We start from the raw sequence: 230,686 nt of genomic DNA on the forward strand, positions 1-230,686 counted from the left end.
TGACGTTTGATCTGCTTACGATTTGCTTTTGGGATTACCTTGATAATATAAATGCAAATCATTATCATTAATTTCATTATTGATGCGCTACCTTTTATCAGGAGCAATGCATGCAGACACTCGCCCAACAGTCCCAACACGCTCTTACCCAACGCGACGAACTGGCCTCCTGGCGCAATTTGATCACACAGGGCAACCAGGCCTTTCAATCCCACAATTACACCGATGCCATCACGCACTATCAGCAAGCTCGTGCGTATGTGAAACCGCTGCTGTTTGGCTCTTGCGAAGGGGCCGACGCCACCATTGCCGCCTGGGTCATTGCCCATTTGAATCTGGCCGATGCCTGCGAGCAACTGGGTCAAAGTGACGAACAGGGTCTGCACCTGTGCACAGCTCATGAAACCTTGTGCTGCGCCGCTGCCAATACCCGTCTGGCGGACGACTGGCGCATGGCTGCCTGGCAACACAGCCGCCGAACTTATGCCGAACTGGCCCGCTATGCGCGACGCTACCCCCATCATGTCCCTACCTGCTCTGCCCTGTTCTTAGGGGCGGTCAGCCCGCAGGAACGCTCTTTTTCTCATTAGTTTCATTCTGTCCCCCAGGCGCCACCGGCCTGGGGTTTATCGAGGAGTGCGTCTTGTCTTACACCTTACCTGCCCTGCCCTATGCCTACCATGCTCTGGAGCCGCATATCGACACCCAGACCATGGAGATTCACTACAGCAAACATCATCAGACCTATATCAATAATCTGAATGCGGCACTGGAAGCGGCCAACTTGCCCTACCCGCCTATTGATGAGCTGGTAGCCGGGCTGGACACCTTGCCTGAATCCCTGCGCAATGTCGTGCGCAACAATGGTGGCGGTCATGCCAACCACAGCTTGTTTTGGACCGTCATGACGCCCGATGCCGATAGCACCCTTCCCAACGATCTGGCTTATGCCATAGACCGGGATCTGGGCGGTTTCGAGACATTCAAGGATGCCTTTACCAAAGCGGCGATCTCACGTTTTGGTAGTGGCTGGGCTTGGCTCAGTGTCACCCCGGAAAAGAAGCTGGTGGTAGAGAGCACCGGCAATCAGGACAGCCCGCTGATGCACGGCAACACGCCCATACTGGGCCTGGACGTGTGGGAACACGCCTACTACCTGAAGTATCAGAATCGTCGGCCTGAATACATTGCGGCCTTTTTCAATGTGATTAATTGGCCCGAAGTGCTGAGACGATACCTGGAAGCCGTTAAATAAAGCGGTTTTACGCCCCGTCAAACCCTGTCGCCTTACTCGGAGACAGGTAGCAACAAGCACTTTAGCTTGTTGCCTTTCCAAGCAACCCTCCAGTTTCGGAGGGTTTTGGCTTTAGGGGCACATCCCTACACAGTCCAGCATCCACGCCTGGGTTTGGCCCAATTGCGCAGTGCATCACCAAACGCTATGTTGATTGTTAGCGCCCTTACCACACACATCCCAGGCCCCCACATGTTGAGTCTCTGCGATCGTATTCAATCCCTACGCTCCCTGTTTCACTTCGATGCGGTGCAGCTTCTGGGCTGTGCACCACAAAGCCGTACGCATCTGGAATTGCATTGTGAAGGCTATAACCTGAACTGTGCCTCTGCCTTGGGGACAGGCTTTCCGCAAATCTATCCACCCGGATTTACGGCGCAAGCCTCTCCCCACGATTTGCTACCCCCCTCCATTTCCGAGTGCTCGGACACCATGGACCCTCCTTTTCGCAGCACTGCTATCTATACCGATGCTCTGCTGCGTGGCGGGTTTCAGGATGGCATGACGGTAGAACTGCAGCGCGGGGATTCGTATCTGGGGATGATTCACTTTTCTTCCCAACAGGCCGGCAGCTTCAATCGTCACGTCCGCACGCTGGCGCTGGGCGCAAAAATCCTGCTGGAAGAGGCCATGCAAAACATGGTCGCGCAAAACGGCATCGTCTTGCATTTGGTGCCACAGGCAGGCAGCCTGATCATGCGTGAAGACATGCTCTCCAATGCCTCCCAATTCAGCCCCGCACTGGCTAAAGCCTTGTCCTTCATGGGCCAGGAGACCTCAACCTTGCAAGCGTTCTGGCTGGAAGGCAAACGAAGCTATCGACTGCAAGCACAGCGTTTTCCCAAGGGGGATGTTCTGGTTCGACTGGTCCCCGCTCCCTTGCCCGCCGCGCTCAGTGCCAAGGAAATGCAAGTACTGGGCTGGCTGGTAACGGGCTATACCGACCGGGAAATTGCGGCCAGTCTGTTTTTAAGCGAACGCACTGTGCATTCGCATGTCACGTCCGTGCTGCGCAAGCTGGGCATTACCAGACGCACAGAAGCCGCTGTTAAAGCGGCTCTGAATCACTGGTATGTGCCGGATGCACATGGCGCTATCCTGGCTGCCGTGCCCGGACTCTGCCACTGAACGGCAGACTCCGGGGTAGCGTTCAAGCCATGAACATCACGGCGTATTAGCGTAGACCGCTCAACAAGCCTGCGGCTTCGTCCACGCAAGCACGTTCCGCATCCAGTAGCGTATCGCCGCCCATCCCGCCCAGAAAGTCCGCGTAAGGATCAGCCAGCGTACGTACACCGGTCAGCTCCTCGATGACAGCCTGACCACAGAATGGCAAGTAATGCGGGCTGTACCCCCCTTCCTGCACAAAAGCGATACGACCTTCGCACACTTCCTCGGCGCAGTCGATAATTTGACGCGCCATCTGACGGAAACCGGAAGCCGTCACCATCATGCGTGCCAGCGGGTCCATCATGCTGGCATCAAAGCCCGAGCCCACGATAATCAGCTGCGGTTTATAGGCGCGCAGCGCAGGCAACACCACTTTTTCCATGGCATAGAGGTAAGCGGCATTCCCACCACCGGGAGGCAATGGGATATTCAGGTTGTAGCCCAAGCCTTCGCCCTCGCCGCGCTCAGTCGTAAAACCGCTATTGGCCGGGAAGCATAGATGCTGGTGCAGGGAAATGGTCAGAACCGAAGGGTCATTCCACCAGATATCCTGCGTACCATTACCGTGATGCACGTCCCAATCCAGAATCGCGACACGATCCAGGCCCAGCTCCTCACGGGCATACGCCGCGGCCACCGAGGTGTTATTAAAAATGCAAAAACCCATCGCACCAGCACGGGGTGCGTGGTGGCCGGGTGGGTTTACCAGTGCGTAGCCATTACTGACTTCACGACTGACCACTTTCTTGACCATCTCAATGGCGCCACCGGCAGAAAGCATGGCAATTTCAAGGCCGCCATTACCCATGGTGGTGATGCCGTCGCCGGTGTCGCCGCCGGTTGGCAAGGCACTGACACGCTTCATGTTTTCCAGATGCTCTGCCGTATGCACACGCAAAATATCCTTGTCGCGTGCAGGCTTGGCCTGGATGCTAGTCAGATGATCAATTTGCCCGGAGGCGCAAACCAGCTCGTGAAAGCGGCGCTTCGTATCGGGATGGGCCAAGTGGTGGCTGATCGGTTGTAAACGGGCCCCCAGATTGGCCGAGGCAAGACTGCCCGTCCCCGTATCTACCCAGCCGTAAAGAGTGTTCCAAATATATCCTGTTGCCATGTCGTCTCCTTTCTTTTGGTTTGTTTGGCAGAACCATAGTAGGGATCTGAACGGCGGAAAGAATCCGTAGGATTGCCGAATTTATGGGCTGATCAGGGAACACTCACGGCAAAAGAGGCAGAGGACGCTCTTTTTCCAAAGCGTTCTCTGCCTCTTTCTTAAAGCTGATTTACTTATAGATGGCGGCCACACCCAAGACCTAAACTAACTCGGCAACATTGATTACTTCTGCTCCACAAGCCTCAACCAATTCGGCATCGTAGCTAGCGAACAGCACAACACGGTCTTGTGACCAGATCTCGAATTGTTCAGCCAAAGCAGCACGAGCTTGCGTATCCAGGCCATTGCTAGGGCCATCGGCAAGAATCACAGCCGGGTCACCCAAAGCCGCCGCCGTCAGAAAAACCTTGCGGCGCGTGCCTGTCGACATCTGCTCGAAGCGCTTATCCAAGTGTGGCTCCAACCCTAATCGGTAGGCGAAATCCAGCGCATTATCATCCACGCGGGTGTTCTTTTCTGCGGCGATTTGCGCCAGCAGTTCACGGCCCGTCTGGGACGGAAACAGCATGCAGTTGTCGGGTACATAAGCCATACGAGCGCGGGCTTGTCGGGGTGTTTTCATTAGCGACTGCCCATCTATCCACACTTCCCCCGTGTCCGGCTCGAGCAAGCCTGCAATGATGTTCAGCAAGGTAGATTTGCCGGTACTGTCTTCTTCACAGAGCGCCACGCAGCCAGGCTTAAATGTATGAGTCAGCCCCTTGAAAACGGGGTAGTCGCCATAGTTTTTACTGAGATTGTCTATGCGTAGCATGCTGGAAATCACTGCCAAAGAAGCGCCTGGACAGATACAAGATGCTTTGCCGAGGCGAGATAAAAAAATAAGTTCGGGGCTGCCCCAAACAGGCGCCTTAGTATAGGTCTTTATTAACTGATGTTTGGACTGCTTGCTGCGCCGTGACCATGCAGGGTTCAGCAGAAATAAAGCAAAAACCTTGTCGGGAACAATCTTGCCAGGCATTCATGCGCGGATCTACAGCCAAAGCCAAAGCCAAAGCCAAAGCCAAAAAAATAGCCTGAAACAAGACAAGCTTGTTCAGGCTATTTCTCCGCGTGGACTTGCTTATCCCAAGGCCGTATCCAGCAACATCATCAAGACAAAACCGATCATCAAACCGCCGGTTGCAAAGGTTTCATGTCCTTGCCGGTGCGATTCGGGAATGATCTCGTGGCTGATGACAAACAGCATGGCACCCGCTGCAAAGCCCAGACCAAAAGGCAGAAGCACCAGCGAGCTGCTGACGGCCACCGCACCCAGCACCGCCCCGACCGGCTCAACCAGACCACTGGCCATGCCCAAAACGACGGAGAAAGTACGGCTGTAACCGGCAGCCAGCAAGGCCAGTGCCACCACCAAACCTTCAGGCACGTCCTGAATGGCAATACCCGTAGCCAACGCATTGGCACGCACCCCTTCATTGCCCACATAGCCCACGCCAATGGCCAGACCTTCCGGGAAGTTGTGCAGCGTAATGGCGATCACAAACAGCCAGGTACGGCGCAGCTTGGTGGACGTCGTACTGCCAGGACCTTCACGCCCTTTGATGAAGTGTTCGTGCGGCAGGATGCGATCAAGCTGCATCAAGGCTGCAGCCCCCAACAAGATGGACAGGCCCACGGCGGAGCCCGCGCCCCAGGCACCACCGCCAAACACTTGCTGGTTCTGTGCCGCTTCCAGGCCCGGCAGAACCAGCGAGAAAGCACAAGCGGCCAGCATCACCCCCGCCCCAAAGCCATACAGCGTATCTTGCGTACGCTGCGACATGGTTTGAGAAAACATGACGGGCACGGTGCCCAGTGCTGTGGCCAATGCCGCGATGGAGCCGCCCACCAGGGCCTGCAAGACCACCGGGTGATCTTGTGCGTACAGCCAGAACTGATGACAGAGCGCCCAGACGCCCCCCATGGAGATGATGAGTCCAACCCACAGGCGCAGGTGTTGGCGCCAGTTAGGCGAGCTTCCCTTATTGGTTGAAAAGTAGTGGCTTGTTTTCGGTTTCATAGCCGTGCGCCCCCAGAAAATTACGCAATCCAGGTTTGCCTGATACAGACGCAAAGAGCCGTAAAACGGCTCTTGCAAAGGCATGGATGCTGTACAAACCATCATAGCGACTTCATCTTCGATTTAAAACATAAATATAGAAATGCTAACAATTCTCATTAGCATTTCAACAAATAAGCCACAATCCATGAAATCAGCTTGGGGTTTGACAGCCATCCAGCCTGTTATCTGCGCTTTGCATGGCGATGCAAAACCGAATGAATACTAGCTCAGGCAGTATGCAATTGATGCTTGATTGCCTCCAAAGCCTGGGCCTGTTCAGCCACAGCATTTTCCAATTGAATCAGCTCTTGCTGGAGCTGTTCCAGACTTTGCTCAGCCTGCTCCACGACCTGTTCCGCCAGCTCCTGGGCACTATTCATCACCCCATCACTCAAGCTCATGTACAGACGGTTGTAGTCGATCAACGGCGCTTGCCCTTCCCCCTGCTCCTGGAACACTTCATAGCCAATATGCGCAGGCAGATTCAGTGTCGGCACGTCTGGCTGCATCAACTGGAAATTCGCCAGGATAGTCTGGCTTAACTCCGCAAACGCCTCGCTCAAGTTCTGGCCAAGTTCGGTACGCACAGCGGCAACATCTTGCTGGGCGGCATGTTTTTCCAGTACTTCGGGCAATTGGGGCACCACTCGCCGCCAGGTGCCTTCTGTCAGAGCTTGCACGGCTCCTTGCAGTACCAGCGTTTGCTCTTCAATACGCTGACGTAATTGAGCAGCGGCCTGCGCCAGCGTTTGCGTCAAGGGACTCAGAATCACTTCTTCTATATGGTGCAATTGCAGCTCGGCAGGTTTACGCTGCTTGTATGCCAAGGCAGGCTTCAGCAGGTTCTGCACTGCCAGATACAAGCGCTCGAAGCCCGCCTGCTCCAAGCCCTGCTCTTCATCCTGCTGACTGCGCGCCATATGCACAGACAGGGACAAGGCCGGTTTGAGCAAGTCACTGCTCAAGCCCCAATGGTTCAGGGCCTGCGCTGCCCGCGTCATCACGTCCTCTTCCTGCAACTGGCGGTTATCGGCCGTCTTGTTGCAAAGCACTTTGACAATCTCGTCGTCGATCTCATCTTCCTCGATGCGATCGCTGCGGGTAATCACCGGCAGCAAGGGCTTGTTGCGGCGCAATTCCACCAGCAAATCGCCCAACTCCTGTACTTGCCCCGGTGCGCTGGAACTGCTCAACCACAAGAGCGCATCCGTGCTTTCCAGAAACTGCTGTGTCAAAGCAGCGTTATGCGCATTGGCCGAGTGCAAGCCGGGGGTATCCAGCAACACCAGCTTCTCGCCCAGACACACCCCTTGCAAGGCAACCGTGGTTTCTGTTGCCCCTTCCTGGAAACCTTCAGGCATGGGCTGCATCTGCCCATCGGCCAGACGGAAGAAATCCACGCTATGACCCTGACGACGAAAGCGGTCCGCCAGGAAATTACACAAGGAGCTTTTACCGGCATTAAAGGAGCCAAACACCAGCAACATGATGCGATCGCGGAAACGATCCGCCAACTCCTGCGCGGGTGCCAATGCAGACCAGGAAGCCGCCCAGGCCTCTTTTTGTTCTTGCAACTGCTGATTCAGTTGTCGAGCACTGTGCGCCAATGTCCCCTGCTCGGCCAAAGCCGTGCAGGACAAGGCTTGCGCCACGGTCGTCTGGCCCAAATCCGCCAGCCACTGCTCCATCTTGGCAATAGCGGGCTGCATATCCTGACTGGCAGGATTGAGCTGCGCAACCACCTTGATAAACGTGCCTTCCACCGACATTACGCATGCTCCAATGTGGACAGACCTTCCAAAGCCTGACGCGTTTGCTCAAGCTGATTTTCAGTCGCCTCGATCTGCTTCTCCAAAGCAACACGGCCATCCGAGACTTCAAAATAATGGGTGAAATCCTGAACCAGCTTGTCGCGACCCGCCTGCTCGCAGAAAATACGACGCAGATCATCTCGGTACTTCACCGACACACCCATCACCGCAATCATGACGGTATCCATGCTGCGCACCGAGGTACGTTGGGCCGCTGGCAAGCCTACGGCACCGTATTCCACCAGATGCCCATTGATCGCAATACACGCACGCGAATAGGCAATCTGCAAACGGGCACGCTCTTGCTTGCCTGCCGTCATCTTGAAACCAAACTCGAAGGTATCCGGCACCAGGGAATGATCCACGCCGGGGGCATTGACTACCGGCTCCAGATCCTTCTCGATGCCTTCCAGAATCGTGCGCAGACCGTCCACAAAATCAATGTGCTGCTGCTTTTGCGTCTGCTGCAGGCTATGCAGGCTTTGCTCTTGCGTTTGCTGCAAGGCGTTCAGTTCTTGCGTCAGCTCGGTCAGCAAGGCTTCACGCTCGAACTCGCGGGCTTGCGGCACACGTTTCAAGGCCGCTTCCAAAGAAGCCTGCAAAGCGGGAATTCCGCTTTTCTCCAGCATGCGCTGCTTGCCACCATCACGGCCCTGGCGATAGCGGGTGCTGGACACGGGGTGCAGTGTCACACCGGCACACTGTTGCGCAATCGCGCCCAGCACTTTTTCTTGCTGCTCGTCATCGGCCAACTGGTCAATCTGGCTGATGACCATCAGGTTCTGACGCTGGGAGCGTTGATGGTCTGCGGCCAGCTCTTGCAGCAAATTGTTTTCCAGCGCGTCCAGCTCGCCCTCTTTGGCCGCGTGGACGAACAGACGAATATCCGCCTGCAAACCCATGGCTTCACGCGCCAGAGCATCGTCCTGCAAGGCCACGTCTGCGTACAGACCGGGCGCATCCAGCCAGCGCACCCCTTCATGCACATGCTCGGCCAATGCGACAGTTTCACGGCGATCAGCCACATTGAAAACATCACTGCCCATCAACTCATTGAGCAGACGACTTTTGCCGTGATTGTATTTACCGACTACGGTCACCGTTGGCGGCACGTTCAATTGCAAGAGAACGCGCAAACGATCCAGATCCCAGCGGCGCTGTGGCAACACGGCCAACACAGGCTCCAATACTTGATCAAGGGATAGTGCCAACTGATTCATAGTCTCTTCCTTTTATTTCACTTATGTTTGGACCCAAGCAGGCGATAAGCCACCAAGCCAAACACCACGCCCCAAAATGCAGCGCCCAGTCCAAACAAGCTCATTCCTGATGCGGTGGTTAAAAATGTGATGACAGACGGCTCGATATAGCCGCTTTCACTGACCATCACCCGCACATTGGCCACAATGGCCCCTATCAACGCCAGACCCGCCAGGGCTGCAATCAAGGAGGCGGGCAAAGCTGTAAACAAATACACAATCGAGCCGGCAAAGGTGCCGCCCAAGAGATAAAACACGCCATTGGCAATACCAGCCACATAGCGCTTGTCGGGATCAGGATGGGCATCCTTGCCCGTACACAAAGCGGCGGTAATGGACGACAGCACAATAGTGATGCCCCCAAAACAGGCCACCAACATCGAGGCCAAACCGGTGCCAGCCAACACGGGGCGCGATGGCGTGGGGTAACCCGCCAACTGCAAGACCGCCATGCCGGGCAGATACTGCCCCGTCAAACTGACCAGCACCAAGGGCAAGGTCAGGCTCAACAAGGTCGCGATATTGAATTCGGGGCTGACCCACACCGGACTGGCCAGCTCCAGCTGGAACGCTTCCATATGCACTTGCCCGCTGGCCATGGCCATCACAAATCCGGACAAGGCCACCAGCACAATCGCGTAACGCGGCAAAAAACGCTTGCCCAGCAAGTACACCGCCAACATCACCAATACGATGGCGGGCATGTCGCTGCTGGACTTGAACGCCGCCATACCGAACTGGAGCAAAATACCGGCCATCATGCCCGCAGCAATGCCCTTGGGGATGAAGGAAAGAATCTTTTCAAAACCGCCTGTCAGACCAATGACGACGATAATCAAGGCAGCACTAAGATACGCCCCCACCACTTCAGGCATGGTGATGCCTGGAAACAGAGTCAGCAGCAAAGCCGTTCCCGGTGCGGACCAGGCTGTAATGATGGGCAGCTTCAAATACGCGCTCAGGAGCAAACCGCTCAAACCAGCGCCTATGGAAATCGCCCAAATCCAGGAGATCAACTCCGCGTCAGCAATTCGGCCCACTTGTGCGGCCTGAATAAAGATCAGCAAAGGACCGGCATAGGCGATCAACACCGACAAAAATCCGGCCACCCAGACCGACGCCGATCCACTTTTCAATCCCATCGTTTTGTCTCCCCAGTCTTTTTGTTTGAATTCTCAACTTTACTCGGTGCTCAGGCTGCGCTGGGATCGCAGCCTGAGTTTTTTACTGCTGCGTAACTTAAATAGCCGACGGGTGCGTCGCCAAGGGAGTCACGGAAATCTGCATGTAAGGGAACAAGGGCAAGGCGCTGAGCAGATTGTGCAGCTCTTCATTGCTCTCTACATCGAATACGCTGTAGTTGGCGTACTGACCCACCACGCGCCAGATATGCGGCCACTTGCCCGAGCGTTGCAGATCCTGCGAGTAGGCTTTTTCTTCAGCCTTGATACGGGCAGCCTCTTCGGCTGGCAGGGAGTCAGGGATATCAACAATCATGTGAACCAGATAAAGCATGGTGTTCCTTTCTAAAAACAAGCGCTCGGGCACTCAGGCCTGGGCTAAAAAATTCAGTACGGCACGCTCGAAGGCTTCGGGCGCTTCCAGATTGGACAGATGCGAGGCCGGTACGACCGCCACTTTGGAGCCAGGAATATTGGCTTGCATGGCCTGGGCATCGGCCACCGTGGTGACCGGGTCCCATTGGCCAGCGACCAGCAGGGTCGGTGCCGAAATACGGCTGATCTGATCACGCAGATCCGACTCGGCCAAGGCATCGCAGCAGGCGGCGTAACCCAGCGGGTCCAGCTTGGCCAGACTGTCCTGCATCGCTTTTACCAGCTCCGGCGATTGCTGGATAAAGGCCTCACCAAACCATCGCGAAGGCGCCGAATCCGCCAAAGTACGCATCTGTGCGGCGCCGCCTTGACGCAAGGCTTCGGCACGCTCCTGCCAGGCTTGAGCAGTACCAATCTTGGCAGCGCTATTACACACGATCAGCGCATTCAAACGCTCCGGGGCATTCACCCCCAACCACAAGCCGGTGTGACCACCCATGGACAGACCACAAAACGCAGCGCGCTCAATATCCAGCGCATCCAGAATCGCCAGCACATCACGCCCCAAATCCTTGAAGCGGTATGGGCCAGGCGTGACCGGACTGCCGCCATGACCACGGGTGTCATAACGGATCAGACGATAGGACTGGGCGAAACCTGCCACCTGCGGGTCCCACATCTCTTGCGTGGTGCCCAGGGAGTTGCTCAGAATCAGGGCCGGGGCCAGCGGATCACCTTCCACGCTGACGCGGAACATGCCCCGCTCGGTATTCAAGGCGCTGGGGCTGACCGTCATTGGCCCTCTCCCTGCTTTGCCGCGGCAATGGGCAAACCAATCATTTCCTCCAGCGCTTCATGCGTCAAACCAGGCACCAGATCAATCAGTTGCAAACCTTCTGGCGTGCAAGCCAGGGTGGCCAAATCGGTATATACGCGCTTCACGCAAGCCAGGCCGGTCAAGGGGTAGCTGCATTGTTCAACCAGCTTGCTGACGCCTTGCTTGGTCAGCACATCCATCATGACCCAGGTTTGCTTGGCACCAATGGCCAGATCCATGGCACCGCCTACGGCGGGAATCGCGCCGGGCTCACCCGTGCTCCAGTTGGCCAGATCGCCGGTTGCCGACACTTGGAAAGCGCCCAGCACACAAATATCCAGATGGCCGCCACGCATCATGCCAAAGCTGTCGGCATGATGGAAAAACGCGCCACCGGGCAGCAGCGTCACCGCTTGCTTGCCCGCATTGATCAAATCGTAATCTTCCTGCCCGGCGGCCGGTGCCGGGCCCATGCCCAGGATACCGTTCTCGCTATGCAGTACCACTTCCACACCAGCGGGCAAATGGTTGGCTACCAGAGTTGGCATGCCAATACCCAGATTCACATAGGCGCCGTCATGGATGTCCTGGGCGACGCGCTGCGCCAATTCGTCTTTACTACGGCGCTGATAATTGAGCGTCATGCTGTCCCCCTTCATGCTCTGTCCGTTCATGCCTTGAACCCACCTGCTTCTGTGCGACTGCGTGGCACCACCACAACGCGACGCACATGAATGCCGGGCGTCACAATGGTTTCGGGGTCCAGTTGACCCAGCTCCGCCAGTTCAAACACACTGGCAATGGTGGTACGAGCTGCGGTCGCCATGACCGGACCAAAGTTGCGCGCCGCCATGCGGTAGGTCAAATTCCCCCAACGGTCCCCCCGCTCGGCCTTGATCAGGGCGACATCTCCATGAATGGGCTCTTCATAGACATGCCAGCGACCATTGATCAAACGTGTTTCCTTGCCCTTGGCCAATTCTGTGCCATAGCCTGTGGGGCAGAAAAAGCCACCGATACCCGCACCGGCGGCGCGCAATCGTTCGGCCAGATTGCCTTGAGGCACCAACTCCAGCTCGATCTTGCCGCTGCGATACAAGTCATCAAATACCCAGGAATCAGCCTGACGGGGGAAGCTGCAAATAATTTTGCGAACCCGGCCTGTTTTAAGCAAAGCCGCCAGCCCCACATCGCCATTACCCGCGTTGTTGTTGACGATAGTCAGATCGCGAGCGCCTTGCTCGATCAGACCGTCGATCAACTCTGTGGGTATGCCAGCCGTTCCAAAACCACCGACCAGAATCGTGGCGCCGTCCTGCACATCATGCAAAGCCTGTGCAACACTGCTTACCTGTTTATCGATCACTCCGTTCTCCGTATAAAGCACTGACGCTACGGATGGGCTTCGCCCTTACGTCAGGCACAGCAAAAACAAGTCAGTCCAGGGCCTGGTTTGACTTGGCAAACACAGGCCCTGGACCGAAGCAAGACTTAGGCAGCCAGACGTGGACGATTCACGATCTGGTTGTCCTTGCCATCGACCAAGGGGGTCAAGGAAATATCAAACACGATCTCTGCAAAAGGACCATCCAGGTTTTCGGCAGCGATGCGGGCAGGATCCGTGTGCTCGGTCAGCGGTGGCACCAGACCATCGCGAGTAGCGTAGGCGAAGTCGTCGTACACCAGCGGATCGCCGTCGATATTGATCTGCGTGGTCAGCTTGCGGTGGCCAGGAGCCGTCACAAAGAAGTGAATGTGCGCAGGACGGTTACCGTGGCGGCCCAGCTCGTTCAGCAGGCCTTGGGTAGGACCATCCGGAGGACAGCCGTAGCCCTTGGGCACAATGCTCTGGAACTTGTAGCGACCGTTTTCATCGGTAATGATGGTGCGGCGCATATTGAAGGGCTGTTGCTCGCCGGTGGGGTCAAAGTGCGAGTAAAAGCCTTTGGTATTGGCATGCCAGACTTCAACCTGAGCACCCGCAATAGGCTTGCCGTCCGCACCAGCCACGACGCCGTGCATGATCAGGGTTTCGCCAGCGGTATCGGAACCGTCATCCAGGCGAACAAAACCTTGCGCCACAGGAGCGCCCGACACGTACAAAGGACCTTCAATGGTGCGTGGCGTACCGTTGTCCAGACCCAGTTCCTTGTCCATGGCGTCCATGCGCATGTCCAGGAAACGGTCAAAGCCCAGACCGGGAGAAAGCAAACCGGCTTCGCTGGCCGTACCCAGACGGTTCAGGTAAGCCACGGCTGCCCAGTACTCGTCGTTGGTGATTTCCAGATCTTCAATGGTCTTGAACAGATCGCTGATGATGCGGTACATGATCTGCTTGACGCGTGGATTGCCACCGGGCTGATCCAGGCCAGAGGCCAAACGCAGGAAGTCTTGTACATCGGGGGTGTCAAAAATTTTAACGCTCATTCTGTGTCTCCTAATATCCTGAAAAAAGTGTTCCAAGCAAAGCCGCTACGACTGGCTTCTTATTGCGCCTAGGCAGCCGAGCCAACACTGACTTGTGTCCTGTCGCGGCGGAAATACTGGACACGATCCTCGTCCAGTACGATACCCAAACCCGGCCCTTGAGGTATCTGTAATTCAAAATTGCTGTAATTCAGTGGCTCTGCCAGGATTTCCTCGGTCAAGAGCAAGGGCCCGAACAGTTCCGTGCCCCACTGCAATTGGTTCACTGTGGCAAACACATGGGCTGCGGCAATCGTGCCGATCGCGCCTTCCAGCATGGTGCCACCATACAATTCAATACCAGCGGCTTCGGCAATCGCAGCTACTTGCAAACCTGCACGCAAACCACCGGACTGTTCAATCTTGATCGCGAACACGTCGGCGGCACCATCACGCGCCAGTGCAAAGGCGGAGGCCGGGCCGGTCAGGGATTCATCGGCCATCAAGGCAATCGGGAAGCGACCTTTCAGATCAGCCAGAGCATCAGCACGACGCACTGGCTGCTCCACCAGCGAGCACCCGGCATCGACCAGGCCAGCCATACCATACTGAGCCTGCAAGGGGCTCCAGGCCATGTTCACATCCACGCGAACATCGGCGCGATCACCCATCGCTTTCTTGATAGCCGCTACGTGCGCCACATCGTCCTTTACCGGGCGGCGACCAATCTTGAGTTTGAAAATACGGTGACGAGCCTGCGCCAGCATGCGCTCGGCTTCATCAATATCCTTGGCGGTGTCACCCGAGGCCAGTGTCCAGGCAACAGGCAGGCTGTCGCGCATGCGGCCACCCAGCAGGTGCGACACCGGCAGACCGGTACGTTTGCCCAGGGCATCAAACAGCGCGGTTTCTACCGCACTCTTGGCAAAACGGTTATCCTGAATCGCCGTGTTCAAGCGAGCCATCAAAGCCGGCACGGCGCTGGCATTGGCGCCCAGCAGCAAGGGAGTGAAGTAGGTGTCGATGGCCAGCTTCATACCTTCGGGCGACTCGGCACCGTAGGCCAGACCACCAATGGTCGTGCCCTCGCCTACACCCACCGTACCGTCCGAACAGTACAAGCGCACCAGCATCAAAGTCTGGCCTTGCATGGTCGTCATCGCCAATTGATGAGGACGGATCGTAGGCAGATCCAGCAGCAAAGTCTCCACCCTTTCGATCAGGGCTGGAGCTGCTAATAGTTGAGAAGATCGCGTGTGTTCCATGCCTTGATTGAACACGAAGCAGGCCCGTTATTTCCAAGACTAAATAGGTCTAGTTCTATACCTTTAGAGTATAGTTTCTGATATAAATATTAAAAATCAAGAAACTAAACACCATCAATTCAGCCTAGGTATGGTTTTCCCTTATGGATCTACGTCAGCTCAAATATTTCGTGGCCGTTGCCGAAACCCGCAACTTCACACGGGCTTCGGAGCGCCTGCACATGGCCCAGCCCCCGCTTAGCCGACAGATCCAATTGCTGGAAGAGGAGCTGGGCGTCACACTGTTGCTGCGCAATAACCGCCCCTTGCGGCTGACCGAAGCCGGACGGGTATTTTATGAGCAGGCCTTGCAGATCTTGAGCCGGGTCGATCAACTGGTGCATACGACACGGCAAATCGGACTGCACCAACGACAAACCCTGTCGATAGGCTTTGTGGCTTCTACCCTGTACGGCGGCCTGCCCGCTTTGATGCGCAAGCTGCGACATCAATATCCGGAAGTGGATATGCAAACGGTAGAGCTCACCTCCATGCAGCAGTTGGAGGCCTTGAAGTCCGGGCGAATTGATGTGGGTTTTGGGCGAATACGACTGAATGATGCATCCGTACAAAGAACGGTGTTGCGGGAAGAACAACTGGCCCTGGCCATTCCCCCCAGCTCGGATCTGGCCAATTCAGACAAGCCATTGAGCCTGAAAAAAGTGCAAGGCCAAAAGCTGATTGTGTATCCCAAAGAACCCAGACCCAGCTTCGCGGACCACGTTCTGCACCTGCTGCACGATCACAGCGTGCGCCCAGCTGAAGTTTATGAGGCCGGGGAAATTCAAGCGGCCTTGGGATTGGTGGCTGCCGATTCTGGCTTGTGCTTGATCCCAACCTCGGCTCGTCTGCGCAACGATCTGCACTACCGTTTGATCGAAGAACCGCAGGCGACTTCACCGATTATCTTGACGCACAGGATGAACGATCAGGCTTGGTATATCGAGGCGATCAAGGGGTTGGTCGCTGAAATGTAAGGTCTGACTGTCGTCACTAACAACCCCCTTCCCCTTTGGGCCCGGATTGACTCACTTCTGAAGCCACTCTAATATCATTAACACGTTAACCAAAATTAGAGACAAGCATGCAACAGGTGACGATTCAGCAGGCTGGAAAAGACCCGATCAGCGCGACCTTATGGCCAGCTCCTGATGCCAAAGCGTCCATCATCATTCACCCCGCCACCGGCGTCCCACAGGATTTCTATCGTCCTTTTGCAGAACATCTGAACAGCCTGGGATGCATTGTTCTGAGCTACGACTACCGGGGTATCGGCCGATCTCGTCAGAAAGATATACGCCAATGCGATGTTTCCATGTCCGACTGGATGCTGGAGGATGCGGTTTACGTCACAGACTGGGTCGCCCATCGTTTTAACGGCTTGCCCATGTTGGCTGTTGGTCATAGCGTTGGCGGCCATGCGATTGCTATCTCCCCCTCGACTCGCTCCGTGAAAGCTGCCGTGATGATTGCGTCACATGCGGGGGTTACCGCTTTAATTGAAAAGCCCATGGAGCGCTTTCGGGTGGGGCTGATCATGCGGGTACTTACTCCCGTACTGTGCAGCCTTTACGGCTATATGCCGACCCGGCGTTTGGGCTTTGGCGAGGACCTTCCACGTGGCGTCATGCAGCAATGGAGCCGCTGGACGCAAAAGCCTCATTATTTTTATGACGATCCACAGCTGGATGCCAAAAAACGCGCTAGCCAGGTCGATATTCCCTTGCTGGTTCTGGGTTTTGATGATGACCCCTGGGCCAATCCGCGAGCTATTTCCAGGCTGTTGGAACCACTAGGCAAGGCCCGTATAGAAAGGCATCAATTGGAGCACAAACAGCTGGGTTTGGCGCATATTGGTCACATGGGCTTCTTTCGTAAACGCAACGCCGAGGCACTTTGGCCTATAGTGGTCGACTGGCTGATCGCACAAAGCGAATCCGGCCCCGCATCGAATTCCTGACGTCTAACCGATATCTATCCAGCCATCGCCACAATGAGCCAGAAATCACAGCCACGTTTTGTCTTTTTGTTGAACCATGCCCACAAGGCTTTGCAGCGCTGGATTCAGAAGCAGCCCTCGGCATGGACAGATATCAGCGCGGCCCAAGTTGGCATGCTGTTCCTGATTCGCTCTCAAGGCTCGGTCACGGTGGGAGAAGCAGCCAGCGCCTTGCAAGTCGCACCGGCTGCGATTACCGGACTGTCCAAACGCATGCAGGCAGCAGGCCTGATTCAACGCCTGACGGACGATGTGGATACACGCAAGATTTGCCTGACGCTGACTCCGGCTGGTGAGGACGCCAGCATCAAGGCCAAGGCCACCTTGCAGGACTTGAATCAGCAGTTGTCGGATGGCTTTACCGAAGATGAATTGAAAGTGGTCGCACGTTGGTTGAGTCAGGTGGTGAGTCTGGATCATCCTGCTGACAAAGATATCGCTCAGAAGGACGAGCAGCCTGCCTGATCGAAGATTGCGGCCCGCAACGACGCGGATTGAACACAAGACATCATTGTGGGCCTCAGTAGCCGGATGATCGCGCTTAAACCTCCACCTCCTCAAAACGTGCCGCCGCATTCATCACCGCCATCACGCTGGCCGTAATGATATTCGCGTGCTTGCCCACACCAAATTTCGAGCCAGGCACACCGGGCATGACCGCTTCCACAATCGCCATCGCGCAAGCGTCCGCTCCTGAACCCAGGCTGCGTTCCTCGTAACTATCGATGCGCAAAGGCAGGTTCAAGGCCGCCACCGTCGCCGCAATCGGCCCATTGCCCGTTCCGGTATAGGTTTCAGTCTCGCCATTGGCATTGACGCATTGCAGCTCTATGCCCTGCTGCCCTTGTGCCTCATCGAACAGGCGATGTGCTCGGTAGCTGTTGTTCCCCTGGCGCTGATTGGCTTGCAAATAGGTGGTCTCAAACAGTTCCCAAATCTGCTGGCTGTTCAGCTCCGTTTCGCTGGAATCGGCAATCTGCTGAACAATGGCACTGAACTCCACCTGCATGCGGCGCGGCATCACAATGCCGTAGTCGCGTTGCAGCAGAAAAGCGATGCCTCCTTTGCCGGACTGGCTGTTGACACGCACGATACTGTCGTAGGTGCGGCCCAAATCCTTGGGGTCGACTGGCAGATAAGGTACACGCCAGGGGGCATCTTCTTTCTGCACCGCAAAGCCCTTGGCAATCGCGTCCTGATGGGAACCGGAAAAGGCGGTAAAGACCAGATCGCCCACATACGGGTGACGTGGGTGAATGGGCAAGGACGTGGCCTCTTCCGCGATACGCGCTACTGCCGAGATGTCAGAGAAATCCAGATTCGGAGAGATACCCTGGGTATACAGATTCAGGGCCAAGGTCACCACATCCAGATTGCCACTGCGCTCGCCATTGCCAAACAGACACCCCTCGACACGCTGTGCGCCGGCCAGCATGGCTTGTTCAGCGCAAGCAACGCCCGTTCCGCGATCATTATGCGGGTGTACCGACAGAACGATATGTTCGCGCCTATTCAAATGGCGATCCATCCATTCAATCTGATCAGCAAAGACGTTCGCTGTCGTCACTTCCACCGTGGTGGGCAAATTGATAATCATGGGCCGCGCTGGACCCGCGTCCCAGGCATCAATAGCCGCATTGCAGACAGCCAGCGACACCTCCAGCTCTGCCATGCAGAACGTTTCAGGTGAGTATTGCAGCACCCACTCCGTTTCCGGGTGCTTGGCCGTCAGGCGCTTGAACACCTCCACATGGTGATGCACCATCTCGATGATTTGCGGCACCTCCATCTTGAAGACGATTTCCCGGAAAGCAGGAGCAATCGCATTGTAGAAATGCACAATCACACGACGCGCGCCCGCCACGCTGCGTACCGTGGTCTCGATCAAATCCTCACGCAGTTGGGTAATGACCATAGGCGTGACGTCGTTCGGGATCATGCCCTCGTCAATCAGTTGCCGGACGATATCAAAATCGGTTTGCGAGGCAGACGGAAAACCCACCTCGATTTCCTTGAAACCAATACGGACCAGCTCCTGAAACAGGCGCAATTTGCGGTCGCGATTCATGGGTTCAAACAGGGCCTGGTTGCCGTCGCGCAAATCGGTAGACAGCCACACGGGCGCTTGGCTCAGGGTGCGCTGCGGCCACTGGCGATCGGGCAGATTGACGACAGGAAAGGGACGGTATTTGTGGGAAGGATCAGTCAGCATGGGAACCTCGAATATAGGGAATGACATACCTGGCTTCCCTACTCCATGGAGCTGGCTACAGTCGGGGTCTGGGGAAACCAGGATGGGACCATTCGCACACACAGGCGTACGGACCCCGACCGGATGTCAGGGCTAGTAGGCCTAGCGATAGCAAGTGCAAATGAGTCACGACAGGTTCAATCCCAAACTGCTTGATGAAGACGATAAAAGCACTTTAGACTGCAAGACACTTGGCCTTCTATCAAAAAATAGTCATTTGTTTTATTTTTTTGGACATTCCTGAATATGGGCTACGCATCCCCTGAACGCGGTGGGCGAGCACTGGACCTGTCTCACTCCGATACCTCGCCCTTGCTGGTCAGCGGGGTGATCGAGCATTACCCTGCCGGACATGAAGTCCCCCGCCATCGCCACCACCGGGGGCATCTTTTGTATGCCACGGAAGGGGTGCTGCTGGTACAGGCCGAAACCGGCCAGTGGCTGGTGCCTCCGACCACCGCCGTCTGGTTGCGACCCGGCGTGCCGCATCAGCTCAATGCCACCACCGCCGTGAATGTGCATGGTTTATTTATTGATGAAATTCTGGCCGCACAATTACCGGACCACGATTGCGTGATCCATGTCACACCACTGGTGCGTGAATTGATTGCAGCACTGGTGCGGGTGATTCCGCAAGAGAACCCACCGTTACGAGACGCCTTACTGGGACAGCTATTGATAGAAGAGTTGCGCGTGCTGCATCCCCTGCCTTTTCATTTGCCCTGGCCGCAAGAGGAATTGATGCGACGGATTTGCGAAGACCTGGTGCGCTCGCCAGCCCAGCAAAAAACGATGGATGAGGTGGCGCAGCAATACGCCTTGACGCCGAAAACCTTACATCGGCGCTTTCTGAAAAGCACGGGGATGAATCTGGGGAAATGGCGGCAACAGATGCGCTTGATGGCCTCGATCCAGTTTCTGCTGCAAGGCAGGTCCATCACGCAGGCGGCGCTGGAAAGTGGCTATGAAAGTTTGAGCGCTTACTCAGTAGCCTTTAAAAAGACCTTTGCTTATCCGCCTTCGGAGTTTCTGGCGACTTTGAGCCAGTACCCTGATAGGGAGCACGATGCGGGCATGGTCTGAAGCCGATCTCGACGACAAGGATGTCTGGCAGATTGGAGTAACTACTTAGTCTGCCAGCCTGCTTTCTGGCTGATCCCATGCGCTATACGGATATTCATGCATCCATCTCAGGCCTGTCTACAAGACCCATCGCCCTCTTGAGCACTTCGCAAAACCAGCTGTTCAGCAGAAACAAAAGTACGACGCGAGCAGGCCAGGACCGCGATAGCAGCCCAGCGTCATCAACTCTTGCAGACTTCCTGCCGCAGTTGCTCTGCCGAGAGCTTGATCATCTTGCCGTTCTCTACCAAGACCACCGAGGTATTGGTTTGCATGGCCACAAAACGTGCCGACCGCGCTGCACGCTCCAAGGCGGCCAGCGAAGCCCGCAAGTCCGGGTTTTTTGCTTTGGAAATATCTTCTTTATTCATCTTTCTCTCCCCACTCCAACAGGACTGGCACACTGCCTGCGTTATCGTACAAAACCCAATCATCCACGGTATCCCGATAATGATGCAGGAAGTTCTTCATGCCAGCCGCAAAGCGGCGACGAATGACGGGTTCGGGGATGTTATGGCCCCCCTGACGTACCCGTTCTGCCACCCGCGCGATCGCCATATCCGCGTCGGGCAGACTTAAAAAATACAAGCTGACGCGATAGCCCTGCGCCTGCCATTTTTCAATATGGCGAACATAGCCTTGGCCAGACAAGGTCGTTTCCAGCGCGAAGCTCTCGCCCAAGCGAACCGCTTCTTTCAATTCGTCCAGCATCAAACGACCCGCTTTGATGGCCGCGCTCTCTGGCGCAAAAGGCGACAAACCTGCAGCAATCAGATCTGCATTGATAAAACGCAGCACCTCCGCCTCGGCCGGGAGGAAAGAGCGCGCAAACGTCGTCTTGCCTGCCCCGTTCGGGCCAGCAATGATCAGAATCTTTTTGCTCTTGCCCGTGTCAGCGTTGTTGCCAGACATAAATACACCTAAACAATGTCCACATTGAACAGATTTGTATCATACATTGGCGAAAAGGCCAGCCAAGCGCCTTGCTTTGGCCGCCACGCATCCATTGGCCAAGGCGAGTTTTCAGGCGATAAAAAGGCTCCTTGAGCACAAGGAACCTTTTCAAGGAGCAGGCGGGAATGCCCCGCTACCAGGCCATAGCGACTGATCTATTGACGCTTTTTCAGCGGGCAGGTGCTCAGGCCCAGCATGGGGTACAGCGGGCAAAAACCGACCAGCCCCGTGATCAGAGGAATCAGGCCCAGCCAGCCCCACCAGCCGATGACGTTCGTGACTGCCAGCGCAATCAGCACCACACCCACAACGATACGAGCAATACGATCCAAACCACCTACATTGCTTTTCATGGCAAATCCTTTCAATAAAGAAGCAAGGGGAAAACGGGTCGGGCGATGGCCTGCAGGCGATGCGCCCCGCCCCTGATGCCATCAGGCTCAGGGACAGAAAATATCTTTCAAGGTGCCAATCAAGGTGGCGACATTCAGGTCCTCAATGCGGTAATACAGGGTTTGCGCCTCGCGCCGGTAGCTGACCAAACCTTCCTGGCGCATGCGTGCCAAATGCTGCGACAGGGCCGAGGGGCTTAACGCCACCATCTCGTTCAGTGCTCCCACACTCATCTCGCCTTGCTGAATCAAGAGACACAGAATCACCAGGCGTTTGGGATTGCCCACCGCCTGCAACAAAGCGGCCGCTTGATCAGCGCTCTCTTGCAACAGCTCGATGTCGGATTTGCTTTGGATCATGGTTTATCCAGCTTTTCTTGCGCATTAATTTAGATGGATCTTAATTTAGCATATACTGAATTAATGCAGTCAACAATTTCAGCATTCCTTTGCTTTTGTTAATACGACAGGAGTCATGCATGAGTGAAACTAGCTACAAGCAACTGACCCAAGGCATTTCCAGCAATCTGGCGCAGCTACGTCAGACCCAAGCCGACGTGATGAAAGGGTTTGGAGATCTGGGCAAGGCCGCCATGACAGGCGGCGCCCTCGATGCCAAAACCAAAGAATTGATAGCCTTGGCAATTGGCGTAGCCACCCATTGCGAGGGCTGCATAGGCTTTCATAGCAAGGCCTTGGCGCAGATGGGAGCCAGTCTGGAAGAAGTACATGAAGCCTTGGGGGTTGCGATCTATATGGGCGGTGGTCCATCCGTGATGTACGCGGCCAATGCCGTTGCCGCATTCAATGAATTCAAGTCTTGAACCGAAACAAGGAGAATTGTGATGCCTAAACCCGCTGCTTTTGTATCGACGCTGTTCCATGCCCAGGGCAATCCCGACAAAGTAACTGTGGCCCTGACCATGGCTGTCAATGCGGTTCAGAAGGGACATAGCGCCTGCCTGATTCTGATGGCTGAAGGAGTCGCGCTGGGTGTACCCGGTGCCGCCGACCCCATCAGTATTGGCGCCCCCTTTGAACCGGCAGCAGAGCTGTTGAAGAAGTACCTGGAGCAAGGTGGACGCGTTGCCGTGTGCAAGTCCTGCATGCTGCATAACGGCCTGAGCGCCGAGCAGATGGACCCACGCTTTGAAATCATTTCCGCGCCGGATGTGATCGACTTGCTGATGGGTGCGACCGGGTCTTTACAGATTTCCTGATACGCTGCTTCCTCAAATGCAAAGCAGGCCAAAACCATTTCTGTGTTTTGGCCTGTTTGTTATCGACACGCCATGCCCATATTCAGTAAAGCAAGCAACCGACCTGTAAGCGCATCAAGCCGAATGCGCCAGCAAAGCCTCCAGCAAAAAGAAGCTGGCGCATGCCGATTCCACCAGTTCAGTCTGCCCCGGCGCAACTTTATAAAGATGCCCCACAAAACGGCCGGTCTCAATTAACTCGGGAGTCAGCAAGGCATCCAGATACAGGCGCGATTGCTCCTGCAGCCATTCTTGTTCCGGCAGAATCTGCCACAGCTCATACATGGCCAAAGAAGCAATCGCCCAGGCCGAACGGTCTACCGGACTTAGTGGGGACTCCTGTGTCAAAAAGCCATGCGCAAATCTCCCCCAACGCTCGTGCCAATATCGGCAGGCATTCAGGGCTGCTTGAGCATAGGACTTTCTGTCATACAAGCGCGTTGCGCTTGCCATTCCCAACATGGCCCAGGCCTGCCCTCGTTGCCAGGTTTCAGCGCCCTGCTCGGCCAACACATCGTTCCCGCGTAGCAAGACCGTATCGCGCCAGGCTCCGCTGCGTTTTTGCAGATAACGCAGGCAGGCATCCACATGCCATTGCCCAAACTGACGCGCCACCGGCCCACCCTGCGCATCCAGCACTAAAAGCGTAGGAGCCAGAGCATCCACATTCAACATGTGATTGCCCGCCTCCCCGCCCCCCATCCCGGAACCCAAGGGCCAGAAGCCACTGGAGGCATCAAAGCTGTTCAGCAGAGCTTGTGCAGCCTGATCGACATGGGCTTCGGCCTCTCTATCCCCATGCCAGATGCTGCCCAGGCCGGAGCCATACCAGAACACAAAGCTTCGATTGATGCTGGGCTCTTCCAGCCAGACTTGCAGCTTCTGACTCCAGTTCAGCGCCTGCTCCCTATCCTGCTCCTGACCGCTGATCAAGGCGCGTCGCCACCACAAGCCCGCCCAGAAGCCCCCCAACCAGGAGCCACGTCGCGACAAGGTCCATTGCTCGGACGAGGACTGTCTGAACAAGGGAAACTGCTCTCCACATTGCTCTGCAACCTGGTCCATATTCGCAAAAATGGACTCGATGCTGGCTGATCCCAATACCTCTACAGACATTCCATCACTCCCCTTTCGCCATGCGACGAACCTGGTACAAAATCAGGCACAACAAGCTGGCGCACACCAGAATGCCCATCAGGAAAGGCCAGGCAGCAGCAAAGCCTTCGGGCGAGCGCAGCAGCACACCAAACAGTGGCGGACCAAAGGCAAAGCCACCAAAAAACCCGACGGACAACAGCCCTGCGGTACGAGCCGGCGCCCCAAAACGGGCATCCCGCAGCAACATGCTCATGGCAATGGCATTGGTGGCAACCAGGGTCAAGCCAATGGCCAACACCCCGGCTCCCAGGGGCCAGAGCCTGTCCGGTGCAGCCATCATCATCAGCAACAAGGCCACAATCGGGATGACAAACAGAATGCCCAGCAACAAGGTTTCATCCCCAAAGCGGGCAGCAATGGGCGTCAAGAGCACTCGGGACACAATCCCCATTACCCCAAAGCCACTGACCAGCATCCCTATCCAGTACGGCGACACGCCCAGTTGCTGCGCAAATACGCCCAGAAAAGTGATGAAGGACGACAGCACCAGACCCGCGCACAGCTGAATGGCCATTAACAGCCAAAGTTGTTGGCTGGGCCAGGGCAAGCGCCAGGACATGCTGCCGGCTGCGGTGCTGGCTCTGGCTGGCAAAAGCTGCAGGGCAAAGTAGGACAGGCACAGCATGGCAGGTACCCACACCACAAACGCCCCCCGCCACCCCAGTTTGTAGGCCAGGGTGGGTAGGACCAGACCGGCCAGCAAGGCCGAAGCCTGCACGCCGGACTGCTTGATACCAACCAGCCCCGCCTTGCGCTCTGCCGGTACCAACTGGGCAATGGCCTGATTGGTCACCGGGTTGGCCAAGGACTGCGCCAGGCCGCACAAGAGCAAGGCCGTCAGCACACCCCAGAAACCCGGCAACACCGCAATCAGGCTGAAGGACATGGCCACCAGCAGGAACAGCAAAAACAAACCGTGCCGATTGCCCATGCGCTGCACCAAGGCCCCCGCCCACGGCGAAAGCAAGGCAGCCAGCCCAAAAGTGCTGGTGGTCAACCAACCCAGTTGCTCGCGCGAGATGCCCAGATCCTGAATGATTTGCGGGCCCAGGACGCCGATGGCATAGAACACCATCATGGGCATGCCCATCGCCAGAGTCATCAAACTGGCCAGCATCCAGGGTGAACGACTTGCCCGTGTCGATAGCATCATGCGACTGCCTTGTTCATATCTGCCATCTCTTGAGTGGCGTAGTGGGCTTGCAGCAAGTGCTTTCCAACGGTACTGATCAAGGCGTCGTCCGCCCCATCCAGAATATGCGTGGTACGCGCTGCCCGATAGATGCCGGACAAGGGGCTCCAATCGGCCAGCCCTTCGGCCCCCATGATCTGGATGGCGGAATCTGCTGCCGCGCTGACCGCATCCGACGACGCCAGCTTGGCCACATTCACCTCCACCGCATTGGGCAAACCCGCGTCGAACTTGACAGCCGCTTCACGCAGCAAGCAACGGGCCGAGGTAATGGCCCGGTACACCTGATAGACCCGCGCCCGAACCAGTTGCTTGTCCGCCAGACGGGCCAGTTCTCCGCGCTCCGAGTGAATGCGCTCGCACATGATTTCAAAACTGCGTTGCGCCAAGCCCAGCCATTGCACGGACCGCAAAATACGCCCCAGGGCCAGCCGCTTTTGCATCAGGGCAATGCCCTGCCCGGCGCGACCCAACACATAGTCTTCAGGCACGGCCACATTGTTGAACAGCAGCTCGTTCTGCCCCTGATAACGCCCCAGCAAGGGCAAGGGGCGCACAACTTTAAAGCCTGCCGCATCCGTGGGCACGATCACCATGGACAAGGACTCATTCACGGGGCCGTCCGCGCTGCGCGCCACCACGGTCGCAAAGCTGGCCTGTTGCGCCCGACAAATAAACCACTTGCGGCCATTCACATGCCATTGCCCGTCTTTCAGGCGAGCCTGACATTGCATGGTGGCCGGAATCGAACCAATGCTGTCCGGCTCGGACATGGCGTAGCTGGACACCGCATCCCCCTTGAGCAAGGGCGTCAGAAAGCGCTGTTTGACGCTGGCCGAGCCATGATGGCTCAACATATACGCATCCAGCGTGGCATCTGCCCCGAAAATGCCAGGGCCATATTCAGAGCGTCCTTCCTGTTCGGCCACAGGCAGGTACTCAACCAAACTGGCGATCCGACCACCACGATGCATAGGGTAGAAGCTGCCGAACAAACCCGCCTGTTGAGCACGACGTGTCAGGTCCAGAGTCAGCTCGCGGGCCAGATTATCCCCCTGGGCCAGAATGCCCTCGTTGGGGATGATCTCGGTATCCACAAACTGCCGCAGCTTGCGGCTCAAGGCTGCGCTGGAAATGGCAAGGTGGTTCATGCTGCTATCCCCGCTGCAGTCTTGGCCCCAGAGCCCAATGCAGCAGCATCAGCGGCCAAGGCGCGCTTGTCGATCTTGCCTGCAGGCGTCAGCGGCAGGCTGCGGTAAAAGCGCAGATACTCCGGCAGCTTGTTCACTTCCAGACCCTGCTCACGCAAGAAGTCGGTAATCTCTTTCAGGGAGAAACGTGGCACGCCTTCACGCACCGTCACGCACAAGCAAATACGCTGGCCCAGATCCGCGTCGGGAACCGGCACGCAAGCCACAGTGACTACATCCGGGTGAGCCATGACCAGGCCTTCAATTTGCACCGGGCTGATGTTCGCGCCACCACGAATAATGATGTCTTTCTTGCGACCTGCCAGCACCAACTGCCCTTGGGCATTGATATAGCCCAGATCGCCCGTTTTCACCCAACCCTGTTCGTCCCGATACTGGGCATCCAGCTCCGGAGCGTTCACATATTGCATGGGGCTCAAGGGACCACGTGCGGTGATTTCGCCTACCTCACCTTGCGGCACTTCGGCACCCTCGTCATCAATCAGGCGGATCTCGCACACCTGCGGATTGGGGGTCCCCACACTGCTCAAGACCACTTCGATGGGATCGTCCAGCGTGTTGTGGCAGTTCACCCCATCGGCTGAGCCGTACAGGCTGATAAAGCCGCACCCAAACGCTTCCACGCAACGGCGTACCGTAGCTTCGTCAATGACTGAACCGCCCACAATCAAGCCGCGCAAGCTGGCTTTATCGGCCTTCTCCAGCTCAGGCGCTGCCGCAATACGCTGGAACATGGTGGGCACGCCCAGAATAAAGCTGGGTTTGAAGGCATTGATGGCGGCAATCGCACTAGGCACATCAAACTTGGGCAAGACCACCAAAGAACCTCCCAACCAGCACAGCACACCGAAGGTGGCCGTAGAGCCAAATGAAGAACCCAGCGGCACCAGATACATGCCCCGGAACTCCACATCATTGGGGGAAATGCGTTGCAGGAATCGGCCCCGCCCACCCACCAGCGCATTATGCGAATAGGCCACCAGCTTGGGCTCGGACTCGGTGCCCGAGGACACCAGCAAACGCACTGGCGAATTGGGGGACACCACCGGCAATTCGGACAAGGACAGGGGTTCGCCCTCGAACAGAGAATCCAAAGTCATCCAGCCCGGACGCGATGGGCCTTGCACAATCAGGACACGCAAGGACAGCAGCGTAGGCCGCAAGGATTCGATCACTTCGCACAAATCAATGCCTGCATATTCATGCGGCACAATCACCGCCCGTGCATCGCAACGACGCACCAGCGACTGAATATCCAGCTTGCCCCGTCCGGGTGGGAAAGGCGCCACAATCGCCCCCAAAGCAGCGGCGGCCAGGTCAATGGCGCAGCACACCCAATGGTTGCTGAGCTGATACGCCACCACGTCTCCCGCCATAATCCCTGCCCGACGCAAGCTGCCTGCCAGACGCAGAGCCGCGTCCATCAAGGCGCTATAACTGATATTGCCTTCGGGCGAGAGCACCGCCAGTTTGTCCGGATGAGCCTGAGCTTTTTCCGCAAACAGCGTAAAGACCGGCTTGTTCGGGTAGGTACCGTCCTCTATCCAGCGTTGGCGCAATGACGCAGGGACCAGATCGATGATGCCAGCGTGATTCATAAAAACCTCCAGGGAGAATTAACAGACGAATAGCCCTTGTCATGGAAATGAGACGTCAGACGTGGATCAGCACGCAGTTGCGCCAGATTGCTATGGACGCGGCGGGCCGGTATGCCCAGCACATCCAGTTGCGTTTCCAGGCTACGGGCAGACTGGGACAGAAGACGATCCGGCAAGACCGTCCAGACAGCATCGGGCGACACATTCAGCCACCCGGCCAGGGCATGCAGATGCGTTTGATCCTGGCAGTCGATGACGATGAAGCCCTCGCCCGTCTGGAACACCGCCGACACGCCAGTTTTACTGATGGGAGAAACGGCCTGGGCCAGATGATCGGCCGTGGCTAACAAGGAGCTGCCTACCCGCAAGCCCGACCCGCTCAGGCCCCGGCGCAGCAAGGCGGCACTGATACCCAGCGCGGCCATCACCCCGCCCAGCACATCCAGCACCGTAAACAACGACCCGCCCCGTGCATCCGAGGTTTGAGATATGGTGTGAGCAATGCCCGACCAGGCTTGCACCGTGAAGTCCGTCCCCGGCGCATCCACTTGCTCCTGGCCCCAACCGCCCGCATAGGCGTAGACCAGATCCGGGCGCACCGCGTGCAAGTCCTGGGCATCCAGTTGCAGCTCGGCCGCCTTGCCCGGCGCCCAGTTATGCAGGAACACATCGGACTCGCTCACCAGCTCGTAAATGGCCTGGCGGCCTTGAGCCGATTTGATGTCCACTTCCTGCACCGTCTTGAATTGATTAAGCGCATCAAAGCGCACCGAGCAGCCATCCACGCACGGTGGCATGGCACGCAAGGGATCACCACCGGGCGGTTCCAGACGAATCACTTCGGCCCCCAGCAGCGCCAGCAAGTGACCGGCAATAGGCCCTTGAATCCGACGGCAGGACTCCACCACCCGCAAACCACGCAGGGGCAAATCGGCCTTGGACGGCAAGGTGCTCAATGAGCCGGGCGCGGCATGAATCTGATGCTGCCACAGACCGGCCAAGGCCGCGTAATCACTATCGCTCTGGCGTTGAGCCGGGGTACGTACCGGCAAGATGGCCATGCCGGTCTGCAAGGCCAGTTCCTGCAAACGGGCAAAGTTCAGGGCTTGCAGACTGCTTAAACACGCCGCGGGCATGGGGCACACCGCTTTGGCATAGCGCAGCAGAAATGCTTTCCAGGCCTGACCAGCCAGATCGGCCGGTACGCCCACTGTTTCCCAAAAAGCGCGCCAGGGTCGCGGGTCCAAGGTTTCCAGTTCAAAGACCACGCCGTCTTGCGAAACAAAGGGAGGCCGCAAGCCGGGATCGTAACTACCCGCCAATAACTGTTCGGGATCTTGAGCCGCCGTTGCCCCGGCCAGATACTGCCCGATACTGAGCAGGCCGCAGCCCAAGGGCGAAACCGACACCGTAGAGAAACGCCCGCCGCGCAATTGGCCCAAGGCCGCCGCCAAGGTCGCTTGCAGGGTCATGGCTGAACTGAGCACGGCCAGATAATCCAGGCCCAGCGTGCCCGAAAGCCCACTGGAGCGTCCATGCACGGACAAGATACCGCTGGCAGCCTGCATGCTCAGCTCGCTGATCGCGGCTTGCGTCATGCCGCCCGCCTCGGTTTCCAGATGCGTGCTAATCGTTCCAAAATCAGGCGAATACAGGCTGAATGCTGCTTCGTCTTGATGGCCTGCGGATTGTCCTTGTTCAGATAAACCCAGCAATCGAGCCTGACGGCTCAAGGCAGCAGGCAAGCCCGGCCAATACGGGGGCTGTGAGCCCATCTGCCAACGTAATCCGCAGCCATGTAGTAATTCAGACATAGTTCCAAACCAGAGTGATGCGCATGCCAAGTGCTGATTGCAGAAACCAGCACTTGCACCATGAAAATCCAGACCAGATGGTCTTAGCCCCCTGCTACGGCAGGCAGTACGGTCAGGCTGTCGCCAGCACGAATGGCGGTTTTCAGGCCATCACTGAAACGGATGTCCTCTTCGTTCACGTAAATATTCACGAAACGGTGCAGGTCTTCGCCGCTCATCAGGCGCGCCTTGATGCCGGGAAACTGACCTTCAAGATGCTCGATCACTTCGCCTACCGAAGCGCCCTGGGCCTGGACTTTCTTCTCGCCGTTCGTCAGTGGACGTAGCAAGGTCGGGATAGAGACTGAAATGGACATGCTTAAAACTCCTTTGAAATAGTGGTTTCCAACAGCCGGGACGCACGCCCCCCTTGGGGGAGCGACGCTGTTCCCTAGACAATCACGATGGTTTCTTCGGTCACACCGCCGTCGATAATCCGGAAGGATCGAACCGGCACGGTGGCCTGATCCCAGGTGGACACAATCAAGTAATGCAGTTCGGGATGGCCCGCAAAATCGATGTCATCCTTGCTGGGAAAAGCCTGGCTGGCGGTATGAGAGTGATAGATCACGCAACACTCCTGATCGTCCTCATCCAGACGGCGGTAGACCTGAAATTGCTCACGCGAATCGAACTGATAAAACACCTCCGAGGCCGCCCGGTTTTGCATGGGCAGCACACGCTCGGCCACCAGTGAACCCTCCTTGGCGGCGATCAGTCCGCATGCCTCGATGGGGTGATCCTGCTTGGCATGATTCAGAACTTGCTCCAGAGCAGAACGACGAATCTGCAAGGCCATAATGTGCTTCCTCCCGAACTTAGTAAGACGCCAATTCGGGAGCGACCTGCTCCACCCAAGCCAGCACGCCGCCTTCCAGATTGCGCACCTTGGGGGCCTTCAACTTGATCAGCTCTTCGCACACGGTCCTGGAACGCGCACCGGAGCGGCACGAAATCACCAGATCCGCATTCGGACCAAAGGCAGCCAGAATCTCGGCGGCGACGGTGGGCGATTTGGGCATCAGAATCGCGCCAGGAATATTCACGATTTCCCATTCATTGGGATCGCGCACGTCCACCAGGACAGGGGCCTGCTCTTGGTCCAGCAGCTCTTTCAGCTCCAGCACAGTCATGACAGGCACGGGGATGGCCATGGCATCAGCCGGTGGATTCAGGCCGCAGAAAGTTTGGTAATCGCCCAGCTCGGTCACGGGCTTGCGATTGGGCAGGCGGCGGATGGGCAGTTCGCGGTAGCACATATCCAGTGCGTCATAAGCGATCAGGCGGCCGATCAAAGGATCGCCAATGCCGGTAATCAGCTTGATGGCTTCGGTGGACATGATGGAGGCAATCGAGGCGCACAAGACACCAAACACACCGCCCTGCGCGCAAGACGGAGCCAGCTCGGGCGGTGGGGGCTCGGGGTACAGGTCGCGGTAGTTCAAACCTATGCCACCGGGCGCGTTTTCCCAAAACACCGAGACCTGGCCTTCAAAGCGGAAGATCGAACCCCAGACATAGGGTTTATCGGCCAGCATGCACGCATCATTGACCAGATAGCGGGTCGCAAAGTTGTCGGTGCCGTCCAGAATCAGGTCGTAGCGCGAGAACAGCTCGACCGCCATGTCCGGTTCCAATCTGTCGGTATACGTTTCTACCTTGATATGGGGGTTCAGCTTGTGAATCGCACGCTTGGCGCTTTCCACTTTCAGCTCGTCAATGCTGTCTACGGTGTGAATGATCTGGCGCTGCAGATTGGACTCATCCACCCGGTCAAAGTCGATGATGCCCAGTGTGCCCACCCCGGCTGCGGCCAAGTACAGCAAGGTGGGCGAACCCAAGCCCCCTGCTCCGATAACCAGCACTTTGGCATTTTTGATGCGGCGCTGGCCTTCCATGCCCACATTGGGAATCAAGAGGTGACGGCTATAACGGTTAACCTCTTCGCGGCTTAAAGGCTCACCGGGCTCAACTAATGGGGGCAAGGTCATAATGACTCCTGGTTAAATACATATGAATACGAACAAGACTTATTCTCAAATATGACTGAAAATGACACAATAGCCTTTGGGTTCTAATTTCTATGCGAAACGGAGCAAAAACGATGAACGCCAGCGCAACCTGCACACGCTGGCGTTTTCAGACCCTGACTTACTGGCTACGCAGCAAAACTTCGGTGCTGGCACCGACGCTGTGGCGAACGCGCCAAGCCAGTACAAAGGCGAACAGAACACCCAAGGTGAGCACGCCCAGCATGACAACCTGACCGAAACGGTCCAGCACGATGCCGGCGACAATGGGAACGGCCATACGGGCCAAGGTGAAGATGGTCGACTGCAAACCGTAGTCCGATGCATTGCGCTGTCTACGGGTAAAGAACATGGTCAGCCCAAAAAGCAATGCCGACACAGCCCCCATGCTGGCCGCAATCAACAGGGCGCTGCTGATCAGCCACACCGGCCCCAGCTTGGCCCAGACGGAAACCATCAACAGAATCAGAGACAGCAAGGCCGCCAGCAGATAAATCGGAATGGCACGCGCGGCACCCAGAAATGACGCCAAACGTCCGCCAATCAGGCTGAACACGGCACCGGTAATGCCACCGGCAATCCCGACCGTCCAGGCCACCTCTTCCAAAGGCATGCCCTGGTCCAGCATCAAGGGTTTCAAGTAGAACCAGACAGCGCCAATAAAGGGGAAGCTGGTCAGTAGCAGGCTGGTCCACTGCCGGGCCCCTTCCTGCCCGAAGAAGCTGACCCAATCGGCAACAAAACCGGGTGGTGCCTGCTCGGTCTCAGCCGCTTGCAAACCGGCTTTGGAACGCAAAAAGACAAAGGGCAAACAACCCATCACCAGCCCCAGGCCCATCAAGGCAAACGGTGCCTGCCAACCCCAACGGGCCTGCACCAGCACCATCACCCCCGCCCCGACGATCGCGCCCAGAAACAAGGCGGCAGAACGAATACTGCCTGCACGCAACTGCTCGTCACGCGGCAGGTATTGCACCGCCAAGGCATTCAAGGGGATGTCCATCCAGGTCGCCACAATGCTGATGGCAAAGGTCAGGGCAAACAGCAGGGTCCGCTGATCAATCAGATTCTCGCGGCCTATGCCTACATACAAAGCCAGCAACAAAACCGCCATCAACCACAGCCAATGCACAAAATGTCCGCCACCCAGGCGGACACGCTGTACCGGCATGGCCAGCACCAGCTTGAAAATGGCGGGCAAGGCCGCCAGCTGGAACAAGCCTATCTCGGTGCCGGACCAGCCATGCTGTCGCATCACCAGGGGCATACCCAGCATCAGGTAAATACTGGGGACGGCCAGCACCAGATTCATCCAGCCAAACAGCAGTTGCGCCCCCCATGCTTTCCACGTCTTCATTCTCATCACCCTTTGCACGCCTTGCGCGCAATCAATGCAGTGACGGGCGCAACCGGAAAGCGCACCTCATCAAACTGCTGAACATCATCAAATCCGGCTTGTTCCAGCAACTGGGCCAACTGCCCTTCCGGCAGCACATGGCGGCCTTGCATGCGCATATGCAGGTAGTAATGCAAAATCCGTTTGGCCTTGCTGACCTCGGTATGCACTTCGGCGTGACAGCACACCAGCACCCCACCGGGGCGCAGCGCGCGATACAGACGGGCCAGCAAAGCAGGAATATCCGGTACAAAATGCAGCACGGAAGAGCACCAGATCAGGTCATAATCCGCCCCGAAATCGTCCACCAGCAGATCACCAGCCAAGGTGCTGACACGCGCTTCCAGACCGGCACCAAGAATTTTTTGCTGGGCGACAACCGCCGCCGCTTCGTACTCGAACACCACGGCATTCAAGTCCTGCTGCTGTTGCGCCAAGGCGATGGCTACCAGTCCTGGCCCACCGCCCAAATCCAGCAAACGTTGCGCCTGCCAGAACTCCGGCACGGCTCCAAAAATTTCACAGGCCACCTCGGCCGTCACCGCCGTTTGTTCCTGGGCAATTTGTGAACGTGCCGCCGCTGCCCAGCCTTGCTGAATCAATGCCGGATCCGCTGGAGGCGATTTGCCATTACGCAGCAGCTCATCGAGCTGATTGCCCACCTGACGCAAGACGCCATGCCGAAACAGCAAGGCATCGCCACAATATTGCGCCGAACCCGGATTCAGATAACGCGCCGTTTGCGGCAGGCTGCGATAGCGTCGCGGACAGGTCCACTGACACTCCAGCAGCTCCAGACTCCACAGCAACTCCAGCAGGTAGGCAGTGTTGTCGGCGTCCCACTTGAGCACAAGCGCAAGTTCCTCCGCAGCGATAAACTTATCCAGATGCGCAAACACGCCATACCCCAAAGCCAGGTTCAAGGCATCTGCACTTAAACCCGCCAATTGCGCGTCCCAACAGGCTTGCAGAGCATGCGACTCCAGCAATTGCTCCGACAAAACGACTTCTCCTAGCGATCGATCCAGCACTGTTTTTTACCTCCGTGAATTCCACAATGGCCCTTCCCTCTGCCATCACAGCTAGAAATGATATATATTTAATGAGAATTATTTGCATTAAGATCTATGCTGAACGGAGCAATTCATATGCGAGGCGCTTTTAGCAGGAGAAATGATGAACACGCGCAAATTTGGCTATCGCTTAACCACGGATGAACCCAGGTCATGCCGCGCTCTGAGCGATGGCCGAGTCCGGCTGCAACTACCCGAAGAACTGGGCCACTGCTATTCCGAATGCGTGGAACTGGAACAAGGTTTTTTGTTGGGCCGTTTGCACTATCACCCCAGCCGATCGCTGGTTGAAGAAAGCAACGGCCCCCATGCGGGCCGTGTCATTGTGGTAACCGTGGGTCTGCAAGGACAGTCGGCCTATCAGGGTCGGGAGAGCTCAGATCTGCTGTTCAAGGCAGGCCATACCACGGTGACGGCTTTTCGATCCCTGCGGGGGGAACGCCACTATCAAGAGGACCAATCCGTATCGCAATTACGGCTGGTCATCAGCGAGGCGGCCTTGAACAAATACGTGGGCCCGGAACGCGCCACCCAGTTGATGGATTGCGTGGGACTGCACCGTCTGTCCTTTCATGCCAGCAGCCAGGCCACCATGGCCCATGCGGCGGCACTGGCACGCTATATGCAGCCGTGCACCCCGGAGCAGCCCATTCATCACCACAGGCTGAATCTGCAAATCCATGCACTCAGCTTGCTGGCCGAGCAGTTCAACCGCCTGGCCCCACCCGACGCCCCCAACAGCGCCCCGCTGTCGGTGGATGATATTCAACGGGTCGAGCGAGCACGCGATTTGCTCAGCTCGCAACTGGACCAGCAAATCACGGTGGAGTATCTGGCCACGACGGTAGGCATTAACGAGCACAAACTTAAAGAAGGTTTTCGCTATCTGTACGACAATACGCCTATCGGCCTGCTGCTTGAACTGCGTATGCGCAAAGCCTATACCTTGCTGGAGTCCGGCCAACAAGTGGCCCAGGCCGCCTGGCAAGTCGGCTACAAATACCCCAATAATTTTTCCGTCGCCTTTACGCGCTACTTTGGCCGCTCACCCAAATCCATTTTTGGCAACAAGCGCGCCTAAACCTTTGTATTTCCGCTGTTTTCGGCCTCTGCATTCATAGAGGCCCACCCTTCTTTCAGGCCGCCCCCTGCGGCCCTCTCCCTGAAAAGTTCCCCTCCTGCTTTGACAAATTCCTGCAGTTGCCGCGGATTTCCGGTCCTGCATAGGAATTGCTCCGTCCTGCATATCAATCTAAGTGATAATTATTCTCATTAATGTGAATAATATCCCCGTGCCTTTCCTCACCTTTTGAGACAAGTGGTGAGCCTGGCCAACAAACGGGAAGTATTTCCCCACGACAGATTGTTATTTTTCGCACGGAGCCCTGGTTCGTTTTATGTCCGCTACCCTTTCACCCTACACAAAAAAACACGCGCTCAAGCCGCTGGTGTATGCCTTGATTCTGGCCTCCTGGGCCGGGCAGACACAAGCCCAGAGCGTGGGCAGCGCCCCACCCTTCTCCCGTCAGGACGAGCGCCAGGACGATACGGACAGAGCCACTCGCCTGGACACCATTACCGTCGTACGTGAAACCCGCGATGAGGCCGGCAAGGCCGATGTCTTCGAGAAAGACGTCTCCAATGTGTACGCGGGCAAGGAAGAAATCGAGCTGTACAAGGGCAGCTCCGTGGGGGATTTGTTCAAGGGCCTGAACGGGGTGTATGCGGGGGATTCGCGCAATAGTGGCGCACTGGACCCGAACATTCGCGGTATCCAGGGTGAAGGCCGTATTCCCCTGACGATTGACGGCACGGAACAGGCAACATCAGTCTGGCTAGGACCGGCCGGGGTGGCCAACCGCAACTATGTTGATCCCAATATGATCAGCAGCATTCTGGTGGAAAAAGGCGTGTCGGCAACGTCGGGAGCCAGCGGGATTGGCGGATCGGTGCAGATCCGCACGCTGCAGGTTGAAGATATTGTCAAACCGGGCGAGACCTTCGGGATCGAGCTGAAGGCGGAGACGGCGACGAACTCAACCAAGCCGAATGAGCGGGCTTTTGGGATTTTCGGAAAGGACTATCGCGATATTCCAGGGGCGGTCTTTGATAGAGGAGGCAGCAACGGCGTTGTTCTACCTGACCACATTTCTCCAGACCGTATGCCGAAAGTCGGGAATAGCGGCAAGAACTTCAATTTTGAAGACCACTCCTACCGCCTGGCCATCGCCACACAACAAGAAAATTTTGATCTGCTAGCCGCATACAGCTACCGCAGTCGCGGCAACTATTACAGCGGTAAGAAAGGTAGTGACAAGTACGAGAACGACACCTGGCAAGAGGACGCAAATAGCGACTACAACCCGTCGTACTCCTTCCCCAGAGTGAGCTACATCGCCAAGTACTACCGTCCTGGTGAGGAAGTTCTGAACACATCCAGCGAACTGGAAACCACGCTGCTGAAAGGCACGTTGCGCCTACCTCACGATCAAGCCATTGATATGAGCTACATGCGCAGCAACCATACCTTTGGCGAAAACGTGCCATGGAACGTGGTCTGGGCAATCCATGCCCTGGATGGCTATGGTGAAAAAAATATCCTCCAAACCGAAAACCCGTATAGCAAGGTCAAACAAGACACCTGGAACCTGAACTACTCCTGGAATCCCGAAGGCAGTCGTTTCATCAACTTGAAGGCCGGAGCCTGGATTACCCAAAGCGATAGTGAGCGTCATCAGAATGGCGACATCATTTACGGGATCCAAGGCCAGGGCTTGAACAACGGACGCGATGGTGACTGGGACAACTACACAAATTGCCATGTCCTGGGCACAAACGGCTCTGAATGCGCTTGGGTACCTCCTACCGCCCCAGAAAAGCTGCCCAATACAGATGGGCGGTTCAACATCATCCCCAGAGCTTTGCAAATTACCGACCATAGGCGTAGTGGGCTGAACCTTAGCAACGCCATGACTTTACACCCAACTCTGGATCTAAGCTTATCGGCTGATTTCACACGAGAAAAGCTCAAGCAGCATGACGCTTCGGAGAAGCTCGAGAATCTGAACGAACTGACCTGGGGTGTGAACCACATGGGGCCTCGATCAGGCACCCGGCAGCAATGGAATTTTGGTTTTAACTTCGACTGGCGGCCTGTGGACTGGCTTCAGGTGAATGCTGGTGCACGCTATAGCGACTACTGGTCGTACGACGACAAGCTGGCCGAGATGCGTAGCCAGCAACATAAGGACTGGGCTATTCAGCCTGCCCTGAAAGGCTATAACTACCAGGTTCAGCGCTTAATGAGCAACCAGGAAGTTGCGGATTACGAAGGCCAAATCATTGAAAGAGAACTCCCGCTGTACAAGCAATATGAAGAAGACTGGCAGTTCATTTCCGATTTAGATCCGAGCATGCTGGAGGCCGTTTTCGGGCATACAAGCAAAAAATCATTTGAAGAAATGCTAGGCGATTCATTTCATAAAGGAAAAATTAACGGCTATCGCTATACCAAAGAAACGGTTTTTGTTCCCTCTGGCGAAAGTCACAAAGGTTTTACTGCCAATAACCCCTTTACCAATGGCGAAATTGACTCAACAGAGCAAGTCACCGATGCGCAGGGGCAAAAGGGCACAGTAGACAAATACATTGCCTCGGTAAGCAATCGCAAACCTGTTTACCAAGACGAATCTGAAATACCCAATAAATGGGAAGAACCTAAAAAACAAAAAGACCATGCTTGGGTTCCTCACATCGGGCTGACAGCCTTCATTACAGACGATATTCGTCTTTATGCCCGTTACAACGAATTTGTACGTTTTCCAAGCCTGTTCGAGTCCTCCATGGCCTTGGCTGGTGGCAGCAAGCGCTCGACCGGGGCAGCTACTCGTCCTGAACACGCCTACAACTGGGAAATCGGCTATGTCCACAATCTGAGCAGCTACTTCCCAAGCCTGGACTATGCAGACCTCAAGATCAACTACTTCAATAACCGGATCAAAGACTATATAGACCGTGACTGGGACTTCAATACCGTGCAGTTTGCCGAGAAGAAAATGTCAGGTATTGAACTGCAAGCTCGCGTAGACAGCGGCAAATACTTTGCCAACTTTGGCGGAACCTACCGCTTAAAGCAGCAGCTATGCGATGCCGACTACGCCCAGACGTTTATGCCCATCCCCGGAGCCGCAGGAAGCGACAACATTCCTGCCTGCGTTGATGGCGGCTTCCCTCGCACCTTTGCCAGAACCAGTCTGCAACCGCAGTACTCCCTGAACCTGGATGTCGGTGCACGCTTGCTGGAAAAGAAACTACTGCTCGGAGCACGTGCGGTGTATCACAGCGCCGCAAAAAACAAAGATGAAGGGCATTTTGGTGGCCTTGGCTGGGCATTTAACAGAACGAACTACTGGAACCCCATTTTGGTCTTCGATGCCTACGCCAGCTATCAGGTACAGAAAAACCTGAATGTGGACGTGGCAATCAGCAATCTAACTAATCAGTACTACCTGGACCCCATGGCCCGCACTTCTATGCCGGCCCCCGGACGAACGGTGCGCGTCGGTATGACAGCACGTTTTTAAGTAAATCGGTTTTTTTGGTCGTTTTCGTAAAAACGCCCTTTTTCTTCACTTAATGGAGTTCGTAATGAAAGCAAGTCTGAATGTACAAAAACTGGCTATTGTTTCGGCTTTCCTGCTGGCCTCCGCCAGCAGCTTCGCTGCCCCCGTAGCTGGTGGTTCCTCGAAAGCATTCGTAGTGGCGGATAAGCCGTCCACAATGATGGCTCAGGGCGAAGCTGGTATCTCCATGCCAGGTACTGACCCTTATGACGCCACCAAACAATCGGGTGTGGTGAGCTTCAAAAGCGGTCCTCTTTGGCAAACGAATCAAGTGCTGGGTGGTGCTGATGGCAATGGATATATTCAAATGCCCTTGGGAACAAACATTGCTGAAACATGGCGCCATACCATCACCAGCGGTGTAGGAGCAGGCACTCAAATTTACGCCTATCGCCAACTGAACAATCCTCTGCCGGGCTACCCCCACTTCGGTGGCGAAGTAGTTGCCAAGGTTTCCGGCCAAGAAGTGTATTTTGGTGAGTGGGCTCCCCGCATAGCCGGTACACCTCCAGCAAGCAGCACGGATCTGAACCTGAGCCATGCTGACCGCACTGTGTTCTACACCGGCGAAAACCCAACTACAGCCATGCCTAACCTGGTCAATGCCAAGTACGACGTTGTAGGTGTCAACCAATACAACCCCGGCACCCAGGCTGGTATCTCCAAAGGCACCCTGACCGCCAACTACGGTGGTGGTACAGGTACTCTGGCTGGTCTGGTTGGCACTGTTTTGTTTAATGGCACAACCATTGCTTCCGATGGCTCTTTCGCTAAAAACTTTAGCGGTAGTACAGCCAAAATTGAGGGCCAATTCTACGGCGCAGCCGCTGACGCCTTGGCCGGGATTTACTACAACCCAGCCAACGGTGCCAATGACATGGCCTTCGGCGGTGCCAAGCAGTAATCCGCCTCTGACAACACGCTAGTGTTGCCATAAGAAAAAGGGGATCGACAAGCTCGATCCCCTTTCTCTCCGGACCCTGCGTCCATCTCCCCTTTTTCTTGCAAGGTTTTCATTCATGCATGGGCGAGCCCTTCCCCTTTTGTGCCTGCTGCTGGTCATGGCATCCAGCGCGGTGCTAGCCAACGACGACGATACGCGCCGACTTCTGAATCAAATCGACCGCAATCTGAACGAACGCGAACGCTCCCATTTAGTGGAAGAAACCCCGCCTGATGTGGCCCCATCAGCTCTGATCACCATCAACGGCACAACCTATAGCGTCGATGCCACGCTGACTGATCTGGAACCGGCCATTTATGTCGCCATCAATCTGCAGCAGTGGGCCAAGGTGGATCAGTTTGTAGAAAAATATCAGGAGCTGCCCGGCCACAACCCTGCTTTGGTGCTGATGGCTCAAGGTATGGTGGCCCGTAGCAAGGACAATCACAGCCTGGCGATCAGCAAGCTGCGCCAGGCTCAGGAAAGCGATCCCACTATGATGCGCGCCAAGCTGGAGCTGGCCCGCGTACTGTTCGAGGACTATCAATCCAGCGAAGCGAAAGAACTGTTCAGCCAGATTTCCTCTGCCGGTATTCCTGATGAAGTACGGCCCGTAATTGAAGGCTTCCAGGGTGCCTTGCAGGACCGCAATGCCTGGCACGGTTCCGCCTCGATTGGCTTGGGCTACAACAGCAATATCAACAAAGAAAACGGCCAGCAAGACACCTTCTTTACCTGCTATTTCTTTGGGTGCTTTCCGTCAGTGCGCAAGATGCCGGACCCGGTCAAATCCACCGCCATGGTCTACGACCTGACCTTGAACCGGCGTTTCCAGCTAAGCGGCAACCACAACCTACTACTGCGCGGCCTGAGCTACGGCAATCTTTACGACAAGCATAAGGAAGCCGAGCCCAAGGACATTTATTACAGCGACAACACCAGCATTATTTACGCGGGCTACAACTATCAGGACGCTAAAAACGATCTGTCGATTACGCCCTTGTTCGAGAACAATTACACCAACCGTCGCACCAGCTATCAGTCCTGGGGCGGGCGCGTGGACTGGAAGCACAATCTTAGCGACAGGCTGCAAGTAGGCGTGAATGCCCAGCACAAGAGCCTGTCCTACAAAGGCGATTTACGGCAGTACTTTGAAGAAGTCAAAGAGAACCAGATAGGCTTGTACGGCTCGTATCTGATTGATGCCAAAACCGTGGTCTACGGGGGCCTGAATTACACCCGTAATCTGCAGTCTCAGCAAACCGCGCAAAGCCGCAGCTATATGGCAAACCTGGGAATTTACAGGGCCTTTGATGCGGGTTTCAATATCAACGCCACGGCCCTGTACCGGCAGACCCGTCACGATGCCGAGGACTTGTTCCTGGGTGGGCTGCGCAAGGACCGGCAACAGATTTATATCCTGAACGTGGGCATGCCACGCTTTGCGTTCAAAGGCATTACACCCAATTTGTATGTGAAGCACACCTTCAACAACAGCAATATCGACTGGGCTTTCAAATACAAGCAAACCGAAGTCGCGCTGAAACTGGAAAAGCGTTTTTAAGCAGGGACTCCTTCGACCTTGGCAACTGATCGGGTGCCGTCCCCTTTTAGCATCAGGCTCCTGAAGCGACAGGTATCTTTTTTAGTGACAGGGAGCGTCGTGCCACTGTTGAAAGAAGCGTTTTCAATGAGGTATCGAGGTTCTGTGGCAGGTCTCAAGGCCCAGCGGCAGCGTGTAGATCAGCCCTTCCCGTGATGCTGCTCTAGGAGACAGGACGATAAGGTCTTATTCCCTGGATCAAACACTTAACAAGCATGAGACTATATGAACTTGCGGGGCAGACCGCCCTGCATTTGCCTTGTCTGCTTGCGTTGCGACCTATTGCGCCCCCAGCGCAGACAAAAAAAACCACAAAAATTGCCAAGTGAAAGCCCGGTTGACCATCAGCCGGGATATAGTCGAGCAATCGATTTTCCTTAGCAGACAGAATACTTATCCCTTGGAGTCTTTCCCCATGCTTGGCCAAGAAAAAGAAACTCGCTCTGATACCAGCCCTCAAGACAGCGCCTTTCTGGAAGAAAAAGCCTTCCGCGCCCGTACTGTGCTGGTCTTTGGCACCATCACGGATAAGCTCGCCTCGGAAACCGTGCGCAAGCTGCTGGCGCTGGATGCCGAATCCACCGCCCCTATCACCATGATCGTGTCCTCGCCCGGTGGTCACCTGGAGTCCGGCGACGCCATCCATGATGTGGTGCGCTTCATTTCCTCGCCCGTCACCATGGTGGGTACCGGCTGGGTGGGCAGTGCTGCTACCCACCTGTTCCTGGGTGCCGCCCGCGAGCGTCGTGTGTGCCTGCCTCAAACCCGTTTTCTGATTCACCAACCCAGCGGTGGCGCCGGTGGTCAGGCCAGCGATATGGCCATTCAAGCCCAGGAAATCATGAAAGCGCGTGAACGTATCGCCCAGGTAATTGCCCGTGAAACCGGCCAGCCTATCGAGCGTGTGCGTGACGATATCGAGCGCGACAAATGGATGAGTGCCGAGGAAGCCATTGAATATGGCCTGATCTCACGCATTATCGAACGCCGTGACGAACTGCTGCCTGCCAGCAAGTAATGACCATTTGAGGGCCCCATCATGCTGACTATTCTTGGCAGAGAATCCTCCATCAATGTGCGCAAAGTCATGTGGACCTGCGCGGAGTTGAATCTGGAATTTGAGCGGCAGGATTGGGGCATAGGCTTCAAGGACGTCAACACGGACGAATTCCGTGCGCTGAACCCCAACGCAAAAATCCCCGTCCTGCTGGATGGGGAACGTGTGCTGTGGGAATCCCATACCATTGTGCGTTATCTGGCCAACCGCCAGGCACCGACGGCCTTATATCCGCAAGATGCCTGGCAAAGAGCCAAGGTGGATCAGTGGCTGGACTGGCAGGCCTCCGAGCTGAACCCGACCTGGACATATGCGTTCTGGAGTTTGGTGCGTCAATCGCCCAAACATCAGGACGCCGCACAGGTTCAGGCATCCTTGGCAGCCTGGACCCAAGCAATGGGGATTTTGGAAAAACACTTGGCACAGACCCAGGCCTATGCTGCCGGAACGAAATTCACCCTGGCCGATATCATTCTGGGCCTGTCCATTCACCGCTGGCTGAATACGCCGTTTGATCGCCCGGTACTCAAGGCAGTCGAAGACTACTACCACCGTCTGGCCGCGCGGCCTGCCTTTATAAAGCAATGTGCCGGTTTTCCCTAAGCACTGCGTTGCCTTGCCTGACCAAAGCCGCCCGCTGTGTTCGCGGCTTTTTTTATGCCTGGCTGAACAGCGGGATGCTTGACGCCTTTTTACCAAAACGGCAACGGAAAACCAGCAAACTCCAAATCCAAATCTACTTAAAATTTGGCGCCAGATAACTGGGAAATACCTCATCTGTCGGCCGTCGGTTTTGTAATATACTTTTCCGCATGCGCGCCCTGGGTCCCCGTTTCGTTTCCCGCGAAATCCGAGTTTGGCAACTTCTGTTTTGCCTGGCTCTGCTGGCCTACGTCTGTCGCGCCATCGTCCCGGCAGGCTACATGCCTACCCGCTCAGGACAAGACAATGGCTTTGCCATTACCTTCTGTACGGCTGGCAATGCTGCCAATACGCTCTGGATTGATCTGGTCGGCCAGGATGGCCAGGCGGATTCCGATACGCATCACAATCAACAGGACTGCCCCTTTGGTATCGCGGCCTCCCCCGCCTTGTTGCCGACCCTGGATGCGCCTGTTCTGATCAGCCTGATTAGGTACCGGCCGGTTTTGTTAGCCCAGAGCAACCAAACCCTGCCACCGCTGCCGGCACAAGGCCCTCCTTTAGGTTCACGCGCCCCGCCTTTATTCCTCGCTTGATGTGTTCCCGTCCTTTGACGGTTTCTCTTTTTTATCTAGCCGAGGTTTTCAATGTCGATTTCTTCTACGTCTTTCCGTGCCACTCTGGGCATGGCTGTCGTGCTGTTCGCGTCTTCCGCTGTGGCACACGTTTCCCTGCAAACCAAGCAAGCCCCGGTGGGCAGCAGCTACAAGGCGGTTCTGTCCGTGCCGCATGGTTGCAAAGGCTCTGCCACCACCAAAATCCGTGTCCGTATTCCTGAAGGTGTGGTCGGTGTAAAGCCACAGCCCAAAGCAGGCTGGACCCTGGAAACAGTAAAAGGTGACTACAAGCAGGCCTACACGCGTTGGGGTGCCAAAGTCCGCTCCGGCGTTCAGGAAGTGGTGTGGGCTGGCGGCCCCTTGCTGGATGAGCACTATGACGAGTTCGTGTTCATCAGCTACCTGGCCGATGAACTCAAGCCCAATAGCACGCTCTACTTCCCGGTTGTTCAGGAATGCGAACAAGGCGTGGAGCGCTGGATTGATCAGGCAGCGCCTGGTACTAAGGAAGCGGCAGACCATTCCGACGCCCCCGCTCCTGCGTTGCAACTTTTGCCCAAGCCTTAAACACCCAGGCGGCTGATGCCTTTGGGCATCAGCCTGAAGGAGATCTTATGCAAACGCATACCCTGCGTAGGCAGGCAGCTTGCCACCCACTGCTCGTGTTACTGCTTGCCTTGCTGTTGCTGGCCTGGGCGCCGGTGCTGTATGCCCATGCCTCCCTGGTCGCCAGCAACCCCGATAGCGGCACGGTGCTGGCCCAGGCTCCCAGTACAGCCAGCCTGAGCTTCAATGAGTCCGTATCGCCCCTGCTGATGAAGTTGATTCGTCCCGACGGTTCCTCCAAGGAGCTGGAGGACGTTCTGACACAAGACCAGCGACTGGAACTGGCCTTGCCGACCATGGAAACCGAAGGCACGTATGGGCTGAGCTGGCGGGTTATTTCTGCTGACGGCCATCCCGTAGGCGGAACACTGACATTTTCCATTGGGGCGCTCAGCTCAAATCTGGTGGACAGCACCCACAGCAATCCCCTCAGAAATGGACTGATCTGGCTGGCCCGACTTCTGGGCTATGTGGGCCTGTTTACAGGGATAGCTTGGGTGGTCTACCGCGCTCTGGGTCCAGCATCAAACAACGCATCAAACCCGCAAAGTCATATCGCACCGCGAATGCTGGCTTTAGGTGCCGTCGCCTTATTGCTGAACCTGGGCCTGGTCGGTGTCGATGCGCTGGATTTGCCGCTGTCCGCCCTGTTCAGCACATCGGCCTGGAAAACGGCGGCATCCACCTCGATGGGCTTGGCCGTGCCGCTGGGCTGGGTCGCCCTAGCCTGTGCCGCCCTTTCCTGGAATGCAAGAAACGCCACTAGTAAGAAATGGCTGGCTGCTTTGGCGCTGATTCTTCTGGGAGCTTCCCTGGCGTCCAGCGGACATGCCAGCACAGCAGATCCCGTCTGGCTATCTCGGCCCAGTGTCTGGCTGCATGTCGTGGCGCTGACACTGTGGATTGGTTCCTTCCTGCCTTTGGTTTATGCACTTCAGCATGCTCAAGAATCCCGCTTGCTGACGCTGTTCTCGCGCTGGATTCCCGCCATCCTGCTGGTTCTGGTCCTGAGCGGAGCCGCGTTGATCTACGTGCAATTCGATCAGCCCGCATCGCTATGGGAAAGCCGATATGGACAAGTGCTCAGTGCGAAGCTGATTCTGGTCCTGCTCTTGCTGGGCTTGGGAGCCTACAACCGTTATCGTCTGACTCAAGCCGTCTTGCAGAAGCGTAGCGATGCCCGACAGGCTCTGCGACGTATAGTGCATCTGGAATATGTGCTGGCGGTGCTGATCTTGGCCGTAGCCGCTTTGTGGCGCTTCACCCCGCCTCCACGCGCCTTGGCCCAGCTAGTCCCACCCAGCGTTTCCAGTCATATCCATACCGAAGCCGGCATGGCGGATCTGTTATACATCCCGGCCACCACCCAGCACCCGGCCATTCTGACCGTCGCTTTATACGAGCCGGATTTCAGTCCCCTGAAGGCTCAAGAAGTGGAGGTGATTTTCAGCAACCCGCAAGCCGGGGTGGAGTCCATTACCTTTCCGGCGGAACTCACGCGGCAGGATCAATGGGAAGTGAGTAATGTCGAGCTACCGCATCTGGCCAGCTGGAATATTCGTATTCAGGTGCTGATTTCAGATTTTGAACGCATACACCTGGATAGCACGCTGGATTTGCAAGCCAACTAAAGCGCACACAAAAACAGGCCGCGTCACACGGCCTGTGGTCCCTCTTTTGATCGGATACCCTCTTTCTGGCAGCCATGCCGCCCGCAATTTAACGGGCCAGTAAACGACTGGCCTCAAGCCTGGCTTCGCCTTCATCAACTACAAAGCTGAATTGCAGGCCCAGCACCCGGCCCAAGGTCTGCTGTGCCAGGCGTGCGGCGGCAGGAATGGCCCGCCCTTTGCTGATCACCACCATGCCAGCGCACAAATCCTTCAAGCGCTGCTTGTTCTGCTTGAAGAACAAGGCGCGTTGCTTGCGATCCTCGTGGCTTTCCTCATGGGCATGGTCCCCACCGCCCAACCTGTCAGTCAGCAAGACAAAGCGTTGGCCCCGATTCAACAAGGCCTCCAATTGATCCTGCGCCTGTTGCGGCGTTTGCTGCGAGCTGTGTTCTCTTAGAAACACCAATGGAAACTGCGTGTCATCAACTTGCATAAGCGGCTCCTTGCCATCAGTAAAGACAGCCAACATCGAAGCGGCGCACGCCCAGATGCGGAGGGCTTCCGAAAGCATGCATCAAGCCGCTAGGTAAATACAGCCAAGCGGTATCGCGCAACAAATACGGTCGAACCGTTGCGCCTTCACCTCTCATCACAGTCTGGACTCCACAAAATCTCGCAGTTGGGGATCTCGAATCTCCAAGGCATCAAACAAGCCTAGTGCTTTCAGAGCCGGCAAGGCCGCCACAATATCGTTCAAGGCGCGCTGGCGTTGAGCGTCGCTGACATCAGGCTGACGCAAGGCGGCAGCATTAGCCAGAAACGCGCCTACCGTGCCTTTGCGAATGGTGGTGCCATCAATCTGAACTTCACTGGCGTGATCGGGAAGAATGTCATGGGCTTGCATGTGTCACTCCTTTATTCATCAAGGTTTTCAGTGTAAGCAGAAAGGTTTTGGCAGCTGTACACTATATCGGTCAATAGATAACAAAATTACGCCATGCCTGAACGCAAGATTGGTTTGCATGATTTTCTGAACTTTCCCGAGCACCCCGTCCTGTTCGCCGTCACCGGCAACCATGACTCGGAGCTGTCCTCGCGCCCCCATCAACACGCTCGCGGGCAGTTGTTCGGCTCCCTGCGCGGCCTGCTGTCCGTTGGAGTGGAGGACGCCGTTTGGGTAGTACCCGCCATCCATGCCGTCTGGCTGCCGCCGCACGTCCTGCACTCGGGCCAATCGCATGGCCCTTTTCATGGCTGGAGCGTCTATATAGACGAAGCAGCCTGCGCCGATCTGCCTTCCCAGGCCTGCACCTTGCGCACTTCCGGCCTGCTGCGTGAAGCCGTGCTGCGCGCCTGCTCCTGGGATTTGATTCCCGCCGCGCCCTTGCCCCAAGCCCAGGCTCATATTGCCTCCGTCATCCTGGATGAAATCCGCAGTCTGCCCATCGAACCTTTTGGGCTCCCGCTCCCCCAGGACCCGCGTTTACAACGCATTGCCCGCGCCCTGATTGCCGACCCCAGCAACAATCAGGGCATGGAACATTGGGCCGACTGGGCGGCGGTCAGCCTGCGCACTTTAAGCCGCCGTTTCGTGACAGAAACCGGCTTTAACTTCACCGCCTGGCGTCAACGCGCCCGCCTGATGCGCTCCCTGGAAATGCTGGCAGCCGGTGCCCCTGTCGCCACCATTGCCTATGATCTGGGGTATTCCAGCCCCAGTGCCTTTATCAGCCTGTTCAGACGCAGCTTTGGTCACACCCCGGCGAACTACCGCAATCAACTGTAAGCCCCCCCAAAGCGCTTTACGACTCATCAAGAATGCCATAAAGTGATTGATTAGAAATCCACACATCACTTTCAGAAATGGAATGACCGAGATGGAAATGCGTCAATTACAGATTTTTTGTGCGGTTGCCGAGCATGGCAGCTTTACTGCCGCTGCCCAGAAGGTGCACACCGTGCAATCGAACGTCACCATGCGCATCAAAGAACTGGAGGCCGAACTGGAACAGCCATTGTTCATACGCCAGAAAAGTGGTGTGGTGCTGACTCCGGCTGGCCATACCTTTCTGGCCTACGCCCGCCGTATCTTGCAACTGACCGAAGAAAGCCGTGCCGCCCTGCAAGACACCGGCACTCCCAGCGGTCTGCTGCGTCTGGGCTCCATGGAGACCACGGCCGCCATCCGTCTGCCCCAGGTTTTGACCCAATACCGCGAACGCTATCCCCAGGTTCAGTTGTCCTTGCAAACCGGCACCACGGCCGAGCTGATCAAGGCCATTGAGACCCACCAGCTCGATGGTGCGTTTGTCGGTGGCTTTCATCAAAACGCCGCCCTGACTCAAGAAGAAGTGTTTGAAGAAGAACTGGTGCTGGTCAGCAGCAAGGCGGTGGAATCCCTGCCTGCCCTGATTGAAAAAATTCCCCAACAAACCGTACTGGTCTTTAGAACTGGCTGCTTTTACCGCTCTACACTGGAACACTGGTTTTATCAGGCTGGGCTGGTGCCCAACCAGATCATGGAAATGGGCACACTGGACGGCATTCTGTCCTGCGTAGCCTCGGGCATGGGCATTACCCTGCTGCCCAAAGCGGTCGCCCAGAACAGCAGCTTGCGCCTGCCCGTGCAATGCCACGAACTGCCGCCTGACCTTGCGCGGGTAAAAACCGTGTTTATCCGTCGTGCCGACGCGAATCCTGGCTCGGCCCTGCGCAGCTTTGTGGCCCTGGCTCAAGCGCAGTTCGCCCAATTACCCAAACTGGATCAAGGCGAAGCCGCACTGTTGAGTTGACCGGTCAGCCTGTGGGTCTGTCCAGCCGCTCCGCACAGGCTATGCCGCAGTAAAGCGTCAGTACAAGCCCAAGGCCAGCTCCTCGACCCGCTCTGCCGCAGGCACAATGCTGTGGATCTTGCCCACGCCCTGACCGGCATACAAAGACAGTTTCCTGGCCATTCTGTCCTTATCAATTGCCCGCGCACCACCCCCGACCAGACGCAGCACATTCCACTTGTCACGGTTGGGAATCACGCGATGCGGTGTGCCATAAGTCCAGCCAAAGGAATAGCCAGTGCGATATTCCGTATCATCCGTGCTGGCTTCCAGAATCTTTTGCTTGTAGAGCGGATGCGCGTTGGACTCCTCGCTGGCCAGAAAGGCCGTGCCCACCAATACGCCGGAAGCCCCCAGGCTCATGGCCGCCCTGACATCCTGGCGGGTCGTAATCCCGCCTGCCGCCAGTACGGGACGACCTTGCGCACAGTCCAGAATCGCGGGTAGTAAAGACATCAGGCCAATGGTGCCGCGATTCAGATGGCCACCAGCCTCACCGCCTTGGGCGACGATAATGTCGGCCCCATGCGCAATCGCTTTACGAGCCAGAGCCACCGTGCCGGTTTGCACCATCACAATCATGCCGGCGTCTTTGGCGCGGGGAATCATGTCGGCGGAATAGTCCTCGGCATAGAACAGCGACAGGATGCGAGGCCGCTCCTGCAAGATCACTTGAAACTGGGCCTCGAACACCTCCGGGCCACCAAACTGCGGCACCACATTCACCCCGAAAGGCTGGTCCGTCAGTGCCCTGGTTTCCCGCAGCCACTTACGCAGCATCAAGGGAGCCAGACGCAAGCCACCCAGCACACCCATCCCACCCGCGTTCGCTACCGCCGCCACCAATTGCGGCCCGGAAATCGCAGCCATGCCCGCCAGAAAAATCGGGTACTGCACTCCGCACATATCCGTAATGACATTGCCCGCAAAGTCTCGATTTGCTTCGCTCATGATTTACAACTCCACCTGTTTGCCCAAGATGCGACGCAAGGCCAGATTCTTCAGTACAAAATGATTCTTGAATGCCCCGAAAAGGTGCAAGGCCAGCCCTGCCAAAAAGGCTGTGGCGCCAATATTGAACAGCACATCAACCACGGCTTTGACCTGCTCATTCGGGCTGATCACGGTCGGTAACGCCAGGCCACCGGGCAACTCCACCGCCACGCCAGCCGCCGCACGGGATAGCCAGACGGCGACGGGCAGCAGCACCATCGCCAAGGCCAGGGCTGTCGCCACGGAACGGGCCACTATTACTTCCACCGGGTTGGGCGAGCCCACCGGCAAGGGATGAAAAGAAGTCACCCGCGCCCAGAAACGGTAGATGGAAATCAGGAACAGCAGCGTCCCCAGCAGATTTTGCAGCTGCACCAGCCGCACCTCACCGGGGCTTTGGGCCAGGGCCACCCCCAAGCCCAGAATGGAAAACAGCAAGGCCGCTACAAGCCAGTGCAGCACAATAGTGATGGGCGAGAACCTGAGTCCGTTGTCGCGCAATTGCATGATTAGCTCCTTGAAAAGCTCACCGGGGGGCAAGTCCTCTACAGTGCAATACCGAGAGTGATACGTCGTGAGCCACCTGCCCAACAGGTACAAGCGGCCAGTGTCGGCAGTCACCTTGTCGCCTGCAGGCCTGGGCCTGTGTCACAGTGGCCTCAGAGCCTTGGCGGTGCCAAGAACCGTCGTTTAGAAGCCCTGACGATAAGCGCAGCAACCAATCAAGTAAAATGATGAATACTGATTAATAAAATCTTTTTTAGTGATTTATAAACAGAAAGTTCTTCTCAGAACGCCAGGCGGCAGGCGTGCAACCTTCATCATCAAACCATCCAAGGGCAACAAGTAACATCCGCTGGTAGTTCGCAAGAAACCGCAGGCTCATCCAGGCCTCGCCTACATGAATCTCTTTTTGATCATTATTAGTGATTCATAAAATCATTATTCATCATTTTACTTGATTCATTCAGTCTTCTATCTTCCCTATCGATAGCCCTGCTATCCCGCCCTCAAACCAGGAGACAGAAACCATGACTCGCCCAGCTGCCTATCTTGAACACTGTAAAAAAAGCCACGTCTTGCCCGGCTTTTGAATCTTATGGTGACGGACGCTCAACGCGACATCATCAAGACCGCTGCCCCGCTGCTGGCAAGCGGCAACAAAGCCCTGACCACCTATTTTTATGAATTGATACTGCGCGACTCCCCACCGATGAGCCCCTTGGCCAGCCAGATCGCCAACAATCACCTCGCTCTACAGGCCCAGCCCGAGCATGACCCAATGATGGGCACTTGCCAGCTGCAAGCCATACGCGAAGAGCTGATCGCGAGGATGACAAGCAACGAGCTCATAGATGGATGGGTCGCCGCCTATCAACAGTTATCGAATTTGCTAATCGAAGCCGAACGTCTGATTTACGACGATATGGCTATCACTTCCGGCGGCCTTGCAGACCGCAGCCCCAATCAAGAATGAACCATCATGCCACTACTGAAATTTGATCTGATTCAAGGCCGCAACGACAAAGAGCTGCGCCTGCTGCTGGACACCGCGCATCAAGCCATGGTGCAAGCCTTTGATGTTCCCGCCAGCGACCGCTACCAGTGCGTGACCCAGCATCGTCCCGGCGAGCTGATACTGGAAGACACCGGCCTGGGCTATCCGCGTAGCGACAAGGTGGTACTGCTGCACATCGTGTCCCGCCCCCGCAGCGAGAATCAAAAAATTCAGTTCTACCGTTTACTGGCAGAGCGGCTGGAGCAGAACTGTGGCGTCTCGCCCAATGATCTGATCATTGCTCTGGTCGAGAACAGCGATGCAGACTGGTCCTTCGGGCGTGGGCGGGCGCAGTTTTTGACGGGGGAGTTATAGGCTAAAGACAGGTATACTCGCCCAGACCGTTTTTACAGAAACGGTCTTTTCACCGAGGGGAGCCTGGCGAGCAGGCTGAGAAACTGCCCGAGCAGATTGCACCGCAGTGACCCGTTGAACCTGATCCGGGTCATGCCGGCGAAGGGACGGGTCTGTACCTGCTCGCCGCTTGCTGCCGGATGGCTATCCTTGACTAGGAGTTGCTATCTTGTCTTCTGACCACTCTCCCTCCCCCATCGGCCCGGTTGCCGCCACCCTGGCTGCCGTCATCCATCAAGACCGGATTTTGCTGATACGCCGCGCCAATCGCCCCGATGCAGGACGCTGGGCCTTTCCGGGTGGCAAGATTCGCGCGGGCGAAACCATCATGGCGGCGGCCCATCGGGAACTGACCGAAGAAACCGGCGTACAAGGCCAGGCCATGCAGCTCTTTGATGCGCTGGATGTATTTGACCGCGAACCCAGCGCCAGACCTTTGGCCTATTCGCATTTCATTCTGATTGCCGTGCTGTTTCGCTGGCAGCAAGGTGAGCCGCAAGCAGGCGATGACGCTCTGGACGCGCGCTGGTTCAGCAATGCGGAACTGGACAGTCTGGATGTGGCACACAGCTTTGATGTAGTACGAGTTGCCCGTCGGGCACTGGCATTGGCTACCACTCAAGATCAAGCAGGCCAAGCATGATTCCCAATGTCTTGAGTATTGCGGGCACGGACCCGACCAGCGGTGCCGGTATTCAGGCTGATCTGAAAGCCATGTATGCCTTGGGCGCTTATGGCATGAGCGTGATTACCGCCGTGGTCGCGCAAAACACCCAGGGTGTGCGGTGTTTTGTGGCGCTGGAGCCGGACTTTGTGGCGGACCAGTTGGATGCGGTGTTTGAGGATGTGCGCGTGGATGCCATCAAGATCGGCATGATCGCCAATGCAGGGATTGCGGAAGCAATTGCAGACCGCCTGCACCATCACGGTCTGGACTGCCCGATTGTGCTGGACCCGGTCATGGTCGCTAAAAGCGGGGATCGTTTGCTCAGCCCCGAAGCCGTGTCCGTCGTGCGCGACAGGCTGCTGCCCATGTGTACCCTGCTTACCCCCAACTTGCCCGAAGCGGGCGATCTGCTGCACAAACCGGAACCCGCCTCACTGCAAGAGATGCACAGCACCTTAAGCGAACTGTGCTTGCTGGGCCCTGCGTGGGTGCTGTTAAAGGGCGGCCATCTGGACGGCCCGGACAGTGTGGATTTGCTGCAAGGCCAAGGGCAAAGCCATGTTTTTCAGTCGCCACGCATTCCGACACGCAACACGCATGGCACGGGCTGTTCGCTGTCCTCCGCCATTGCTGCTCTGTTACCGGGCCGCAGCGTACCGACCGCGGTAGGCTTGGCCAAGGAATACTTGAATGGCGCTTTGGCCGCGGCTGACCAATTGCGGATTGGCTTGGGGCAAGGTCCGGTCCATCACTTCCATGCTTTGTGGTCACCTGCAGAGAGTAAGGCGACCTCCCCAATCCAGGAATAGAGCCCACCTTGTATTGGGCCTCATAGCGCCACCCGCATTTTTTAGCCAATGGACAAACATCCCAGACAATTTCCGGCGCATTTCCGGATTTCCAGCCCGACAGCCCTGAGACTTTTATTAGAATAATGTGCTGACTAATTACTCCTATAATTCAGAGCACATGACAGTATTAACAGGATGAATCAATATTTATATTTCCTGACATCAAACATTACCGTTTTGTCATGTTCGCCTCATAGTCGGGATCAGCCTTTTTGATCAATCCATTTCTGGAATGGATGAGTCTGCCACTTCATAAATCTCCGAGAAGCCAAATGTGGAATTGCTTACTGATTGAAGACGACCGGGAAAATGCCCGGTATTTAGTGAATGGCTTATCCGAGCTGGGCTATTCGGTGGTGACCAGTCATGATGGCGTTTCCGGTTTGGAAAATGCCATGAAAGACGTATGGGATGTGATTATCCTGGATCGCATGCTACCCAATAATGTCGATGGCCTGTCCATTCTTTTTACTTTGCGATCTTTAGGTAAAAAAGTCCCTGTACTGGTATTAAGTGCCTTATCCGGCGTAGACGACAAAGTTGATGGTTTGAAAGCCGGTGGCGATGATTATTTAATCAAGCCCTTTTCCTTTCAGGAATTGGCCGCCCGCCTGCATGCCCTGATACGCCGCAGCAGTGACAATGCAGAAATCAAGAATCTGCAGGTGGATGATCTGGTCATGAATATCCGCAACCAGAAAATCTCCCGTGGCGACGAGGTGCTGGAGCTGCAACCTCGTGAAATCAAGCTGCTGTCCTACCTGCTGATGAACAGCCACAAGATCGTTACCCGCACCATGCTGCTGGAAGTGGTCTGGGGCTATAACTTCGACCCCCAATCCAATGTGATTGATGTGCTGGTCAGTCGTTTGCGGCGCAAGGTGGACAAGGAAGGCGCCACGCCCCTGATCCATACCGTGCGTGGCCGTGGCTATGTACTTAGCGACAAGGACAGCATCGACGGTTTCAAGCTAAAGCGCTGCGATGATTGATTTCATCAAACGCCTGTGGGAGTCCACCTCCTTCCGGCTGACCTTGAACTACAGCATCCTGGCCATCTTCACCACGCTCTTTTTAATCGGTTTTTTCTACGTTCAGGTGTTTGGAGCCTTGCGCGACGAGCACCTGCGGCAAATCAACGTCGCCGTACAGCGTCTTAGCATTGCCTACGAAGTCGGCGGGCGCGAAGAGATCCTGCGCATGATCGAGCTAACCCTCTCGGACCGGATTGATTCGGGCCAGGAAATCTATCTGCTGCTGGACGAATTCAATCACACCCTGGTGGGCAATATCAGCGAGATCCCCGGCCTGAACAACCTGCCAGAACGACAAGTGGTGGAAGTGCAGATCAAGCATATCGACGCGCTATCCGAAGGCAATGTCCGCGTCACCAAACTGTCCGGCGGAGAAACCCTGGTGGTCGGCCACGAGCTGGGCACCTTGATCGAGCTGCGCGCCATGCTTAGCCGCATCATTGTCACCTCCATGATCCTGGCCTTGATGCTAGTAATTCTGGGCGCCTATGTCTTTAGCAATGAGCTGAAATACCGCGTGGGCCGCATCCGCCTGCTGACGGAACAGGTAGGCGCGGGCGACATTTCCAAGCGCATCACCTCCGAGAGCGAGGACGTTTTTGGCCTGATCCACCACGACATCAACCGCATGCTGGACAAGATCGAGAGCCTGATGCAAGGCGCACGGCATATCTCCGATACCGTGGCCCACAATATCCGCACCCCGCTCACCCGCATCGTTGGCAAGCTGCGTGAAACCCAGAACCTGCCAGGTGTCCCGCCCCATGTCCGGGAGGCACAACAAGACGCGATTGAAGAAGTAGAGAACCTGAGCGTGCTGCTGGGCAAGCTGCTACAAATTGCCGAGCTGAATGCCGGTGTGCAAAGACAGAACTTCAAGGCCTGCAATCTGGAAGTGATTGCCGAAGACGTTCTGGACTTGTACAGCTTTTTCGCTGAAGAAAAGGGCGTCACGCTGCAGAAAAAGAAAATCGACAGAGTCATTATTAATGGCGACAGCAATTTATTAGCCAGTGCTTTAGCCAATCTGGTGGATAACGCTGTTAAATACGCCCATTCCCATGCCAGCGTTGAAATTAAAAAACGCTTTGACAATAAAATCTCCATCATTGTGGAAGATGATGGCCCGGGATTACCAGAAAGCGAATATGAAAACGTAGGCAAGTATTTTTATAGATTCAATAATGATAGTGAAGGATTTGGATTGGGATTAACCAGCGTTGCCGCCATTATTGAATTGCACCGGGGCGAGCTGATTTTCTCCAAAGGAGTATTCGGCTTGAAAGTCACCATTGTGCTGCCTGTTTAAGCCTTACCAAGACATTCAAACATGACCAAAAGGTAATGAAACTGTCACCCTAAGCCCTCTCCTGCTCCGCTAAGCTAGCCTCATTTTTAATCGCTCTTTTTCAGGGTTTATAAAAATCATGCTTGCTTTAGGGGAATGAGGAGATTCATGAGCAGACAAAAATATTATTCAGCCGGCCTGATGGTGGGAGTAGGCGTATTTACCGTCCTGATGGGACAGAAATACTCCTTGGGCACCATGGCCCGCATGGGACCGGGCTACTTCCCGTTTCTGCTGGGCATCGTGATGATTGTGCTGGGCGCTCTGTACCTGTTTGTAGAGACCGCCGCGCACGACGATGAGCAGGAGGAGGACTACGGCCCGCCGCAATGGCGTGGCTGGATGGCCATTGTGGGCGGCATCATCGTCTTCATTATTTTGGGTCGCTACGGCGGACTGGTTCCCGCCACCTTTGCCCTGGTGTTCATCTCAGCCATGGGCGACAAGGAACATTCCTGGCTCACTGCCCTGCTGCTGTCCATTTTCGTGACACTGCTGGGTGTGGTTATTTTCTCCTGGGGGCTGGAGCTGCAATTCCCCCTGTTTACTTGGGGCTAAGCCATGGAAATTCTATCTAACCTGATGCACGGCTTTAGCGTTGCCTTTCAACTGGACAACCTGATGTGGGCCGTGTTTGGCGTGTTCATGGGGAACCTGATCGGGGTGCTGCCCGGCATGGGTGTGCTGGCAGCCATCTCCATCCTGCTGCCCCTGACCTACGCCATGACCCCGACCGCCGCCCTGATTATGTTGGCCGGTATTTACTATGGCTCCCAGTACGGTGGCGGCATTACCTCCATCATGCTGAATCTGCCCGGTACCGCCTCGCACGCAGTGGCGTGTCTGGACGGCAACCCCATGGCCCGCAACGGCAAAGCCGGATCGGCTCTGTTCATGTTGATGTTGTCCTCCTTTTTTGGGGCCACCATCGGCATTCTGGCCATGATTCTGTTCTCGCCCGCGCTGGTCGATATTGCATTCAAATTCGGCCCGGCTGAATACTTTTCCATGATGATGCTGGGCCTGCTGGCCGGTGCCACACTGGCCAAAGGTTCTGCCATCAAGGGCGTGGCCATGGTCGTCATGGGTTTGATCTTTGGCGTGGTCGGTACGGATGTGAACAGTGGTGTATCGCGCTTTGACTTCAATATTCCGGAACTGCAGGACGGCTTGCAGATTGTGGCGCTGGCCATGGGCCTGTTCGGTATTGCGGACTTTCTCAAGAACATCAACCGGATCAATAGCGGCCACACCAAGGCCATTGGTAAAGTCTCCACCCGTTCCCTGCGTCCGGAAAAAGGCGATATCAAGCAATCCAAAGGCGCTCTGGTGCGCGGTACTGCGATTGGTGCGGCTTTCGGGATTCTGCCCGGCACTGGCCCGACCATTGCGTCTTTCATTGCCTACGCCACGGAAAAGAAAGTTGCCAAGAACCCCGAGCGCTTTGGACGTGGTGCGATTGAGGGCATTGCTTCGCCCGAAGCCGCCACCAGTGCCTCTACCCAGACCAGCTTCATTCCTACCCTGAGCCTGGGCATTCCCGGCGACCCGGTCATGGCCTTGATGCTGGGCGCGCTGATCATTCACGGCATCCAGCCTGGCCCGCAAATGGTGGTCGAGCACGCCGATATGTTCTGGGGCCTGATCGCCAGTTTCTGGGTGGGCAACATCCTGCTGCTGGTGTTGAACCTGCCCTTGATCGGCATGTGGGTGCGCCTGCTGTCCGTGCCCTTCAAGTACCTGTACCCCGCGGCCCTGTTCTTTGTGTGCGTGGGTGTCTATAGCACCAACAACAACCTGTTCGATGTGAATATCGTGCTGCTGTTTGGGGTGCTGGGTTACTTCTTCATGCGCCTGCGCTTTGAGGCGGCCCCCTTGCTGCTGGGCTTTGTCTTGGGACCGATGGTAGAAGAAAACTTCCGCCGCGCCCTGCTGCTTTCTCGTGGTGACCCCATGATCTTCCTGGAGCGCCCGATCAGCATGGTCTTTATTATTGCGTGCATCTTGCTGATGCTGGGACTGAGCTACTCGTTCTGGCGCTCGAATAGCCAGAAGAAGCTGGGGGGGTAGCTCACTTACGACACTAGCTATCCTCTCTTAGAGACATACAAAAAACTCAGCATTAACCAAAAAAACCGGGCATAACTGCCCGGTTTACTTTTAAAAACCCAAAATCAACTACTACTGATAGTATTCAAATAATCGGTCAATTTGCCACTCATTAATCCCTCAATGATCTCACGCAATTTTTCCCCATATCCCTCGATAGAATCATCATAATATATTCTATGGATACTAAAACTAGCCTCACTGCCAATAATTGGGGAAACTGAAGAAATATCAAAAAAATCACTGCCAATCTTTACATTTATTTGCTGTGGATGCCCACCTGTATTATTTATCTTTTTATAAATAGGCCTACTATAAAAATCATAATAATTACTCTCGTTCCAATCTTCAGTATTCGCAATTTCCTGCCGCACGCCATTACATAAATTATTAATAATAATTAATCTTTTCTGAGCGTCCAGATCATAAAATTTCTTATTATAGCCAGCCAACCCTTCAGCGATCTCCCAAACATCAATTAACGGATAAATTCTCCTTTCTAAAATCCGTCTCGCTAGCGTGCTTATAAAGCCATTCTTTGAGTTTATGAACAAATAAAGAGATCCTAAAAAAGTAGCATCATCTAGAAAAAGAGAATTATTTATATCAGAAGGATCTTTAAAAAAAACAACAAACGGGTGATCAATAGCCAACCCCAAAGAATCAAGATCCCCTTGAGCAATTAACTCAAAAACATGACACATTAATAAAGAAAACATATACTCCAAACCCCTAGTTTTTTTATGGAAATATATGTTTGGGTATAATTGAAATAAAGTTACAGCAAACTGCTCTAACGACACATACGCCTTGCTATCCGCATAAAAAAACTCCCCTTCCTGCCCAGAGTTAACTTTTAAGTTTCTAATCAACCAACCTAGATCAATGCCACCTGATGCAATCCCAGCAAAATAGGAATCTCTTTTTGCATAATCAAGTCTGTCAGCATCGAGCTGACCAGACACAATAGACGTGTATATACAATTTTTATTTTTTTTCTCTATTAAGTCAGATACCCCATGGGAAAACCCATTCCCTCCAATCCCCTCAAGAACTTCATGCATAGAAGACTCTTTTATAATTCTTTCACTTATTTTCTCATGATTTACCGCTGCTTTTAAATTCGGAAATTTTTTCTGATACTCAGGATTTCTCGCAAAGAAGAACTCCATTGCCTTTTCAAATGAGTGACTAAACATTCCATGCCCTACATCATGCAACAAAGCAGCTGCAAGACATTGTTTGCCTTCCTTACTCCACCTTCCCGCCTCCACCGCCCCAGGCTCTTTAACGGACAACATCATCTTTGCCACTGAATAAACGCCTAAAGAATGAGAAAACCGTGAATGGGTCGCAGAAGGAAAAACATAATCAGAAAAACCCAACTGCTTAATTCTCCTTAGTCTTTGAAAAAACGGATCTGATACAACTTTACTCAGAAGATCGTTCTCATACTCCCCCCTAAACTCCACAAAATCATGAATAGGATCCTTTATCATTTTCAACATACACCCCTCCCTTTTATAATTTAATTACAAAAAAAATTGCTCAAAATAACTAAAAGTAGAGCAAAAAATTAAGCCTCGCAACCCAGAGAACGCGTAGATTCAACAATAAAAATATTGACTATTGAAATTTACCCTAAAAAACACAAAAAAACCATGCACTTATAAATTCAATACTAAAATGGCGCTTCAAAAACCCAATTACTCATGCCATCTTTAAAACTCTTGCTATAACAACAAAAAATACTGTGTTTTGAAACGGCTCCCTTGCTACTGAGCTTTGTCTTAGGAGCGATAGTAGAAGAAAACTTCCGCCGCGCCCCGCTGCCGTGCCGTGGTAATCCGATAATCTTCCTGGAGTGCTCAAATAGCCAGAAGAAGCTGGGGGCCTTGGCCAAGGCGTGAGCTTCTGACAGCAACTAGCAATTGGGGACCAGGTAACAGCGTTACCGAACCTCCATCAAGCCGGGCAGCAACGCCCGGCTTTTTTATGTCTGCCAATAAGTAAAAAAGCAGGCAACAAACCCGGGGGCACCTATTGGGCCCATCTCCCAGACACCCGCGCTACCGAACTTTTTCGTAATTCTGCTGGCGCAATCCTGATCTTTACGTAATGATATTGAATCTCAATACCAATTGAGATTTAGCACCCCGGATTCATCCCTTTCCTTACGTCTCAACCATCACCACTCCTATGACTCAGGACTCGCCCCTGGCCGCCCCCGCAGATGCCGTTCCTCCAACGGCTAGCGCTCCCCCCTTTCACCTCAAGCCTTTGATGCTGGCCTACATGAGCTGCACCATGGCCATGATGGCCTTTGTGGCCCTGATCGGACCTATTGCCCGATCCCTGCACCTCCCTCCTTGGCAAGCGGGTGCCGTCGTCACGGTAGGCGGCGTCTTGTGGATGCTGCTGTCACGCCCTTGGGGTTCCCTTAGCGATAGCCGTGGACGCAGACCCGTTTTGCTGGCCGGTGTGGGTGGCTTCATGCTGGTCTATTGGGCCATGTGCGCCGTCCTGATTCTGTCCCTGCACTTCCAGGCCTCTCCCTGGCTGGTGTTTGTGGGACTCCTGATTACACGCGGAGCGGTTGGCGGATTTTTCGCAGCCATTCCCACTACCAGCCAGGCCTTGATTGCGGACCACGTTCCCCCCGAACGGCGGGCAAACGTCATGGCCTCGCTGGGTGCTGCCAACGGAATTGGCCTGGTAGCAGGCCCGGCCATGGCCGCCATGCTGGCGCAATACGGCCTGGATCTTCCGCTGTATCTGACCGCCCTGCTGCCACTGCTGGCCCTGGGTATCCTGTGGTGCCGCCTGCCACGCAGCACGGTTGTCAGCAATCTGAAACCCACCAGCCTGCGCCTGAGTGATCCACGACTGCGACAAGCCATGCTGGTTGCCTTTGCGGCCATGTTCAGCGTGGCAGTCGGACAAATTGCCGTCGGTTTCTTTGCCATTGACCGCCTGGGGCTGGAACCAGAAGCTGCGGCCCAAGCTGCCGGTTTCGCCCTGACCCTGGTCGGTGTGGGCTTGATTACCTCGCAACTGATCGTGCGCAAGCTGTCCTGGTCACCACAGCGTCTGATCCGGGTGGGCGGCTTGATCAGTGCGGTGGGTTTCGGGGCCGTGGCCCTGGCTAACAGTCAATGGATGCTGATGGTCTGCTACTTCTTTGCAGCAGGCGGCATGGGCTGGATCTTCCCCGCCTTCTCGGACCTGGCAGCCAATGCCGTCGAACCGCATGAGCAAGGTGCTGCGGCAGGATCCATCGGCGCCGCACAAGGTTTGGGTATCGTCCTGGGCCCGCTGGCAGGAAGCCTGTTGTATGAAGTCTCTCCAAGTGTGCCTTATTTACTGGTTTGCGTACTGCTGATTCTGGTTGCATTGCTTGCGGCAAATAGCTCCACAAAAAACAAAGCCACAGACTAGTGGCTTCGTTCAGGCTTCATCCATACAAACGCATGAACAGCTAAAGCAAGGCGGACGTGTCACGCCTTGCGACGCGAAGTGCAACGCTCATGCTTCAGGCATCACACCAAAATCTGCCCTAAGCCGCCTCACACTTCGCCTTGCAGCCCACCGGAGTGAGCTTCTTGGCAGAGCCAAATATCAGAAAGCTCAAACCCGCCAAGGCAAACGCGGCCAATGCGCCGTACACCATGACCCAGCCAAAACCAGCAATCAGGGCCGCATGCACTGCCTCTACAGGATCGGCTGCATTCACCAGCAAGGCACTGCTTTGCGACACGGCACTGACATCGCCCGAAGCTACTTTTTCAGCCAGATAACGCAGTTCACTATCGGCAGAAAGGCCCAGTCGTGTACGCAGATCACTCATGATGCCTTGCACCAGCACAAAACCCATCAAGGCGATATTGAAGGCCAAGGAAATCATGCGGGCACTGGTATCCGCCCCCGAGGCCATACCAGCGCGTTCAGCCGATACCGAAGCGGTAATCACATTGGTGGTCGTGGTATTGGCCATGCCCAGCCCTATTCCGGCCAGCACACAACCCGGCAAAATCAGCCAGCCTGGTTGATCAGACACACTGCCTATCTTCATCACCACAAAGCCCAAACCAATCAAGGACAGACCTAGTGCAATGACTCCGCCCGCTTGCCAACGCTGCGCCAGCCGTTCTGCAAAGGGTGGGACAAACAAGGTCGGCAAGGTATAAGCCAACAAGGCCAAGCCAGTTTGCACACTGTCATACCCCAGCCCCACATGAAAATAAATGGGCAGGTAGATGATGAAGGGCCAGAAGCTGAAGTTCTGCCCCATCGAGCCCAACAAAGCACCGGAGAAACTGCGGATACGAAATACGGAGAACTCCAGCATGGGCCTAACACTGCGCTGCTCCACGATTACAAAGGCAATCAGGCTAAGGACGGACAGGGTAATAATGCTCAAGGCTGGCAGGCTGGCAAAGCCCAGCACCGGCCCCTGAGTGACAAACAGCACCAGGCAAAACACGGCCAAGGACAAGGTGGCAATACCGGCTACGTCCAAGGTGCTGGCGCCCGGATCACGCGACTCCTGTACGCCAGCGCGCGCCAGCAGCAAGGTAATAATGGCCAGCACGGCGTGAATCAAAAACACCCATTCCCAGCTGGCCAGAGTCAGAATCAGGCCACCCACAATCGGCCCAAAACCCAGCCCGGCACCAAAGACCACACCCCACCACGCAAAGGCCTTGCCACGCTGTTGTCCGTCCCGAAACTGGTTCGACAAAATCGCGATCTGGCAGATCAGCATCATGGCAGCGCTCAAGCCTTGCAGAAAACGTGCGCCAATCAGAACAGCTGCACTTTCCGTCAGTCCGCACACCAGGGAAGTGATCCCGAACGCCACAATCCCGATCGTAAAAATGCGCTTGCGGCCGTAGCGATCCGCCAAAGTGCCTACCCCCATCAGAATGGTCGTCATGGCAATGGTGTAGGCTGCCATCACCCATTGCAGTTGCCGGAAACTGGCCCCCATGACCTGTTCTATGGTGGATAAAATCGGCGGCACGCTAGAGATCTCCAGGCCCAGCATCAAGGCTGACAAGCACACGGCAGCCAAGGCGTAGCGGCCCTGACTCGAGATAGAGGGAGTCATCGTTATCTTTCCAAAAAGTCGTCAATACACGTCGCCGTCCCGGCGAGCCAAAGTGCGGACACCAAAACCCAAAAGCTCGGGACCGCTCAGTCAGGAGAGATAGTAGGGACGGGCCAGCCATTCATCAATGCTATGATCGGGCATATCAGAAACAACAAATATGGATAGATCATGAGCCGCCCTGTTCTGGATGTGGAATCCGTACAAGCTTTTGTGAGCATTGCCGAGTTCCAAAGCTTTACCAAAGCCGCAGAAGCCTTGGGCACCACACAAGGCGCGATCAGCGTGAAGCTGAAACGCCTGGAAGAGCGCCTGGGTTACAAGCTGATCGAACGCACTCCAAGGCTGGTACGGCTGTCTGCTCAAGGTACGGTTTTCATTAATCCCGCACGGGAATTCATTGCTGCACACGACCGCGCCAGAGCCGCCCTGCTCTGCGATTGCCGCCGCTTTCGTTTGGGAATTGCCCAGCACGTTGCCGGGCCGGAAGTCCCTACTTTGTTGTCCCGTTTGAATGAACGAGACCCTGCCCTGACGATTGAAGTTCGCCTGGAAAGCTCGCATCGCTTGCTGGAAGATTTTGACAAGGGAGAGCTGGATGCCGTCATCGTGCGCCAGGAGGATCATCGCCGTGACGGAGAGGACCTGGGGCCTGAACACTTTGCCTGGTTTGCGGCACCCTGCTTTCATCAGCAAGAAGGCAAACCTTTACGGCTGGCCGCCCTGGCTCCCTGCTGTGGCGTGCGGGATATTGCAACACACGCGTTAAGCACTGCCGGGATTGAGTGGAATGAAGTGTTTGTAGGCGGTGGTCATGCGGCCGTAATGGCGGCGGTCTCTGCCGGTTTGGCGGTCGCGGCATTTTCATGCCGCCTGGCGCCGCCAGATGCAATTGATGTGGGCCAACGTCTGGGACTGCCAGCCCTGCCCCCTTCCCGGATTGTGTTGCACTCAACGCTGACCGATCAACGCTCGCGGGAAGCCTTGCGGACCTTGGCAGCGGCTTATCGGGAGCATCGCTCTACGCGACTGACGGGGGCTGCATCGTCCTGATCAGCACAGGTTCAGGCGGCCAGAAGTAAACGTGAAGTTCGCCCAGCCCCGCCAGCATGAGCACCCTTTAAAGCACAGTGGGATTGGGCGCATCCCCATACACGTCTTTGGGATCAAAGGTCTTGGCGGACTCCACAAAAACCAGATCCTGGCCCTTGCTATGCTCGACACCAACCGGCACCTGTCTGTAGAAACAGGAGTAATAGCCTACGTGGCAACTGGCCCCGGAACCGGCTACCCGCACACGTAACCACACCGCATCCTGGTCGTCGTCGATACGCATTTCCTCTACCGTCTGCACCAGTCCACTGCTGGCACCTTTATGCCAGAGCATTTGACGCGAGCGACTCCAGTAATGGGCTTCACCGGTCTGTATGGTCTTTTCCAGGGCTTCCCGGTTCATGTAACCCAGCATCAAGACCTCGCCATTGTTAGCGTCTGTCGTGATGCAGGCAATCAGGCCCTGTTTGTCAAATTTGGGGGCCAGTTCGTGGCCCTCCTCCACCTGCTCTACCGAGATTCGGCGGTTTATTTGTACTGCCATATTGTCAGCAGATCTTGTGTCTTGTCCTTTAGCCTTCATGTTTTCTCCTTGTCATCATGGGTTCCGGGCGATATTCACAATCCGGATTCAGGCAGCGTCCGTACACCACATGACTATGTTCCATAACCTGAAAGCCCCGCTCCTGAGCAATCATTTTTTGCTGCTGCTCGATCGTCTGATCATGAAACTCCTGCACACGCCCGCAGTCCGTGCAAATCAGGTGATCATGGTGTTCGCCATCGTCCAGCTCATACAGCGCCCGGCCGGATTCAAAATAAACCTGCTTTAGCAAGCCTGCCTGTTGCAGCTGGGTCAGTACACGGTAGACAGTCGCCAGGCCAATCTCACTGCCTTGCCGGATCAGTTGGCGATACACATCGTCTGCCGTCAAATGACGAATGCCGGGGGCCTGGAATATCTCAAGAATCTGGATACGAGCCGTCGTCACCTTCAGGCCTCGCTCTTTAAGCTCTTTTGAATCCGTCACGACGTACTCCTTGCTGAACGGGCGGTTAAGGGACTTCCAGAAAACGCAGCGGCCTGCCTTGAGCCTGCCCTTCCAGGACTTCATCACGAACAACACAATGGCCGCGCACAATGGTGTGAATCGGCCAGCCCACCACTGGCATGCCGTCGTAGGGAGACCAGCCGCTGACGCTGGCAATCCAGTCATTGCGGACGCGGCGGCGTGCCTTCAAATCCACAATACTGAAATCCGCATCAAAACCCAGGGCTATGCGCCCCTTGCCTTCCAGTCCAAAAATCCGGGCAGGTCCGGCACTGGTCAAATCCACCAGTCGCTGCAAACTCAAGCGGCCTGCGTGTACATGGTTCAACATCACGGGCAGCAAGGTTTGCACGCCAGTCATGCCACTGGGTGAGGCGGGATAGGCTTGAGACTTTTCCAGCAAGGTATGAGGTGCATGATCGCTGCCAATGACATCCACCACGCCCGAACGGATCGCCTGCCACAGCGCGTCTTGATGAACCTGCCCGCGCACCGGGGGATTCATTTGCGCCAGGCTGCCCAGACGCTCATAGCAGTCGGGGGCTTGCAGGCTGAGATGGTGCGGGGTGACTTCCACCGTTACGCGATCTTTGTGCGCGGCCAGAAACTGCATTTCCTCTGCGGTAGACACATGCAACACGTGCAATCGGCGCTTCACCTCTGCCGCCAGACGAACAATGCGTTGGCTTGCCTTCAAGGCACTTTCCACATCACGCCAAACCGGGTGTTGGCGCACGTCGCCACTATCCAGGGCGATATATTTGCGTTCACGCAGTCTGGTCTCATCCTCGGCGTGTACTGCCAGCCGTCTGCGACCATGACGCAAGATGCGACGCAGCACGGCGTCCTCATCCGCTAATAGGTCTCCAAAGGAGCTGCCCATAAAGACCTTGATGCCTGCACAACCTGGGAGCTGCTCCAGTTCCTGCAAGGAATCGGCATTCAAGGCAGAGCCACCGATATAAAAGGCGTGATCACACCAGCTTCGGCCTTGAGCAGCATCCAGCTTGGCTCGCAAATCGGCAGCACCCAAGGTCAAGGGATAGGTGTTGGGCATTTCAAAAACCGCCGTCACGCCGCCCAGGACTGCACCCCGTGTACCCGCTTCCAGATTCTCTTTGTGCTCCAGCCCCGGCTCTCGGAAATGCACCTGACTGTCGATCACCCCTGGCAAAACATGCAGGCCATTAAGGTCCAGCACACAGTCTGCACTCCAGCCGGGCAACAAATCACCAAGAGCCGTAATCCGGCCTTGCGCACAGGCGATGTCGAGACGCTCGGCCCCATTAGGAGTCATTACCGTAGCGCCACAGAGCAGCAAATCGACATGGCGCAAATTATGCTGCCTGACGGTTTCTGCCGTCCGGGAGGTAGAGGCCTTCGGGATTTCTGGCGTCATGGTTTTACCTTTTCGGCTTCTACATCCAGAGCGTCTTGTGCCGTCAAACGAATCCGCTCCATCATGTGAAACAGGCCATTAGCGCGATTCGGTGACAAGTGCTGCTCCAGTTCAATTGCCCGTAAAAAGTCAGGGGGATGAGACAGGATTTCTTGCGGTAAACGCTCCGAGTACACCTGCATCAATAAAGCCAACAAGCCGGTGACGATGGCGGAATCACTACGGGCCTGAAAAAACAACTTGTGATCACGCAATTCAGACACCATCCAGACCTGTGCCTGACAGCCATGCAAACGGTTCGTCTCGGTACGCCATTCGTCCGGGAAGTCCGGCAAGGAGCGCCCCAGATCAATCAAATATTCGTAGCGGGCCATCCAGTTCCCCAGGAACTGGAAACTCTCCACAATGGCTTGCTGGGCTTGAACTATGGACTCTTCTGGTGCTGCATCCTTACCCACGGTCTTCTCCTGCTTGCTTGAGCGATTGCCTACCCCGATCATCAAGAGCTGGAACAGGGTCATGCCCGCCCGGATGCCAAGGGTGACAACGAACAAGGCGCCGTGCAGCCAGCCAAGTTCCTTTGAGGGGGCCATGCGCCTGCAAAGCCTGAATCGCATACTGGGAGCAAGTTGGATAAAAGCGGCAACGTGGCCCCAGCAATGGGCTAATAAAAAGCTGATAGCCGCGAACAAGCAGGACCAGAACAGAGACAAGAACGGTTTTCATCGCAGCTCCCAAGCACGGGAGCGACATACCCGCTCAAATGGACATATCGTGAGCTTGCTTGGCTGCGCCAATAGCAAGAAAGTTTGACCCATGGAGTGGGTCTGGCACGAGACAGCAAGGACTAGAACACTCATGGCGCTACGCCCCCGCTCAGCCGCAAAAAAGGCATCCCTTCCGATACAGGAGTTTTGAACGCCACTGCATCATGGGGATGCAGACTCTCCAGATGTCGGACCTGAACACCAGGATTCTGATAGCCCCCCAAGGCCGCTTCTATACGACGCGCCGCGTCTTCCACAAACATCAGGTTCTGACCATTCAAGGCGGCAAAGGCTTGCTCGTCTGCTCGTTTAACGGCGGTTTGCAAGGGTGTTGCCAATGACTCTTCAATGCGATCAATCAGCGTCAAAAACCCAAAATCCTCACTGTCTTCCGATACTTGGATGTGAACCAGAGCCTGACTACGCTGACTATGTGGAGTGGCCAGACTGGCGTGCTTGTGCAACCAGGCAGCTACCTCATCTGCATGCAAGACAGGCTGCTTTCCAAAGGCCTGCATAAAGCCCTGTTCAATCAACTGCCGAGCCAGCGCAGCCGAACAAGGACAGGTCGATGAATAAGCTATCTGAACCTGCACCTTGCATATAAAGATACCGTCCAAAAGTCTGGCCTCCAGCGCGACGGGATAGGATTTCCAGCCGGCCAGACCCTGCGTGACCAAGGCAGGCCGTCGCACCAATAAATCAAAGCGAAAACACAGTCTTGCACTGCGCGTTCCACAGTCCTGCTGGCTATCCACCATGCCTTGCAAAAGACGCCGCAGCCCTAACGGTGACAAGGACTGTTCTGGCGGCAAGTCATTCAGCAAGCGGTACAGCCTGGACATATGTATCCCTTTTACATGTGCCAAGGGCAAATCAACCTGAGCATCCACCCGCGCATGGAGCTGCTGCTTATAGCCTCGTTCAAGCACGGTAATGGGCAGGTCGATTCCCTCCATACCCACCCAGGAAAGTGGAGTCAGGCCATGGGAGGAATCATTCAAAGCCGGGTCGGGAAGTACAACAGTCATACTCAACATCCAATCAAAAGGCCTTGCTCACGCTGGCAAAGACCTGGCAAGACCTCAACGCTATCAAGGCCAGTCTGCAAACGGATTCGTCCACGTTGTCCAGGTGCTGGGGCCGCTGGCCATTTCTTCATCGCTTAACAGGCAGGCATCGAAACGGGCGCGCAGTGCTTCCTCGTCCATATCCATACCAATCAGAACCAGCTCCTGACGCGCATCCCCTACTCGTTCGTCCCATTTTTCCTTGATCAGCGCTACCGCTTCGGGATCCTCCGGCCAGCGTTCAGGCGGCATGGACGCCCACCAGTAACCCGCCACGTGATAGCGAGCCACCGCGCCAGCCTGTGACCAGGAGCCCGCCAGAGTCGGGAAGTTCGCCAACCAGAAAAAGCCTTTGGAGCGCACCACCCCAGGCCATTCGCTTTCGACCAGTGCCTTGAAACGCTGCGGGTGGAATGGACGGCGGGCGCGGTAAACAAAATTACCTATGCCGTACTCTTCGGTTTCCGGGGTATGAGTACCACGCAATTCCTGCAGCCAGCCTGGGGCCTTGGAAGCCTCTTCAAAATCGAACAAGCCGGTGTTCAGAACGCGGTCCAAGGGCACCTGGCCGAACTCGGCTGTTTCAATACGAGCACGGGGATTCAGACTGTTCAGAATGGCCATCAGGCGCTCGCGTTCTGGCTCGCTGATCAAATCAATCTTGTTCAGAACCAGCACATCACAGAACTCGATCTGCTCAATTAACAGGTCCACAACGGTACGCGCATCTTCTTCACCCAAAGATTCGCCACGGGACTGGATGCTGTCCTGCGAGCTGTAATCGTGCAGAAAGTTAAAGGCGTCCACTACCGTGACCATAGTGTCCAAGCGCGCGACTTCACCCAGGCAGCGGCCGTCCTCGCCCTCAAAGGTGAACGTTTCAGCCACGGGCAGTGGCTCTGAAATGCCGGTGGATTCAATAACCAGCTGATCAAAACGCCCTTCCTTGGCCAGACGGTCCACCTCCAACAACAAGTCCTCGCGCAAGGTGCAGCAAATACAGCCGTTGCTCATTTCCACCAGCTTTTCATCCGTGCGCGATAGCTCGGCACCGCCATCACGAACCAGAGCGGCATCAATATTGACCTCGCTCATATCGTTCACGATGACGGCCACGCGGCGGCCTTCGCGATTGTTCAGGATGTGGTTCAGCAAAGTCGTCTTGCCCGCACCCAGAAAACCGGACAAAACCGTTACGGGAATGCGGGCTGCGGGATCGACTGGCGTGTTATCGAGGGTCATCGTCATCTCTCTTCTTTCTTGAGGCATCAATGGGCCGTTCCTTGCAAAGGACTTCTGCCAATTTTGAGATGTTATAACATAACAATAATTGGCAAAGAAAAAACCCTCTTGCAAGGAGGGCTTGACGATCAGGACAGAGAAACCGGTTTTCACAAAGCAAGGTCACAGGTGTCAGGTGTCAGGTGTCAGGTGTCAGGTGTCAGGTGTCAGGTGTCAGGTGTCAGGTGTCAGGCACGTAGCTTAGCTCTGTTTGTGTTGCGCGCCACTGTTTGAACAAATCAGCCCGATGCCGGGGATAAGACTCCTCCAGACAGACCAAGCGCTGTATCCTGTCCGTCCGGAAATGCCGAAAATCCCCTTTCAATTCGCACCAGCCCACCAGAATCCGGAAGTGCTGAAAGTAGCCCAAGGAAAAAGGCCAGATCACTCTCTCCGACTCCTGGCCTGCCCCGTCTACATAAATGATGCGCAGCTTGCGCTGCAAACGAATCGCGGTACGCCCAATGCCGCAATCAACAAGCTCAGCATCCTGAATCACTCTAGGCCCAACCCGTAAAGCGGTGCTGTCCAGGCTGTCTCTCAAGCTATCGGGTAAGACCGCAGAGATCTTGGCCATGGCATCGCCAGCCGCTTTGGTCAGCGGCTCGTCCGCAAACTTTTCTACCCAGCGAAAGCCCAGTATCAAGGCCTCCAGCTCTGCTTGAGAAAACATCAAGGGTGGCAGCATGAAACTAGGTCGCAACACATAGCCGACTCCCGGCTCCCCTTCTATATCGGCACCTTGCGCCTGCAAGGAAGCAATGTCCCTATATAAGGTCCGAATGCTGACGCCCAACTCTTGGGCCAGCCGCGCACCACTCACCGGACGTTTGTGCCGGCGTAGCACTTGTAAAAGGGAAAGAAGTCGTTCTGCTCGGGCCATGCCAGATACTGCCATTTTTGGCAGTATGGTCACCCATAATGATCTGCTCAATCACCTTGTTGGAGCGATCATGAATCACCCAAACCTTTTGCTGCTCTATGTCCAAGACCCCGCAGCCAGCAGCCTTTTCTATGAGAAGCTGCTTCAAAAAGCGCCCGTTGAATCCTTCCCCACCTATGTCGCGTTTGAACCGTACACGGGCCTGACCCTGGGTTTGTGGTCTACCCAGGCAGCCAGCTTTGTATCATCCGGAACTGGGCACCGCTCCGAGCTTTCTTTTTTAGTGGACGATGATGCGGCTGTTGATCAGCTGTATCAAAACTGGGTGACTGCGGGTATCACCATAGAGCAAGAGCCCATGACAGCCGTTTTTGGGCGCACATTCGTTGCACTGGACCCGGATGGACACCGATTAAGGGTCTGCACAGCAGCGTAAGACTGACGCTGCATTACTTGCAAAGCCGTCGGACTCCAAAGAACAAGGGCTATCCCGGACTTGATACAGATAGCCCCTGCTCCCTCCAGGCTCTACAAACAGCACAAATCAATCTGTCACCATCGCTCTGCGCATAATTTTCTGCGCGACTGACGAAGATGCCATCGTTCCCAAAGTACCGTAATGCGCTCCCCAAGCCCCCACTTCCCCGCCGCTACGCGTACTTAAAAACACATCCGCCACTTCTTGAGAGCTATAGCGCAGCAGCTCGGCCGCCTGCAAGACGCGGGCGACGGCTTCGGTCATGGGGCGGGCCAGGAACTCATCCTCGATTGCCGCCCGAACCAAACGCTCAGTGTGCTGTACCAGTGCATCGAATCGCTTGTCTTGCCCGGCCAAGGGTCTGATTTCATTGAAAACCGCCTCCACCGTAAGCGGATCTCTGATCATGGCGCGCCGCACATCCATGCACATCATATTCGCCGTCCCTTCCCAAACGCTGTTCAAGGGGGCCTCTCGATACACACGGGCCATGGGGTTTTCTTCAATAAAGCCATTGCCGCCGTGACATTGCAAAGCCTCATTCGCAATGGAGGGGGCGCGCGAGCAATTGAAGTACTTAGCCGCAGGCGTGGCCACCCGAGCCAGCAGCCTTTCGTGGTCACTGCTTTGCATCAGGTCAGTGGCCTTGGCCACGCGCAAGGACATCAAGGTTGCCGCTTCCACTTCTACCGCCATATCCGCCAGCACATTGCTCATCATGGGCCGATCGGCAATGGAGGTTCCAAAAGCCTTGCGTGATGTCGTGTGACGCAGGGCCAAGGTCAGCGCCTGTCGCATCAAACCCGCCGAGCCAATCGCAAAATCCAGACGTGTCAAATGCGAGTGCGACAGAATTTCCCGAATACCGCGCCCTTCTTCCCCAACCCGAATTGCCAGCGTACCCGCATACTCCACTTCACTGGACGCGTTGGAACGATTGCCCGCCTTGTCCTTCAGGCGTTGTACAAAAAAGCGGTTATAGCTGCCGTCCGGCAAGGTACGGGGCAAAAAGAAACAGGTAACACCGCCATTGACTTTAGCCAGCGTAAAAAAGCCATCAGACTGCGGCACTGAACAAAACCACTTATGCCCCGTCAGCTCATACCAATGCGCTGTAGCGCCGTGATAATCCGCGCTATGGGAGAAGCGCGCAGTAGTCTGCGTCTCGCGCAGATCTGAACCGCCCTGCTTTTCTGTCATCGCATAGCCAATGACCACCGAGGGCTTGTCCCCCACTTCGCGACGACTGTATTCGTAGCGCGTCCCGTTGAGCTTGTCCGCCCAGATCGCCAAAGCAGGTTCAGCCTCGAAACCGGCATACGCCGCATACGCCATGCCAGTCGGACAACCCGTACCATGCTCCACCTGATTCCACAGATAGGACAAGACCGCACGAGCGAAGTGGCCGTTTTTCTCTTGCGTACGCCAGCTTAAATTCGGCACCTCGTGCTGCCAGGCCAGGGTCATCAATTCATGCCAGCTGGGGTGAAATTCCAACCAATCAATCCGGTTGCCGAAGCGATCATGCGTTTTAAGTTCAGGGATATGACGGTTCGCCAAACGGGCCAACTCCTGAACATTGTCATCACCAGCCACCGCCCCCAAAGCCTGACAACGCGATTCGGCCCACGGAGCTTCGCGGCGAATGGCCTCAGTTAAAACCTGATCGCCCGTAAAAGCATTGAAACCACTGGCGGGCAAAGCCTGATTCAAAACTTGATGCGTGCTGTAACGATCCTCGGGCGCATTCAAAATGCTGAGGGGAAGCGCTTGGTTCATGGTTGTCTCCGAACTGTTTTTTTAAGGCGTGGCAGAAAGGGCTGCCACGCTGGCGCACGCCATCAGGGCAATCTGGTCAGCCAGCGCAGCCACTTGGCGCTGGTAACTGTCCGTGCCATCGTGCTGCTGACGGCTTAAAGGAGAAAGCGGGCCAATCAGCCCTTCCATGAAACCGCCCACAATGACGGTAGCCGCAATATCGGGCTGCACATCCTGGCGCATTTCCTGGGCATCTTGCCCCATGGAAACAATGGAGTGAATGACCTGGCTGATCGCGGCGCGATACACCAGACGAGCCGCGTCGATTTCCTTATCGCATGGCTCGGCAATCAAGGCATACGCCAGACGAGGATTACGCATGGCGCGTTTTACGAATGTTGAGACTGCGGCATGCAGGCGCAGCATAGAGGCTCCGTCAGCCTGCGCAATGTCCGTGAGCACATCCACCTCACGCTGTGACACCAACGACAGGACTTCTGCAAACAGCTCGGCCTTGGAGGGGAAGTAACGATAGACCGTCCCGGTGGCAATACCGGCTGCGGCCGCCACACTGGCTACCTGCGCTTCCTGCCAGCCACCTTCACTGACCAAAACGCGAGCCGCTTCCAGAATACGGCCGCGATTGTCTTGCAGACGGGCTTCAACGGCGGGGGTTTGACGATAGGCCATAAAGAAGTGAACTCTGATTCATTACATGAGTGAATCCTAGTTCATTTCTTTGTGGTGGACAAGAATTTCGTTAAGCAGAGGTGTCAAAATACTCGCCTCCTGGCATTGCAGGCGGCTTGGGAGCATCTGTTATTTAAAGCAACACGATCAGCAGCCCCAATAAAACTGCCCCCAGCAACAGCGATGGCAAAGCCATCAATACTGTTTGCTGGGGGCAGTCTGAAACTCGCTAGCGCGAAGGTATCAAACCTATCAGGCCGACAGTTCCTTGCGAACGATTTCAGCACCGGCGCTCAGGGCGTGCAGCTTGCCACGAGCCACGGCGCGTGGCAACGGTGCCATCCCGCAGTTGGTGGAAGGGTACAGCTTGTCCGCGTCCACAAACTTCAGCGCCTTGCGCAGTGTGTTGGCCACGTCGTCAGCGGTTTCAATCACGTTGGTGGCCACGTCAATGGCGCCAACCATCACTTTCTTGCCACGGATCAGTTCGATCAAATCCATAGGAACGTGGGAGTTCTGGCATTCCAGCGAAATGATGTCGATCTTGGATTGCTGCAGCTTCGGGAAGGACTCTTCGTACTGACGCCATTCCGAACCCAGGGTCTTTTTCCAATCGGTGTTGGCCTTGATGCCGTAACCGTAGCAAATGTGCACGGCGGTTTCGCACTTCAGACCTTCAATGGCACGTTCCAGCGTAGCAATACCCCAGTCATTCACTTCGTCAAAGAACACGTTGAAAGCAGGTTCGTCAAACTGGATGATATCCACGCCTGCGGCTTCCAGCTCTTTGGCTTCCTGGTTCAGGATCTTGGCAAATTCCCATGCCAATTTCTCACGGCTCTTGTAGTGGTTGTCATACAGCGTATCGATCATGGTCATGGGGCCAGGCAGCGCCCATTTGATCGGCTGCGAGGTTTGCTGGCGCAGGAACTTGGCATCATCCACAAACACGGACTTGGGGCGATTGACAGCACCGACAACGCTTGGAACGCTGGCATCGTAACGGTCACGAATACGCACGGTCTCACGCTTTTCAAAGTCCACGCCTTCCAGATGTTCGATGAAGGTAGTGACAAAGTGCTGGCGGGTTTGCTCGCCGTCGCTAATCAGATCGATACCGGCGTGCAATTGTTCTTGCAAGGACAAGCGCAGTGCATCTTTCTTGCCTTCGACCAGGTCCTCACCTTCCAGTCTCCAGGGCGACCACAGTTTCTCGGGTTCAGCAAGCCAGGAGGGTTTAGGCAAACTGCCAGCGGTGGAGGTGGGTAGCAATTTTTTCATAATTAAATAACCTTGTTGTTTTTGATGAATCAAAGCGCGTAACTGGCTGCCCATTGATCAAGAATAACTTTGTATGGCTTGATAAAACTCTCTTCGGTAAACCGGCCCTGCTCAACCGCCAGACGGCTACGTTCTTCACGATCGTAGACAATTTGCGTAACCGAATGATCCGCATTTTTCAGGCTGGGCTGATAGCGCATTCCTGCTGCCGAATTGGCATTGTAAATCTCGGGGCGGTAGATTTTCTGGAATGTCTCCATCGTGCTGATGGTACTGATCAATTCCAGATTCGTGTAGTCACTGAGCAAATCACCACGAAAGTAAAAGGCCAAAGGCGCCACGCTATTTGGCGGCATGAAATAACGAACCTGCAAGCCCATTTTCGCGAAGTACTCATCGGTCGGCGAGAACTCGTTTTGCTGGTATTCGACGCCCAATACCGGATGCTGATTACCTGTACGGTGGTAGACCTTGCTGCTGGATACGCTCAGGCAAATCACGGGGGATTTGTTGAAGTTTTCCTGATACAGCGTGGAGTTCACGAAAGCCTTGAACAACTTGCCATGCAAGTCACCAAAGCCTTCCGGGGCGCTGAAACCGTTTTTGTTCTTGTTGTGCTCCAGCAGAACCACACTGAAATCGTAGTCACGCACATACGAAGAGAAGTTGTTACCCACAATCCCTTCAATACGCTTGTTTTCCTTGTGATCAACGATACTGGTTTTCAGAATTTCGATGGTCGGAAACGTAGAACCATTGCCTTCAACATCAATATCAACAGAGACAATATCCAGTTCAACTGAATAACGGTCCCCATTCGGGTTGTCCCAATGAGCCAAACTATTGAAGCGATTGTCGATCATCTTCAGAGTATTGCGCAGGTTTTGCTGACGGCTTTCACCACGGGCCAAATTGGCAAAGTTAGTGGTGATACGTGTGTTATCGGCTGGACGGTAGTTTTCATCAAAACGGATGCTTCTGATGCTGAACGCGAATTCTTTATTCATTTTTATGTATGCCCTAATTTCTGATTTCAATCTCGAATTTATTTTCGAGTCAAGCCATTGATCTTGAAAAATAAATTCATCTTATTTATGTACACTCTGTGCTGATTGTCTGAGCTGTTTCGGGGGGCTGCACTGCTTACTCTCTTCTTCCTGGTGAAGCCAGAAAACAGGTTTGAATCAGCCTCAAAAAAAGTCCCGACATTTGGCCGGGACTTTCCGCCAAACTCAGCTCCTGACCTGATCAGGCACTTGCCCGCAAAACTTTCGCTGCGGCCACCATATTGGTCAAAGCGGGAATCACCTCAGCCCATTGACGTGTCTTCAAACCACAGTCGGGGTTCACCCACAAACGTTCTGCTGGCACGCGCTCGGCGGCTTTTTTCATCAAATTCACAATGTGCTGCTCGGTCGGAATGTTAGGCGAGTGAATGTCGTACACACCAGGGCCGATCTCGTTGGGGTACTGGAAGTTCTCGAAGGCTTCCAGCAATTCCATGTCCGAGCGGCTGGTTTCAATGGTGATCACGTCCGCATCCATATCAGCGATGGAGGAAATGATGTCGTTGAATTCCGAGTAACACATATGTGTGTGGATTTGCGTCTCATCGCCCACGCCGTTGGCGGTGATGCGGAAGCTTTCCACGGCCCAGTCCAGGTAGCTTTGCCATTGCGATTTACGCAGAGGCAAACCTTCACGCAAGGCGGCTTCGTCAATCTGAATCACATGCACACCGGCCTTTTCCAGATCCAGCACTTCTTCGCGAATGGCCAGCGCCAGTTGCAGGCAAGAAGCCGAGCGAGGCTGGTCATCACGCACAAAGGACCAGTTCAAGATCGTCACGGGGCCGGTCAACATGCCCTTCATGGGTTTTTGAGTCAACGACTGGGCGTAGGTGATCCATTCCACCGTCATGGCTTGAGGACGGCTGATGTCACCAAACAGGATGGGTGGTTTCACGCAGCGCGAACCGTAGGACTGCACCCAACCGAACTGGCTGAATGCGTAGCCGTCCAACTGCTCACCAAAGTATTCGACCATGTCGTTACGCTCGGCTTCGCCGTGCACCAACACGTCCAGACCCAGTTTCTCCTGCTCACGCACGCTGCGCTCAATCTCGGCACGCATTGCGGCCTGATAGCTGTTTTCGTCCAGACGACCGGCCTTGAACTCGCTACGAGCACGACGGATTTCTGCCGTTTGTGGGAAAGAACCAATCGTGGTGGTGGGGAATGCGGGCAGTTTCAGGAATTCAGCTTGCTTGGAAGCACGCTGTTCGTAAACACTCTTGCGCTTGCCCAGCTCGGCCGAGATGCGCGCCACCGCTGCTTTCACAGCAGGATTATTCACACGGGGCGAGTTGCGACGGGCAGTCAAAGCGGCCAGGTTATCGGCCAGCTCTGCCTTGACGGCATCACGCCCTTGGCTCAAGGCTTTACCCAATACACGCAGTTCATCCAGCTTTTGCAAAGCAAAGGCCAACCAGGACTTCACATCGGCATCCAGCTTTTCTTCGCTGTCCAGATCAACCGGCACATGCAGCAGCGAGCAGGAAGGAGCAATCCACAAACGATCACCCAGTTGCTTGGCGATGGGCTCAACCCAGTCCAGTACAGCGGTCAAATCTGTTTTCCAGATATTGCGACCATTGATCACGCCCAGGGACAAGACCTTGTCGTCACCCAAAAGCTTGAGCAGTGCATCCACACCATCACGATCATTGATGGCATCCACATGCAAACCGGCAACAGGCAAGCTGGCGGCCAAAGCAGCATTTTCCAGCAACTGACCAAAGTAAGTGGCTACCAGCAACTTCACGCCAGCAGCTTTCAGTTGCTGATAAGCGGTCTTGAACGCTTGCTGCCAATCGGCATCCAGCTCGGTAACCAGAATAGGCTCGTCAATCTGCACCCACTCAACGCCGGCTTTAGCCAGCGTCTCCAGCAATTGGACATACACGGGCAGCAAACGATCCAGCAGAGCCAGCTTGTTGGATTCATCCTTGGCCTTGCCCAGTGCCAGATAAGTCACGGGGCCAATAATCACAGGCTTGGCCTTCACGCCTTGAGCCTTGGCTTCAGCCAGCCGCTCCAACAAACGCAAGGCATCAAGCTTGAACTGGGTGTCAGCCGTAAATTCGGGGACGATGTAGTGATAGTTGGTGTCGAACCATTTGGTCATTTCACCGGCAGCCACGCCACCGCAGCAAGCGCTGTGATCTTCCAGCCCCTTGGCCGAACGACCGCGCGCTACACGGAAATAGTTATCCAGCTCGTCACCATGAAAGTCCTGCACACGTTCAGGCAAATTGCCCAGCAAGAAGCTGGCATCCAGCACCTGATCGTAAAAAGAAAAATCTCCAACGGGCACCAGATCCAGACCTGCCTGATTTTCCCAATGACGCTGACGCAGCTGGGCGCCCAGAGCCTTGAGTTCGTCACGCGAAGATTCGCCCTTCCAGTAAGACTCCAAGGCGAACTTCAGTTCCCGTTTGGCGCCAATGCGCGGAAAGCCAAGATTATGAATCGTCGTCATGTGCTGCTCTTTAAAGGCCAGTGGATGAATGAATGACTTGCATTGTAGGAAGCCCTATCAATGAAGTAAAATGGTCTTATCTCACCAACCCATGAATATCATTCACGTATCATGTTAGAGCGCATCCACCTGGCCGTTGTGCAGCAAGTTGACAAGCAAGGGTCCCTGACCGCCGCCGCTGCCGTGCTGCACGTTACCCAATCTGCCCTTAGCCACACCATGCGGAAACTGGAGCAGCAACTGGGCACAGAAATCTGGCGTCGCGAAGGCCGCAGCCTGCAACTGACTCAAGCCGGGCAGTATCTACTGGCTGTTGCCAATCGCGTCCTGCCGCAGCTGGATCTGGCAGAAGAGCGCCTGGGCCAGTTCGCCCAAGGCGAGCGAGGATCGCTGCGCATCGGTATGGAATGCCACCCCTGCTATCAATGGCTGCTTAAGATCGTCTCGCCGTACCTTAGCGCCTGGCCAGACGTGGATGTGGACGTGAAGCAGAAATTCCAATTCGGCGGGATCGGTGCGCTATTTGGGTATGAAATTGATCTGTTGGTCACGCCAGACCCACTCTATAAGCCAGGTCTGAAATTCGAGCCCGTCTTCGACTACGAGCAGGTGCTGGTAGTGAACAAGGCCCATGCCCTGGCGAATGTGGACTACGCCAAGCCTAAGGACCTGGACAGGGAAATACTGATTTCCTATCCGGTGGACATAGACCGGCTGGATATCTACAACCAGTTTCTGCTGCCTGCTGGTATCGCCCCCCGACGTCATAAAACGATTGAGACGACGGACATCATGATGCAGATGGTTGCCAGTGGCCGTGGCGTAGCGGCGCTGCCGCGATGGCTGGTGGAAGAGTATGCGGAGAAGCTGGATGTGGTGCCGGTGAGGTTGGGTAAGCACGGCATCGCCAAACAGATCTTCCTGGGGATGAGGGAGACGGAAACGGTGATTGATTATCTGCAGGCGTTTATGGAGCTAGCTCGGGGGTCTGGGCCGGGTGGACTGCAGTATGCAAACAAGTAGCACATTCCTGATGGCACATTAAAAGCAATGTCCTTCCGAAAAGGCAGCTTTACCTCTGGTGGTGGCGCCCCTTTGCAAAACCCACCGTTCTCAACAACAAGGTACTTTCTTCACATTCCTGATAACGACAAACTGTTCAAAACCCACTCACACAAGCATCCGCTCTCAACAATCAGGGTCAATAACGCCTTCGACATACGCGAGCACCTCGGCTTCATTCTCCGGATGACAATTCATAGGCAGACAATCCTGCCGAAGATCCATATAAAGGCGAATAGCGTTGCGCAACGCCGTGCCGCAGGCTTTAACTGAATGGCTACCCACAGTCGCTGCCATAGCCGTCGCCAAGTCTGGGGCAATCGCTTCGATACGCCGTACGCCCCTCTGATCAGCTCCGACACGACGCATTGCAAGGGGGCCAAGAACTTGGCCCCGCAAAAAGGCGAGCATATCGATTACTTCAAATAACTCGCCACGCCCGAGCTTGGCCGCCGCGTAGTGCACCCACACCCAGAACCTTTCCTTGAACCATTCTGCGTCCTTATTAGGCCAACTGACCGAGCCTTGTGAAAGACGCGCTGCCAGAATCTCGTCCGACTCCCAAAGAATAATAGGGTTCTCGATCCGCTGATCAAGATCGTCAATAATCACAAACTTGAGGTCAACGTGCAGGACAGGCTTGCCATAAAGACAAATCAGGAGCCGAGGCTCTCCCACGTGTTCCCCCGTGAAGGCGTACAGCAGATTGCCAAGCGTATCCGCAAACTGGCGCATGCTGGCGAGCACATCGGTGTAGGCTTCATCACGCACAACAAGGATCAGATCGAGATCAGAATATGCATCCGTGTTCCCGGTGATCGACGAGCCACCGGCAAGCAATCCGATAAAACGACCATCCGCCGCCACGGCATTGATTACGCCTGCAGCGAAGTCTTGCAAGGATGCTTGGGGGAGCATTTTCCGGGAAGGTATCATCCGTTCTTCCAGATTGAAAATTAAGGCCATCAGGATTTCGTCACGATACTCAGGGCCATTTTTCAAAGCACGTGGCTCAACGCCGTACCCCCTGAAGCCATGCTTTTCGTAAAGCCTGAGAGCACCCAGATTTCCTTCCACGACCGTTAACATAATCTGCTCAACATGGTCGCGGCCATAGTCTATTACAGCCCGTAGCAGCCTGCCGGCGACTCCTTGAGAGCGTTGCTCAGGCTCCACGAATACGCCGGACAAATGCCCTTTGTGCGCATCCTTTGGCCCGTCTTCCTGTTTAAAAACCGACAACCCCACGATCTTGCCATCGACATAGGCACCAAATGCCACGACATCGTTAAGCCGCTCAAGGAACGTTTCCGTCGTCTTCTTGACCTCGCACTCGTAAACCGAGCCAAACATGTCCGGCGCCTTCAACAAGGCTGCCAATCGGATGGCGCGAAAATCCTCCACATCAGCCGCCCCAAGCTGACGAATCTGAACTTTACTGACAGAACTCAATTTCAATCCTTGTTTATCCGCACGGAAACTCACATACCCAATCAGATCTTACAGCCTGCCACCATCGTTAAGCTACGCGCTCTAACGGTACGAGCAGTGACTCGCACTTGCTAGCGATTTCCCCTCCCCCTGTCATAGCCCCGTGATTTTTGGCTCCGGCGATGATTGGGAAATCACATGAGTTCGACCAGGACTGACAGAGTCCTTCAACGTAAAGACTGAGGAGTCGGCGCCTTGCGGGTGTGGCATCGTAGCGGCGGTACTGCGCAGGAAAAAGAATACCGTGTAGCGTGTCTCCCAGTTCAAAGGCTGGCAGGTGAAGAAAAGCACCACTAGGAACCACAGATCAAGAGCTTGAAAGAGGCCAAACGAACGCTGATAGCACCTTGGAGCACGTCCTGCCGCCCGTTTCAACAACTTAAGGCTGAGGCCCCGAACGGTTGCTGCTTAGATTGGCCGATAGGTCGTTTTTTCACAGTGATAGTTCCGTAAGGTTTTTGCACAAAAAAGCCCGCAATTACGCGGGCTTTTCTGCTTTCTATGCCTTGAGTTGCCTGGCTATGCCAGACGCGGAATCACTCCCATTCAATCGTCGCTGGCGGCTTGCTGCTAACGTCGTACGTCACACGGTTAATGCCGCGCACTTCGTTGATAATGCGGCCAGAAGTACGCTTCAACAACGAGTATGGCAATTCAGCCCAGTCAGCCGTCATGAAGTCGGTGGTCTGCACGGCACGCATGGCAACAACGTACTCATAAGTACGGGCATCACCCATCACGCCTACGCTTTTCACTGGCAGGAAGACGGTGAAGGCCTGGGAAGTCAGGTCGTACCAGTTCTTGCCGGTTTCTTCGTCAACCGTATTACGCAGTTCTTCGATGAAGATGGCATCAGCCTGGCGCAGCAGATCTGCGTATTCGCGCTTGATTTCACCCAGAATACGGACACCCAAGCCTGGGCCTGGGAAGGGGTGACGGTAGACCATTGCTGGCGGCAGGCCCAGGGCTACGCCTAGTTTGCGCACTTCGTCCTTGAACAGTTCGCGCAGGGGTTCCAGCAGTTTCAGGTTCAGCGTGTCTGGCAGGCCGCCCACGTTGTGGTGAGATTTGATGCCTGTGGCTTTACCAGATTTGGCAGCAGCGGATTCGATTACGTCCGGGTAGATTGTGCCTTGGGCCAACCAGCGGGCGTTGCTGAGTTTGGCGGCTTCTTCCTGGAAGATTTCCACGAATTCACGGCCAATGATCTTGCGCTTGGCTTCTGGGTCGGTAACACCGGCCAGTTTGCCCAGGAAGCGGTCGGAAGCGTCGATATGGATGATCTTCAAACCCATATTGTCGGCGAAGGTGCTCATGACTTGCTGGGCTTCATTCAGACGCAGCAGGCCGTGGTCCACGAATACGCAGGTCAGCTTGTCGCCGATAGCCTGGTGGATCAGAGCGGCAGCGACGGAGGAATCCACACCGCCGGACAGAGCCAGAATGACTTCTTCGTCGCCGACTTGTTCGCGGATATTGGCAATAGCCTCTTGCACGTAGTCAGGCATGTTCCAATCACCCACGCAGCCGCAAATGTCGCGCACAAAGCGTTCGAACAAGGCGCCGCCTTGAACGGTGTGGGTGACTTCGGGGTGGAACTGAACCGCGTAGAAGCCGCGATCTTCATCAGCCATACCGGCGATGGGGCATGTAGGCGTGGAAGCCATCAGCTTGAAGCCGGGAGGCAAGGCGGTAACTTTGTCGCCGTGGCTCATCCAGACTTTGAGCATGCCGTGGCCTTCTGCCGTAGCGAAATCCTGGATACCATCGAGCAGCTTGGTGTGGCCATGGGCGCGGACTTCGGCGTAACCGAATTCACGCTTGTCCGAACCTTCGGTAACGCCGCCCAGTTGGCGGGCCATGGCTTGCATGCCGTAGCAAATGCCCAGAACAGGTACGCCGGCTTCAAAAGCAGCGGCAGGAACTTGCAGAGCGTCCTCGGCGTAGACCGAAGCGTGGCTGCCCGACAGAATGATCCCTTTCAGGCCTTCTTGGGAACGGATGAATTCATCGCTGACATCACCGGGGTGAATTTCACAGTACGCACCGGCTTCGCGTACGCGACGCGCAATAAGCTGGGTGACCTGGGAGCCGTAATCAAGAATCAGAATTCGCTGGTGCATGAAAGTATCGAGCCAATAATAAAGCGGTAAAGGATCTATTTTACGCTGTGTAGCGCCGCTTAGGGAGTCGCAGAAATACTCCAGGCCGAAATTGTCCTGCATCACTGGCATTCATGCGGCAAGGCAGCTACAGTACATGCAGCCATTTTGGGAGTTTCAGCATGTCTTCGAGTCGTACCCCTCGTCCGAGCGAACTTAATGAACACCAGGAATCCCGACCTGCACAGGCCACACAACAACAAGGCGGCGGCAGCTATATCCCTGCTCCCGGCCCCTCCGGTGCTCGCTCGCACAGCTTTGCCTACGAATGTCAGGAAGATACGGACGAAGTCTCCGACAGCCTGACCTTTGTGCTGGTTCACGGTGCCTGGCACGGTGGCTGGTGCTGGTCCAGACTGGCTGCCCGGCTACGGGCCAAGGGGCATAAAGTCTATACCCCCACACTGACAGGCCTAGGCGAACGCAGCCACTTGCTTAGCGCGGACATCACCCTGAACACCTTTGTAGATGATGTCGCTAATTTGATACGTTGGGAGGAACTCTCCAACGTGGTTCTGGTGGGCCACAGCTTTGGAGGACTGGTCATTAGCGGCGTCGCCGACGTCATGCCACGCTGCATTCAACAACTGATTTACCTGGACGCCTTTATCCTGCCCAGCGGCACCAGCACCTTCGACACCCTGCCAGAAAAGATTGTCGACAGCATGGTGGCCTCTGCTGGGAAAAGCGCCGTTCCTGCCGTCCCCCCTCCTCCACTAAGTGCACTGGGCCTGCATGCCACAGAAGATCTGCACTTTGTCGGTAACCGCCTGACACCACAGCCGCTTAGCGTCTACCGCTCTTCCCTGCGCTTACAGAACCCCGTCATCGGCAATGGCCGCCCTTGCTCCTATATCTCCTGCACACAGCCTACGTTCAGAGGGGTGGATACCTCGCGCGAATGGGCCCGTCAGCAGAAAGACTGGGAATTCCGAGAGTTGGAAAGTGGGCACTGCGCGTTGATGACACACCCCGACATGCTGGCCCGGCTTTTACTGGAGCTAGCGGACTAAACTGCGTCGCCCGCGCTGTCTTTAGAGCGATAAAACTCTCTGGGAGTGACCCCAAAATGCCGCCGGAACACGGCGGCATATGCGCTTTGACTGGCATAGCCATGTTGTAAAGCCACTTGCACAATAGGCTCACCGGCTGCCAAGCCCTCCAAAGACCCCAACAAGCGAGCGAATTGACGCCATTGCCCAAAGCTGATGCCGGTATGGCGACGAAACAGGCGGTGGAAAGTTTTGACGCTCATGGCCAGTTGCTTGGCCCAGGCATCTGCATCTCTATCATCATCGGGGCTAGCCTCCAGATGTCGACACACCAGTAGCAAGCGCGGCTCTTCGGGCCAGGGCAGATGAAACGGCAATACAGGCAACTCGCGCAGTTCATCCAGCAATAAACGCATCAAGCGGCCATCGCGACTGTCTTGCGCATACACCAAAGGAATTCGGCTGGCCTCCAGAATCAGCTCCCGTAGCAAGGGGCTGACATCCAGCACGCAGTTACGCGCCGGCAAGCCCGGAGCAGCATCCTCATCCACAAAGATCGTGCGCATTTTGACCTGCCCGCGCATGCGAACCGTATGAGGACGACCCGGTTGCAGCCAAACGCCACGGCTAGGAGGAACCACCCAGCGCCCTTCCTGGGCATCAATCACCATCACCCCTTGCACGGCGTACAAGAACTGCGCACGTACATGCTGATGTTCGTGAATAAGATGGCCGTCCGGATAGTCTGCTGCCAAACCACTAATAGGCATCTTGGCCAGCTCAACCGGAATATGAATAAGAGGATCAAGCACAAGCTGTCCCATTTGCGCTAATTCAAGTCAGTTTAGCGAAAGACAGGCAAGTCGGTCTACAGCGAGCATACGTCTTCCTTATTGATGGCTGCTTCCAATGCGCAACTATGCTTATCCGCTGGTGACCATGCTGTTGTGGTCCGGCAATGTCATTGTTTCCAAAATGGCGCACGGCCTGATAGCCGCACCTGCCATGAGTTTTTATCGAGTCGTACTGGCGCTGGCCATTATGAGCCTGTTTGCCGCTCGCCCTGTCTGGCGACACTGGCACTCGATCCGTCCTCAACTACCCAAACTGCTGTTTCTGGGATTTCTGAGCATGGCGTTTTATCAATGCCTGTCTTATTGGGCAGCAGCCAGCACCAGTGCCACCAATATGGCCGTGATTACCGCACTGACACCCCTACTGACCCTGTTGACCACACGTCTGCTGCTGGCAGGCTCTGGCCCTCGCGGCATGCTGCCCGGCGCCCTGCTGGCCTTGTTTGGAACAGTCTGGTTGATTAGCGGCGGCCATCCCATGCAACTGCTAAGCCAAGGAGTCCGCTCTGGCGACTTGCTGATGCTGACAGCGGCATTGAGCTACGCCTTTTACAGTGTTTTTTTGAAGAAATGGCATATCACTGTGCCAGCCTGGCAATCAACCTATCTGCAAGCCTGGGGAGCCTTGATCACCCTGCTGCCCGTCTTCTTTTGGCTGCCAGCAGAACAAACGCAATTGAATGAGCAAACAGTCCCCCTGATCCTGTACGCAGGCATCCTGGCCTCCGTCCTGCTGCCCTACTGCTGGATCCAAGGCATCACACGCTTGGGCCCGGCCCGATGCAGCCTGTTCCTGAATATCCTGCCCTTCATGACCGCCATGCTGGCCATCCCATTGCTGGGCGAACAACTGGGCGCACACCATGTGAGCGGTGGATTGCTGACTCTGGCAGGGGTGATTTTGGCTCAATGGCCGCCTCAACAATGGCTGTTCAAAACCAAAGCAGCCCCTGCCAAATAAGAAATATGGGAGTTTTATACCCAACTCCTGATATGAAATGATTTTCCAGCTATCCGCCACTAATTTGTGAGCTAACGAGTGGCGAACTAATGAACTGAATGGCTGAATAGCTGAATAGCTGAATAGCACTCTTAGGGTAAGCGCACCCCGCAGTATCCAAAGCAAGGCGTCCCGTCATAAACGGGGCGCTTTTTATTATTTAGAGTTCTCTGCATTCCCATCCCTCCCACCTCATAAAGAGTCGCTCCCTGAATGAAATAAGGGCTACACAGCACCAGCCAAGGTGGAAATAGCAAAGGCTGAGATAGCAGTAGTTACTGCTATTGCTGTTGCTGTGATCTTGACGGTGACAGTGACGGTGACGGTGACGGTGACGGTGACGGTGACGGTAGTGATTGTGTAGAGCCCTGACCAAACAGCCAACACACCCACAAAAATCCTAAGTGCAAGGTACAGGCAGGGCTATATATTGCTCGATCTGAGCCTCTTGCGGCCTGGGTGGGGGCGTGGGGCGAGTCAGACTGCTTGCCGCGGGCGGTGTCGGGATACGGGATGCAAGCACTCTGCTGTTTGAACCCGACGCTTGTGATTGGTCCGGGGGACCAATCACCGGGTGAGTTCAGAGTGCGCCCGTATCTCGACACCGCCAAGGGCACCGGTGCGCAGCACCGGCAAGCGGTCCGCCCCACGCCCCCACTCAGGCCGCAAGAGGCGTCTATTCTGAGACCCCCCCTACCCCACAACACAAAGGCGGAAACCTCAAAAAAAACCGCCAACCCAAAGGCTGGCGGTTTCTGGCATGCAAGAGACTGTCTAAGATCAGTCAGCGCGGTAGTTAGGCGCTTCCTTGGTGATCTGCACATCATGCACGTGGGACTCACGTACACCCGCAGCCGTAATTTCCACGAACTCGGCCTTGGCGTGCAATTCCTCGATGGATTTGCAACCGCAGTAGCCCATGGAAGCACGGATGCCGCCAACCAGTTGGTAAATAATGGCAATCACACTGCCCTTGTAAGGCACGCGGCCTTCAATACCTTCTGGAACCAGCTTGTCAGCGTTGTTCGAAGGATCCTGGAAGTAACGATCAGCCGAACCATCGACCATGGCGCCCAAGCTACCCATACCGCGGTAGGACTTGTACGAACGGCCCTGGAACAGCACCACTTCACCCGGAGACTCTTCAGTACCAGCAAACATACCGCCCATCATGCAAGCGGAAGCGCCAGCAGCCAAAGCCTTGGACACATCGCCGGAGAAGCGGATACCACCGTCAGCGATCAGAGGTACGCCCGTACCTTCCAAAGCCTTGGCAACGTCAGCAATAGCCGTAATTTGAGGTACACCCACACCGGCTACGATACGAGTCGTACAAATAGAGCCAGGGCCAATACCGACCTTGACACAATCTGCACCGGCCTCGACCAGAGCGCGAGCGGCATCAGCGGTAGCAATGTTGCCACCAATAACCTGAATGCGAGGAAAATTCTTCTTGACCCAGCGAACGCGCTCGATAACACCACGGGAGTGACCGTGGGCAGTGTCCACCACCACCACGTCCACACCGGCTGCGGCCAGTTTCTCGACACGTTCTTCGGTACCGTCACCCACACCAACCGCAGCGCCGACGCGCAGCTGACCGTGGCTGTCTTTGCTGGCCAGAGGGTGCTCGGTGTTTTTGACAATATCCTTAACCGTTGCCAGACCACGCAGCTGGAACTGATCGTTAACGATCAGCACGCGCTCCAGACGGTGGCGGTGCATCAGGGCCTGAGCTTCGTCCAGCGTGGCGCCTTCATGCATGGTGATCAGACGCTCTTGAGGCGTCATGACATCACGCAAAGGCAGATCCAGGCGGTCTTCAAAGCGCAGATCGCGGTTGGTAACAATACCCACCAGCTTGCCGGCCTCAACCACCGGCAAACCGGAAATACCGTGCTGACGCTGCAGGTTGATGGCATCGCGCACCTTCATGGTGGGCGTCACAGTAACCGGGTCAATCACGATACCGAACTCGTGGCGCTTCACACGTGCAACTTCACGTGCTTGAGCATCCGCCGTCAGGTTCTTGTGGATGATCCCGATACCGCCTTCCTGTGCCATGGCAATAGCCAGGCGCGCTTCGGTTACCGTGTCCATGGCAGCCGAAACCAGCGGGATATTCAGGGTGATGTCCCGCGTAAAGCGGGTGAGCAAGGATGTATCGCGAGGCAGAACCTCGGAGTAAGCGGGAACCAACAACACATCGTCGAAGGTCAGTGCTTTCTTGATGAGACGCATGCTTTTATAACTCCGTCCAAAAATCGATTATACGCGTAAGCAATTACGCAATCCAGACCCGAGCGTTGCGAAACATCCGCATCCAGGGAGTAAACCCACCATTTGCCATCTGATCAGCACCCTGATCGGCGGCGCCCCACTGCTCTGGATTCCAGGACATCATGACGTTGCGCGTCACGCGTTCCGGGTGAGGCATCATGATGGTAAAGCGGCCATCTGCCGTGGTTACGCCGGTCAAACCGTAAGGGCTGCCGTTGGGGTTCAGCGGGTACTGTTCGGTGCGCTGACCGCGATGATCCACAAAGTGAACCGCAGCGGCGACCTTGGACGCATCGCCTTGACGCTGGAAGTTGGCAAAGCCTTCACCGTGAGCCACGGCTACTGGCAGACGGGTCCCTTCCATACCCTTGAAGAACAAGGATGGCGAAGAGGCAATTTCCACACTGGAGAAACGAGCTTCGTACTTTTCCGACTGGTTACGGGTAAAGCGTGGCCAGAATTCTGCACCTGGAATCATGGGAGCCAAAGCGGCCATCATCTGGCAACCATTACAAATACCCAGACCGAAGGTATCGCTGCGACCGAAGAAGGCAGCAAACTGATCCGACAACTGGTTGTTGAAACGAATGGTCTTGGCCCAGCCTTCACCGGCGCCCAGAACGTCGCCGTAGCTGAAACCACCCACAGCCACCATGCCCTGCATGCCTTCCAGCGATGCGCGACCCGACAGCAAATCGGTCATGTGTACGTCAACGGCTTCGAAACCGGCCGTGTCAAAGGCCCAGGCCATTTCGACCTGGCTGTTGCAACCCTGTTCGCGCAAGATGGCAACGCGTGGGCGCTTGCCGGTAGCGATGAAGGGAGCAGCAATATCTTCTTGCGGGTTGAACATGACACGCGGCGAGATGCCTGGGTCTTGCACGTCTTCCCAGCGATCGAATTCAGCCTGTGCGCAAGCGGGGTTATCGCGACGCTCCATGATGCGGCGGCTAACTTCACTCCACTGTTGCGCCAGTTCCACACGAGGGGCTTGGTAAATACAAGCACCATCGCGATAGAACTCGACCTGATCAGTCTTGTTCAGACTACCAATCACGTGGGAGTGAGCCGACAAACCGGCTTCACGCAGAGTTTGCATGACCTGATCACGCTGGGCCAATGGCACCTGGATAACAGCACCAGCCTCTTCGTTGAACAAGGCGCGCAAGGTGATTTCATCACGCTGCACGGAAACCTGTTCGGCACGAATCTTGTAATCGCCCCAATCGGCAGCATGAGGGTCGATGGTCAGCATGTCCAGATTCACGGACACGCCTGTGTGACCGGCAAACGCCATCTCGGCCACGGTCGCGGCCAGGCCACCGTCGGAACGGTCGTGGTAGGCCAGGATCAGATCCTGGTCGGCCAATTGGCGAATCACCTTCACAAACGCCAGCATGGCTTCGGCGTCCTGCATGTCAGGTACGGACTGGCCAACCTGATTGAAAGCGTGAGCCAATACGGAAGCGCCCATACGCTGTTTGCCCTGTCCCAGATCGATCAAGACCAAAGCGGTATCGCCCACATTGGTTTGCAGTTGGGGGGTCAGCGTGCGGCGCACATCCGCCACTTGAGCAAAAGCGGTCACCACCAGGGAAACTGGCGAAATCACCTGACGGGACTCACCGTCCTGCTCCCAGCTGGTACGCATGGACAGGGAGTCCTTGCCCACCGGAATGGACAGGCCCAGGCTCTGGCACCACTGGCTAACAGCCTGAACCGTGTCGAACAAGGCAGCGTCCTGGCCATCCACGCCGCAAGCGGCCATCCAGTTGGCGGACAATTTGACGTCTTTCAGGTCACGCACATCGCTGGCGACCAGGTTGGTCAGGGCTTCAGCCACAGCCATACGGCCCGAGGCTGCAGCGTCAATCATGGCGCTAGGGCTACGTTCGCCCATGGACATGGCTTCGCCGCGCACGCCTTCAAAATCAGCCAAAGTAACGGCGCAGTCGGCCACAGGCACTTGCCAAGGGCCAACCATCTGATCACGACTGCACAGGCCACCCACGCTGCGGTCGCCAATGCTGATCAGGAAAGTCTTGTTGGCCACAGTGGGGTGACGCAGCACCCGGTGCATGGCTTCGGTCAACGGAATAACCGTCAGGTCCAGCGGTTCGGCCACGCCGTCCAGACGCTTGACGTCGCGTTCCATGCGTGGGGCTTTACCCAGAATCACATCCATAGGCACGTCAACAGGACGTTCCTCGATGCTCTTGGGGGTGTGCACTTCGTCCACGCCAGGCAGGCCTTCGCCGAAAGTCACGCGCAATTGGCGCTCTTCAGTAGCCACACCCACGACGGCAAAGGGGCAGCGCTCGCGCTGAGCAATGCGCTCAAAACGTGGCAGATCCTTGGGCAGAATGGCCAGGACGTAACGCTCCTGGGATTCGTTGGACCAGATTTCAGCAGGCGACAGACCCGACTCTTCCAGAGGAACGCGAGTCAGTTCAAAAATAGCGCCACGCTCGGCATCGTTCACCAGTTCCGGGAAGGCGTTGGACAGACCGCCCGCCCCCACGTCGTGGATGGCAATAATGGGGTTATTCTCGCCCTGCTGCCAGCAGCGGTCGATCACTTCCTGGGCACGGCGTTCCATCTCCGGGTTACCACGCTGCACGGAGTCAAAGTCCAGTTCGGCGCGGTTGGCACCCACGCCCATACTGGACGCAGCACCACCACCCATACCAATACGCATGCCGGGACCGCCCAGCTGAATCAGCAAGGCGCCAACTGGCAGAGGATCTTTGTGAGTCAGGCGGTCGTCAATCGAGCCCAGACCACCTGCAATCATGATGGGCTTGTGATAGCCCCAGCGCTGATCCCCAGCCGTTTGCTCAAAGGTACGGAAGTAACCCAGCAGATTAGGACGACCAAATTCGTTATTGAAGGCGGCACCACCAATCGGGCCTTCAATCATGATGTCCAGGGGGCTGGCGATACGGTCAGGAATACCGTGGGAGTCTTTTTCCCAAGGCTCTATTTGCTCAGGGAAGCACAGATTGGACACGGTAAAACCGGTCAAACCTGCTTTGGGCTTGGAACCACGGCCTGTTGCGCCTTCGTCGCGAATCTCGCCACCGGCACCGGTAGATGCACCGGGGAAAGGAGCAATTGCGGTTGGGTGATTATGAGTTTCCACCTTCATCAAGGTGTGAACCAACGCTTCGTGACGCTGATACACAGGCTCGTTGGCCTGATCATCAATACCGGCGTGGAACAGAGTAGCGGGGCCGCCCGTCATGATGGCGGCGTTATCCGCATAAGCCACCACAGTGTTTTCAGGTTGAGCCGCGTGGGTTTCGCGAATCATGCCAAACAAGGTCTTGCCCTGGTTTTGACCGTCGATTACCCACTGTGCGTTAAAAATCTTGTGACGACAGTGTTCACTATTGGCTTGCGCGAACATCATCAATTCCACATCGTGCGGGTTACGACCCAGACGCGTGAAGGCATCCATCAGGTATTCAATTTCGTCCTCGGACAGCGCCAGACCCATTTCCTCGTTGGCCTGCTTCAAGGTCGCCACGCCACCACCCAGAACATCCACGGTCTGGATGGGCTTGCCTTCCAGTTGGGTGAACAGCGCCTGACCGTCAAACTCCAAACCAACCACGGTTTCGGTCATGCGGTCGTGCAGCAAGGCAGCCAGTTGCTCCAGCTGAGCCTGATCCAGTTCCTTGGCACCCAGCAAGCCACGCTTGGGGGTGATGATGTAACGCACGCCACGCTCGATACGACGTACCGCTTGCAAGCCACAGTTATGAGCGATGTCAGTCGCTTTACTGGCCCAGGGTGACACGGTCCCCAAACGAGGAATGACACGCAGAACCAAGGCGCCTTTAGGCGGCTGAGGGTCCAGCGCAGGCAGACCATCATCCAGCAGGTCGCTGAGGTGCTGACGCGCACTGGCATCCAGGCCGGACTCTTCAGTCCAGACATAGTATTCGTGCAAGGCAAGAATGTCGGCAACAGGCAGTTGACGCTGCTCGACACGCTCTAGCAAACGCTCACGACGAAATGCGGAGAGCACGGACGAACCGGGAAAGTACAGGATTTGGCTCACGATACGGGAGGGGCAAAAAAGGTGGGAGAAATAGAAAACACGCCATTTTAACCGGAAGCGACACAAGAGGTCACATCGGTAAATGGCGTGCACAAAAAGGGAAAATTCAGTTCAAACAAGGGGTCCGCAAGCGGGGCTGGAGACACAGCAAACCCGGCAAGCTCGACAAGACGTCTTGAGGGGCCGGAGCGATTCGCGCCCCGTAATCTCCAATACGGACCCGGTACGGCGTTCAAATCGGGCTGTCTCCATCCAGATCAGGAGCTGATGCGGGTTCGGGATAGGACACTTCCAGAATATCCAGCTCTTCCTTACCGGCGGGGGTGCGCAGCACCACGGTATCGCCTTCACGCGCCTTGATCAGGGCCCGGGCCACCGGCGAAATCCAGCTGATACGGCCTTGCAAGGGTTCGGCCTCGTCCACGCCCACAATGGTGATGGTGAACTCTTCACCCTGGCTGTCGCTATAAACAACGGTTGCACCAAAGAACACCTGATCGGGATTGGGCTGCAAGCCGGGATCGACCACTTCGGCAATTTCCAGACGCTTGGTCAGGAAACGGATACGGCGGTCGATTTCTCGCAGGCGTTTTTTACCGTACAGATAATCGCCGTTCTCGGAGCGATCACCATTGGATGCCGCCCAGGAGACGATCTGCACCACCTCGGGACGTTCCTTGTTCATCAAATGGCTCAGTTCGCCACGCAAACGGCGATACCCCAGGACCGTCATGTAATTCTTGGTCCCACTGGGTAGCGCACTGGCCGGGGCGTCCAGATCGTCGTCATCGTCCTGATCGGACTCTTTCACAAAGGCTTTATTCATCGTTTAAAAGGCTCCTGCTAGAGCCACTCCTGCCAAACGGGTTTCAATCCCGAGGGCAAAGGCGGCAAATCGCCTAAATCAACACGCCCTTCGCTGGGACCATGAAAATCCGAACCACAGGACACTTCAAAACCATAGCTGCGTGCTACCTGGGTATACACGCTGTATTCCTGCGGAGTATGACTGCCTGTCAGCACTTCAATACCTACGCCACCCAGTTCCAGAAACTGGGTGTACAAGGCATGGCTGCGGGTGCCATCCAATTCGTAACGTCCGGGGTGGGCAATAATGGCCTTGCCGCCCGATTCACGTATCCAGCCCACCGCTTCTTCCAGACTGGCCCAGACGGTTTCCACGGCAGCAGGCTTGCCATCCGCCAAGTAGCGGCGAAAGGCCTCATTCATATCAACGCAGTAACCTTGCTGCACCAGAAACCGCGCAAAGTGCGTGCGACTGATCAGTTCCGGATTGGCAGCAAATGGAACTGCGCCTTCGTAGGCATTGGGAAAGCCCAGTTTTTCCAAGCGTTCACCCATTTGACGAGCGCGCTGCTCGCGGCCAGCACGCACATCATGCAGCGCCTGCTGCAGGGCAGGATGGTCCGGGTCCACGCCCAGGCCCACAATGTGGATAGTCTTGTTCGCCCAAGTGACGGAGATTTCTACCCCGTCCACAAAGCGTATGCCCAGATCCTCGGCGTATTGCCGGGCCAGTTTCAAGCCACCGATTTCGTCATGATCCGTCAGGGCCCACAGTTTCACACCGTTAGCATGCGCACGTGCGGCGAGTTCCGCGGGGCTGAGCACACCATCTGAATAAATGGAATGGCAATGCAAATCAACGGGCAAGCGGGCCTGAACACTCATAAGGGGCTATCCAGCAAGAAAGTAGTCGATATGGTCGATTTGCTCGGCATTGCGCAGCATGGGCGCATGCCCCACATTGGGAATAGTCACCAATTGCGAATTGGGATTGCGTTGCAACATTTCCTGGGCCGCTTCTGGCTTCAAGAGATCGGACTCTTGACCACGCACGATCAGAACCTTGTCCGGCAATCCCTCATAGGCGCCCCACAACAAAGCCTGTGCCGCTTGCAAATCCACATCCGCTTGCTGAGCAAAGGCTTGCGACAAGCGCAAATCGTAATGGCGACGCCATTTGCCTTCATGTTCCACAAAGACGTGGCGGGACATATCGGCCCATTCTTCAGCGGAATGCTCCCCGAAGGAAGCCGAGACTGAACGTACATACTCCACCGCCTGTTCGAAGGTATCAAACAGCACGGACTGACCGACGTATTCACTAATGCGTTGCAGCCCTGTCATATCCAGCGCCGGGCCTACATCGTTCAGAACGACACGCCCCAAGGGCAGTTGCAAGGGTTCGGCGCCCAGTCCTGGTCCGGGGCGAGCCGGACGCAGCAAGGCTGACATGGCTTGCGCGCCTTGCAAACCCAAGGCAATCAAACCGCCCATGGATGTGCCCACCCAATCCAGCCGTGCCGGCTGCAATCGGGCAATCAATACCAACATGTCGGCAACGTATTGCGGAATGGCGTAAGCGGCTGGATCAATCAGCCAATCAGAGCGGCCACGTCCCACAACATCGGGGGCTACCACACGGTAACGTTTGGACAGGCGCTGAGCCAGTTGATCAAAATCCCGGCCAGTACGCGTCAAACCATGCACGCACATCAAGACCTGATCGTTACCGGGATCGCCCCACTCCCAGTACGCCATGCGGTGCGTACCGGAGGCACTGGCACACATAACCCAATTAAGGCGCGGCTCCTGAAGATCAGTTGTCATGAACGCTCAGACCAGAATTTGACAGATAAAGGACTATTGTAGCCCAGCCCGAGGGCTTTACTATGCCGTTTCTGTCCTGCCGTCAGGGCGGTGCTGGGGACTGCCAGTAGCGGGCGTGACGATCACGCTCGCCAAAGTAATACAGGGCCGAAGGACGCGACTCCACAGTCAAAGCGCCCCAATGATCGGTACGCAGGAATAAAGCGCCGGAGCGTTCCCAACGCGTTTGCACCTGCGCATGTGGATGCCCAAAGCGATTCCACCATCCTAGTTGAGCAATCGCCAACCCCGCTTGCATGTGTTTCACAAAATGCGCCCCCGAGGAGGTCCGGGAACCGTGATGCCCGACTACAACGACATCAACAGGCCCCAAGCCCGCCGCCACAATGGCTTGCTCCTGCGCCACACCGGCATCGCCCAAAAGCAAGGCGCTGTGTCGGGCACCTCGAATTTCCAGCACACAGCTGATGGCATTCTTATCTTCCTCACTGCCATAGGCGGCCTTGAATCTGGCTTCATCCGCAGGGGGCCACCAGAACCGGAAACGTACGCCGTCTACCTTCCAGTGCACATCCTGCTCACAGCGCAGGGCCTGCTCCGGGCGAACAGTGGAGCCAGCAGGCACGGCCAGCAAACGCTCCTCCCGATTCAGATGCGCGTCCAGATCAAAGCTGCTATAGGAGCGGCTAACCGGTACCGCCTGCAATACGCTGCGCGTCCCGCCCACATGGTCCATATCGGCATGAGACAACACCAAGGTATCGATCTGCCCTATTCCCTTGGCTTTCAACCAGGGGGCAATGCTGCGTTTGCCTTCATCGGAATCAGGGCCGTAGCGGTTTCCCACGTCAAACAGCAACACCTGACTGCGAGTACGCAGCACCACCGCACTGCCCTGGCCTATATCCAGGGCAAACAAGTCCCAGTCCCCTTCCTGCAATAAAGAAGGTCGCAAAGCCAAGGCGGGCACTAACAGAGACAGGCCGCTCAAGCGGGACACAAAGCCTTTGGGCAAAAGTAATAGCAGTACCCCCAGCAAAGCCAGAACTGTCCAAGCCCAGTGCTGGGCAGGCACTGGCACACTGGCAAGGCTGCGCTCCGCCAGCCAGATCGTAGGCTGCATGGTGAAATCCAATACAGCATGAGCAAGATTAGCGACAGACTCGCACCAGTTTGAAGGAGCCTGTAGCGCCGCCAAAATCAACAAGAGCAGCACCAGCGGCGTCACAACTGAGCCGATCAAGGTGATGGCATACGCATTCGCGGGCAAGGAAGCCAAGGATATTTCATGGAACAAGGGGGCCAGAGCGGGCAACAAGGCCAAGGTAATCAGCACCTGCAACTGAGTCGCAAACCAGATCCGCTGCCCCCAGCGCTGCCACCGGGTGCCTGGCTGCGGCACCTGCCCCATCAAAGCGCCAAACGCGAACAAGACCGAAACAGCGGCGAAAGATAGATAAAAGCCGGTGGTCAGCCCCGCCCATGGATCATGCAAAACCACAAACAGAGCTGCAATCAGCAAAGTCCGGCTGGCTCCCAAATATAAACCCCGAATACGGCAGACACCCAGCACCAGCAACATCAAAAAAGTACGCTGGGCAGGAACACCCCAACCTGCGATGACGCAGTAAGCACCCGCCCCGGCAATACCTACCCAGGTCGCAGCAACCTGAGCAGGAACTTGTTCGGCCAATACCCAGCGCCCCCAACGAACACGTCGCCAACACCAGGACACTAAGGCAGCCAACAACACGGCCAGGAACGTAACGTGCGTGCCGCTGATGGAGACCAGGTGCGTCAGGCCACTGCGATTGAAGATCAGCCAATCCGCTGCGGCGATACTGGCCTGATCTCCCAAAGACAAAGCCAGCATCACCCCGCCCCAGCGTTGTTCTTGTACGTAGGGCATCAGGACGTTGCGCAAATGATGGCGTAGACGCTCCGTCCATGTGGGCCAGGACTGCGCCGGATCAAAGTCCAATCGTTGTGGCTGACCCCGCACACTGCCCACAGCCCGCCAGCCTTGAGTCATGGCATGACGTTCTGCGTCAAAGCCATGAGGGTTACGGGCTCCTTGAGGTGGACGCATCAATAAAGACATGCGCCAGCGCTGACCGGGCATCAGCTCGGGGAAGCTTTGTACAGACGGCTCACGGTACAAGGAGCGATGGCCTTGAGCCGCATTCCAGCGAACCAGAATCTGCTCGGGCAAACCGGGAGGCTGGGAGCTCAAGACTCGTGCCTGAAACTGTCTGTAATTCGGCCCTGCCTGTACCAAGGACTGGATTTCCAGCTCTACCCGACTGACTTTATTGATGTCAGTGACCGGGACGGATTGAGCCAGCCGGCCCTGTATATGCCAAATGCTGTAGCTGGCTCCCAAGCAGGCAAAGACCAGAACATAAGCAAAAGAAAAACGCTGCGCCAGCAAGATGCTCACAACCACAGCACCCAGCCACGGCCAAACAGGCACGGCCAGATACGAAGGCTTCAGGAAATGGGTGAATGTGGCTGCGGCCACAAAAGCGGCTAAACACGCACGCCCTGTCATGGGCTCTGCCCTGCCATCGTGATCTCCACGCAAATCTATAGCGTAGAGTTCAGGCGTGCCTCAAAGGGTCGAAACAAGGACACTTTGCTCATATCGGCTTGTACCGATAGGCAAAACGCGCCTCTTACCTGACAGATAAACCAGGAGTGAAAGCCCAGTGAAAAAGCAGTTCTGGCAACATCAAAAAGCCTGCCCCCAGCCTAATACCCCTGGCTAGACAAAAACGCATCCAGCCTTGGCAAGACTCGTCGTGCCGTGGCCCCGGTCTGGCGAATGACTTCAGCCACGTCCATCCCCCGCAGCTCTGCAAGACTCTCCGCGACTCCTTTCACCTCAGCCGGCTCATTGCGAACCGATGCCAAGGGAGTCCCCGGCTCCACCAACCAGGACGGCGCCAAATCCGGCGCATCGGTTTCCAGCACAATATCATCAAGACTCATATCCTGCGCCAGACGGCGAATCTGCTTGGCTCGGCCAAAGGTCATGGCCCCACCAAAACCCAGCGCACAGCCTTGGCGTACGAACATCTGCGCCTGCTGCTCACTACCGTTAAAAGCATGGGCTATCCCGCCTACTCCCGGAAATTGCCGCAGATATTTCAGTACCCGGTCTTGAGAGCGACGCACATGCAGGAGTACAGGCAAGCCATAGCGTTGCGCCATGGCCAATTGAGCTTCATACAGCCATTCCTGATGACGACTAGCCTCTTCGGTTTTCAGCTCTGGCACAAAGTAGTCCAGACCGATTTCCCCCAAGGCGACAAAACGCGGGTCGTCCAGACGCAGCTGGATTTCCTGTTCCAAGGCTTCCAGATCTGCTGCCCCCACTTCAGGAGTAAACAGGGGGTGAATCCCCAACGCATACACGCCCCCGGGTGCTGCCATCGCGGTCTCACGGGCAGCTTGAAAGTCAAATACACCTACGGACGGCACCACAATCGAACGTACACCCGCCACGCGGGCACGCTCAATCACCTGCTCTCGGTCTTGAGCAAATTCGGGAGCATCCAGATGACAATGCGTATCGATAAGCATAACGAGACTCCCCACAAACCTCAGCCCCTCAAAGGGAAGGACGCGGTATGACAGCCCCACGCCCCTGCGAGGTATTAGACCCGGCGCTCGGCCCTGATTTCCTGGGTCAGATAGCCCTTGTCCATTACCAGCTGACGATGGGCCAGGGAGGCCAGGGCCTGGTCATGGGTCACGATGACAAAAGCTGTGCCGAACTCTTCATTGACCCGGCTTAACAGTTCAAACATACCTTCAGCGGTATAGCGGTCCAGATTACCCGTAGGCTCGTCCGCCAGCACGCAGGCAGGTCGTGTGACCAAAGCACGCGCCAAGGCCACTCGCTGACGCTCGCCCCCGGACAACTGACCCGGATAGTGATGCACGCGCTGGGACAAACCCACTTGTTCCAGAACCTGCTGAGCCTGCTCGCGCGCCTCTGGACGCTTCATGCGACGCACGATCAAGGGCATGGCCACATTGTCCAGCGCATCAAACTCAGGCAGCAAATGGTGGAACTGGTACACAAAGCCCAGCACCTTGTTGCGCAGCTGACTGCGTTCGCTTTCATTCAGACTCTCTGTCTGGGTGCCGTTAACCTCGATGCTGCCTGTATCAGGCTTATCCAGCAGGCCCAAAGCGTGCAGCAAGGTACTTTTACCCGAGCCGGAAGCGCCGATAATAGCCACCATCTCGCCACGACACACCTCCAGATTCACCCCGGAAAGCACTTGAATGCTGTTGCCGCCTTCCTCGTAGTGGACGCTGACATCGCGCGCGCGCAGCACGGTTGGAGCGATAAGATCAGTCATGACGCAGCACCTGCGCAGGTTGAAGCTTGGAAGCACGCCAGCTTGGGTACAGCGTGGCCAGGAAGGACAAAACCAGCGAGACAATAGCAATCAGCACAATGTCATAGACCTGCGGATTGGAAGGCAATTCGCTGATGAAGTAAATCTGCTGAGGCAGGAATTTACGACCCATCAGGTTTTCAATAAAGGGCACGATCACGTCGATATTGTAGGCAATCAAGGTACCCAAACCGACGCCCAGCAAGGTACCCACAACGCCAATCAAAGCACCTTGCACCAGGAAAATACGGGCAATCTCGCTGGGGGTGGCACCAATAGTGCGCAAAATAGCAATATCCGACTGCTTGTCTTTCACGGCCATCACCAAGGAAGAGAGCAGGTTGAAAGCCGCCACCGCCACAATCAGGGCCAGAATCAGGAACATCATGCGTTTTTCGGTTTGCACAGCGGCAAACCAGGTACGGTTATTAGCTGTCCAGTCCGACACCAGCACGTTGCGCGGCATTTTGCTGGCCAACTCCTGAGCCACCATGGGGGCCTGCTGCATATCTTTAATACGCAGACGCACACCACTATTGCCACTGTCGCGGAAAATCTTGGAAGCATCATCCACGTTCACAAAAGCCAGGCTGGCATCGTATTCGTAATAGCCGGAGGAAAACACGCCGGTTACCGTGAACTGGCGCATGCGTGGTGAAAACCCAGCTGGCGAGATCGAGCCTTGCGGGGCCATCAGCATGATCGTATCGCCCGTGCTGACACGCAATTGATTGGCCAACTGCTCGCCCAGCACAATCCCGAAAGTGCCTGGCTGCAGATTTTCCAGTCGGCCCATGACCATTTGCTGGGCCAGCTCGGACACCTTGCTTTCCTGATCAGGCTCAATGCCGCGTACCTGCACGCCCATCAATTGATTACTGCGCACCAGCATGCCCTGCCCGGCCACATAGGGGGCCGAGCCCACCACCGCCGGATTGGTCTGGGCTTTTTGGGCCAGCGACTTCCATTCATTCAGGACTTGCTGATGATCGGCATTGCGCACAATCAGTTCAATATGCGGCAAGACCGACAGCATGCGATCACGCACCTGGGTCTGAAAGCCGTTCATGACAGACAGCACGACAATCAGCGCGGCTACCCCCAGGGCAATCCCCGCCATCGAGCTGCCCGCAATAAAGGAGACAAAACGGTCTTTTCGTCCCCCACGCCGTTTGCGGCCCCTGGCCAGGCCGGCATACCGCGCTCCAATCCAAAATTCGTATCCCATGCGAGCTGCTATCGCCTCAAAGAAAACACTACAATCGCTGTCATGCAGATCGTAATCAACGGTGCGCTGCCGGAACCGGCCATCGCGCGCGAACTCATCAAACACTTGCCCCAGACGGCCCCTTCACTGGTTCAGTTACTGACTCAGGGCAAAGGCACGCTGTCGGTACGCGACCCGTCCGAGGACCTGTGCACGCCAGCACAAGCCTGGCTTTTGCACGCCCACGGCTTTTCGGCGCACCAAGCCCAGCATCTTAGCGCAGGTCTGGCCCCTTTGCGGCTACGCCAGTTGAAACAAATCCACTCGGTGGCGCCGGACCAGCCGGTCTGGCTGGCAGAGCTGGTGCACATTGCCCCCTCTCGCGAGGGCGCCATGCTGATACCCAGCGAGCAACTAGCCTTGACTGAGTCCTATAGCCGCGCCTTGCTGGAGGCCATTCGCCCTTATCTGGACGACACCGGCTTTCAATTCGAGTACATCAGCCCGGCCTTGTTGCGTGTCACTCCACCAGCTGATTTTACGGTGCAAGCGGCCTCCACAGAACTGGTCAGCCAAAGCAATTTGAATAATTGGTGGACACAGGATGTGCAAACCCGCCCCTGGCGTCGTCTTATCAATGAATTTCAAATGCTGGCCTTTTCCCTGCCGGACAATCAGGAGCGCGAACAGGCGGGTCTGCCCAATGTGAACAGCTTGTGGCTGTTTGGCGGAGCGTCCTGTCAGCAATTAGGCCCCGAGCCCGCCGAACTGCGCATTATTGATGATTTGCAAGACAGCCTGATACGACAAGACTGGGGGCTTTGGCTACAACAACTGGCCGAGCTGGATCGAACCGTGCTCGCCCCCCTGGCCGCAGGGCCCATGCCAGAACTGGTGCTGACCGGACTGGACCGCTACGCTCACGTCGGTCCCGCCTCGCGCCGCATCTGGCCCCTGTCCCTGTTCAAACAAACCTCTAACTGGAGTCAGTGGTGGTCACCCCTATCCTGAAAAACCGTCCCGTTCAAGAAGCCGCCAGCCACGCCCTGAAACAGGCCGGGATTCACGATTTAATGGCCCGCCTGCTGGCCTCTCGGGGTGTGACCGATGCCGCCCAGATCGATCCGGCCTGGCGCAACATGATTCCGCCCAATATGCTGACCCAGGCGCGTGAAGCCGCCGTCTTGCTGGCCGATGCCATTGCCCGCCGGGACCGCATGCTGATCATTGCCGACTACGACTGTGACGGCGCTACCGCCTGTGCAGTCGGCCTGCGCGCGCTGCGCAGCATGGGCGCAGTCGTGGACTTTCTGGTTCCGAACCGCTTTGAAACCGGCTATGGCCTGTCGCCCGCCGTGGTCGAACTGGCTGAGCAACATCCCTCGGGCAAACCGGATCTGCTGATTACCGTGGATAACGGCATTGCCAGTATTGATGGTGTGGAAGCCGCTCATATGGCGGGCATGAAAGTTCTGGTCACAGACCACCACCTGCCCGGCGATGAGTTGCCCGATGCCCTGGCGATTGTGAACCCCAATCAGCCCGGCTGTGAGTTCCCCTCCAAGAACCTGGCCGGTGTGGGCGTTATTTTTTACCTGATGCTGGCTTTGCGTGCCGAGCTGCGTCAGCGCGGGGTATATGAGGCCAATGCAGGCCCACGCCTGAACGAACTGGCCGATCTGGTCGCCCTGGGGACCGTGGCCGACGTAGTCAGCCTGGATGCCAATAACCGCCTGATCGTCACCCAAGGGCTGGAGCGCATGCGCAAGGGCCAGATGCAGGCTGGGCTGCGCGCCCTGTTCCAGGTTGCTGGCCGTGACCCGCGGCAGGCCAGCGCCTTTGATCTGGGCTTTGCCCTGGGGCCACGCATCAACGCCGCCGGTCGACTGGCCGATATGGCCTTGGGCATACGCTGCCTGATCACGGATGACGAAGACGAGGCCGCTAATTTGGCTCGCGAACTGGAGGACATGAACCAGGATCGCCGCTCGATTGAGCAGTCCATGCGCGAAGAGGCCCTGCGCGCAGCCGAACTAGCCGAACCGGACACCAGCGCCACTGTGTGCGTGTTCCACCCCGAATGGCACCAGGGCGTGGTCGGCCTGGTCGCCTCGCGTTTGAAAGAAAAGTACTGGCGCCCTACCCTGGCGTTTGCCCAGGGTGACGAAGGCGAGATCAAAGGTTCGGGCCGCTCCATCCCCGACGTACACCTGCGCGATGCGCTGGATTTGGTCTCCAAACGCTATCCCGGTCTGATTCTGAAGTTTGGTGGCCACGCCATGGCGGCCGGCCTGACGATTGAAGAGGACAATTACGATGTGTTTGTGCAGGCCTTTGAAGAGGCCGTACAGGAACTGACCGGCCGCTATCAGTTTGATCCCGTCATTGAAACCGACGGTTCGCTGGAACCTGAGCACATCAATATCACCGTCGCTAGCTTGCTGCAAAAACAGGTCTGGGGCGCAGGGTTTCCAGCCCCCGTGTTTCGTGACAAGTTCTTTGTACGCCAGCAGCGTTTGCTGAAGAACAAGCACTTGAAGCTAAGCCTGGAGCGTAACGGCGAATACTTCGATGCGATCTGGTTCAACCGCGATACCTTGCTGCCGGAAAATATCGAAGCCGCCTATCGCCTGGATCAGAACGAATGGAACGGGAACGTCAGCGTGCAATTTATTATTGAATATGCACAGGGGCAGGATTAAGCACTATCGCTATCGCCCAGTGTCCCTTTCCCGGAACCGCTGCTTATGCAGCGGTTTTTTTTAATTACGACTAGCTTTGAATAGAAGCAGCCCTGGCATCCCAGCTACGCATGGCTTCTGTAATAGGCGCATCCAATACAGTCCCAATACGGCCATCCCGCGCCTAACCTTCTTAATGCGTTTGAGACTTCGACCGAGTCGGCAAGGTCGCCAGCACCAAGCCCGCCAGAGCCAGAATGAAGGCGTAAACATGCACGGTGGTGAAGCTCTCACCCAGCACCAGCACACCCACTGCTGCGGTACCCAAGGGCATCAAGACCATAAACACCGCGGCTTGCGAAGCGGGTACGGAACGCACTCCCGTCATCCACAGCCAGACCGTCCAGACGCTGGCGGCCAAGGAATAAAACACCAGCAAAGGCCAGATCCAGCCTGCCGGTGCCGTGAAATCGAAATCCCAGGCGGCGTATAAACCTAGGGGCGTAATCAGCGCCAGGCTACACAGATTGATAATCGCGCTGATGCGCTTGGGACTAAGCACGGCGGTCAGGCGCTTGCCTATGACCGCATAAGCCGACTCGCACAGGACGGCACAAAAGATCAGCGCATTGCCCAGCCACATTTTTCCTGGGTCCAGCTGATCCACACCGTGATCGTCCTCCTGTACCAGGGCCAATAAGGCAATCCCGCCCATCCCCAGGGCCAGTGACACCCAGGTGCGCGGCCCTATGCTTTCTTTCAGGAAGTACCAGCTGAACAAGGCCACCATCCCGGGAATGGCGGACAAAATAACGCCAGCAGAGACCGCACTGGTCATGCTGATGCCTGTCACCATGCACAGCGTGAACAGGAAATTACCCAAAAAGGATTCCAGAAAAATCAGGCCACGGGTACGCAGATCCAGTGCGGGTTCAGTCGCCGGTTTGCGCAGCCAGCGCAGCATGGCGATCCCGCCAATGCCAAAGCGCAGCCAGGCCAGCAAGAACACCGGCAGTGCCGCGACCAACGGCCGTGTCAGGGCGATATAACTGCCCACCAAGGACATGGACAAGGCCAAACAGGCGTATGCCGCCAGACGTGATCCCGCTCTATTCACCCACCCTCTCCTAATACACACATTTGCAAGGCAGCTAATCAAAATACCACGGCGGCCAAGGTCTACAATACGCCCGAGCTCGGCCTTCCAGGATAAAAAACATGGCCTGCCATGTTGTCCGTTTCGCTCACCACCGCCTGTACCCCTGACCTTACCCAGATCTGCCCGTACAGCCCCGTGTTGCCAGCGCTTTATCCCACCCCATCGGAAAGTCGTGTCGCCAGCCCTTAAGCAGGTCTGCGATGGACGGCCCTACACTCGGCCCGACCCATGCTGCTCCCCGTAACAGACTAATCCGCACCGCGCCGGCCCACCGGCCAGCCGTGCTCCTTGAAGGATATTTCATCATGCAGGCTATCGCCCGCCTGAGCCGTTTTGTTGGCAATACCTTTGCCATCTGGGTTCTACTGTTTGCCGTTCTGGCCTATTACTTTCCCGACCACTACCGCTGGTTAGGCGCTTATATTGTTCCACTTCTGGGCATCATCATGTTCGGTATGGGTCTGACCTTGTCGCGCCAGGACTTTGCAGAGGTGTTTGTGCGCCCTGGCCGTGTGGCTATTGGTGTAGTGGGACAATTCATCATCATGCCCGGTCTGGCCTGGTTTCTGACCTACGCCTTTTCCCTGCCACCCGAATTGGCCATTGGCGTGATTCTGGTGGGCTGCTGCCCCGGTGGCACCTCGTCGAACGTGATGACTTTTCTGGCCCGTGGCGACCTGGCCCTGTCGGTTGCCATTACGTCGGTCACCACCTTGCTGGCTCCTATCGTCACCCCTGCCCTGATTTACTTCCTGGCCAGCCAATGGCTGGAAGTCAGCGCCTCGGCCATGTTCTGGTCCATTGTGCAGGTGGTGATTCTGCCAATTGCCCTGGGCATTATTGTGCAATCCCTGATGGGTGAAAAGATCAAAGCCGGTGTGGCAGCCCTGCCCCTGGTATCTGTGGTGGCCATTGTGGCTATCGTGGCCGCTGTTGTCGCGGGTAACCAGCCAAAAATTGCGACCAGTGGCTTGTTGGTGTTCTCGGTTGTCGTTGTACATAACACCCTGGGCTACATCCTGGGCTATGTACTGGCACGCTTGAGCGGCATGCCTTTAGCACAGCGCAAGACGCTGGCTATTGAAGTGGGTATGCAAAACTCCGGGCTGGGTGTTGCCCTGGCCAGCGCCCATTTTTCGCCATTGGCCGCTGTGCCCAGCGCTATTTTCAGCGTTTGGCACAATATTTCCGGTCCCTTGGTCGCGACAATTTTCCGTCGCATGGGTGATGGCAAGTAAACACCTGCAACCATGTGCAAGGACTTGAACCCAAAGTCCACAAAGTAAAAAGGGACGCTCTACCGGGCGTCCCTTTTTTTGCATCCAGAGTGTCGCAAGACACCCGCATCCGCTCAAGCCTCAGCTTTTACGCGAAGACACATAAATCCCGCCTACGATCAGCAAGAAAGCCGCTCCGTGGTAAAGCTTGGGGGTATCGCCCAGAATAAAAACCGACATCAAGGCGGCAAATACAGGCATCAGATTGACGAAGAAACCGGCCGTGGCAGCGCCCACTCGCTGAACAGCCACCCCCCAGCATCGCAAGGCGATCAGAGCCGGACCAGTCCCCACATACAGAATGGCCAGCAACAAGCCCCAGGACCAGTCGATATGCCAGTCGGTAAATTGCCACTCCATGGCGGCAAAAGCACCAGACCAGATCAAACCGAAAAACACTTGTGCCATCACTACAGTGGCCCAGGTTTCTGCGATTGCACCCTCATGGCGACGGGTGCTGAGCATCCAGCTATAGATCGCCCAGGCGATAGTGGCAATCACCATGTACACATCACCCGGCACAAAACGGAAGGCCATCAGCTCCTGCCAGTCCGCACGCGTCAGCACCAGCACCACACCCAGCAAGGACATCAAGCCACCCACCAACTGACGCCCATTGACGGTGGATTTGAAGAACAGGCGTCCAATGACCAGCATCCAGAACGGCAAGCTGGCGTTGACCAAAGTCACGTTAATGGGGGACGAGCTTTGCAGTGCCAGGTATTGCAAAGCGTTATAGATCCCTATGCCCAGCAAACCCAGAATCGAGTAGCGTTTCCAGTTGGTCCACAAATTACTGCCGCGTCGCAGCACTTGTCGTCCCACAAAAAGCAGAATGGTGAAAGCTACCAGCCAACGGAAGAAATTCAGGGTAATGGGCGGAACCTGATCATGAATCAGGCGCCCCACAATGGCATTACTTGCCCACAAGATCGTGGGTAAAACCAGTAAAGCCGTCGTGCCAGGGGTCAGTTTCTGAGTGCTCACAAGCATGTCCTAAAAAACGGCAACGGCGCATGTGATCCCTCCTCAGGTCACCTCTGCGCCGTTACGATTGGCCTAGTATATAGGCAAGCATGCTCTGCCCTCTACGCCTTTACCTGCCTGCTTGTGACGATGAGAACTGGTCAATCTTTGACCAATCCATAAATATTATTTATAATCATACAATTGTCACGTCATGGCGCTGATTGAATTTTATTGGCCCATCCCATCCACGCTCGTCTGACTTTAGCAACATCAGATGCAGCTACCCAGGGTAAATCGACCTTGAAACACCCCCACTTTTGGGAATAAAGCTTGACCCGATCAAGCGCCCCAAGTGCATTACTTGGCACCACAACCAGCACCTTTAACCGCAAGGGCCTGTCCCGCGCGTCGTTATACAGGTTCCTGTTCCTGGCAAGTATTCGTGTTTTTGCCCGTTTTTCAGGTAGGCAGACCTTGTCTGCCCCGGCTGGATCCCCCTATGAACGGCGGGCGTGTTTTCAATTTGATCCACCTGACCCTGTCTGGAACCAACCATTCCTGACAGACACAGATTCACCCCGATTTTTATGGGCCTAGTGCAAGGCTGGACTCCAGACACCGCTTGTCCGGTTTGTCGGTCTGCCTTGTTTTCAAGCCCGTCCCCGTCCCGCCCAGCAAGGCCAGACGGGAATTATTATTTTTAAAGGAGTCCCGATTTATGGCCAAAGAAGAGCTACTTGAAATGCAAGGTTCCGTCACCGAAATCCTGCCTGACTCGCGCTTTCGTGTCACCCTGGACAACGGTCACGCCGTTATCGCCTACACCGGCGGTAAAATGCGCAAGCACCACATCCGTATTCTGGCTGGCGACAGCGTCACCCTGGAAATGTCGCCCTACGACCTGAGCAAAGGTCGCATTATCTTCCGCCACCTGCCCAAGCGTATTGGCGCGCCGACCTCTGCCCCTCGTCGCACTCCCCACCGCCGTTAAGACATAGCGCCACACCCCTGTCACAATTAGATGCAAAGATAGGCGCGCCTGACAGGGGTGCGACAAGAGCCATCAGCGCTCGGGCGCACCCCACATCTTGTGGGAGTCGCCTTGAAAAAACTACTGACGCTCAAAACCGGCTTCATCGCCTATTTTGCAATTCTGAGCCTGTTTCTAATCCTGATGCTGATTGCCCTGCAACATTTGAGCAGCAGCATCGAACAGCGCAAGCATCTGGAAGCCCAGCGCCATCAAACGACGGCGCTTAGCAAAGACTTCAAACGCATCAGCGAATTGCTAAGCCGTCAGGCCATCGCGTTTGTCTCCAGCGAACAGATCGAATTTCAGGAAAACTTCCGCCACCTCCTGGCGGTGTTTACGGGTGCCCAGGCGGATCAGGATGGTGTCACACTGGCGATGCTGGACCGCTTCAGGGATCTGGAGCTGGAACCGGCTGAACAGGACCTGCTTCGCTCCGCCTATGAGCAGACCCTCGCACTTAGCCAGGTTCAGTCCGAGGCCATCCAAACCGCCAGCGGCCAGTTTGAAGATGGTAACGGCGCTATCCGTATCGCCCTGCCCAATGCCTTGATGGCCAAAGTGCTGGTGTTCAGCCAGCAATACATTCAAGCCTCCGCCCAGATCACCAACACACTGGATCAGTTCGAACACCAGTTCAGCGAGCGCCTGGACAGTTCTCTGGATCTGGCTGGTCGTAGCAGCGACCGTGCGTTCAGTCTGGCATTAGCGGCACTGGCCCTGTTCTTCATGGCCAGCACGATTGCTCTACGCCTCTTGTATCGCTCCATCAAGCAGCCACTGGATCAAGGGGCAAATCTGGCCAAGGAGCTGGCCCAGGGCAAGCTCAATGCGCAGCTCAGCGTGCGTCGCCATGATGAGTTCGGGACCTTGCTTACAGCACTCAATGGCATCGGCCAGGGCGTACAAACCGTGGTGCATCAGATCCGCGAACAAACCGGCTTGATACGCGACGGCTCGCATGCCATTGTGCTGGGTAGCCAGAACCTGAGCGAACAAATTCTGGACCAATCCACCGAATTGAATCAGACCGTCAAGGCGATGAATCAACTGGCTGACACCGTGCGCCAGAACGCGGAGCAGGCCCAAACCGCCGATCATCTGGCGCAAGACACCTCCAGCCAGGTGGCCCTGGGCAATCAAGCGGTACACAGCCTGCTCGATACCATCGACGCAATTGCCGACAGCTCGAACAAAATGAGCGAGATCACCAAACTGATCCGCAACATTGCCTTCCAGACCAATATCCTGGCCCTGAATGCCGCGGTGGAAGCCGCCCGCGCCGGAGTCCATGGTCATGGCTTTGCGGTTGTTGCTGCCGAAGTGCGCAACCTGGCTTTGCGCTCCACCGACGCCTTGCAACAGATTTCCACCCTGATTTCCAGCTCAGTCGAACAAACCGAGCAAAGCTCGGCTGCCGCCCGAGGTATGGCGCAAGTCATGGCCAACACACAACACAAGGTCAATGAAATGCGCAGCATTGTGGCCGATATTGCCCAAGCCTCTCAGGAGCAGGCGACGCATATCGACTACGTGAACCAGGTCATGATGCGCCTGGACCAGCAAGGCCAGTCCAACCGCCAACTGCTTGAACACAGCGCCCACACCGCTCAGGAGCAGCTGGAGCAAACCACTTTGCTGGCCCAGGTGGTGGCGCATTTCAGTCTGGATAGCGATCTTTCCGGGCCCGATGCTCCCGCCCTGCCCGCCGCCCCCACGCAGCCTTCTTACCGATCCGTGTCCGCCTATCGCACAGCCACGTGCACAATGTCCGGTTCCTGAGCGGCCAATACGTGCCATAGACCTCCGATAAGGGTAAAATCGGAAGTTTGCCGCGCGCCGCCTTGCTGGCTGGCGTGGGTGGCACATCAAATATAGGAAAGCCGCTGAATCATGGAATCGGAACGACTTAATCAACTGGAAGCCCGCCTTGCCGATTATTCGGAGCGGGAAAATGCCTTACGGAGGTATCTTTGACTACGATGACAAAGCTCATCGTTTGCACGTAGTCAATGCCGAACTCGAGGATCCCAACGTCTGGAACGATCCTCAGCACGCTCAGGATCTGGGCCGCGAAAAGAAAAGTCTGGAAAACGTGGTGCATGTGCTGGACGCCTTGCACACGGGTTTGAAAGATTCGCAGGACCTGTTTGAGCTTGCCGCGATGGACGATGACGATGCCACTATCGCCGCCATCGAAGAAGATTGTGCCGCCATGGCCAGCCGTATTGAAGAGCTGGAATTCCGCCGCATGTTCTCCAACCCTGCCGACCCGCTGAATTGCTTTATGGATATTCAGGCCGGTGCGGGTGGTACCGAAGCCCAGGACTGGGCCTCCATGCTGCTACGCATGTATGTGCGTTATGCCGAACACAAGGGCTTCAAGGCTGAGATCCTGGAACAGTCTGACGGCGATGTGGCGGGTATCAAATCGGCCTCCATCAAGATTGAAGGCGATTACGCCTACGGTTTTCTGCGCACTGAAACCGGCGTGCACCGTCTGGTTCGCAAAAGTCCCTTTGACTCCTCCAACGGCCGCCACACGTCTTTCACCAGCGTGTTCGTCTACCCGGAAATCGACGACTCCTTTGAAGTCGAAATCAACCCGGCCGACTTGCGTATCGACACTTACCGCGCCAGTGGTGCCGGTGGTCAGCACATTAACAAAACCGACTCGGCCGTTCGTATTACGCACGAGCCCAGCGGCATTGTGGTGCAGTGTCAGAACGACCGCTCGCAGCACCGTAACCGTGCCGAAGCCATGCAAATGCTGAAGTCCCGCCTGTACGAGCTGGAAATGCGCAACCGTATGGCCGAGCAGCAAAAACTGGAAGACTCCAAGAGCGATGTGGGTTGGGGTCACCAGATCCGTTCCTATGTGCTGGACCAGAGCCGCATCAAGGACTTGCGTACCAACTACGAAAGCTCCAATACCCAGAAGATTCTGGATGGTGACCTGGATGCCTTTATTCAAGCCAGCCTGAAACAAGGTATTTAATATGCACGCTTCCACGCTGACTGTTCTAAGCGGTGCCTCTCGCGGTCTGGGCTTGTCCCTGGCACGTCAGGCACTGGCCGCTGGCCATCAGTTGATCACTTTGGCCCGCAGCGAACTGCAACTGGATGCGCCCCAAGGGGCTCATCAACATCTGCAAGTAGACCTGGCCAGCGCGGAAGGCGCACAACAGGCTGCCAAGGCTCTGCAAGCCTTGATCAGCCAGACACAGGCTCAACGCTACGTCCTCATTAATAATGCGGGCACGGTTGATCCCGTTGGGCAGGCCAGCCACCTGCTCGATGCCCAGGCCATTACACAGGCGCTGCAATTGAATGTCGCCAGTGTCATGAGCCTGACCGCCGCCTTCTTGCAAGGCGCCCCCAAGGATGCCCAACGCCAGGTGCTCAATATATCCTCCGGTGCCGGCCGCAAACCCGTCTCGGGCTGGGCCGTGTACGGCTGCAGCAAGGCAGCGCTGGATTTTTATACGCAAACCCTGAAGCTGGAAAATCCCGAGCTGGCCGTTTGCTCTCTGGCCCCTGGCGTGATCGATACCGATATGCAAGGCCATATCCGTAGCCAATCCCGCGACCAGCTCCCGAACCTGAGCCGCTTTATCGACCTGCATCAACAAGGTCAGCTAAGCAGCCCGGACGATACGGCCGAGCGCATTTTGCGCCACCTGAACAGCCCGGATTTTGGCCAGCACGTCCTGGATGACATCCGCCACTACGAATAAGTACTGACACAATGACTGAACCGCTAGACACTTCCGCCCCCGTCGTAGACGAAAACCGCCTGATCGCCGAGCGTCGTTCCAAACTGGACCGCCTGCGCGAAAACGGCATCGCCTACCCCAACGATTTTCGCCCTGACGCTCACGCTGCCGAGCTGCACAGCCAGTACGGCGAGCAGGACAAGGATGCCCTGGCTGCAACCAATAAAGTCGTGAAAGTAGCTGGCCGCATGATGCTCAAGCGTGTCATGGGTAAAGCCAGTTTTGCCACACTGCAAGATGCTTCCGGCCGCATCCAGATCTACCTGGACAAAGCCGCACTGGGCGAAGAAAACTACGCGGAATTCAAGGGCTGGGATATCGGTGACATCCTGGCCGTGGAAGGCACAGTCTTCAAAACCAATAAGGGCGAGCTGTCCGTACATGCTTCCAGCGTGCGCCTGCTGGCCAAGTCCCTGCGCCCCCTGCCCGACAAATTCCACGGTCTGGCTGACCAGGAATTGAAGTACCGTCAGCGCTACGTAGACCTGATCATGGGTGAAGACACCCGTCAAACCTTCCTGGCCCGCAGCAAGGTCATGAGCAGCTTGCGCCAGCACATGGCCCAGGCCAACTTCCTGGAAGTGGAAACCCCCATGCTGCACCCCATTCCGGGTGGCGCATCGGCCAAACCCTTCATTACGCACCACAATGCGCTGGACATGGAAATGTACCTGCGTATTGCTCCCGAGCTGTACCTGAAGCGTTTGATCGTGGGCGGTTTCGAGCGCGTATTCGAGATCAACCGCAACTTCCGTAACGAAGGCGTCAGCCCTCGTCACAACCCTGAATTCACCATGATGGAGTTCTACGCGGCCTATACGGATTACCAGTGGCTGATGGACTTCACCGAAAACCTGATACGCGAAGCCGCTATCAGCGCCCGTGGCACCGCCACCCTGCAATACCAGGAACGCGAGCTGGATCTGAGCCTGCCTTTTGATCGCCTGACCATTACCGGCGCCATCATGAAGTACGCTCCGTCCTACCAGATCGAACAGCTGGAAGATATCCAATTCCTGCGCACTGAGCTGGCTCGCCTGAAAGTGGACGTGAACTCACCCCCACTGCGCGATGCCGGTCTGGGTGCCTTGCAACTGGCTCTGTTTGAAGAAACAGCAGAATCCAAGCTGTGGCACCCTACCTTCATCGTGGACTACCCCGTGGAAGTGTCGCCACTGGCACGCGCTTCGGACACCCAGGAAGGCATTACCGAGCGCTTTGAGCTGTTCATTACTGGTCGCGAAATTGCCAATGGTTTCTCGGAGTTGAACGATCCTGAAGATCAGGCCGCACGTTTCCAGGCCCAGGTTCAGGCCAAGGACGCTGGCGACGAAGAAGCCATGTTCTATGACGCGGACTACATCCGTGCACTGGAATACGGTATGCCTCCTACAGGCGGCTGCGGTATCGGTATCGACCGACTGGTCATGTTGCTGACCGATAGCCCTGCTATCCGTGACGTGATCCTGTTCCCGCACCTGCGTCGCGAGGACTGATCAGTCTCAAGCAAGAAAAACGCGCGGTCTTGACCGCGCGTTTTTCCTTATGCATCTTCGGCCGCACATACGCACATACGCACATACGCACATACGCACATACGCACATACGCACATACGCAGCTATTCTGCCCGTTCAGGAACAGACTCCACTCCAATCGCATCATTACAGCCCTACGCCGGTAAAGACAGACCTCACTCAGGCTTGATACCAGCAACTGCCGCCACTTCACGAAACAAGGCAATATCACGCGCCACGATCTGATCTAGCGACTCGGCCGAACCAGGCGCGATCACAAAGCCCTGCTCCTCCAATGGCTCCGCAAATTCGCGCGAATGCAGTACAGCCGTAATATCGCGATTCAGCCCGGCAACCACCTCATCGGGCGTGGCACGTGGCACAAAAACGCCCTGCCAGCTTTCGATCACGAAATCAGATACTCCCAATTCATGAAAAGTGGGAACATCCGGTAAAACCTTCGAGCGCTCCGGCGATGTCACCGCCAGAGGGATGAGCTCACGCTTCTGAATGTTCTGGATTGTTCCAGAGATATCAATAAGTGCTCCGTCAACATGCCCGCCCAGTATGTCCAACATAGCGGGGGCCCCTCCCGCGTAGGGAATGTTATTGGTTTGCGTACCCAAACGCTGGTTAAGCATCTCGACGGCCAGATGATAAATACTGCCGTAACCAATCGGCAGCGCTGCAGATACTTCGCCAGGCTGACGTTTAAGAAGTGCCACGTAGTCATCAAAGTGCTTAACGCCCAGACCGGGACGCACCACCAGCACCTGCGAATTAACAATAGTGCGGGTCACACCACGGACCTCCGTCTCGCTATAGGGCAGCTTGCGACCGAGGGCAGCGTTGATCGCAAGCTGATCCCCGCTAGACAAGAGCGTATGCCCGTTTGGGGCTGCACGAACTACCCGGTTGACGCCAAGGCTGGTGTGAGCGCCGGGCACATTATCCACGATCACCGTTTGTTGCCACAATTTGGCAAGATTTTGCGCGAGCATCCGTGCGATACGGTCAGCGTTGCCGCCCGGATTCACCGGAACAACAATACGCACAGGCCCGGAGGGAAACGTATCGGCCTGCTGCGCACGTGCCGGAACCGTGGCAAACATAGCACCCAAAGAAGAAACAGGAACTCCAAGCCGGGCGGCGATACCCGCGCCGGTCGCTTTCAAGATCATGCGTCGATTCAAGCCTACCTCCAGTATCCACAGACTGCCCCATTGATCGGGCGACATTGTGTTGCAGTGCTTGCCAACAACGAACTGTAGTCTAGAGAGCCCCCGTGCGCGAATCAAGCTGCCCTCGTCCCGACCGTCGCTAAAGCGCCTCTCAGCGACTTTCGCGCAGCCTGACCACTTGCTCGGCGACACGTCATGCCGAAACAAAAAAGGACGCTCGAAAGCGTCCTCTTTTTACTGCGAATCCAGGCTCATAGACTCATCGTGTTGCACCTGTGTTGCGAGTACGATTTGGAGGCAATTAATCCACCGGCAAACGCATCACCGCCTGCGCCCATTTATGAGCCACCTCAGGCGAAGAAAAACACGAAGCCTTGTCAGCTACCACGCGCACCGCACGCTCCAGCAGCTGGATGTCAGCCTCGTGCTGACGCGCAACGTGCGGGTCTTCAAAGAAGATGACACGTTGACAACGATTTTCCAGCACCAGCTCGGCAATTTGTGCATCGCCGCCCAAAGGTCCACTTAGATATGACTGAATCCAGGGTGTTTCCTTAGGCCAGCCTTTGGACCAGGCCAGCTCATTCAACAGGCGGCTTGTCGTCCCGGTTCCCACGCGTTGGCCAAAGCGAGACAGCAGATCAAAATGCTTGTCGGCAAACTCAATCATCTTGTCCTTGAGTGCATCGTGCGCAATCATGGCCAAGGTTTGATTAGGGAAGTCAAAAATACGTTTGCAGCTGGAATCGGGCCACAAGCCGCGGCTGACACGCTCCACTTCAATCCATTCAATTGCACCCATCAAGGTAGAAATGAAAGGACGGCCATGCGTGATGCATTGGCGCTTGAGCGCCAATGCTTCCGGAAAAATGGATGAAGGGTCTACCGGGTCAATCAGATAAATGGCGCCATCAAAAGGCGGTGTACCATCCGGGCTTTGCGTGACCCGGGCCACCAGCTTCATCAAGCCGCCATCACGACCATAGGGATAGCGAACCAGGCCGCCATAGCCTTCCAGCAGGCCCGAACGCTCGATGGCATTACAGGTACGACCGACCGTATAAAGCTCAACTTCCAATTCGCGAATACCGCTGGCTGAACGCCGCAACCACTGAAACAAAGCCGCATCTGCCGAATCATGGTGCAATTGATTGGCCGCCAAACCGAAACGTAATGACATGAGTTCCTACACGGTAAACGATTCGCCACACCCGCAGGAGGCTTTCTCGTTTGGATTGATGAACTTGAAACCTTCATTGAGGCCATCACGGCCATAATCCAGACGCGTGCCGTCAATAAAGGGCAGGCTTTTAGGATCAACAAACAGTTTAACGCCGTGCTCTTCAAACAGTTGATCGCCTTCAACCGGCTCATCAACAAAATCCAGCTTGTAGGCCAGACCCGAGCAACCGGTCAGCCGTACACCCAAACGTAGCCCCAAACCGCCCCCGCGTTTTTTCAAATGACGCTGGATATGTTCTGCGGCGGGCTGAGTAAGAGAAATAGACATAATCTTTTCCTTTCTATAAACCTGAAAGAATATTCGGCCTTCAGGCTTGGACAACTAAAACGCGCCTTTGTTCTGTACCGAGGCAATAGCGGCCTGAACCGCCTCCTGGGCCAACAAAGCACAATGCACTTTGACCGGCGGCAATTCCAGCGCTTGCTGCACATCTGTAGACGAGAACTGAGCTGCCTGCTCCAGACTGCGACCTTGCAGCCACTGTGTCGCCAATGAGGCGGCAGCGATGGTACAGCCACAGCCATAAGCCTTGAAACAGCTATCCTGAATCTGGCCCTGCTCCGATACCTTGAGCTGAATGCGAATCAAGGCCCCGGTTTCGTGACTTCCCGCTTCCCCTGTACCCACGTCAGCATCACTGCTGTTCATGACACCCACATGACGCGGGTGCAGGAAATACTCCATGACAGCGTCACTATATATCATTGCGCGAACTGCTCCGAAGCAGGCTCGCTCCACAAGGGAGAGATGGCCCGCAATTGTTCAACCACACGACGGATGGCGGCTATCGTGTCATCAATGTCCTGCTCGGTCGTGAAACGACCAAGGCTCAAGCGCAAGGAGCTGTGCGCCAACTGATCGCTGCGACCCAAGGCCGTCAATACGTAGGACGGTTCCAGGCTGGCCGACGTACAGGCCGAGCCGCTGGACACGGCCAGATCCGTCAGGGCCATCATCAGAGCTTCGCCCTCGATGTGATCCACGCTGATGTTCAGGTTGTGCGGCACACGCTGATCCAAGGTGCCATTCAGGAACAGGTCAGGGATAGACTGCAGGCCAGCCCATAGACGATCTCGCAGCGCGGTGATGCGCTGATTGTCTAGATCCATTTCCTGCGCAGCCAGTTCAAAAGCACGCCCCATGCCCACGATCTGATGAGTGGCCAGCGTACCGGAGCGAAACCCGCGTTCGTGACCACCACCGTGAATCTGCGCTTTCAGGCGCACCGCCGGTTTACGACGGATATACAAGGCACCGATTCCTTTGGGACCGTAAGTCTTGTGGGCAGACATGGACATCAAATCCACCGGCCACTCCTGCAGATTGATCGCCACCTTGCCGGTGGCCTGGGCGGCGTCCACATGGAACAGCACCTTGTGCTCCCGGCACATTGCCCCCAGGGCCTGCACATCTTGAATCACGCCAATTTCGTTATTCACCAACATGACCGAGGCCAGGATGGTATCGGGGCGAATGGCTTGTTCAAACGCCTGAGGATCAATCAGACCACTGGGCAGGACATCCAGAAAGGTGACTTCAAACCCTTCGTCCTGCAAGGCCAGACAGGTATCCAGCACGGCCTTGTGTTCCGTACGGACGGTAATAATATGGCGGCCCTTGGACTGATAAAACTGCGCGGCACCTTTTAACGCCAGATTGATGGCTTCGGTAGCACCGGAGGTCCAGACGATTTCACGCGGCTCTGCCCCTACCAAAGCGGCAACCTGACGGCGCGCCTGGTCCACGGCCTCTTCCGCATCCCACCCATAGGGATGGCTGCTGGAGGCCGGATTGCCAAATCGTTCCGTCAACCAGGGAATCATGCTGTCGGCCACACGCGGGTCTACCGGTGTAGTGGCGGCATAATCCATATAGATACGCTGAGCGCGACTCATACAAAACTCCGGGTCAGTAGCGGATCTTGCCCACTACAAAGTACATTCTTCTGGCTGGCCGGCTTCCTGAGCGGCCAACTTGAGCTGACGCAGACGCTGCTGATCAACCAAGTCCTGTAGCGAGACAGAATCCAGATAATCGACCATTTTACGACTAAGCGTCGCCCAAAGCTCGTGAGTCATGCACTCGCCTTTCTGCCCATTTGTGCCCTGCTTGCAATTACCCTTGCCACCGCATTGGGTGGCATCAACGGGCTCATCGACCGCAAACACAATGTCAGCAACGGTGATGTGGCGGGCCAGACGCGCAAGCGTATAGCCACCACCCGGACCACGCACACTATCGACCAGTTCATGGCGGCGCAACTTGCCAAACAACTGTTCAAGATACGAGAGCGAGATACCCTGTCGCTGGCTGATGCCTGCGAGCGTCACCGGTCCACTTTGCTGGCGCAGCGCAAGATCGATCATCGCGGTTACGGCGAAACGCCCTTTTGTCGTCAAACGCATGATAGTTTCCTTGCCAAAGGCGAAAGCGGCCGGACTGCCAACGGCAAATCCGACCAATTTGGTCCAGTATAGCAAATACAGGGGAAACTACCGTGCTTGAGCGTGTGTTTTTACACTTATACTGAAGTGTTATATAGCCACTCAGGCAGCACGGTAATTGGGGACGCGCTTGCGAACCAGTTCGAACACGCCCTGGCAGGCATCTTCGATGTAGTCCATGACCTTATTAAAGCCATCCTGGCCGCCATAATAAGGATCGGGCACGGTAGCCGCTTCATAGTCAGTGGCAAAGCGCATCAGCAGCATGAGCTTGTGACGATAAATGGGAGGACACATTTGCTGCAAGGCAGCGTGGTTTTCCCAGTCCATGCTCAAGATAAGGTCGAAGTTGCGAAAGTCCTCGCGCTGGACCTGTCGGGCCTGATAGGTAGAGATGTCATAACCGCGTTTACGAGCGGCTATCTGTGCGCGTGTGTCAGGATGCTCGCCAACATGAAAGCCATGCGTGGCGGCTGAATCCACCAAAATAGCCTCCGACAAACTAGCCTGGTCGACCAGTTGGCGCAAGACACCTTCGGCGCTGGGGGAGCGGCAAATATTCCCTGTACAGACAAACAGAACCTTACTCATAATGCGTCAAAGTCTGCGGGAAAACCCCAAATAAGGCAAGACGAAACCGGGGTGAAAACAGACCCCGAAAATCGCCTTGAAAACAGCAAATCCGTATCGTTTGGGAGCTGCCAATAAGAACCGGCCGCAGCTGCTTGAAGTTTGGAATAAACCAAAGGCGCAGCACCGTTTGCTTAGCGGATACACCACTTTCTCGAGATGAGATAAATCAAGCAATACACCCGAGTGATGAAAGCCGGTAGCAGAACGGTGTTTTTTCTGAGCTTTCGTCCAGCTTTAGTTGCAAATACACAACAATCATCACGCCATCAGCAGCTTGGCCTTCAGTCTTTGCAACTTGTCGCGCGCGGCTGCCGCTTGCTCGAACTCCAGGTTGCGGGCGTGGTCCATCATCTCTTTTTCCAGACGCTTGATCTCGCGTGCAGCGGCCTTCTCGTCGCGAATCAACTCGTCCGGCACATCCTCGCGCAAGCTGGCGGTTGGATCCGAGGCAACAACACCATCAATCAACTCACGGACGGCCTTGTTCACGCCGCGCGGCGTAATACCGTGCTCTTCGTTAAAGGCGATCTGCTTGGCACGACGGCGCTCGGTTTCTTCAATGGCGCGGTGCATGGAGTCCGTCATTCTGTCGGCATACAGAATGGCTTTACCGTTCAGGTTACGCGCTGCCCGACCTATGGTTTGAATCAGGCTGCGCTCCGAACGCAGGAAGCCTTCCTTGTCCGCATCCAGAATCGCCACCAGAGACACTTCGGGCAAATCCAGCCCCTCACGCAGCAGGTTGATCCCGACCAGCACATCGAAGACGCCCAGACGCAGATCCCGGATGATCTCGGCCCGTTCCACCGTATCAATGTCCGAGTGCAAGTAGCGCACGCGAATACCGTTCTCTGACAAGTATTCGGTCAGATCCTCTGACATGCGCTTGGTCAGCGTCGTCACCAATACACGGTCTTCCTGCGCAGTACGCAGCTTGATTTCACCCAGCAAGTCATCGACCTGCGTGGTAGCCGGGCGCACCTCGATTTCCGGGTCCACCAGTCCGGTAGGTCGCACCACCTGTTCAACCACATTGTCTGCATGCTCTTGCTCGTAGGCAGCGGGAGTAGCCGACACGAACACGGTTTGCGGCATACGGCGTTCGAACTCTTCCAGTTTCAAAGGCCGGTTATCCATGGCCGAAGGCAGGCGGAAACCGAACTGCACCAGGGTTTCTTTACGCGAGCGGTCACCGCGATACATGGCACCCAACTGCCCGATAGTGACGTGGCTTTCGTCGATAAACATCAGGGAGTTACGCGGCAGGTAGTCGATCAATGTCGGCGGCGGATCGCCAGGCGCAGCTCCTGACAAGTGGCGGGAGTAGTTCTCGATGCCTTTGCAAAAGCCCAGCTCCTGCAGCATCTCCAGATCAAAACGGGTGCGCTGCTCCAGGCGTTGAGCTTCAACCAAATGCCCTTCCCGTGTCAGAAATTCCAGACGCTCGCGCAGTTCGAGCTTGATGGTTTCAATCGCCCTCAACACGGTTTCGCGTGGCGTCACATAATGCGAGCTAGGGAACACGGTAAAGCGGTTCAGCTTCTGCACGACCTTGCCTGTCAGCGGATCGAACAACTCCAGCTCTTCAATCTCGTCATCAAACAGGCTGACTCGCAAGGCCAGCTCCGCGTTTTCTGCCGGGAAGATATCGACCACTTCACCACGAGCACGGAATATCCCACGCTGAAAATCCAGATCGTTACGCTCGTACTGCATGGCGACCAGACGCGCCAGCAGCTCCTGGCGGGCGATACGGTCACCCTTGCGCAGGGTCAGCACCATGGCATGGTAATCACCGGGGTTACCAATACCGTAGATGCAGGACACGGTACCCACAATAATGGTGTCAGGCCGTTCTAGCAGACTTTTGGTGGCCGACAAGCGCATCTGCTCGATGTGTTCATTGATGGACGAGTCCTTTTCAATAAACAGATCACGCGATGGCACATAGGCCTCGGGCTGGTAGTAATCGTAGTAAGACACAAAGTACTCCACGGCGTTGCGTGGAAAGAACTCGCGCATCTCGGCGTACAACTGCGCCGCCAGGGTTTTATTGGGCGCCAGAACAATGGCCGGACGCCCGGTGCGAGCAATAATGTTCGCCATCGTATAGGTCTTGCCCGAGCCAGTTACCCCCAAAAGGGTCTGGTACATCAAGCCATCATCAATCCCCTCAACCAACTGCTCAATCGCCGCAGGCTGGTCGCCAGCAGGCAAATAAGGTTGGAAAAGTTTGAAGGAACTCCCCGGAAATTCTTGAAAGGCAGGCTCAAATTTCATGCTAGACACACTTTAGGGTAAGCCCGTATTATCACATTAATGCTTTGTTTTTCTACCTTTCTGCACTAACGCCCCCATATCATCATGACATCGCTCTTCGAAACCGTCGAACTGGCTCCACGCGACCCTATTTTGGGTTTGAACGAACAATACAATGCCGACGAACGCAGCGGCAAAGTTAATCTGGGGGTCGGTGTTTACTACGACGATCAAGGGCGTATCCCGATTTTGCAGGCTGTTCAAAAGGCTGAGGAAGCCATGATGAGCAAAGCCGCCGCGCGCAGCTACCTGCCTATTGAAGGGATCAATACCTACAATCTGGGTGCTCAAACCCTGTTGCTGGGTGCCGACTCCCCCATCATTGCCGAAGGCCGCGCCTTGACCGTGCAATCCCTGGGCGGTACCGGTGCGCTGAAAATCGGTGCTGACTTCCTGCAGCAACTGTTGCCCCAGTCCGAGGTTTACATCAGCGATCCAAGCTGGGAAAACCACCGCGCCCTGTTCGAGCGCGCCGGCTTCAAGGTCAACACCTACGCTTACTACGATGCCGCTACGCATGGCCTGAACTTTGACGGCATGATCGCCTCGCTGCGCGCCATGCCGGCCCAGTCCATCGTGGTCCTGCACGCTTGCTGCCACAACCCGACCGGCGTGGACCCCAGCATGGAACAATGGGCCCAGATCGCCGAGCTGATCAAAGAACGTCAACTGGTTCCTTTCCTGGACATCGCTTACCAAGGCTTTGGCGCCGGTCTGGAAGAAGACGCCAGCGTAGTGCGTCTGTTTGCCAAGCTGGGTCTGTCCATGTTCATCAGCTCCTCGTTCTCCAAGTCCTTCTCGCTGTACGGCGAGCGCGTTGGCGCCCTGACCCTGGTTACTTCCAGCAAGGACGAAACCTCCCGCGTACTGAGCCAGGTCAAGCGTGTGATTCGCACCAACTACTCCAACCCACCCACACACGGTGGCAAAGTTGTGGCCACGGTACTGAACTCGCCTGAACTGTTCCAGACTTGGGCGACTGAACTGGCCGGCATGCGTGATCGCATCCGCGAAATGCGCGCCCAACTGGTTGCCAAGCTGAAAGAGCACGGCGCTACCCAAAACTTTGACTTCGTGCTGCAACAGCGCGGCATGTTCTCCTACTCCGGCCTGACTGCCGAGCAAGTCGAACGCCTGCGCCAGGAACACGGCATTTACGCTGTCAGCAGCGGCCGTATTTGCGTTGCTGCATTGAACAGCCAGAATATTGACGTCGTGGCCAAGGCCATCGCTCAAGTCCTGACGTAAGCTGTCCCTCACTACAGCCCCAACGCCCTTCTTCGGAAGGGCGTTGTCGTTCCAGCCCTTGGAGCACTACCATGACAGACACGATTTCCCTGAACACCGAACGCCTGATCTTGCGCCCCTGGAAAGCTTCCGACCTGGAGCCCTTTTTCCGCTTGAACAGCGATCCCCACGCACTGCGTTTTTATCCGGCCACCCTGGACCGTGAGCAAAGCGATGCCATCGCCCACCGCAGCCAAAGCCTGATTGACGAGCATGGCTGGGGTCCCTGGGCAGTCGAGCTGAAAGAAAACGGGGCCTTCATTGGCATGGTGGGCTTGAACCGCCCGACCGCCGATCTGTACTTTCAGCCTTGCGTGGAAGTTCTTTGGCGTTTGCTGCCTGAGTACTGGGGCAAGGGCTATGCCACCGAAGCGGCACGAGCCTGCATGGACTTTGGTTTTGACGAACTGGGCCTGGATCAAATTGTGGCGTACACCGCTCAATTGAACTTGCCTTCGCAGACCGTCATGCAACGCCTGGGCATGACAGAGCAAGCTGGTACCTTTGATCACCCCGGTGTAGCGGCGGGCCACAAACTCGCCCCCCATGTGCTGTACACCCTGGACCGCAAGGATTGGCCCCAGTCTGCCTGAGCAGCCCGAAGGGTCAAAAATTAAGCCTTTAGGGCCCTCACCGCTTGCAAAAACGCCAACTGTAACGCACAATCTTTACTGTATATATATTCAGCAGACAATACTATGACCGCCAAGCTCACCGCACGCCAACAACAAGTGCTGGACATCATTCGTTCTGAAATCGAACGGACGGGTTTCCCTCCCACTCGAGCAGAGATTGCTCAGGTGCTGGGTTTCAAATCCGCCAATGCGGCCGAAGATCATTTGAAAGCTCTGGCCCGCAAAGGCGCTATCGAGCTGACTGCCGGCGCCTCGCGCGGCATACGCCTGCTCGGTACGGATACCCGCGAAAGCGCCGCTCCCAGCAGCAACGCATTGGCCAATCTGGCTGACGCCCTCTTGCTGCCCATTATTGGTCGCGTGGCTGCCGGTAGCCCTATTTTGGCCACCGAGCATATCGAGCGCGAGATTGGCGTCGCCCCTACCCTATTCACCCAAACGCCTGATTACCTGCTGCGCGTACGCGGCTTGAGCATGAAAGACGCGGGCATTTTTGACGGCGACCTGCTGGCCGTCAAGAAAGCCAGTGAAGCGCGTAATGGGCAGATTGTGGTGGTACGTATTGGCGACGATGTCACCGTCAAGCGCCTGTCGCGCTCCAGCAATCAAGTGGTCCTCCTGCCCGAGAACCCGGACTTTGAACCCATCATCATCACCGACCCGGACTCCCTGTCTTTGGAAGGCATTGCTGTGGGTCTGATTCGTACCAGCCCGCTGCATTAAGCTTCCTCTCTCTTGGTCACCAGAGCTGTTTTACAGGCTTGGTGCTCCTGACAAGAGAAAAACCCCATATACCGTTTGGTACATGGGGTTTTTTATTGGTCGAAGTGCATGCCGATATACAGGTTTGAGCAGCCGTAAACCTCTCGCGCAAGCTTGCGACCCTCAACTCCCTCAATATCATTGCCCAAAGATCTGGCTCCCACTGCTATCAATATGACTAACCTCGAAGCCACGATCAGCCTGACCAAAATGTAAACAGGCTACCTTGGGTTCAAGGTAGCCTGTTTCACTGCTTGCTTACTACTGCTGATGCTTAGTGCTTGAAGGACTCGGAACCCGCGCCAGCAGCACGCGTGGCTGCCAAGGCCTCAGCGGCCAGGCGAGCTACTTCTTCGTCGCTCAGGGGCGTTACAGCGTCTTGCAGGGCCACTTCCAGTACACGGTCAATCCAACGCACCGGGATGATCTCCAGCGTGTTTTTCACGTTATCTGGAATATCGGCCAGGTCCTTGATGTTTTCTTCCGGGATCATCACGGTTTTGATGCCGCCGCGTTGCGCTGCCAACAGCTTCTCTTTCAAGCCGCCGATAGGCAGAACTTCGCCGCGCAAGGTGATTTCACCCGTCATGGCCACATCAGCACGAACCGGAATACCCGTCAGGCTGGACACGATAGCGGTCGTAATGGCGATACCGGCCGATGGACCGTCCTTGGGCGTAGCGCCTTCTGGAAAGTGCACGTGCAGGTCACGCTTTTCAAACACGCTATTGGCAATGCCCCACTTCTGGGCACGCGAACGTACGACTGTGCGAGCCGCTTCAACCGACTCTTTCATCACATCGCCAATCGAGCCGGTGCGCAGCACATTGCCTTTACCGGGCATATCGGCCACTTCGATGGTCAGCAACTCACCGCCCACCTCGGTCCAGGCCAGACCCGTCACCAGACCAACCTTGTTCTCTTTTTCGGCCAGGCCGAAGGAGAAACGACGTACGCCCAGGTAATCGTTCAGATTCGCCGCATTCACGACCAAGGTTTCCTGGGTCAGTGTCTTGTTGCGAGCTGCACGCGTACCGGCTTGTGGATTGGCCACCAACAGCTTGCGAACAACCTTGCGGCAGATCTTGCTGATTTCACGTTCCAGGGAACGTACACCCGCTTCACGGGTGTAGTAACGCACGATGTCGCGCACGGCATCTTCGGTCACTTCCAGCTCGCCATCCCGCACGCCGTTGTTCTTCATCAGCTTGGGCAAGAGGTAATCGAAAGCAATACGCACCTTCTCATCTTCGGTATAACCCGACAGACGAATCACTTCCATACGGTCCAGCAGGGCCGGTGGAATGTTCAAGGTGTTGCTGGTTGCCACGAACATCACGTCGGACAAGTCATAGTCCACTTCCAGGTAGTGATCCTGGAAGGTGTGGTTTTGTTCAGGGTCCAGAACCTCCAGCAGTGCCGAGGATGGGTCGCCACGGAAATCCGCGCCCATCTTGTCGATCTCGTCCAGCAGGAACAGCGGGTTACGTACACCCACCTTGCTCATGTTCTGAACCACCTTGCCCGGCATGGAGCCGATGTAGGTACGACGGTGACCGCGAATCTCGGCCTCGTCACGTACACCACCCAAAGCCATACGAATGAACTTGCGGTTCGTTGCCTTGGCAATGGACTGTCCCAGCGAGGTTTTACCCACGCCTGGAGGGCCAACCAAACACAGGATTGGAGCCTTCAGTTTGTCGACACGTTGCTGAACAGCCAGGTACTCGACAATACGTTCCTTGACCTTTTCCAGACCAAAGTGATCCGCATCCAACACTTCCTCGGCATTGCTCAAGGAGTTGTTAATACGGCTCTTTTTGCGCCAAGGCAGGCCAACCAGCGTTTCAATGTAGTTACGCACCACGGTTGCTTCGGCTGACATCGGCGACATCAGCTTGAGCTTCTTCATTTCCGATTCGGCTTTCTTGAGCGCTTCCTTGCTCAATTGAGCCTGCTCGATGCGTTTTTCCAGCTCTTCAACATCAGCGCCGTCTTCGCCTTCGCCCAGCTCTTTCTGAATCGCCTTGACCTGCTCGTTCAGATAGTAGTCGCGCTGACTCTTTTCCATCTGCTTTTTCACACGGCCGCGAATGCGCTTCTCGACCTGCAAGATGTCAATTTCGCCTTCCAGTTGCGACAGCAGGCTTTCCAGACGCTCCAAAGCCTTGGGCGTTTCCAGCATGCCCTGCTTTTGTTCCAGCTTCAAAGGCAAATGAGCGGCGATGGTATCGGCCAGACGGCCAGCATCGTCAATCCCGGTCAGGGAAGTCAGAATTTCCTGAGGGATCTTTTTATTCAGTTTGACGTACTGCTCGAACTGACCCAGCACCGCACGACGCAGCGCTTCGGTTTCAGCAGCATCACCGGAGTCGCCAGGCACTTCGACCACCGAGGCCATGAAGTGGGTTTCGGCATCCTGTACCTGTGTGATTCGAGCGCGCTGCAAGCCTTCCACCAGCACTTTTACCGTGCCGTCGGGCAGCTTGAGCATTTGCAAAATACTGGCCGCACACGCAATTTCGTAGAGATCCTCGGGAGCGGGATCGTCCTTGCCTGCGGACTTTTGCGCCACCAACATAATGTTGTTGCCGGACTCCATTGCCAGCTCAAGGGCTTTGATCGAGCGAGGCCGGCCAACAAAAAGCGGAATCACCATGTGAGGGAACACCACTACATCGCGCAAGGGAAGCAGCGGCAGCTCAATAGGTTCCGTAGAAAGAATCTGGCTCGCAGACATAGTCATTTCCTATAAATGTCCTTAGACGCAAAAGGGAAGCCTGGGCTTCCCTTTCACGGTTTAACCTGTTGTAGCTCAGATTGTGGCGAATTTTGATATTTCAAGTAGGCCGAACGACCATTAGAACAGAACTTTACAGAGTTAAAGAGAGACAAGCCCTTATGCCTAGTGGTCTTCATAGGTCCACTCCTTTCTCTTTACCTTCGCCTGTCGCCCTGTCCCGCCTGCGCCTGTCCGACCAAAGCCAGACAGGGCACAAACGAGGAGATATCTCTAAGCTACTGCGTTTTTCAAGGGCGACTCAGTGTCACTGGCTTCACTATCGGACAAAGGACGACCCAAAATCAATTCGGGTTTACTCTTTCCGACAATGGCGTCCTCGGTCAGCACCACTTTGCTGACGTCTTTACGCGAAGGCAGTTCGTACATGGTGTCCAGCAGCGCTTGCTCGACAATACTGCGCAGGCCACGAGCGCCGGTACGACGCTTGATGGCACGCTGGGCCACCGCACGCAGGGCTTCGGGCTGAACTTCCAGCTCTACGCCTTCCATGCTCAGCAGCTTCTGGAACTGCTTGACCAAGGCATTGCGCGGCTCGGTCAAAATGCGGATCAGTGCGTCTTCGTGCAGCTCTTCCAGAGTGGCGACCACAGGCAAACGCCCCACCAGCTCGGGAATCAGACCAAACTTGATCAGATCCTCGGGCTCGGCCTCAGAGAATAGCTCGCCTACGCCTCGTTCGGACTTGGCTTTCACGGAAGCAGAAAAACCGATACCGGATTTTTCTGTACGGTCGCGAATCACCTTCTCCAAGCCATCAAAAGCACCGCCCACGATGAACAGAATGCTGGTGGTATCCACCTGCACAAAGTCCTGGTTCGGGTGCTTGCGACCACCTTGCGGAGGCACCGAAGCGACTGTACCTTCGATCAGCTTGAGCAGTGCCTGTTGCACGCCCTCGCCCGACACGTCGCGGGTGATCGAAGGGTTATCCGACTTGCGGGAAATTTTATCGATTTCATCGATGTAGATAATGGCGCGCTGCGCTTTTTCCACATCGTAATCGCAGTTTTGCAGCAGTTTTTGAACAATGTTCTCGACGTCCTCACCCACGTAACCGGCTTCGGTCAGTGTGGTGGCGTCTGCCATCACAAAAGGCACATCCAGCATGCGGGCCAGTGTTTGGGCCAGCAGCGTTTTGCCCGAACCCGTAGGCCCGATCAGCAAAATATTACTTTTGGACAGTTCCACATCGTCACGGCCTGCCTTGCCGCTACGAATTCGCTTGTAGTGGTTGTACACCGCTACGGCCAAGGTGCGCTTGGGCATTTCCTGGCCAATGACATACCCATCCAGAAACTCTTTGATTTCCTGGGGGGTGGGCAATTCTTTACGTTCACCATCAGGAGTGGCGCCCGCAGCTTCGTCACGAATGATATCGGTACACAGATCAATACATTCGTCGCAGATGAACACGGACGAAGGTCCAGCGATCAGTTTCTTGACCTCATGCTGGCTTTTATTGCAAAACGAGCAATGCAGAACTTTCTCGTCGGCCGATTTCTTTTCGGACATAAATTTAAATTTCACTTCAGGATGGTAAAAGGACGGGAACAAGTCCCGCCCCCGAACAGCCATAGTACTGCGTCAGATCGATCCCTGGCGGGACAGATGATTACTCGTCACGAGTGTTCATCACCTTGTCGATCAGGCCATAGGCCACAGCGTCTTCAGCTGCCATGAAGTTGTCACGCTCGGTATCCAGCTCGATACGCTCGACAGGCTGGCCGCAGTTTTCGGCCAGGATCTTGTTCAAGCGTTCACGCAGGCTCAGGATTTCCTTGGCCTGAATCTGGATATCGGAAGCCTGGCCTCGCGCACCGCCCGAAGGCTGATGAATCATGATGCGCGAGTTAGGCAAGGCAAGACGCTTGCCCTTGACGCCCGAAGACAGCAAGAAAGCGCCCATGCTGGCAGCCATGCCGGTACACAATGTCGAGACTTCCGGCTTGACGAACTGCATCGTGTCGTAGATGGCCAGGCCTGCATAGACCGAACCACCGGGCGAGTTGATGTAGAGCGAAATATCCTTTTCAGGATTTTCCGACTCCAGAAACAGCAGCTGGGCCACAATCAGGTTGGCCGAGTTGTCATGAACCGGGCCCACCAGAAAGATGATGCGCTCGCGCAGCAGGCGGGAGTAGATGTCGTAAGACCGCTCTCCACGACCGGACTGCTCGATCACGATAGGCACGTAGCCCAAACCCGTAGGGGCAACGGATTGCCCCCCATGCATTGAGGCGTAGAAGTCGACAAAGGTTGACGACATTAGTTGGTTCCCATGATTTGGTCGAACGCCACCTCCTCGTCGGACACCTTGGCCTGGGACAGTACGTGCTCGACGACGTTATCTTCGAGTACCACTGCCTCAATCTCGGCGCGACGCTGGCGATCGGACAAGTAGTAGGCCACCACTTGGGCGGGCTGTTCGTAGTTCTGGGCAAATTCTTCGATGCGGGCACGAACCTGCTCGGGCTTGGCTTGCAGTTCAGCAGCCTTGACCAGTTCGGAGACCAGCAGACCCAGACGCACGCGGCGAGTGGATTCTTCCTTGAAGGCCTCGGCAGGGATAGGCATCTTGTCTGCGTCAGGCACGCCGCGCTCTTTCAGTTCGGCGCGAGCCGAAGCGATGCGACCTTCCACGTCGTTGTCCACCAGAGCGTTAGGCACGTCAAATTCGCTGGCAGACAGCAAGGCGTCCATCACAGCGGATTTATTACGGGCGTGCACACGAGCCTTGATTTCGCGTTCGATGTTGGCACGAATGTCGGCCAGCAAAGCGTCCACATCACCTTCAGCCTGACCCAGGGACTTGGCAAACTCAGCATCCAGCTCGGGCAGAACAGGCTGGGCCACGTCTGTCACGGTGATCTTGAATTCGGCAGTTTTGCCAGCCACTTCCTTGCCGGTGTAGTCGGCAGGGAATTCCAGAGGGAAGGTTTTGGTTTCGCCTGCTTTCATGCCGGCAACGGCAGTCTCGAACTCGGGCAGCATGCGGCCACGACCTTGCAGGTACTGGAAACCTTCAGCGCTACCGCCTTCAAAGGCGACGCCGTCAATGGTGCCCACAAAGTCCAGAGTGATGCGGTCATCTTCCTGAGCTTGGCGATCAGCGCTGGATTCGTAGTTGGCGCGTTGCTTGCGCAGCACGTCTACGGTGCGCTGGATGTCTTCGTCGGTCACAGGCGTGTTGGCACGCTTGATTTCCAGTTTGGACAGATCAGGCAGGGCCACTTCTGGGTAAACTTCGAAAGTTGCGGTAAAGGCCATGGTGCCTTCAGCAGGCTCGCCTTCTTTGGCTTCCAGATTAGGAGTGCCGGCTACGCGCAATTTGGAGTCCTGGATCACTTTGTCCAGGGCTTTGCCGATTTCTTCGTTGATGGCGTCGTAACGGATACCAGGACCGTGGCTGCGCTCGACAACGGACAAAGGCGCTTTACCGGGACGGAAGCCCTGTACCTTGGCCGTACGAGCCACACGCTTGAGCTGGGCCTGGACTTGTTTTTCTACGTCGGCCACCGAAACGACCACATCGACTCGGCGCTCCAAGCCGGACAGAATTTCAACCTCGGGCTGCATTGAAGACCTATATTAAATTGAGTAATTGATAAGAGTAATCCGGCATTTTACCGGAAACTGGCACGGTAAATCCAAACAAACGTATTTTGAATCATAATTTCCTGTCAAGACAATACAGCCGTGCCGGACTATGATCCCTTACTTTACCTTCCCTACGCAAGACTGATATGCACATGAACACCCCTTTAGGCGGCATCCGGGTCCTGGAACTGGGCCAATTGATCGCCGGCCCCTTTGCCGCCAAGATCCTGGGCGAATTTGGCGCGGACGTCATCAAGATCGAATCCCCCAAAGGCGGTGACCCCTTGCGTAAATGGCGTTTGCTGCATGACGGTAACTCGGTCTGGTGGGAGGTGCAATCCCGTAACAAGAAGTCTCTGGCCCTGGACCTGCGACAGGCGGAGTGTCAGGACGTGGTGCGCACACTGGTAAAAGAATGTGACATTCTGATCGAGAACTTCCGCCCCGGCGCCCTGGAAGAATGGGGGCTAGGCTGGGAAGACCTGAAAGCCATCAACCCCGGTCTGATCATGTTGCGTGTATCGGGCTACGGCCAGACCGGCCCTTACAAGGACAAGCCCGGTTTCGGCGTGATTGGCGAGGCCATGGGCGGCTTGCGCCACCTTAGCGGTGAGGCCGGACGGCCGCCGGTACGGGTTGGCGTGTCCATTGGAGACTCTCTGGCAGCCTTGCATGGTGTCATCGGCATCATGATGGCCCTGCGCCAGCGTGAACAGAACAAGGGCGAAGGTCAATATATTGACGTGGCCCTGTATGAATCCGTGTTCAACATGATGGAAAGTCTGCTGCCCGAATACTCCGCCTTCGGCGCCATTCGGGAGCCTGCCGGCAGCAGCCTGCCCGGCATTACGCCCAGCAATGCCTACGTCTGCAAGGATGGCAAGTACGCCTTGATCGCCGGCAATGGCGACAGCATTTTCAAGCGCTTGATGAACGCCATTGGGCGCGCTGATATGGCTGACAATCCCGACTACGCGCACAATGATGGTCGCGCCCGAAATGCAGGCGTGATCGATGCCGCCATTGGCCACTGGGCCAGCGCTCTGGAACTGGACAAGGTACTGGAAATTCTGGACCAGGCTGGCGTTCCCGCAGGGCGGGTTTATGACATTGCCGATATCGCAGCAGATCCCCACTATCAGGCCCGTGACATGCTGCTGGACAGCAGTCTGCCAGATGGCACACCGCTTAAAGTTCCTGGCATCGTCCCCAAGCTGAGCCGCACCCCTGGCGCCATCTACCGCCCTGCTCCGCACCTGGGCCAGGACACCCAGGAAATCCTGGATAACCTGGGGATCAGCGCCGAACAACAAGCCGACTGGCAAGCACGCGGCCTGATCGCCAAGAACCCAAAACGCAAGTAAAACAAAGCAGTACAAAAGCACCTGGGGGCCAGTACAAGATGGCCCCTAATCTATTTGTTTTTCATACGGAGCAAGCACTTGCCGAGGATGAAAATCCAAGCTAGAATCTACTTCTTTCGTGCTGCGAACGTGGCGGAATTGGTAGACGCACCAGATTTAGGTTCTGGCGCCGAGAGGTGTGAGAGTTCGAGTCTCTCCGTTCGCACCAGAGCATGAAAACCGTTGATTCAAAAAAATCAATTTTAAACAAAATCAACGGCTTAGCTTTCATACCCTAAAAGCTTTTGATAGCCTGTTTTCAAGTATTCAACATCGTAGGCCCCATAAAGGCCCCACGAATTGCCCCACGAAAACAGGTTATGGCCAGCATTACAAAACACACATCCGGGTATCGAGCTCAGATCAAACTCACCCTGCAACAAAATCAGCCCCCTTACCGGGAAAGCAGAATATTTCCTACCAAGCGGGAAGCGCTGGTGTGGGCAATACAACGCGAAACCGAACTTCGCGACCAGGCCTTGGCAGACCCGAAACTTCAATTTACCTTACGGATGGCACTAAGACGGTATGCCGCCGAGGTTTCTCCTACGAAGCGTGGAGAACGGTGGGAAAAGATTCGCCTATCAGCATTTGAATGCTACCACCTGCCTTTAGATCAGCCACTAGTTAAAGTTTCGGCTCAAGATATCGCCGACTTCAGGGACTCTCGTGCTCTGTCACTAGCCCCGGCGTCCATCCGACGCGAGCTTTGCCTTATCTCCTCTGTGTTTGAGACTGCGCGCCTTGAATGGGGGTGGGCCGATCACAATCCATGCAAAGACATTCGTAAACCCCAAAACTCTAAGCATCGTGAGCGCGTGCTGCAATGGTGGGAAATCAAGCGAATGCTACGCGAAATGGGTTATCACCGCTCTGCTCGACCTGCCTCATTCGGGCAGGCGGTAGCGATGTGCATGCTGCTGGCTCTTCGCACAGGTATGCGCGCCGGTGAGCTCACTAGTCTCCCTTGGGATCAGGTGCACGACCGCCACTGTCATTTGCCAATTACAAAGTCAGGACGGCCACGCGATGTACCGCTGTCAACCAAGGCTCTGAAAATCCTGGAACGCATGCATGGATGGGACGACAAACTCGTCTTTGGCATCAAAGCGGCAAGCCTCGACGCTTTATTTCGGAAATACCGCCAACGTGCGGGTCTGGAAGGTTTTACCTGGCACGACACCCGCCATACGGCCGCAACCATGTTATCCAAAAAGGTTGCCGTGCTGGATCTATGCAAGATATTCGGCTGGACTGACCCAAAGATGGCCATGGTCTACTACAACCCACACGCCTCAACACTTGCAGATTTATTGGGATAAAACGACGCCCGCCATAGCGTGGGCTTTTTTTCGACAATGCATGGCAGTAGGCAAGGCTAAGCAGACTACAGCTCCCCTAAGCAGGCGAGCGACTACTTTAACCTCTTGAAATGTTCTTCCAGCCGCTGAATTCGAGTTTTGATTTCTGCTTTATCAAATGCACTTTTGATAGCCTGGCTATTCAACAACCTCTGTTGCTCGCTGGCAGGTAAATCATCCCATAAGCTCAATAACGACGCCCCCAAAAAACCAAGTATCAACTGATCATCTTCATCTAGCTGATCCACGGCTCGTGCCACTGCCAAGGCTTTCAATTGAGATCCACCATCATCGTCCCATTGGCCCCCGCTCGATAATATTCCTGTAGTCATAACCCCCTCCCATCGACAGTCGAATGAGGGTTCAGTGTAATCCTCATAAGCGCTTCAGGCTGGAGTAAATCAAAGCGTACAGACTCAATTTTTCCTTATAACACAATAATTTACAAATTAGCATAGTGGGTATTTTCAGAATCAGCCTAGTATGAACTTAGACCTTCTCGCTGACACCTTGAAGGCGCTACTGGCGCTGTTGCTCAGACTCTCTGAGAGATATCCCGCCAGTCCTGGCAGGAGTGCCTATGACACACAATCTCCGGTCCATTGGAAGAAAAGTTAACTTGCTTCGCTTCCCCCTTCTCTCGGCCACCGACCCCGCCGAGCCCACTCTCCCGGACCCACGCGACAAACGCCCCGTCGAAATAGAACGGATCCACGAAGACGATCAGACGCTACCTGCAAACGATGAGCCCATCGGCGACAAGAAACCTCGCACCCCTCCTCCAGCGCAAAACGATCAATCCATTTTTAACTAAATACAAGTGCATCACAGCGCAAAGCAGTGCACTCAACACGCCTGGTTTGCTGCAATGATTCACCTATTGGAGTCTCTCATGACACAAACAACAAGCTCACCTAACAAACCCCAAACCCCTACCCACCCCCCCCCACCTTCTCCTGATCGAAAAGCGGCCATGCATCCTGACGACAAGAAAGATGGCAAAAAAGATGACAAGTCTCCGCAGGACCAGCCGAAAGGCAAATAAGTAGCCATTGCAGGCTCGCCCCCAACGAGTCTGCAATACGGCCGTCAACACTCAAGCGACGGCCAGCCTACCTCAACAGATCTGCTCCTGATAACTCCAACAACAATAAAAACCTATCACCGCTCTAGCTAACGCCTGGAGCCCTCTTCAGGAGAACAAAGTGCCCTATCAAAGCTCACATAATCTGTGCACTCTGTGCCAGCTGTTACCCTTATCCTCTTCGATCAGCCTCAAGCACGAATTTATGGCTGTTGCTGGCCCTTGCTTGCAAGGCCCTGGTGAAGCTAAAAAATCTTTATACCAATGCTCCAATTGCAAAACATTGTGGTTGTATGAGCGTGACCGTTGGGGTGCTTGCCTGGGCTTCAAACTATGGCCGGGTATGTTGCAGGATTTCCAACGCTAACACACCGCGTAGGGCTGCTTGTGCCAATCAAAAAGGCCTGCAATGACGCCATTGCAGGCCTTTTCTATAGCAGGATAGAAGGGAGCTGAAGTCCCAGGATTTATCTGCCCCGTGCAGACCCTCTTCCTGTGGGTTTGTGATCATGAGCAGCACTGGCGCGCTTGATCCCCTCATTAGGAGCCTGAGCTGGCCACCCTGCTTGCGGCGGCGTGAGCTCAGACTTGCGTGTACTTGGCTTTTTAGGCGGTTTGCCTCTCTTGTCCATTGTGACCTCCGTTGGTCAATGGTAGCCCCAACAAATGCTAGGACATAAGTACAGGATAGGCCATAAACCGATAAATAGCTTGCTTATCTTCATCCGGCAGCCAACATACAAAAACACCCAAAAATACCGAAAAAAACCTTCAGGAATGAAAAAAGACCTAAATAAAAAAAGCTACAAGCCTTTGAAAATTTGGTGAAATGGAAGTTTTTGGACTTTTGCCCTCATGCAAGACGGATGCAGTCAACTATATACAAATCAAAAACTAGATTCGACCCAACTGCTACCACGGCTCTACGTTAACTTATGGCGCGTGACAGTATCACGAAAAGCCACGAAGCCCTTTATCCCAAAAAATACTAGGCCCGCCATAGAGCGGGCTTTTTTGCGCCTAGAACTGTGGTGCTTGTGAGAGCTCATCCACCCTAAGACTGTGTATTTATTTCAAAAAATATAAATAATCGCTGCTTAACTATTAAGGTAAGCCAACACTGACTGGATTTTAGTCCAACAACGCTTGTCACACTGCAATAAACAAGAGCGTGAAAGCTGAAAACACCCTTAAAATACAATGAATTACAAATGATTTTACGTATCTTCCACTGAACGGGACTAGGATGAATACAGTCCTTCGTGGTTTGACCCTAAGTGACTACTGGCATTGCGCCTCGGCTCCTCTGAGCAACGTTTGTGCCGGGCAGGCAAGGAATGACGTATGCCCTATAAATTCTCATCCTTAGAAATGCTCGCAGAGTGGTTTCGACTCCCCTCGAAACTCAGGCTCGCTTCCAGAAAAAAATCGGGGGAAACACCAGAAATAAAACCTCGCGATATTACCCAAGATGAAGCAACGGCATTTGAAAATAAACAGCAGGAAGCCACTAGGCGCTCATCTTCCTCAGGCACGCCGCGGCGATAAAAAAAGTGAACTGCTCCACTCTAAATAGATTGAATTACTTCCTCAATGTTTGCCTCTAGCAGACCTGGCCTTAAGGGACCTAAGGCTCCAGCATATTCACTTCCCTAAATCCGGGAAAGCACCATGACATAGCAACCGACAAACAAGCCCTGTCAGCCTACTCAAACACTAAACCCTACCTCACCGCAGGACGATACACCTGAGACAGGCATCGGCAAAGGTGAGCGCCATCCGAAACAGTCTCATCCCGCCAAGGATAAGCCTACGCAAAAGTAAAGTGCATCACTTTCAACCGTCAATCAGCCCAGCGTAGGCGAACCGTTTTAGGAGTTTCATTTAAGGCACGAGGCAACCCAACACGGGCATTGATATTTTAAAAATTTCGTACGTGCTGTTCCAAATTCATTTATTGGAGAAAGCCATGGGAGCGCTCTATAAAAATACTCTCTGTGCCCAGTGTCAAACCCTAATCGTTTCTCTTCAGCCTTGCGCACCACACAAACTTATGCAGCCCCTTACTCAACTAGACGACGTAGGCAGGCATGGCTATGAAATGCTTTTTCGATGCAAGGCATGTGATACGCTTTGGCTATACCAAGAAGACAAGTGGCAAACAAATATAGGCTTCAAACTTTGGCCGGGCAGCTTGGCTGATTATATTTTCGACCGGCCTCACGATAACAACCAACTACCCCCTAGGATGTGGGGTGCAATCATTAAGGGGCCTGCAGAAGATGAGCCACTGCACTGAAGCGGCTCAAAATCACCATTCAATACTCAAGATAGGGCCGCCTGAGACTGAACACGCCATCACGATCCAAACCATATATACCGGGCGACGCTTCTACTTCTGGCACAATCGCACCCAAGTCTCTGCCTCTGTTTCCACATAGCGCAGCACGCGAATCGGCGTAGCGTCTATCTCAGCATCAGAGCGCCACTGAAACGGCCGCTGAGCGGCAAAGCAGTAGCTACCGCCCCTCAGTGTCCCGCATCCGCTTACGAGCACGGTCACGCACAGCATCATCGTCCAGCCTCTCAATCGTTTCAGCTGCATCACGTCCTACCTCCACGGCGGCCATGTCCGCCTTTGTTTGTTTCTGCTCTGCCTGGGCCCTGCCCTGACGCCACCCGACCTGCAGCAGCGCCAGAGCGGCAAGGGCCAGGCCGCCCAGCAAGCCCAGCCAGCCTGCGATTCGTTGCCATAGCTTTGCAATCATGCGACACCCACGATTGCTTTCTTGGCACGCTCCCACCGAGTCTTCCGGTCAGCCAGACCATTTGAGCCGCCGTTGATACGCCGTGTCAGAGCTACGAAATCACCGCCGTCAGCGAGATGGTTGCAGCCGTGCGTTTTCCACCACCACGCAGCGGAACGGGCGGCCAATGCACGCTCCTCCAACAGCCGAGGGTCTGCGACGACATCTACGCCCAAGCCTGCAGCGGCACGCTGGTAGTTATCCCGGCCAGTGATCTGAATCAGCCCACGCCCACGGAATCGAAAGCCATCTCCCGACTGCGTGTTGCCTAAGTCAGTTCGGCCCTCGTAGCGTTTTTGTGCTGTGGTCGGCCCCCATAGCTCCCGCGTGTAGACGAACCCACCCGACTCATGCCCCACCTGGGCCAGAAACGCGGCGATACGCACTGGGCCAACAATGCCGAACTCCAGGCAGGCTGCGCGCACATGCTCGTACCAGGCACGCGCCATTTCTCCTGACAGGCCAGTAGCCGCCTGGAACACTGCCGGGCTTATCCATTCTGGGGCTACCGCCTCCGGCTTAGGCTTCGCTTGGGCGGCCAGCTCCACTTTCTTCGGACGGAAAAAAAGGGCCAGCAGGCCCTTAATCAAACTCAACAACGACTTCATTCTGTTTTCCCTCCAATCGCGCCTTCGCGCAGTTCCGTCATGACTTCGAGCAGATCGGCCTTGCGCCGCTTGTCGAAAAAGTTAAAAGCCCAGCGCACCACAGCCCAGCCTGGCAGTCCACACGCGAATGCCAAGCCAAGCATAGCCACCAGACCCACAGGGTTATTGGCCCAGTGATGCAACTCATACTGCTGGATCACAGCAGCACCGCCCGAGATCGAGGCCACCACGGTGCTAATCACACCTACGATCCATTCGGACTGCGTGCGCGGTCGCAAAATGCACATCACCACTAGCGTGGCCAGGCCCGCGCCTATGGCCCCCATCCCTGCTATTCCTCCCATTGCTTTCCAGACGGCCAGACCAGCCGCCGATGTCCCCGTGCTTGTCGGTTCCAAGTCCTTCCCCTTGTGTAATACGGTCGGCATGGCTGTCTCCCGTGAATAGCCGCCAAAGCAGCAGACGTAAAAAAAGCCGCTAGGCGGCTGGCTCTTCAATCGGTGTTTGCTCGCTTATCGGTAGTGGCACACCCCCAGAGAACACTGGCTCGTTGGCAATAAGCCAGGCTGCTGCCGCTTGATAGGGCTGGCCACCCAGATCAACATCGAACGGCATCAGGTAATACGTCTGCCAAACCACCCCCGCTTGTCGCTCAGCCTGCTCCTGGGTGCCATGATGATCAACCTGCACAGTCCAGCCTGTACTATCGCGCTCAGCAGACACACGTCCAATCGAATGGGCTTTAGCGGGCCCGCCTTCCGTCATCATGTTCTTTGTAAAAATCGCCAATTGCATCTTTAACTCCATAAAAAAAACCGCTTCTCAAGCGGCTGGATACTTTTCCTTAACGGCCCGGCATTGAGCCACCCATTTATCAACATCTGGCGGTAGTTGCTGGCCTTGCTCCTGCAAATGCCGGGCCAGCTTGTAGACCGCATCGAGCTGATCCCCGATATTCGGGTACTCTCGTTGCCGACGTTCTGCGTGGTTATTCGGCTGGTGGTGGATTTTCAATGGTGTATCTCCCGTCTAAATACGGCCAGCGAGTGACCGTGATTTCGTACGTGCCAGGGTATTGGAACGACAGCTCCACGTCTCCACCCTCAGCACACTCATATTGCTGGCCTTCAATTGTGATGACACTGCCAGGCCGGACGCCGCGCAACACCTGCCCTTCTATCACCACAGGGCAGGGTTGACGTTTTCGCGCCTGGCCATAAAACCACCACGAATCATCCAGGGCTCCAGGAGCGTAATCGCCATCCCAAGAAGTTAACGTCGGCGTTATCACAAACTCTTGCGGCCCAGAAACCAAGTGATGAAAACGACCATCTTTGAACAATGAAACTGTTTGCATGGCTATCTCATGGCGATCAAAATAGTCATAGACGCAGGTAAGAACGACGACCCAGCAGAGGGTTTTTGAATCATCGTAATAGAATGACTCCCCGCAGAAAGCCAGCCTTTTACAGTAGTAGCGCCCCCTGTGTTTAGCGTTCGATCGGAATCGGTAGCGGTGTGAATACCCCCAATCTCATAGCCGCCCGTGTCATACCAGATGCTGTTATACCCAGACGCAGAAAGCCCAGGACTCGAGCCGTTGGGGGCAATGCTGGCGCTCAGCGTAAAGTCAGCCGCATGGGGGAGATAAAAGGACAAGCTAAAGCGGCGCTCTGAGGTCCAGCCAGGAGGATGGTAAATCGGCGCTGTAGCTGATGCATGAATCGTCACTGCATTGCCCGCAATACGCAGCGTATCGACCTCAGCATGCCCAATCTTGGCACGTGTAATCGCCGCATCGCGGATTTTGCCACTGGTAATGACCGCATTGTCGATTTGCGCTTCCCCAATGGCTGCAGTCTGGATCTTCGCACGCGAAATGGCACCATCAGCAATTTTCGCCGTCGTCACAATCGCGTTATCCAGATGGGCATTTGTAATGGCACCGTTTGCGATAACCCCTGACTCTGCAGTAATCGTCCCCGCTTGAATCTTGTCTGCCGTCACTGCATTGGCTGCGATCTTTACCGCTGTCACGCTATTTGCAGCCAGCTTGTCAGCGGTCACCGCATTGGCTTCAATCTTGCTCGCGTTCACGCTCCCTGCCGCGAGCTTCGCCGCAGTAACCGAATCCGCCGCCAATTTGTCAGCTGTAATAGCACCTGCTGCGATATTGTTTGCAGCCACGCTATTAGCCGCTAATTTCCCAGCCACCACCGACCCAGCTGCCAGCTTATCAGCCGTAATAGCGCCATCGACAATCAACTCAGCAGAAGCCGCGCGACGCACAAAGAAGTCACCAACAATAAAGCCCGATGTACTGGTCTCCGGATACTGCTGATAATAAATTTGCATCGTCGCCGCCTTATCCGGTGCCGTAACAGACAAAGTGACATCTTGCGGAATTGCTGAGCTCGTCGTGTGATTTAGCAGAGCATTTGCCCCGGAGATATGCTCACCGTTGGCGTCATAGAAATACACAACCGTTCTAAATACCGAGGTTCCAGCATTGAACCGCCGATGCCGGAAGGACAAAACATAGTCCTGGCCACCCTGCAGCTCAATATTCCCCGTGCGTAAATAAGGACCATTCCACACGGTGCCTGGGTTCGGAGCAGTCGCGCGTAACACTCCCCCACTAAACCCCCAGCCAACGGTCGATGTGCCAGCCGGTACTGCAGCGACCCAGGAGGGTATAGACCAAAGCTCACTTTCTCCTCCAAGGGACACCGTAGGATCAGGATGCAAGTTAGATCGGTCAGCCACAACCAGATGCTTCGCAGTAATCGCATTTGCAGCAATCTGTTCAGCACCAACAGCCCCTGCCGAAATCTTCGTCGCAGTAATTGCATTCGCGGCAATTTTGTCAGCAGTCACAGCATTTGTGGCCACCTTGTCTGCCGTGATGGCACCATCAACAATCAACTCCCCTTGCGCCATGGCTCGCAAAGAAGGATTTCTGATCCACATGTAGCCACCTGTGGATGCCGCTTGATTGTCATTGGCGAACACCTTAAGGCGCACTCTTTCCGAGGTCTCGAACTCGACCCCGTTCGTATACAAGCGATAATCATCCGAGGAGGTCACAAACGAACCCAAAAACCGACGTGGAGAAAATGAGTCGCCGTCCTCTTTTACAACCTCAAACACTTGTCGCGCCCCATCCGTCTGGCAAGTCATCTCGACTGAGAACAAGTACTTAGTCCCTTTTCTGACCTCGAACAAGGTATCCAACGCTACCGATATCTTGTGCTGTAACCAGACCGAGCCATTAGTATTATTGAGGCCAAAACCCACACGGCGCCAAGAGGAAGCATTCGTTCGCTCAGTCCACCCAAAAGTGTCGGGAATCAGGTTCGTGGGAGACGAAACCACCAGTTTTTCCGCTGTAATCGAATTGGCTGCTATTTGATCTGCCGTTACTGCACCCGCTGCGATTTTGGCTGTAGTGACGGCATTCGCGGCAATTTTCTCAACAGAAATGGCATTCGCAGCAACCTTATCAGCCGAAATTGCCCCGTCGACAATCAGGCTCCCTCCCGTCATGGCTCGAAAAGACGGAAGCTCAATAAACCCCTCATTGATCTGGTCCATAGCCAGTCGGCCATAAAGACAGACTGCTGTCACCGCTCCTTCAGGTGCTGTAAACACCGCTTCTCTATAGGCATAGGTTGTGAAAAGCACATCGCTGGCACTGAACAGATTCTCCTGAATATATCCACCATCCTTATCCAGCCACATCACTCCAAAGCGAGGTGTTAATTTCCGGCCCGCCGCACTGGATGCCCGATAGTGAGCTGACATAAGATATGAAGTCCCAGGCGTAACCGCTACGCCATTAAACCGCGCATACCGATTGACGGTAATATCGCCTGGAATCCGAAAAGAGCCGGCCGCAGCTCCATTTCCCGGATTAGGCACCCGAACTACATCTGTATCTAAAGTCCAAGCATCCGCATCATTTAACTGTGAATTAGTGATCAGATTCGTAAAATCCGAGAGGGTCACTTTACTTGCAGTGATGGCCCCAGCTTGGACATGCTCAGCCCCTACACTGCCAACTGCAATTTTCCCAGCTGTAACGGCATTGGCTTGGATGCTATCTGCAGAAATCGCATTGACCGCCACCTTGTCTGCCGTGATGACACCATCAACAATCAACTCACCCGTCGCCCTCTTGACCATGGTCAGCCCAGCAAAGGATTGCGCTGCCCCTCTCTCTGTCCCATTGGCGTGGTTGATGTAGTAGCGGAAGCGATGCAAATGTGTGGTGCTATCACTGATCGTGACAGTTGTCGAAAACCGCGTCCAGCTCGTGGGCAAAACTCGGTTGGCCAGCACATAAACGTGTGACCCACCATCTCCTTTCGCATTCTTAAACGCGTGCGCGCCTGACTGATTCCGCCCTTCTATATAGACGCGGCTATCAGCCCGATCCGCCATGGCCCAGATCGTGACCTGATACTCAGCTCCAGGCTCTACCGGGATAGGGCCGAAGGTGGAATCCCTCGTGCCAGTTTCACCCGCTGGGGAACGATACGACCAGGGAAACCCCTCTGGGGCGTTTGTTTCATCGACCACAAACCGGCTTGGCCAGCCAAGCTTGGCTTGGTCAAGTCCCATTTCCCCCGCCCCATTGGGAATCAAATTACCGTTTGCCCCCACGAACAACTTGGAGGCAATCACAGCACCTGCCGCGATTTTCTCTGTTGCAACTGATCCCGCCGCAAGATGCGGAGTCTGGATCGCGTCGTCAGCAATCTGAGTGCCTGCAATTTCCCCGGTAAGCTTTGCCGCACTCATGTCGGCGATCTGCTGATCGGTGATCTTGCCAGCAATATCACCCGCATCGACACTCGATACATACTTTGCGCCATCCCACCGGTACAGCTTGCCCTTCCAAACGATGCTCGATGTCGACTTTACGGTTGGCAGTGGCTTGTTATTGGCAATGACCGTAACTGGCTCGGTGCCTGGCAAGAACTTGTCTGGCCCCAATGACTCGGCAGCAACATCCGCCACCGCCTTTTCATACTTTTTGGTCGCGGCATTCCACGCGTACAAAACACCTTTCCAGGAAACAGTAGCCGTCACCTTGGAAGTCGGCAATTGACCGCTGTCTGGGATTGTGGTCACTGGCTCTGTGCCAGGCAAGAACTTGTCTGGTCCGAGAGACTCAGGAGCAACGTCAGCTACCGCCTTCTCGTACTTCTTCGCTGCAGCACTCCAGACATATAGCGCACCCTTCCAGAGCACGCTTGACGTCGATTTTGTGGTGGGCAACGCTCCCGAATCAGGAATAATCTTGACTGGCTCCACACCTTGGGCGAACTTTGTTTCCGTCAACGCACCATCAGCCAGCTTTTCCGCTGTGATTGAGCCGTCAGCCAAACGCTTGGCCAGATCCAGATCCTCCGCCAGATCCGCCTCGCCCACTTTACCCAGCGTGACATTGACAGGCCCGGCGTATGCGCTAGAGAGCACACCGTCTACGCTCTCATGCTTGGCCCATACTCGCCATGTTTCACCCAATCCAGCGCTAAACGAAACAGGACCGTGATGTGACTCAGCCACAGGCTTTGCCGACGATACGGTAGCGGTAGCGCCCTGTGCAGCATAAACAATCGTACGGGCATGGCCATGCCCCGTTTCATACGCAGCAGGACTCCAACTCACCATTACTGTTCCCAAGCTCGCGACCGCCGACAAGCCCTTTACCGCAGGTGGAGGCGTCTTATCTTTGGTTTGAACCTGGTCAAAGTTCTTGCCGAGCTTTGCGGTACGGATAAGCGCATCTGTAGAGAGCTGCCCAGATGTATTGCGGGCACGCAGCGCGAAAGTCCAATCTCCTTCTTGAGGCAGGACACTCTCAAACGTCGCCGTGTGAAAACCACTGCCCAACGGCGTCATGGCGTCCCACACAGGCGCAGCATGCTTACCAGAAAGGTAGCGAATCTCAGCACCCGCCAAATCAAGTGGGGGATCATTGTCGACATACTCAAAAGCATACCGACGCAACCCACCAGCAATTTCTGTAATCAGCAAAGAATCATAGTTCCAGGGTGGCAGATTCGTGACTTGCGTCACATAGAAAATGCTCGCTGCCGGGCCTGCACGGGTATGGCCCATTGGACGAACCTGTACCATCCAATTACCAGCCACATCAATACGAAATGTCGCTTGGCGCGTGAACGTGTCCGCAACATGGACCAGCTCCTGTCCCTCCGGTCCCGCCCAAACCTCTGCGGACGCCAATTCCCCATTAGCATCAAAGGTAATGGTCAGCTCCGTAAACTGCGTATTGCCCTGCACGGTCTGCTGCTCAGTGACACGAAGGCTGTGTACTACCGGCGTTTCATCACGCGAAAGTTCACTATCGCTGCCGGCTGGCTCGTAAGTTCCATTAATCACATAGTCCCAAAACTCGTCGGACTCAGGAACAACCGCTACCTGTGCACCGCCCAGGTCGGCCTGCATCTGCATACCGGCCACGCGAACACGTGCGCCAGGAGTCGGCTTGAAGTCGTAAAACCACAGCGTGTCATGCGCCGGATTATCCCCATCTTCACCGGGAAATAACGCATCCTCGGGCCATGGGTCTTTAAGCTGCAAAGTTAAGGCACCAACATTCGGACGCACTACCCGGAAAACGCGATAAATAGACTCGCCCGGTATACGCAGGCCAATGAAGGGCTCAGCTACACCAGCACCATGGGTGGACTTATCTGGCACAGGAGAATCCAGTTGCAAGGTCACTACGCCCTGCTCATCTTGAGCGGCAGCAACAAGACGCCCACCAAAACCCCACTGCGTCATATCGTGGCTAATGGCCAGCACAGACATGCGCTGATAATCAAGGTGCTCCAGGTCGGTTTCGTACTGAATGTCCTTGAACTGGTACAGGGACTGCCCCAGGTGATAGCGAGCCATGACAGCCGCGTGCTCTGTTGTGGTGACGCCTTCGCCAGTAATGCGAGCGGGATTCAGCATTACGGTCTTGCCAGGCGCATACACATAAAGCGCATCCTGCTCCCAGGTTTCACGATTCAGGTAGGTGTAGACAATGCCGTCAGCAGCACTGGCCAGCTCATAACTGGCCTGAAACGTGGACTTTTTGATGGTAGCCATATTGACCACACCATCCAGAGGCTGGTTATCCCACGCCCACACCACACCCCACTTGCCGTTGAAAAAACCAAACGACCCCAGGCCGCAGCGGGCCACCTGGTTGAGCAGATCTACGTTGCTGCGGTCGTCGCTAATCAGCGCATCGTGACGCAGATTATTAGCGGTGCAATGCAGCATGAACGCCTTCAGACCTTCGATATCAATCTGATCATCCGGCAAACCCATGCCCGCGATTAGCTTGCGGCCGTAGAAAGGATCTTCAACATAAATTCCCCGCGCCAGCAGAAGAATCTGTGCGCCAGGGTTCGACAAGCCATTGTCCGGTGTTGTTGCCATGCCCCAACTGCTGCCATTCCAAATGGGCATGGCACGAGCCACAAACCGCCCCTTGATCTCTTTTAGACTGCCATTGAGCTGGCCGGTGGCTTTGACTTTAATCCCAATTCGGGACTGCCCAAGATAGTCGCCATCATCGGGCTGAATGCTTTTCAGTTGAGTCCAAACAGCATTGCGTGTGGTTTTGCCGTCGTCACTGCTGCCACCCGACGCATTGCGCCAAGCCACCTCGTACTGCCCCGATTCAACAACAATCGTTTCAGTGCGGCGCAACGGCTTGATCGTCCGGTTGTGCAGATAAATGGACTGAATAGGCCTCCACTGACTCGACCCAACTGGGCGGTACCGGCCCTCAAGGGTCAGGTTACGCCCCTCGACCCCTTTCTTGCCCTGGCCAAACAATTGAATCTCAAAGTCGCATTGAATAAGGGTTGTATTCAATGATGTCGTGCGCGTTACCCACTCACCGGAGTCAACGAGTTCGCCACCATCAGAGACATCAGGGTTTGTGAAAAGCGGAATGTCCTGCTCGGCCATGCCAGGAAACCCACGGGTCCACACGTTGACGTCCTGATAAACACTCAGTTCTGTATCGCCGTTGAGCAAAACGCCTTCGAAGCGATCAACATTCAAGCCCGCGTTGAAAACCGCGCCCAGCATCTGCTCATTGCCCTCATACCAGGTGTACGGCAAGCTGGCATAGTCCGGCGCATACCGGACTTCACCCAGCAGCAATGGCAGCGCCTCATGCTGGCGAGCCGTGTTGTTGCCTGGCGCAATGCCATACACGGGTTCACGGCCCATATCAGCATTACCAACCTCGGGCATTGCAGGCGCAAGCACTTTATTGATTAGCAGTGAGCCACCAATAAAGACAGCCGTTGCCGCCAGAGTGCCGAATTTGGCCGCAATCAATCCGCCAGCTGAACCGATGCCAAACGTGAAGTAGGTCAACGCCGCCAGCGCAACCAGTTGCAAGGCCTCTTTCTCCACGACCGAGCGAACCGCAATGACTGTGCCATGCTTAAGCTTTACACGTGCCCAGTGCTCGGGAGCAATAGGGCACCCGTTGATGGATACCGCATATTTGCACACATGCAGGTTCGGAACGTGGCGCTCCAAAAAAGAAAGCAGGCTTTCGCCTGCTCTCAAATCTGCTGGGGTATTTGTCTGCCCCTCAAGGGTCAATGGGTGCGGGGTAACAACCAGCCGCCCATCATCAATTCTGTTCATTCTGATTCTTCCAGCGATAAAACCCAACAACCCGCAAACTCAACATGGACAGGGCCGACAGTCTATGCAGGCTCGCGTACCCCAACGAAACCGAGGTATGCAACACGTAGGGCTGATAATTGAGAAAGAAGTACGTGCCAATGTGTCCTGGCAAGTCCTGCCCAGCGCTTTGCATCAACACCAAATCGCCATCGACGGGTTCAGCAACCTCAAAGGCCAATTCATCTGCCATGGCTTGGATCGCCACCGCCTGACCACGCTGCCCCCGAGGACGGGGCCTGGCGGCAGGCAAAGCAACCTCACGGGAAAATATCTCCCGAGCAACGTCAATGGCTAAGTCAGCGCAGTCATAGCCATCTGCACGATGTGGCCTGCCAACAAACTGATTCACCAGCTTGATCATTGAAAAATCCCTGGCGCTGTACGCTTGTCGTATCGCAGCGTGACCGCCGAACGGTTCAGAATCGAATCCATGGACGGCTTGGCCGAAATGCTTGAGCTATCTACCGCCACCACGGAAATGGGAAGGCTCAATTTCATGGCGTGAATATCCGGCATAGAGCGATCAATCATGATGATGTTGCACCACACCTCTTCGCCAGGCTCCCTGATGGACTCTAACTCGCGCAGTATGTCACCGCCTGTGTTAGCCATTTCAAGCGCCATCTTGGGGCTCTCGCCTTCGCCTGAGTCAGGAAGCGTGAACTGGAACGGGTAACCTACATACGTGATACCTCTGCTGACCCAGGCTTTCGTGTCATTGGCCAGCCGAAACGGGGCTGAAAAGGAAGAATGCGTAATTTCCACCAATACCACCACACCATCTGGATCAGTCACTCGTTGCCGGTTGCGGCGAAACTCTTTAGTGATAGTCATCGCATATACTCCAACGTCACCGTGCGCTCGGCATAGTGAAACCCACCCGTCAGTGGGGTCAGCGTGCCAATATCGCCGCCTTTGAAGCGCATCGGACGCGTGACGCGGTAACGATGGTCATACACATCAAACCACCCCACACGGCGTATCGTGTCGAAGTACCAGGAGTCAAAGCTGACAGTATCTTCTCGGCTACGGAAAAAGAGCGTCGCCTCCGTCTCCACCGCCACCTGTGAATTCAGCACCTCTTGCTTAACAGGGCCGCGCTCCATTTCGGTACGCTTCACAGATGGTTCAAATCGCTCACCGAAGCCATCGAGCAAAATTGACACGTATTCGGGTAGTGCTGCCATATTCAATCCATAAAAAAACCCGCCAGAATGGACTCATTAGCGGGCGCAGTGTTATGTTTGTTGGGCTCTATGGTGGAGTAAAGATAGTTAACGGTCAGTATGTGGCACATGAAAACGGCTAATGTGTGACCCATTAACCTGAAGCGCAGATGCAGTAACCGCGCCGCTAGCTAGTGCCAAGGCATCAATTGGTTTTGGGCTAATCTTAAAGCCCCCCTCAAGCTCTTCTACTTTCTCCTGAGCTTCTTTCAATGCCTCTTGCGCAGAGCCCACTCTCTGCTCTGCCAAAACCAAACCCCGCATGGCTTCTCGATATTGGTCCTTCAGCATTTCATACTCCTTACGTCCTTGACTTGACCTTCCAGGTGCTGGACATAACCCGCCCAGTGCTTGTAGAGGGGCTGCCCAATTGTTCATTTAAGATGCTTACTACCAATCGCCGCAACATCTGACCATCGGCACCCCGGCTTGTCTCTTCTTTTGTTTCGACTTTATTGTTGCCGTAGTTGTTAATGACTACTTGCAGATCCCCACCCTGCGCAGGGTGTTTGGGCGCCAAGGACAAGGATGGGGATCCAGCCATTCCACCAAGCGAATGTCCTGGCCCACGCAATGCACGGCGCAACTCATTAAACCCGGACTCACCGCCCAAGGCGCGGATCTCGTCCTGGTTCAGCACGCCCTCGCCTTTATGGACGATGCCCGCTGGTTCATACTTGCCACCATCGCCGGTGTAGCCGCCCGAAGACAGGGACATCAACGGGCTTGTAGGCGTAAACCCACCGCTGCCCCCAAGGCTGCCCATCGAAAAGTTCGCCCCAGCACTAACACCACTTAACGGGTTAAATAGGCTTCCAATAGCACCTGCCAAAGGCCCTGTGATGCTTTGCTGAATGGCAATGCGGATCATGTCTTTGATGATCGAGTCAGCCAGTGATTTGAAGTCCATCTTGCCAGTGGTGACGAAGCTGGTAAGAGCATCCTCCATTCCTTTGAAGGCGTTACCAACCATGTCTCCCATCGACTGGTAAACATTAGCCGCCTCATCCGCATAGTTGATCAGCGCATCCTTAGCGCCGAGTGCCCAGTCTCCTTGAAGCGCCAGCTTCTTGTCGTGGTACTCGCGTACTATCGCAAGTTCTTTTTCCTGTGATTCGCGGATTTTCTCCAGCTCGGAGTCCGACAGTCCGTGAGCCGAGTTGCGCCGGGTTTCGATCAAGCTGCGGTAACGATCCTCAACCTTCGCCAAATCCGCATTCAGCTCTCGTACGCGGTCCCCCCGCCCAAAAGACTCAAGCTCCCGCATGAATTGAAGCTGCGTGGTGGATTGCTGTAGACGCAGATCGCCTAGAATGCGCTCCATTTCAATTTGCTGCTTAGTGCTTTTCAGTGAGTTAGCGTAGGTCAGGTTGATGCTCTGTAGCGCCTTGTCGAAGTCTTCGGCAGATACTTTACCCAGTCTTCGAGCATCGTTCAGCAGGGCAAGGTTCTTATGCAGGTCTTCGAGCGCCTTGTTTTCGGGAAGATGGGTATCTAGCAGGGACTTGATAGACGTTGCGTAGCCTTTGGCCGCTTTTGCGCCTTCTTTTGCGCCTCCGCTGGAGATGGTATTGGTAAAGATATTCCTGATCTGTGCCTCCGCCTCCTTGCTAACGGCAATGGCTGCCTCAGCCTGATCAAAACCAGCAAGCATGTTTTGCAAAATGCCGCTTGCCACATCACCCGATACTTCCCCACGCGCGAAGGCATTTGTTGCAGCGATAAGAGCCTGAGTCTTAATCGCCAGCAGCTCAACCTTCTGCCGCTCAATGTCTAAGGCTCGGATATTATTCTGAGCCGCTTCAATGGCCTTCTTGTCCTTGTCATCGATAGCAGCCTGAAGCTTTTTGAACGCATCTGTCTGAGCCGTGACAATGCCGGCCATTTCCTGCTGAAGCGAATTTGCGCCAGCCTGAGCTGCTTCAAAAGCCCCTAATTGCTTGGCGTTCATGCCTATTACGTCACGCGCATCAGTCAGCTTCTTCAGGTATTCATCCCACTTCTCTATCCCGAGCGCATCGTTGAGGCTATTCAAACCGCTCGCACTTCCCTGCGCTGCCGTTCGAATCTCTTCATGTTTTTTGGCCAGGCGATCTGCCACTGTCCCGTGTTTCTCTGCTCGCTCATTGGCTCTTGCGAGGATGGAGGCTAGCTCATACCATCTATCAATTTTGGACTTATCTACGACGCCGGCTTCAGCCGCCTTACGCAACGCAGGCTCCAGGCTTTCACCGGCATCATGCAGGCTCTCCAGCTCCCTGCGGAACTCGCGCCATTGCCCATGACTCCATGCCGATCCAAACTCGTTAACGCCTCTTGTTGTCGAACTCTGTAAGCGCTTCCAGGCATCAGTAGCCTCATCTGCTGCCTCGGCTTGTTTCTTAAGCTGTTCGTTAATCACTAACTGCCTAGATGCCGCATCAAGCGCCTGAAACTTCTTCACGGTTTCATCTAAAGGCTCTCCAATATCAATGAGGCTTTCTTTGGCTTCGTCCGTGCTTTTTGAGAATGCCAGCCATGCCGTCGCAGCTAAACCAGTTGCAAGGGTTATGGCTCCGATCGGACCACCAACCAAGCCGAGCATAGAGGTCCCTAGCGCCCTAGTGGCGGTCGCAACTGAAGCAGACGCCGCTGCAAGATTCCTTTCTGCATTTGCCAACAGGGATGTGGCCACCAATTTTTCTTTTTCACTGACTGCCGCAGCCAGGGTCGCCCTAGCTTGCTCTACGCGGGCTACTGCTACTGAACGGGCTGCAAGGGCAGCAGCTCGGTCTGCATTAGCACCAGCAATTTTTGCTACTGTTAGCTTGCCCGTCTCTATTCGAGCCAGGCCTGCTTTAACGGAGTACGCGGCTAAAGCAGCCCCGCTAACCACCAAGCCTGCATTCAAAACACCACTTAAGTTTTCACCCAAAAACCCCAACCCTGACGCCAATGCGGCAGTGGCACCACTGGCCTCATTTTGCCAGCCGATGTATTCACCAAAGGCGGTATTCAAGTTCGTGAGAGCATCCCGCACCGTAGTGGGCATGCCCTCAACCTGCTTGATGACAGGCTCATACGCTGACACTAATGCCTTGGCCATCATTTCGGCGGAGATCTTGCCTTCGACACCCATTTGACGGATCTCGGCAGCTGTTTTCCCCGAGCTTTTAGCCAAATGCTCAACAATGGTGTCTGCTGTACTGTAGATCGTCATCCAGGCCTGAGTGTCCACTCGACCGCGCTGGAATGATTTGGCCAACGCTTCCATTGCTGCCGCACCGCGCTCAGCATTGGCCCCGTTTACCACTAGCAGGCCTGAGAACGCATCCACTGCATCAATGCTCTGATCCAGGCTCAGCCCCATTTCACGCAGTACAGGCGAGAGCTGGATAAAAGCCTCACGCGTCTCATTGATGGCGCGAAAAGTCAGTTGGGCCGACTGTGCCATGCGCTGCTGTGCGTGTTCGTATTCATCAGCAGACTCTGTCGCCATGCGCATGCGGCTGGCGTACTGGCCCCAATTGTCAGCTGCATCAATCACATGCATCGCTGAGAAACCGGCTAGCGCTGCCTTCAGAACGCGATTGATTGTGGCGGCCGAAGCTGCGGCCTGACGATCAATGTTAGCCAACTCCTTATTAAGGCCCTCTACACTTGGTGTTGCGGTGCGTGCGGCGCCGCCAACCCCTGCCATTCCGCTACTGACCCGCCGGGACGATCCGACGACACGGATGCCCGCGGCCTCCATCGCAACCAGAGCCTGCTCTAGGTCCTTGGCTTTCTGCTCAGCGGATCGGCTGTCAATCGAAATTACCAACCTAGATTCTTGTGTCATTACTTTCGTCCATAAAAAAGGCCCACCGAAGTGGGCCTATCTGTGCGCCTGGTTATCTTGCAGAAATATTTAACTCCGCCTTTCCGGCTGGCTCAAAAAAACACTGCGCCTTCATCTTGTTCACTGTTTTCTGTCCTGTATTCACATCAAAATCCAATACAAGCCTAACGTTTCCAGTGACGGGGGCCTTGTAGTAGCTCATTCCTATGAGATCATGGTAAGCAACCTCTTGGCCGCGAAACTTATCTGCAATCAAGGCCTGACATTGAGATATGGCCTGTCCCTGTGGGAGTGCTTTTTCGGCATCAGACTTTAGCTCTTCTTTGTTGCCAAAATCTTTACTGGAAATGCTCTGCCTTCGCCCATTGGCACAGTCAACCATATAAACCAATGAATCAAGCGCGCTGCTACGCCTGTCAAAAAGAACGCTCTCAACTTTGTCACACCCGCCATAATCAAGGGCGTGTTTTGCTGCTTCTATCTTTTGCTGATTGATAACACCAACCATAGAAGAAAACTTTCCTCTAGTCGGATCTTCTGAATCACCGCCGTGTATCAAAGACTCATCTGGATAATCCTCCAAGACCCACTCTACAATTCGACCATCGTAGTCACCCTTCTTGAATGTGGGCGAGCCCGTTTTCTGCTTCTCTCCACACCCAGCAAACACCGCGACACATAAAAATCCGAGCACCACCTTTCTCATCCCCACCTCCGCTTTATCAATGCAGAGATAGTACCCAACGGGAAAAGCCCGCGCTAGGCGGGCAAGCCACAACCCTTGCACTCTAGTATTATTTGGGGGTACAATTTATTCATGCGAACAGTCATTGAGACCCCCACCTTTCAGAAACAAGCCGCCGATGTGTGGGCGGACGGTGAGCGCGAGGCATTCATCGACTGGATTGCTGAGAACCCAGATTCTGGTGATGTGATCAAGGATGCAGATGGCGCCCGCAAAGTCCGCTGGAGCCGTAAAGGCACAGGTAAAAGTGGTGGCGTTAGGGTGATTTACTATCACCTAGTAGACGATGAGGTTGTCCTTCTCCTCATGCTTTACGCCAAGGCCGTGCGTGAATCAGTGGGAGGCAAAGAAATCAAACGCGAGCGGAGTAAATTATGAAAACCCTCAAAGACCTAAAAGCTCTGGATATCGATAAGGTAGCCAAGGCCATTGAAGCAGAGGCCGGTCAGGCTGTAGCTGGCCTGCGCGAATCATTGTCCGAAGCCAAGGCGGGCAAGTTTGCTGAAATCCATACCCCCGCGCAAATCATGACGCGCCGCCGCGGTCGCCCTGTTGGCAGCAAACAAGCTGTCACGAAAGAGGCGGTCAAGATTCGACTTGATGCGGATGTGTTAGCCGCGTTGCGTGCCAGCGGCGACGGCTGGCAGACCCGTATCAATGACACGTTACGCGCCTCTCTAGCATTAGCGGGAAAGGTGGAGGGCTAACGCATTCTCGCGTTTCTGCAACTAATCCCTCTCTAAACGATCAATCGCAAATACCGCCACATCCAGCTCTCTCCTGGTTAGTGGCGTTCCATATGCCTCGACCACGGCAGTGATGTTTGCTGTGGTGAGGGGCAGCGGCATGGCCCCGGCCGCCCCCACCGCCACACCCCGACATCTATCAGCCGCGCAGTACATGCTGATGATGTGGTCGGTGATCGGGTCGGTCGCCGGCTCATCGGGCACCTCAGCGCCAAGTGCCGAGTAGATCAGCTTGCGCTTTTGACTTTGCCCGGCCCACTCTTTTTCCCACTTGAACCGGGCAACGGCTTTTCCACGGTTTCCTGAACCTCCTTCTGAGCGCCTGATGCCACCTGGGCCGCAGTGGCAATCACCCAAACGAACAGATCCGTATTACTGGCCAGGAGCTTAGCGGCACCCTCCGGCGAGTAAGAGACTGCATCGCCGGCATCGTCCAGAATTTCACCCTTCCAATCCTTGATGATGTAGCGGCCAAGCAGCTGACACTGCACATCATGCTCGCGGACATCGTTGCCAGACACATTGATAGCTGCCAGCCTCTGGCCTGCGTCTTCCCGCGCGATCAGGCGACGAGCGCGCTCCAGAGCGATCTGGTAGGCCTCAGTGTCCAGGCCGGCGAGCTTGAAGGAGACGTCTTCGTCGTAGTCCTCCCAGCGCTCATGCGTAGCGGCAGGCTCTTGCCGGTTAATTCTCAAAGCCATGAATGCTCCTTAAGGTTCTGGCGTCGCAACTGGTGTACGCGTGATGGTAGGGGCCTGCTTGGCTACCGTGTAGTTCAGCTGGATCTGCAGAATGTCGGATTTGCCGCCACTGGGCAGCTCGCCGTCGATTTCCACTGCGGGTAGCGAAATCTCGTACTTGTTGCCCAAGCTATCGGTGACTGGAAAAGCAATGGCAATCGGCGTGCGTGTGAACTGATTCTTCCACAGCTCCCACGCCTTCTTGGACCAAGCCAGATTGACGGTACCGGTAATGGCTGCCGTCGTTTCAATCAGGGCACCCGGTCCCAGGCGCTCGGCACCGAAGCACCGTTGGGTCTGCAGATTGTTGTCGATATTAAGCGTCAACCCGGAGACGCAGGCTTGACCGGCCAGCGAGACGCCATTGGCTTTCACTTCGCCTACGCTTATCGAAGACATGAACGGCGTATCCGTGGGCGCTGCTGGAGTGGTCGCAAACGGCGTGTCCTTATCCTCGTAGTCCAGGCAGGACATCGAGAACGTCACTGTGGCTTTGCCCTCTTCCGGCACTTCCAATGCCATAGAGCTGACATGTGCGCCCTTGAACAAGGCATAGACACCGACGTCGCGGTAGCCCTTAGCCACGCTGAATGTAGTGCGCGTTTCGCCCACGGTCAGTTTATTGGCCGTCCAAGCACCATAGAACGCGGCGGCCAGCAGATCGTCGAACGTACCGTAAGACAGCTCGCCCGCGATGTCACCGGCAATGTCTACGCTGGTGGTGATGGAACCCTGACCGATTCGCGAGTCCGTGATTTCTTCGGACTCTTCGGTGTTGGGCGTGGGGGTCAAGGTGTTACCGGTGACGCGTAGAGTCTGCCAGCCAGAGCTGGGCGTGACGCCGGGCGTGGCCTCCTTGACGATGTGGGTTGTGACTTTGGCTCCGCTCGACATGGCGTGCTCCTATTGATGGCGTAAAAAAACCGGCTCTAGGCCGGGTCAGTTCAGTTGCAGCGATGGCTGCATTTGTTCAGATATTTGATTCACCCGTGTCACCAGGGGCGGCTTTCGGCGTTTATGCTCGCTCAACCCTCGACCACACAGGCTGGCAAACTTATCCTGCGCGTCTAACGCAGCCTTAGCCTCAAACCATTCCTGAATAAGTGATGGCGCAGCTTGATGTTGATCCAACACATCAAGAACCCAGCGGCGGAATGCCTGCGCCTTGCTCGTGCGAGAAAACATACCAAGCAAGTGCGCGCCGCGAAGGCTGAATACGCGGGACTTTATGATCAAGTTGTCCGAGAACACCGGATTGGCGGTCTCGACAATCTGCGTCATTGACTCCGAGAACTCGGCTCGATACTTGTCGTACAGGCGAGTTACAGAGTCAGCGCGGCTGTACCCTAAAGCCAGCGCTATATCCGCCGCGCTGGCCCAGTGTTTCCCGTCCTTCTCAATCAGACGGATGGTCTGGTTCTGGAACATTAGTTCTTTCATCGTTTCGTTCTCCGAAAAGAAAAGGGCCGCCCGCAATGGGCAGCCCCGGACTTTTCAAAGCTCTTCCACCCTCTCGGGCTCGGTGTCTACCGATTTAAGGCTGCCAAGAAAACAAGAAACCGGCTCGCAGCCGGCAAGAGACAGATTGATACTGACTATCCAGCCCTAAACCGGATATTGACGTTGATCTGATAGAAACCCAGGCCCTGCGGGCGGCCTACGGAATCGCCGGTGCCAACGTCCACCTGACTCGCCTCCAGGCACTCCAAATCGCCCTGGGACCAGTAGGAGAAGTGCTCTTCCAAGGAATCGGCCAGACGATTAAGCGCGCTCAGGCCGGCACCGATGCGATCAAAACACTGAATGGTGATCAGGCCGGGCTTGCGACTGTGTGGTCGGTCAGCCATACCCGCCATGAAGGCTTGCCCATGCTGGATGCTCAGGCGACACCACAGGCCAGACTCGGGCGGCGTAAATGCCGTCAGGGCGTTGGGATAGTCAATGCGTGCCTGGTCGACGCCAGGAAAGACCGCCATCCGCGCCGTGATAGCGCGCCGGATCTGTTCAAAGGTCATTTGGTGTGTTTCTCCACGACAGCGGCGAAAGCCACGCCGTACACCCCGGCAGGCGCTTGTCCGGAGTGGCCATGCTCAAGGGCCTCGCCATAGGGGATATTGTTCTGGATGATGGTTTCGCAATATGGGCTGGCGGCAGAGCCGATGGCTTCATTGCCAGCTTGTAGCGTCTCAGCTCCCGATGGGTCGGTTTTTTCCAGGTCATAGCCCCGATCCACCCCGTCGATGCTGACGCGGTGATTTGCGCGGTAAGCGCCGGAGTCCACAGGCGAACCAGCGACCACTGCAGCCAGGGTTTCCACGGCAACTTGATGCCGCTTCTGCCCGAGATCCTGCTCCACCACCTTGATAAATGCCGTGGGCGGTTTACTCCAACCAGTCGCCATGTCAAACCCTCCGTAGCTGCAAGGTCCAGGTGGCACCGACTGGATCCTGACCAACATTCAGCACTTCCATGCCGTTGATCTTGTCGCCCACCATTGGCGTACCGTCCACATCGCCTTGCAGCGCAGTCAGCTTGGAGTCCGTGGCCAATATCCGGATGCCATCGATCAGCTCCAGCTTGTAGCCACCAATGACGCCCCGGCCGGTATAGTTGATTTCGACTTCTGGCCACACCTCATTCACCGGATCGTAGGCTTGCCCGCGCTCGATGCGCCGGCCTGTGAACTCCGTCACTGCGTCCGCCAGGTCTGTGTCGAAGGCTTCAGCAATATCGGCCATCAATTCGTCACGCAGTCCCATATCAAGCCCTCTTCAAGAAAACGACACCACCCCGCCCTATCCAAGGCTTGAGCAGCGCTAGGGCAAGCCGTTCGCCCGCTGTCACTTGCTGGTAGTTGGCCGCAAAAGTTTTGCTGGACTCGACCGTATCGGCTTTCACAGACTTGCTGGTCACGCCCACCTCGGTCGCGCGGTAAAGCCGACCGGCAGCCGCTTCCACAGCGACCTCGGCTCCAGCCTGCTTCCATTGCTGCGGCATTGGGTCCAGGCTGGGCAGCCGCTGCTGGCCCATCCATGCGTTGGCCAGCAGAACCGCCCGCACCTTCTTTTCCTCGGCAGCCCAGGACTGCCCCATCAGCTCATCCACTTCTGGAACAGTCACGTACTCCATGGCTATTCCGCAGCAGACAGCAGGGCCTGCAGCTCGTCCTTGCTGGCCTTAGGATCAAAATCGATACCCAGGCCCTTCAGGTGCTTGCGCAGAGCAGGCAGCCCCATTTGTGCCGTCTCCAGACCTGCTTCCTGGCGCTCGCCCTCGGGCACAACGTGAACTGGCACATCAAGCGCCTCATAGGCCGCAACGATCTCGGGGAAGCCCCCCATAACCGCTACTTCTTTGACACCGCTCTCGGGGCTTCGGAAATAGATCGGGTTGCGCACAGCCACTGCCGCGCCTTCAGGCATGGCAAGTGCCGCCTGGGTCGTATACAGAATCTTCATGATTGCTCCTTGGAAGCGGGGCCGAAGCCCCGCAGAGGTTTAGCCGCCCGACTGATCTGGCGTCAGATCAATCAAAACACCAGCAGTCGCCTTATCGCTGGTCGCGTACTTGCCCCAGTTGGCACCAGCCCCCAGGGCGGCCAGATTCGGATTCACGCCCGACGCCTCTTTCCAGGAATAGCCCAGCAGATCCACATTGAACGTGCCTTCAGCGCGGTAACCCAGCGCCAGGTTTTCTTGGTGGTTAATGAGGTAGGAACGCACACCGGGAACTTGGGACTCGGTAAGCGTGACCGCTCCAGCCTGCAGGCCGAAGATGCTGTTACCCGGCACTTTGTCCGAGACCAGCACAGGCTTGCCCATGGTCCCGGGTGTTCCGCCATAGATCACGATGCCGGCTTCTTCGTAGATCTTCTGGTCGATCGCATCATCCACCAGGTCGAAGTACGTGGCGGAATCCATGCCGAACAAGGCGATACGGTTGAAGCGGTCGCCGAACTTGCGCATACCTTTAGTCAGGACCTTCTTGTGATCCGTCGCAAAAGCGGCCTTGGCGACCATATTGGCGTTAGATCCGATAGCAGCGGCCAGAGATGCGAAGGCGACTTCGATGTAATAATCCAGGACAGCGTCGGCCATGTCCTGGCCCACCAGCATGGAGAATTCCTCAGGGCTACGAGCGCGGCGCTTAAAGGCTTCTTCGGTGGTTTCGTAAGGGCCGTACTTCCAGGGTGTCTTGACCCCGATCATTTCGCCGGCGCCGATCTTCTTACCGGTTACGTCGGCAGCCGAATTGACGTCGCGGTGCTCAAGCGAGCCGCCGATCTTGTAGAAGGCACGCTTGCGCAGATCGCCTTCGATATTCTCGTTCTGCAGCACCAAGGCGCCGCCGGAGGATTGATTGAAAATGGCCAGTACTTCCTGGAGACGCTCCAGATAAGCAGTTTGCGCCAGATCGTTATAGATGATCAGGTCGCTATTGACAGTGGTAGGCATTGAATGCGCTCCTTATTTGGGTAATTTCAGGTAGGCCTCGCGGCCGTGATCTTTGACGTACGCAGCAACCTCCGCAGGCGACATTTCGCTGCGCTTTTTGCCGCCCTTGCCGCCTTTGTCACCAACGGCACCTGCGCCCTGGGCTCGCGGCCAAAGATGCGGTGCCGACTCGCGCAGGCCCTCGGCCCATTCGAGTGGGGACAGCGGCGTTTTGCCATCCTTGCCATAGACGATCTCGCCGTCGGCCATCGCGACGGCCTGGCCGTCTTCGCTGAGCTGGAATACGCTGCGCGCGCGCAGAATCATGTCCTCGGCGGCCTCGGGCAGCGCCCCGGCCTTGGCCGACGCTTCACGAATGGAATCGGCCAGGACCTTATCCTTGAACCGTGCTGCGAATGCCTCAGCCTTGTCGGCGCGCTCCTTTTCGGCCTGCAGCTTTTTATCCTGGTCGGCGCGCAGGCGCTCAGTACGACGAGAGACCACCTCGTCCAGCTTGCCCTCGGCAATAAGACGGGTTTCCTCGTCCTGGTCGGCCTTGCTCAGCAATCCTTTGACTGCATCAAGGTCCAGGCCGTCCAACTGTGCCTTGAATTGGTCCAGCTCGCCCTTGGCGGTCTTGACCGAGCCCAGCAGTTCCTGGTTCTTGGTTTTTAGGCCTGTGACGGCCTTGTCAATGGCCTCCTGCCCTTTTGCGGTCAGCGCCTCCTTGAGAGCGGCGACCTTATCCTCGGGCAGATCCAGGCCCAGCTCGGCCAGATCGAGATCTTCAAACATGCGGTTTCCCCTTGGGAAGGTTTCGGCCAGCCTCGCCAGCCATAAAAAAAGGCCGCCCCTCAGGCAGCCCATAAAAAAGAAAACCCGCTCAGAGGCGGGTTAAATGTCGTCTTCCAGTTCCTGTCGGCGCATGGAAATGTTGATGTGCATATGCAGCCATAGCTCAGGCCGCTCCAACAAGGGGAGCCGCTCAATGATGCGGTGTTTCCACCACTCTAGAAACATGAAGTCGCAAGGCTGATGCTCAGTCACCGAATATGCTCTTGAAGGTATCCGCGTCACGGCGACGCAGCTCCTGCAAAGTGTACTGGCGCCCGCGCGGATCGACAAAACGACTCAAGTCGTAGCCGCCTTCCTGGTACAACTTATATCGGGCTGGTCCTAGCCATTCCCGCTGGAACGCAGCATCCTGACCTCGAAACCAGCTGCCGTACTTTGTGCTGGCCTGCGCCTGGCCAACCTTAAGGCCCGCCTTCTCACGCTGCGCTTTGGTCATATCTCCCACCGGTCGGAAGCTCGCTGGCCGTGGGGCCCGTTCACCGTCCTCGCCAATCCGGTAGCCGCCGCGCACCTTGAGCGAGCGTACAAATGGGCGGTTACCCACCAGGTCGCCGTCAAAGCTTGGCGCAAGCATCGTGCGGCAGTTCGGGTGATATGGAGGGCGCGGAAAATCCGAATCCAGCTCATACCGTGTACCATCCATCGCCGCACAATATTTGCTGGTGCGCCCGTCCAGCGTGGCCACAACAACCAGGTACTTCACGCCCAGGGCGCGGTAGGTGTTTTCATACGCCACGTTAGAGACATGATTGCGTGCTGTGCGCACCACCCGCTCTACGTCTAGCTTGCTGCGATGTATCAGGCCGTCCTGGTAGCGCAGCTTGTCGGTGCCGCGCAGGCCTCGAATGATGTCGGCGTTGATTTGTCCCTCGCCGATCCCCTGCCGAATCCCCGCGTAGATCCGGGCACGAGTCTGAACCGAGATATCGGTCAATAGATCATCCAGCAGCTGACCACCGAACACCGGCCGGTCAGCGGCAGCCTTGAGCGCTTTGGCTGGCGACACCTTGACCTCGGGCAGGCCGTCAACGGCCTTACCCATCACCTCGGTGATATAGGCGATCTCGTAGCCAGCCAGCGCCAAAGCACTGGTAGCCCATTCTGCGCGGATGGCCGCATCCAAGGCCTTGGCAGCCTGGTCGATCTCGACCTTCAGGGCTTTGAGCGCATCCGTCGTGTAGCGGCCGGCCAAGAATGCTTCCCGCTCGCCGGGGCTTAAGGCCTCCAGCAACGGCAGCAGTTCCTTGGCCAAGTCGGCACCAATGCGATCCAGTTCCAACCAGAGGCGATTCACAGCCTGCGACGATGCGCGATAGCCGTAGGACGAGTGCTGGGCCAGCGCCGCCACGATAGCCCGCTGGGCATCACTCAGGCTCGCCATGCTCTACGCCTCCAGGGTTCTCGATGTGCAGCGCCTCTTCGTCATACGAACGTTCAGGCAGTTTGCCCAGGATCAGGTACTGCCAGTAAGCATCCGCACTGATCTTGCCCGCCATAACCGCCTGCAGCAGTTGCTGGGCGATAGCAGGATCAATCACTGGCGTGCTGAATTCCGGCTTGACCGTGAACTTCACGCCGTCAGGATTTTCGCCGATCCACTCAGCGATATAGCGCAGGCCTTGCTCGATAGCTTCGGCCACCGTCACGACAATGGTGTGTAGCGTCGCGTGCTGGTCATCCTGCCGCGCCTTACGGGCCTCGCCCGACTCGGTGCCGGCTACATCCATGACCTTGGCACCCGCCTCCAGCGCGGCCCCCTTCTGATCCTGCATCGCACGGCGCACGGCATCAATACCGGCGCCCTGGAACTCCAGGTAGCCACAAGAGCCGTTGTCACCCAAATCCCAGGCTGCTGACGGACCGGTTACCGAAAGCGGCTTATCCGCTTCCAGTCCTGAAACCCACGGCTGCGGATGACTGGTGTAGTGCAGGCTGGTGAAATAGTCGGCGCTGAGCTGATAGCTCTTGATAGCCGCACGCGCCATCGTCAGTAATGGCACCTCGTCTACAGCAGGAGCATTGTCGGTCGAACCGCAATAGATCACCGGGAGGAAGCCTAAGCCCTTTGCTACCTGCCCCCCGGTCGCCACCGTGCCCAACGGACGGCGCTCTTCGATAATCTGACCGTCGCCGCCCTGGACCTCGGTGAAACAAACCCCTCCCTCCAGCACATAAACGCGGTACACGGCCTCGGTATCATGCGAAAAGACATCATCCCCCTTTTCGCGGAACTCACGGAACACGGCCAGCACCAGATCCTGACGCCCTTCTACTGTCGCCTCTTTCCAGTTGGTGGCGTTCGTGGCGCGATAGGTAGCGAAGTATGGCTGCCCTTGCTCATCGATATTGATTACTGTTGGCACCCGGCCATGAGACACAGCCTGGCGCACCATACGCAAGAACAACTGCTTGAGGCTGAATCCATCGTCTGTGGCGTTTTGCTCCATATCCCTCATACGTGCAGGCAGCTCAATCTCAGGCTGCAGCCGCGAGACCAGACCCATCATCGAACGCAGGCTGTCACGCACCCAGTGCTCGTACTGAGCACGATCACGGTAGCCCTCGTACAGGTAGCGATTGCCGCTGCTGATCTTTTCCGCCTCGACCATACCCGCCGGTTTAGGCAGGTAACCTGGCTTGGCCTTGATAGCCCGCTCACCCTCCAGGGCATCGTCCATCATTTCCCATTCAGGCAGGTGTGCATCGTAGTCGGGATGCGTGGTTGTGACTGACATTACGCCAAGCCTCCAATCTGGCGCTGTCCGGCGCTCGGTTTTTTAATCGGATAACGGTGGACCAGGAAGTAGCCTTGTGCGTCACAAGAATGATCATGACCACTGCTTTTGTCCGGTTCACCGTTCTTGTCGTAGGCCTGCTGCTCCAGCGCTTCGGTCAGCACCGGGCAGCGGTCCGTGTTCACTTTCCAGCGCCGCTGGTCCATATCGTTGAGAAGCATGGCATTAACCGCGTTGACCCGGTCGCGCACGGATGGGTTGCGGCTGTTCGCTCGTACGGTAAAGCCCGCCTGCCGCAGAATGCTCAGGTCGGATTCGCTCGCGTTCTTGCTGCTGGTGTTCTGACCGCTGGCGTCGGGGTAGACCACCACGGCACGCCCGCGGTCCTTGAACCGGTCTTTGAGCAGCTTGGCCATGGCGGGTGTATCTCGCACCTCAGTCAGTTCTGCCACCGTGATGGGCAAGTCATCGCGGATCACATTGATGGTGGCCGTCATGTTCAGCACGTTGAAGTCCATACCCACATGCAGCGTCTCGTTCGGTCGCTCCACCTCGGCGCTGTGATTGCGCCGCCGGCAGAAGGACGGGTAAACGCTGCCGCTGTTCAAGTTCACAAACCGGCCTTCCAGGTAGGCCTCGATCAGTTGCGCCGGGTAAGACTCACGCAGGGAGACCACATAATCATCCGGCAAGAACGGATTGCTTGAGGTGGCCGCCTGGACCATTACGTAGCCGGGCTTGGGTTTGCGTGCCCAGGTCTCGTAGGCAAATCGGAACCCCTCGGGCGTCGAATAGGCGCTCACCCGATTAAAAGGCTTGTCCACGCCTTTGGGCTTTTGCCGATTACGGGCAATGATCTTGCGCCAGGCCGCCTCGGCCTGCACCTTCTTGAGTGTGTCAATCTCGTCCACATGCGCCCGGTAGGACTCATACCCCACGATGCGCGCCGGGTTTTCCAGCGTGCGCAGGATGAAGTCGCCGCAGTTGGGTGCGCTGGTGTAGATGATGTTTTCCTGCTTGTTGTACTTGTACCGGATGCCCAAGTCGGACAGCTTCTCTTCCATCCGTGGCGCCAGGATCAAGCGAACCAGGTCGTAGGTGGGCTCATACAGAGCAATCAAGGCGTCCGAGGATTCCAGCGCATCACGCAGAGCGCAGTTGGCCAGGGTCTCTGTCTTGCCGCTGCCGAAACCGCCAATGAAAGCCGGGTACTTGGCCTCAGTCCGAAAGAACCGCGCTTGCGGCTCCGTCATCTGCAGGCGAAGGGTTCGGCTTTGCATTCACAATCTCGATTTGGATCTTGCCCACCGGCGTCTCGTCCGGCGGCGCGTTCTTGGCCAGCTCAGCCCGGGTACGCTCCAGGCTCTCGATGCGAGCCGTCAACTTGTCGATCAGGCTGGAGTAGTCCCGGACCTTGCTGGTGGTGGTGACCTGCTCAGCACCGGCAACCACCACCCCCTCAATGATGACCGGCTCACGCTTTTCGCTGTCCAGCTCCAAGGTGTTGCCGTACTCGGCTTCCCGAGCCAATGCGCGCATCAGGCGTATACGCGTCAGGCGCAGCTCTTCATCGACCTTGCCCAACTCGATCTGGGCGGCCATCTCTTTTTCTTCATCGGTGAAATACTGGGAGTAGATGCTCCCTGGGGTGGCGGCATTCCGGTTGCCCGTCGGGGCGCCGGTCGATTTACCGCCGTGCATCCGACAGCGGCCATTCTGCATCGCCCTGTTGCGACACGTCTGGCCGCTGCGGGTCTTGGCTCCGCATGTGGCCATTGTTTCTTACCTCACAGGGTTTGCATGGGGTTGTTGTGGAAAAGAGCCAGTAGCCATTCCCTGATTGCATTCTGGTATCGTTACAAAGCATTTCATAACGAGAGGGAATCATGCGGCGGGGACTTAAGCTCACAACACCGAATCTTTTAAAGGCAGTTGGCCTTTTAGCGCTGTCTGCCTGGAGCACCGGCGCACACGCAGCCAGCTTTGACTGCTCCAAAGCCTCTAATTACATCGAGCATCAGGTCTGTGCGGATCCAAATCTCTCCGCGTTGGATGAGCAGCTAGCCAAGGTCTACAAAGAAGCCCTGGCAAGGCAGCCAGACAGTCCTTCCGTAAAACGTGCACAACGGGCTTGGCTGCGTGAGGTCCGAGCCAAGTGCACTAGCTCCCAATGCTTGAGCCAAGCCTATACCGCACGAATCCAGGACCTCAGCGGCGCTGCACCAGTCATCGCTGCCGCACCAGTCAATGGGCAGGCAGCGGTACCCCCACCCCAGAACCTGCCAACAACCTACCGACTGGCCCCGCTGGCTCAGTTAGATGCATTGACCCTCATCATGGCGTGTAAAGCACAAGGCTTTCCCTTTATTGAGATGCGCCCTGAATATGCCAGACGAAAAACGAGCGGCGCTCTAGAGGTCAAAGAGGTGACATTCCCCGTCGGATGCGGGGTTGAAACGCCACTGGGTGATATTGATGGCGCCGGAGTGGTGTCTGTAATTGGGAAGTCTACGTTCTATGGCTTCATCTATACCAAACAAGGGCGTGCTGCACTTTTCAGCCAACTTGAAGACTTGTAGTTTCGGCTTCACTTAGTTGGCCAGCCTGCCTGAATCCCTGGTGCATCGCATCGATGCCATGGCCAAGGCTCAGCATTTGTCCCGCTCTGCGTTCCTGGCAAAGGCGGCAGAACGGGAAATGGCTGGCGCGTAAGCCCGATAAGCTCAAGCGTAACCAGAACTACCATTTATTTTTTACTCATGAATAAAAAGTTCTTTCTTGCCGTCTTAAGCGGAACTATCGCTACTATTCTCGCTAGCGTTATTCTGGGCTCGACAATAAGTGATTTTTTAGCATCGTCCGCCAGAGACGTTTGGGAAATAATTGTCAGCGCAGGATTTCTACTTGTGGGCAAACATGCTCTGCCAGGGTGGCTTTGGTTGATCTTATTTTTCTTTGCCGCCATAGGCTTACTTGCAATCGTCAGAAAATTCTCATCTTCATCCCTCTCACCAGGGTTTCTGAAATATCGCTCAGACTGTATACATGGCATTAAATGGCGGTGGCAATGGATTGGAAACCAAATTTCAAACCTATGGGGCTATTGCCCCAAATGTGACGCTACTTTAGTCTACGAGGAGGGCTTTGACGTCTACTCACGAGATCAGAACCCTCAGGTCTCATTCCACTGCGAAAACTGCAACGGCCGTAAGATTGGAGCTGTAAAAGGGCACAATCGAAATTATGCTTTAGGGGTAATTGAGCGTGAGATTCTTCGTCGAATACGAACCAATGAGTACGGCGTCGACCCACAACAAGAAAAATAAAACCCGCCAATCTTCCGATGAGCGGGCCTGCCTTATCTTAAAAACCATCCATGCCCAGAGACATGCACCAGCCCGCGTGTTTCCACCTGCCACGGGCTTCAATCCAATCATCCGCTTCAATTGCCTGCAGGCATTCGCCTTGGATCTCATATAGCAGAGCGACGCGCATTGCCCTCAATGCCTCATCGAAACCGATTACGCAGAGATAAAACATGGCGGCACCAAAAGATAAAGCCCGGCGATTCCTCGCTCGGGCTTGATTCAAAACCTATAGGCACAGTTGTGCCACCCCCAATGTATCAGTTAGCGTAGCAGTTTGCATCAACTCCATGTATCAGTTTTACCTGCCAAAAGTACACCGACGAAGTCTCGGACTCCTTAACCTGTACCACCTGACCATTTTCGATCAGGCTTTCTAAAACACGACGCACACCTACCCTTACCGCTTGACGGCTGGTTGGGGAAACTTCCAACCCTTTAGTTACGTGTCTGACTATCTGGGCCATACGGAACTGCCTGCCTGGATGAGCGCCCATCAGTGCAATGACCTCACTCGCGTACTTCATACAACTTCTCTCCACACCAATTCTTTAAACATCCCCAGGTACAGCTTGTATTCCGGTTCCTGTATCCAAACCCCTGTCACATCTCTGATCCACCGCTGGGCCTTCTCGCGTCGCTGGCGGGCCGGCAGCCCCCGGAAGAAACCGTGACGCTGCGGATACTCGGCTATGATGATCATCTGCTCGTGATGCGGCAGCGTCTTATGCAGGCGGTCGACCTGCTCGGCCTGCTCTGGCAAGATGACCGGTTTGAGCGCTTCCTCGTCGTCGCAATGCGGCACCACGTCCAGCATGTTCCCCACGCGCTCTCCGGATGCGCACCAGCGAGCCCAGTTCCACAGGATCGAATCAGCGTCGTAGCGTTGCATCCCTCTCCTCCCCGAAAAGCTCTCTCAATCCTTCCCGTCCCCGCTCCCGTTTTGCCTCGGGCTGCCGCGCCTGGTGCTCTTGCCGCTTCCTGCGCACGAAATCAACATGCTTCGATGGGTCCTGGTACATCCAGCTTGGGTATGTCATGGCTATACCTCCCGCACCGAAATGCCGTGAACCTGGAGCATGAGCTTGCGCTTTACGATGTAGTCCCGCGTGCGCATGCCCTTGGCGTCCTCGATTACCTGCTGGCCGGTGCGGACGTCCGTATACCGGAAGTCAGCCACGTACTCACAGGCCCGCTCAGGCTGGCCGTCATCGCGGCGCTGCTTGGGGATCAGCTCGAAACGCGGCTGCAGCTCCAGGTCGGTGATCTGTCCTGTACGCTCCAGCAGCTTGAGCTCGCCATATCGGCCGGCCTCCCGTTTCGAGTCAAAGCTGTGACCGTCCAGCGTGACCTTGCGGTTTCCGTACTTGCGCTTCATGCCTGCAGCCTCCGCGGTGAGCTGGGGGCCAATGCCTCCTGCATTTCTCTGTCGCTGAGCTGCTGGAGTCCGATGCGCTGGGTATCGGAGCCGTTCTGCAGCACTAGCTTGGCGCGCATGGCATCACCGATCAGCACTGGTGGCTCTACCGGTTGACCGGCTTGGCTGTTCTGCGCTTCAGCAATGCCGGGCAACCAACGGGGATACTCCAGGCTGGGCCGTGTGGCATAGCCGCGGTAGCGGTTCTCGAACTCACGCGCCACAAACGGCCACTCGTCCTCTTTCTTCGTCCCCAGTGCGATCCAGCCGCCCATATCCTGCAGGACCAGCAGAATGATCGGATCGTCAAATGTCACGCTGCGGTAGGTGCCGACGGTGCGCACGGCTTTATCCACTTTGGCCCAGGCCACCAAGGCGCTATCCTGAGTCGAGCCACGCAACAGCTTCACAATGTCCGAAGGCTTCGGCACATACTGGCCGTTGTCCGGGTTCACGCAATGCCGGTTTATGGCTTCGTTCACGGCTGGGTAATCAAAGGGTTTCATGGCTTCCCACCAGACGTTCAACGCAAAGCGTGATGTGTCCCTGTGGTAGAAGGCATAGACGTCGGCCATAAGGCCAAAAAACTGCTGTTTTTCAGTGTCGTGCATCTCAGGACTCCAAAGCGGCTAGACGGGCAATTTCTCGGTTTCGGGCTTCTAGGGCCTCTTGGCGATTCAAGCCTCCGGACTGCGCTGATGGCCCTTGTCCGGTGTTGCTTTCCTTGATGCCAAAGAGCCCCGTCCAACCACGCTCAATGCTCTGCTCGATGGCGGCTATGGGATCCTGCCCAGCGGCATGTAGCTTGCCGAGTGTTCGCAGGGAAAGCCGCTTGGCTGCCTCCGTCCAAGCCTTACCGGATTTTTCTTTCCGGAATTCATCCCACATCGACCACGCATCAGAATCCAGCCAATCGGGCAAAACCAGGGCGCCAGCCTTTGATGGTTTATGACGGTTACTTGATGGTTCTATGGTGGTTATATGCGGGTGCAACCCGTTGCACCCTTTCATGTCGTCGTTTGCACCCTTTGTGTCGTCAGATGCGCCCTTTATGTCTTGAATTGCACCCTTTTCAGGTGAATTAATGGGCGCAAAATCTGCACCGTTTTTCTCATCAGAAATGGGTGCAATTTCTGCACCGTTTTCTTGGCCCGGCAGTTCGCCACCTTTAATCCAATCAAGGTTGATTCGATACTCGCGAGACTGCCCCCGTCCACCATGACCGCTATTGACCAGAATCAGCCAGCCAGACTCTTCCATCCTGCGTAACTGATACTGGACAGTGCGGCGCGATTGCCGCGTCTTGATCATCAGATGCTCAATGGACGGGAACACCTTGCATCCATCGTCATCAGCATGATCAGCCAGCGCCAGGGCGAGAATCATCTCCCCACCGCCGACCGGGTACCGTTCAAATACGGCCGTCATTACCTTGACGCTCATACAAACTCCTTATCCCGCACTGGTCGCCACGCCTCAAAGGCACGTTCCCAAATAGCTTTTTTCTCATCGCGAGTGAATCGCCGTCCTTGGTCCAGCTCTGCGTGGCAGGCGTGGCCGCCAGGGACGGTATAAAAATCAGGGGCTTTCAGTCCGCCTGCCTTGTCGTACTCCAGCCAGTTGGGATGGCACGGGACCACAGTCGGGTCATCGGGATAGCTGCGACACAGTCCGGGAATCTGCAAATAACAGGGGTGGCCACGCACGGCATTACGCAGCTTGGCGTCGTGCCGACCTGGTCGCTTCTTGGGCGCCCGCTTCTTCCAGGCCGTAGCTTTCATCGGCTTATAAGTGCGCAGCGGTCCACTGGCACGCAGGGTACTGTTCCAGACTCTCATGAGAACTCCACTCCATACTCTTGGGCGGCATGAGCCTGAACACGCTCGCAATACTCCGAAAACTGCGAGACCGTCATATCAGTGGTAGAGAGACGACGAGTAACCACCTCACCATCGGGCAACGTGATGTCTTCGCAAACACCGAACAAGCGCCCATACAGTTCGTGCCAGGACTCTTTGCTGAACTGGTGCCCGCCCACCCAGGCCTGCTCAGCGATCGGAGTGATCACCGCGGCCCAGTAGTAGCGATTCTGGACGCTGCGACGCTTTGCCTCTGCTTGAGTCACGATGACCTTGAGCGGCTTATCGTTGTCGATCGCGGCACGCGCATTCGCCCGCACCAATGCCACAAGGTTGTTCCAACTCAGTCCATCCCGAAGCGTGAACTCCCGATAGATCAAACGCATATCAGGCTCCCACATGCTTACGCTGGGCGATCTGCTCTTCCAGTGCTGAGCGTGCTGCGCGTTGGGTACCGATGGATTCAGATAGTTCTTTATGCGCCGCCTCCATCGCATCCAGGCTGCTGTCCTGGGAGAGGTTCAACACTGCCGCCATGGCTTCCGAGCCTTCCTTGTTGATCGCCTTCACGCGGTCCACCACATCGAACTCTTGCCCGAAGCAGAAAATGAATTTGCGCGCGGAGAAGCCCAGCGGACGCAGCATTTCGTTCACGTAGGCGTAGCGAAGGTCTTCTGGCATGGCCAGCAGGATCGACTGCTCGAAATTTGCCGGCATGTAGTTGTTGTCTTTAGTCTGGTCATCCAGCCAGCGGAAGATTCGGTCTGCCGCATTCTTGGCCAACGTAAATGTGTCACCGGCTGTCTCGAAACGGATTTTGCTGCTGGACTCCAGTCCGTGGCGCTGATGGGTTTCAACAATGGCCAGCGCCACTGCCTCGCGGCTCCCCACTCGTGCGCGCCATTGGTCCACGTAATGCAGCAAGGTCTTTAGCTTGGATTTGTGCGACTCATTTCGCATGATTGATCCGTCCTGCTTTCGTAAAGTAGCCCCTGAGACCTTTGCAATCCTCGGGAACTACGAATGGATAAGAATCTGAATGGGCCGGACACTACCGGCATGGAAGAAGAAATCGACTTTGAACGCCTGGAACTACTGGACCGTGCCACGGAGTTGGCCAGGCAAATGTTTGAATACCCAACAGAGGCTCACGTAGAGGGCGTGCTGGATCGACTGCTATGGAATGAATTTCACGGCTTAGGCGAGGCCGGGGCCTCTACCCTTCACTAGATATCTGTGGGGCCGATGGGTATCGGCTCTCGCTTTTCTGGATCACACATTGGCGAGTTCCTTATCGAACTGGCTAAGAGGAGGTTTTCTAAGCTCAGGCCAAATATCAGCCCAGTCATGAGGCCGCAGATGTTTCCGGCTTAGCTTGCCATTCGTCTTTTCCTCTATACGCACGCAAACCTTTTCAGATACTGGGCGGATATCGTTCAGGAATTGATAGACCTGAGACTGGCTTACGCCAATCCTCCGGGCGAACTCAGCCTGAGTCAGGCCAGTCGCATTTAGGTAGTGAGCAATAGGGTTCATGAACAAATACTAGCATCGCTATTAAATTGAATCAATAGCTATGCTAGTTGCACGTATTAATAGCGTTGCTATATTTCGCCAATGCAAACACGCAAACCCCTGTCCCAAACCCCGCAAGACGACGCTGCGCGTCTGAAACGCCTATACAACGAACGCACGTCTCTCTCACAAGCAGAGTTCGGGGCTCGCTTTGATATAGGCAACCAGGGGGCTGTGTGGCAGTACTTGAACGGCAGAAGGCCCTTGAATATGAAAGCGGCCAAGGGGTTTGCGTCTGGCCTGGGCGTAAATATCGAAGAATTCAGCCCTTCGATCGCTCAGACAATTAAGGCAGCAGAGATGTGGACCGGCGACAACCAAGACGGGGCTGCTTGGCCATTCGATTTGCTTGATGAGCGAAAAATCCAAGCCCTGAACAATAGCGCCAGATCCCAGTTGGAAAAGTCAGTTCTGAATGCTGCCGCCCAACTCGGCCTGGACGTGAAGAAAGACGAGAGCAAGTGAATGACTGGAAACGTGACCCAGCCCAGGGAGGCTGTACGTAAGAAGGACTGAGCAGGAAGAGACAAGGAGCCGTTTGGCTCCTTATTTTTTATTCATTAAGTAATTGAATCTAAATACTTCTATCATCATGTAAAGTGGAGAAAACACACATGGCCCGCGATACATTCAGCCAAGCAAGCCCTGAATTAAAAGAGGAGCTAGGGGATAGAACGCTTTCCGTTAACCGACTACATCTTGATCCGGAAAACCCTCGTCATACCCCGCTGGAGTCTGATAGCGAGGTGATTGCACAGCTATGCAACGAAGAACTGATCGAAGAGTTGGCAAATGATATCGCGACTAGGGGAGCACTAAGTCCACTAGATGTATTAGGCGTTATTCCATATGACGGCCATCCAGGTCACTTCATAGCAGTTGAAGGCAATCGAAGGACGTGCGCCCTCATTCTTTTACTGGATCCCAGTCGAGCGCCCAGTCGCGAACTGCAAGCACAGTTGCGACGGCTATCGGCAACGGCCAACGTCCCAAAAGAAGTCAAGGTTCATGTCTTCGCTGATAGGGCGGCCGCAAAGCCATGGATCGACCTCCGACATCTTGGCCCACAAGGCGGGCGTGGAACGCGCGAATGGAATGCAGATCAAAAAACTCGGGCAGCCGGAAGTAATCGGAACACTTCCTCCAAAGCGAATAAACTAGCTCTCGAAGTTTTAGATAGACTCGTAAACACAGGGCTGTTGACACAAGAGCAAAGGGATAAGGTCAGCCTAACAACTATTACAAGATATCTCGGCACACCGGGTGTCCGAGCGTTGCTTGGCCTAGGTAGTGCTTCGAAATTAGTCTACACACATGAGACTGGCGAAGTCGATTTAGCACTTCTCAAATTGGTAATGGATAGCATCACCAAACAGAATGACGATACCTTGTTGGTTAACTCTAGAACAAATAGCGAAGACAGATTAAAGTACGCAACGGCGCTTAAATCCAGCAATCAAACCCCAGTTACGCCCATCGACAATCCAGCTCCACCAGAGGCCATAACAGCCACTTTACCCGCTGCGTCAACTCCCGGCACAAAGCTTAGTCTCGACAAGAAAAAACGAACCCCTCGAAATCCAGCCCAAATCCCAACCCTCTTTGACAGCAGCTTTATGGTTCCATGCAAAGATAGGGTTCTGCTCCGTCTACGTGCTGAAGCACTGAGCATGAAGTTAGATGATTTTCCATTTGCGGCAAACTATTTACTACGGGCATTTATCGAACAGACGATGATCTTGTTCGCCAAGAAAAGAGGAAAGTACAGCCCTACAATGAATGATCAACAACTAACACAAGTTTGTATGAGTGAGCTTAGCGCACTCGGAGTCACCGGCAAGGCGTTTACAGTAATTAGCAAGGCTGCCGGAAGCCGTGATCAACCTTACAGCCTGCATAGTCTAGGACATGCTGTACACGGAGGCTCCATCCCAACACGACAGCACCTTCGTGCCCTCTTCGACACGTGGGAGCCATCTTTGCGAGCGATGCTAGACGAACTATAAGCCCACCACTAAAGCATCATATTTAGGGCTGGCCAAAACTCTAGAATTTGCTTATCCTCGCTGCATGCCAATCACTGATACCCCACTACGTTACCCAGGCGGGAAAACGCAACTTAGCCCCTTCGTCATCGACTTGGCTCGCGCCAACGGTCTCTATGGCGGTGTCTACGCAGAACCATTTGCAGGTGGAGCTGGCATAGCGTGGCGTCTGCTCCTAAATGGAGACATGACAGAGGTCTGGTTGAATGATCTAGATCCAGCAATATATGCATTCTGGGATGCAGTAGTAAATCAACCAGACTCCCTTTGTGAGCGAATTCTAAAAACAGAAGTAACCATTGGGGAATGGCATAAGCAACGAAAGATATTAGCTGATCCATCAGCCAAGTCATCAGAACTAGCATTCGCAACTTTATTTTTGAATCGAACCAATAGATCAGGAATACTGAAGGGTGGAGTAATTGGAGGTAAAGCACAGACAGGAAATTACAAGTTAGATTGTCGATTTAATAAACAAGATCTAATTCATAAGATTCAGCGCATCCATGTATATCGAGAAGTAGTTCGTCTCAGCAAGATGGACGCCATACAGTGTCTTGAAAACTGGAACAGAGAATTACCTCGCAGATCCTTAATAAATATCGATCCACCCTACTTCAATAGAGGTCAAGACCTTTATTTAAGCTTCTATAAACCAGACGACCACTCAAATCTTGCCGCCCGGATTAAAAATCTGGAAAGACCATGGATGCTGACGTACGATGACACGCCAGAGATTGAAGCCCTGTATTCTGGACTTTCCATTTACCGCAAAAGCCTAATCTATTACGCACAGGTAAAAAGGCGTACTTCGGAGCTTTTAGTGCTGGCCCCTGGATTACAGCCTACTTCCGGACTGCAGAAGTAACGTTCGCGTTCTATTAGTGTCTAACGATGCGCTGTCTACAAAGTAACAGCAAAGCCCCCCTGAACTGCCACCCAAAGTTGGACATTGATCCGACCTGTGGAGTGCGGTTCATCCCGGGGCTATTTTGTTAGGCGTACAGACCTCGCCCTGACGCCTACCGACCCGAGGAAGCGTTACAAAGCACTTCTATGCATAAGTGAGCGAAAAGCCCATACTGGTACAATGAGACTGATCTCATTCAAAGGTGGCAATCTCGCTACCTCACTACCCTTCAAATTCCACGCCACATCATTGCTGAGGAAAACCTCCATTTCCAGGCTACAGCGGTAATTTGAAGGCATACAGAAGGTATTACTATCTACGAAAAACTTAACCAGGCTAGTCGCAGCCCACTCCACACTTCTCCGTTGCGCGAGCCCGCTCGCCGAACAGTCGAAAGCCATCAAACCTATACAAAACAAGTGGTGTCGACCCGGCAAAAACTTATCCGACAGCTAAAAGACCGATTCCCCGGCCTTCCGTTCTGATACGTCAGCTCACGTAACGAGCCTATACGACAAAGCCCCTCACGGGGCTTTCTTGTTTATGGTGTCCTCTTCCCAAGCGTTACCAATTCGCCTGACTCGGCAACCACCCTCAGTTCACCAGATAACAGATTCAGTGGCCGCGACTGACCAATATATCCGTGGGCGGTCTGATAGCCCAGCCTGGCATACCGAATATCATGCCCGTCGATAGTCTTCATGGTGTGGTTAGACGCGTGTACTAGCTTCATATCGATCTCCTAATGATCAATAAAATTGAGTTGATGAAGCACCAGGATGACACGTCGACTACGCACAATAGTGCGAATTTTCACTTAACAGATCCAGTCTACCCAGGCCTAGCGGTTAGATGCATAACCTTGACCTTAAATGCTGTATAGATATACAGTATTAATATCCCCCTGCCCCGCCATATTGATGCGCTCCACGTAGCTCCCACGAATCAGAGCGCGTATCTAAAACGCCCACTTGTAAGAGAAGAGCATTGCGATATGACGAGTTTCACTGACACCCCACCAACACGGCCTCTCGCCTCATCGCTGGAAGATTCCGAGATGGCCCAAAAACGCTCTGCCCAATTAGCCGAGCTCCTCCCTGTCTTAGCTGCCGGGCTACAGCCCAACTTGCTAGAACTCGCCATTGAGCTGGCGGACGACTTAACCAGCGCCCTATCCAACCTACGTTAAAAGAATCCCCCCCGCTTCGGCGGGTTTTTAACCACGAATTAAATAGCGTTGCTATTGACTTTGAATTACTAGCAATGCTAGTATTCATTCAACGCTTCACCAACCGCAGAACACCTTTAGGCAAAGCCACGGTAAGTAACGGTCCAGAGAGCGCCAGCAGCAAAGGCTGCGACTGCTACGGCAGGGCTCTTTAAAAATCAGCAAAGCGATAAATAGGCCAATGGTGCGAACGTGCACGGCTAGGCCCAGGGCGCATCCCCACACCCCCTGATAAAGAGTGAGACGGACAACCCGTGACGTGGGGATTTAGAACGTTGCGCTACCTGGAGCCAGCTCAGCTGGGAGTAGCCAGGAGCGCAGCGTAAAAGCAGCCTAGTGATAGGCCGCTTTGGTAAGCATCAATGGTGGTGCTTACTGAAGCGAGAGGATTATGTATCTGACAGAAGAAACGATCCGCGCCGTTCTGGTTGCGGCGATCCAAGCGCATGGCACAAGCGCAGAAATTGATCAGTTGATAAAGACGACGGTCGGCGCGTTAATTGCTGCCGACCGGAAGCTAGCCGATAGCCTACCTCAAGAAATTTAGACTTATTTCTGAAGCTCGTCAGACAAACGTTTAAAGAAGGTGGCCAAGTAAACGGCATCAGAATCGCCACGGTTTCTTGCCGTTGCCCCGGTTAGCACCGCTGCAGAATTATTTACAGGAAGAGCCCCCACCCTTGCTAAACCAAGAACGATCTCTGTAGCCAAGTGTTCGGCCTTCGCTCGATCAAGTGCCATGTTTTCTTTCCATGATGAGTTGTAAACGGAATTTCCAACTTAACACGGAAGGTGACAGCCGGGAATAGACCGGCGTTATCCGAGGCGGGTTTCATTGAGAGCCGCGCCGGATAAATAGGAGATAGACATGGAACAGCAGGAAAAACCAATGCGCTGGCCCAGCGACTTTCCGGGCAAGCATGACAAAGACCCATCAACGCCTGCATGACTCGTGGCAAGTAGTAGCGAGGTCCAGGCAGCCCTTCTTATGAGGGGCATCAAGAAAGAGCGCGTGTAAGCAAAACCATACCGCCCACCCCTAACGTTAAGAGCGTTATGGAAAGGCACGGTTCCGGGGAGTCGTGGGCGTAATCGCTCTTTTTCTTGATGGTGATGTTCCGCAGTGGCGATGCGGAAACGGATGGAAGGGATAGCGGGGGTAGTTCCTAGGCTGCCATTTAGTTGGCAGCTGCTATGAAAAAGCGCCGAACCGAAAGCGGGAGATCGCCGCCCGCCACCATCCCTCTCTCATGCTCACGGCGTTGCGTCGCGCCACTTCCTAAGTTAAGGATTTCACATGATCGACTTACAGCCCTTCGCTGCGTGCGGAGACATCCGCGAGTATCTCAATACTCCATTTCAAGATGACGGCCATGCCATCGCCACGAATTCACATATCGCTGTGATTGTTTTCGGGGCTGGTGGAGGCCTGCCCACTGCTCATGAAAAGATGATCGGCAGGATTCAAGCTCTTGAGCGAGATTCTCGCCAGCACTCTCAGGCTCTGCCAATTACCCTGCCAGAAAGGCCTGGCATGCCTTGTAAACATTGTGAAGGCTCGGGCCTAATTATCGTGACGGACTGCGATGACTGTGATGGCGATGGCTACTTCTGTCATGGAAATTACGAGTACGAATGCCAGGCCTGCAAAGGCGACGGAGGTTTGATCAAGCCCGCCCCAAAAGGCAAATCTGATGCAGAAGCCTGTATGCCTTGTAACGGATCTGGAGTTGGATTCCGCGCCATAGACCTGGAGGCGGATGGCGTACGCTACCGCTTTCAGGAGCGATATCTTAGGCTGATTCAAGGGCTGCCGAATCACAAGCTGCTCGTAAATGGAGACCCGAAAGCCTTCGCAAGGTTCGAGTTCGATGGCGGCGCTGGGGTACTCATGCCTTGTTATCTGGATTAGTTCTGAAACGGATGCTTTGCCGGACTTGCACTCGCTCACCATCACCCCGTGCGACGGGATGCCGCATGAATATTCGCGTTATCCAATAGTCAGCAACGCCAGCCTGTAGGCGCACAGGTCCATGGCCCGCATGGTGAGAGCGGGCACCTACATACGAAAAGGCCGAACCCAATGTTTCAAAGGGTCCGGCCTTAACCGATCAACTCAACACTTGCCTAGGAAGGCAAGCAGGGGATCAAACGATTTGGATCTGGGTAGCGCAAGGGCCTTTTTGGCCAGCGCCTGCAACGAAAGAAACTCGTTGGTTCTCGTCAAGAGACTTAAACCCAGAACCCTGAATTTCACTGTGGTGTGCGAAGAGGTCTTTACCGCCACTCTCCGGCATGATGAAGCCGAAGCCTTTTTCGTTATTGAACCACTTCACGATACCAATTTCTGTTTTCAATGTATGTCCTAATTATTCTAGGGAAAAATGTCCCTGAACACACTATGAGGGCTGTTCACAGATATAGATAGCGTTGTTACAAAGTAAGCCACTAAGCCACACCCAATCTCAGGCTCTCCAGCCGCAGCATTCCCACTCCCTCAACCATTTCAATATCAAAACCGCCCACGCCATGGGCGGCGGGAGTGCTGCGACTAGAGGGCATAGAACCCCGAAACCCGCCAACACCTGCATTTGCGCAGATGCAGTGACGGCGGCAGACGCAGGCTAACCCTCTTCCCTTTCAATGGCGCCGGACGCGGCGCAATCCCCGGAGCTAAACATGAACGCTATCGCAGAACGCGAGGTATGCGCGTACGAGCTGGCGGAGCGCCGCCGCGCCTATATCTCGGAGCAGATCCGCAACTGCCTGTACGGCAAAACACTGTACGTAAACATCGCCTGGACCCTGCAATCGATTCCTCAAAAAGTAAGCCGCATAGGGCTGATCGAGGAAATGGAGAATGCGCTTCTGGTGTCCAGCTCGGCAGGTTTTGATTATTCCGCCAAGCTGCTTGCTGCGCTTGATGATGAAAGCCTACGCCCTGCCCTGCGCACCGAACGCGAACGAATCATCGGCGACTGGGCAGACACCACGCATAACTGCATGACCCAGCAAGAACTGGAGGAGCTGCCGTGCTGATCGAGTTTTTCATCTTCGCGACGCTCTTTTGCTGCGCCGCTTTCTTTATTGCGCTCGGGATTGAGGGCGTTCTTAGCATCTGGAGGCAGCCATGACAGACCAAAACCCCGGCTTCCCCCGCACTCGCCGCCGTAACCCTTTCGATGGCCAGGGATGCTACGCACCAAATAGCAGCACGCCTCCGTGGGGATGGTTTCCTACCTTCGCAATCGCAATACCTGCAGTTATCACGGTAGGCGGGCTTATCGCATTCGGCCCTTCCCTGGTGACTTATCTAGTTGGAGCATGACATGAGCAAAACCCACTGGAAGCAACTGGTGAACCCAGACTATCTCGGGGCCTACTCAATCCCCGAAGGTCAGGACCTGACGGTCGTTATTGATTCGGTGGCGTCTGAAGAAGTTGCCGGCACGAACGGCAAGAAAGAAATCTGTAGCGTGGCCCGTCTCAAGGGCAACAAGCCCTGGATTCTGAACATGACCAACCAGAAAGCCATCGCCCGTCTATATGGTCCCTATATTGAGGACTGGCAAGGCAAGGCCGTAACCCTGTACGCCAGCACTACCAAACTGGCTGGCGAAGCGGTCGAATGCATTCGAGTCCGGCCCCAGGTCGCCACTCGCAAGAAGCCGACTATCTCCGATGACCGCTTAGGCAATGCCATTGCCTCAATCAAATCAGGTGATTTCACGGTCGAGAAGCTGCGGGCCAACTTCACCCTGAATGCTGGGCAGGAAAAGAAACTGATGGAGGCGCTCAATGCTGAACCTGCCACCGTTTAAGATTCGGGCTTCGTCTATCGGCCACATCATGTCAGACGCGAAGAGCATCGATCCAGACCTTCATAACGAGGAAACTGAGGCGATCGCTCGAAAGAAAAAGCGTACGGATGAAGAAACAGCGATCCTTGATGCCTTGAAACTCCAATCCCTTTCCGCCGGTGCCAAAACCTACTGTGAGCAGGTAGCTGGCGAGTTTGTGTACAGCTACGAAAAGCTGGTGACCAGCAAGTACATGGAAAAAGGCTCGATGGTTGAGCAGCAATCCATCGATCTCTACAACTCAGTGTTTTTCACAGACCACCAGAAAAACACTGAACGCCGCGAAACAGACTGGATGACAGGCGAGTGCGACATAGTGACCGCCCGGCGAATCATCGACATCAAATCAGCCTGGAGCCTGGATACGTTCCCCAAAACAGCAGATCAGGCCCACGACACTATTTATGAGTGGCAGGGCCGGGCATACATGCGTTTGTGGGATCGGCCAGAGTTTGAACTGGCATGGTGCCTGGTGGACACCCCCGACGAGCTGGTCGGCTATGAGGACGAGCAATTGCACTTCTTCGAGCATCGCCTAGACCCGCACATGCGCATCACCACCAAGCTGTACCAGCGTGATCTGGATCTGGAGGCCCGCATGGAGGTCAAAGCCAAGGCAGCCAACCGCTACATCACCCAGGTCATCCAGACCATCATCAACGAGCACAAGGGATAGGCATGGCCTCAGTCAACAAAGTCATTCTTGTGGGCAATCTTGGCCGCGACCCAGAAGTACGCTACAGCGCAGAAGGCTCGGCCATCTGCAATATTTCCATTGCCACGACTTCGCAGTGGAAAGACCGTACCTCCGGCGAGCGCCGCGAGGAAACCGAATGGCACCGTGTGGTGTTCTACAACCGCCTGGCTGAAATCGCGAGTGAATACTTGCGTAAAGGCCGCCCCGTCTACGTAGAAGGTCGTCTGCGCACCCGTAAATGGACAGGCCAGGACGGTCAGGAGCGTTTCACCACGGAGATCATTGTCGAGCAGATGCAGATGCTGGGCGGCCGTGACGGCGGTGGAGAGGGCTACGGTAATACACCCCAGCCAGAGCAGCGGCAACCGCAGGGCCAGCAGCGTAACAACTACGCCGACGCTACTGGGCGCGGCCAGCAACAGAGACAAGCGCCGCCGCCCTCGTCCGGCAACCTAGCGGATATGGACGATGACATTCCATTCGCTCCCCTGCTCTCACGCCATGCTTACTGCATCTGATCCCAGCCCTGATCTGTCTACGCAAGTGGACCGGCCAGGACAACCAGGAACGCTACACAACGGAAATCATCGCTGAGGAAATGCAAATGCTGGGTGGTGTGATGGCGGGGATCTAGGGAGCGGGTATAACTCCTAAAAATGGTCACTCCCTGGCATTGACTATAGGCTTTGCACTAGATCGTTATAGTGCCTTTTTATGTGCTTTATCCTGTCATGAACATGGAACCGCAATGTTTCTTGCAAGATCTCCTTATGGGAAATGTACTCTGAAGAGCCTGGCAAATACTGTTTAAGGCTTTCTGAAAACACCTCAATTTTTTCAGGCCCTCTATTAAAATTGGTGATGGCCTGATCGAGAAACCCAAACTGCAATTGCAGCCCCTGCAAAGCAGCGATAGCTTTTGCGGAGCCAACCTCGGCAAAAGGGATACTTTCTATCGCACCAATAACTCCATCTGACATAGATTTGTGATACTGGCTCAGCAAGCGCACTCTGGCTAAGACCATATCGTGATCAGACAGCCTATCTTCATTCAGAGAAAGTAGAGCAGCAATCAAGTTAGCCCTCTCAAGCGCAAGATCCCCAATACCTAAAATCGCCTTTTTTGTTCGTTCTATTCTTAGATTCTCGGCAAATCGAGCCTGCTGCTTACCAATCCAGTAGGCGCCGCCTATTGCAGCGATCGATCCGAATGCCTGCACCCAGGCAGCCCATTCCTTTGACTGGAATACCGGGCGCGCGACAGTAAGCGTCGCTATCCCAATAACCACTCCAAATCCAATCCCCACGACCAGCGCGATCAATGTACGCGCTTCGCAGTCTTCTTTTTTCATTTCCCTATCCACTCCACGCGATGATTTATCCGCGTGAGCATAGCCCATCCTGAAAGGAATACACCCATGTGGTTTAAAAACTTGCGTATCTATCGATTGGATACGGCATTTGCCTTGTCCGCTCAACAACTGGCCGACCTGCTGGCTAAGCATCAGTTCGCACCATGCGGCAGCCAAGAACCTCTCAGCTTGGGCTGGGTGCCGCCGCGTGAAGGTGGTGAGCTGGTGCATGAAGTGAACGGGCAATATCTGATCTGCCTACGCGCTGAAAAGAAACTGCTGCCGAGTGCTGTGGTCAACCAGGCGGCACGCGAGAAGGCCCGCGAAATCGAAGAGCAGCAAGGCTATAAGCCAGGCCGCAAGCAGATGAAGGAAATCAAAGAGCAGATCATCATTGATTTGATACCCCGCTCTCACGCTGTGCAGCGCGACACTCTAGTGTGGATCGACACACGAAACCATTGGTTTGTCATTGATGCCGCTGCCGTAGCCAAGAGTGATGAGGTGCTAGGTCTGTTCGCCAAGAGCGTGGAGCCCTTCCCTGTGCAGGCTCTGTACACCGAGCAATCTCCCGGTGCCGCCATGACCTCCTGGTTGGTGGACGAAGAGCAACTGGCCAACTTCACCGTGGACCAGGATACGGAACTGCGCTCCACCGGCGATAGCGGTGCCGCAGTGCGCTACGTGAAGCAAAGCGCCGACATCGACGAAGTGCGCAAGCACGTTGAAGCCGGCAAGCAATGCACCCGTCTGGCAATGACCTGGGCTGATCGCATCAGCTTTGTGCTGACCGACGCGCTGGACATCAAACGCGTGGCCCCGCTGGACATCCTGACTGAAAAACAAGATGTGACGGCCGTCAACGATGACGAAATCTTTGACGCTGACATGACCTTGATGACCGCCGAGCTGGCCAAGATGATCAGTGATCTGGTCCAGGTGCTGGGCGGAGAAAATAAAGATTAAAAATTCTCAACCGCTTATAGGCCAGGATTAACGCAAGTCCTGACGCAAAACTTTCACGTTAGATTTGATAGCGTTGGCATGCAATAAAACTTGGTCCTTCAGTTGCCTGAATGACGTGGACTCTAAATTCTCTAAGCGTTTCTCAGCATTAAGCGTCCTGAAATCTTGGCCACCTAGAAGACGTAGACAAAGGTTAAATTTATCCCTAGCGTCTACTAACTGAGAATAATTCTGGTTTTTAGGTGACCAGGGGCCGGCAACCAAGGCGTCCGCCGCAGAGACAAAAAGCTTTGATTCTATTTGCAAACCCAGCATTGACGACATAGCAGCAGGAGTGGGCAGTTCAAGCACAGGAACTATGTCTAAATTACGCAGAAAGCCATTGAAAGATGCTGATGAATAACTCGCATAGAAATCAGGGTTTACATGTTGATGAGGTACAGATATCAGTCCTGATATATTTTTCACCGCAACAAAGAAAGAATCAATTATGGCCAGCACCCCACGCCTATGTCTTTCCTCTTTTAAACGTGCACTAGTCTTTGCGCTCTCTCGAGCTGCGTAAATTGCTCCCAAGATTGCTGCAATTGATCCAACCGCCTGGACCCAAGCCGCTGCATGGCCTGCTTCTTTAATTGGGTAAAGAAACAGCGATGCTATCGCGCCGGATGCAAACGAGGAAAGGACAAATACCTTGAACGCCAAACTCGTTAATAAACTCTTGCACCACGCCATATGTGCCTCCAAAACGGTTCTTATCGTCTATATCCGCAAGGATCATAGCCGAACCTCTGTGGCTCAGACATAGGATGCCTCCCCTATGAAGCATCACGACTACAGCAACACCCCATAACCCCGCTTGATTTACTCAACCGGGGTTTTTCTTTTTTAGGATCAACCCATGACCCACAACGTCGTCTCAGTCTCGGGCGGGAAGGACAGCACCGCCCTACTGCTGCTGGCCATCGTTCAGGAGGTACCGAACCTACAGGCCGTCTTTGCGGACACTGGGCATGAGCATCAGCAGACCTATGACTATGTGCACTACCTAGCCCAGGCCGCTGGTGTGCCGATCCGCTGGGTGAAGGCGGACTTCTCTGAGCAGATCGCCAGAAAGCGTCTTTATGTGGATACGAAGTGGCGTGAGCAGGGAGTGCCGGACTCGATTGTTGAGCAGGCCCTGGCAGTGCTGCATCCCACGGGCATCCCATTTCTGGATCTCTGTCTATGGAAGGGCCGCTTTCCCAGCTCCAAGACTCGGTTTTGCACAACGGAGCTAAAAGTAAGCCCGTTAATTGAGCAGGTGATGTTGCCACTGATGGATGAAGGTGGACTGGTCTTGTCGTGGCAAGGGGTGCGCGCCGAGGAAAGCTTGGCACGTCGGTGCTTGCCGGAGTGTGATGAGGTAGGCGGCGGGCTGTTTAATTACAGGCCAATCCTGCGCTGGAGCGTGGCCGACATATTCGATGCGCATCACCTGATGGGTATCAAGCCCAACCCGCTCTACCTGCAGGGCGCCGGACGCGTGGGCTGCATGCCCTGCATCAACTGCAATAAAGATGAGCTGCGCCAGATTGCCCAGCGCTGGCCAGAAGAGGTGGATCGAGTGCGTGAGTGGGAGCGCCTGGTAAGTCTTGCCAGTAAGCGCGGTTGCAGCACTTTCTTCAGCGCCGTAAACGATCCGACCTACAAAGAAGGCGACATCATCACTCACGAAGACTACGGTATCGACAGAATGGTGGAATGGTCCATGACAAGCCGTGGAGGCCGCCAGTTCGACCTCATGCGAGTCTTCGCAGACGCCTCCAGCTGCTCGTCTATCTATGGATTATGCGAATGAACCAACAGCATTCCAACAAACCCCTGCCCCGCCTTCGACACATCGAACCGGGGCAATTTTTTACCCTTCGCCATGACCCGGAAGTGCGTGTGCTCCTGCACAAGACAAGCACTCACGGTCATTTCAATAACGGATATGCATCCCTGTGCCATGAGCTGGAACGCTCTTGTGTGGTCTGGGGTGAGAACGGATGGGAGGCTACCCAATGAGTTTGAGCAAAGCTCTTTTTTCATCCAAAACAGACGACTGGAGCACACCTCAAGATTTCTTTGAGCAGCTCAATGCACATTTCAACTTCGAACTTGATGTCTGTGCAACGCCTGAAAACGCAAAGTGCGCCCGCTACTTCACCGAACAAGAAAATGGACTAGAACAGGAATGGACGGGAACTGTCTGGATGAATCCACCCTACGGAAGGAGCATTGGGTAGTGGGTAGAGAAAGCCAGGAGAGCAGCAGAGACAAACGGGGCGACAGTTGTATGCCTTCTTCCTGCCAGAACTGACACCCGCTGGTGGCAGAAGAACTGTGTTGATGCAGAGGTCTATTTTGTTCCGGGGCGTCTCAAGTTCGGGAATGCCACTTCTAACGCGCCGTTTCCATGCGCCGTAGTGACATTTCGGCCATCAGCAAAATCAGCCTTGCAATCTAAAGGACAGTCATGAACACCCACCCACACAACCAGGCGCGGTCTACCCCGCAAGAAGCGTTCAACCTCGACCGAGCAGCACAGGTATACGGCACACGCGCATTCATCCCTGTTACGTCCAAAGCCGCCCCCAATCCTAATTACCGGGAACTCATGGAGAAGAAGCGATGAGCACAGATTTGATCGGCTATTTTTCTTGTGACCCAGAAACCGGAGCGCCAGTATGGGACGAGGGCTGCGTATGTGGTGACAACATTTTCAGCGTGGAAGGCACTGGAACTATCGGACGCCCCATCAAGTTTGCTGACACCCCTGTGAGCGCAGAGCCGACCGACGACGAAATTATCGGTATTGCAGTTGAGCCGCTGGGCATCGATTGCGACCGCATGCCCTACGGCGTTGTCGTTTTCGCCCGTGCGCTGCTGTCTCGCTATAGTTCCGCCCCCGTTGCCACCCAGCCTGACGTCACACAGCAAACGCTCGATGATGTGATGGCAGGTATCCCAGCAAGGGATGCAGAGATTGAAGCGCTGCGTAAGGAAATAGAAGCCCTTCAGAGCCAGCATGCCGCCACCTTGGCCAGCATCGAGGCCTTTGTCGCCTGCGATGCGTCCGCTATCTCGTATCTGAGCCTGGGTGAGTACCGGAAAGCTCTGCTCAAGATGCTGCGCCAGGCGCCAGTTGGAAAGGATGCTAGGGCATGAGCATTGCCCCCGAGGCCGCAGAGGCCGGACGCAAAACACTCTGGGAGCTGTTCCTCAAGTGGGTCGATAGCCTGCCCATGTAACGGAGAAAACATGTCTACTTTTAAGCGCATGATCGGCGATAAAACGATCAAGCGGGCGGATGCAATGAAAATCCGCCTGGAAGATATTCACGAAGAGCCAGGCTTCAATCTGCGGGACGAAACAGCAGTCGATGCTGATGGAATCTCGTTTGAGGAAAGCATTCAGGCCTTGGCCGAATATATCGAAGCTGGCGGTACTTATCCGGCACTGGAAGTGCGCCCACGTGAAGAAGGTGGGGTGTGGGTGGTAGACGGGAACCGGCGTAGACGCGCCCTGCTATTACTCGATGCCGCAGGCAAGCTGCCGAGAACTCCGGCCCGTGATGGTGGGCAGCCAGAGGCATGGATCAGTATCGTGCCGTTCGAGGGAAGCGATGCTGAGCGCACCCTCCGTATCCTGACCAGCGTGGAAAACCGGCGACTGGGAGCCTTGGAGGTAGCACGCGGCTATCGACGGTTGGCAAATTTTGGCTGGACCACCACCCAGATTGCTCAAGGTGTGCACAAATCTCGCACCCACGTTGAGCAAATGCTGATGCTTGCAAACTCCAATTCGGACGTACAGCGGGCAATTAACTCGGGCCAATTGTCAGCGTCAGCAGCGGTCGGCCTGGTGCGCCAGCACGGCGAGCAAGCAGGCCAGGTCATCGAACAGGCGGCTGAGCGGGCGCAGGATGAAGGCAAGACGAAGGTCACACCCCGCATGTTGTCCGACCGCCCACGCTTAACCGTGAAGGCTATCGCGCCCCCACTGCAGAAGTTTCTGCGATCTGCCGTCGAATACGAACGGACTGAACAGGGCGGCACAGATTACGTGCTGGTGCCGGCCCAGGCCTTGCTCGACCTGCAGGCCATTATGAATACGGAGAAAGAAGAGTGAAAGCTACTTGCGAAAAACACAGTGAAGCCCAGGTACACCGCAGTCGCACTGGGTGCGTAGCCTGCGAAATCGATGAGCTGCAGCGCCAGATCACCGGTGCTCAAATGCTCAGCACGCGCATGTGGAACTGGATGAACAACCCCGAAAACACCAAGATGCGCACCACGGACCTGGACACTGAGCAGTTCCGCCAGCGGTTCCTGCAGGAGTTTCGACAGGCCCGCTAATGCAAGATCGAATTTTGGAAGTCCTGGCCAGAACGGCCAAAGATTGGAATCTACCCGCCCCCGTGGCGGGTTTTTAATGGAGTACGGATATGATTGCCATTCATCCTGACCAACTGGAGGCTATGCTGGCCCGCGCCGCCCAGCTTGGCGCAAAACAGGCGATTGAGGATATGGTTTGCTACCACTATAAAGACGCCTGCAAGCGCCTTGGCATCAGCTACAACACGCTGCAAAAACGCATCTTGGAAGGCAAAATTAAGCCCGTGGACGGCCGAATTACAGGTGCGGAGCTGCTTCGTTACCTGGGCCAAAAAACAACATGATCCGCTTGGGGCTTCGGCCCCATGAATGCCCCACACTGTCCATAAGCGCTTGATTTTTCGGAAAGCTCGTTTCTCTCCGTTCGCACCAGAGCATGAAAACCGTTGATTCAGAAAAATCAATTTTAAGCAAAATCAACGGCTTAACTTTCATACCCTAACAGCTTTTAATAGCCTGTTTTCAAGCATTCAACATCGTAGGCTTCATAAAAGCCCCACGAATTCCTCAAAAAACAAAAAATAGCCGGCATTGCCTAGGTATTGAATCCAGTTCAATACTGTTAGCGATCCACATGACCGCAAGTACGTCTATTGATTTGGTTCCCTTGTAATTGTTTGGCCGTTAATAATTACCACTCAATCAACTCGCTGCACGTCTTGTATTGTTATGTACGGAAGCTAGCCCACTCTCACAATCATTAGTTAAAGCTTGTCCGCGCTAACAAAGTTATTTTCAGATAAGAGCCCACCAAAGCTGCGCTATATCGATCTGATAAATCCAACGGTATTTACTGAAATCGACCTCGAGACTGCTGAGAAAAAGCACGTGCCGGGGGGCAGAATCGCAAGAACCCCGCTGGGCACTGTGCTTTTCTCCTGAACACCACTACTTAAACATCAGTTGTAGCGATCGTGCTTTCCAGGAAAGTCACTGGGCCAGCGCATGGGTTGCGGCTCAGGCTTGGGAGCCGGATCAGGACTTGGGCTGGGAGCCGGATTTGGGCTTGGCTTTGGATTGCGATTCATCCCATCTTTCCTTTATAAAAAATCAATAATGACAATCATTCGCAAGTAATTATATTACCTAGTCACATTTGACAATAAATAACATTTATTCCTGTTTTTTACTCGATAACTACATTTTTCATGTATAAAGAGGTCATAAATTTGACTGAAAGACCAATAAACCGAAGAATATTTGTTACTTTATACTACATTGATGAGCTGAAACGGATTATGGACATCGTTCTATAGACGTAGGTCAAAGCTGGTTTGAAACCGGCCCAAGAGGAAGAGATTTTTGTTGTCAGGAAGTCTCAGGGGAGGACTTCAACACGGCCAGCCAGACAAGACAACAACCATGCCCTGCATAAAGAGAAAGTCGGCACAGAGATGGCTGAGCCACAACAAACAGCTTAATGAAGCAGCAAGAGCAACGGGCACGTCACCTGATATCCCTACTATCAAGCCCGAAAGATCCCCCCCTCATTTCCGAGCCCCACAAAAGAAAGCCTTGAAGCGCAGACACAAAAAAGCCGCCCTTGAAGGCGGCTTCCCGATTAAATTCGGAGCTTATTCCTGCCGATCGTGTTTACCCGGAAAATCGCTAGGCCAACGCATGGGCTTCGGCTGCGGATCGGGTTTCGGTACCTGATTAGTAAAGGGGGCACTATTCACAAGGCAACCTCCTTCATGAAAATTAAAAATATAGAGCCAAGCCTCAATTGCACCAAATCTTATATCAATAAGTGCTAATCAATGGACGCTCTAGTATTAACCCTAGCGGAATACTGAACAAATTAGCTGGCTCATAATTAATCAGACAGCATTCACGCCCGACAGTTCCTTGCCACGCCTATCCCTAACAGCGGTGCCACAGCAAAAATTCCAAATAAATAATATGCCGCTTGACGCGTTCCCTCCACGCCACCGGGATCAATAAGTCCACCCGCATTGGCAATCATTCCAGCCAAGGCTGCTCCGCTTGCCGTTGCAAAAAGTTGAATGGTTGTAATCGATGCCCCCGCCAGTTCCTGCTCTTGAGCTGGCACTGCCTTGAAAACCCGCACCAGCAAATGGGGCCAAGCTACCCCTACTCCCACGCCTATCAAGGCCAAAGCCAGACAAATCGGTGCCAGAGCCAGGACGGAACCCGTACTGGTATCTGGCAGTAAAACAACAAGCCCCACCATACCCAGCAGTCCCAGGATAGGCCCAGCCATGATCGCCCACGCAATGGCTTTTTCCCCCAGGCCCGAGCTGATAATTGCCCCTACCGTCCAGCCCGCCCCCATCAGCGCCGTCAAGTACCCCGCTACTAACGGGGACTGTTGATGCAAGACTTGCAGAAAAAGCGGTGCAAAAACTTCACCACTGGTCACCGTCAGCACTAACAAGGACATCAAGGCATAGAGTTTGGCAATAGCAGATCTGAACTGAAACGCCCCCGATGGCAGCAACTTGGTAGACGAACGTTTTTCCACTACCAGCAAAGCGACGGCCAACACCCCCGCCAAGCCCAGGCCAAGCGCATTTTGCAGTACATCTGCCGAGGTACTACCGGCAGAGATCGCCAACACCACCAGCGTCAACAACAGCAGTTGAATCACAGGAATAGCCACCTTGCTCACCGCCGCGGCATGTTGCTCACGTTTGGGGAGGACTACTAATGCCAAAGCGGCAAAAAGCACGGTAATCAAGGCGACCGATCCAAAAGCCGCACGCCACATTCCCCACTGCGCAAACACGCCACCGACTGCCGGCCCGGCCAACGTTGCCACGCCCCACATGGCTGATACCAACGCCATGGCTCGAGGCCACAAGGGCTCTGCAAAAACCAGACGAATCATGGCGTACGCCAGAGCAAAGAGAAAACCACCGCCAATCCCCTGGACGAAGCGCCCGAACAGCAAAAGGGACATATTCGGCGCCAGCGCGCAAACAAGCGCCCCCACAGCAAAGATCAAGGCCGCGACGGCATAGCTACCTTTAGGGCCCGTCAAGGCCAGCAACTTGGGTGACAGAGCCGAACCCAGAATAGACGCCACGACAAACAGGGTCGTATTCCAGGCATATAAGTCCAGCCCACCAATATCCTGCACAACCGTGGGCAAAATGGTGGTCACAATGTAGACATTGACGGCATGCAATACCACCCCACCGGCCAGGACGATGGCACGCATAGCATTGGCCCCCGACAACAAAGCGCCCCACCCGGTCTGTACCCCATGCCCACTACGCGCGCAAGCGTGCTGATTCTTCATAAGATCTCGACTCATTCTTTTAAAAGTAGCCCTGCCGCTTGAAAAGCTTGCATAGGCAAGAGTGGTCTTTTATAAAACCTCATGTATAGATGAGATCAAGAGATCCAGACACCATGAGAATCGATACCAGCATCCCTCTGTCAGTGGGTGAAGTCGCCCGCCGCAGCGGGGTCACCATTGCAACCGTGCATCACTACGAAACCAAAGGTCTCATTCATGGCTGGCGTAGCGATGGTAACCAGCGCCGCTATCACCGGAATGTTCTACGAAAAATTGCGGTCATCAAAATTGCACAGCGCGCCGGCATTCCACTGGCTACCATCAAAACAGCCCTGGATGAATTACCTACTGGCCGGCCACTGAACGCAAAGGACTGGGCCACCTTGTCCACGAGCTGGCGGGATATGTTGAATGAGCGGATTCTCAGCCTGACACAGCTACGCGATGAGCTGGATGGCTGTATAGGCTGTGGGTGTTTGTCCATGACGGACTGCCCACTTAGAAACCCGGGGGATCAGTTATCCCTGTCAGGCGCGGGTGCTGTGCTGCTTGATGCCGGACGACACAATCAGAAGCGGAAGAAAAGAGCGGGGGAAATCTGATCGCGCGGCTTGTGTGAAATCCAGGCTGAACACGCAGCGCATCAGGGTTGGAAATCAGCGAAAACCGACTCTTACTTCACTATGCCAGAAGGCATCAGGCAGCAAAAAGGCCCAGTTTTCACACCAGGCCTTTTTTACTTTCCAAGAAACGCCCTGCTCTCTTAGATCACTCCCCAGAAATACAGCAGCGCGGGAAGCAAGGCTGTCAGCACCCCTTGCACGGCAGACACCAGCCCAGTCAGGCGGGCAATGGGTTTATTCAGCACCAGCAGCAAGAAGAACATGAACCAGAGCACTGCCCAGGACAACCAGCTCAGGACTTGCCAGTAGTCAAAAATCCGCTCGGCTACGCTCAAATTTGTAAGGGCGGCGGGAACAGCGATGCAGGCGACCACCAGGGAATACCAGCCCAAGGCACGCCCATCACTTCCTGTAAACGCGTTCACCCCTACCCAAAAATAGGTCAAGGCAAACAGGCCCAGATAAATGGCCGACAAGGGAGAGTACACGGTGCTATTGGCGGGGTTCAAGATATGGGACATGCAGATGAATCCCAGTACGGCCGTGAACAAGTTGACGATAGCAGCATCTTTGGCATCCACCAGCCTGCCAGCATGATGGCCTTCAGAGTAAAAGAGACGAACACCATTAACGAACAGGCACAGGCCTGCAAACGCCAGAAAAGCGGCAACTAGCATTTTGAAGATATCCTAAGTAAGAAGGCGGACACAGAACATGCCCGCAACATGATGTTGCACTCAAGGCTGAGGCGGAGCAGATCATAGAGCTTGGCTACGCAATTGCCATGTGATTTTTTTTATAAGCTCTATAAGAAAAAACCGCGCAATTTTGCGGCGGTTTTCCAGTGAAAATTCTTGCTGAAAAGCGAGCGGTTTGCACAGGCATTAGCAGACAAACGCCCCCTTCTCCATTTTGGAAGCAGACTCAGCCCAGGGCCAAACAAAGTCCCTTTTAATCAATGAGTTAAAAAATTATCGAAGCCTGGGAAAGGCCGCTACAAATGACGTCTGGCAACTGACCAAACCATAAAAAGCGTGCCTGCTCAAGAACCCGCTCAAGCCTGTTCGTTTTGGCCCCAGTGAGCCAGCACACGCACATAGATCAACTGTGCCAGCAGCTCCACCAGAGTCTGCGTCAAAATGATGGCTGGCAACAACGGCAAAGCCCCCGGAATTGCCAAAGCCAGAGGCAGCACCACCAAAGAATTGCGAGTTGCACTGCTGAAAGCCACCGCACGTCGCAACGGGACGGCCAGCTGCGCTTGCCGTGCCAGCGCCCAGCCGATGACAGGAGCCAGAATGGCAAACAGCGCATACACCGGCAACACTCGCCACAAGACATCCAGTGCAGGCTCCAGTTGTCGCAGAACAGCCGCCACGACGATGAACAAGACCAAAGCAGTGGCTGGAACGGGGGCCAAGCCCAAACCCGTTTTTATGTGCGCCCAGCTATGACTTTTACCCGCAAGATACTGGGTGGCCCCCGCCAGCAGCAGCGGAATCAGAATCAGGTAAAAGAAAGCATTCAGAAACGGCCCGGCTTTGATGTACAAACCGAACTGTTCCACCAAGGCCAATTTCAAAAACAAGGGCAGGAGCAGCATTTGCACAAGCAGCAGTACCGGCGTAGCGGCCAGAAGTGTGCGGGCGTCGGCACGACCTAATTGAGCAAAGGTCACGACGTAATCAATGCAAGGAGCCAGCAAGACCAACAGCACGCCCAGGCGCAACATGGTGTGGTCTGGCAGCAAGGGCAACAGCGCAAAGACCAATAGAGGTATCAGGAGAAAATTGGCCAGAAGCAAAACGGCCAGAAAGCGCAGCTGGGTCAGCGCTTTGCCTAACTGGGCAATAGGCACCTGCACAAAGGTGACATACAACATGAAAGCCAGCGCTGGATTGATCCAGTCGACCAGACTAGCTGGCATCACCCAGACACTGGCCATCCAGGCGGCCAGCAACATCGTCACACAATAAATAGCGGTTTGCCGGCGCTCTAACACATCACGAATCACGGCCAGCACCTCGTTTGGCTGAACAACTCCGGCACTGCCGTGAGAACTCCCTTTTACAGACCGCTACGGCGCAAACGTGCGGCGGACTGACGGTTCAAATCTCGAGCCTCACGCTCGGCATACTCGCTTTCTCCGGCTTCGTAACGGCCCTCGTGCATGCAGGACTCACGGTCCCAGGTGCATTCATTAAAGAGTTTTGACACGGGGCCACCACCGGGCTTCGCGGAGGAACAAGCTGCCATCAAAGCGGCCAGACCGAGCACCGCGCAACTTTGAATCAGACGTCGAACCATCATTGTGTTTTCCCTACAAAAAATCTTTATTGCAATTACCGCGAATCGAAATCAGAACCGATCGCGGACAATAGGAACACTGTACCCTGAGCCTCCAAAGCCCGTCGATTCCCTTTCCTGATAATTTGCAATTTATGACTCACGAACAATTTTTGCTATTGGCCCAAATCTTGAATCTGACGCCCAATCCCGAACTGGAGCAGGAAGTCCGACATCCGGGCGCGCAAATCAGCACACAAGCACAACAGATCCTGACTCTACATCTCCGGCTGAAGGAAGCCTATGTCATTCACAGGCCCACTGCATTTCGAGTTGTAGTCAGCCATGACGATCTGGACCGTTTCCCAGGCGCCCTGGATTTGAAGCAAGGTATGCATGTACAGCTGGTTTCTTACACCAGCGAGCGCTACATCAGTGTTCGTATCACCCAACTGCCAGCCACCCCCAAGGCGTATTTCAGGGGCGTCGTCAGCGAGCAGAACATCAGTTACCACGTTTTCGAGGTCGGGGACAGCGTGTATTTTTCTGAAGATCAAGTCCACGCCATACTCAATAAATAAAACGGGCTAGTGCCCACACGCCAAGGTGCCTGCTTCAACCCGATCTTTTCAGACTGGTGTCAGGCAGCAAGTGCAAGCCTGTCCGTCTTACAAACTCCTCGTAGCTGATGGGTGGTCCAACACGAGTGGAAGCCTGGTTAGCCTGCCAATGTACCCAGGATCGCCCTGTGGTGGCGTCATACACCAGCTTGAACAAATGACTGGGAACGGCAACCTGGCTGGAACCTATCGTCGCCGCATTGCGCTCGTACACAGGTCCGGTGAACACATACACATTGCCTGCGGCACGCGCCACATATTTACGGGTATCGGCTTCGATCTTGTTCCAGGGGCCGGCGTTGTGGACCTGATTTTGCGGCACCATATTAGCCAGAGAAAAGCTCTGGGCCATGCTCTGCTCCGAAGCCATATCCCCTGCCGGAGCCATATGCCCGCGCGAAAAGCCCGAGCCTCGATAGTCATTCAGCTCGGCTCGCTCTGCCTGCGGCAAACGGCCTTCAGCATAAAAACGATCCGTGCGCTTCAAGCCTTTGGCGGACTGAATCTGCTGACGATTCAGACGCTGGACGACAAACACCGGCGTCTTGGTTTGGCCGCTATGCAAAATCGCAAAAGAGCTGAAGCACAACTCTCTTTGCGTGTAAGCCATGGGCACGACAGGTCGCGAGCCGGGAAAGAACTGGGGGCAATGTGCAAAAGAGGTTTGAACATACCCCTCGACCGAGGCCGGAACAGGCACACTATCCTGCTGCGTCGCACCTGGCCAACCCAAGGACACCAGAAACGATTCAAGACTTTGCCAGTTCGGCCCTTGGGGATGAAGCCAGGCCGTTACAATCCCGAAACTGGTCAGGGCCGCGGCAAGGACGGACTTCAAAAATCGGGACGGGTTTGCCTGCCCTGTCTTTTTTCTACTACTGGTTTTTTTAACGCTACGACCTGTACTTTTTCTGCTCATACCACTCTTGTTTTATGCTTGGTCGGCTTACATCATTGCGCCGACTGCACCTGTGATTATAAGCAGTCCTTTCAGATTCAAAAGAATGTGCCCCCAGTGGGAGCACGTATTTATTTCTGACTCCGGCTTTTTTAACGCGATCAATCGCCAGAACAGGAAAAGACTCAGGGCTTGCGGTGACGCTTTTTACTGAGCACCCAGAGCCTGCAATTCTTTCAATTCATCTTGCAGTTGTTCCAATTTGGCACGATCACGTTCCAGTTTTTTCTCCAGCTTTTCCACCTTGTCTTGTCGCCCTTCAGCCCGTTTCTCGGCGATTTCATCCAGGCGCTCCTGGATATCCTCTTCCTGCTCGCGGATATCTTCCTGTACATCACGCAGCAAATCCGCGTCCCGGCAATGCATCTGCACATTGGCCAAGGCGCGCTCCAGGCCACGCTCTCGATGGACATTGCCATGCTGGCGAGCATAGTTGATCTGGTTCTGAATTTCGGCAGCCCGATACTGGCAAGCCGGGTTATCAGCCCAGGCGGGCAAGGCCATCACACTTAATACAGCACTCAAGCACCATACGGAACGTTTCATCCTTGTCACTCCTGCAGTGTTCATCCAGATAGCCATCATACAATCCAGACTCCAATTTACCTCAGGTGGACGATTGGAATAGACTTCGTCAATTTGTCACGAAAACGTGATTAGATTCGAAAATTCTTCTGTTTATGACATATTCAAGTAACAAAATTGTCGCAAATTGTGTCGATAAATTTACACAACTTGTCTTTAAGCATAAAACAGTTCAGTTACACTCGAAATCCTCATAAAGCAAACTTTTACTTTTAATCGTGTTCAACATCACCACCAGGAAACTGATTTTTTTCCTGTGCGCTGCTTTGATTGTGTTGTGGCTCTTTCCCTTTGCGCACGTCAACGAAAGTTTGCTCAACTCCTCCCAGGCGTATTCAGCCTGGCATACCAGTGTGCTCAACTCCTTGATGCCCTTGTCCATTCTGGCCGTTGCCAGTCTGATCTGGGCAGAACGGGCGGTGTCCGCTTGTCTGGCCATGGCCGTCAACACCGTCTTGTTTGTACTGGCGATCAAGAATATCTGCGATACCGCGGACCGCTTCTCGCGGGTCTGCGGTATTGATATTTCCGTTTCCTATGGAGCCATGTTGTACGGACTGGGCATGGCCACCCTGTGGGTGCTGCTGCTGAGCTATCGCTGGAAAGGTCCCAAGGAACAATCCGGCCCCTCGGGTGACGCAAGCCTGTAATCAGGTTCCTCTCGTCCTTGCATCATCCGGATGGTCTGCGGGGCCGGTGAGGCCATGACCAGGGTCTCCTTTATTCTTGCCGTACAAGTAACGGCTTCAAGCCGGATTGAAGGGCCAGAAAACGGGGATCAACAACACGCCCAACACCCAAAAAATCAGATTCAAGGGCAAACCCACTTTCAGGAAATCCACAAAACGATAGCCGCCTGCGCCATAAACCATGGTGTTGGTCTGATAGCCCACAGGCGTGGCAAAACTGGTGGAAGCCGCGAAGGTAACGGCGATCAGAAATGGAGTGGGATCGACGCCCATCATTTTCGCCGTGGACATTCCTATCGGTGCCAGCAAGACGGCAGCGGCGGCATTGCTCATGAATTCGGTCAGCATCAGGGCCATCAGGTAGACCACGGCCAACACGGTCAAAGGCCCAAAGGACTTCACCAGACCAACGGTATTTTCGACCAGAAACTGGGCCGCGCCGGTCTCGCTCATGGCCATACCCAAAGGCAGCAAGCCCGCCATCAAGATGATGATGCGCCAGTCTATGGCGTCGTACACATCATCTGCTTTCAAACAACCGGCCAGTGTCATGGCCACGGCACCGAACAAGGAGGTGATGCTGATAGGCACCCAGCCCAAGGCAGGCACCAAAATCACCAGGGCCATGGTGACCAGTGCAAACGGCGCACGCCAGCCCATTTCCTTTTCAGCCTCGCGCTCGGACAGCACGATAATATTGCTGTCAGCCCGCAAATCGGCCGCCTCTGCGGCCGGAGTCAATATCAACAAGATATCGCCCACTTGCAAACGCACTGCACGCAATTGCTCACGCAAGACCTGACCACGGCGATGAATGCCCAGCACGGTGGCGTTCTTGTGCCAGCCTGCTCCCAAACTGCCCAAAGTACGACCACTGATACGCGAACGCGGCGCAATCATGACCTCGGTCAGGACCTGATCGACCTGCTCAAAAGACTGTTGTTCCAGCTTGAACTGGGGGTCTACTTCCAGACCCGCTTCTTTGCGCAGTTCATCCAGCTTGGTCCAGTCTCCGCGCGCCAACAGCACATCGTCCTGCTCGATCTTCTGCTCTCGCGGGCCCCACACTTTGGTATCGCCGCGCAACAGCTCCAGCACAAACACCCCGTATTGCTCGCCCAGCTTGGCATCGCCCACCGATTGGCCAATCAGGGAAGAATCGGGCATCACCCGCAGCTCGGTAATGTATTTTCCCAGCTCATATTGCTCGACCAACTCGCCGCCACGGGCATCGGGCAGTAACCAGCGCCCTATCGTCAGCAAATAAAGACACCCCACAGCCATACAGATCACCCCCAAGGCGGTGAACTCGAACATGGTGAAACCGGGATGGCCCAGATCGCGGGCAATGGCATTGACCAGCAGGTTGGTAGAGGTCCCGACCAAGGTACAGACCCCGGCCATTTGCGAGACATAGGACAAGGGGATAAGCGCTTTGGAAGCCGACATGCCTATCCGTGCGCAGGCGGCCATGACGATGGGAATGAATACCGCTACCACCGCCGTGTTGTTCACGAAAGGAGCAATCACCGCCAGAACCAGAAACAACAGCAGCAGAAACTGCACAGGGGAGCGTGCCTTGCTCAGCAAATCCCCAATCCCGGACAGCGCCCCGCTATTTTGCAGCCCGGCAGCCAGCACAAACATGGCCGCGACGGTAACCGTGGCCGGATTGCTGAAACCACCCACGGCCTGCTCGGGAGTCACCAAACCCAGAACCGCCAAGGTGCTGAGCACCAGCAAGGCGATAGCATCTATTCGGAGTTTTTCTGTAGCAAACAAGACAATCGCGATTAAAGCCAGACCCAAGACCACTGCAATCTCTGTTGTCATGTTGCCCCACTCCTGTTTGTGCTGTGCTGCTCAGTATAGGGAAAAATGCAGCACAGCAAGCACTGCATTTCGCCGCACTCAACAAAAAAACACAAGTTTTCAAAACAGGAAAAGTGAAGCCTTCAAGCTTGGAAGGATCGGTGGCGCAAGGCCACCCCTGCAACGCTTAAACCAGCAGCATCACCAAAAACACCAGCCCCAACAAGGCGATATAGGCTTTGGCATGAATGCTGTCCGGGATCTTGCCGATCCAGCGCGAGGTGAAGCGAATCCCCAGCCAGGAGCCAATCACCAGCACCAGGCATGCGCGCAAGTCGATATAACCTGCATGCCAGGCCCCCAAGGAATCGGCATTCCAGGCCAGCATGGCGTAGGTCAGGCTCCCCACCACCGCCATCGGCAAGGACAAGGGGTTGGCTGCGGCCGTGGCAGCGGTCATGCTGGCACCGCGTCGACGCATCAAGGGGACAGTGATCACGCTACCACCGACACCCAAAAAGGCGGCAATCGCACCAATAATTACCCCGGCCCCAGCACTACTGGCCTTGCTTAAAGGGCGCATGGTATTGCTGGACTCTTGGGTGAAGCCGGAACGAAACAGGCTATCCAGAATCGTCAGGCCCAGATACGCCACAAAAACCCAACGTACCCAGGACCCGCTCAAGGCCATGGCTGCTGCCGCACCGGGAATCGCCCCCAAGGCGATGAACAGGAGCAAAGGACGCACTTGCCCCCAAGGCACAGTGCCCGCCTTGTGGTGGCGCCAGGTAGACAGGCCAGCACCAAAAATCATGACGCAGGTGGAAGTGGCCACCGCAATATGCATGGCCGCCTGCCCCATCTGACTGTCCACGCCATACATGCCAATCAGCACCGAATACAGCACGGGAACCACCACAAAACCGCCACCGAAGCCAAACAGCACGGTGGTCACGCCAGCCAGCAAACCAAAAAACAGCAATAGAAAATACATAGCCGCCCATCAACACAGATGACAAAACCCAAGAATAGGTCGCCCTGCTTTGGCTGGCATGCTAAAACCGGTCAACAATACTTTCGTTCCGGCCAGAGGCTTGCTTATGCACAATGTACGACTGGATAGCGTAGATGCCACCCCTCGCCCCTTGCTGGCGATTGGCACGGACTACGCGCCGGGCACGCTGCTGGACTTTCATGTGCACCGACGGGCGCAAATGCTCTATGCCATGACCGGGCTGATGGAAGTCGAAACCGACGATGGCGCCTGGGTAATTCCACCTTATAGTGGCGTGTGGATTCCAGCTGGGAAACGCCATCGCGTTCGCATGCAAAGCGCCAGCACCCGAAGCTTGTATATAGAGCCGGAAGCAGCACCTCGCAACAGCACACACTGCGAAGTGCTGGTCATTACGCCCTTGCTGCATCACTTGTTGCTGGCCTCCCTGGCCTTGCCCGCTCTGTACGAGGAGAATTGCCGCGACGGCGCCTTGGCTCAACTGCTTCTGCATGAAGTCGGTTTGGCGCAAACCATGCCGCTCTTTGCCCCCATCCCTCAAGACCCATCCCTGGCCCAGCTCTGCAAAGACTTTTTAAGTCAGCCCAATATTCAAAGCACGCCAGAACGGTGGGCCGGGCAAATCAATAAAAGCCTGCGCAGTTTTACGCGCCTGTTCCGGCAACAAACCGGCATGAGTTTTAGTGAATGGCGTCAACAAGCCTGTCTGCTGGCGGCTCTGGCCAAGCTGTCGGCCGGCCAATCCGTCACACAGATTGCACTGGATCTGGGTTACGACAGCTCCAGTGCCTTTTCCACCATGTTTCGTCGCCGCTTGGGGCAAGCACCCAGCAACTTTATTCGTGTTCCTTGAAGGAACTGACCAGACAGCAACTAGATGGAAGCAGAAACAAAAAGGCCCCCGGAGCTCTGACATCCGTGGGCCTGCACTGCCCGCCTCAACTTATAAGCGGCCTGGCATCATGACTGGGGCTTAACGCGTGATACGCGCCCGTCCACCAATCGTTGCAGCCAGACTGGCCACGAAGGCACCCACCAGCAAGGACGCAAATGCCCACAGCGCGAAAGCAGCGGCTGCCTTGCGAGCGGTGTCAGCCGCTTCACGAGCTTGCTGCTCCAGCTTGTCGGCTGTTTCCTTGGCTTGCTTTTGCACGGAGTCCAGACGCTCCTTGGCTTGCTCGGGCGTCAAGCCGGTACGGTTGGCCACCAAACGCAGCAAGTAATCCTGATCCTGCTGGGACACCTCCCCTTCTTTGAGGCTGCGAGCCAGAATCCGGCTGACCTCACGTTCCGGGTTGCCAGTCTGAGCAGGTGCATTGGCAGGATCTGCCGGACGCAACAAGGTGTCGGTGAAATAGCCCAAACCAGGGCCTTGCGCCTGATCCTTGCCTGCCTGGCCTACGATGGCCGATGCCGCTCCCACTCCAGCCCCGGCCAGATTCGCCCCTGCCTGAGCCGTACCCGAGACCAGCGAGGCGACACCCGAGCCCAGCAAGAAGACGCTGACAACCGCACTCACGGCCCAGACCAGAAAACCATGCGCCGTATCGCGGAAATGAACTTCGTCACCGTGAACACCTGTCCAATTGGTACGCAGACGTCCGGTGACATAGCCCGCAATACCGTAGGCAATGATCTGCGTGACAAAAAGCCAGATAATCGTCCCGATAGCCATCGTGGTGCCTGAGGCCCCGTCATTACTCCACGGGGAGATCGCCATGAAACCCAGGCCGGTCCCGCCTACCAGCAAGGTCACCGTCATGGCAGCGGCAATAACCGCGCCCCCGATGACAGCGCCCCAAGACACAGCGGAGTGCGAAGACTCCGCCACGGCTTGCGTCCCCAAACCTGCATCCGAACCAAATTGCGTTGTAGCCATGATGATTCCTTATTTCAGATTGTGATCGCACGCACCTTAGTGCCAAAACAGAGCCAGCAAAATGATGATAGGGATAGGAACACCCAGAAGCCATAAAAGGATCGATCGCATAAGCCCTCCCTTTGAATGAAAAACAAGAACTGAATGCAACAAAAAAAACACTTCACGCTCATTCTAGGCAGATAAAAAATCGATAAATTTTATAAAATGTAAAAAGAGAAACCGAATCAAAGCGCATGGCTGCAGGCCACCTCATTCTCAACATGGAGCGATTCATGACCCTGGACGAAAAGGAGTTAAACCCTTTTTACATAAGCTCTACAGAGGCAGACGAGAACGAAACAGGCTATACGATCAGGCAGCACACACCCGCAAACCAGGCCTCGCCCAAGAATTTCACACTAAGCTTGTATGGCTATACATGCTTATTTTTTATTATCTTGAAATAATTGATTACGTAGCTGATTGAATTGAGCAGCAGCAATAATAAATAAACAAAATAGCCGTGATAAGAAAAACAAAGGCAAGTAGAGAAACAATTATCGAACAACAAGAAAAAAGAAAAACAACTTCAGAAATAAAGTAAACAGAAAAAATCCAACACAGATATTGCAGGCCTCCGCATTCACCTCTGCACATGAAGTTCACTTGGCCAACACACCACCTTCCTGACCTTGCTGGCAGACTGCATCCCACGCGCATCTGTCCTCAAAAGCGACAAAGAAAGCCACAAAACCGTGCATGGAAGGGGCAGACTCGGTTATCCTGTTGCCTCCATTCAAGCTCGGCCGCTGCGGTGGTAAACCGCGCATCATGCGCCTTCTGTATCCCGATACTGCCAATGACGGCCTGCATTCACAGAGCCTAGCCTATGAGCGACCTCCAAAGTCTGATCGAATCGGCGTGGGAACAGCGAGCTTCCCTCTCCCCCCAAGAACACAGCATTGAACTGCGCACGGCCATCCATACCGTGATCGAAAAGCTGGATTACGGTTCCCTGCGTGTGGCGGAAAAAATCGACGGACAGTGGCAGGTCAACGACTGGGTCAAGAAAGCGATTCTTCTGTCCTTCAGGATCAACGAAAATCGCGTCATGGCCAGCGAGCCCGCTCCCTTCTATGACAAGGTGCCTCTGAAATTCGAGCAGCACGACCAGGCTGCATTTGCCCAGGCAGGCTTTCGCGCCGTTCCCGGTGCCGTGGTACGCCAAGGCGCTTACGTGGCTCCCGATGTCGTGCTGATGCCCTCCTTTGTGAACATCGGCGCTTATGTCGGTGAAGGCACCATGGTGGATACCTGGGCCACCGTCGGTTCCTGCGCCCAGATCGGCAAGCATGTTCACCTGTCGGGTGGCGTCGGTATTGGCGGGGTATTGGAGCCCCTACAGGCCAACCCCACTATCATTGAGGACAACTGTTTCATCGGTGCCCGTTCCGAAGTGGTGGAAGGGGTCATCGTGGAAGAGAACTCGGTGCTGGCCATGGGCGTATTCCTGTCGCAAAGCACCAAAATTTACGAGCGCGAAACGGGCAAGATTTACCAGGGCCGTGTCCCAGCCGGTTCGGTAGTGGTCCCTGGTTCCCTGCCTTCGGCCGATGGGCTGTACAGCCTGGCCTGCGCCATCATCGTCAAGCGTGTGGATGCCCGTACCCGCGCCAAGACCAGTATTAATGATTTACTTCGCGCCTGAACATGAGCACTGACAATTCTGTACTAGACACCCTCAAAGCCCTGATTGCCCGCCCCTCGGTCACCCCTGAGGACGCCCACTGCCAGCAATGGCTGGGCGCAAGGCTGGAGCAAGCGGGCTTTAGCCTGGAACATCTGCCCAGCGGCCCGGTGTCCAATCTGTGGGCCCGCCGTGGCACCCAGGCGCCCTTGTTTGTTTTTGCCGGTCACACAGACGTGGTTCCGACCGGGCCGGAAGCGGCCTGGGACTCGCCCCCGTTTGAGCCCACCGTGCGCGACGGTCAGCTGTATGGCCGTGGTGCGGCGGATATGAAAGCCTCGATTGCGGCCTTCATCCACGCAGTTGAGGAATTTACCCAGGCCCATCCTGAACACAAAGGCTCGATTGCCCTGCTGCTGACTTCGGATGAAGAAGGCCCCGCAACCGACGGCACCGTGCATGTGTGCCGTGTCCTGAAAGAGCGTGGCGAACAACTGGACTATTGCATCGTGGGCGAGCCCACCTGCTCGCGCCAATTAGGTGACACCATTAAAAATGGCCGTCGCGGCTCCCTGTCCGGTCACTTGATCGTAAAGGGTCGCCAAGGCCATGTGGCGTACCCGCAGTTGGCCATCAACCCGCTGCATGTATTCTCCCCTGCACTGCACGAACTGACAGACCGCATGTGGGACGCCGGCAATATCGACTTCCCGCCCACCAGCTTTCAGATTTCCAATATCCATGCCGGCACCGGGGCGGGTAATGTGATCCCCGGTCAACTGGATGTGCATTTCAACTTCCGCTTCTCCACCGAGCAAACACCTGCCGGCCTGCAAGCCGAAGTGGAATCCATCCTGCGCCGCCATGGTGTGGATTTCCAACTGGAATGGACACTGGGTGGCGAACCCTTCCTGACTGAGGCCGGACCGCTAAGCCAAGCTCTTGCCAAGGCCATTGAAACCGAAACCGGCGTGGAAACCGATCTGTCCACGACAGGCGGCACCTCGGATGGCCGCTTTATCGCTAAAATCTGCCCTCAAGTGGTCGAATTTGGCCCGCTCAACGCCAGCATCCATCAAATCAATGAACACGTTGCTGTGGCTGATCTTGAGCCTCTTAAAAACATTTATCGCCGTACATTGGAATCCCTGCTTTGTTAAGCCCTTGCATCGATCATTCCTCCCTGCTGGAAGCCCAGCAGGAACTGCGCACCGTGCGCGACTTGTTGCGCTGGTCTGTCAGCCAGTTCAACCGCTGTCAGCTGGCCTTCGGTCACGGCAGTGACAATGCCTGGGACGAGGCCGCCTATCTGCTGCTGCACACCCTGCATTTGCCCCTGGACACGCTAGACCCGTATCTGGATGCCACCGTGCTGGAGTCCGAGCGCGCTGCCTATCTGGCCCTGGTCGCACGACGCTGCAACGAGCGCGTGCCCGCCGCCTACCTGACTGGCGAAGCCTGGCTGCAAGGCCACCGCTTCCGCGTCACCGTCGACACCATCGTGCCGCGCTCTCCCATTGCTGAATTGCTGGCAGAGCAGTTGCAACCCTGGATTGCGGACCCCGATGCCATCTACAACGCCCTGGATTTGTGCACTGGCTCGGGCTGTCTGGCTATTTTGACCGCGCTGGCCTTCCCGCAAGCCCAGGTCGATGCCGTGGATCTGTCCGACGCCGCGCTGGAAGTGGCCCAGTCAAACATCGATGCCTTCGAGCTGAACGATCGCATGAGCTTGTACAAGAGCGATCTGCTGGACCAATTGCCGCCAAGCGCTTACGACCTGATCATTTGCAACCCACCGTATGTGAATGAACAGTCCATGCAGAACCTGCCCAAGGAATACCAGCACGAGCCACAACTGGCCCTGGCTGGAGGTGACGACGGCATGGACCTGGTGCGTCGCATTCTGGAAGCAGCCCCCAACTTCCTGGCGCCCGAAGGTGTGCTGGTATTGGAAATCGGCAATGAGTACGACAATTTCATCACCGCTTTCCCGGAGCTGGAGCCTATCTGGCTGAGCACGGAAACCGCTGAAGACCAGATTCTCTTGCTAAGCCGGGAGCAACTGGCTCTGTGATACGCGCAACTGGAATTACGCTGCGTCGCGGCGTCAAAGTCCTGCTGGACAATACTGATTTCATCGTCAACCCGGGCGAGCGCCTGGGCATTGTGGGCAAGAACGGTGCGGGTAAATCCTCGCTATTTGCCTTGTTGCAAGGCGAGCTGGATCTGGACGGGGGTGATCTGAGCATCCCCGAAGTCTGGGAAGTGGCCAGTGTGCGCCAGACCATTCCGGACCGTGACCGCCCTGCCCGCGAATTTGTTATCGATGGCGACGAGCGCTTGCGTGCCTTGCAGGAAAAACGTGCCAACACGCCCGATAGCGATGGTCAGGCCATTGCCGAACTGGAAAACGCCCTGATCGAAGCCGATGCCTGGTCCGCCCCCTCGCGTGCCGAGCAACTGCTGGCCGGTCTGGGTTTCCGCCCCGATCAGTGGATGCTGCCCGTGCGCGAGTTCTCCGGTGGCTGGCAAATGCGCCTGTCCCTGGCCCGCGCCCTGATGGCGCCTTCTGACCTGCTCTTGCTGGACGAACCCACCAACCACCTGGACTTGGACGCCATGCTCTGGCTGGAACGCTGGTTGGGCTCCTACCCCGGCACGGTCCTGCTGATTTCGCACGACACCGAGTTTCTGGATGCCGTGGCCCGTTCGATCCTGCACGTGGATCAAGGCAAGCTGGTTCGCTACAAAGGCGGCTACAACGACTTTCTGGTGCAACGTGCCGAGCGCGTGCAACAAAGCCAGATCGCCTACGAGCGTCAAACCCGTGAAGCCGCGCGCCTGCAAAGCTTTATTGACCGCTTCAAGGCCCAGGCCACCAAAGCCAAACAGGCGCAAAGCCGCGTCAAGGCTTTGGCCCGCATGCAGACCGTGACGCTCTTGCGCGACGACTCAAGCGTTTCCATTCGCCTGCCCTCGCCCGAATACACACCCGATCCCTTGCTGACATTGGATCAGGCTGATCTGGGTTACCCCGGTCAGGACAAGGCCATTTTGAGCCAGGTCCGTCTGATGGTGCGCGGCGGTGCCCGTGTGGGTATTTTGGGGATGAACGGTGCGGGTAAATCCACGCTGGTCAAAACCCTGGCTGGCAAGCTGGAACCTATCAAGGGCGAACGCCTGGAATCCAAAGGTCTGGTGATTGGCTACTTTGCCCAGCACCAGCTGGACTCCATTGACCCGGACTCCACTCCCCTGCAACATCTGGCGCGTCTGGCTCCGGATGTACGCGAGCAGGAACTGCGCAATTACCTGGGCTCCTTCGGTTTCAGCGGTGATATGGTCACCAGCCTGACCGCCCCCTTCTCCGGTGGCGAAAAGGCACGTCTGGCCCTGTCCCTGATTGTTTGGCAAAAACCCAACCTGCTCCTGCTGGACGAGCCAACCAACCACTTGGACGTGGATACCCGTGAGGCCCTGGCGACAGCCTTGGCTGATTACGGTGGCAGCGTGCTGCTGGTATCGCACGATCGCCATTTGTTGCGTTCTACCGTTGATTCTTTCTGGATTGTGGCCGATGGCCAGGTTCAGGAGTTTGACGGCGACCTGGAAGACTACCGCGACTGGCTACTGGCCCGCAGCGCGCAATCGCGCTCGGAAGCTCGCCAGGAAGCCCGTGCGGATACAGGCGCTGAAGGCACAGACCGCAAGACCCAACGCCGTCAGGAAGCCGAATTGCGTCAACGGCAAGCCCAACAACGCAAGCCATTGGAAAGCCGCTTGAAGAAAGTGGAGTCGGCCATGGAGAAAGCCCAGCTGCGTTTACAGGAGCTGGATACCTTGATGCAAGACCCCGACTTTTATTCAGACAGCTACAAGGACCAACGCCCCGCCTTGATGACCGAACATGGTGAGCTCACCAAGACGCATCAAACGCTGGAAGAAGAGTGGTTGGAAATTCAGGAAGCAATGGAAGAAATCGGGCGACAGGTCTAGGCCTATCGACTCCGTTCCGCTCGTGAACTCCTGAAAAAGAAGGCGCCATATCCACAAGGATTGGCGCCTTTTTGCTGAAAGCTCTTGATGGTCTGCAAAACGCACATCGAAGCCTTACGAGTTTGCTGACTCCTGGGTATCTGAGCCAGGACTATGAGCAGAGGATCTATACACTCGTAAACTTGGCTATGTCATCTCGTTCTTCGTTTTGCTGTATGCCATTCAGCGCATACGTTTAGCCAAGGTGAGTCCGGCTAGCAAACAACAACAACAACAACAACAACAACAACAACAACAACAACAACAACAAACTCATGTGAGCCAAAACTCACTTGAGAACCGGCTCGACAACTCAGCTCCCTTCACCCCCATTGCCACGGCTCGCACAGCCCAAATATCCACACAGCAAGTCCACAATGGCCTCTTCCACCTGCTCCGGTGGATACGGCACACCGGGCGGAATGATCGCACCATGAATCAGGGACTCCAGACTTTGCATTACTACCCAGGTGGCTAAATCCAGATCCTGCGGGGCAACCTCGCTGCGGTGCTCTTCCAGCAGTTGACGAATGCGGTCACGAATACTTTGATCAGCCTGGCTCTCGCTGGCTGGCGCATCAAAGAAAGGAAAATCCTTTTCCAGTACCCGATGCAATTCCGGGTCCACCCGATGCGCGGCCAACCAGGCTTTGACCAGATCACTCAAACGCCCCCGCAACCCCAGGGACTGCGTATCGGCCAGACTGCTTTCCATAGCCTGGTTCATTTGCAAAGCATGGTGTTCATGCAAGGCGGCAATCAGTGAGTCCTTATTCGGGAAGTACTGATACACCGAGCCCACGCTGACTCCAGCCACCTCCGCGACCACATTGGTATTGTTGCCGGCATAGCCACGCTCGGACAAAACGCGAGCCGTGTTCGTCAGTTTTCTAAGTATCGGGCTGCCCCTGCCCGTACTGCCCTTGCATGTACACAATGTGCTGGAGATGAGTACGCTGGTCGTGGGCCTGGTTATCGGTGTTCAATTCGCAGCCGCTTTGCTCTCCCGTGCCTGGGCCGGGAATCTGGCTGATACACAAGGCTCCAAGCACGCCGTCATGCTGGGTTTGATGGTGATGTGCTTGTCCGGCCTGGCCTATCTGGCTTCGTTGAGCTTTGTCAGCACACCAACCCTATCGGTCTGGGTGCTGGTGATTGGCCGTATCTTGCTGGGTTGCGGTGAAAGCCTGATTGTGACGGGTGCCTTGAGCTGGGGCATCGGCCTGGTTGGCCCGCAAAATGCAGGCAAAGTCATGGCCTGGGTGGGTGTGGCCATGTACGGCGCCTACGCCGTCGGCGCCCCTCTGGGTGTTGTGGTGAACCAGGATTACGGTTTTAACGGTATCGCCGTCGCCGTCACGCTGTTGCCTTTGATTTCCCTGGTGATGCTGCTTAAGACCCGCGCCACCGCCCCCACTGCGCTGCGTCGTACCCCTTTCTACCAAGTCCTGGGATTGGTCTGGGGCGCCGGTATGGGCTTGCTGCTATGCAGTGTCGGTTTTGGCAGTCTGACCGCCTTTATCGCCCTGCTCTTTGCTGATCGCAACTGGGGCAATGCTTCGCTGGCATTCACTGCCTTTGGGCTTGCCTTCATTGCTGCGCGCATGTTCTTTGGTCATCTGCCTGACAAGCTGGGCGGGGCACGCGTCGCTTTGCTATGCGTGCTGGTGGAAGCAGCGGGTCTCTTGCTGATCTGGGGTGCCCACCGCCCTGCGATTGCGTACCTGGGTGCAGCCTTGACCGGATGGGGCTATTCCCTGGCCTTTCCTGGTTTTGGTGTCGAGGCCGTACGCCGCGCACCACCCGAAAGCCGAGGTGTCGCCATGGGCGCCTATGTCGCCTTTCTGGACATTTCTTTGGGCATCACCGGCCCTGCCCTGGGCGCAGTCGCAGGAACCTGGGGGCTGGAAGCGATTTATCTGTTCAGTGCAGTGGTCGTTAGCTTGTCTGTACTGGTGGCGCTGCGTTTGATGCGTCATCCTATAGCCCAGGTTTGAAACCCGTTCCCGCAAAAGCAATTTCATAAAAGCAAAAGGGACTGAGCTTGCCGTTAGGCAGTCTCAGTCCCTTTTTAAACCTTAAACAAAATACCGCAAAGGCAGCTCAAGACAGCCTTATGGGGCTACATACAAAAGGCGGCCCTGTTTTCTGGCTTGTTCCAGCTCCTGCACAACCTGCTGACGCGTCTTATGAACACTGCCCGCAGGCAGGACTGGATATTCATCGTCTGCAAAATCCAGCAAACCGGCTTGTTGAGCCTCTTGCAACTCCTGAACCACCTGAGCGCGACTGTTGCTGTAGCTCTGGCCCTGCACCTGTGCAGTTCCGTCAGCCGCCCAAGCAGCGCTTGAAGCGATCAAAGCCGTGCAAGCCACTGTCCATAAACCTAATTTCATAATGAATCTCCTTGATTAAAAAAAACCGCCTCTCCGCCAGGACCTAAACAGGTCGAGCAAAGGGAGGCGCAATGGGATTGGGGGGTGAAGAACGCAACAGCACGGCCAGACACAAGGCCAGCAAGCTGCACCAAAACACCAGGTTGTAGGCGCTGATCTGCGCAGCGACCTGCGATTCACGAGCCAGAACGCGAGCCAAGGCGGCCACGCCGTCCGAAGCCCTCTCCATAACCAGAGGGTCACCCTCTACAAGATGGCTACTCAGACTGCTGCGGCTGATATCGCCTGCCATGCGCAGCCAGGTCGACACCAGCGTGGCGGCGGCAACGGGCGTAAAGACACGAGCAGTGGGGACATACACACCCAAAGCCACTCCATGTTGAGGATTCAGATTGGTCACAAAAGCAGCAATCAACCCGATCAACATGGTGCTCTCGCCCACAGACTGCAAAATCAGGATCGAAACAAACTGCTCCACACGCCAGTCATGGCTAATATGAGTCCCCAGCCAGGCGGTGAAGGCGATGATGCTTAAACCGAGAATCATCATCAGGCGTGGCTCAAGACGTCGGGCCAGATAGATCGCCAGCGGAGTCGAGGCCAGGTAAGCCCCAAACGCAATCCAGGTGGCAGCACCCGCTTGCAGGGGCTTCAAGTCCCCCATCTGGGTCAGAAAGCTGGGGATCAGCAAAGACGTCGGTGTCATCAGCACGCCGAACAGGCAGGCAATAATCAGGCACACACGGATATTTCGATTGCTCAAAGCCATCAGGCTGGCAAAGGAGTTCTGCCTGCGCATGCCACGTCCTATCGCGGCCGCCACAAGCACCACGCCACCGAGCAAAGCAGAAACAACCAGACCGGAATCAGTCCAGCCCAGCCGTTCCGCGGACTCTATCCCGACAAAGGCCAGCACCAAACCCGTACAAAACAAGGCCATCCCGCCCCAATCGGCGTTTTGCAATTGGTCGCGATCTATAGGCGTCAACGGCATGGCTTTCCAGGCCAGAAACGCAATCACTGGCCCCACAAAAGCAGTGGGCCAATATACCCAATGCCAACTGAACTCCTCCAGTAAAAAACCGGACGTGCCATAGCCCGCATCCATGCCGGTTGAAACACGCAAGCTGTACGCTGCCATGACAGCCAGCCAAAGCCGAGGGTGCACACTGCGCAAAGCCAGGGACATCGTCAGTGGCAGGTAAATCCCCAGACAAAGTCCGGCCAGTCCGTGCAGGCTCAACAAGACGGGGTAATGATGGGCAAAGAAAGGGATCAAAAAGGCGGCCAGGCCCAACAGCAGGCTGGGCACCAGCAGTACCCGGGTCGGCCCGATTACGGTTGCCAGCCAGGGCGCAATCGGCATGGAGATCAACTGCGCCGCATTCAAGGCCGTTCCCAACCAGGCCGCCTCCAACACATCCAGGCCAAACTGGCCGCGCAAGTCCGGCAAGGCAGCGGAAAACAGACGCCCTTGCACGGTGGTCAAGACCGCGCCCAGGAAGATCGCCATCACGGTCAGGATGGGGCGTGCGGTTTGCGTATTAGCCATCAGCCTGGAGAACGGCATGGTCAGCCCTCCTGAGCCCGAACGACGGCCAGTTGACGAGTCTGTTTCAAACCCGGCATGTCATAAGCCGCAACGTGGGAACCCGCCGTGTCGATTCTGGCCTGTGCCGACATACCGGGGCGCAGACGCTCCAACTGTGCCTGGCCCGGCTCCAGCTCAATACGCACCGGTATGCGCTGCACCACTTTGGTGAAATTTCCGGAGGCATTATCGGCAGGCAATAAGGAAGACTCAGCCCCGCTCATGGGTGCAATCTCTACTACGCGCCCCCGCCAACTGCCACCGGGCAAGCCATCCACGGTCAACTCCACCGGCTGCCCAGGTTGCACATGCGCAAGCTGCGTTTCCTTGTAGTTTGCAATGACGTAGGCCTGCTCCATGGGGACGATGGAAACAATCTGCGTGCCCTGGTTCAACAAGCTGCCTACTTGCACATGACGCTTGTTCAAGACCCCGTCAAAAGGGGCCACAATCCGCGTATAGCCCAAATTGCGACGAGCAGACTCCAAGGCAGCTTCAGCCGATTTCAAATCAGCGGTACGAATCGCACGCTGCCCCTGCAGAACCTTCAGGGAGTTTTTCGCCAGCTCCACTTGCGCGGTAGCGGCCTCCCCTTGGCTGATTGCCTCATCCAGATCGGCCTGGGCGTTTTCATAGCCTTGCCGTGACAAGGCACCTTCCTTGACCAGCCTTGCCTGACGCGAAGGATTATTACGATATTGCCGCACGCGCACCTGCACGGAGCGCAGCTTGGCTTGCGCCTGTTTAATACGCGCCTGTTGCTGTGCAATTTCACCGTCCAGATTGTCCAGATGGGCCTGCGCCTTGGACTGTTCCGCCCGCGCTGCCGCCACGGCCAGCTCGTAATCGGCCGGATCAATCTGCGCAATCAGATCCCCCGCCTTGACCTGCTCATAATCCCCCAAGGGCAAGGCTTTCACGTAGCCCGAAACCTTGGCACTGAGCACCGCAAAATCGGATTTCACGTAAGCATTCTGAGTGCTCTGTATGCGGCGGCTACTGGTCCACTCGTTCCACTGCGTGGTCGCCAGAATCAGCAGCCCAATCATGGCCAGGCAGCCCAGCCAAGGAGCCAGCCGCAGGCCCAGTGCTTTGCGCTCCGTCGAAGTTGTTGAGGTGCTCATAACCGTATCCCTGCTCAATCAAAAATCACAACCTAACACTGTTAGTCTATGAGCGAATGATACACTAACATCGTTAGGTTGCAAATATCGGAGAGAACATGGCAACAAAAGCGCCCCGTATTCAACGTGAACACATCATCCAGACAGCGCTGGACTTGCTGGACCAGGAGGGGCTGGAAGGCCTGACTTTGCGCAAACTGGCTCAGGCCCTGAATATCCAGGCGCCATCGCTGTATTGGCATTTCAATGCCAAGCAAGCCTTGATTGATGGCATGGCTGACGCTCTGGTAGAAAACGTGGCGCGTCACTGTCCAACGGACCAAGCCTGGGATGAACAAGTTCGGCATCTGGGCCTGGAGTTCCGGCAGGCCCTGTTGCAAAGGCGAGACGGCGCTCGCGTCTTTGCGGGTACCTATGTAGTCACCGACAATGTGCTGCGCACCAGCGAAGCCTTTTTGTCCGCTTTCATGCAGGCAGGCGCAGACAGTCAATTTGCTGCCGAGGCCAGCTTTAGCCTGATCTACTACATTCTGGGTTTTGTCATGGAAGAACAGGCTCTGGGGCCCGGCAGCACATTGGACCTGTCTTTACGCAAACAGGCTTTTTTAGAATTGGCTCAAGAAAAGTACCCCAGCAACTGGCAGGCACGCGAGGCAATCTTTTCCGATGATTTTACGGGCCGTTTTATCACTGGCCTGAACCTGTTGATTGATGGTACAAAGCAGCGCATTCAAAACAAATCATAAACAGACACTCTCAGGACCCGCACATGCACGTTGCTACACAGGAATTCCCACGTATCTGGATCTCGAACAGCGCCCCATCCAATTGGAAAGCGGAACTGGAAGCCTTGCTGGATCAAGGACGACGCTTTGTCTTGTTGACCCGCGAGCTGCCCGGTGCAGAGGAAGGCACGGACAAGGAGGAATTCTCACAATGGATCAAGGCCAACCGCAGCCGTCTGAGCGTGTCCTGTGCCGCCAGCCTGGTAGTTGTCAGCAATGCCTTGATGGCCTTTTCCTTGAATGCCTTTGTCGCCCCTTTGAGCGAAAAATTCGGCTTTCCAGTCCGCGTGGTGCATGAGGACGATCTGGACGCGCAAATTACCGCTTTTCTGGCTGCCAGCCCGGAAGTGGCAGACAGCTAAGCAGTACGAGTTGCAACTTTATAGGCCCTACACTGTCCATTATCTTTTCTGATTTTGACTGTCACCCGTTTGAGTTTCTCCCCACATCTCCCCACACTGCCGCCTGTACTGGCAGGCCCTATTTTGCGTCGCCTCGATTCCCAGCGCCTGGTGCTATGGCTGGTTGGCAGCTCGGCCTTGAGCCTGGACCTGGTCCTGCAAGCAGAGGGTGCCGCTCCCCAGCGTATTTCGCTCAGTAGCGAGCACTGTCGCATCGTACAGTTGGGCAAGCAGGCCTTTATCCACTTTCTGGATGTACCACTAACTACAGCCCTGCCCCAAGACACGCTTGTTCACTACGATTTGCTCGCCTCAATCGAAGGTGGACCGGAGCAAGGGATTGCTGATTGGGCTCCCCATCTGCTGCACCAGGGTCAAACCCGGCCCAGCTTTGTGCTGGCCAGCCGCGCTGACAATCTGATGTTTGGCTCGTGCCGCAAGCCTCATCACGCCTCGCGCGATGGTTTGGCTCAGGCCGACACAGTCTTGAGTGAGCACATTACCCAAGCCCATGCCCGGCCTGCCTTGCTGATGCTGTCCGGAGACCAGGTTTACGCCGACGATGTGGCCGGCCCCATGCTGGCGGCCATTCATGCCTTGATTGAGCGGCTAGGCTTGTATGGGGAATATCTGGAAGGCGCCGTCGTCTCGGATAGTGAATCGCTTTACCGGCACCACGCCAGCTACTACCGACGTGCGGATTTGCTGCCTGCCTTCAAATCCAACGAAGATCTGCGCGAGCGCTTTTTTGGTGGTGTGGAAAAACCGATTTTCACCACTGCCAACGCACACAATCACTTGGTCACGCTGGCCGAAGTCATGGCCATGTATTTGCTGGTTTGGTCCCCCATCCCATGGCAAATCATTCCCGAGCCTGAGCCTCCTCAATTGGAGCCCAAGCATCAGCAACGCTGGCAACGCGAGTCACTGGCATTGGAAGGTTTCCGTCAGGACCTGCCCCAAGCAGCACGCCTTTTGGCCCACGTGCAAACCTTGATGATTTTCGACGACCACGACATCACCGATGACTGGAATCTGTCCGCCAAATGGGAAAGCGTCGCCTATGGCCATCCTTTTTCACGGCAGATCGTAGGCAATGCCCTGATCGCCTATATGTTGTGTCAGGGTTGGGGCAACCGGCCCGAGGTGTTTGAGTCGGTGCTGAATACGGTGACCGCCTGGACCAGCCAGACGGATGAACATCAGCGTCTTGAACATGAAGCTCAAGATGCGCTGATCAAGGAACTGCTGGAGTTTCGCCAATGGGACTATGTGCTGCGCACCCAGCCTACCCTGATCGTGCTGGATACACGCACGCGCCGCTGGCATAAACGCCGTTTGCCCAGTCGCCCGTCCGGACTGATGGATTGGGAATCCTTGACCGAGCTTCAACACGAATTGCTGGATGAGCGCGCCGCCATCATTGTGTCGCCCACGCCCATGTTTGGCGTCAAGCTGATCGAAGTCATACAAAGCATCTGCACGTACGCGGGTTTTGCCCTGACGGTAGACGCCGAGAACTGGATGGCCCACAGAGGGGCTGCCAACACCATGCTGAACATCTTCAGGCACTCACGCACACCCGGAAACTACGTGATTCTGTCCGGCGATGTGCACTATTCCTTTGTCTACGATGTACAGGTACGCCATAGCGGGCACATTCCACATATCTGGCAAGTCACCAGCAGCGGCATCAAGAACGAATTTCCGGAAGCTTTATTGAACTGGCTGGATCGGCTGAACCGCTGGCTCTACTCGCCGCGATCCCCTCTGAACTGGTTTACGCAACGCCGTGACCTGAGCATCAGCCCGCGTCTGCCGGATCAGCGCAAACAGGGGGAACGGGTATGGAATGGTTCCGGAATCGGCCAGATCTGGCTGGATGAGGAAGGTCGCCCCGCCCGCATCCTGCATCACAATGCCAACAAAAAGCCGCCTACCGAATTTCTGCCTCCGGATCAGGAGAAGAAAGGGGAAGGCGGCTAGCGTCTGGCTACAGCAGGTAGAACTTACTGACCCGCTACAGAGCTGACATAGGTGGCGACAGCATCACGCTCTTCGTCACTCATGGTTTGTGCAAAAGAAGGCATGGCGCCCATGCCTTCTTTCATGACCTTCAGGATCTGTTCCTTGCCTGGCTTGAGTTCATCCAGATCCGGACCAATTGCCCCGGCTGAACCAGCATCAGCCAAGGTATGACAGACCGCACAGGCAATAGGTTTGGCACCTGTCAGAAACAGTTCCCTGCCTTGCTCCTGAGCGTAGGCTTGAGTACTAAAAACAAATACAGATACTGCAGCAACTAGATATTTCTTCATGATTCCCTTCCATAGCCGCCCCGAGCTGACGGGGCGGGTACAACATTCAAGACTTAAACGACCGTGACAGCCAACATGTGGTCGCGCCAGCTGTTATTCAAATAGCCGCGGTTATTAGGTACGCGCTCTTCAGGCTGTACCGTGCCTGCCTCACTGGTAGCGCGACTGGCAATCTCGTACTTGCCTGGTTTCAAATCCACGCCTGCAACGAACTGACGCCACGCATACTTGCCCAGATCAGGGCCTACAAACGTCGCTTTCACCCAGTTCTTGCCACCATCCACGGACACTTCCACTTCTTTGGCTGCCGACATGCCTCCAAAAGCCAAGCCCTGGATCTGCACCTTGCCGGCCTTGAGTTCTTCGCCAGGCTCACCACTAGGACTGGTCACCCAGGACTTGACGGGCATTTCCCAAACCGACTCCTGATTGGGGTTGGACTTTTCACCCACAGGCGCCAAACGGTAGCTGTTTTGCTGAATGTTGGCAGCAGACTGCTCCTTGGTAAACGCCAGTTGCTTGATGTACTTGACGTTATTGACCCCGGTGTAACCCGGCACGATCAAGCGCAAGGGGCCGCCGTGAGCCAAGGGGATGGGTTGACCATTGATTTCCCAGGCCAAGATAGCGTCATCAATGGCTTCCAGGGGAATCGAACGCTCTACCATAATGGTGTTCGGGTCCAGCCCCTGAGGAATTTCCTCGCCGCCCTGACCGGTCATGTACTTGGCGCCCTCCTCCATGCCGCCCACAGCCTCCAGCACGGCCTTGATCGGCACGCCGGTAAAGACCACACAGCCAGCTGCACCTACCGTCCACTGAGTACCACTGGGTTTTTCAGGGAAAAAAGCACGACCATTACCCGAACACTGCAGCACCATGGGCACAGCCACCAAACCCAGGCGTTTCAGCTCGGCGACGCTCATGTCTTTCGGTTTCTTCACACCCTTGATCGACAGCACCCAGGCGTCCGGATCAGCAACGATCTGTTCGGACGGGGGAGCGACGTTATTACGCACGAACAAGCGATCCAGCGGCGTGATCAAACCCGAGCCAAAAGCGCTGCGTTTGGTTTCAATAGTGTTGGCACTGTGCACGATCAAGCTGTCGGCATGTTTCCAGGATGCATAGGCTGGCAAGGTTTTGGCCTGCGTTTTTGCCTTTTCCTGAGCCAGTGCCGCTGACAAGGGCGTCAGGCTTGCCGTTCCCGCCAAAGCCATGACTCCGCCCGTGGACAAAAGCATGCGCCGGCGCGAGAGATTGCTAGGTTCCATGATCGCCTCCATGTGTGTTTGTTATTTGTAATTAATTTAGGCTTCGATTTTATGGGGGCACCATCTTTATAACTAGAATCTACAACCCTTATATATAACGCTCATATAGCAGCTAAAAGAAGAATACTAAAAACAGGAAACCCGCATACAGCAAGGGATTCCGAACACACCATCCTTCTGTCAAAAACAGGAAATAAAACATGAATCTTTTCTTGGGAGGCTACGAAACCAAGAATGAGGAACTGGAGAATTGAACTGCTTGATGCAAGAACCAGGCCAAAAACAAGTCTGTTTGAAAATTCCCATCGCTTTGTGCGGCCATAAAAAAAAGCCCCCGGAGTTTCCGGGGGCCTTCAAACGGCGATTGACTGATTCAGTAGTTGCTTCACTTTTTAGCTAACAGGATCCAGTTTGGCAATGGCCAAGGCCAAAGTCTTGCTGCCGACTTCACGGAACTGAATCAAGGCTTGGGCATCGTCGCCCTGACCCGTCAGATTAATAATGGTGCCTTCACCAAAGCGGTTGTGATGCACCCCCTGCCCCACCCGGAAAGTCTGGCCATTCACTTCCAGCACGCTGGTGTGACTGCGACCGCCGTAAGGCTGGGCTGAATAGCTCTTGTCCTTGGACTCCCAGCTTTGACCACGACGGAAGGCGCCCGAACTGGCCTCTGACTGCATGGGTGTACTGGTATAGCGGGCCGACAACCATTTGATGTGTTGCTCAGGCAGCTCTTCCAGAAAGCGCGAACGCATGGCGTAACGCGTCTGGCCGTGCAACATGCGGCTTTGCGCCAGAGTGATGTACAGTCGCTGACGCGCCCGCGTAATCGCCACGTACATCAAACGACGCTCTTCCTCGATCCCACCGGGGTCGAACAAGCTGTTCTCATGCGGGAACAAGCCCTCTTCCAAACCAGTAATGAAGACGGCATCGAACTCCAGACCTTTGGCTGCGTGGATCGTCATCAACTGAATGGCGTCCTGGCCTGCCTGGGCCTGATTGTCCCCTGCTTCCAGAGAAGCATGAGTCAAGAAAGAGCCCAAAGGCGACATGGGAGCCAGCACAGAGGCAGCCGGTTGATCCGGGTTTTGCATAGCCTGCTCGGACTCGCCCGCTACCGCTTCAGGGACTCGACCTGCGGGCAGTTCGGCAAAGCCTTCTTCACCCACAAAAACCGTAGCCGCGTTGACCAACTCCTGCAAGTTTTCCAGCCGTTCGGCACCTTCGCGGTCGGCCTGGTAATGGGCCAGCAAGGTACTGTCGTGGACAACGTGCTCAATCAGCTCGGGCAAGGACAGGATCTGTGCCTGGCTGGCCATATCCTGAATCAGGTTCGAGAAACGCATCAGGCTGGCAGCCGCACGTCCTTGCAGGTAAGGAATGGCACGCAGCAAGCTGGTACCACGCTCACGCGCCAGATCAGCCAGCTGCTCCACGGAGCGAGCGCCAATCCCACGAGTCGGGAAGTTCACGACGCGCAAGAAAGCGGTGTCATCGTCCGCGTTATCCATCAACCGCAAGTAAGCCAGTACGTGCTTGATTTCCTGACGCTCGAAAAAGCGGTGGCCGCCATACACTTTGTAGGGCAAGCCTTGGGAAAACAGTCTGTGCTCAATCACTCGGGACTGGGCGTTGCTGCGATACAGGATGGCAATTTCACGGCGTGGCTTGCCTTCGGCGATCAGGGCGCGGACTTCGTCCACAATCCACTGAGCCTCCAGGGCATCCGAGGCCAGTTCGCTGATGCGTACCAGCTCGCCTTCGCCACTATCGGTCCATAAATTCTTGCCCAGACGGCCGCTATTGTTCTCGATCAGCGCGTTGGCCGAATCCAGAATATGGCCGCAGGAACGGTAGTTCTGCTCCAGGCGTATCACATTGCCACGGGCATAGTCGCGCTCGAAGTCGGCCATATTGCCCACGTTCGCGCCACGGAATGCGTAGATGGACTGGTCATCGTCGCCCACGGCAAACATGCAGGCCTGATCACCGGCCAAAAGACGCAACCAGCGATACTGCAGCACGTTGGTGTCCTGGAACTCGTCGACCAGAATGTGTTTGAAACGGCGCTGATAATGCTCGCGAATCGGGGCATTGCGGGACAACAGCTCGTAGGCACGCAGCAGCAGCTCGCCAAAGTCCACTACTCCTTCACGTTCGCACTGCTCTTGATAAAGCTGATAAAGCTCGATCAGGCGGCGGCGGTGAGGGTCGTGCGCTTCCAGGTCGCCAGGACGTTGGCCATCTTCTTTACAGGCGTTGATGAACTTCTGAATTTCCTTGGGCGGAAATTTCTCGTCATCCACATTATTGGCCTTGACCATACGCTTGATGGAGGCCAACTGATCTGCCGTATCCAGAATCTGGAACGTCTGCACCAGACCGGCATCACGGTAATGCATGCGCAGCAGGCGATTGCACAGGCCGTGAAAGGTCCCGACCCACATTCCGCGGGTATCGATAGGCAATAAAGAAGTAAGCCGCGTCAGCATTTCGCGCGCGGCTTTATTGGTGAAGGTAACAGCAGCAAGGCCATGTGGGCTGACCTGCCCGGTCTGGATTAACCAGGCCATTCGGGAGGTCAGTACACTGGTTTTTCCGCTACCCGCTCCGGCCAGCACCAGGGCATGGCCAGAGGGTAAAGTAACGGCGGCTCGCTGTTCCGGGTTTAAGCGATCCATCATGCCGCGTAGCGGCGCAGACGCAAGGCGAACTGCTCAAGACTTTCAATACCACTTTGCTGAGCGCGCTGGCACCAGGTGCGCAGGTCGGACAACAACTGCTCGCTGGAGGCACTGGAGCTTTCCCAGATACCAGCCAGTTCACGCTGCATGCGAACCAGGATGGACAGGCGGGAATCGCCAGCCGCTACGGTTTCCAGTTCAGCGCGCTGCTCGGGAGCCAGAACGTCGTCGCCGCGACCGATCCAGTCGTTGCAGCTTTCCAGCAGGGACCAGGAGCAATTCGGGTTGTCCTTGTTCACTTGTGGCTTCAGACGAGCGATTTCTTCCGAGGCCGTGGTTTTGATGATGTCCGCATAGCGGGCCAGAATTTCGTAGCGGTGAGTAATCACGCCCTGCAAGGTTGCCAGGCTAATGCCTTCCAGCGGAGCATTCGAAGGCACGCTAGGCTCCAGACGCAGCTTGGGAGCGACCTTCTTGACCTTGGCCAGACCCAGTGCCTTGAACACCGAGATGTAGCACCAGCCCAAGTCGAATTCGTACCATTTGCTGGAGAACTTGGCGGACGTACCGTAAGCGTGATGGTTGTTGTGCAGCTCTTCACCACCAATGATGATGCCCCAAGGGAACACGTTGGTGCTGGTATCAGGGCTGGCAAAGTTGCGGTAACCGATAGCGTGACCCAGACCGTTCACCACACCGGCTGCCCAGAAAGGAATCCAGGCCATCTGGATAGCCCAGACAGTCAGACCCAGCAGACCGAACAGGAACAGATCAATACCCAACATGATGGTAATACCCAACATGCTGTACTTGCTGTACAGGTTGCGCTCGAGCCAGTCATCGGGCGTGCCGTGACCGAAACGCTTCAAGGTTTCAGGGTTGGTGGCTTCCTGACGGTACAGTTCTGCACCACGGAAGAACACCTGGCCCAGACCAAAGACCACAGGGGAATGGGGATCGCCTTCACGTTCGCATTTGGCGTGGTGCTTGCGGTGAATCGCAACCCATTCTTTTGTGACCATACCGGTGGTCATCCAGAGCCAGAAACGGAAGAAATGCATCAGCGCAGGGTGCAGGTCCAGCCCGCGGTGCGCCTGACTGCGGTGGAGAAATACGGTAACTGACACAATAGTGACATGCGTCACCGCCAGAATGACGAGAGTAAGCTGCCACCAAGACAGTTGCAGCCATCCGTCAGCAAGAAAAGAAAGAAACGATTGCATAGACCCTTTTAGACCTGATCTTTGTGTTAAGGGAAACCGGAAAAGTGTAGCCCACCTAACCAGTTAACAATAACACTATTTAAGGACGAACTTGCTTTAAATCAAGCACTTTCCGTGATTCGTTCAAGTGCCGCACCAAAGAAACAGTCGGTTTGGTGACGGTCCGTGCGCAGATTCAAATAAGGCCCCTCTAGCGCGAGGGCCGGACATTTGTCCTTCAAGATTTCCCGGGCGTCCAGCAGTTTGAATTCGGGATGTTTGTCCAAGAATGCCTGCACTTGCTGCTCGTTTTCTTCAGGCAAGAAACTACATGTTGCATAAACCAAACGACCTCCTGGTGCGACACAAGCCGCGGCTTGCTCCAGAATGTCGGCCTGCATCTGAGTGTACTGCTCCAGAGCTTGGGGGTGTTGACGCCACTTAAGATCAGGATTTCGACGCAAAGTTCCCAATCCACTGCACGGAGCGTCTACCAATACACGCTGTGCCTTGCCATGCAGGCGGCGAACACGCTGGTCGCCCGCTTCCTGAATCACGACAGGCACCACATTGGACAGACCAGCACGGGCAAAGCGCGGTTTGGCCTTGTTCAAGCGGGTGGCTGACACGTCAAAGGCGTACAAACGGCCTGTGGAGCGCATCAAGGCGCCCAGCAGCAGGGATTTGCCACCGGCACCGGCGCAGTAGTCAATAACCATCTCGCCACGGCGAGGCTCCAGCAAGGCGGTCAGCAACTGGCTGCCCTCTTCCTGAATTTCCAGCTCGCCTTTCTCATACTGTGGCCATACTGCGACAGATGGTCGACCTTCAATACGGATACCCCAAGGCGAAAACGGCATGGCAACCGGTTTGAAACGAGCCATAGGGCCGTTTTGCAGCTGGCGCAACACAGTATCGCGCTCGGCTTTCATGGGGTTGACACGCAAATCCAGCAAGGCCTGCTCGTTCATGGCGGCCATCAGCTTGTAGGAATCCGGAATCTCTTTCAGACGCTCTTCCAGCCACTCGGGCAGGCTCAGGCGCACGCCAACCGGCAGACCGTCCACATTCAGGGCGCGGATATGGCCCAGCCACTGGCGCTCTTCTTCCGTCAGCCCCAAAGACAGGGATTCCTGACCGATAGCCGTAGACAGGCCCAGAATGGCCAGACGACGGGTAGATGGGCCTACGCCGCTTTCCGCCCAGTTACGGTACTGACGCAGGTGGCGCAGCACATCAAACACGGCCTCACGGATCTCGGCACGGTCACGCGAGCCCATTTTGGGGCGTGTACGCGCCCAGCGTGTCAAGGCCAGGTCGGCGGGGTGCTTCCACTGCAAAACTTCACCCAGGGCGCTGGAGACCTGCTCCAGACGGCGCTGTGCCATCGCGCCCGGCTCGGGTGGACCCGAGGGTTTGTCGCGGCGTGCTGCATAAGGGCGACCACGCGCTCCGGACTCGTTACGTTGGGCAGACGAGGACGGGCGCTTGCGGTCCGAGCGGCCGCGGGATTGTTGGTGATCAGACATGAATATTCAAAAATTCCAAATAGCCCGCTCAATCAGGCGGGGAAATAAAAGCCGCGATGCGCAAGTCCGGCAACCTCGACACGGCCATCAGCCTGCAAACGCACCCGTCCCTCGATCAGCCAGCGTACGGCCTCGGTATAGACGTGGTGTTCGGTTGCCAAAACGCGCTCTGCCAGAGTCTGTGCATCATCGTCGTGCAGGACGGGCACGATACTTTGAGCAATGATGGGACCATCATCGAGCACAGGGGTCACAAAGTGCACCGAGCAGCCGTGAAACTGCACGCCCGCGTCAAGTGCCTGTTGATGGGTATTCAAACCGGGAAAGCTAGGAAGCAAGGATGGGTGTATATTGATGAGCTTGCCTGCATAGTGCTGAACAAAATCGGTGCTCAGGATGCGCATGAATCCCGCAAGTAGAACATAATCTGGCTGGTAGCGGTCGATCACGCGTGCCAAAGCCTGGTCAAAGGCTTCACGTGTTGCAAATTCGCGATGCGAAACCGTCTCGGTAGGCAGCCCTTGACGCTGCGCCCATTCCAGTCCGGGCGCATCGCCCTTGTTAGAGATGACCGCCTCGATACGGCCATTTAAGCCCGCTGTCTTGATCAGTTCGCCTATGGCCTGCAAGTTGGAGCCCCGGCCTGAAATAAGCACAACAAGGCGACAAGGTAGGGTGGAATCGGTCAAAATCCTGTTTCCCGAGAAATAACGAATCCAAAATTGTAAACTCTCGCTTGTGAAATCTGATCTAAAACTCTATCGCTCTCTGCCGCGGCGCAACAGCACGGCCCGCAGCGCTGTCACCATTGGCAATTTTGACGGGGTCCATCTGGGCCATCAGGCCATCTTGCATCGCGTCAATGAAATGGCGCGCCAACAGGACCTGAGCTCCTGTGTGATGACCTTTACGCCCCACCCGCGCGCCTTTTTTGCGCAGCGCGGCCAACGGCCCGAACTGATCCCCACACAGATCAGCGGCCTGCGCGACAAGGTCGAAGCCCTGCATCAATGTGGCATTGAACAAATTTATCTGGCCCGCTTCAATCAGGCCATGGCCGATATGTCGGCAGCCACCTTTATTGACGAGATTCTGGTCCAGGGTCTGAACACTGGCTGGCTGCTGGTGGGCGAGGATTTCCGCTACGGCCACAAACGGGCCGGCGACATTGAAATGTTGCGCGAAGCGGGCAAGCGCCATGGCTTTAACGTCGAGACTCTGCACGATGTCGCCGATGCCGATGGCCGCCGCATCTCCAGCTCGGAAGTGCGCACCGCCCTGGCCGTGGGTCAACTGGACCGAGCCCGTGCCCTGCTGGGCAAACCCTTTCATATTAGTGGTCATGTCATTCATGGCCAGAAACTGGGCCGGGACATTGGCTACCCGACCCTGAATGTGCGTGTTCCTGAACACTGTGCCGCCCGCTCCGGCGTGTACGTGGTCCGGGTGCACGGACTGACCGGACAGGCTCTGCCCGGCATTGCCTCCTTGGGGGTACGCCCAACCGTCATAGACCAGGGACGGCTGCTGTTAGAGGTGCATTTACTGGACCAACGCCTGGATGCTTACGGTAAACTTGCCCGTATAGAATTTCTGGAATTTGTCAGGGACGAGGAAAAATTCCCGGACCTCATCACAATGATCGCCGCCATCGACAACGATGCACAACGCGCTCGCGACTACTTTGCTTCAAATGGACTATAAAAACTCTCTCAATTTGCCCGACACTCCCTTTCCCATGCGTGGTGACCTCGCCAAACGTGAGCCGGGCTGGATTAGCCAGTGGGAAGAAAACAAAGTCTATGCAGCAATTCGGCAAGCCAGTGCCGGTCGTCCCAAATTTATTTTGCACGACGGCCCTCCCTATGCGAACGGCGACATTCACATTGGCCACGCGGTCAACAAAGTTCTGAAAGACATCATCGTCAAAAGCCGCAATATGGCGGGCTTTGACGCGCAATACGTGCCCGGCTGGGACTGCCACGGCATGCCCATTGAAGTTCAGATCGAAAAGAAATACGGCAAGAACCTGCCTGTAGCTGAAGTTCAGGCCAAGGCGCGCGCCTACGCGCTGGAACAGATCGACAGCCAGCGCAAGGACTTCAAACGCCTGGGCGTGCTGGCCGACTGGGAGAACCCTTACCTGACCATGAATTTCAGTAACGAAGCCGACGAGCTGCGCGTACTGTCCAAGATCATGCAAAAGGGTTTCGTGTTCCGTGGCCTGAAGCCCGTGAACTGGTGTTTTGACTGTGGTTCCGCCCTGGCAGAAGCCGAGGTTGAGTACGCCGATCGCACCGACCCGTCCGTGCACGTAGCCTTCCCCTTCGCGGAAAAGGACAAACTGGCCGCCGCCTTTGGCGTGGACAGCGTGGACGATGGCGCCATCGTTATCTGGACCACCACCCCCTGGACCATCCCTGCCAACCAGGCACTGAACGTACACCCTGAAATCAGCTACGCCCTGGTCAAGCTGGACAGCCCACGCGCCACCGGCTCCATGCTGATCGTGGCCGAAGAGCTGGTGAAATCCTGCCTGGAACAATGGGGCCTGAGCGGCCAGGTCATGGCCACCGCTACCGGCGAAGCCCTGAACCTGATCGAATTCAACCACCCTCTGGCTCACGTGGACGCAGGCTACCAACGCCGCTCCCCCGTGTACCTGGGCGACTATGTCACCCTGGACAGCGGTACGGGCGTGGTGCACTCGGCCCCGGCCTACGGTATTGAAGACTTTATCTCCTGCAAAGCCCACGGCATGAAGGACGACGACATGCTCACGCCCGTGATGGGCAATGGGCATTACGCCGAAAATCTGCCTCTGTTTGGCGGCCAGATGATCTGGAAAGCCAACCCGCAAATCGTGGAAGCCTTGCAGAACGCCGGCACCTTGCTGAAAACCGAACAGCACCCGCACAGCTACATGCACTGCTGGCGTCACAAGACGCCCATCATCTACCGCGCCACCAGCCAATGGTTTGCCGGTATGGATAAGGAAAACAGCAGCGGCCGTACCCTGCGTGAAATGGCGCTGGAAGCCATTGATAACACCGAGTTCTACCCCTCCTGGGGTCGTGCCCGCCTGCACGCCATGATCGCCAACCGCCCGGACTGGACTTTGTCGCGTCAGCGCCAATGGGGTGTGCCCATGGCTTTCTTTGTGCACAAGGAAACGGGTGAACTGCACCCCCGCACGCCCGAGCTGATGGAACAAGTAGCCGAGCGTATCGAAAAGAGCGGTATCGAAGCCTGGCAGAACCTGGACCCACGCGACCTGCTGGGTGACGAAGCCGATCTGTACGAGAAAAACCGCGACACGCTGGACGTGTGGTTTGACTCGGGCACCACACACGCTACCGTGCTGGGCGGCAAGGATCACACCACCCACGGCTCGCACGCTGACAAGCTGCAATGGCCTGCCGACCTGTACCTGGAAGGCTCAGATCAACACCGTGGCTGGTTCCACTCGTCCTTGCTGACGGGCTGCATGCTGTATGGCCGCGCGCCCTACAAAGCCCTGCTGACCCACGGCTTCGTGGTGGACGGCAATGGCCGCAAGATGAGCAAATCGCTGGGCAACATCATCAAGCCGCAAGAAATTGCCGACAAGATGGGTGCCGAGATCATGCGCCTGTGGGCCGCCTCCACCGACTACTCGGGCGAGCTGTCCATCTCCGACGAAATTCTGAAGCGTGTTGTGGAAGGCTACCGCCGTATCCGCAATACCTTGAAGTTCCTGCTGGGTAACCTGGCCGACTTCGATGTCACCCAACATGCTGTGCCTGTTGATCAACTGACCGAAATCGACCGCTACGCCCTGCAAATGACCGCCGACATGCAGGCCGAGTTGCTGGAGAACTACAAGCGCTACGAGTTCCACCCCATCGTGGCTCGCTTGCAGACCTTCTGCTCCGAAGACCTGGGCGCGTTCTATCTGGATATTCTGAAAGACCGTCTGTACACCACGGCTAAAGATGGCCAGCCACGTCGCTCGGCTCAAACCGCGCTGTATCACCTGACACAGACCCTGCTCAAGTTGATGGCTCCTATCCTGTCTTTCACGGCAGAAGAAGCCTGGCGCGACATGCACGGTGGTTCGGTTCCTAGCGGCACCATCTTCACCGAACTGTTCCATGTCCTGCCCGAGCAAGGCGAACAATCGGCACTGAGCAGCAAGTGGCAACGCCTGCGCGCCATCCGTGCCGACGTGATGCGCCGCATTGAAGACGTACGTAGCACCGGCGCCATCGGCTCCTCCCTGGCTGCCGAGATCGACATCTATGCCAACGGTCAGGATCTGGAATTCCTGCAATCCCTGGGCGAAGACTTGCGCTTCATGCTGATCGTCTCGCGTGCCGATGTGCATGCAGGCGAAGGCGACTTGCGCATCGACGTTACCCCTACCGAACAGGCCAAGTGCGAGCGTTGCTGGCACCACCGCCCTGACGTAGGCCAGAGCGCCGAGCACCCCACCCTGTGTGGTCGTTGCGAGGACAATCTGTTTGGCGAAGGCGAAGTGCGTCACCATGCCTGATAAGGACATGGCCCCTTCTCCCGGCCAGGCCCGACTGCCCTCGCGGCAGTTCTGGGCCTGGATTGCTCTGGCCGCCTTTATTGTCGGCCTGGACCAATGGACCAAACAGTATTTCGACAGCAACCTGTTCTATCAGGAACGTTGGAATATCCTGCCCTTTTTTGATTTCACCCTGCTCTACAACCCCGGCGCGGCGTTCAGCTTTCTGGCCGGTGGTCAGGGTTGGCAGCGCTGGTTCTTTGTCGGCATCGCAGCCGTTGCCACGGTATTTATCGTGACCATGCTGCGCCGCTCGGCCAAGCAACCCTTGTTTTGCCTGTCGCTAAGCCTGATTCTGGGCGGTGCCATCGGCAACGTGGTGGATCGCCTGATGCACGGGCACGTGGTAGATTTTCTGCTGTTCTACTGGAATCAATCCTACTTTCCGGCCTTCAATATTGCCGACGTCGCCATCAGCTGCGGCGCTGCCCTGTTGGTGCTGGACGAGTTCATGCGCATGCGCCGCAACAAACGACAGCGCTCCTGAGTCTGTAAGGATCATGTCCTATGCTTAGCAATAAAAAACTGGTGTTTGGCATCACCGGCGGCATCGCTGCTTATAAAACCGCCGAACTCTTGCGTCGCAGCCAGGACCAGGGTGCCCGGATTGATGTGGTCATGACTGAATCGGCCACGCGCTTCATCAGCCCGGTCACCTTCCAGGCCTTATCTGGCCGTACCGTCTACACCGACCTGTGGGATGCGCGTGTTCCCAACAATATGGCCCACATCCAGCTGAGCCGGGATGCGGACGCCATCCTGATCGCCCCCGCCAGCACCAACTTCATGGCCAAGCTGGCCAACGGTCTGGCCGACGACTTGCTCAGCACCTTGTGTATTGCTCGTGGCCATTGCCCCCTGTTGATCGCCCCAGCCATGAACCGGGAAATGTGGCTGCACCCGGCCACCCAACGCAATGTCGAACAACTGCGCCGCGATGGTGTACACATTCTTGGCCCCGGCAGTGGCGACCAGGCCTGTGGTGAAACCGGCGATGGCCGCATGCTGGAACCGGCCCAACTGCTGGCAGAGCTCACGTCCTTCTTTCAGCCCAAACTGCTGGCAGGCAAACGCGTCCTAATCACCGCTGGCCCAACCAGCGAGCCGATTGACCCAGTGCGCGTCATCAGCAACCGCTCCTCCGGCAAAATGGGTTACGCCATTGCCCGTGCGGCTCAAGAAGCGGGTGCACAAGTGACTCTTGTCTCCGGCCCCGTTGCACTGGAAACGCCCTATCAGGTGCGTCGCATCAATGTAGAAACCGCCCGTCAGATGCACGCCACTGTCATGTCCCAAGTGGATGATGCCGATATTTTTATCAGCGTTGCAGCGGTAGCGGACTGGTACGTCAGCAATGCCAGCGACATCAAGATCAAGAAGACGTCCGAACAAGCCACGCCGGACCTGCAATTCAGCCCCAACCCCGACATTCTGGCCGAGGTTGCTGCACTGAAGAACGGTCCTTTCTGTGTAGGCTTTGCCGCCGAGACCGACAACTTGATCGAGCACGCCCAAGCCAAGCGTCAACGCAAGAACGTGCCCTTACTGGTTGCCAACCTGGCTCAGCGCGCCATGAACGCCGACGATACCGAACTGGTGCTGTTTGACGAGCAAGGCCATATACAATGGCCTGCTCAGGATAAACTGCTGGCCGCACGCCAGCTGGTGCAAAACATCGCCCAGCGGCTTTAATCCCTTTTCTCTTTTATGATGACGGGCAGCGCTAAAGCAGGTGCGCTGCCTCTTTTTTTTCAGGATACCGTCTATGCACCGCCGTATTGAAGCTCGCATCGTCAATGACTTGTTGGGCACGACCATCGAAGCACCCAGCTACGCCACGGACGGCTCCGCCGCCATGGACCTGCGCGCTTGCCTGAGCGAAGCCGTTACCCTGCCTGCAGGCGGCCGTACACTGGTTAAAACCGGCCTGGCCATCAATATGATGGACCCTGGCCTGGTCGCCATCGTCGCCTCGCGTTCGGGCCTGTCCCTGAAACACGGTGTGCGTGTTGCCCAAGGCATTGGCGTGATTGATGCCGACTACCACGGCGAGATTGGCGTGATTCTGGCCAATGACAGCGATCAGGATTACGTGATCCAGCCCGGCGAGCGTATCGCCCAACTGATGTTCCAGCCTGTGGTGCAAGTGGCGCTGCAGTTTGTGAACGAATTCTCTACCGAAACCGAGCGCGGTACGGGTGGCTTTGGCAGCACGGGCAAGAACTAAGCTTTAAAGCTGGAGAAGGACGCGATGCGAAATGCCTTGGCGCAGTCAACATCGCCCCTTCTTTAGCCCTGATACTTTGCTTTAAAAACGTAGCAGCGCCACGATTCAGACTTACCCAGGCCAATTTCGGATTTCAATGCCCTCTCCAAAAAAAGGTAATTCCCACGCCGAATTACCCACTTCAAATAAAACGGCGGCCCAGCTCCACCCGCGCAACCGCCATCAGGGCCGTTACGACTTTGACGCTCTCATCAAAGACACGCCCGAGCTGGCTGAATTCGTTTTTGTGAATCCCTACGGTGATCAAAGCATCAACTTCGCCGATCCGAATGCCGTCAAAACCCTGAATCGTGCTCTTCTGAAGAGTTTTTACGGCATTGCGCATTGGGATATTCCTGCCGATTACCTTTGTCCTCCTATTCCGGGCCGGGCCGATTACGTGCACTACCTGGCCGATTTGCTGGCCAACAGCAATAAGGGGAGCATTCCCCGTGGTGAGGCAGTACGCGTCCTTGATATTGGCGTAGGCGCAAATGCGATCTACCCATTGATCGGCCATACCGAATATGGCTGGCAGTTTCTAGGGTCCGACATAGACGCTGATGCGCTGACTTCTGCACGAAGCATTATTCACACGAACCCGGGCTTATCGGCTGCAATCAAATTGCGCCAGCAAAAATCACCCAGACATATTTTCAAGGGCCTGCTAGGCGCGAATGATTACTTTGACCTGACGCTCTGCAACCCGCCCTTCCATTCATCGCAGGAAGAGGCAGTAAGCGGTAGTCAACGTAAATGGCGTGGTTTGGGTAAGGCCGCGCCCAAGCAGAATGCTCCCGTGCTGAACTTTGGTGGACAGAATACGGAACTCTGGTGCGAAGGCGGCGAGGCGCTTTTCATCCGCCGCATGATCGAAGAAAGCGTGACCGTAGGCGGGCAAGTGCTTTGGTTCAGTACCTTGGTGTCCAAAGCGTCGAATGTACCCGGTGTGTTGAATGCCTTAAAAAAGGCCAAGGCGGTTAAAGTCAAAACCGTAGAAATGACGCAAGGACAAAAGCAAAGCCGCTTCGTCGCCTGGACTTTTCTGGACGCTGCAGCACAAGAGGCTTGGCGCAACGAGCGCTGGAAGTAGGCCCGTGTGAAGTCGGGATACTAGATACGCTGATGGCAATAGCTGCAATCAGCTACCGACGCTAAGACCCGCAACTCCTAAACCTTTCGTCCAACAACTACGCCCAGAAAACACCGACCTTAGCGCGCAAATGGATCAATCGTCGGATCACTGTTCCAGACGTACTCGGTCCAATGCGCAATGCTTTCAGCTTGCTCACGGTTGTAAAGCTTCTCGACCAGGGCCAAAGCCATATCCGTCCCCGCCGATACCCCCGAGGATGTGACGTACTTGCCATCAAACACCCAGCGGGCCTGCTTTTGCCAGAGCACATCCCCATCCTGAGCCACCGCAAAATCAAACGCCAGCTTGTTGGATGTGGCTCGGCGCTGCTTCAGAACACCCGCCTTGGCTAATAAGGCCGACCCCGTACACACCGACACCGTCCACTGCGTTGCCTTATCCTGCTTCTGAATGAAGGCCAGCATGGCAGGGTTATTGATCTCGCTACGCGTTCCCATACCACCGGGAACCATCAGAATGTCGAACTGCGGAGCCGTCTCGAAACTATAAGAGGCCTGTGTCTCTATCCCCTGCGACGAACGAACCAGCCCACCCTGCTGAGACACCATGACCATCTCGTAATCCGGCATCCCACCCCACATTTCCACCGGCCCGAATACATCGAGAGTTTCAAACTGATCAAACAGCACAATGCCGATTTTTTTTTTTGTTGTGTTCGCTGCTGTGCTGGTGGATGTAGCCGATGCTGTCTTACCGCTCATGGTGTGCCCCTTCATGGTTAAAACTTAATAACTCAGATCGTAGCTCCTACCAAACCACCATCAATAGATAAATTCTGACCCACGATAAAACCTGCGGCCTCGCTGCACAAGAAGGCACACGCAGCACCAAACTCAGCAGGCGTTCCAGCTCGCCCGGCTGATACTGAGGCAATCAACGCCTCTGCCACAGGCCCAAGCTCCCGCAAGCGATCCATCATGATGGTGCCGGGCAACAAGTTATTGATCGCCACGTTATGCTGGGCTACTTCGCGAGACACACTGGCAACGAAGCCAGTCAAAGCCATGCGGGCAGCGGTAGACAACTCAAGATTGGTCACAGACGAACGAACGGAAACTGAAGTGATGTTAACGATGCGGCCAAAGCGGCGTGTTTACCATGCCTGGCAACGCAGCCTGGATTAGCTCTACCGCTGCCAGGAAATTTTGTCCCAATGCCGCTTGCCAGTGAGTGGCCTCCAACTGAGCAAAAGGCATAGACGGAGGCCCGCCCGCGTTAGTCACCAGAATGTCGATATCTGAGCACGCGGCAACTACAGCTTGTCTGCCTGCTGCCTGAGAAAGGTCGGCGGCAATCCATTTAGCTGTGGCAGCGGTAGATGCTTTAATCTGTTTGGCGGATTCTTGTAGCTTGTGTTCGCTGCGGAATATAAGAGTGACTTGCACGCCTTCTGCGGCTAATTCCTGAGTACAGGCTAAACCTAAACCACTCTATGCTCCACAGATCAAGGCACGTCGCACGGTAATTTCTAAATTCTTTTTTTCTCCTTGGCGGGTCTTTATAGAAATAGCCATTGAAACGGAAATACGATGCCTACCCACTACCGTGTTAAATGTCTCGCAAACTAGCTCTTTCTACATAGCAAGCTGTCGTGCACCGCCTTTTGCTATGGTAAAGGCTTACAATCACCAGAGTTCGCCCAAAACCCTTAACTGCTATTTACTCTGCATATATCTGCCAACCAGTATGCCGACATAAGCTTCTTCACAAAAAAACAACAAAATAGCCTAGCACCAATACCTCCTTGGACCCATCCACAATTAATCTTAAACTCAAAAAAAACCAATTTTTTATTTAATAAATACAATCAAAAATCTATCCTTTCAAATAATATCTAAAACATTACGGAACAAATTAAATTAAAAACTGAAATATAAAATCAACGATTAAATTAAAATTCGAAAATCTTAAAAAACCAATCAAAAAAAGGAAAAAAGTGGATAATTTGGCTTTAGAACTAATAAAATCAAACGATCAAGAAATATCCAAAATAATAAATCAAGCAACAGAAAAAGATTTTATAAATTTAATAAAATCCAGCAACCAAGAAGTTTTTGACAAAATACTAAAAACCTTAGACCATCAGTCTTTAGATAGAATATTCTCAATAATAGATATAAATACAATACGAAAAAAAATTCTCGAATCTAGCAAATCAGCCATTACCAACCTAACTAAAATAATTAATTACGAACAGCTATCAAAACTAATAAGAAATGCCTCTGAAGAATTTATTAAAAAATTCATAGACTCAACCATATCCAAAGAATCACGACATTTTATCATTTCAAAACTCCCATATGAAGAACAAGATAAGTGGTTTAAATATGTTCAAAAACAAGAAAATATAATGTTTGAAATCATAAAAACCGCTGACGATTATTCCCAATTAAGGTGGGATGAGCAGAAGAAATTACTAAATAATCTAGAGGAAAATATTCGCAGCAAAGAAAAAGCGCTTAGGAGATTTGAGGATGATGAAAAAATCAAACTAAAGCACTTAGAATCAATATCTAAAGAAGCAGAAAAACGTTTAATAGACTTACAAGACAACATTAAAAAACAAGAAGATGAAATACAGATTCGCGAATTAGACCTTGAAAAAAGGATAAAAGAATTTGAAATATTAACTAGCAAGCAAGTCCAACAGAGAATTGAATCAAAAGTCCCCGAATACGTTACAGAAACAGTAAATATTTTAGACAAAAAAGAGGCCCACTACCGAAAAAAGGCTATGCTATGGAGCATTCAAGGACTTGTTATACTAGTTTTTGCAATTTCTGGAACCATATGGATTTCTTTATATGGATACAGCTATGGTGAGGAGCTATCTAACCTTGCATGGCAAAGTCTACTTTTTATTTCTTTCAAAGGCCTGGTGGTGCTAGGGGTTTTAGGATTGTGGGCAAAACACGCATTTATAGTTAGCAATGCATATACGCATGAAGCCATTAAAAGAGCAGATCGAGCTCACGCAATTAATTTTGGAAAACTTTACTTAGAAATATATGGAAACTCCATAGACCGAAAAGAACTAATAGATATATTTGAAAACTGGAATATAGCAACAGAAAGTGCTTTTTCTAAAATAAAAACAGATGGATTTGAGCCGAAATTACTAGACAAAATCCTGGAAGCCATAAAAATCACTGACCGGAACAAATAACCAAATAACCTGAAACCCCATAAGAAATAAACCTACCAAAGTTCCGTCATGATAAGAAAATAGAAAAACACAGATCAACCATCTTTGTTACTTAATAAAACTCAATAAAAAAAGCCAATCAGCTTTGGGCTGATTGGCTTTTTCTCTAAGCCCGAAGTTTACTTAAGCAGCAAAATCC

At 55.4% G+C, this 230,686-nt stretch carries 224 protein-coding genes, 1 tRNA gene, 4 pseudogenes and 1 riboswitch (1 of these 230 cut by a window edge); of the genes and pseudogenes, 92 read left to right on the forward strand and 137 right to left on the reverse strand.

Features of this window, described 5'->3' with window-relative positions:
- Positions 1–110: 110 nt before the first annotated feature.
- The 3 genes from MID00_RS19050 (at position 111) to MID00_RS19060 (ending at position 2,422) form a co-directional block, all read left to right on the forward strand.
- A complete protein-coding gene (locus tag MID00_RS19050) occupies positions 111–590 on the forward strand; it encodes a hypothetical protein (protein WP_021446677.1) in 480 nt (159 codons plus the stop codon).
- A gap of 53 nt (positions 591–643) precedes the next feature.
- Positions 644–1,255: a superoxide dismutase gene (locus tag MID00_RS19055; RefSeq protein ID WP_009454542.1), complete on the forward strand. Its 612-nt coding sequence runs from the start codon at positions 644–646 to the stop codon at positions 1,253–1,255.
- Between the two features lie 231 nt (positions 1,256–1,486).
- Complete coding sequence (locus MID00_RS19060) at positions 1,487–2,422, forward strand: helix-turn-helix transcriptional regulator (protein WP_254499340.1); 936 nt, start codon at positions 1,487–1,489, stop codon at positions 2,420–2,422.
- Between the two features lie 46 nt (positions 2,423–2,468).
- On the opposite strand, the gene MID00_RS19065 is transcribed toward MID00_RS19060, so the two are convergent.
- The 12 genes from MID00_RS19065 to MID00_RS19120 form a co-directional block, all read right to left on the reverse strand.
- A complete protein-coding gene (locus MID00_RS19065; RefSeq protein ID WP_009454546.1) occupies positions 2,469–3,578 on the reverse strand; it encodes a class II histone deacetylase in 1,110 nt (369 codons plus the stop codon).
- A gap of 199 nt (positions 3,579–3,777) precedes the next feature.
- A complete protein-coding gene (locus tag MID00_RS19070; RefSeq protein WP_060186075.1) occupies positions 3,778–4,392 on the reverse strand; it encodes an ATP-binding cassette domain-containing protein in 615 nt (204 codons plus the stop codon).
- Positions 4,393–4,701: 309 nt separating this feature from the next.
- A complete protein-coding gene (locus tag MID00_RS19075) occupies positions 4,702–5,640 on the reverse strand; it encodes a ZIP family metal transporter (RefSeq protein WP_254499341.1) in 939 nt (312 codons plus the stop codon).
- Positions 5,641–5,909: 269 nt separating this feature from the next.
- Positions 5,910–7,451 carry a GTPase gene (locus tag MID00_RS19080; protein WP_254499342.1) on the reverse strand — a complete coding sequence of 514 codons (1,542 nt, stop codon included), beginning with the start codon at positions 7,449–7,451 and terminating at the stop codon, positions 5,910–5,912.
- Positions 7,451–8,713 carry a GTPase gene (locus MID00_RS19085; RefSeq protein WP_115635223.1) on the reverse strand — a complete coding sequence of 421 codons (1,263 nt, stop codon included), beginning with the start codon at positions 8,711–8,713 and terminating at the stop codon, positions 7,451–7,453. Before MID00_RS19085 ends, MID00_RS19080 begins: the two co-directional genes overlap by 1 nt.
- Before the next feature lie 17 nt (positions 8,714–8,730).
- Positions 8,731–9,894 carry a benzoate/H(+) symporter BenE family transporter gene (locus tag MID00_RS19090; protein WP_060185891.1) on the reverse strand — a complete coding sequence of 388 codons (1,164 nt, stop codon included), beginning with the start codon at positions 9,892–9,894 and terminating at the stop codon, positions 8,731–8,733.
- A gap of 97 nt (positions 9,895–9,991) precedes the next feature.
- Positions 9,992–10,267: a muconolactone Delta-isomerase gene (catC, locus tag MID00_RS19095; protein ID WP_009454559.1), complete on the reverse strand. Its 276-nt coding sequence runs from the start codon at positions 10,265–10,267 to the stop codon at positions 9,992–9,994.
- A 33-nt stretch (positions 10,268–10,300) separates the two neighbouring features.
- Positions 10,301–11,104: a 3-oxoadipate enol-lactonase gene (gene pcaD, locus MID00_RS19100; protein ID WP_009454561.1), complete on the reverse strand. Its 804-nt coding sequence runs from the start codon at positions 11,102–11,104 to the stop codon at positions 10,301–10,303.
- Entirely contained in the window at positions 11,101–11,769 is a 669-nt protein-coding gene (locus MID00_RS19105; RefSeq protein WP_035268747.1) for a 3-oxoacid CoA-transferase subunit B, read from the reverse strand. Before MID00_RS19105 ends, pcaD begins: the two co-directional genes overlap by 4 nt.
- 26 nt (positions 11,770–11,795) lie before the next feature.
- Positions 11,796–12,491: a 3-oxoacid CoA-transferase subunit A gene (locus MID00_RS19110; protein WP_009454565.1), complete on the reverse strand. Its 696-nt coding sequence runs from the start codon at positions 12,489–12,491 to the stop codon at positions 11,796–11,798.
- A 125-nt stretch (positions 12,492–12,616) separates the two neighbouring features.
- Positions 12,617–13,552, reverse strand: a complete 936-nt coding sequence (catA, locus tag MID00_RS19115; RefSeq protein ID WP_009454566.1) for a catechol 1,2-dioxygenase — start codon at positions 13,550–13,552, stop codon at positions 12,617–12,619.
- 68 nt (positions 13,553–13,620) lie between these two features.
- Complete coding sequence (locus MID00_RS19120) at positions 13,621–14,796, reverse strand: muconate/chloromuconate family cycloisomerase (RefSeq protein ID WP_026482747.1); 1,176 nt, start codon at positions 14,794–14,796, stop codon at positions 13,621–13,623.
- 143 nt (positions 14,797–14,939) lie between these two features.
- Here MID00_RS19120 and MID00_RS19125 point away from each other — a divergent pair, with 143 nt between their 5' ends.
- From MID00_RS19125 to MID00_RS19135, 3 genes are all read left to right on the forward strand, one after another.
- Entirely contained in the window at positions 14,940–15,812 is an 873-nt protein-coding gene (locus MID00_RS19125) for a LysR family transcriptional regulator (protein ID WP_060185892.1), read from the forward strand.
- A 107-nt stretch (positions 15,813–15,919) separates the two neighbouring features.
- Positions 15,920–16,795: an alpha/beta fold hydrolase gene (locus MID00_RS19130; protein ID WP_254499343.1), complete on the forward strand. Its 876-nt coding sequence runs from the start codon at positions 15,920–15,922 to the stop codon at positions 16,793–16,795.
- A gap of 33 nt (positions 16,796–16,828) precedes the next feature.
- A complete protein-coding gene (locus MID00_RS19135) occupies positions 16,829–17,299 on the forward strand; it encodes a MarR family winged helix-turn-helix transcriptional regulator (RefSeq protein WP_254499344.1) in 471 nt (156 codons plus the stop codon).
- Positions 17,300–17,375: 76 nt separating this feature from the next.
- Here the strand turns inward: MID00_RS19135 and leuA are convergent, their stop codons facing one another.
- On the reverse strand, positions 17,376–19,046 hold the full coding sequence (gene leuA, locus MID00_RS19140; protein ID WP_254500313.1) for a 2-isopropylmalate synthase: 1,671 nt from the start codon (positions 19,044–19,046) through the stop codon (positions 17,376–17,378).
- Between the two features lie 285 nt (positions 19,047–19,331).
- On the opposite strand from leuA, the gene MID00_RS19145 reads away from it, so the two are divergent.
- Positions 19,332–20,168, forward strand: a complete 837-nt coding sequence (locus tag MID00_RS19145) for a helix-turn-helix domain-containing protein (protein WP_254499345.1) — start codon at positions 19,332–19,334, stop codon at positions 20,166–20,168.
- Between the two features lie 221 nt (positions 20,169–20,389).
- Here MID00_RS19145 and MID00_RS19150 read toward each other — a convergent pair whose 3' ends face one another.
- The 4 genes from MID00_RS19150 to MID00_RS19165 form a co-directional block, all read right to left on the reverse strand.
- Positions 20,390–20,578, reverse strand: a complete 189-nt coding sequence (locus tag MID00_RS19150; RefSeq protein WP_083053684.1) for a hypothetical protein — start codon at positions 20,576–20,578, stop codon at positions 20,390–20,392.
- The gene (locus MID00_RS19155; RefSeq protein WP_009454582.1) at positions 20,571–21,119 is read right to left on the reverse strand and encodes a zeta toxin family protein; all 549 of its coding nucleotides are present in this window, start codon (positions 21,117–21,119) and stop codon (positions 20,571–20,573) included. Before MID00_RS19155 ends, MID00_RS19150 begins: the two co-directional genes overlap by 8 nt.
- Positions 21,120–21,316: 197 nt before the next feature.
- Positions 21,317–21,514 (reverse strand): DUF2892 domain-containing protein, encoded by a 198-nt coding sequence (locus tag MID00_RS19160; RefSeq protein WP_009454584.1) that lies wholly within the window; start codon positions 21,512–21,514, stop codon positions 21,317–21,319.
- 87 nt (positions 21,515–21,601) lie between these two features.
- Entirely contained in the window at positions 21,602–21,913 is a 312-nt protein-coding gene (locus MID00_RS19165; RefSeq protein WP_254499346.1) for a helix-turn-helix transcriptional regulator, read from the reverse strand.
- Between the two features lie 119 nt (positions 21,914–22,032).
- On the opposite strand from MID00_RS19165, the gene MID00_RS19170 reads away from it, so the two are divergent.
- On the forward strand, positions 22,033–22,377 hold the full coding sequence (locus MID00_RS19170) for a carboxymuconolactone decarboxylase family protein (protein ID WP_009454588.1): 345 nt from the start codon (positions 22,033–22,035) through the stop codon (positions 22,375–22,377).
- Positions 22,378–22,398: 21 nt separating this feature from the next.
- A complete protein-coding gene (locus tag MID00_RS19175; RefSeq protein WP_009454590.1) occupies positions 22,399–22,773 on the forward strand; it encodes a DsrE family protein in 375 nt (124 codons plus the stop codon).
- Positions 22,774–22,887: 114 nt separating this feature from the next.
- On the opposite strand, the gene MID00_RS19180 is transcribed toward MID00_RS19175, so the two are convergent.
- From MID00_RS19180 to MID00_RS19225, 10 genes are all read right to left on the reverse strand, one after another.
- Positions 22,888–23,928 (reverse strand): hypothetical protein, encoded by a 1,041-nt coding sequence (locus MID00_RS19180; protein WP_254499347.1) that lies wholly within the window; start codon positions 23,926–23,928, stop codon positions 22,888–22,890.
- A gap of 4 nt (positions 23,929–23,932) precedes the next feature.
- Positions 23,933–25,123 (reverse strand): CynX/NimT family MFS transporter, encoded by a 1,191-nt coding sequence (locus tag MID00_RS19185; RefSeq protein WP_254499348.1) that lies wholly within the window; start codon positions 25,121–25,123, stop codon positions 23,933–23,935.
- The gene (locus tag MID00_RS19190) at positions 25,120–26,313 is read right to left on the reverse strand and encodes an acyl-CoA dehydrogenase family protein (RefSeq protein ID WP_254499349.1); all 1,194 of its coding nucleotides are present in this window, start codon (positions 26,311–26,313) and stop codon (positions 25,120–25,122) included. The genes MID00_RS19185 and MID00_RS19190 overlap by 4 nt, the downstream gene beginning before the upstream one ends.
- Positions 26,310–27,971: a class I adenylate-forming enzyme family protein gene (locus MID00_RS19195; RefSeq protein WP_250757104.1), complete on the reverse strand. Its 1,662-nt coding sequence runs from the start codon at positions 27,969–27,971 to the stop codon at positions 26,310–26,312. Before MID00_RS19195 ends, MID00_RS19190 begins: the two co-directional genes overlap by 4 nt.
- Positions 27,968–29,785, reverse strand: a complete 1,818-nt coding sequence (locus MID00_RS19200; protein WP_254499350.1) for a CoA transferase — start codon at positions 29,783–29,785, stop codon at positions 27,968–27,970. The genes MID00_RS19195 and MID00_RS19200 overlap by 4 nt, the downstream gene beginning before the upstream one ends.
- An 83-nt stretch (positions 29,786–29,868) precedes the next feature.
- Entirely contained in the window at positions 29,869–30,141 is a 273-nt protein-coding gene (locus tag MID00_RS19205; RefSeq protein ID WP_088452694.1) for a MoaD/ThiS family protein, read from the reverse strand.
- Positions 30,142–30,215: 74 nt separating this feature from the next.
- Positions 30,216–30,623: a Mov34/MPN/PAD-1 family protein gene (locus tag MID00_RS19210; RefSeq protein ID WP_009454601.1), complete on the reverse strand. Its 408-nt coding sequence runs from the start codon at positions 30,621–30,623 to the stop codon at positions 30,216–30,218.
- Between the two features lie 19 nt (positions 30,624–30,642).
- Positions 30,643–31,815: a molybdopterin-synthase adenylyltransferase MoeB gene (moeB, locus tag MID00_RS19215; protein WP_009454603.1), complete on the reverse strand. Its 1,173-nt coding sequence runs from the start codon at positions 31,813–31,815 to the stop codon at positions 30,643–30,645.
- A 160-nt stretch (positions 31,816–31,975) separates the two neighbouring features.
- Positions 31,976–33,211 carry an MFS transporter gene (locus MID00_RS19220; RefSeq protein ID WP_254499351.1) on the reverse strand — a complete coding sequence of 412 codons (1,236 nt, stop codon included), beginning with the start codon at positions 33,209–33,211 and terminating at the stop codon, positions 31,976–31,978.
- Positions 33,212–33,216: 5 nt separating this feature from the next.
- On the reverse strand, positions 33,217–34,251 hold the full coding sequence (locus tag MID00_RS19225; RefSeq protein WP_203144804.1) for a class I SAM-dependent methyltransferase: 1,035 nt from the start codon (positions 34,249–34,251) through the stop codon (positions 33,217–33,219).
- Between the two features lie 175 nt (positions 34,252–34,426).
- Here MID00_RS19225 and MID00_RS19230 point away from each other — a divergent pair, with 175 nt between their 5' ends.
- From MID00_RS19230 to MID00_RS19270, 9 genes are all read left to right on the forward strand, one after another.
- Entirely contained in the window at positions 34,427–35,404 is a 978-nt protein-coding gene (locus tag MID00_RS19230) for an AraC family transcriptional regulator (RefSeq protein WP_021446683.1), read from the forward strand.
- Between the two features lie 316 nt (positions 35,405–35,720).
- On the forward strand, positions 35,721–38,906 hold the full coding sequence (locus MID00_RS19235; protein WP_254499352.1) for a TonB-dependent receptor: 3,186 nt from the start codon (positions 35,721–35,723) through the stop codon (positions 38,904–38,906).
- Positions 38,907–38,970: 64 nt separating this feature from the next.
- Positions 38,971–39,849 (forward strand): Slam-dependent surface lipoprotein, encoded by an 879-nt coding sequence (locus MID00_RS19240; RefSeq protein ID WP_250757100.1) that lies wholly within the window; start codon positions 38,971–38,973, stop codon positions 39,847–39,849.
- Between the two features lie 157 nt (positions 39,850–40,006).
- Positions 40,007–41,452, forward strand: coding sequence for a surface lipoprotein assembly modifier (locus MID00_RS19245; protein WP_254499353.1), 1,446 nt, complete (start codon positions 40,007–40,009; stop codon positions 41,450–41,452).
- A gap of 454 nt (positions 41,453–41,906) precedes the next feature.
- Positions 41,907–42,509, forward strand: coding sequence for an ATP-dependent Clp protease proteolytic subunit (locus tag MID00_RS19250; protein ID WP_009454612.1), 603 nt, complete (start codon positions 41,907–41,909; stop codon positions 42,507–42,509).
- 21 nt (positions 42,510–42,530) lie between these two features.
- On the forward strand, positions 42,531–43,151 hold the full coding sequence (locus MID00_RS19255) for a glutathione S-transferase family protein (protein ID WP_254499354.1): 621 nt from the start codon (positions 42,531–42,533) through the stop codon (positions 43,149–43,151).
- 320 nt (positions 43,152–43,471) lie between these two features.
- Positions 43,472–43,786: a DUF2946 family protein gene (locus MID00_RS19260; protein ID WP_137430945.1), complete on the forward strand. Its 315-nt coding sequence runs from the start codon at positions 43,472–43,474 to the stop codon at positions 43,784–43,786.
- A 51-nt stretch (positions 43,787–43,837) separates the two neighbouring features.
- Entirely contained in the window at positions 43,838–44,374 is a 537-nt protein-coding gene (locus MID00_RS19265; RefSeq protein ID WP_254499355.1) for a YcnI family protein, read from the forward strand.
- A 47-nt stretch (positions 44,375–44,421) separates the two neighbouring features.
- Entirely contained in the window at positions 44,422–46,044 is a 1,623-nt protein-coding gene (locus MID00_RS19270; RefSeq protein ID WP_254499356.1) for a CopD family protein, read from the forward strand.
- An 88-nt stretch (positions 46,045–46,132) separates the two neighbouring features.
- On the opposite strand, the gene MID00_RS19275 is transcribed toward MID00_RS19270, so the two are convergent.
- A complete protein-coding gene (locus tag MID00_RS19275; RefSeq protein WP_031232143.1) occupies positions 46,133–46,519 on the reverse strand; it encodes a hypothetical protein in 387 nt (128 codons plus the stop codon).
- A gap of 156 nt (positions 46,520–46,675) precedes the next feature.
- Positions 46,676–46,930 (reverse strand): hypothetical protein, encoded by a 255-nt coding sequence (locus MID00_RS19280; protein WP_009454626.1) that lies wholly within the window; start codon positions 46,928–46,930, stop codon positions 46,676–46,678.
- Positions 46,931–47,023: 93 nt separating this feature from the next.
- Between MID00_RS19280 and MID00_RS19285 the strand changes: the two genes are divergently transcribed.
- Complete coding sequence (locus MID00_RS19285; RefSeq protein ID WP_035267993.1) at positions 47,024–47,812, forward strand: helix-turn-helix transcriptional regulator; 789 nt, start codon at positions 47,024–47,026, stop codon at positions 47,810–47,812.
- A gap of 82 nt (positions 47,813–47,894) precedes the next feature.
- On the forward strand, positions 47,895–48,818 hold the full coding sequence (locus MID00_RS19290; protein ID WP_254499357.1) for a LysR family transcriptional regulator: 924 nt from the start codon (positions 47,895–47,897) through the stop codon (positions 48,816–48,818).
- Positions 48,819–48,875: 57 nt separating this feature from the next.
- Here the strand turns inward: MID00_RS19290 and MID00_RS19295 are convergent, their stop codons facing one another.
- Both MID00_RS19295 and MID00_RS19300 read right to left on the reverse strand, forming a co-directional pair.
- Positions 48,876–49,808 carry a nitronate monooxygenase family protein gene (locus MID00_RS19295; protein WP_254499358.1) on the reverse strand — a complete coding sequence of 311 codons (933 nt, stop codon included), beginning with the start codon at positions 49,806–49,808 and terminating at the stop codon, positions 48,876–48,878.
- Between the two features lie 3 nt (positions 49,809–49,811).
- Positions 49,812–50,357, reverse strand: a complete 546-nt coding sequence (locus tag MID00_RS19300) for a cytochrome b (protein WP_254499359.1) — start codon at positions 50,355–50,357, stop codon at positions 49,812–49,814.
- A gap of 592 nt (positions 50,358–50,949) precedes the next feature.
- On the opposite strand from MID00_RS19300, the gene MID00_RS19305 reads away from it, so the two are divergent.
- From MID00_RS19305 to MID00_RS19340, 8 genes are all read left to right on the forward strand, one after another.
- Complete coding sequence (locus MID00_RS19305) at positions 50,950–51,327, forward strand: hypothetical protein (RefSeq protein ID WP_254499360.1); 378 nt, start codon at positions 50,950–50,952, stop codon at positions 51,325–51,327.
- Between the two features lie 6 nt (positions 51,328–51,333).
- The gene (locus tag MID00_RS19310; RefSeq protein ID WP_083053701.1) at positions 51,334–51,723 is read left to right on the forward strand and encodes a tautomerase family protein; all 390 of its coding nucleotides are present in this window, start codon (positions 51,334–51,336) and stop codon (positions 51,721–51,723) included.
- 45 nt (positions 51,724–51,768) lie between these two features.
- Positions 51,769–51,887, forward strand: a riboswitch (TPP riboswitch).
- A gap of 44 nt (positions 51,888–51,931) precedes the next feature.
- Positions 51,932–52,405 carry an NUDIX hydrolase gene (locus MID00_RS19315; protein WP_009454635.1) on the forward strand — a complete coding sequence of 158 codons (474 nt, stop codon included), beginning with the start codon at positions 51,932–51,934 and terminating at the stop codon, positions 52,403–52,405.
- Entirely contained in the window at positions 52,402–53,238 is an 837-nt protein-coding gene (gene thiD, locus MID00_RS19320; protein ID WP_254499361.1) for a bifunctional hydroxymethylpyrimidine kinase/phosphomethylpyrimidine kinase, read from the forward strand. The genes MID00_RS19315 and thiD overlap by 4 nt, the downstream gene beginning before the upstream one ends.
- Positions 53,239–53,552: 314 nt before the next feature.
- Positions 53,553–54,272, forward strand: a complete 720-nt coding sequence (locus MID00_RS19325) for a response regulator transcription factor (RefSeq protein WP_035268013.1) — start codon at positions 53,553–53,555, stop codon at positions 54,270–54,272.
- On the forward strand, positions 54,265–55,623 hold the full coding sequence (locus tag MID00_RS19330; protein ID WP_254499362.1) for a HAMP domain-containing sensor histidine kinase: 1,359 nt from the start codon (positions 54,265–54,267) through the stop codon (positions 55,621–55,623). Before MID00_RS19325 ends, MID00_RS19330 begins: the two co-directional genes overlap by 8 nt.
- A gap of 147 nt (positions 55,624–55,770) precedes the next feature.
- A complete protein-coding gene (locus tag MID00_RS19335) occupies positions 55,771–56,220 on the forward strand; it encodes a tripartite tricarboxylate transporter TctB family protein (RefSeq protein WP_254499363.1) in 450 nt (149 codons plus the stop codon).
- Positions 56,221–56,223: 3 nt separating this feature from the next.
- Positions 56,224–57,732, forward strand: coding sequence for a tripartite tricarboxylate transporter permease (locus MID00_RS19340; RefSeq protein ID WP_203144819.1), 1,509 nt, complete (start codon positions 56,224–56,226; stop codon positions 57,730–57,732).
- A 104-nt stretch (positions 57,733–57,836) separates the two neighbouring features.
- On the opposite strand, the gene MID00_RS19345 is transcribed toward MID00_RS19340, so the two are convergent.
- On the reverse strand, positions 57,837–59,279 hold the full coding sequence (locus MID00_RS19345) for an HD domain-containing protein (protein ID WP_254499364.1): 1,443 nt from the start codon (positions 59,277–59,279) through the stop codon (positions 57,837–57,839).
- A gap of 691 nt (positions 59,280–59,970) precedes the next feature.
- On the opposite strand from MID00_RS19345, the gene MID00_RS19350 reads away from it, so the two are divergent.
- A complete protein-coding gene (locus MID00_RS19350; RefSeq protein ID WP_254499365.1) occupies positions 59,971–61,209 on the forward strand; it encodes an MFS transporter in 1,239 nt (412 codons plus the stop codon).
- Positions 61,210–61,327: 118 nt separating this feature from the next.
- Here MID00_RS19350 and MID00_RS19355 read toward each other — a convergent pair whose 3' ends face one another.
- Positions 61,328–62,881 carry an MFS transporter gene (locus MID00_RS19355; protein ID WP_254499366.1) on the reverse strand — a complete coding sequence of 518 codons (1,554 nt, stop codon included), beginning with the start codon at positions 62,879–62,881 and terminating at the stop codon, positions 61,328–61,330.
- 171 nt (positions 62,882–63,052) lie between these two features.
- Here MID00_RS19355 and MID00_RS19360 point away from each other — a divergent pair, with 171 nt between their 5' ends.
- Complete coding sequence (locus MID00_RS19360) at positions 63,053–63,934, forward strand: LysR substrate-binding domain-containing protein (RefSeq protein ID WP_035268022.1); 882 nt, start codon at positions 63,053–63,055, stop codon at positions 63,932–63,934.
- A 67-nt stretch (positions 63,935–64,001) separates the two neighbouring features.
- On the opposite strand, the gene hisI is transcribed toward MID00_RS19360, so the two are convergent.
- From hisI to MID00_RS19400, 8 genes are all read right to left on the reverse strand, one after another.
- Positions 64,002–64,478, reverse strand: a complete 477-nt coding sequence (gene hisI / locus MID00_RS19365) for a phosphoribosyl-AMP cyclohydrolase (RefSeq protein ID WP_254499367.1) — start codon at positions 64,476–64,478, stop codon at positions 64,002–64,004.
- A gap of 28 nt (positions 64,479–64,506) precedes the next feature.
- Positions 64,507–64,965 carry a ferric iron uptake transcriptional regulator gene (gene fur, locus MID00_RS19370; RefSeq protein ID WP_115635190.1) on the reverse strand — a complete coding sequence of 153 codons (459 nt, stop codon included), beginning with the start codon at positions 64,963–64,965 and terminating at the stop codon, positions 64,507–64,509.
- A 25-nt stretch (positions 64,966–64,990) separates the two neighbouring features.
- On the reverse strand, positions 64,991–66,385 hold the full coding sequence (locus tag MID00_RS19375; RefSeq protein ID WP_254499368.1) for a dihydroorotase: 1,395 nt from the start codon (positions 66,383–66,385) through the stop codon (positions 64,991–64,993).
- Positions 66,382–66,939: a SufE family protein gene (locus tag MID00_RS19380; protein WP_254499369.1), complete on the reverse strand. Its 558-nt coding sequence runs from the start codon at positions 66,937–66,939 to the stop codon at positions 66,382–66,384. Before MID00_RS19380 ends, MID00_RS19375 begins: the two co-directional genes overlap by 4 nt.
- On the reverse strand, positions 66,836–67,111 hold the full coding sequence (gene yidD / locus MID00_RS19385) for a membrane protein insertion efficiency factor YidD (protein ID WP_009454655.1): 276 nt from the start codon (positions 67,109–67,111) through the stop codon (positions 66,836–66,838). Before yidD ends, MID00_RS19380 begins: the two co-directional genes overlap by 104 nt.
- Before the next feature lie 130 nt (positions 67,112–67,241).
- Positions 67,242–68,183: a GTP cyclohydrolase FolE2 gene (folE2, locus tag MID00_RS19390; protein ID WP_254499370.1), complete on the reverse strand. Its 942-nt coding sequence runs from the start codon at positions 68,181–68,183 to the stop codon at positions 67,242–67,244.
- Positions 68,184–68,246: 63 nt separating this feature from the next.
- On the reverse strand, positions 68,247–69,464 hold the full coding sequence (gene zigA / locus MID00_RS19395; protein WP_254499371.1) for a zinc metallochaperone GTPase ZigA: 1,218 nt from the start codon (positions 69,462–69,464) through the stop codon (positions 68,247–68,249).
- 220 nt (positions 69,465–69,684) lie between these two features.
- A complete protein-coding gene (locus MID00_RS19400; protein WP_254499372.1) occupies positions 69,685–70,386 on the reverse strand; it encodes a YafY family protein in 702 nt (233 codons plus the stop codon).
- On the opposite strand from MID00_RS19400, the gene MID00_RS19405 reads away from it, so the two are divergent.
- Positions 70,385–70,822 (forward strand): VOC family protein, encoded by a 438-nt coding sequence (locus MID00_RS19405; RefSeq protein ID WP_254499373.1) that lies wholly within the window; start codon positions 70,385–70,387, stop codon positions 70,820–70,822. The two genes, MID00_RS19400 and MID00_RS19405, sit on opposite strands and share 2 nt — an antisense overlap.
- A 108-nt stretch (positions 70,823–70,930) precedes the next feature.
- Here the strand turns inward: MID00_RS19405 and MID00_RS19410 are convergent, their stop codons facing one another.
- From MID00_RS19410 to metE, 5 genes are all read right to left on the reverse strand, one after another.
- Positions 70,931–72,643 carry an acyl-CoA dehydrogenase family protein gene (locus MID00_RS19410; protein WP_254499374.1) on the reverse strand — a complete coding sequence of 571 codons (1,713 nt, stop codon included), beginning with the start codon at positions 72,641–72,643 and terminating at the stop codon, positions 70,931–70,933.
- 21 nt (positions 72,644–72,664) lie between these two features.
- Positions 72,665–73,312, reverse strand: coding sequence for a TetR/AcrR family transcriptional regulator (locus MID00_RS19415; RefSeq protein WP_254499375.1), 648 nt, complete (start codon positions 73,310–73,312; stop codon positions 72,665–72,667).
- A 252-nt stretch (positions 73,313–73,564) separates the two neighbouring features.
- Positions 73,565–74,593 carry a methionine synthase gene (locus MID00_RS19420; protein WP_247965528.1) on the reverse strand — a complete coding sequence of 343 codons (1,029 nt, stop codon included), beginning with the start codon at positions 74,591–74,593 and terminating at the stop codon, positions 73,565–73,567.
- Positions 74,594–74,622: 29 nt separating this feature from the next.
- Entirely contained in the window at positions 74,623–75,600 is a 978-nt protein-coding gene (locus tag MID00_RS19425; RefSeq protein ID WP_035268048.1) for a DUF1852 domain-containing protein, read from the reverse strand.
- Between the two features lie 241 nt (positions 75,601–75,841).
- Complete coding sequence (gene metE / locus MID00_RS19430) at positions 75,842–78,133, reverse strand: 5-methyltetrahydropteroyltriglutamate--homocysteine S-methyltransferase (protein WP_254499376.1); 2,292 nt, start codon at positions 78,131–78,133, stop codon at positions 75,842–75,844.
- A 111-nt stretch (positions 78,134–78,244) separates the two neighbouring features.
- Here metE and MID00_RS19435 point away from each other — a divergent pair, with 111 nt between their 5' ends.
- The gene (locus MID00_RS19435; RefSeq protein ID WP_254499377.1) at positions 78,245–79,156 is read left to right on the forward strand and encodes a LysR family transcriptional regulator; all 912 of its coding nucleotides are present in this window, start codon (positions 78,245–78,247) and stop codon (positions 79,154–79,156) included.
- Between the two features lie 165 nt (positions 79,157–79,321).
- Here MID00_RS19435 and MID00_RS19440 read toward each other — a convergent pair whose 3' ends face one another.
- On the reverse strand, positions 79,322–80,680 hold the full coding sequence (locus MID00_RS19440; RefSeq protein WP_254499378.1) for a GNAT family N-acetyltransferase: 1,359 nt from the start codon (positions 80,678–80,680) through the stop codon (positions 79,322–79,324).
- A 542-nt stretch (positions 80,681–81,222) separates the two neighbouring features.
- Positions 81,223–82,809, reverse strand: a complete 1,587-nt coding sequence (guaA, locus tag MID00_RS19445; protein WP_083053949.1) for a glutamine-hydrolyzing GMP synthase — start codon at positions 82,807–82,809, stop codon at positions 81,223–81,225.
- Between the two features lie 161 nt (positions 82,810–82,970).
- Between guaA and MID00_RS19450 the strand changes: the two genes are divergently transcribed.
- Positions 82,971–83,861 (forward strand): alpha/beta fold hydrolase, encoded by an 891-nt coding sequence (locus MID00_RS19450; RefSeq protein WP_197313712.1) that lies wholly within the window; start codon positions 82,971–82,973, stop codon positions 83,859–83,861.
- On the opposite strand, the gene MID00_RS19455 is transcribed toward MID00_RS19450, so the two are convergent.
- Positions 83,858–84,664: a helix-turn-helix transcriptional regulator gene (locus MID00_RS19455; protein WP_254499379.1), complete on the reverse strand. Its 807-nt coding sequence runs from the start codon at positions 84,662–84,664 to the stop codon at positions 83,858–83,860. The genes MID00_RS19450 and MID00_RS19455 overlap by 4 nt on opposite strands.
- 85 nt (positions 84,665–84,749) lie before the next feature.
- Here MID00_RS19455 and MID00_RS19460 point away from each other — a divergent pair, with 85 nt between their 5' ends.
- Entirely contained in the window at positions 84,750–85,655 is a 906-nt protein-coding gene (locus tag MID00_RS19460) for a DMT family transporter (RefSeq protein WP_254499380.1), read from the forward strand.
- A gap of 819 nt (positions 85,656–86,474) precedes the next feature.
- Here the strand turns inward: MID00_RS19460 and guaB are convergent.
- From guaB to MID00_RS19505, 9 genes are all read right to left on the reverse strand, one after another.
- The gene (gene guaB, locus MID00_RS19465; protein WP_009457979.1) at positions 86,475–87,935 is read right to left on the reverse strand and encodes an IMP dehydrogenase; all 1,461 of its coding nucleotides are present in this window, start codon (positions 87,933–87,935) and stop codon (positions 86,475–86,477) included.
- Between the two features lie 43 nt (positions 87,936–87,978).
- Positions 87,979–92,040: a phosphoribosylformylglycinamidine synthase gene (purL, locus tag MID00_RS19470; protein ID WP_254499381.1), complete on the reverse strand. Its 4,062-nt coding sequence runs from the start codon at positions 92,038–92,040 to the stop codon at positions 87,979–87,981.
- A gap of 232 nt (positions 92,041–92,272) precedes the next feature.
- Complete coding sequence (greB, locus tag MID00_RS19475; protein WP_254499382.1) at positions 92,273–92,866, reverse strand: transcription elongation factor GreB; 594 nt, start codon at positions 92,864–92,866, stop codon at positions 92,273–92,275.
- A gap of 17 nt (positions 92,867–92,883) precedes the next feature.
- Positions 92,884–93,732 carry a 3',5'-nucleoside bisphosphate phosphatase gene (locus MID00_RS19480; protein ID WP_009457981.1) on the reverse strand — a complete coding sequence of 283 codons (849 nt, stop codon included), beginning with the start codon at positions 93,730–93,732 and terminating at the stop codon, positions 92,884–92,886.
- A gap of 6 nt (positions 93,733–93,738) precedes the next feature.
- The gene (locus tag MID00_RS19485; RefSeq protein ID WP_254003211.1) at positions 93,739–94,635 is read right to left on the reverse strand and encodes an alpha/beta fold hydrolase; all 897 of its coding nucleotides are present in this window, start codon (positions 94,633–94,635) and stop codon (positions 93,739–93,741) included.
- A gap of 121 nt (positions 94,636–94,756) precedes the next feature.
- The gene (locus MID00_RS19490) at positions 94,757–97,225 is read right to left on the reverse strand and encodes a DNA internalization-related competence protein ComEC/Rec2 (RefSeq protein ID WP_254499383.1); all 2,469 of its coding nucleotides are present in this window, start codon (positions 97,223–97,225) and stop codon (positions 94,757–94,759) included.
- A gap of 200 nt (positions 97,226–97,425) precedes the next feature.
- On the reverse strand, positions 97,426–98,259 hold the full coding sequence (locus MID00_RS19495) for a TatD family hydrolase (RefSeq protein ID WP_250757072.1): 834 nt from the start codon (positions 98,257–98,259) through the stop codon (positions 97,426–97,428).
- A gap of 74 nt (positions 98,260–98,333) precedes the next feature.
- Positions 98,334–99,047 (reverse strand): ABC transporter ATP-binding protein, encoded by a 714-nt coding sequence (locus tag MID00_RS19500; RefSeq protein WP_254499384.1) that lies wholly within the window; start codon positions 99,045–99,047, stop codon positions 98,334–98,336.
- A complete protein-coding gene (locus MID00_RS19505) occupies positions 99,040–100,314 on the reverse strand; it encodes a lipoprotein-releasing ABC transporter permease subunit (protein ID WP_254499385.1) in 1,275 nt (424 codons plus the stop codon). The genes MID00_RS19500 and MID00_RS19505 overlap by 8 nt, the downstream gene beginning before the upstream one ends.
- A gap of 42 nt (positions 100,315–100,356) precedes the next feature.
- Here MID00_RS19505 and MID00_RS19510 point away from each other — a divergent pair, with 42 nt between their 5' ends.
- Positions 100,357–101,304 (forward strand): hypothetical protein, encoded by a 948-nt coding sequence (locus MID00_RS19510; protein ID WP_254499386.1) that lies wholly within the window; start codon positions 100,357–100,359, stop codon positions 101,302–101,304.
- Positions 101,286–102,995, forward strand: a complete 1,710-nt coding sequence (gene recJ, locus MID00_RS19515; protein ID WP_254499387.1) for a single-stranded-DNA-specific exonuclease RecJ — start codon at positions 101,286–101,288, stop codon at positions 102,993–102,995. Before MID00_RS19510 ends, recJ begins: the two co-directional genes overlap by 19 nt.
- A 172-nt stretch (positions 102,996–103,167) precedes the next feature.
- On the opposite strand, the gene MID00_RS19520 is transcribed toward recJ, so the two are convergent.
- Complete coding sequence (locus tag MID00_RS19520; RefSeq protein ID WP_009457997.1) at positions 103,168–104,091, reverse strand: DMT family transporter; 924 nt, start codon at positions 104,089–104,091, stop codon at positions 103,168–103,170.
- 347 nt (positions 104,092–104,438) lie between these two features.
- On the opposite strand from MID00_RS19520, the gene MID00_RS19525 reads away from it, so the two are divergent.
- A complete protein-coding gene (locus MID00_RS19525; protein WP_021446706.1) occupies positions 104,439–105,371 on the forward strand; it encodes a bile acid:sodium symporter family protein in 933 nt (310 codons plus the stop codon).
- Positions 105,372–105,491: 120 nt separating this feature from the next.
- On the opposite strand, the gene MID00_RS19530 is transcribed toward MID00_RS19525, so the two are convergent.
- Positions 105,492–106,403 carry a DMT family transporter gene (locus tag MID00_RS19530; RefSeq protein WP_021446707.1) on the reverse strand — a complete coding sequence of 304 codons (912 nt, stop codon included), beginning with the start codon at positions 106,401–106,403 and terminating at the stop codon, positions 105,492–105,494.
- A gap of 694 nt (positions 106,404–107,097) precedes the next feature.
- On the opposite strand from MID00_RS19530, the gene infA reads away from it, so the two are divergent.
- From infA to lysS, 5 genes are all read left to right on the forward strand, one after another.
- Positions 107,098–107,370 carry a translation initiation factor IF-1 gene (gene infA, locus MID00_RS19535; protein WP_009458008.1) on the forward strand — a complete coding sequence of 91 codons (273 nt, stop codon included), beginning with the start codon at positions 107,098–107,100 and terminating at the stop codon, positions 107,368–107,370.
- Positions 107,371–107,481: 111 nt separating this feature from the next.
- The gene (locus MID00_RS19540; RefSeq protein WP_009458010.1) at positions 107,482–109,191 is read left to right on the forward strand and encodes a methyl-accepting chemotaxis protein; all 1,710 of its coding nucleotides are present in this window, start codon (positions 107,482–107,484) and stop codon (positions 109,189–109,191) included.
- Between the two features lie 111 nt (positions 109,192–109,302).
- A protein-coding gene (prfB, locus tag MID00_RS19545) for a peptide chain release factor 2 (protein WP_115635138.1) occupies positions 109,303–110,407 on the forward strand; the annotation gives its coding sequence in 2 pieces (ribosomal slippage) (positions 109,303–109,383 and positions 109,385–110,407; 1,104 coding nt in all).
- Position 110,408: 1 nt separating this feature from the next.
- Positions 110,409–111,146 (forward strand): SDR family NAD(P)-dependent oxidoreductase, encoded by a 738-nt coding sequence (locus MID00_RS19550; protein ID WP_009458013.1) that lies wholly within the window; start codon positions 110,409–110,411, stop codon positions 111,144–111,146.
- A gap of 11 nt (positions 111,147–111,157) precedes the next feature.
- Positions 111,158–112,681: a lysine--tRNA ligase gene (lysS, locus tag MID00_RS19555; RefSeq protein WP_009458015.1), complete on the forward strand. Its 1,524-nt coding sequence runs from the start codon at positions 111,158–111,160 to the stop codon at positions 112,679–112,681.
- Positions 112,682–112,876: 195 nt separating this feature from the next.
- Here lysS and MID00_RS19560 read toward each other — a convergent pair whose 3' ends face one another.
- The 8 genes from MID00_RS19560 to uvrB form a co-directional block, all read right to left on the reverse strand.
- The gene (locus MID00_RS19560; protein WP_254499388.1) at positions 112,877–113,893 is read right to left on the reverse strand and encodes a tripartite tricarboxylate transporter substrate binding protein; all 1,017 of its coding nucleotides are present in this window, start codon (positions 113,891–113,893) and stop codon (positions 112,877–112,879) included.
- Between the two features lie 289 nt (positions 113,894–114,182).
- Positions 114,183–115,061: a methylglyoxal synthase gene (locus MID00_RS19565; protein ID WP_009458020.1), complete on the reverse strand. Its 879-nt coding sequence runs from the start codon at positions 115,059–115,061 to the stop codon at positions 114,183–114,185.
- Positions 115,062–115,067: 6 nt separating this feature from the next.
- Positions 115,068–115,391, reverse strand: a complete 324-nt coding sequence (locus MID00_RS19570; RefSeq protein WP_003801383.1) for an iron-sulfur cluster assembly accessory protein — start codon at positions 115,389–115,391, stop codon at positions 115,068–115,070.
- 54 nt (positions 115,392–115,445) lie between these two features.
- Positions 115,446–115,829 (reverse strand): iron-sulfur cluster scaffold-like protein, encoded by a 384-nt coding sequence (locus MID00_RS19575; RefSeq protein WP_009459111.1) that lies wholly within the window; start codon positions 115,827–115,829, stop codon positions 115,446–115,448.
- A complete protein-coding gene (locus tag MID00_RS19580) occupies positions 115,826–117,019 on the reverse strand; it encodes an IscS subfamily cysteine desulfurase (protein ID WP_035268115.1) in 1,194 nt (397 codons plus the stop codon). Before MID00_RS19580 ends, MID00_RS19575 begins: the two co-directional genes overlap by 4 nt.
- Positions 117,020–117,052: 33 nt before the next feature.
- Positions 117,053–117,529, reverse strand: coding sequence for a Fe-S cluster assembly transcriptional regulator IscR (gene iscR, locus MID00_RS19585; protein ID WP_021446710.1), 477 nt, complete (start codon positions 117,527–117,529; stop codon positions 117,053–117,055).
- Between the two features lie 141 nt (positions 117,530–117,670).
- Positions 117,671–118,162, reverse strand: coding sequence for a low molecular weight protein-tyrosine-phosphatase (locus MID00_RS19590; RefSeq protein WP_026482840.1), 492 nt, complete (start codon positions 118,160–118,162; stop codon positions 117,671–117,673).
- Positions 118,163–118,459: 297 nt separating this feature from the next.
- Positions 118,460–120,481, reverse strand: a complete 2,022-nt coding sequence (gene uvrB / locus MID00_RS19595) for an excinuclease ABC subunit UvrB (RefSeq protein ID WP_009459107.1) — start codon at positions 120,479–120,481, stop codon at positions 118,460–118,462.
- Between the two features lie 84 nt (positions 120,482–120,565).
- Here uvrB and MID00_RS19600 point away from each other — a divergent pair, with 84 nt between their 5' ends.
- The 3 genes from MID00_RS19600 (at position 120,566) to lexA (ending at position 123,165) form a co-directional block, all read left to right on the forward strand.
- Positions 120,566–121,768 (forward strand): amino acid aminotransferase, encoded by a 1,203-nt coding sequence (locus MID00_RS19600; protein ID WP_254499389.1) that lies wholly within the window; start codon positions 120,566–120,568, stop codon positions 121,766–121,768.
- A gap of 71 nt (positions 121,769–121,839) precedes the next feature.
- A complete protein-coding gene (locus tag MID00_RS19605; protein WP_250757065.1) occupies positions 121,840–122,400 on the forward strand; it encodes a GNAT family N-acetyltransferase in 561 nt (186 codons plus the stop codon).
- 105 nt (positions 122,401–122,505) lie between these two features.
- Entirely contained in the window at positions 122,506–123,165 is a 660-nt protein-coding gene (gene lexA / locus MID00_RS19610) for a transcriptional repressor LexA (protein ID WP_009459104.1), read from the forward strand.
- A gap of 313 nt (positions 123,166–123,478) precedes the next feature.
- Here lexA and lon read toward each other — a convergent pair whose 3' ends face one another.
- The 4 genes from lon to tig all read right to left on the reverse strand — a co-directional run bounded on the left by lon (position 123,479) and on the right by tig (position 129,583).
- Positions 123,479–125,944, reverse strand: a complete 2,466-nt coding sequence (lon, locus tag MID00_RS19615; protein WP_009459101.1) for an endopeptidase La — start codon at positions 125,942–125,944, stop codon at positions 123,479–123,481.
- A gap of 273 nt (positions 125,945–126,217) precedes the next feature.
- Positions 126,218–127,519, reverse strand: a complete 1,302-nt coding sequence (gene clpX, locus MID00_RS19620) for an ATP-dependent Clp protease ATP-binding subunit ClpX (RefSeq protein ID WP_009459099.1) — start codon at positions 127,517–127,519, stop codon at positions 126,218–126,220.
- 100 nt (positions 127,520–127,619) lie between these two features.
- Positions 127,620–128,273, reverse strand: coding sequence for an ATP-dependent Clp endopeptidase proteolytic subunit ClpP (clpP, locus tag MID00_RS19625; protein WP_021446711.1), 654 nt, complete (start codon positions 128,271–128,273; stop codon positions 127,620–127,622).
- Complete coding sequence (tig, locus tag MID00_RS19630; RefSeq protein ID WP_009459092.1) at positions 128,273–129,583, reverse strand: trigger factor; 1,311 nt, start codon at positions 129,581–129,583, stop codon at positions 128,273–128,275. Before tig ends, clpP begins: the two co-directional genes overlap by 1 nt.
- A gap of 173 nt (positions 129,584–129,756) precedes the next feature.
- Between tig and MID00_RS19635 the strand changes: the two genes are divergently transcribed.
- The 3 genes from MID00_RS19635 (at position 129,757) to MID00_RS19645 (ending at position 132,329) form a co-directional block, all read left to right on the forward strand.
- Positions 129,757–130,968 (forward strand): CaiB/BaiF CoA-transferase family protein, encoded by a 1,212-nt coding sequence (locus MID00_RS19635; RefSeq protein WP_254499390.1) that lies wholly within the window; start codon positions 129,757–129,759, stop codon positions 130,966–130,968.
- A gap of 123 nt (positions 130,969–131,091) precedes the next feature.
- Positions 131,092–131,176, forward strand: a tRNA-Leu gene (locus tag MID00_RS19640).
- 151 nt (positions 131,177–131,327) lie between these two features.
- The gene (locus MID00_RS19645; protein ID WP_254499391.1) at positions 131,328–132,329 is read left to right on the forward strand and encodes a site-specific integrase; all 1,002 of its coding nucleotides are present in this window, start codon (positions 131,328–131,330) and stop codon (positions 132,327–132,329) included.
- Positions 132,330–132,421: 92 nt separating this feature from the next.
- Here MID00_RS19645 and MID00_RS19650 read toward each other — a convergent pair whose 3' ends face one another.
- Positions 132,422–132,700, reverse strand: coding sequence for a hypothetical protein (locus MID00_RS19650; RefSeq protein ID WP_252606358.1), 279 nt, complete (start codon positions 132,698–132,700; stop codon positions 132,422–132,424).
- Between the two features lie 560 nt (positions 132,701–133,260).
- Between MID00_RS19650 and MID00_RS19655 the strand changes: the two genes are divergently transcribed.
- Positions 133,261–133,413, forward strand: a complete 153-nt coding sequence (locus MID00_RS19655; RefSeq protein WP_254499392.1) for a hypothetical protein — start codon at positions 133,261–133,263, stop codon at positions 133,411–133,413.
- 1,383 nt (positions 133,414–134,796) lie between these two features.
- Positions 134,797–135,000: a hypothetical protein gene (locus MID00_RS19660; RefSeq protein ID WP_254499393.1), complete on the forward strand. Its 204-nt coding sequence runs from the start codon at positions 134,797–134,799 to the stop codon at positions 134,998–135,000.
- Between the two features lie 971 nt (positions 135,001–135,971).
- Here MID00_RS19660 and MID00_RS19665 read toward each other — a convergent pair.
- The 13 genes from MID00_RS19665 to MID00_RS19725 all read right to left on the reverse strand — a co-directional run bounded on the left by MID00_RS19665 (position 135,972) and on the right by MID00_RS19725 (position 151,358).
- Positions 135,972–136,220 carry a hypothetical protein gene (locus MID00_RS19665; RefSeq protein WP_254499394.1) on the reverse strand — a complete coding sequence of 83 codons (249 nt, stop codon included), beginning with the start codon at positions 136,218–136,220 and terminating at the stop codon, positions 135,972–135,974.
- The gene (locus MID00_RS19670) at positions 136,217–136,855 is read right to left on the reverse strand and encodes a glycoside hydrolase family 19 protein (protein WP_254499395.1); all 639 of its coding nucleotides are present in this window, start codon (positions 136,853–136,855) and stop codon (positions 136,217–136,219) included. Before MID00_RS19670 ends, MID00_RS19665 begins: the two co-directional genes overlap by 4 nt.
- Before the next feature lie 8 nt (positions 136,856–136,863).
- Positions 136,864–137,295 carry a hypothetical protein gene (locus tag MID00_RS19675; protein ID WP_181363932.1) on the reverse strand — a complete coding sequence of 144 codons (432 nt, stop codon included), beginning with the start codon at positions 137,293–137,295 and terminating at the stop codon, positions 136,864–136,866.
- 49 nt (positions 137,296–137,344) lie between these two features.
- The gene (locus tag MID00_RS19680) at positions 137,345–137,662 is read right to left on the reverse strand and encodes a hypothetical protein (protein WP_254499396.1); all 318 of its coding nucleotides are present in this window, start codon (positions 137,660–137,662) and stop codon (positions 137,345–137,347) included.
- A 27-nt stretch (positions 137,663–137,689) separates the two neighbouring features.
- On the reverse strand, positions 137,690–137,881 hold the full coding sequence (locus MID00_RS19685; protein ID WP_254499397.1) for a hypothetical protein: 192 nt from the start codon (positions 137,879–137,881) through the stop codon (positions 137,690–137,692).
- Positions 137,856–138,224, reverse strand: a complete 369-nt coding sequence (locus tag MID00_RS19690; RefSeq protein WP_254499398.1) for a hypothetical protein — start codon at positions 138,222–138,224, stop codon at positions 137,856–137,858. Before MID00_RS19690 ends, MID00_RS19685 begins: the two co-directional genes overlap by 26 nt.
- 2 nt (positions 138,225–138,226) lie before the next feature.
- Positions 138,227–145,564, reverse strand: a complete 7,338-nt coding sequence (locus tag MID00_RS19695; protein WP_254499399.1) for a hypothetical protein — start codon at positions 145,562–145,564, stop codon at positions 138,227–138,229.
- Positions 145,551–145,967 (reverse strand): hypothetical protein, encoded by a 417-nt coding sequence (locus tag MID00_RS19700; protein ID WP_254499400.1) that lies wholly within the window; start codon positions 145,965–145,967, stop codon positions 145,551–145,553. The genes MID00_RS19695 and MID00_RS19700 overlap by 14 nt, the downstream gene beginning before the upstream one ends.
- Positions 145,964–146,440, reverse strand: a complete 477-nt coding sequence (locus tag MID00_RS19705; RefSeq protein WP_254499401.1) for a DUF1833 family protein — start codon at positions 146,438–146,440, stop codon at positions 145,964–145,966. Before MID00_RS19705 ends, MID00_RS19700 begins: the two co-directional genes overlap by 4 nt.
- Positions 146,437–146,793 (reverse strand): hypothetical protein, encoded by a 357-nt coding sequence (locus tag MID00_RS19710; protein WP_254499402.1) that lies wholly within the window; start codon positions 146,791–146,793, stop codon positions 146,437–146,439. The genes MID00_RS19705 and MID00_RS19710 overlap by 4 nt, the downstream gene beginning before the upstream one ends.
- Positions 146,794–146,880: 87 nt before the next feature.
- Positions 146,881–147,123 (reverse strand): hypothetical protein, encoded by a 243-nt coding sequence (locus tag MID00_RS19715; RefSeq protein ID WP_254499403.1) that lies wholly within the window; start codon positions 147,121–147,123, stop codon positions 146,881–146,883.
- Positions 147,124–147,133: 10 nt separating this feature from the next.
- On the reverse strand, positions 147,134–150,652 hold the full coding sequence (locus tag MID00_RS19720; protein ID WP_254499404.1) for a phage tail tape measure protein: 3,519 nt from the start codon (positions 150,650–150,652) through the stop codon (positions 147,134–147,136).
- Positions 150,653–150,704: 52 nt separating this feature from the next.
- Positions 150,705–151,358, reverse strand: coding sequence for a hypothetical protein (locus MID00_RS19725; protein WP_254499405.1), 654 nt, complete (start codon positions 151,356–151,358; stop codon positions 150,705–150,707).
- Positions 151,359–151,469: 111 nt separating this feature from the next.
- On the opposite strand from MID00_RS19725, the gene MID00_RS19730 reads away from it, so the two are divergent.
- On the forward strand, positions 151,470–151,775 hold the full coding sequence (locus MID00_RS19730) for a DNA-binding protein (RefSeq protein WP_197313932.1): 306 nt from the start codon (positions 151,470–151,472) through the stop codon (positions 151,773–151,775).
- A complete protein-coding gene (locus MID00_RS19735) occupies positions 151,772–152,104 on the forward strand; it encodes a BrnA antitoxin family protein (RefSeq protein ID WP_197313927.1) in 333 nt (110 codons plus the stop codon). Before MID00_RS19730 ends, MID00_RS19735 begins: the two co-directional genes overlap by 4 nt.
- 266 nt (positions 152,105–152,370) lie before the next feature.
- Here MID00_RS19735 and MID00_RS19740 read toward each other — a convergent pair whose 3' ends face one another.
- The 16 genes and pseudogenes from MID00_RS19740 to MID00_RS20710 all read right to left on the reverse strand — a co-directional run.
- The gene (locus MID00_RS19740) at positions 152,371–152,844 is read right to left on the reverse strand and encodes a hypothetical protein (protein ID WP_254499406.1); all 474 of its coding nucleotides are present in this window, start codon (positions 152,842–152,844) and stop codon (positions 152,371–152,373) included.
- A gap of 9 nt (positions 152,845–152,853) precedes the next feature.
- Positions 152,854–153,777, reverse strand: a complete 924-nt coding sequence (locus MID00_RS19745; protein WP_254499407.1) for a phage tail tube protein — start codon at positions 153,775–153,777, stop codon at positions 152,854–152,856.
- A gap of 45 nt (positions 153,778–153,822) precedes the next feature.
- On the reverse strand, positions 153,823–154,323 hold the full coding sequence (locus MID00_RS19750) for a BRO family protein (RefSeq protein ID WP_254499408.1): 501 nt from the start codon (positions 154,321–154,323) through the stop codon (positions 153,823–153,825).
- A gap of 155 nt (positions 154,324–154,478) precedes the next feature.
- Positions 154,479–154,898, reverse strand: a complete 420-nt coding sequence (locus tag MID00_RS19755; RefSeq protein WP_254499409.1) for a phage tail terminator-like protein — start codon at positions 154,896–154,898, stop codon at positions 154,479–154,481.
- Positions 154,895–155,284 (reverse strand): hypothetical protein, encoded by a 390-nt coding sequence (locus MID00_RS19760; RefSeq protein ID WP_254499410.1) that lies wholly within the window; start codon positions 155,282–155,284, stop codon positions 154,895–154,897. The genes MID00_RS19755 and MID00_RS19760 overlap by 4 nt, the downstream gene beginning before the upstream one ends.
- Before the next feature lies 1 nt (position 155,285).
- Positions 155,286–155,642: a hypothetical protein gene (locus tag MID00_RS19765; protein ID WP_254499411.1), complete on the reverse strand. Its 357-nt coding sequence runs from the start codon at positions 155,640–155,642 to the stop codon at positions 155,286–155,288.
- Position 155,643: 1 nt separating this feature from the next.
- Positions 155,644–156,012 (reverse strand): hypothetical protein, encoded by a 369-nt coding sequence (locus tag MID00_RS19770; RefSeq protein ID WP_254499412.1) that lies wholly within the window; start codon positions 156,010–156,012, stop codon positions 155,644–155,646.
- Between the two features lie 2 nt (positions 156,013–156,014).
- Complete coding sequence (locus MID00_RS19775; RefSeq protein WP_254499413.1) at positions 156,015–156,341, reverse strand: hypothetical protein; 327 nt, start codon at positions 156,339–156,341, stop codon at positions 156,015–156,017.
- Between the two features lie 39 nt (positions 156,342–156,380).
- Positions 156,381–157,337 (reverse strand): major capsid protein, encoded by a 957-nt coding sequence (locus tag MID00_RS19780; RefSeq protein WP_254499414.1) that lies wholly within the window; start codon positions 157,335–157,337, stop codon positions 156,381–156,383.
- A 12-nt stretch (positions 157,338–157,349) separates the two neighbouring features.
- Positions 157,350–158,111, reverse strand: coding sequence for a hypothetical protein (locus MID00_RS19785; RefSeq protein ID WP_254499415.1), 762 nt, complete (start codon positions 158,109–158,111; stop codon positions 157,350–157,352).
- 99 nt (positions 158,112–158,210) lie between these two features.
- On the reverse strand, positions 158,211–158,363 hold the full coding sequence (locus MID00_RS19790; RefSeq protein WP_254499416.1) for a hypothetical protein: 153 nt from the start codon (positions 158,361–158,363) through the stop codon (positions 158,211–158,213).
- Positions 158,356–159,552: a minor capsid protein gene (locus MID00_RS19795; RefSeq protein WP_254499417.1), complete on the reverse strand. Its 1,197-nt coding sequence runs from the start codon at positions 159,550–159,552 to the stop codon at positions 158,356–158,358. Before MID00_RS19795 ends, MID00_RS19790 begins: the two co-directional genes overlap by 8 nt.
- Positions 159,536–160,906, reverse strand: a complete 1,371-nt coding sequence (locus tag MID00_RS19800) for a DUF4055 domain-containing protein (RefSeq protein ID WP_254499418.1) — start codon at positions 160,904–160,906, stop codon at positions 159,536–159,538. Before MID00_RS19800 ends, MID00_RS19795 begins: the two co-directional genes overlap by 17 nt.
- Positions 160,906–162,186, reverse strand: coding sequence for a terminase family protein (locus tag MID00_RS19805; RefSeq protein ID WP_254499419.1), 1,281 nt, complete (start codon positions 162,184–162,186; stop codon positions 160,906–160,908). The genes MID00_RS19800 and MID00_RS19805 overlap by 1 nt, the downstream gene beginning before the upstream one ends.
- The gene (locus MID00_RS19810; protein ID WP_254499420.1) at positions 162,125–162,607 is read right to left on the reverse strand and encodes a hypothetical protein; all 483 of its coding nucleotides are present in this window, start codon (positions 162,605–162,607) and stop codon (positions 162,125–162,127) included. Before MID00_RS19810 ends, MID00_RS19805 begins: the two co-directional genes overlap by 62 nt.
- 12 nt (positions 162,608–162,619) lie before the next feature.
- Positions 162,620–162,682 (reverse strand): annotated as a pseudogene (locus MID00_RS20710) (hypothetical protein); the annotation flags it as partial.
- Between the two features lie 110 nt (positions 162,683–162,792).
- Here MID00_RS20710 and MID00_RS19815 point away from each other — a divergent pair.
- Positions 162,793–163,485, forward strand: coding sequence for a lysozyme inhibitor LprI family protein (locus tag MID00_RS19815; RefSeq protein ID WP_003800249.1), 693 nt, complete (start codon positions 162,793–162,795; stop codon positions 163,483–163,485).
- 22 nt (positions 163,486–163,507) lie between these two features.
- A pseudogene (locus MID00_RS19820) lies at positions 163,508–163,618 on the forward strand (type II toxin-antitoxin system HicB family antitoxin); the annotation flags it as partial.
- A gap of 913 nt (positions 163,619–164,531) precedes the next feature.
- Here MID00_RS19820 and MID00_RS19825 read toward each other — a convergent pair.
- The 8 genes from MID00_RS19825 to MID00_RS19860 all read right to left on the reverse strand — a co-directional run bounded on the left by MID00_RS19825 (position 164,532) and on the right by MID00_RS19860 (position 168,507).
- A complete protein-coding gene (locus MID00_RS19825; RefSeq protein WP_254499421.1) occupies positions 164,532–164,798 on the reverse strand; it encodes a hypothetical protein in 267 nt (88 codons plus the stop codon).
- Complete coding sequence (locus tag MID00_RS19830) at positions 164,795–165,163, reverse strand: hypothetical protein (RefSeq protein ID WP_254499422.1); 369 nt, start codon at positions 165,161–165,163, stop codon at positions 164,795–164,797. Before MID00_RS19830 ends, MID00_RS19825 begins: the two co-directional genes overlap by 4 nt.
- Positions 165,164–165,313: 150 nt before the next feature.
- A complete protein-coding gene (locus MID00_RS19835) occupies positions 165,314–165,649 on the reverse strand; it encodes a DUF1064 domain-containing protein (protein WP_254499423.1) in 336 nt (111 codons plus the stop codon).
- Entirely contained in the window at positions 165,646–166,299 is a 654-nt protein-coding gene (locus MID00_RS19840) for a DUF6475 domain-containing protein (protein WP_254499424.1), read from the reverse strand. The genes MID00_RS19835 and MID00_RS19840 overlap by 4 nt, the downstream gene beginning before the upstream one ends.
- A 1-nt stretch (position 166,300) precedes the next feature.
- The gene (locus MID00_RS19845; RefSeq protein ID WP_254499425.1) at positions 166,301–167,131 is read right to left on the reverse strand and encodes a helix-turn-helix domain-containing protein; all 831 of its coding nucleotides are present in this window, start codon (positions 167,129–167,131) and stop codon (positions 166,301–166,303) included.
- The gene (locus tag MID00_RS19850; RefSeq protein ID WP_254499426.1) at positions 167,128–167,526 is read right to left on the reverse strand and encodes a nuclease domain-containing protein; all 399 of its coding nucleotides are present in this window, start codon (positions 167,524–167,526) and stop codon (positions 167,128–167,130) included. Before MID00_RS19850 ends, MID00_RS19845 begins: the two co-directional genes overlap by 4 nt.
- Positions 167,523–167,933: a recombination protein NinB gene (locus MID00_RS19855; RefSeq protein ID WP_254499427.1), complete on the reverse strand. Its 411-nt coding sequence runs from the start codon at positions 167,931–167,933 to the stop codon at positions 167,523–167,525. The genes MID00_RS19850 and MID00_RS19855 overlap by 4 nt, the downstream gene beginning before the upstream one ends.
- Before the next feature lies 1 nt (position 167,934).
- Positions 167,935–168,507: a hypothetical protein gene (locus MID00_RS19860; protein WP_003800270.1), complete on the reverse strand. Its 573-nt coding sequence runs from the start codon at positions 168,505–168,507 to the stop codon at positions 167,935–167,937.
- 63 nt (positions 168,508–168,570) lie between these two features.
- Here MID00_RS19860 and MID00_RS19865 point away from each other — a divergent pair, with 63 nt between their 5' ends.
- Complete coding sequence (locus MID00_RS19865) at positions 168,571–168,777, forward strand: hypothetical protein (protein ID WP_060185852.1); 207 nt, start codon at positions 168,571–168,573, stop codon at positions 168,775–168,777.
- A gap of 42 nt (positions 168,778–168,819) precedes the next feature.
- On the opposite strand, the gene MID00_RS19870 is transcribed toward MID00_RS19865, so the two are convergent.
- Positions 168,820–169,083: a YdaS family helix-turn-helix protein gene (locus tag MID00_RS19870; protein WP_254499428.1), complete on the reverse strand. Its 264-nt coding sequence runs from the start codon at positions 169,081–169,083 to the stop codon at positions 168,820–168,822.
- Positions 169,084–169,332: 249 nt separating this feature from the next.
- Here MID00_RS19870 and MID00_RS19875 point away from each other — a divergent pair, with 249 nt between their 5' ends.
- The 4 genes from MID00_RS19875 to MID00_RS19890 all read left to right on the forward strand — a co-directional run bounded on the left by MID00_RS19875 (position 169,333) and on the right by MID00_RS19890 (position 173,852).
- Positions 169,333–169,587, forward strand: coding sequence for a hypothetical protein (locus tag MID00_RS19875; protein WP_254499429.1), 255 nt, complete (start codon positions 169,333–169,335; stop codon positions 169,585–169,587).
- A gap of 149 nt (positions 169,588–169,736) precedes the next feature.
- Entirely contained in the window at positions 169,737–171,128 is a 1,392-nt protein-coding gene (locus MID00_RS19880; protein WP_254499430.1) for a hypothetical protein, read from the forward strand.
- A gap of 64 nt (positions 171,129–171,192) precedes the next feature.
- Positions 171,193–172,035, forward strand: a complete 843-nt coding sequence (locus tag MID00_RS19885) for a DNA adenine methylase (RefSeq protein ID WP_254499431.1) — start codon at positions 171,193–171,195, stop codon at positions 172,033–172,035.
- A gap of 1,661 nt (positions 172,036–173,696) precedes the next feature.
- Positions 173,697–173,852 (forward strand): hypothetical protein, encoded by a 156-nt coding sequence (locus tag MID00_RS19890; protein WP_254499432.1) that lies wholly within the window; start codon positions 173,697–173,699, stop codon positions 173,850–173,852.
- A 2-nt stretch (positions 173,853–173,854) separates the two neighbouring features.
- Here the strand turns inward: MID00_RS19890 and MID00_RS19895 are convergent, their stop codons facing one another.
- Positions 173,855–174,046 (reverse strand): hypothetical protein, encoded by a 192-nt coding sequence (locus tag MID00_RS19895; RefSeq protein ID WP_254499433.1) that lies wholly within the window; start codon positions 174,044–174,046, stop codon positions 173,855–173,857.
- Between the two features lie 556 nt (positions 174,047–174,602).
- Between MID00_RS19895 and MID00_RS19900 the strand changes: the two genes are divergently transcribed.
- Positions 174,603–175,217, forward strand: a complete 615-nt coding sequence (locus MID00_RS19900) for a hypothetical protein (RefSeq protein WP_254499434.1) — start codon at positions 174,603–174,605, stop codon at positions 175,215–175,217.
- Positions 175,218–175,452: 235 nt separating this feature from the next.
- Here the strand turns inward: MID00_RS19900 and MID00_RS19905 are convergent, their stop codons facing one another.
- The gene (locus MID00_RS19905; RefSeq protein ID WP_268378299.1) at positions 175,453–175,662 is read right to left on the reverse strand and encodes a cold-shock protein; all 210 of its coding nucleotides are present in this window, start codon (positions 175,660–175,662) and stop codon (positions 175,453–175,455) included.
- A 322-nt stretch (positions 175,663–175,984) separates the two neighbouring features.
- Here MID00_RS19905 and MID00_RS19910 point away from each other — a divergent pair, with 322 nt between their 5' ends.
- The 5 genes and pseudogenes from MID00_RS19910 to MID00_RS19930 form a co-directional block, all read left to right on the forward strand.
- On the forward strand, positions 175,985–176,344 hold the full coding sequence (locus MID00_RS19910; RefSeq protein ID WP_254499435.1) for a hypothetical protein: 360 nt from the start codon (positions 175,985–175,987) through the stop codon (positions 176,342–176,344).
- 290 nt (positions 176,345–176,634) lie between these two features.
- The gene (locus tag MID00_RS19915; RefSeq protein ID WP_254499436.1) at positions 176,635–177,126 is read left to right on the forward strand and encodes a hypothetical protein; all 492 of its coding nucleotides are present in this window, start codon (positions 176,635–176,637) and stop codon (positions 177,124–177,126) included.
- Positions 177,104–177,841: a hypothetical protein gene (locus MID00_RS19920; RefSeq protein WP_254499437.1), complete on the forward strand. Its 738-nt coding sequence runs from the start codon at positions 177,104–177,106 to the stop codon at positions 177,839–177,841. The genes MID00_RS19915 and MID00_RS19920 overlap by 23 nt, the downstream gene beginning before the upstream one ends.
- Before the next feature lie 2 nt (positions 177,842–177,843).
- Complete coding sequence (gene ssb, locus MID00_RS19925) at positions 177,844–178,380, forward strand: single-stranded DNA-binding protein (RefSeq protein ID WP_254499438.1); 537 nt, start codon at positions 177,844–177,846, stop codon at positions 178,378–178,380.
- Positions 178,381–178,400: 20 nt separating this feature from the next.
- A pseudogene (locus MID00_RS19930) lies at positions 178,401–178,478 on the forward strand (single-stranded DNA-binding protein); the annotation flags it as partial.
- 61 nt (positions 178,479–178,539) lie between these two features.
- Here MID00_RS19930 and MID00_RS19935 read toward each other — a convergent pair.
- Positions 178,540–179,214, reverse strand: a complete 675-nt coding sequence (locus tag MID00_RS19935) for a hypothetical protein (RefSeq protein ID WP_254499439.1) — start codon at positions 179,212–179,214, stop codon at positions 178,540–178,542.
- Between the two features lie 66 nt (positions 179,215–179,280).
- Here MID00_RS19935 and MID00_RS19940 point away from each other — a divergent pair, with 66 nt between their 5' ends.
- Entirely contained in the window at positions 179,281–180,180 is a 900-nt protein-coding gene (locus tag MID00_RS19940; protein ID WP_254499440.1) for a recombination-associated protein RdgC, read from the forward strand.
- Between the two features lie 27 nt (positions 180,181–180,207).
- On the opposite strand, the gene MID00_RS19945 is transcribed toward MID00_RS19940, so the two are convergent.
- The gene (locus tag MID00_RS19945) at positions 180,208–180,915 is read right to left on the reverse strand and encodes a hypothetical protein (protein ID WP_254499441.1); all 708 of its coding nucleotides are present in this window, start codon (positions 180,913–180,915) and stop codon (positions 180,208–180,210) included.
- Positions 180,916–181,081: 166 nt separating this feature from the next.
- Here MID00_RS19945 and MID00_RS19950 point away from each other — a divergent pair, with 166 nt between their 5' ends.
- The 7 genes from MID00_RS19950 (at position 181,082) to MID00_RS19980 (ending at position 184,885) form a co-directional block, all read left to right on the forward strand.
- Positions 181,082–182,020: a phosphoadenosine phosphosulfate reductase family protein gene (locus MID00_RS19950; protein WP_254499442.1), complete on the forward strand. Its 939-nt coding sequence runs from the start codon at positions 181,082–181,084 to the stop codon at positions 182,018–182,020.
- A complete protein-coding gene (locus tag MID00_RS19955) occupies positions 182,017–182,229 on the forward strand; it encodes a hypothetical protein (protein WP_254499443.1) in 213 nt (70 codons plus the stop codon). Before MID00_RS19950 ends, MID00_RS19955 begins: the two co-directional genes overlap by 4 nt.
- Positions 182,226–182,450, forward strand: coding sequence for a phage N-6-adenine-methyltransferase (locus MID00_RS19960; RefSeq protein ID WP_254499444.1), 225 nt, complete (start codon positions 182,226–182,228; stop codon positions 182,448–182,450). Before MID00_RS19955 ends, MID00_RS19960 begins: the two co-directional genes overlap by 4 nt.
- 385 nt (positions 182,451–182,835) lie before the next feature.
- Complete coding sequence (locus MID00_RS19965) at positions 182,836–183,372, forward strand: hypothetical protein (protein ID WP_254499445.1); 537 nt, start codon at positions 182,836–182,838, stop codon at positions 183,370–183,372.
- A gap of 93 nt (positions 183,373–183,465) precedes the next feature.
- Positions 183,466–184,335 (forward strand): hypothetical protein, encoded by an 870-nt coding sequence (locus MID00_RS19970; RefSeq protein ID WP_254499446.1) that lies wholly within the window; start codon positions 183,466–183,468, stop codon positions 184,333–184,335.
- Positions 184,332–184,562, forward strand: coding sequence for a hypothetical protein (locus tag MID00_RS19975; protein WP_203145707.1), 231 nt, complete (start codon positions 184,332–184,334; stop codon positions 184,560–184,562). The genes MID00_RS19970 and MID00_RS19975 overlap by 4 nt, the downstream gene beginning before the upstream one ends.
- Before the next feature lie 89 nt (positions 184,563–184,651).
- On the forward strand, positions 184,652–184,885 hold the full coding sequence (locus tag MID00_RS19980; RefSeq protein WP_252606312.1) for a helix-turn-helix domain-containing protein: 234 nt from the start codon (positions 184,652–184,654) through the stop codon (positions 184,883–184,885).
- A 1,547-nt stretch (positions 184,886–186,432) separates the two neighbouring features.
- Here the strand turns inward: MID00_RS19980 and MID00_RS19985 are convergent.
- The gene (locus MID00_RS19985; protein ID WP_254499447.1) at positions 186,433–187,866 is read right to left on the reverse strand and encodes an MFS transporter; all 1,434 of its coding nucleotides are present in this window, start codon (positions 187,864–187,866) and stop codon (positions 186,433–186,435) included.
- Positions 187,867–187,979: 113 nt separating this feature from the next.
- On the opposite strand from MID00_RS19985, the gene soxR reads away from it, so the two are divergent.
- On the forward strand, positions 187,980–188,468 hold the full coding sequence (gene soxR / locus MID00_RS19990; protein WP_009455765.1) for a redox-sensitive transcriptional activator SoxR: 489 nt from the start codon (positions 187,980–187,982) through the stop codon (positions 188,466–188,468).
- Positions 188,469–188,629: 161 nt separating this feature from the next.
- Here soxR and MID00_RS19995 read toward each other — a convergent pair whose 3' ends face one another.
- From MID00_RS19995 to MID00_RS20005, 3 genes are all read right to left on the reverse strand, one after another.
- The gene (locus tag MID00_RS19995) at positions 188,630–189,166 is read right to left on the reverse strand and encodes an AmiS/UreI family transporter (RefSeq protein ID WP_026482851.1); all 537 of its coding nucleotides are present in this window, start codon (positions 189,164–189,166) and stop codon (positions 188,630–188,632) included.
- A 377-nt stretch (positions 189,167–189,543) separates the two neighbouring features.
- The gene (locus MID00_RS20000; protein ID WP_254500314.1) at positions 189,544–190,509 is read right to left on the reverse strand and encodes an arsenic resistance protein; all 966 of its coding nucleotides are present in this window, start codon (positions 190,507–190,509) and stop codon (positions 189,544–189,546) included.
- Positions 190,510–190,556: 47 nt separating this feature from the next.
- Entirely contained in the window at positions 190,557–190,799 is a 243-nt protein-coding gene (locus MID00_RS20005; protein ID WP_009455761.1) for a hypothetical protein, read from the reverse strand.
- Positions 190,800–190,930: 131 nt separating this feature from the next.
- On the opposite strand from MID00_RS20005, the gene MID00_RS20010 reads away from it, so the two are divergent.
- Positions 190,931–191,356: a hypothetical protein gene (locus tag MID00_RS20010; RefSeq protein ID WP_251197139.1), complete on the forward strand. Its 426-nt coding sequence runs from the start codon at positions 190,931–190,933 to the stop codon at positions 191,354–191,356.
- 34 nt (positions 191,357–191,390) lie between these two features.
- On the opposite strand, the gene MID00_RS20015 is transcribed toward MID00_RS20010, so the two are convergent.
- Both MID00_RS20015 and MID00_RS20020 read right to left on the reverse strand, forming a co-directional pair.
- Positions 191,391–192,233, reverse strand: coding sequence for a DNA/RNA non-specific endonuclease (locus MID00_RS20015; protein WP_254499448.1), 843 nt, complete (start codon positions 192,231–192,233; stop codon positions 191,391–191,393).
- Positions 192,234–192,500: 267 nt separating this feature from the next.
- The gene (locus MID00_RS20020) at positions 192,501–192,899 is read right to left on the reverse strand and encodes a DUF1090 domain-containing protein (protein WP_009455758.1); all 399 of its coding nucleotides are present in this window, start codon (positions 192,897–192,899) and stop codon (positions 192,501–192,503) included.
- A gap of 350 nt (positions 192,900–193,249) precedes the next feature.
- Between MID00_RS20020 and MID00_RS20025 the strand changes: the two genes are divergently transcribed.
- Positions 193,250–193,588, forward strand: coding sequence for a DUF202 domain-containing protein (locus MID00_RS20025; protein WP_230940604.1), 339 nt, complete (start codon positions 193,250–193,252; stop codon positions 193,586–193,588).
- A gap of 96 nt (positions 193,589–193,684) precedes the next feature.
- On the opposite strand, the gene MID00_RS20030 is transcribed toward MID00_RS20025, so the two are convergent.
- Both MID00_RS20030 and MID00_RS20035 read right to left on the reverse strand, forming a co-directional pair.
- On the reverse strand, positions 193,685–195,460 hold the full coding sequence (locus MID00_RS20030; RefSeq protein ID WP_021446734.1) for an SLC13 family permease: 1,776 nt from the start codon (positions 195,458–195,460) through the stop codon (positions 193,685–193,687).
- 166 nt (positions 195,461–195,626) lie between these two features.
- The gene (locus MID00_RS20035; RefSeq protein ID WP_250757059.1) at positions 195,627–196,433 is read right to left on the reverse strand and encodes a sulfite exporter TauE/SafE family protein; all 807 of its coding nucleotides are present in this window, start codon (positions 196,431–196,433) and stop codon (positions 195,627–195,629) included.
- 106 nt (positions 196,434–196,539) lie between these two features.
- On the opposite strand from MID00_RS20035, the gene MID00_RS20040 reads away from it, so the two are divergent.
- A complete protein-coding gene (locus tag MID00_RS20040; protein ID WP_254499449.1) occupies positions 196,540–197,307 on the forward strand; it encodes a helix-turn-helix transcriptional regulator in 768 nt (255 codons plus the stop codon).
- A 120-nt stretch (positions 197,308–197,427) separates the two neighbouring features.
- Here MID00_RS20040 and MID00_RS20045 read toward each other — a convergent pair whose 3' ends face one another.
- A complete protein-coding gene (locus tag MID00_RS20045) occupies positions 197,428–198,333 on the reverse strand; it encodes a hypothetical protein (RefSeq protein WP_009455739.1) in 906 nt (301 codons plus the stop codon).
- 871 nt (positions 198,334–199,204) lie between these two features.
- Between MID00_RS20045 and dapD the strand changes: the two genes are divergently transcribed.
- From dapD to MID00_RS20065, 4 genes are read left to right on the forward strand one after another with little or no spacing between them, the layout of a single operon-like run.
- Positions 199,205–200,023 (forward strand): 2,3,4,5-tetrahydropyridine-2,6-dicarboxylate N-succinyltransferase, encoded by an 819-nt coding sequence (dapD, locus tag MID00_RS20050; protein ID WP_026482863.1) that lies wholly within the window; start codon positions 199,205–199,207, stop codon positions 200,021–200,023.
- Positions 200,024–200,025: 2 nt separating this feature from the next.
- The gene (gene dapE / locus MID00_RS20055) at positions 200,026–201,162 is read left to right on the forward strand and encodes a succinyl-diaminopimelate desuccinylase (protein WP_026482864.1); all 1,137 of its coding nucleotides are present in this window, start codon (positions 200,026–200,028) and stop codon (positions 201,160–201,162) included.
- Complete coding sequence (gene prmB / locus MID00_RS20060) at positions 201,156–202,079, forward strand: 50S ribosomal protein L3 N(5)-glutamine methyltransferase (RefSeq protein WP_254499450.1); 924 nt, start codon at positions 201,156–201,158, stop codon at positions 202,077–202,079. The genes dapE and prmB overlap by 7 nt, the downstream gene beginning before the upstream one ends.
- The gene (locus tag MID00_RS20065) at positions 202,076–204,001 is read left to right on the forward strand and encodes an ATP-binding cassette domain-containing protein (protein ID WP_137430898.1); all 1,926 of its coding nucleotides are present in this window, start codon (positions 202,076–202,078) and stop codon (positions 203,999–204,001) included. The genes prmB and MID00_RS20065 overlap by 4 nt, the downstream gene beginning before the upstream one ends.
- Before the next feature lie 352 nt (positions 204,002–204,353).
- Here the strand turns inward: MID00_RS20065 and MID00_RS20070 are convergent, their stop codons facing one another.
- Positions 204,354–204,905, reverse strand: coding sequence for a TetR/AcrR family transcriptional regulator (locus tag MID00_RS20070; RefSeq protein ID WP_254499451.1), 552 nt, complete (start codon positions 204,903–204,905; stop codon positions 204,354–204,356).
- A 10-nt stretch (positions 204,906–204,915) separates the two neighbouring features.
- Between MID00_RS20070 and MID00_RS20075 the strand changes: the two genes are divergently transcribed.
- The gene (locus tag MID00_RS20075; protein ID WP_368044555.1) at positions 204,916–206,037 is read left to right on the forward strand and encodes an MFS transporter; all 1,122 of its coding nucleotides are present in this window, start codon (positions 204,916–204,918) and stop codon (positions 206,035–206,037) included.
- A gap of 117 nt (positions 206,038–206,154) precedes the next feature.
- Here MID00_RS20075 and MID00_RS20080 read toward each other — a convergent pair whose 3' ends face one another.
- Genes MID00_RS20080 through MID00_RS20090 form a run of 3 tightly spaced genes read right to left on the reverse strand, consistent with a single transcriptional unit; the run spans position 206,155 to position 209,151 of the window.
- Positions 206,155–206,436, reverse strand: a complete 282-nt coding sequence (locus tag MID00_RS20080; RefSeq protein WP_254499452.1) for a DUF4148 domain-containing protein — start codon at positions 206,434–206,436, stop codon at positions 206,155–206,157.
- Positions 206,437–206,479: 43 nt separating this feature from the next.
- Positions 206,480–208,006, reverse strand: a complete 1,527-nt coding sequence (locus tag MID00_RS20085) for an MFS transporter (RefSeq protein WP_254499453.1) — start codon at positions 208,004–208,006, stop codon at positions 206,480–206,482.
- Positions 208,007–208,008: 2 nt separating this feature from the next.
- Positions 208,009–209,151, reverse strand: a complete 1,143-nt coding sequence (locus MID00_RS20090) for an HlyD family secretion protein (protein WP_254499454.1) — start codon at positions 209,149–209,151, stop codon at positions 208,009–208,011.
- 98 nt (positions 209,152–209,249) lie between these two features.
- Between MID00_RS20090 and MID00_RS20095 the strand changes: the two genes are divergently transcribed.
- The 3 genes from MID00_RS20095 to MID00_RS20105 all read left to right on the forward strand — a co-directional run bounded on the left by MID00_RS20095 (position 209,250) and on the right by MID00_RS20105 (position 212,323).
- Positions 209,250–209,897: a TetR/AcrR family transcriptional regulator C-terminal domain-containing protein gene (locus tag MID00_RS20095; protein ID WP_254499455.1), complete on the forward strand. Its 648-nt coding sequence runs from the start codon at positions 209,250–209,252 to the stop codon at positions 209,895–209,897.
- A 23-nt stretch (positions 209,898–209,920) separates the two neighbouring features.
- Positions 209,921–210,298, forward strand: coding sequence for a hypothetical protein (locus MID00_RS20100; RefSeq protein WP_009455726.1), 378 nt, complete (start codon positions 209,921–209,923; stop codon positions 210,296–210,298).
- Positions 210,299–210,421: 123 nt separating this feature from the next.
- A complete protein-coding gene (locus tag MID00_RS20105; protein ID WP_254499456.1) occupies positions 210,422–212,323 on the forward strand; it encodes an alkaline phosphatase D family protein in 1,902 nt (633 codons plus the stop codon).
- 23 nt (positions 212,324–212,346) lie between these two features.
- Here MID00_RS20105 and MID00_RS20110 read toward each other — a convergent pair whose 3' ends face one another.
- From MID00_RS20110 to purN, 6 genes are all read right to left on the reverse strand, one after another.
- Entirely contained in the window at positions 212,347–212,655 is a 309-nt protein-coding gene (locus tag MID00_RS20110) for a cytochrome c (protein WP_009455724.1), read from the reverse strand.
- 53 nt (positions 212,656–212,708) lie between these two features.
- Positions 212,709–213,929, reverse strand: coding sequence for a sulfite oxidase (locus MID00_RS20115; protein ID WP_250757049.1), 1,221 nt, complete (start codon positions 213,927–213,929; stop codon positions 212,709–212,711).
- 392 nt (positions 213,930–214,321) lie between these two features.
- Positions 214,322–216,616, reverse strand: coding sequence for a UvrD-helicase domain-containing protein (locus MID00_RS20120; protein WP_022983186.1), 2,295 nt, complete (start codon positions 216,614–216,616; stop codon positions 214,322–214,324).
- Positions 216,613–217,839, reverse strand: a complete 1,227-nt coding sequence (locus MID00_RS20125) for a fatty acid desaturase (RefSeq protein ID WP_026482877.1) — start codon at positions 217,837–217,839, stop codon at positions 216,613–216,615. The genes MID00_RS20120 and MID00_RS20125 overlap by 4 nt, the downstream gene beginning before the upstream one ends.
- A gap of 101 nt (positions 217,840–217,940) precedes the next feature.
- Entirely contained in the window at positions 217,941–219,206 is a 1,266-nt protein-coding gene (locus MID00_RS20130) for an RsmB/NOP family class I SAM-dependent RNA methyltransferase (RefSeq protein WP_045931823.1), read from the reverse strand.
- 173 nt (positions 219,207–219,379) lie between these two features.
- A complete protein-coding gene (gene purN, locus MID00_RS20135; protein ID WP_026482878.1) occupies positions 219,380–220,036 on the reverse strand; it encodes a phosphoribosylglycinamide formyltransferase in 657 nt (218 codons plus the stop codon).
- Between the two features lie 49 nt (positions 220,037–220,085).
- On the opposite strand from purN, the gene MID00_RS20140 reads away from it, so the two are divergent.
- The 6 genes from MID00_RS20140 to rlmF all read left to right on the forward strand — a co-directional run bounded on the left by MID00_RS20140 (position 220,086) and on the right by rlmF (position 227,279).
- Positions 220,086–221,051, forward strand: a complete 966-nt coding sequence (locus tag MID00_RS20140; protein ID WP_137430892.1) for a bifunctional riboflavin kinase/FAD synthetase — start codon at positions 220,086–220,088, stop codon at positions 221,049–221,051.
- A complete protein-coding gene (gene ileS, locus MID00_RS20145) occupies positions 221,041–223,881 on the forward strand; it encodes an isoleucine--tRNA ligase (protein WP_254499457.1) in 2,841 nt (946 codons plus the stop codon). The genes MID00_RS20140 and ileS overlap by 11 nt, the downstream gene beginning before the upstream one ends.
- Positions 223,882–223,888: 7 nt before the next feature.
- A complete protein-coding gene (gene lspA / locus MID00_RS20150) occupies positions 223,889–224,407 on the forward strand; it encodes a signal peptidase II (protein ID WP_203145890.1) in 519 nt (172 codons plus the stop codon).
- Positions 224,408–224,427: 20 nt separating this feature from the next.
- Positions 224,428–225,612, forward strand: a complete 1,185-nt coding sequence (coaBC, locus tag MID00_RS20155) for a bifunctional phosphopantothenoylcysteine decarboxylase/phosphopantothenate--cysteine ligase CoaBC (RefSeq protein ID WP_254499458.1) — start codon at positions 224,428–224,430, stop codon at positions 225,610–225,612.
- Positions 225,613–225,685: 73 nt separating this feature from the next.
- Positions 225,686–226,147, forward strand: coding sequence for a dUTP diphosphatase (gene dut, locus MID00_RS20160; RefSeq protein WP_042487854.1), 462 nt, complete (start codon positions 225,686–225,688; stop codon positions 226,145–226,147).
- Positions 226,148–226,283: 136 nt separating this feature from the next.
- The gene (gene rlmF, locus MID00_RS20165) at positions 226,284–227,279 is read left to right on the forward strand and encodes a 23S rRNA (adenine(1618)-N(6))-methyltransferase RlmF (protein ID WP_254499459.1); all 996 of its coding nucleotides are present in this window, start codon (positions 226,284–226,286) and stop codon (positions 227,277–227,279) included.
- Between the two features lie 119 nt (positions 227,280–227,398).
- Here rlmF and MID00_RS20170 read toward each other — a convergent pair whose 3' ends face one another.
- A complete protein-coding gene (locus MID00_RS20170) occupies positions 227,399–228,043 on the reverse strand; it encodes a DJ-1/PfpI family protein (RefSeq protein WP_254499460.1) in 645 nt (214 codons plus the stop codon).
- Between the two features lie 32 nt (positions 228,044–228,075).
- Positions 228,076–228,856: pseudogene (locus MID00_RS20175) on the reverse strand (SDR family oxidoreductase).
- A gap of 422 nt (positions 228,857–229,278) precedes the next feature.
- Between MID00_RS20175 and MID00_RS20180 the strand changes: the two are divergent.
- Entirely contained in the window at positions 229,279–230,508 is a 1,230-nt protein-coding gene (locus MID00_RS20180; protein WP_254499461.1) for a hypothetical protein, read from the forward strand.
- Positions 230,509–230,670: 162 nt separating this feature from the next.
- Here MID00_RS20180 and MID00_RS20185 read toward each other — a convergent pair whose 3' ends face one another.
- Positions 230,671–230,686: the 3' portion of an ABC transporter ATP-binding protein gene (locus MID00_RS20185; RefSeq protein WP_021446747.1), read on the reverse strand. The gene runs 722 nt beyond the window's last position; 16 of the gene's 738 nt are visible here — the last part of the coding sequence; its start codon lies beyond the right edge, outside the window — the gene reads right to left on this strand; it ends in the stop codon at positions 230,671–230,673.

This window comes from Alcaligenes sp. NLF5-7, from assembly GCF_024266725.1.
Taxonomy (GTDB): domain Bacteria; phylum Pseudomonadota; class Gammaproteobacteria; order Burkholderiales; family Burkholderiaceae_B; genus Alcaligenes; species Alcaligenes phenolicus.

Excerpts from the sequence above, each read along its gene's own strand:
- iscR (WP_021446710.1), bottom strand. The coding sequence starts at position 117,529 with ATGCGTTTGACGACAAAAGGGCGTTTCGCCGTAACCGCGATGATCGAT.
- MID00_RS19295 (WP_254499358.1), bottom strand. The coding sequence starts at position 49,808 with ATGAGCGAAGCAAATCGAGACTTTGCGGGCAATGTCATTACGGATATG.
- MID00_RS19495 (WP_250757072.1), bottom strand. The coding sequence starts at position 98,259 with ATGCTTATCGATACGCATTGTCATCTGGATGCTCCCGAATTTGCTCAA.
- MID00_RS19150 (WP_083053684.1), bottom strand. The coding sequence starts at position 20,578 with ATGAATAAAGAAGATATTTCCAAAGCAAAAAACCCGGACTTGCGGGCT.
- MID00_RS19895 (WP_254499433.1), bottom strand. The coding sequence starts at position 174,046 with ATGGCACTTGATCGAGCGAAGGCCGAACACTTGGCTACAGAGATCGTT.
- MID00_RS20110 (WP_009455724.1), bottom strand. The coding sequence starts at position 212,655 with ATGAAGAAATATCTAGTTGCTGCAGTATCTGTATTTGTTTTTAGTACT.
- MID00_RS20130 (WP_045931823.1), bottom strand. The coding sequence starts at position 219,206 with ATGGCACAGCGCCGTCTGGAGCAGGTCTCCAGCGCCCTGGGTGAAGTT.
- moeB (WP_009454603.1), bottom strand. The coding sequence starts at position 31,815 with ATGACCTTGCCCCCATTAGTTGAGCCCGGTGAGCCTTTAAGCCGCGAA.
- MID00_RS19180 (WP_254499347.1), bottom strand. The coding sequence starts at position 23,928 with ATGTCTGTAGAGGTATTGGGATCAGCCAGCATCGAGTCCATTTTTGCG.
- MID00_RS19345 (WP_254499364.1), bottom strand. The coding sequence starts at position 59,279 with ATGTTGAAAATGATAAAGGATCCTATTCATGATTTTGTGGAGTTTAGG.
- ssb (WP_254499438.1), top strand. The coding sequence starts at position 177,844 with ATGGCCTCAGTCAACAAAGTCATTCTTGTGGGCAATCTTGGCCGCGAC.
- MID00_RS19855 (WP_254499427.1), bottom strand. The coding sequence starts at position 167,933 with ATGCGTTTGATCTATCGGGAGTTCACGCTTCGGGATGGACTGAGTTGG.
- MID00_RS19860 (WP_003800270.1), bottom strand. The coding sequence starts at position 168,507 with ATGCGAAATGAGTCGCACAAATCCAAGCTAAAGACCTTGCTGCATTAC.
- guaB (WP_009457979.1), bottom strand. The coding sequence starts at position 87,935 with ATGCGTCTCATCAAGAAAGCACTGACCTTCGACGATGTGTTGTTGGTT.
- MID00_RS20005 (WP_009455761.1), bottom strand. The coding sequence starts at position 190,799 with ATGATGGTTCGACGTCTGATTCAAAGTTGCGCGGTGCTCGGTCTGGCC.
- MID00_RS19825 (WP_254499421.1), bottom strand. The coding sequence starts at position 164,798 with ATGAAGTACGCGAGTGAGGTCATTGCACTGATGGGCGCTCATCCAGGC.
- MID00_RS19835 (WP_254499423.1), bottom strand. The coding sequence starts at position 165,649 with ATGAAGCGCAAGTACGGAAACCGCAAGGTCACGCTGGACGGTCACAGC.
- MID00_RS20085 (WP_254499453.1), bottom strand. The coding sequence starts at position 208,006 with ATGCCGTTCTCCAGGCTGATGGCTAATACGCAAACCGCACGCCCCATC.
- MID00_RS19845 (WP_254499425.1), bottom strand. The coding sequence starts at position 167,131 with ATGAGCGTCAAGGTAATGACGGCCGTATTTGAACGGTACCCGGTCGGC.
- soxR (WP_009455765.1), top strand. The coding sequence starts at position 187,980 with ATGAGAATCGATACCAGCATCCCTCTGTCAGTGGGTGAAGTCGCCCGC.
- MID00_RS19460 (WP_254499380.1), top strand. The coding sequence starts at position 84,750 with ATGCGCAACTATGCTTATCCGCTGGTGACCATGCTGTTGTGGTCCGGC.
- MID00_RS19420 (WP_247965528.1), bottom strand. The coding sequence starts at position 74,593 with ATGAAAAAATTGCTACCCACCTCCACCGCTGGCAGTTTGCCTAAACCC.
- clpP (WP_021446711.1), bottom strand. The coding sequence starts at position 128,273 with ATGTCGTCAACCTTTGTCGACTTCTACGCCTCAATGCATGGGGGGCAA.
- MID00_RS19690 (WP_254499398.1), bottom strand. The coding sequence starts at position 138,224 with ATGCAAACAGTTTCATTGTTCAAAGATGGTCGTTTTCATCACTTGGTT.
- MID00_RS19400 (WP_254499372.1), bottom strand. The coding sequence starts at position 70,386 with ATGGCCCGAGCAGAACGACTTCTTTCCCTTTTACAAGTGCTACGCCGG.
- dapD (WP_026482863.1), top strand. The coding sequence starts at position 199,205 with ATGAGCGACCTCCAAAGTCTGATCGAATCGGCGTGGGAACAGCGAGCT.
- MID00_RS19635 (WP_254499390.1), top strand. The coding sequence starts at position 129,757 with ATGAACACCCCTTTAGGCGGCATCCGGGTCCTGGAACTGGGCCAATTG.
- rlmF (WP_254499459.1), top strand. The coding sequence starts at position 226,284 with ATGCCCTCTCCAAAAAAAGGTAATTCCCACGCCGAATTACCCACTTCA.
- MID00_RS19525 (WP_021446706.1), top strand. The coding sequence starts at position 104,439 with ATGCAGGCTATCGCCCGCCTGAGCCGTTTTGTTGGCAATACCTTTGCC.
- MID00_RS19220 (WP_254499351.1), bottom strand. The coding sequence starts at position 33,211 with ATGAAGACGTGGAAAGCATGGGGGGCGCAACTGCTGTTTGGCTGGATG.
- MID00_RS19510 (WP_254499386.1), top strand. The coding sequence starts at position 100,357 with ATGCAGATCGTAATCAACGGTGCGCTGCCGGAACCGGCCATCGCGCGC.
- MID00_RS19780 (WP_254499414.1), bottom strand. The coding sequence starts at position 157,337 with ATGCCTACCACTGTCAATAGCGACCTGATCATCTATAACGATCTGGCG.
- MID00_RS19230 (WP_021446683.1), top strand. The coding sequence starts at position 34,427 with ATGAACACGCGCAAATTTGGCTATCGCTTAACCACGGATGAACCCAGG.
- MID00_RS19805 (WP_254499419.1), bottom strand. The coding sequence starts at position 162,186 with ATGCAAAGCCGAACCCTTCGCCTGCAGATGACGGAGCCGCAAGCGCGG.
- MID00_RS20100 (WP_009455726.1), top strand. The coding sequence starts at position 209,921 with ATGCACGTTGCTACACAGGAATTCCCACGTATCTGGATCTCGAACAGC.
- MID00_RS19550 (WP_009458013.1), top strand. The coding sequence starts at position 110,409 with ATGCACGCTTCCACGCTGACTGTTCTAAGCGGTGCCTCTCGCGGTCTG.
- MID00_RS19505 (WP_254499385.1), bottom strand. The coding sequence starts at position 100,314 with ATGGGATACGAATTTTGGATTGGAGCGCGGTATGCCGGCCTGGCCAGG.
- MID00_RS19575 (WP_009459111.1), bottom strand. The coding sequence starts at position 115,829 with ATGATATATAGTGACGCTGTCATGGAGTATTTCCTGCACCCGCGTCAT.
- MID00_RS19980 (WP_252606312.1), top strand. The coding sequence starts at position 184,652 with ATGATTGCCATTCATCCTGACCAACTGGAGGCTATGCTGGCCCGCGCC.
- MID00_RS19995 (WP_026482851.1), bottom strand. The coding sequence starts at position 189,166 with ATGCTAGTTGCCGCTTTTCTGGCGTTTGCAGGCCTGTGCCTGTTCGTT.
- leuA (WP_254500313.1), bottom strand. The coding sequence starts at position 19,046 with ATGCTGACTGATCCTTCCCACAAATACCGTCCCTTTCCTGTCGTCAAT.
- MID00_RS19235 (WP_254499352.1), top strand. The coding sequence starts at position 35,721 with ATGTCCGCTACCCTTTCACCCTACACAAAAAAACACGCGCTCAAGCCG.
- MID00_RS19240 (WP_250757100.1), top strand. The coding sequence starts at position 38,971 with ATGAAAGCAAGTCTGAATGTACAAAAACTGGCTATTGTTTCGGCTTTC.
- lon (WP_009459101.1), bottom strand. The coding sequence starts at position 125,944 with ATGTCTGCGAGCCAGATTCTTTCTACGGAACCTATTGAGCTGCCGCTG.
- MID00_RS19290 (WP_254499357.1), top strand. The coding sequence starts at position 47,895 with ATGACCGAGATGGAAATGCGTCAATTACAGATTTTTTGTGCGGTTGCC.
- MID00_RS19125 (WP_060185892.1), top strand. The coding sequence starts at position 14,940 with ATGGATCTACGTCAGCTCAAATATTTCGTGGCCGTTGCCGAAACCCGC.
- MID00_RS19160 (WP_009454584.1), bottom strand. The coding sequence starts at position 21,514 with ATGAAAAGCAATGTAGGTGGTTTGGATCGTATTGCTCGTATCGTTGTG.
- MID00_RS19910 (WP_254499435.1), top strand. The coding sequence starts at position 175,985 with ATGAACGCTATCGCAGAACGCGAGGTATGCGCGTACGAGCTGGCGGAG.
- yidD (WP_009454655.1), bottom strand. The coding sequence starts at position 67,111 with ATGAAAACCGTTCTTGTCTCTGTTCTGGTCCTGCTTGTTCGCGGCTAT.
- MID00_RS19200 (WP_254499350.1), bottom strand. The coding sequence starts at position 29,785 with ATGTCTGAATTACTACATGGCTGCGGATTACGTTGGCAGATGGGCTCA.
- uvrB (WP_009459107.1), bottom strand. The coding sequence starts at position 120,481 with ATGAAATTTGAGCCTGCCTTTCAAGAATTTCCGGGGAGTTCCTTCAAA.
- ileS (WP_254499457.1), top strand. The coding sequence starts at position 221,041 with ATGGACTATAAAAACTCTCTCAATTTGCCCGACACTCCCTTTCCCATG.
- MID00_RS19870 (WP_254499428.1), bottom strand. The coding sequence starts at position 169,083 with ATGAACCCTATTGCTCACTACCTAAATGCGACTGGCCTGACTCAGGCT.
- MID00_RS20045 (WP_009455739.1), bottom strand. The coding sequence starts at position 198,333 with ATGGCTACAACGCAATTTGGTTCGGATGCAGGTTTGGGGACGCAAGCC.
- tig (WP_009459092.1), bottom strand. The coding sequence starts at position 129,583 with ATGCAGCCCGAGGTTGAAATTCTGTCCGGCTTGGAGCGCCGAGTCGAT.
- MID00_RS19950 (WP_254499442.1), top strand. The coding sequence starts at position 181,082 with ATGACCCACAACGTCGTCTCAGTCTCGGGCGGGAAGGACAGCACCGCC.
- MID00_RS19725 (WP_254499405.1), bottom strand. The coding sequence starts at position 151,358 with ATGAGAAAGGTGGTGCTCGGATTTTTATGTGTCGCGGTGTTTGCTGGG.
- MID00_RS19155 (WP_009454582.1), bottom strand. The coding sequence starts at position 21,119 with ATGTCTGGCAACAACGCTGACACGGGCAAGAGCAAAAAGATTCTGATC.
- MID00_RS19350 (WP_254499365.1), top strand. The coding sequence starts at position 59,971 with ATGACTCAGGACTCGCCCCTGGCCGCCCCCGCAGATGCCGTTCCTCCA.
- MID00_RS19145 (WP_254499345.1), top strand. The coding sequence starts at position 19,332 with ATGGGCTACGCATCCCCTGAACGCGGTGGGCGAGCACTGGACCTGTCT.
- MID00_RS19745 (WP_254499407.1), bottom strand. The coding sequence starts at position 153,777 with ATGTCGAGCGGAGCCAAAGTCACAACCCACATCGTCAAGGAGGCCACG.
- MID00_RS19740 (WP_254499406.1), bottom strand. The coding sequence starts at position 152,844 with ATGGCTTTGAGAATTAACCGGCAAGAGCCTGCCGCTACGCATGAGCGC.
- thiD (WP_254499361.1), top strand. The coding sequence starts at position 52,402 with ATGATTCCCAATGTCTTGAGTATTGCGGGCACGGACCCGACCAGCGGT.
- MID00_RS19285 (WP_035267993.1), top strand. The coding sequence starts at position 47,024 with ATGCCTGAACGCAAGATTGGTTTGCATGATTTTCTGAACTTTCCCGAG.
- MID00_RS19565 (WP_009458020.1), bottom strand. The coding sequence starts at position 115,061 with ATGTCATTACGTTTCGGTTTGGCGGCCAATCAATTGCACCATGATTCG.
- MID00_RS20120 (WP_022983186.1), bottom strand. The coding sequence starts at position 216,616 with ATGATGGATCGCTTAAACCCGGAACAGCGAGCCGCCGTTACTTTACCC.
- MID00_RS19645 (WP_254499391.1), top strand. The coding sequence starts at position 131,328 with ATGGCCAGCATTACAAAACACACATCCGGGTATCGAGCTCAGATCAAA.
- MID00_RS19340 (WP_203144819.1), top strand. The coding sequence starts at position 56,224 with ATGGAAATTCTATCTAACCTGATGCACGGCTTTAGCGTTGCCTTTCAA.
- zigA (WP_254499371.1), bottom strand. The coding sequence starts at position 69,464 with ATGACCCTCGATAACACGCCAGTCGATCCCGCAGCCCGCATTCCCGTA.
- clpX (WP_009459099.1), bottom strand. The coding sequence starts at position 127,519 with ATGTCCGAAAAGAAATCGGCCGACGAGAAAGTTCTGCATTGCTCGTTT.
- MID00_RS19810 (WP_254499420.1), bottom strand. The coding sequence starts at position 162,607 with ATGCACGGCGGTAAATCGACCGGCGCCCCGACGGGCAACCGGAATGCC.
- MID00_RS19840 (WP_254499424.1), bottom strand. The coding sequence starts at position 166,299 with ATGCACGACACTGAAAAACAGCAGTTTTTTGGCCTTATGGCCGACGTC.
- MID00_RS19795 (WP_254499417.1), bottom strand. The coding sequence starts at position 159,552 with ATGGCGAGCCTGAGTGATGCCCAGCGGGCTATCGTGGCGGCGCTGGCC.
- MID00_RS19985 (WP_254499447.1), bottom strand. The coding sequence starts at position 187,866 with ATGAAGAATCAGCACGCTTGCGCGCGTAGTGGGCATGGGGTACAGACC.
- metE (WP_254499376.1), bottom strand. The coding sequence starts at position 78,133 with ATGACGACGATTCATAATCTTGGCTTTCCGCGCATTGGCGCCAAACGG.
- MID00_RS19705 (WP_254499401.1), bottom strand. The coding sequence starts at position 146,440 with ATGACTATCACTAAAGAGTTTCGCCGCAACCGGCAACGAGTGACTGAT.
- MID00_RS19785 (WP_254499415.1), bottom strand. The coding sequence starts at position 158,111 with ATGTTTGAAGATCTCGATCTGGCCGAGCTGGGCCTGGATCTGCCCGAG.
- MID00_RS19280 (WP_009454626.1), bottom strand. The coding sequence starts at position 46,930 with ATGCAAGCCCATGACATTCTTCCCGATCACGCCAGTGAAGTTCAGATT.
- MID00_RS20170 (WP_254499460.1), bottom strand. The coding sequence starts at position 228,043 with ATGAGCGGTAAGACAGCATCGGCTACATCCACCAGCACAGCAGCGAAC.
- MID00_RS20030 (WP_021446734.1), bottom strand. The coding sequence starts at position 195,460 with ATGACAACAGAGATTGCAGTGGTCTTGGGTCTGGCTTTAATCGCGATT.
- MID00_RS19500 (WP_254499384.1), bottom strand. The coding sequence starts at position 99,047 with ATGACTGATCTTATCGCTCCAACCGTGCTGCGCGCGCGCGATGTCAGC.
- MID00_RS19375 (WP_254499368.1), bottom strand. The coding sequence starts at position 66,385 with ATGACGCCAGAAATCCCGAAGGCCTCTACCTCCCGGACGGCAGAAACC.
- MID00_RS19680 (WP_254499396.1), bottom strand. The coding sequence starts at position 137,662 with ATGCAATTGGCGATTTTTACAAAGAACATGATGACGGAAGGCGGGCCC.
- MID00_RS19940 (WP_254499440.1), top strand. The coding sequence starts at position 179,281 with ATGTGGTTTAAAAACTTGCGTATCTATCGATTGGATACGGCATTTGCC.
- MID00_RS20035 (WP_250757059.1), bottom strand. The coding sequence starts at position 196,433 with ATGTATTTTCTATTGCTGTTTTTTGGTTTGCTGGCTGGCGTGACCACC.
- MID00_RS19050 (WP_021446677.1), top strand. The coding sequence starts at position 111 with ATGCAGACACTCGCCCAACAGTCCCAACACGCTCTTACCCAACGCGAC.
- MID00_RS20090 (WP_254499454.1), bottom strand. The coding sequence starts at position 209,151 with ATGAGCACCTCAACAACTTCGACGGAGCGCAAAGCACTGGGCCTGCGG.
- MID00_RS19245 (WP_254499353.1), top strand. The coding sequence starts at position 40,007 with ATGGCATCCAGCGCGGTGCTAGCCAACGACGACGATACGCGCCGACTT.
- MID00_RS19415 (WP_254499375.1), bottom strand. The coding sequence starts at position 73,312 with ATGGCCTATCGTCAAACCCCCGCCGTTGAAGCCCGTCTGCAAGACAAT.
- MID00_RS19665 (WP_254499394.1), bottom strand. The coding sequence starts at position 136,220 with ATGATTGCAAAGCTATGGCAACGAATCGCAGGCTGGCTGGGCTTGCTG.
- MID00_RS19265 (WP_254499355.1), top strand. The coding sequence starts at position 43,838 with ATGTCGATTTCTTCTACGTCTTTCCGTGCCACTCTGGGCATGGCTGTC.
- MID00_RS19480 (WP_009457981.1), bottom strand. The coding sequence starts at position 93,732 with ATGAGTGTTCAGGCCCGCTTGCCCGTTGATTTGCATTGCCATTCCATT.
- lspA (WP_203145890.1), top strand. The coding sequence starts at position 223,889 with ATGGCCCCTTCTCCCGGCCAGGCCCGACTGCCCTCGCGGCAGTTCTGG.
- lysS (WP_009458015.1), top strand. The coding sequence starts at position 111,158 with ATGACTGAACCGCTAGACACTTCCGCCCCCGTCGTAGACGAAAACCGC.
- MID00_RS19310 (WP_083053701.1), top strand. The coding sequence starts at position 51,334 with ATGCCACTACTGAAATTTGATCTGATTCAAGGCCGCAACGACAAAGAG.
- MID00_RS19600 (WP_254499389.1), top strand. The coding sequence starts at position 120,566 with ATGACATCGCTCTTCGAAACCGTCGAACTGGCTCCACGCGACCCTATT.
- MID00_RS19130 (WP_254499343.1), top strand. The coding sequence starts at position 15,920 with ATGCAACAGGTGACGATTCAGCAGGCTGGAAAAGACCCGATCAGCGCG.
- MID00_RS19880 (WP_254499430.1), top strand. The coding sequence starts at position 169,737 with ATGGCCCGCGATACATTCAGCCAAGCAAGCCCTGAATTAAAAGAGGAG.
- greB (WP_254499382.1), bottom strand. The coding sequence starts at position 92,866 with ATGAATAAAGCCTTTGTGAAAGAGTCCGATCAGGACGATGACGACGAT.
- MID00_RS19935 (WP_254499439.1), bottom strand. The coding sequence starts at position 179,214 with ATGAAAAAAGAAGACTGCGAAGCGCGTACATTGATCGCGCTGGTCGTG.
- MID00_RS19865 (WP_060185852.1), top strand. The coding sequence starts at position 168,571 with ATGGATAAGAATCTGAATGGGCCGGACACTACCGGCATGGAAGAAGAA.
- catA (WP_009454566.1), bottom strand. The coding sequence starts at position 13,552 with ATGAGCGTTAAAATTTTTGACACCCCCGATGTACAAGACTTCCTGCGT.
- MID00_RS19210 (WP_009454601.1), bottom strand. The coding sequence starts at position 30,623 with ATGGCCTTGCAGATTCGTCGTTCTGCTCTGGAGCAAGTTCTGAATCAT.
- MID00_RS19765 (WP_254499411.1), bottom strand. The coding sequence starts at position 155,642 with ATGGGACTGCGTGACGAATTGATGGCCGATATTGCTGAAGCCTTCGAC.
- MID00_RS19970 (WP_254499446.1), top strand. The coding sequence starts at position 183,466 with ATGTCTACTTTTAAGCGCATGATCGGCGATAAAACGATCAAGCGGGCG.
- MID00_RS19355 (WP_254499366.1), bottom strand. The coding sequence starts at position 62,881 with ATGACTCCCTCTATCTCGAGTCAGGGCCGCTACGCCTTGGCTGCCGTG.
- MID00_RS19715 (WP_254499403.1), bottom strand. The coding sequence starts at position 147,123 with ATGCTGAAGGACCAATATCGAGAAGCCATGCGGGGTTTGGTTTTGGCA.
- MID00_RS19815 (WP_003800249.1), top strand. The coding sequence starts at position 162,793 with ATGCGGCGGGGACTTAAGCTCACAACACCGAATCTTTTAAAGGCAGTT.
- MID00_RS19205 (WP_088452694.1), bottom strand. The coding sequence starts at position 30,141 with ATGTCCATTTCAGTCTCTATCCCGACCTTGCTACGTCCACTGACGAAC.
- MID00_RS20125 (WP_026482877.1), bottom strand. The coding sequence starts at position 217,839 with ATGCAATCGTTTCTTTCTTTTCTTGCTGACGGATGGCTGCAACTGTCT.
- folE2 (WP_254499370.1), bottom strand. The coding sequence starts at position 68,183 with ATGACTGTTGTACTTCCCGACCCGGCTTTGAATGATTCCTCCCATGGC.
- MID00_RS19700 (WP_254499400.1), bottom strand. The coding sequence starts at position 145,967 with ATGATCAAGCTGGTGAATCAGTTTGTTGGCAGGCCACATCGTGCAGAT.
- MID00_RS19800 (WP_254499418.1), bottom strand. The coding sequence starts at position 160,906 with ATGTCAGTCACAACCACGCATCCCGACTACGATGCACACCTGCCTGAA.
- MID00_RS19755 (WP_254499409.1), bottom strand. The coding sequence starts at position 154,898 with ATGACCTTTGAACAGATCCGGCGCGCTATCACGGCGCGGATGGCGGTC.
- MID00_RS19080 (WP_254499342.1), bottom strand. The coding sequence starts at position 7,451 with ATGTCGGTGGAAGGCACGTTTATCAAGGTGGTTGCGCAGCTCAATCCT.
- infA (WP_009458008.1), top strand. The coding sequence starts at position 107,098 with ATGGCCAAAGAAGAGCTACTTGAAATGCAAGGTTCCGTCACCGAAATC.
- MID00_RS19190 (WP_254499349.1), bottom strand. The coding sequence starts at position 26,313 with ATGAACCACCTTGCCATTTCCAGCGCAGCCTTGAGCCGCAAGCTGCGG.
- MID00_RS19405 (WP_254499373.1), top strand. The coding sequence starts at position 70,385 with ATGCCAGATACTGCCATTTTTGGCAGTATGGTCACCCATAATGATCTG.
- MID00_RS19775 (WP_254499413.1), bottom strand. The coding sequence starts at position 156,341 with ATGAAGATTCTGTATACGACCCAGGCGGCACTTGCCATGCCTGAAGGC.
- MID00_RS19120 (WP_026482747.1), bottom strand. The coding sequence starts at position 14,796 with ATGGAACACACGCGATCTTCTCAACTATTAGCAGCTCCAGCCCTGATC.
- MID00_RS19065 (WP_009454546.1), bottom strand. The coding sequence starts at position 3,578 with ATGGCAACAGGATATATTTGGAACACTCTTTACGGCTGGGTAGATACG.
- MID00_RS19435 (WP_254499377.1), top strand. The coding sequence starts at position 78,245 with ATGTTAGAGCGCATCCACCTGGCCGTTGTGCAGCAAGTTGACAAGCAA.
- MID00_RS19580 (WP_035268115.1), bottom strand. The coding sequence starts at position 117,019 with ATGAGTCGCGCTCAGCGTATCTATATGGATTATGCCGCCACTACACCG.
- MID00_RS19960 (WP_254499444.1), top strand. The coding sequence starts at position 182,226 with ATGAGTTTGAGCAAAGCTCTTTTTTCATCCAAAACAGACGACTGGAGC.
- MID00_RS19660 (WP_254499393.1), top strand. The coding sequence starts at position 134,797 with ATGCCCTATAAATTCTCATCCTTAGAAATGCTCGCAGAGTGGTTTCGA.
- MID00_RS19075 (WP_254499341.1), bottom strand. The coding sequence starts at position 5,640 with ATGAAACCGAAAACAAGCCACTACTTTTCAACCAATAAGGGAAGCTCG.
- MID00_RS20020 (WP_009455758.1), bottom strand. The coding sequence starts at position 192,899 with ATGAAACGTTCCGTATGGTGCTTGAGTGCTGTATTAAGTGTGATGGCC.
- MID00_RS19250 (WP_009454612.1), top strand. The coding sequence starts at position 41,907 with ATGCTTGGCCAAGAAAAAGAAACTCGCTCTGATACCAGCCCTCAAGAC.
- MID00_RS19175 (WP_009454590.1), top strand. The coding sequence starts at position 22,399 with ATGCCTAAACCCGCTGCTTTTGTATCGACGCTGTTCCATGCCCAGGGC.
- MID00_RS19735 (WP_197313927.1), top strand. The coding sequence starts at position 151,772 with ATGAAAACCCTCAAAGACCTAAAAGCTCTGGATATCGATAAGGTAGCC.
- MID00_RS19760 (WP_254499410.1), bottom strand. The coding sequence starts at position 155,284 with ATGGCGACTGGTTGGAGTAAACCGCCCACGGCATTTATCAAGGTGGTG.
- MID00_RS19920 (WP_254499437.1), top strand. The coding sequence starts at position 177,104 with ATGCTGAACCTGCCACCGTTTAAGATTCGGGCTTCGTCTATCGGCCAC.
- MID00_RS20095 (WP_254499455.1), top strand. The coding sequence starts at position 209,250 with ATGGCAACAAAAGCGCCCCGTATTCAACGTGAACACATCATCCAGACA.
- MID00_RS19060 (WP_254499340.1), top strand. The coding sequence starts at position 1,487 with ATGTTGAGTCTCTGCGATCGTATTCAATCCCTACGCTCCCTGTTTCAC.
- MID00_RS19455 (WP_254499379.1), bottom strand. The coding sequence starts at position 84,664 with ATGGGACAGCTTGTGCTTGATCCTCTTATTCATATTCCGGTTGAGCTG.
- MID00_RS19135 (WP_254499344.1), top strand. The coding sequence starts at position 16,829 with ATGAGCCAGAAATCACAGCCACGTTTTGTCTTTTTGTTGAACCATGCC.
- MID00_RS19675 (WP_181363932.1), bottom strand. The coding sequence starts at position 137,295 with ATGCCGACCGTATTACACAAGGGGAAGGACTTGGAACCGACAAGCACG.
- dapE (WP_026482864.1), top strand. The coding sequence starts at position 200,026 with ATGAGCACTGACAATTCTGTACTAGACACCCTCAAAGCCCTGATTGCC.
- MID00_RS19425 (WP_035268048.1), bottom strand. The coding sequence starts at position 75,600 with ATGAATAAAGAATTCGCGTTCAGCATCAGAAGCATCCGTTTTGATGAA.
- MID00_RS20115 (WP_250757049.1), bottom strand. The coding sequence starts at position 213,929 with ATGGAACCTAGCAATCTCTCGCGCCGGCGCATGCTTTTGTCCACGGGC.
- MID00_RS19770 (WP_254499412.1), bottom strand. The coding sequence starts at position 156,012 with ATGGAGTACGTGACTGTTCCAGAAGTGGATGAGCTGATGGGGCAGTCC.
- MID00_RS19605 (WP_250757065.1), top strand. The coding sequence starts at position 121,840 with ATGACAGACACGATTTCCCTGAACACCGAACGCCTGATCTTGCGCCCC.
- MID00_RS19570 (WP_003801383.1), bottom strand. The coding sequence starts at position 115,391 with ATGTCTATTTCTCTTACTCAGCCCGCCGCAGAACATATCCAGCGTCAT.
- MID00_RS19275 (WP_031232143.1), bottom strand. The coding sequence starts at position 46,519 with ATGCAAGTTGATGACACGCAGTTTCCATTGGTGTTTCTAAGAGAACAC.
- MID00_RS19965 (WP_254499445.1), top strand. The coding sequence starts at position 182,836 with ATGAGCACAGATTTGATCGGCTATTTTTCTTGTGACCCAGAAACCGGA.
- MID00_RS19325 (WP_035268013.1), top strand. The coding sequence starts at position 53,553 with ATGTGGAATTGCTTACTGATTGAAGACGACCGGGAAAATGCCCGGTAT.
- MID00_RS19650 (WP_252606358.1), bottom strand. The coding sequence starts at position 132,700 with ATGACTACAGGAATATTATCGAGCGGGGGCCAATGGGACGATGATGGT.
- lexA (WP_009459104.1), top strand. The coding sequence starts at position 122,506 with ATGACCGCCAAGCTCACCGCACGCCAACAACAAGTGCTGGACATCATT.
- MID00_RS19090 (WP_060185891.1), bottom strand. The coding sequence starts at position 9,894 with ATGGGATTGAAAAGTGGATCGGCGTCGGTCTGGGTGGCCGGATTTTTG.
- MID00_RS19165 (WP_254499346.1), bottom strand. The coding sequence starts at position 21,913 with ATGATCCAAAGCAAATCCGACATCGAGCTGTTGCAAGAGAGCGCTGAT.
- coaBC (WP_254499458.1), top strand. The coding sequence starts at position 224,428 with ATGCTTAGCAATAAAAAACTGGTGTTTGGCATCACCGGCGGCATCGCT.
- MID00_RS20080 (WP_254499452.1), bottom strand. The coding sequence starts at position 206,436 with ATGAAATTAGGTTTATGGACAGTGGCTTGCACGGCTTTGATCGCTTCA.
- pcaD (WP_009454561.1), bottom strand. The coding sequence starts at position 11,104 with ATGACGGTCAGCCCCAGCGCCTTGAATACCGAGCGGGGCATGTTCCGC.
- MID00_RS19885 (WP_254499431.1), top strand. The coding sequence starts at position 171,193 with ATGCCAATCACTGATACCCCACTACGTTACCCAGGCGGGAAAACGCAA.
- MID00_RS19360 (WP_035268022.1), top strand. The coding sequence starts at position 63,053 with ATGAGCCGCCCTGTTCTGGATGTGGAATCCGTACAAGCTTTTGTGAGC.
- guaA (WP_083053949.1), bottom strand. The coding sequence starts at position 82,809 with ATGCACCAGCGAATTCTGATTCTTGATTACGGCTCCCAGGTCACCCAG.
- MID00_RS19195 (WP_250757104.1), bottom strand. The coding sequence starts at position 27,971 with ATGAATCACGCTGGCATCATCGATCTGGTCCCTGCGTCATTGCGCCAA.
- hisI (WP_254499367.1), bottom strand. The coding sequence starts at position 64,478 with ATGGCAGTACAAATAAACCGCCGAATCTCGGTAGAGCAGGTGGAGGAG.
- MID00_RS19260 (WP_137430945.1), top strand. The coding sequence starts at position 43,472 with ATGCCTACCCGCTCAGGACAAGACAATGGCTTTGCCATTACCTTCTGT.
- MID00_RS19300 (WP_254499359.1), bottom strand. The coding sequence starts at position 50,357 with ATGCAATTGCGCGACAACGGACTCAGGTTCTCGCCCATCACTATTGTG.
- MID00_RS19105 (WP_035268747.1), bottom strand. The coding sequence starts at position 11,769 with ATGACGCTCAATTATCAGCGCCGTAGTAAAGACGAATTGGCGCAGCGC.
- MID00_RS19955 (WP_254499443.1), top strand. The coding sequence starts at position 182,017 with ATGAACCAACAGCATTCCAACAAACCCCTGCCCCGCCTTCGACACATC.
- MID00_RS19720 (WP_254499404.1), bottom strand. The coding sequence starts at position 150,652 with ATGACACAAGAATCTAGGTTGGTAATTTCGATTGACAGCCGATCCGCT.
- MID00_RS19890 (WP_254499432.1), top strand. The coding sequence starts at position 173,697 with ATGTATCTGACAGAAGAAACGATCCGCGCCGTTCTGGTTGCGGCGATC.
- MID00_RS19875 (WP_254499429.1), top strand. The coding sequence starts at position 169,333 with ATGAAAGCGGCCAAGGGGTTTGCGTCTGGCCTGGGCGTAAATATCGAA.
- MID00_RS20010 (WP_251197139.1), top strand. The coding sequence starts at position 190,931 with ATGACTCACGAACAATTTTTGCTATTGGCCCAAATCTTGAATCTGACG.
- MID00_RS19485 (WP_254003211.1), bottom strand. The coding sequence starts at position 94,635 with ATGTGTGCCAGTGCCTCCGGTACGCACCGCATGGCGTACTGGGAGTGG.
- MID00_RS19450 (WP_197313712.1), top strand. The coding sequence starts at position 82,971 with ATGTCTTCGAGTCGTACCCCTCGTCCGAGCGAACTTAATGAACACCAG.
- MID00_RS19305 (WP_254499360.1), top strand. The coding sequence starts at position 50,950 with ATGGTGACGGACGCTCAACGCGACATCATCAAGACCGCTGCCCCGCTG.
- MID00_RS19170 (WP_009454588.1), top strand. The coding sequence starts at position 22,033 with ATGAGTGAAACTAGCTACAAGCAACTGACCCAAGGCATTTCCAGCAAT.
- MID00_RS19530 (WP_021446707.1), bottom strand. The coding sequence starts at position 106,403 with ATGCTTGTGAGCACTCAGAAACTGACCCCTGGCACGACGGCTTTACTG.
- MID00_RS19695 (WP_254499399.1), bottom strand. The coding sequence starts at position 145,564 with ATGAACAGAATTGATGATGGGCGGCTGGTTGTTACCCCGCACCCATTG.
- MID00_RS19070 (WP_060186075.1), bottom strand. The coding sequence starts at position 4,392 with ATGCTACGCATAGACAATCTCAGTAAAAACTATGGCGACTACCCCGTT.
- MID00_RS19750 (WP_254499408.1), bottom strand. The coding sequence starts at position 154,323 with ATGAAAGAACTAATGTTCCAGAACCAGACCATCCGTCTGATTGAGAAG.
- MID00_RS19730 (WP_197313932.1), top strand. The coding sequence starts at position 151,470 with ATGCGAACAGTCATTGAGACCCCCACCTTTCAGAAACAAGCCGCCGAT.
- MID00_RS19330 (WP_254499362.1), top strand. The coding sequence starts at position 54,265 with ATGATTGATTTCATCAAACGCCTGTGGGAGTCCACCTCCTTCCGGCTG.
- MID00_RS19085 (WP_115635223.1), bottom strand. The coding sequence starts at position 8,713 with ATGAATCAGTTGGCACTATCCCTTGATCAAGTATTGGAGCCTGTGTTG.
- MID00_RS19710 (WP_254499402.1), bottom strand. The coding sequence starts at position 146,793 with ATGGCAGCACTACCCGAATACGTGTCAATTTTGCTCGATGGCTTCGGT.
- MID00_RS19410 (WP_254499374.1), bottom strand. The coding sequence starts at position 72,643 with ATGAACCAAGCGCTTCCCCTCAGCATTTTGAATGCGCCCGAGGATCGT.
- MID00_RS19900 (WP_254499434.1), top strand. The coding sequence starts at position 174,603 with ATGATCGACTTACAGCCCTTCGCTGCGTGCGGAGACATCCGCGAGTAT.
- MID00_RS19255 (WP_254499354.1), top strand. The coding sequence starts at position 42,531 with ATGCTGACTATTCTTGGCAGAGAATCCTCCATCAATGTGCGCAAAGTC.
- catC (WP_009454559.1), bottom strand. The coding sequence starts at position 10,267 with ATGCTTTATCTGGTTCACATGATTGTTGATATCCCTGACTCCCTGCCA.
- MID00_RS19270 (WP_254499356.1), top strand. The coding sequence starts at position 44,422 with ATGCAAACGCATACCCTGCGTAGGCAGGCAGCTTGCCACCCACTGCTC.
- MID00_RS19915 (WP_254499436.1), top strand. The coding sequence starts at position 176,635 with ATGAGCAAAACCCACTGGAAGCAACTGGTGAACCCAGACTATCTCGGG.
- MID00_RS19335 (WP_254499363.1), top strand. The coding sequence starts at position 55,771 with ATGAGCAGACAAAAATATTATTCAGCCGGCCTGATGGTGGGAGTAGGC.
- MID00_RS19185 (WP_254499348.1), bottom strand. The coding sequence starts at position 25,123 with ATGATGCTATCGACACGGGCAAGTCGTTCACCCTGGATGCTGGCCAGT.
- MID00_RS19850 (WP_254499426.1), bottom strand. The coding sequence starts at position 167,526 with ATGAGAGTCTGGAACAGTACCCTGCGTGCCAGTGGACCGCTGCGCACT.
- MID00_RS19490 (WP_254499383.1), bottom strand. The coding sequence starts at position 97,225 with ATGACAGGGCGTGCGTGTTTAGCCGCTTTTGTGGCCGCAGCCACATTC.
- dut (WP_042487854.1), top strand. The coding sequence starts at position 225,686 with ATGCACCGCCGTATTGAAGCTCGCATCGTCAATGACTTGTTGGGCACG.
- MID00_RS19945 (WP_254499441.1), bottom strand. The coding sequence starts at position 180,915 with ATGGCGTGGTGCAAGAGTTTATTAACGAGTTTGGCGTTCAAGGTATTT.
- MID00_RS19655 (WP_254499392.1), top strand. The coding sequence starts at position 133,261 with ATGACACAAACAACAAGCTCACCTAACAAACCCCAAACCCCTACCCAC.
- MID00_RS20040 (WP_254499449.1), top strand. The coding sequence starts at position 196,540 with ATGCACAATGTACGACTGGATAGCGTAGATGCCACCCCTCGCCCCTTG.
- MID00_RS19830 (WP_254499422.1), bottom strand. The coding sequence starts at position 165,163 with ATGCAACGCTACGACGCTGATTCGATCCTGTGGAACTGGGCTCGCTGG.